This window comes from Loktanella sp. PT4BL (assembly GCF_003201935.1).
Classification (GTDB): domain Bacteria; phylum Pseudomonadota; class Alphaproteobacteria; order Rhodobacterales; family Rhodobacteraceae; genus Yoonia.
Genome location: NZ_QJJL01000003.1, coordinates 222508 through 447086, shown reverse-complemented (window position 1 = coordinate 447086; position 224579 = coordinate 222508). Strand labels below are relative to the sequence as shown.

The window sequence follows — 224579 nt, the reverse complement described above, 5'->3', positions numbered from 1 at the left end:
CGACGCTCAGCAGCGCATCCAGCAGGTCGCCGATATCCGCAGAGTTCACCGCCGCCTGCAACATGTCGGGGGACCCGTTCGACAGGATTGCCGTGGCGATGCCGTGTTCCTTGAGGCTGCGCAACATGGCGGGGACTTCCGGATAGGGGCTGAGTTCCCAGTAAAGCTCCAGCAGGCGGGTGCGCGTGGCGGGATCGGCAAGGCCGTGGGCCTCAAGCGCCCAGTCCAGACCATCCTGCGTGACTTTCCAGAAATCGCAATGCCTGTCGGCCACTGCGCGCAGCCATGAATATTCGAGCTGCTTGCGCCGCCAATCGCGCGCCAGCGCAGGCCAGACAGCGGCGAGCCCCGCGTGCGCGGGGTCTTGGGCGGCCTGCATCGCGGCGGCGTTGACATCGAAGAGCGTGCCATAGGCATCAAAGACGGCAGTGGTGATGGGCATGGGGGTCTCCATTGGGTGAAATCCATCGTGGCACGCCCGCCCGTCCACGAAAAGGGGCAATGCGTTTGCATCCCCTGCTATGATTGCATAGGGTGCGCGTTCAAATTTTGAAAAGGATGAGAAAGCGAGACCATGACCGAAGCAAAAACAGGCGATACCGTAAAGATCAACTATGTCGGCACACTCAACGACGGGCAGATGTTCGACAGTTCCGAAGGCCGTGATCCGTTGGAGTTTGTTGTCGGCTCCGGTCAGATCATCAAAGGGTTGGACAGCGCGATCCCCGGCATGACCGTGGGCGACAAAAAGACCGTGAACGTGCCATGTGATCAGGCCTACGGCCACGCGAACCCGGACGCGCGCCAAGCCGTGCCACGCGAACAGATCCCTGCCGAAATCCCGCTGGAGATCGGCACGCAGTTGCAGATGCAGACACCGCAGGGGCAGGTTGTGCCCGTGACAGTGGCCGAAGTCACCGAGGCCGAAGTGACGCTGGACGCCAACCACCCGCTGGCCGGTCAGGACCTGAACTTCGAAATCGAGGTTGTCGAGATCAAAGCGGCCTAAGCAGGCGGGTCTAACAACGCAAAGCGCACCCTGTGGCAAACGGGGTGCGCTTTTTTCATTTTTGGGTCTTCATTGCGTGCAATGCCAAAGCAGACATCTACTCAGGTTGCAGCGATGGTCTGAACTGCAGCGCCTTGTTCTAGGACGAAAGCGGACATCGGCTGCGGTCTGCATGAAAGCCACCTATCCGGAGTTTGCTACCCTACGAAATGAATCTAAAAGTCCCTTTGCTTCTCACCGGTCGGCATCGCCCAACCTCTCCTCGGAGAACCATTTTGCAACGCTTTCAAAGGTATCCAACCAAGTCTGTGACGCGCGACCCCATACCATTGATGCCTCAAACCCCTTCAGCTCGGACGATGGTCAGATAGCGCCTGTGGCGAACTATGAGGGCTCCAAGCCGACATTCTTCTACCCGTCCATCGCTCCATCCCAGTCATAGACAACGATATCCGCAGTCTCGCGCGCACCCATCGCGCGGTAGAGCCCGCGCGCCGGACCGTTGTCACCTTCGGTCGCGAGCCATATCCCTTCGCAGCCACGTGCGCGGGCGACGCCGATCAGGCGGTTACAAAGCGCCGTGGCGATCCCGCGCCGTTGATGGCTTTCGCGCACCCCGACCTCGTTGATGAAAAACGCCGGTGCCTTGTCCGGATGCAGCAACACCTGCCCGCTTGCCATCCCGACAGCATCGCCCCCATCAAAGGCCAACACCATTTCATGCCGCCCGTCGTTCAAGATTGCCTCGGCCTGATCCGGCAGGATCGCATTATCGAACAAACCCTCTTCAACGGCCATCAACACATCCAGATCCTCTGGACCCAAACGGCGAAGCGTGATTGTCTCGCGCATAAGATGACCTCATTCTGAAAGTTGCCGCATGAAACTCGCCGATCTCGATGTGATTGTCACGGCGCCGCCTGCCCCGGGCTGGGGTGGCCGCTACTGGATCATCCCGAAGGTGACGACGGATACTGGCGTTGTCGGCTACGGCGAATGCTATGCATCCTCCGTCGGGCCCGAGGCGATGAAGGCCGTTATCACAGACGTCTTTTCCCGCCACATGGCAGGCGAGAACCCCGAAAACATCGAACTGATGTTCCGCCGCGTCTATTCGGCGGGCTTTACCCAACGCCCGGACCTGACCGTTATCGGCGCATGGTCCGGGCTTGAAATGGCCTGCTGGGATATCCTTGGCAAAGACCGCGACCGCCCCGTTCACGCGCTGATCGGCGGGCGGATGAATGACCGCATCCGCGCCTATACCTACCTCTACCCCCGCCCCGACCATCCGCTGCCTGAATTCTGGTCCAGCCCCGCAATGGCCGCTGAAGCCGCATTTGATATGGTCGAAAAGGGGTATACGGCGGTCAAATTCGACCCTGCAGGCCCCTATACGATCCGCGGCGGGCATATGCCCTCGATGTACGATATTTCACTCTCGGTGGCCTTTTGCAAAGCAATCCGCGAGGCGGTGGGCGACCGCGCGGACCTTTTGTTCGGCACGCATGGCCAGTTCAGCACCGGTGGCGCGATCCGTCTGGCAAAAGCCATCGAACCATATAGTCCCCTTTGGTACGAAGAACCTGTCCCGCCTGATAACATCAACCAGATGGCCCGCGTCGCCGGCGCCACCAGCATCCCTGTCGCCACCGGTGAGCGCCTGACCACCAAGGCCGAATTCGCCCCCGTGCTGCGGGCAGGTGCCGCGTCAATCCTGCAACCGGCACTGGGCCGCGCGGGCGGGATTTGGGAAACCAAAAAGATCGCCGCCATGGCCGAGGTCTATAACGCGCAGATCGCCCCGCACCTTTACGCAGGCCCCGTGGTATGGGCCGCCAACATCCAACTTGGCGCATCAATCCCGAATATCCTGATGGCAGAGACGATCGAGACCCCGTTCCACAACGACCTTATCAAAGGCAGCTTGCGCGTTGAGGACGGCTATATCCCCGTCCCCACGGCCCCCGGCCTCGGCATCGATTTTGACGAAGACCTCGCCCGCGCGCACCCCTATGACGGCGACGGGCTGCACCTGCAAATGCAGGAAGACCCAATCGGGTATCACGGGGTCAACAATTTTGGCGGAGGCGCCCCTGTCAAACGATAGGCAACAGAGCCACCATTACTCTTGCTGGATCGACTCCAGGTAGAGCGCCAGCGAAAGAATCCGTGCACGCACCAGCATTTCGCTGCTCATATCACTGTCGACGCCCGTCTCGGATTTGAACCGTGCTCCCCAGACAGGCATCGGAAACCCATGTCCTCGTGTCCCCTGACGGCCATCAATGGTATAGATGACATCAAGCATCGGGAATTTGCCGTCATTGGCTGCTGACAATCCGGTCAATGCAGGCACCGGCACAGACATCAATTCGACGAAAGGCCCATCTCCTTCGCCGCTCGCGCCGTGACACGTCGCGCAGGTGTTCATATACTCTGCCTGCCCGATGTCGTCAGCCATCGCCAAGCCGGGATGCAGCAAGGCCGCGAAAGCAAAGATCACCGCAGTCTTGGAATGTTTCATAGTCTCCTCCACAAATTAACCTTGTAAACAGTCGCCCTAGGGTTTTAGGCGTCCGGGCGCCAAGCCGATTGATTAAAATCAATGGCGTGCCTGCAGCCATCCCGAACAACAGTCAGCCCCTTTTCAAAACGCGGCCCCTCGCCTATCATTGAACTGCGTTCATCAAGGTGGGATCCCATGGCAACGAAAACAGAAATCCGCAGACAGGAACTCCGCGACAAGCTGATCGTGATCGCCGAACGCACCATCGCGCAAAACGGCCTGTCCGCCTTGCGTGCCCGTGATCTGGCGGGCGAGGCAGGCTGCGCTGTGGGGGCGATCTACAACGTCTTTGGTGATCTCACGGACCTGACACTCGCCGTCAATGCCCGCACCTTTCACCGCCTTGGCGCGGATGTGGCCGAAGCCTTGGCCGCGGCCCCCGAGGACCCTGTCGAGCAACTGGTCGTCATGGCGCAGGCCTATCACCACTTTGCAGCAAGCAATCACTTAAGCTGGCGCGCGCTCTTTGATGTCGAACGCCCTGCGGGCGAAGCAGCACCCGATTGGTACCTTGCCGAAATGGGGCAGCTTTTCACCTATATCTCTGATCCGCTTGCCGTGATTTTTCCGGAACGGGAGGCTGAGGAACTTGCTCTTTTGACCCGCGCGCTCTTCTCCTCGGTCCATGGGATCGTGCTCTTGGGGTTGGACGAGGCAAGCGCAGGCGTATCGACGGACAAGATCGACCACATGATCGCCCTTGTTCTACGGCAATTCACCGCCTCCCGAAAATAATTTGAACGATGTTCATTTTTTATCTTGCAACCACAGGACCGACTCACTATCTCTGCTTTATGAACAGTGTTCACGCACTGAAACGAAACGGAGAGACAGATGTTCAAGACACTTGCCACACTCATCAACGGCCAGAACGCCCGCGCCGAAGATCGCGTCCGTGATGCCTTTGCGATCGAGCTGATCGACCAAAAAATCCGCGAAAGCGAAGCCAGTCTGCGCGCAGCCAAAGCCACGCTTGCCAGCCTGATCCAGCGCCAGCGCTCCGAGGAAAAGCAACACGCCGGCCTGAAAAACCGCATCAATGACCTGACCAAACGCGCCAGGGAAGCATTGGACAACGACCGCGAAGATCTGGCCACAGAGGCGGCCCGCGCGATTGCCAATATGGAAAACGAATTGGCCGTCCGCAGCGAAACCCTTGATCGTCTGGATCAAAAGGTTGTCCGCCTGCGCACCTCGATCGAAAGCGGGCACCGCCGGATCATTGACCTCAAGCAAGGGGCCATTCAGGCCCGCGCGGTCCGTCGCGAGCAGAACATCCAGATGCAGATGACAAAAACAGGCGTTCAGAATGGCAGCGTGGAAGAGGCCGAAGAACTGATCGCCCGCGTCCTGGGCCGCGACGACCCGTTCGAACGGAGCGAAATCCTTGCCGACATCAACCGCGATCTTGAAGGCGGCAACCTCACCGACCGCATGGCCGACGCAGGTTTCGGCAGCGCCACACGCGCCACAGCCGATGATGTGCTCGCGCGCCTCAAGTCATCCAAGAAGTAAACCAAACCCCTCAATTCACAAAAAAGGACAGACAAATGCTTAAGAACAACTCGGACAACGGCCTGATCATGACAGTCAACCTGCTGGGCGTGGTGATCGCCTACGGCATGCTGGGCATCTCGCTGTGGCTTTCAACCGATGTGCCGCTCTCGACCAAAGGTTTCTGGGCCATCTCGGTCATGATGCTGACACTCTCGCTGGTGAACTTTGTCAAATACCGCTTCGACGAACGCATGGCCGAAGACCGGATCCAGCGCATCGAAGACGCCCGCAACGAAAAACTGCTGGAAGACTACGTGAGCGAAAGCCGCTGATCACTGCCGCCCTGTCCCTTCTGTGGGGACAGGGCTTTCCTCTTTTCAAAACCTAAGCCCTGCGCCAAAGTCAAATCCATGAAATTCTTACGCCAGTTCGCAGCACGTATCGTTGGACAGTCCATTCGCATCTTTGCCCGTGCGATCACTGCCGTGCGGGCCGAGTGGAAGGGCATCGAACCCGTGCCCCGCCAGCGCGTCTATTTCGCCAACCACACCAGCAACGCCGACATGCCGATGATCTGGTCGGTCCTGCCGCCCGCATTGCGCCGCACAGTGCGCCCAGTGGCCGCCGCCGATTACTGGCTGAAAAACAAACTGCGCGCTTTTGTCGGGCCAGAGGTTTTCAACTGTGTCCTCGTGGATCGCCGCCCCGAGGTACAGGACAAACCGATGGACAAGATCATCGCAGCGCTTGACGAAGGATCATCCCTGATCATCTTTCCCGAAGGCAACCGCAACATGACCGAGGACCCGTTGCTGCCCTTCAAGGCGGGGCTTTACAACATGGGCGTCGCGCGGCCCGATGTCGATCTGGTGCCCACCTGGGTCGCCAACCTGACCGAAATCATGCCCAAAGGCGAAGTCATCCCCCTGCCCCTGATCTGCACAGTCACCTTCGGCGAACCGATCCATGTACGCGAAGGCGAAAGCAAGGATGATTTCCTCAAACGTGCCTCCGAGGCGCTTTTGGCCCAACGCCCCGAGGCCCGCCAATGACCAGCACAACAGCGGATATCCTGCTCTTGGCCTTTGGCAGTTTCGGCATCCTGATTGCCCTGACTGTGCTGGGTGAAATCCTGCGCGCGCGCCAGCCCGTCCATGATCCCAACCCGATGCTCGATACCTATATGACCCGCGTCCAAAGCTGGTGGGGCATGGTCACATTCATTGGTTTGGCGCTCTTGCTGGGCAAACCGGGGATCATGACGCTGTTTGCTTTCGCCTCTTTCGCAGCCCTGCGGGAATTTCTGACGCTGACCACCAAGACACAGGCCGACCATCTGTCGCTGGCGCTGGCCTTCTTTGCGGTTCTGCCCCTGCAATATGTCTTTGTCGGCTTCGGCTGGACCGGCCTTTATACCGTCTTCATCCCCGTCTACGCCTTTCTTTTCCTGCCCATGATCTCGGCCCTGCGGGGCAATCCGCAACGCTTTCTTGTGCGGGTCGCGGAAACCCAATGGGCGCTGATGATCGCGGTCTTTTGTGTGAGCCACGTGCCCGCTCTGATGTCACTCGACATTGCAGGCTATGGCGAACGCTCTGTCCTGCTGATCGCCTTCCTCGTGATGGTCGTGCAATTGGGAGACCTCTTGGATTTCTTCTTTGGCCGCCGGATCGGCCGCACCAAAATCGCCCCCGGCCTGTCACCCAAGACGTGGGAAGGGCTGGTCTGCGGTGTGCTGAGTGCCATGGTCATCGGCGCCATGCTCAGCTGGATCACACCCTTCGGCTTTTGGGGCGCAGCACTTATGGCGGGCATTGCGTCACTTGTCGGCATGTTCGGCAACCTCGTGGTCGCCGCAATCAAGCGCGACCGTGGCGTCAAGGACTGGTCGCACCTGATCCCGGGCCAAGGCGGTTTTGTCGACCAGCTCGACAGCGTGATCTTTGCCGCACCGATCTTCTATCAGCTGACCAAATATTTCTACACCTGACCCCGCCCGATGAACTGCGGCAGCTTTGACAGGTTCTTTGCGACCAGCGTCCTGATCCCGCCCACCCCGTGACGGCGGATCGCGCGGTAGTCCTCACGGCTTTTACGGATCATATGGGCGAAGGATTTATTGCTCGCACCGCCTATTTTCATGCGCACCATCACCTTTGGAATATAGGCCAGCCGCACCTGTCCCTGGGTCAGGAACCGCAACATCCCGTCGTAGTCCCCCGCGATGCGAAAGCTCGTATCATAGAGCCCTGCGCGGATAAAAACCTCGCGCTTCAGATAAAGCGTCGGATGCGGCGGCATCCACCCCCGCCGCAACAAGGCCGCCGAATAGGCCCCCGCCTTCCAATAGCGGATGACACGGTTGGGATCATTTCGCGCGACATATTGCAGGTCCCCGTAGACGCCATCAATCGCAGGATTGGACAAAGCCTCGGCGACCCATGTCAGCACATCCGCATCGACCAAAAGGTCATCCGCATGCAAGAGCCCGATCACATCGCCCGTCGTGCGCTGGATGCCATGATTGATCGCATCATAAATGCCGGTGTCAGGGCAGGATTCCAGCACCATGTTGCGGTGTCCATGCGCCTGCAAATAGGCAAGCGTCCCGTCGGTCGACCCACCATCCTGCACGATATGTTCCACATCCAGATGGCCTTGGGCCGAAAGGCTTTCCAGCATCGCAGGCAGGGTCGCGCAGCCGTTCATCACGGCGGTCACAACGGAAATCTTCATGCGACCAACACCTTCTGTGCGGGCATGGTCACGATGACGTCGATGCCCAGAACATCCTTGATCGCCGTGACCGGTGATGCACCGTTGGCCGCCATATAGCGGCGCACCTCGCCCAGCTTGGCGTCGACCAGATAGCGGTACCAGAACCCCTGCAACACATGAAAGGACCGCGCCCGCCTGCCATCGAGAAACCCCAACCGCAGGACGTAGCGGTAAAAGAAATAACCCCCCGCCCGCAGACCCGCAGGCAAACGGGCGTAAATGTGCCGTTTCACCCAGCGCTTGGCGGCTGCGCGGCCATGCCCGGGCAGGACCCCGGCACAGGGCAGAAACCCGAACTCCGCGTTCAGAACATCCACAACCTCGCGACTGGCATAGCCGTTGTGTTTCTGCACCCACCAATCCAGCGGATGGCGGTTGTCATCAATCACCTGACCGCGCAAATGACCGGTCGGACCGGAGACCACGATATGTTCATCCATCCACAGCGCCTCGCACCGCCCGCGCCCGTTGCGGAACAGGCGCAGCGTCGGCGTCCGGCAAATGCCGCCATGCCTCACAAGCTGGCCCATGAATTTGATCCCGCGCCCGATGTAATACCCGTCCACATCTTCCGGCAGGCCCGCCCTGATCTCATCGGCAAGGGTCTGGGTCATGACCTCGTCTGCATCCAGTCGCAGCACCCAGCCAGGGGTGTCCGTGATCTGGTCCAGTGCCCAGTTGAATTGGACCGCGTGATTGACCCAACCATGCCGCAGCACCTTGGCACCGTGACGTGCAGCGATCTGCACAGTGCCGTCGGTCGAGCCGCTATCGACCACCAAGATGCGGTCCGCCACATCACGGACCGAAAGGATTGCGCGGGCGATATGCATCGCCTCGTTGCAGGTCAGGATGATCACTGTCAGCTGTGTCATGCCATCACCCCGTCAAAGGCGTCCTGCGCCAGCCCGCGATAAAGATCGGCAAAAGCGTCCACCATCGCCGCCGTCGAAAAATCACGGCGCATCCATGCGCGACCCCCTGCGCCCATCTGCACCAGGTCCTGCGTTGACAGGGTCAATATCTCTGCCGCCAGATTGCTGCGCGGCAAGTCAATGCAACGGCCGCAGCCCTGCCGCGCAAGATCTTGCCAGGGCGTGTTCTGGGTCGTCAGAACCGGCACACCATGGGCCAGCGCCTCGGCTACGACGATCCCGAAGTTTTCCGAATGTGACGGCAGCACGAAAAGATCGGCCTGCGCAAAGGCCGCCGCCTTGGCCGCCCCCTCCACATGGCCATGCAGCCGGATACGGCCAGCCGACAGGTTCGCGCGCATCTGTAGCATACGCACATATTCGGCATCCCCTGCCCCGTAGATATCCAGCGTGAAATGCGCTGGCAGGCGCGTCATCGCCACGAAAAGCGCCTCAACGCCCTTCTTGGGGTGCAGACGGCTGAGAAAGAGCAAGCGGCACTGCCCGTCACTCGGGCGGCGGGGCGGCAATTCCGCAGGGACATCCACCGCATTGGGAATAATGGCGCGGGCAATCTGCCCCAATCGGACCGTGCCGCGCGATGCTTCCTGCGCCGAAGTGACATGCAGGACAGCCCCCTTGGGGCGCAACAGATTGGCAAGATACTCGAACACGTGTTTGATGCGCCGCTTTGGCGCGTCTGGCCAATCCGCAGTGGCCTGCAATCCGCCACGGGGCGACCAGACCACAGGCTTGCCCATTGCGCGGGCCAGCACAAAGGCTGGCAAAGTCGGCATGTTGTAGGTGCCTGTCACATGCACGACATCCGCCCAGTGGATCGCTGCAGGCATCCGCGCCAAGAGCCCCGGCGCGATACAATGTCCCACGATGCGCCGCGCATAATGTACAGGATAGTCCAGCGACACCGGCACCACACGATCCGCAATGGCAGGGCCTGCCGCATCAGCCGTCAGGACCCGCAATTGGACCCCATCCAAGGCGGAAACCCCGTCACAAATCGCCTTGGTGGACCAGATCGGTCCGCCCCAATAGGTCGCAGGATAGAACGCGGGAACAATGTGCAAAATCTTCATGCGGCAACCTCCTTGGTGCTGCGCTGGCCGATGATGCGCGCCGGATTACCTGCCACGACGGCCCCGGCTGGCACGTTCCGGGTGACAATCGCGCCGGCACCGATGACCGCATCCGCCCCGATCTGCGCACAGGACGGCAGGATCACCGCGCGCGCGCCGATCCAGACACGCGCACCGATGACCTTGGGTGCAGGGCGGGCCAGACTATGGGGATCAAGCCCGTGATCATGGGTGAAAATCAGTGCGTGCTCGGACACCAGCACGTCGTCGTGGATGGTCAGCCCGCCCTCCATGTCCAGATGGGCAAACTGGTTGACCTCTACGCGGTCCCCGACCCGCAGGCTGGCATCCGCCCCCCTGCCCGACACGCCGACACCGCGCCAGAAATAGCACGCCGCACCCAGCTCAACCTGCGCGGGGCTGTCGAACCGGACCCCCGCCTGAAACCGCGTGCCGGCACCGGTTTTCGCAAGGCTGGCACGGTGCAGCCGTGTCGCCAGCATAGCGCCCGCGCGGCGCATCAAAGCGGCCGCGACGCGCAAGACCCAGAACAGCACCCTAAACATGCGCCACCCCCGCGTACCTGACAGGGCGCGCGCGCAAACGCGGCACAAAGACCACAATCATGGCCATGATCAGCACGGCCTGTACGACCGCAGCGACGATAAAGCCGCTGAATGATGAATGCAGCGTGGCCTGTACGAAAGGGTAAAGCAGCAAGGGATAAAGATAGAACGACCCAAAGCGCAGGCAGTGACGCGGTGCAAGCAAGACCACCTCTGCGCGCCGGTACAGCCAGCCCAGCACAAACCCGACTAAGCCCCCCGCCCAGCCGAAATTCATGAACGCCTCGCCGGGACCGGTCACATTGAATGCTCCGCCCGTCGCAACACCCATCACATCGCGTTTGAAAAACACACCCAGATCAATCGCAGGCTTGTCCAGCCAAAGCGCACGGGGCAGCCAGCCGAAGGTCCACCAGCCATAGCTTTCGCCCAGCAAATAGGTATCCGGCCTGACCTGATCGGTGACCATGACGGCGGCATTGATATCCAGAAAATAGGTCGATCTGACGATCTGTTCCCACAGGCCCGCATCAACCCCGCGCAGGGCGGTCATATAGGCGGCCATGGCAAACACGCCCGCCGCCCCCGCCATCATCCAAAGCATGGACCGCAGGCCTATTGCCCCTCCAACAATCAGGTAGGTGGCACAGGCGAAAACCAGCAATTCGACCAGCTCGAACCGGTCCCCCGAGACCAGCGCAATCATCATCAGCAAGACCGCCAGAACACCCGCTTGCAGCAACAGCCACGGCGCACGCAGCGCCAGCCCCTGCGCCAGAAGCATCACAAAGGCGCATTTGGGCACGACAAACAGCATCTTGATCCCTGCAAGCGTCGCGCCCACGCCCTCACGGTTCACATTGATCTGCTTGTCCTGATTGAACGCGGTCAGAAGATCAGCGGAAAAGAGCGACAGCCCACGGGCATGCAGGATCAGCGCAAAGGTCAAACCCGCCACACCAAAGGCCGCAACAAACAGCCAGCCCTGACGCACCAAACCGCCCGCGATCAGGCGTGCCTCGCGGATCGCCAGTCGCGGATCACTGCGCCGCAGCGCCAGACGATAGCCGAGGCACATCAGTGTCACAAAGGCCGCTAGATAGACTGCCCCGCGCGGCATTGCCCCTGCGGTATCAACGTATTGGTCAAAAAAGGCCAAGGCAGGGTCCGCGCTGTAAACCGCGACCTTGATCAGGAACCCGAAGGCGCAGAAATAGGCCAGCAGATGCATCGGCGAGACAAGTGGCACCAGCCCATAGCGTTCACCCATCCAGAACGGGACGATGGTGCACGTCAGCGCCAAAAGGATGATCAGGAGGTTCTCCACTGCCCCTCCTTTCCCCGCCAAAGGACAGTGGCCGATGTATCAATGCCCAGTTTCCGCCAGACCGCCCACCACAGGGCAAAACCGCCCAACGACAGTGCGCCGACATAGCCCAGCGCGTTGGTCAGCGCTGTCAGTTCAGCGCCCCACCACGCAAACCACGCCAGATAAAGCCCTGTCATCAACAGCCGTGCGGCCAGTGCGCACCGCTGCAATCCACACAGCGTTGCGACAGTGAAGCTTGATGCCAGCACCACCTGCCCCAGCGCCCCGAGCAACAGGACGACAAGAACCAACCCCGGTGCCGCACCTACGGTTTGCGCAAACAAGTAAGGTAAAACCGGCAATGCCAGAACCGCCATGCCAAACAGCGCAAGCCCCGGCCAAGCCGCAATCTGGCTGCCCTGCGCGCTTGCACGGGCAAGTGCGGCCATGTCACCGGCACCCTTTGCAGCCGACACCGCAGGCCCGCTGACCCATGTCGCCACGCTGACAGGCAGCGCCACAAGGTTGGCGACGCGGCGCAGCACGGCGTAAACGCCCAAAGCCTCACCGGAAATCACCGCACCGCCGACAATCAGATCAATCTGCGCCACGACCATGCCCGTGACCGATGTCGCCCAGAGCGACAGGCTCAGATATGGCCGGTACCGCCGCGCCAGAACTTGCGCCCCTTGCATCCGCGGGATCGCCCAAAGCACGCCGACCGTGGCGAAACCCGCCATCACCAGTGCACACAGCAAAAGGATGCCTGCAACGCCTGCTTCAGGCAGCACAAGTCCCGCGACACCAAGCGCCACCTGCGGCCCCGCATCGCGCAAGGCCATTGACAGATGCACACTGCCCAGCGCCCGCATGATGCTGGCAAGACAGCCCAGCAGATTGACGCAGAAACCGACACTCATGATGGCCAGCCATGGCAGCGCTGGCCAGATCAGCGCCCCAAATCCCCAAGCGACCAGCGCGAGCATTGCCGGATAAAGCACAGCGACCCGAAAAATATCTGCCCTGCGCAACCCCCGCCCGTCTGTAAGCACCCGCAGCAAGATGACAGGACCACCCACAGACACCAGCGTGCCGACGACAAGCCCCGTGCCCCAAAGTGCCGCCAGCCTGCCGAAGGCCTCAAGCCCCAGCCAAGCGGCAAGGCCCAGCATGACAAGGAAATTGACACCAACGATGCCTATCCTCAGGCCCATGGACCCTGCGGCGCCTTTGCCTGCCAACCTTGCTAATCCCGATACTGGCATCACACGAAAACCGTTGCTAAGCGCCATTAACCAAAGAAGGCGCAGCTTTAGTCCTCATTCATTGTGATTAATTAAAGGTTAACTCCTTTGTGGTGTTTTGCAGGGACGAACCCGGACAGAAACCCAGACCTGGACTGCCATGACACAGCGTAACGATGCCGCCAGACCGGACCCGTATGACGGGTACCGCGACACCTTTGACCGGATCGCACCGCTGGATGTCGCGGCCATGTTGCGCGTTCTGTGGCACGGCAAATGGCTGGTGCTTTGTGCGCTTCTCTTCACAACGGGGGTGACCGGATACTATGCATTCCGGATGGCCCAGCCCCAGTACACGGCTGTGGCAACATCCCAACTTGGCGGTGCCGATGATGCAACGTCGGGCATGGCCGCCCCGCAGGACCGCGATGAAACGGCATTGAACACCGCCGCCGCCCTTGTCACCTCGGACCCGGTGCTGACACGTGTCGTCGCGGCGCTGGATCTGCTGGCAGACCCCGAATTCAACCGATACCTTGCGCCAACAAAACCCTTTTCGCCCAATGCCTTGCGCACGCAACTGCGGCACTGGCTGGCCGGCACGACAGAACAGCCCCCCGATGAAGCCGCCATTCTGGACAAGACGATCCAGAACCTGCGCCGCGCACTCACGGTCACCCGCCAGGCCGACACCTATATTCTGCACATCACAGCACAGAGCCATGACGCGGACAAAGCAGTGACGCTCGCCAATACGACAGCCGCACTTTACCTGACCCATATGGAAGCAGCGCAAAGACAAAAACAGGTCACAACGGAGGCCCTGCTGCAAGCGCGCGTCACTGATCTGCGCGCCGAACTCGCGCAGCAAGACGCGCAGGCCGCCGCGATTATCGCCTCGGCGCAAATTCAGGGTGACATTGCATTGGATGCGCTGACGGCACAGGTGCTTGCCGCAGATCAGGACCTGAGCGAAGCACGCAACGCACTGCGCGCGCTTGAAGTCGCACCCGACAGCGGAAGCGCGCGCAACACAGCCGAAATCGCGCAACTGCGCGAGAAAATTAACGAAATTGCCGCACTCAAAGACCGGCGCAGTGCGCAGCTTTCGGTGCAATCGGAAGGACACGCAGCCCTGCAACAGATTGCACTTCAAACCGAGGCCACGCGCCTGGTCTATCAAAGCTTTCTGGCACAACTGCAGGAAAACCGGATGCAACAGGGACTGGGCACCGCCGCAGGCTTGCGGATCACACCAGCCACCAAAGGTACATATGCAGGACCACAAAAGATGCTGCTTCTGACGGTCGCATCTGTCTTGGGCACCCTACTGGGCATTATCGCGGTCGCCATCCGGCATATGACACGCAAGGGTTTCATTGACGCCAATAGCCTGCACGATGCAACCGCCCTGCCGGTTCTGGCGCAGTTCTCGCACCGCGCCTTGCGCTATTTCAATAGTGGTGGGCGCGCCTTGGCCACACGGCCCCAGACAGGGCTGTCGCAAGCGGGCCGCAGGTTGCACACAGCGCTTGCCCTGACCCCGCAGGGCAGTACCGCAAAGGTGATCCTTTCAACCTCGAGCACCGTCGCAGAAGGCAAGACGCACCATGCGCTTCTTCTGGCACGGACCCTTGGGATGTCGGGCAAACGGGTGGTCCTGATCGGCGCAGATACGTCCGATCCACTCTTGCAATCGTTGCTCGGCGCAGCTCCCTTTCATGCCGCGCAACAAAGCTGGGCCACTGGCGAACAGGCAACCCATTGCCCAAGTCTTGGGGCCGATGTTCTGGTGATCCCCGAATTGACAGACCGCCATGCGCCGCTTTTGCCCGATCAGTTGACCCTAAGGCTGGACAGTCTGCGCCAGCGCTATGACCACATCATCATTGACGCACCACCCGTGATGGCCGCTCCCGAGGCGCTGCTATTTGCGCGCCAGTCCGATGCGATCATCTATGCGGTCCGCTGGTCAAAGACCCCGCGCGACATGGTGCAACGCGGCCTTGAGGCGCTTCGGGATATCGGGCATCCGGCCACAGGGCTTGTCCTGTCACAGATCAACCTGCGCAGGATGCGGCAATGGTCCAACGATCCTTGCCTGTCCGCGCTGCAAGCGGCGCAAACGCTTTAGGGTCAGAAAAAGGGCCGCACGCGGCGGCCCTAATCCTTACGGTGTTACCGAGATCACGTGCCGGTTGTAAAACTGCAAAAGATCGCCCTCTTGCAGGGTCAATCCGCCATCCACATTTGCACTGATATAGGCCTTTGCGGGCCAATCAATTGATCCGCTGGCGGTGCGGCCTTCGATATTTGGCAAGACGAACGCGTCAAACGCATCAAGCCTGTTGCCCGCCGCCGAAAGCGCACCCGCCTCATGGCCATAAACAAAACTGCCCACAGCTGTGGCACCCGTCAAACCCAGCTTGCGGGTGGCGGGAAAGGCCACCAGATCATCCGTCTGGCCCGCATAATCCGCTGGGCTGACAGACGTTCCGTTTTCCGCCGTCAGGGTCTCGATCACCGTCGCCGCTGTTTCGCCTTCCCAGCGCACAAAAGGCAACATGCCGGCATAGAACCATTCCACATCAAAACTGGCGGCCGTGACAGCGACCTGCACGGTGTGGTGGATCGCACCGGCAGTGATCGCGCGGCTGGTCTGGCAGGTCGCCAGCGGACCACTGCCGCCACCTTGCCATGTCGAGGTCTCGACCATTGCGATCCGGCGTCCCACACTCAGGCCGTTGCCCGTGGTTGCAGGCACCCAGGGCACACCATCAAGTGTGATCGACCGTGCATCCAGCGTATCACGGCCATGGGTCTGTCCACCCACTTCCACGACACTGTCACCGACATCCAGACGCGCGGCATATTCGCGCTCGGACGCATAATCGATGATGGCAAAGCTTGGATAGGTCGGGCGGCTGTCCACCCGCCAATCCAGCGCCCCGTCCGAGGCGATCCCGCTCATATGGGTCGGGCCCGCTGTGCCGCTGACACCACTGGCACGGGCGGCATAATACATGCCGCCGAATTGCACCTCGTCTCCCATCGCATAGGCCGTGTCCGGCGTCCAAAGCGGCGGCAGGATATGCGGATCAGTCAAGGCGCCCGTGATGGCTACCGCCTCAACCATAATAGCCCCGCCACCGGGTGTCGCGGCACCACCAAAGCTCAGGGTGACAGTGTGTTCGCCCGTCAGACCGCTGGCCACCTTAACCGACTGGCGGCGGGTCAGATCGGTCGCGGCATAACTCGAAAAGGCCTTGAAGCCCAAGCCGGCAGGATCGGCGATTTCATTCACGAGGCTCTGCGCGCCGTCAATCTCGACTTTGACATAGCCGCCACTGGTCCGGCCGGTATAGTTGATCCACATGTCATAGGGCGCATCCCTGCCCACCTGCACGGTGGCACTGGCACCGGTTGACCCGGTGCTGATCGCGCGATTGCCGGTATAGCTGGCCGCGAACCCCGACCCCGAAGTCTGCAATTGCGACCAACTGCCCGTCAGGGTCATGCGGCCCACAGGATAGACATTGCGCAGTTCAACCAGTTGCGTTTCACGCCATGACATCCGCATCGTGGGGTCTGTCTGGTCCAGACGCAGACGGGCGGCATGGTGGGGTCCCACTTCGGTCCAGATGGTCAGACCATCCTCAAAACCCGGCGCAAGAGCAACAGACCGGCCCCCGCCATGGGCAAAGAACGCAGCCAGCGGCTGCGGTGCGGGCACATGGCCCGACCCCGCACTTGGCGAAAGCTCTACACCAATCATGCTCAGTACCACGCCACCAGTTGCGCGGTGGTCCCCGAGGCCAGCACCCGTACAGGACGGATCGACAACACAACACCCGCCGCAAGATCGTAGGTGACAACTTCTCCGGCGGCATCCTGCAACGCGGCCGTCCCTGCGGAATTGACGTAAAGCGCGCGCGGCCGCACCGGCAAGTCGGATAGATCAGAGGGCGCGATGACATAATGCGCCACAGCAGGCGAGGTCAGATTCACATAATCGGTGTCAAAGGGATCAGGCATTCTCGGTCTCCAGTTAGGAATGAACCTCAATGCTTACGGACCTATACTTACCAACCGCCTTGACCGGCGCACGTTGCGGTGTGCAACACCCCCGGCGCCTGAAACTAACGCCCCTTGCATCCTGCAATCACACAAAGCGTTCGCCACGCGATCCACAGATCAAACCGCAGGCTTGCATGCGCGATATAGTAATGGTCAGCCGCAACCTTGCGCCTGATTCCCTTCAGACCGTCCACGTAACCGATCTCGGTTTGTGCCAGACCACTGATCCCCGGCATGACCTGATGACGCGCGGCATAGCCGGGCACCTGTTTTTGATAGGCGAGTGCATGATCAAAAAGGTCGGGACGCGGGCCAATCAGGCTCATCTCTTTGCGCAAAACATTCAAGATTTGGGGCAGTTCATCAATCCGGCATTTGCGCATCAGTGCCCCGAGCTTGGAAATGCGATCTTCTTCCAGTCGGTCGAAAGCACCCCGCGTATGTGTCACCACATGGCGCATGGAGCGGAACTTATAGGCCATGAACGGCTGACCGGCATATCCCATGCGCAACTGCCGGTGCATCAAGGACCCGCGATTGAACACTGGGTTCAGCACCAGCAATCCCGCTGCAATCAGCCCCAGGACCGGCAACAACAACAAGGACACCGCGATATCAAACACCCGTTTGGACAGGCGCAACTGGCGGGATGGCAAGTGTGCGTCGTCAATGACAGGCCGGGTGGCCAGGTCCAGAATATCGTCCTGAAAATCAAACATGGCAGACCGCACTCTCATAAAACCCGAAAGACACGACGCAGCACGTCTTTCGCTGTCAACTTTCACGAAGAAGGTTAAAGAGTGATTAAGGTGAAATTTGGCCCCAAAAATGGTCCCCAGTGCAGGTCAGCCCGACCTGTACAAATGGCGATCCGAGAAGGACTCGAACCCTCAACCTGCTGATTAGAAGTCAGCTGCTCTATCCAGTTGAGCTATCGGACCGCACGCTTGGCGGTATCGCGCGTCTTGGAGGGCTTTGGCAAGCCCCAAGAGGTGCTAATGCGTCCAGGCCCCACGGCGGTTGGTCGCAAAATTCTCGCCATATCCACCGGGGCGGATATTCGCTTTGCGCGGCTTGGGTTCACGCACAACCGCGTCGATGCCATGTTCGCGCGCATACTCCAGCGCCGCCTCTTTGCTATCGAATTCCAGCTTGACCTGCGCCTGCGTATCCGAAGACGAGGTCCAGCCCATCAGCGGATCAACCTCACGCGCCGTTTCGGCCACATGTTCCAGAACCCAATGCTTTGTCTTGGCCGTGCCTGACGACATGGCTGTCTTTGCTGGCTTATAGATTCGTGCGCGCATCGCGGTCTCCCTTGGCTGGTCTCTATATGTGCAAACTGGCGTGGTGACGCAAGCATTTGCCGCAGGACACACCAAAATCTTCCAAGAATTTGGCCCAGAATTTTTGAAAATTCTGGCGAGTTATGCCCACTCACCACCCCGCATCACCGGCACACGCGCACCTGTCTTGGTAATCCCGTCGATATCCACCGCATCCGAGCCCATCATCCAGTCAACGTGGATAATGCTCTGGTTCCCGCCCTTCTGCTTCAATTCTTCAGGCGACAACTCCGATCCGCCTTCGATTGTATCGGCATAGCACTGGCCCAGCGCGATATGGCAGGACGCGTTCTCATCGAAAAGCGTGTTGTAAAACAGTGTCCCTGACTGGCTGATCGGGCTTGAATGCGGCACCAAGGCCACCTCACCGATCCGGCTCGCGCCATCATCGGTCTTGAGCAACGCTTTCAACACATCTTCGCCCTTGCTGGCGGTCGCTTCGACAATCCGACCCGCCTCGAAGCGCACGGCGATATCCTCGATGACAGACCCCTGATGCGCCAGCGGTTTGGTTGCGGCCACGGTGCCATCGACCTTATAGGCATGCGGGCAGGTAAAGACCTCTTCGGTGGGAATGTTCGGCTGGCAGATCACACCGTTGAGCGCAGGTGACGCCCCGCCTTTCCAGATATGGCCATCGGCCAGGCCCAGCATCAGATCCGTGCCGGGCCCGATATAATGCAGCGCCGAGAAATTCTGTTCATTCAGCCAGTTCACCCGCTCTTTCAGGGTGGCGGTATGCGCGGCCCAATTCGCGACCGGATCATCCCCTTCAAGACGGGACGCGGCATAGATCGCATCCATCAACTTGCCTTGCGCCTCTTCCACCGGCAGATCGGGAAACACCTTTGCCGCCCATGCAGCACCCGGGTAGGCCACGATATTCCAGTTCACCTCGAACCCGACAATCGGCCCCATCGCAGGTTTCGCCGCAAGCGACGTTGCCTTGCTCAGCCGTGCCACCTTGGCAGGGTCCTGGCCCGCCAGAAGCATCGGGTCATCACCGGTAATCGCCATCCGCGCAGCCCCGCCTTTAAAGGCCGCCGCCATCCCCTCAAAAAACCAGTTCGGCGCACGATCAAAGCTTTCATCGGGCGCATGTTCAAAGCGCGCCAAGGTAATCGCATCATCGTTGAAAAAAGGCGTCACAATCCCCGCACCCGCCTTATAGGCATGCACGGTAATGCGGCGCACCAGATCAAGCGCGGCCATCGGTGCTGTAATCACCAGATCCTGCCCAGGTTGCAGGTTCACACCTGTGCGCACCGCCACTTCGGCAAGACGGTCAAGTTTGACGGGATCGATATAGTCGGACATGGGGCACCTCGTTTGTTCGCGCTGACACTATTGCGTAGCGCGCCAAGGTCAACCGACTGCGCACGAAGTCAAAGCCTTAAAAGATCCGCTGCGCGGCCCGGCGCACTTCAAAACCGCCGCCTTCAAGATTGGTGCAGGTCACACCCGAAAGCTCTGACTGGCAGGTAATACCGTCAAGGATGGCGCTGCTGCCGTAAGGCAGGACGTCACGCTCCTGCTGCGTCAGAACATCATCAGTCACACAGACCAATTGGCCACGACCCGTCTGACCGACACCAAAGGTTGTCCCCCAGTCACCATCACAGGACGCCGGACGATTGGTATAGCTCTGCACGTCCACACCAAGGTTGCATTGCACAGCCAAGGGCGCACCGCGGGTCATGTCACAGCGGATATTTCCGGAAGGCGACTGGAAAGCGATATCAGCATCAGCCGCGCCAATGCTGCCGCAAGCAGCAAGCACAAGCGCAAGGACGTTTCGGCGCGCGGGGAATGACAAAACCATACTCTTCACAAGTGCAGACCTAACATGATCCTCGGCTTAGTCAAAACACACACTATTGCGACCGGAAAACGGCAATCGGACCGGAAACAGTGCAGCCGGGATGATCGCATCTGTTGCAGCAGCGATGCGTGGACGGCGCCGTAAACGCTGACACTCCTGACACATCCTGTCAGGAGCCACCCTTGAACCCCACCCCAAACACATCAACTATAGGCATAACCCCAAAGGACCGATCCCAATGGCCTACGCCCAGACCGACAAACGCGAGATTGACCAGTTCCTCGCCAACCCCGCCCCTGACGTCAAAACCCGCGAAAAGCTGGAAGGCGGCAAGCAATTCGTGCTGAAAACCGAGTTTGAACCGGCAGGCGACCAGCCCACCGCGATTGCCGAACTCAGCGCCGGTATCCTGGCTGGTGAACGCGACCAGGTGCTCTTGGGCGCGACCGGTACGGGCAAAACCTTCACCATGGCGAAAATGATCGAACAAACCCAGCGCCCCGCGATCATCCTTGCGCCCAACAAGACCCTCGCAGCCCAGCTTTACGGCGAATTCAAAGGCTTCTTTCCCGATAACGCAGTCGAGTATTTCGTGTCCTACTACGACTACTACCAGCCCGAAGCCTACGTCGCCCGCTCAGACACCTACATCGAGAAAGAATCCCAGATCAACGAACAGATCGACCGGATGCGCCACGCGGCCACCCGCGCGCTCTTGGAACGGGACGACGTGATCATCGTGGCCTCTGTCTCTTGCATTTACGGGATCGGGTCGGTCGAAACCTATGGGGCGATGACGCAGGACATCCACGCGGGCACCGACTATGACCAGCGCCAGATCATCGCCGACCTGATCGCGCAACAATACCGCCGCAACGATGCCGCCTTCCAGCGCGGCACCTTCCGCGTGCGCGGCGACAGTTTAGAGATTTGGCCCGCCCACCTGGATGACCGTGCATGGAAACTGTCGTTCTTTGGCGAGGAACTGGAATCCATCACCGAATTCGACCCGCTGACGGGCGAGAAAACCGACAGTTTCGACAAGGTGCGCATCTACGCCAATTCGCACTATGTGACGCCGAAACCCACAATGCAGCAGGCCATCATCGGGATCAAAAAGGAACTCCGGATGCGGCTCGACCAACTGGTCGCAGACGGCAAACTGCTCGAGGCGCAGCGGCTGGAACAACGCACCAATTTCGACCTTGAAATGCTCGAGGCAACAGGTGTCTGCAACGGCATCGAAAACTACTCGCGCTACCTCACGGGCCGCGCACCGGGTGAACCGCCCCCCACGCTCTTCGAATTCATTCCCGACAACGCCATCGTCTTTGCCGATGAAAGCCACGTCTCGGTCCCGCAGATCGGCGGCATGTACAAAGGCGACTACCGGCGCAAATTCACACTGGCCGAACATGGGTTCCGGCTGCCCTCTTGTATGGATAACCGCCCGCTCAAATTCGAAGAATGGGACGCCATGCGCCCGCAATCCGTATTTGTCTCGGCCACCCCTGCGGCGTGGGAGCTGGAACAGACGGGCGGTGTCTTCACCGAACAGATCATCCGCCCCACCGGCCTGATCGACCCGCAAATCGAAATTCGCCCCGTCGATATGCAGGTTGACGACCTGCTGGACGAGGTCCGTAAAGTTGCCGCCGACGGCTACCGCACGCTGGTCACGACCCTGACCAAACGCATGGCCGAGGACCTGACCGAATACATGCACGAACAGGGCATCCGCGTGCGCTATATGCACTCGGATATTGACACCATCGAGCGCATCGAAATCCTCCGCGACCTGCGGCTGGGGGCCTTCGACGTGCTGATCGGGATCAACCTGCTGCGCGAGGGGCTCGACATTCCCGAATGTGGTCTGGTTGCCATTCTGGATGCGGATAAAGAAGGCTTCCTGCGGTCCGAGACGTCCCTTGTCCAAACCATCGGCCGCGCCGCGCGCAACGCGGAAGGCCGCGTGATCATGTACGCCGACCGGATCACCGGTTCGATGGAACGGGCGATGAAGGAAACCGAACGCCGCCGCGCCAAGCAACTCGCCTATAACGAAGAACACGGCATCACCCCGATGACGGTGAAAAAGAACGTCGAGGATATTCTGGCGGGCCTCTACAAAGGCGACGTCGATATGAACCGCGTCACTGCCAAGGTCGACAAACCGATGGCGGGTGCGAATTTGCAGGCGGTGCTCGACGGTCTGCGCGCGGACATGCGCAAAGCCGCCGAAAACCTCGAATTCGAAGAGGCCGCCCGCCTGCGGGACGAGGTGAAGCGGCTGGAAACCGTGGAACTCACGATCTCGGATGACCCGCTGGCACGGCAACAGGCCGTGGACCGCGCAGTCGATGACGCGCAGAAGGCGTCAGGCCGGAGTACTGGCGGACGTGGGGGTATGCGCGGCGGGAAGAGCAGGTATGGGGGTAAGCGGAAGTAATTAGGGATTCCCAAATACACTTTATGTAACTAGATGTGGGCTAAGGAGATCGCAAGTGCCACTCGACGACAGTATTCTAGGACAAGGTGTGTATACCCCACGTGAGGCTGCTCGGCTTGTCGGCCGCACCCCTCAGCAGGTCTTGCGGTGGACACGAGGCAGTGGGACCGATGAACCTCTTTGGCACGCGCATTACCAATTCTTGGAAGACTCAACTGAAATCAGTTTTTTGGACCTTGTCGAAGTCAGGGTTGTGGCGTCGATGCGAAGTGCTGGTATTTCCATGCAGGCAATCCGGTTCGCAATGCGTCTCGCACAAGAAAAGTATGGGATTGAACGACCGTTAGCTTCCCAAAACTTCAAAACAGACGGACGGAGCATCTTGATGGATGCGATTGAGGAAGACGGGGAATATGTCAGCCTATCGTCCAAATACCCTGGTCAAAAAGTTTTCAAGGATATCGTGGATCAGTCACTGAATGATCTTGAGTACGAAGAAGATTTGGCAGCACGTTGGCGGCCTGCTGACTACCAAGCAGTGGTCATTGATCCAAAGCGATTTTTTGGCGATCCGCTATTAGATGAATTTGGGGTTTCTACTCATACGATCTACACCGAGTTCAATGAATTTGATGATTTTCGCTATTTAGCAAGTATTTACGAGATCCCAATCCAAGCGATTAAACAAGCCGTGGCATTTGAGCGTTCGTTGAGCGCGGCTCAAAAAGAGACTGATGGTCAAAATACTGTTTGATCATAATATGCCCCCAGCTTTGGCGCGTGGCCTCCACGAAATTGTTAAAATTGACCGGCATGAAGCGTTTGCACTACGGGACAAATTTCAAACGAACATCTCAGACGTTGAATACTTCGATCAATTGGACAGTGGAGGGAATTGGATAGTGATATCCAAAGACCTCGCAAACGCCCGAAAAAAGGCGGAACGTGCCGCTATCCTTCGCAACCGAATTGTCGCATTCTACCTCTCGCCAGCGTTACAGAAGAAACACATCAGCCAACAAGGCGCTTCAATCCTTTGGCACTGGGAAGGAATTCTGATGCAACGCAAACTGAATGAGCGCGGCCTTTTTCAGCTACCCGAAAACAAAGGTAAATTCCGGCCTCTTTAGCAATCGTAGGGTGGGTGAAACCCACGCGCCGCAACCCCGTGGGTTTCACCCACCCTACCCCCGCGCAGTCCCGGACTTGATCCGGGACCTCAACGCCCCGCAAACCTTAACGCCCCATTCACACATCCCACCGCCCGCGGCCTTAACCCGCCAAAACCGTACACCGTGTACATACGGGTTGTGTACGGGTTGTGTACGCATTGCATACGCCCCCATCCCCCGCAAAACCCTGCATTAACACGCGAGTCCCTGCGTCATCGCCGCAATCACCCGTCACCCCCCACCGCGCGTTGCGTCACTGCGGCCTTGCCCACCGCCGCGCGCCGCCTACATCCTGCCCATGCGCACCGTTCTCGCCTTCCTCCTCCTCGCCTCACCCGCCGCCGCGTGGGAGTTTTCGGCCTCGCCGATCTGCACCCTGACGGACACCCAAGCGGCAGGCGAAATCACCGTCACCTACGACCCCGCAATCACCGAATATGCAGTCACAGTGACCCTGCCCCAAGGGCGCTGGTCCGGTGATCCGGTCTTCGGCATGGCCTTCGCCAATGACCGTCCCATCAGCATCCAGACAGACCGCCATAGCGTCAGCCCTGATGGCCGCAGCCTTACCGTCACGGATCGTGGATTTGGCAATGTTCTCGACGGGTTAGAGTTCAACGCACGCGCCTACGCCATTCTGGGTGACACCACCGTGGGATTTGATCTGGACGGGATCGGCCCCGCCATGACCGCCTTTCGCAACTGCCCCGCCGCCAACCTTGCGTGATGACCGACCCGATCAACCCGACCGACGATAACGCCCGCGCACTGGCCAAGGACCTGCTGCAAAACACCCGCTTTGCCGCCCTTGCGGTCACCCACCCCGAGAGCGGCACACCCTATGTCGCCCGCACGGCGATGCTCTGGCACGAAGGCGCGCTTCTGACGCTGGTCTCGACGCTGTCACTGCATACAAAGGCGCTTGCCAAAAACCCGGCCTGTGCGGCGCTGATCGGTGAGCCGGGTGACAAGGGTGACCCCCTCACACATCCGCGCATGACATTGATGTGCACGGCACAGGAGGTTGATAAATCCGCCTACAAAGCAACGTGGCTGGCAGCCATCCCAAAGGCACAATTATACTATAATTTCAGCGACTTCAGGATGTACGCACTGGCGGTGTCCGAGGCGCATCTCAACGGCGGTTTCGGCAAGGCCTTCACCCTAGGCGCGGACGACCTGGGGGTTTAGTTTCCCGCGCCAGACAACCGTGCCGTCCCGCCATGTGCCGTCAAGCAGAACACCCTTCTTTCCGGCATGCGGAAACTGGACCCGCCAGTCGCGGTATTTGTCATTGCTGACAACACGCAGGCCATGATCCGTGGCCATCGACAGGATCGACACATCCGCTATGACGCCTTTGTTAACAACACAGATATGCTCTTGCGGGATACCCAGCAGCGGGGCCAGTTTCGCCTCGTCATAATAGTGATCGTCGAGGACATAGCCGACGCTGGCATCGAAAAACACAATCGGCGTATAGCCCGCGCGTTCAAGGCTGCGCAGCACTTGGGCCAGAATTTTGACAGAGGGCTTCGGCCCCCAATGCATCACGTTGGACCCATCCACGAGGATCGCATTCTGAGGGACCGGAATTTCTGCCGGTGGCGGCGTGACCGGTGCTTTGCGCGGTCGCGCAGGTGCAGGCCTTCTGCCTTTGCGTTTAGGGAGAAACCGCAAAAAGAGCAGCAAAAGCAGGGCTGCGATACTGATAAGCTCTACCAGGTCCAGATCTTGCATGTTCGGCCCTTGCGCATAGAAAAAGGCGAAGGTTCCGCAACCCTCGCCTGTCTCTATCACCTAAAGGTTGTGGGCAATCAACCCTTGCCCTTCCACGGCACCAGCCATTTTTCGGCCTGCCGCATCAGCATATCAATGCTGAACCCGATGATGCCGATCAGGATAATCCCCATCAGCACGATGTCTGTGCTCTGGAATTTCGAGGCCACCATGATCATCATGCCTGCCCCCTTCTCCGCCGCGACAAGTTCTGCCGCCACAACAGTGCCCCAGCAGACACCCATCGCAACGCGCGCACCGGTAAAGATTTCCGGCAAAGAGTTCGGTATGATCACATAGCGCATGATTTGCCACTTTGATGCACCCAGCGAATAGGCCGCATGGACCTTGGAAATCCGCACGCCCGACACACCCGAACGGGCCGCAATCGCCATGATCCAGAGCGCCGCAAGAAACAGGAGGATGATCTTGCCCACTTCACCGATCCCCGCCCAGATGATCACAAGCGGGATCAACGCAAGCGGTGGCACAGGGCGCATGAATTCGACAATCGGGTCAAACCAGCCACGGAACCAGTTCGACAGCCCCATGGCATAGCCCAGAGGAATCCCCACCAGCGCACCCAGCAAGAAACCGACGATCACACGGAAAAGCGAATAGCCCAGATGTTCGGCCAAGGTCGAGTTTCGATAGCCGACCGTAGCAATATCGCCCAGCCTGCTCCAGACCGCTTCGGGCGATGGCAGCCAGATGGGTTCCATCTGCATGCCCGTGGCGGGAATGATGTTCAGCGTGCCTTTGTCCGACATTGCCACGCGGCCAAAACTGACATCAACACTGCCGCCCGGCGCAATCGCTTGGCCATCCACAGCGGTGATGAACGTCTCTTCATCACGGCCCATTTCGTCGTTACTGTCGACCCGCAGCAATTCGCTGCGATAAACAGGAATTGCAATTGCGTCGTTCTTGGCGATTCCGTCACCCGGGGCAACCTCAGGGGCTGCAACATCTTCACCTGTTGGGTGCACAACAACGCTGACCGTGGCTGTGTCGCTATCCCCTGCGGGCGTCGTGATCGTATATTCAAACGATCCCTCCCCCTGAAACGGGCCCGGTGCGTGCATGAACCCGGGCAAGAGCTTCGAGCCGGTGAATGCGCCCCACAACACAAAGATCAGCACGATCGAAACAACAGAAGCTACCGTGTTTGACGTGACCGCGCTTTCATCACCAAAGGTGACAGTCTTGAGCGAGCTGTAGTCATGTTTGGGCGTCAGCAACCGTTTTACGCCGTTCCAGATCACCATCATCAACAGGATGATCAGGATATAGCCGATGATATAGGGGGCCGCAGCAAAGAGCGTTGTCAGAACCGCCCAGAATTCGCCCCAAAGGTCTCCTAGCAATGCCATTATGCGTCCTCCGTCCGGCCCATGATTTCTTCTTCCATGTCCCAGATCATTCCCAGAATTTCCTCACGGGTTTCTCCAAATTTGGGATGTTTCTTGACTTCGCGCAGATCCTGGCCCACGCCCATTTCGGCAAAGGGCAGACGGTATTCGGTATGAATACGGCCCGGACGCGGCGCCATGACAATCAGGCGTTCGCCCAGCAAAAGCGCCTCTTCCACCGAGTGTGTGATCAGAATGATCGTTTTCCCGGTCTCTTTCCACAGCTTCAGAACCAGACCCTGCATCTTTTCGCGCGTCAGCGCATCAAGTGCGCCCAGCGGTTCGTCCATCAAGATCACATCAGGTTCATTGGCAAGACAACGCGCCAGCGCAACACGCTGCTGCATCCCCCCCGAAAGCTCATAGACAGCTTTTTCCTTGAAATCCTGCAAGCCCACAACATCAAGCAGATGGTCAACGATCTTCGCTTTCTCCGCCTTGGGCATACCTTTCATCGACGGACCAAAGCCCACGTTTTCACGCACGCTCATCCACTCAAAAAGCGCGCCCTGCTGGAACACCATGCCGCGCTCGGCAGCAGGGCCGGTAACCTTGTGACCATTCAGTGTGATCGTGCCCGCAGTCGGAGCCAGAAAGCCCGCGACGATATTCAGCAGTGTCGTCTTACCGCAGCCCGAAGGCCCCAGAACCGACAGCAACTCACCCGCCTTGAGATCAAGCGAGACGTCCTTGAGTGCTTGCACCGATGACCCATTCGGTAGATCGAACCGCATGGAGAGTTTGTCTATTTGAAGTCCTGACATGTTCTGCCCCCAATCATTTTCACAGCGGCGGACCCTGTTGTCGCGCCGGTCTGAAAATGATTGGGCCGGTGCGCGCAAGCACCGGCCCAATACATGATTACATGTCAGCTGCCGCTTGCAGCGGGCCTGTGTTCACGGCACCCTCATAGCTGCTCAGCGCGCTCGGGATCGAACCGGCATCCACAAAGACCTGCGCGACACCCTGCATGAAGCCCGCCGCATTGCCGCCCAGCCAACTCTGGCTCAGCTGTTCCTCGATCGTCGGGAAGGTGAAGGTCGCCATAAAGTCACGCGCCGCCTGTTCGTCCATGCCGCTGTCTTGTGCGATCACAGGAAGCATTTCGTCGACCATCGTACCGGCGTTCCAGTCCGCGTTCGCCTGTGCTGTCACAGCCAGAAACTTTGCCACCAGATCGGAGTTTTCCGCAACGAACGACGCCGGCGCCGATGTCACGTCAAAAACAAGGATGCCCAACTCGGTCTTTTCATCGCCGGTCAGCAATACATTCCCGTATTCCATCGCCGTGCGGAGCGAACCGCCGAAACCGCACATCATATCAACGGAACCCTGCGCCAATGCTGCGGCCCCCTCTGGCGGCGCCATGTCGACAACATCAAGGGTGGCAACATCCACGCCAAAGTGGTCCATCTGTCTGAGGAAGCCATAATGCGCGGCCGTTCCCAGTGGCACAGCAACCTTCTTGCCTTCCAGTTCGCCCGCTGAATCCTTGTCGATCTCAAGGATGCTGGCAACAACGCAGTTGTCATTGTCGGCATAGCTCACAGCAACATCCAGCACTTGGAGATCCTGCCCCGCGCTTGCTGCGATCACGAAGGGGGGCACACCCTGGCTGACCGAGATCTGCACGTCGCCTGATGCCATGGCGGCGGACATGGCGGTGCCTGTGTCAAAGCTGACCCAGTTGACCGTAACGCCCATCTCTTCATCGTAGGTGCCGTTTACCTTGGCGTACTGGAATGGCATCGGCCATTCGAGAAAATAACCAACAGTAATTTCACCGTGTCCGGCCGCAAAGGCCTGCGTGGCACCCGTCAAGAGTGCGACACTGGCAGCAGCGCCCATAAGTGTTTTCTTCATTGTCATTTCAGTCTCCCGTGTTGCGACCCTTGGCTCAAGGATCATCGTTTGGCGGTTTTCCCGCCTTAAGTTAGCTGACCATGAAAAGACATCTGTTCCAAGTCTCATCACCCCCAGCCGGTTTCCTGACGGCGCGCGGCCATCCGTTTTGCCTCGCGCCTGATCGAGTGCTCAATTAGGCGGCAGGTCGGGGTTCAGCGAAAGAAATTCAAAGGCGCGCGTCAATGATGGATTCATGCTCTTTTTCACCGGCATGTTGTTTGGACTGCGGCAGATAAGGCAACTTATTTCCTGTATTTCATAATGTTAGGTGGAATCCACAGTCAGATCAGGCCGACAACATCTCTATTTTGGCCATAACTAAGCGCCCAAACTGGCCCTATTGAGATTGCACAGCCTATAGGCACACTCTGGTCATGAGAGGCTGGAGCGAATGTGGATTCGCACGGCCCCAAACTGCATTCTTTTGGAGCATCGGACATGGATACGCTGAACTTCGCAAACGATCCCGGAACCGTCATCGAGGCCGACCGGGCGCATGTGTGGCACCACCTCAGCCAGCACAAGCAGTATGAAACGATTGATCCGCGTATCATCGTTGAGGGCAAAGGCCTGCGCCTTTGGGACATCAAGGGCAAAGAACATGTCGACGCTGTTTCCGGCGGTGTCTGGACAGTCAACGTAGGCTACGGCCGCGAACGGATCGGCAAAGCGATCTCGGACGCCGTGACCAAGATGTGCTTCTTCGGCGGCTCACTCGGCACAATCCCGGGCGCACAATTCGCCGAGATGCTGATCGATAAAATGCCCGGTCTGGACCGGGTTTACTATGCGAACTCCGGCTCGGAGGCGAACGAGAAAGCCTTCAAGATGGTCCGTCAGATCAGCCACAAGCACTATGGCGGCAAGAAGCAGAAAATCCTCTACCGCGAACGCGATTACCACGGCTCGACCCTAGCGACGATGTCGGCAGGCGGACAGGACGAACGCAACGCCCAATACGGGCCCTTCGCACCCGGCTTTGTTCGCGTGCCGCATTGCCTTGAGTACCGCTCACAGGATGGAAGCGTGGGCGAGGAATATGGTGCAAAGGCAGCACAGGCGATCGAGGATGTGATCCTTGCAGAAGGTGCCGACACCATCGGTGCGCTTTGCCTTGAGCCGATCACTGCGGGCGGTGGTATCATCGTGCCACCCAAAGGTTATTGGGAGCGCGTGCAGGAAATCTGCAAGAAATACGATATTCTGCTCCACATCGACGAAGTGGTCTGTGGCATTGGCCGCACGGGCACATGGTTCGGTTACCAGCAGTTTGGCGTGCAACCAGATATCGTGACCATGGCCAAAGGCGTGGCCTCGGGTTACGCCGCGATCTCTTGCTGTGTGACCACGAACCGTGTGTTTGACATGTTCAAGGACGACACCGATCCGCTGGGCTACTTCCGCGATATCTCGACCTTTGGTGGCTGCACTGGCGGCCCAGCCGCCGCCATCGAGAATATGAAGATCATCGAAGAAGAGGATCTGCGCGGTAACTCTGCCGTCATGGGCGAGCACCTGAAAGGCAACCTTCAGGCGCTGATGGAAAAGCACAAATGGATCGGCGATGTGCGCGGCATGGGGCTCTTTGCGGGCGCTGAACTGGTGCAGGACCGCGCGACCAAAGAACCTGTGTCGGAAAAGCATGTGGGCGCGATCGTGGCCGACTGTATGGCACAGGGCGTGATTATCGGTGCGACCAACCGGTCCGTGCCGGGGTATAACAACACGCTTGTATTCGCTCCGTCACTGATTGCGACAGCCGACGATCTGGACCACATCACCTCTGCGGTTGATGCCGCCATTACCCGCGTCTTGGGCTAAACATATCAGGTGCAGGGACAGTCTGTTCCTGCACCCACCCCACCTGAGGCGCCTGAAGCGTCTTGGACGTTGCGTAGGTTGCAAAGCACAGCGTGCCTAACACAACCAAAAATCCGACTTGCAGCAGCTTCATTGGTCTTCTCCAGCTTATTGCACCTCTGATACGTGCCGGCGCAGGGTTTCCGTCGCGGACCACAGGATTTTCAGCAGCACCACTTGCCGTAGACAGAAAATAAGTCCAGTCTGGTGCGCAACCTAAGGCCAGACCATGTCTTTATCCGTCGAAACTTTCTTTCTTGATCCTTCCGCCGAAGGGACCTTGCAGGCGCGTATCCAGCAAATGGTGGCGCAGGGTATTCTTGCGGGGCGTATCCGCCCGGGCGAGCGGCTGCCGTCGTCGCGCAAGATGGCGGCGCATTTGGGTGTCAGCCGGATCACTGTAACGCTGGCCTATACCGAACTGGTGGCTGATGACTATCTGACATCGCGCGGGCGGTCTGGCTATTTTGTGTCCGACAACGCCCCAGAGCCACCCGCCTTTCCGGCACAACGCGCAAACATCGGTACCGTGGATTGGACACGAACGATTGGCCAGCGGTTTACGCCAGGCCTGAGCATGGACAAGCCGGCAAACTGGGCCGATTACCGTTACCAGTTCATCTATGGTCAGACCGATAAAACGCTTTTTGACAGCGCAAACTGGCGGCTTTGTGCCTTGCGGGCGCTGGGAATGCGGGACTTTAGCGCGCTCACCTCGGATTACTTTGATGGCGATGATCCGCAACTGGTTGATTTCATCGCGCGCCAGACGCTGCCAAGGCGTGGCATCCTCGCCAATCCTGATGAGATCCTCGTGACAATGGGCGCGCAAAATGCGCTTTGGCTTTCGGCGCAGGTTCTGTTGAACAGTCGCAGGCGTGCGGCCATAGAAGACCCCTGCTATCCCGCACTGCGCACGATCCTGACGCAATCGCGTTGCCAGCTGAGCGTCGTTCCCGTTGATCAGGACGGACTGCCGCCCGAAAACCTTCCCGAAGATACGGATGTCGTTTTCACAACGCCCAGCCACCAGTGCCCGACTGCCGCCACAATGCCGCTGGACCGGCGCAATGCCCTGCTGGAGAAAGCGGAAGCCGAGGATTTCATTATCGTCGAGGATGACTACGAATTCGAGATGTCCTTTCTGAAATCGCCATCACCGTCGCTCAAGTCGCTCGATAAGAACGGGCGCGTGATCTACGTGGGGTCGTTTTCAAAGTCGCTGTTTCCGGGACTGCGGCTTGGCTATCTGGTGGGTCCTGCCCCTTTCATCCGCGAAGCCCGCGCCTTGCGCGCCACGGTCCTGCGCCACCCGCCCGGTCACATACAACGCACTGTCAGTTATTATCTGTCTTTGGGGCACTATGACGCGCTGATCCGCCGGATGAGCAAAACCTTTCATGAACGGCGGCAACTGCTGGTCAGCGCACTTGATCAGCATGGGCTGACGATTGCCGGACAAGGGACATATGGCGGATCATCCGTCTGGCTCAAGACACCTGCGGGCATTGACACCACCGTTCTGGCACAGACCTTGCAGGCGGATAGCGTCCTGGTCGAACCCGGCGCGCCGTTCTTTGCAGGTGAAACCCCGCCAACAGAATACTTGCGGCTTGCCTACTCATCAATTCCCTCGGCGCGCATCCCCGAAGGGATTAACCTGATCGCCAAGGCGATCCAAAATTATTGATTTTTGAGACTTAGTGTCTCAAAATAATTTACTCTGGCCTTAGGAACGCAGGGCAACTGGACCTAACGCCAGCGCCGTGCAGAACCTAGTGTCATGACAGCGAAATTGGGGGGATTCTGCGCTCCCTTTTTCTTTGGAATTTAGGGAAGGACCCACCGCCATGAAAATGACCACTGAAGAAGCATTCGTCAAAACGCTGCAGGCGCACGGCATTCGCCACGCCTTCGGGATCATCGGATCTGCCATGATGCCGATCTCTGATATTTTCCCGGCAGCGGGCATCACATTCTGGGACTGTGCCCATGAAGGCTCGGCCGGAATGATGGCTGACGGTTACACCCGCGCCACCGGCGAGATGTCGATGATGATCGCGCAAAACGGTCCCGGCATCACCAACTTTGTTACTGCCGTTAAGACCGCCTACTGGAACCATACCCCGTGCTTGCTGGTCACACCGCAGGCCGCCAACAAGACCATCGGTCAGGGTGGCTTTCAGGAAATGGAACAGATGAACCTGTTCAAAGACTGTGTGGCCTATCAGGAAGAAGTCCGTGATCCGTCCCGCATCTGCGAGGTTCTGGCCCGTGTCATCGCCAAGGCCAAGCGTCTGTCTGGTCCGACCCAAATCAACATTCCGCGTGATTTCTGGACCCAGGTGATCGATGTCGAAATTCCACAGCCGGTCGAGTTTGAATCCAGCCCGGGTGGTGAAACCTCTATCGCGAAAGCCGCCGAGCTTCTCTCTACCGCCAAGTTCCCTGTGATCCTGAACGGGGCTGGCGTCGTTCTGGCCGAAGGCGGCATCGAGGCCTCCAAGGTACTGGCCGAAGCGCTCGACGCACCTGTCTGCGTGGGCTACCAGCATAACGACGCGTTCCCCGGCAACCACCCGCTGTTTGCAGGTCCGCTGGGCTACAACGGGTCAAAAGCCGGCATGGAGCTGATCAGCAAGGCTGATGTCGTGCTGGCTCTTGGCACGCGCCTGAACCCGTTCTCGACACTGCCGGGTTACGGCATCGACTATTGGCCAACGGATGCCAAGGTCATTCAGGTTGATATCAACCCTGACCGCATCGGCCTGACCAAAAAGGTCACCGTCGGCATCGTCGGCGATGCCGCCAAGGTTGCCAAAGGCATCACAGCGCATCTTGCAGACACCGCAGGCGACGCGGGCCGCGAAGAGCGCAAGGCAATGATCGCGCAGACCAAATCGGCATGGGCGCAGGAACTGTCCAGCCTTGACCACGAGCAGGACGATCCGGGCACCACATGGAACGAGCGTGCGCGTCAGGCCCGTCCTGACTGGATGTCACCGCGTCAGGCGTGGCGCGCTATTCAGGCAGCAATGCCGGAAAACGCGATCATTTCATCCGATATCGGCAATAACTGCGCCATCGGCAACGCCTACCCAAGCTTCCCCACAGGCCGCAAATACCTGGCACCTGGCCTCTTTGGTCCGTGCGGCTATGGCCTGCCTTCCATCGTGGGTGCGAAAATCGGCCAGCCTGATGTGCCTGTGATCGGTTTTGCCGGTGACGGTGCCTTTGGTATCGCGGTGAACGAACTGACAGCGATTGGCCGTGATGAGTGGCCGGCCATCACGCAGATCGTCTTCCGCAACTACCAGTGGGGTGCGGAAAAGCGGAACTCGACCCTGTGGTTTGACGACAACTTTGTCGGCACCGAACTGGACATGAAAGTGTCCTACGCGGGCATCGCGCAGGCCTGTGGCCTGATCGGTGTGCAAGCCAGAACAATGGAAGAGCTGACAGCGCTGTTGAACCAGGCGATCAAGGATCAGATGGAGAATAACAAGACCACGCTGATCGAAGTGATCCTGAACCAGGAGTTGGGTGAACCCTTCCGCCGCGACGCCATGAAGAAGCCTGTCAAAGTGGCCGGTATCTCCGCCTCCGACATGGCAGCTGAATAGGTTTGCCATTCGACCTTGGCCCCGGCACAGCGGCGGCCCTTGCAATTGCTTTGCTGGGGGCCGCCTTTGTCCGGGGCTATTCGGGTTTCGGGTTCTCGGCGATCTTTATCGCTTTTGCAGCCCTCATCACAAACCCGCTTCCTTTGATCCCGGTGGTCTTTGCATGCGAAATCTTGATGACAGTCTTTCAGGCCCGCGGCATTCGCGGACATGTCGACTGGCGCAGGGTACTTTACATGCTTTGCGGGGCCGCGATTGCACTGCCGTTTTCGGTTACAGTCATGCTGTCGGTGGGTGCCGATACCGCGCGGATCGTGATCTCTTCGATCATACTGGTGATGTCACTGGTGCTGCTGTCCGGCTGGACATTGCAGCGGCGGATCGGGGCATGGGGGCACGGCGGGGTCGGTATGATCTCGGGGGCGTGCAACAGCGCGGGCATCGGCGGCTTGCCCGTCGCAGCCTTCATGTCCGCGCAACCAATGCAGGCCGCAGCCTTTCGGGCCACGATGATTGTCTACCTGACGGGGCTCGACATCATCACCCTGCCGCTTTTGTGGGCGGGCGGATTGGTCAGCTGGGATACCGCCATTGGCCTTGTCATGGCGTTTCCCTTGCTGGGTCTGGGTGTCTGGCTGGGCGGACGGCAGTTTCTTTCCGCTTCCCCTTCGACATTCAGGCGCTTTGCGGTGATGCTGCTGATGACGCTCTCGGTTCTGGGGCTCTTGCGCGTATTGAAAGGCATGTAAAATGACATCACCCTTCCTTTCCACCCGTGAGGCAAAGGCCCCGGCAGACCTGATTGAACGCGCGCAAAGCTTTGGCGCCCCCCGCGTCGCCATCGCACGTGCGGGATCGCCGCTGCCGATGGAAGCCGCCGAGGACGCCACCAAAGCCGGCATTATGGTACCCGTTTTTGTGGGTGAGGCCGATATGATCCGCGCCGAGGCGGCAAGGCTCGATTGGGATATTTCGGGCTACGAGTTGCACGACACCACTGGCGAGGAAGAAGCCGGCCGTACAGCCGCTGCCCTTTGCGGTGCAGGCGAAGCTGACGTCCTGATGAAAGGGCAGCTGCATACCGATGTCTTTATGAAAACCGCCGTGGCCCGCGATGCGGGGCTGCGCACAGGTCAGCGCTTTGTGCATATCTTCCACATTTCCCATCCCGATGGCGGCAAGCCGATCCTGATCTCGGACGCGGCCGTCAACGTGGCCCCCGATATCAAGACGCGCCAGTCGTCAATTATCGAAATCAAAAAACTACTTAACAAGCTGGGCAATGACCGCCCGAAGATCGCGATCCTGTCAGCGACCGAAAGCGCCATTCCCTCCGTTCCCTCATCGATGGAGGCCAAAGATCTGGCCGACTGGGCGCGCGCAGAGGTTGAAGGCATTGATGTCTCTGGCCCGCTGGCCTTTGACCTGATCATGTCACCCGAAGCGGCGGCGACCAAGAAGCTGACTGGCGATCCTGTCGCGGGCCATGCCGATGCCATCATCGTGCCCGACATCGTTTCCGGCAACGCGCTGTTCAAAGCCTTCGTCTATCTGACCGGCGGTTGTGCCGCAGGCATCGTGACCGGTGCGAAAGTGCCGATCCTCCTGACCTCGCGCGCAGATCCACCTGCGGCCCGGATCGCTTCTGCGGCCCTGGCCGCCATCAGTTGCGGGTTGCCAAAGTGATCTTGGTTTTGAACGCAGGCTCCTCCTCGCTCAAGATCGAGGTCTTTGATGAAGCGCTCCGCTCTGTCACTGCGGGTCGTGTCACGGACCTTGGGTCTGCGGGCGAATTGCGGCTGGGCGATCACATACGTGCAGTCGCGGCGCGAGACCATGCGCAAGCGCTTGACCTGATGCTGGCGGCCTTGCGTGATGCGGGCTATCCGCTGAACGCCTTTACCGCCGCAGCGCACAGGATTGTTCATGGCGGCGCGGTGATGACAGCGCCCGCGCGCCTGCGCCCACCGGTGATTGCCACTATTGAAAGCGTGATCCCGCTTGCCCCTTTGCATAACCCCAACAACCTTGCAGGCGTCTATGCCTTGCAAAAACTGGCCCCTGATCTGCCGCAATATTGCAGCTTCGGGACAGCGTTCCACGCCACCAACCCCGAGGTCGCGACGCGCTATGCCATCCCGCAGATGCACCATGATGCGGGCATCCGGCGCTACGGCTTTCACGGGCTGTCCTATGCCAATATGGTTGCCGAATTCGGCGCGGCATTGCCGGAGCACCTGCTGGCCTTTCACCTTGGCAACGGGGCCAGCCTTTGTGCGATCAAGGGCGGCAAGTCGATCGCCACCTCGATGGGATATTCTCCGCTCTCGGGACTTACGATGGGCACTCGGTCCGGCGATATTGACGGGGCTGCGGTGCTACGCATGTCCAAATCGCTCGGCGAAGATGAAACCGACCGGATGCTGAACAAAACTTCGGGTTTGCAGGCGCTTGCAGGCGAAAACAACATGAAGACGCTGCTTGAGCGCACCGACGAAGCCGCCAAATTCGCCGTTGAACATTTCTGCTACTGGGCTGCCCGTCATGCAGGATCAGCCATAGTCGCGATGGGCGGGCTTGATGCTGTCGCCTTCACCGGCGGTATCGGCGAAAACGCGGCCCCTGTACGCGACAGGATCATGGAATTGCTGTCCTGCTTTGGCCGCGTACCGGTGCATGTCATCGTCGCAGACGAAGAAAAACAAATCGCCCGCGATGCGCTGGCGCTGATTGCGCAGGGGCACTGAATGATGGACGGCCTGCTTGCAACACTTGATCTGACAGGACAGGAATTCCTGATCCTGACGGTGATCGTGATTGTGGCCGGGATCGTGCGCGGGTTTTCCGGCTTCGCGCTTTCGGCGGTCGTGATGGCAAGCGCCGTCATCATCCTGCCGCCCGTGCAAATCATCCCGATCTGCTGGTGGCTTGAAATGACCGCCTCGGTGCTGATGGCAAGGGGTGGATGGCAAGAGGCGGACCGCGGTATCGTCATGGGCCTGGTGATTGGATCAACCATCGGCGTACCTTTCGGTCTGCTACTGACGACTTCTGTCTCTGTCGAAGCCAGCCAGTTGATTGCTCTGACAGTCATTATTGCGCTTGCGCTGACCCAACTTGCCAAAATCCGGCTCGCGTTTCTGGCAACCAAAGCGGGGCTTTATGGTTCGGGCATCGCCGCAGGTATCGTCACAGGTCTTGCCAGCGTGGGCGGCATGGTGATCGCGATCTATGTGCTTTCGCAGGATGCGCCCGCTGCCAAAATGCGTGCAGCCCTCGTGCTCTTTCTGTTTGTCAGTTCGCTGACCTCGCTCATCATGCTGCTCTGGTTCGGCGTGATGAACAGTACTGCTGCCGCACGCGGCCTGAGCCTTGCTATCCCGACAACGCTCGGTGTGTTCCTTGGTCAACGCCTGTTCACGCCGCGTTTTGCCTCCTACTATCGCCCTGCCTGCCTGTCACTGCTTTGTGCTTTGGCAGGTGCCGCCCTTGTCCGCACCCAATTCGCTTGAAAGGTCTCCAGATGTCACTTGATCAGCCACAACTCGATACATCGCCCAAAGTCTCGGACGAGGTGCGCAAGACGACCTGCTACATGTGTGCCTGCCGCTGCGGGATCAATGTGCATATGAAAGACGGCAAGGTTGCCTATATCGAGGGTAACAAGGACCACCCCGTGAACCAGGGCGTGCTTTGTGCCAAAGGGTCTGCCGGCATCATGCAACACAATGCACCCTCACGGCTGCGCGCACCGCTCAAGCGCGTGGGGGAACGCGGCTCGGGTGAGTTCGAGGAGATCAGCTGGGAAGAGACGCTGACACTGGCAACCGAATGGCTGGCGCCGATCCGCGAAAAAGCTCCCGAAAAGCTCGCGTTCTTCACAGGCCGCGACCAGTCACAATCCTTTACCAGCTTCTGGGCACAGGGTTTCGGCACCCCCAACTATGCAGCCCACGGCGGGTTCTGTTCGGTCAATATGGCGGCGGCGGGCATCTATACGATGGGTGGCGCGTTCTGGGAGTTCGGCCAGCCCGATTGGGACCATACCAAGCTTTTCATGCTGTTTGGCGTGGCCGAAGACCACGACAGCAACCCCATCAAGATGGGTATCGGTAAACTCAAGGCACGCGGCGCGCGGATGATCGGTGTGAACCCGATCCGTACAGGCTATAACGCTGTGGCCGATGACTGGGTGGGTATTACCCCCGGCACGGACGGCTTGTTCATCCTCGCCATGGTCCACTGCCTGATGAAAGCGGGCAAAATCGATCTGGACTATCTGGCGCGCTTCACCAACGCCTCCGTGCTGGTGAACGAAGATCCGAAGTCCGAACAGTTCGGTCTGTTCCTGCGCGATGAAGACGGGCAACCACAGGTCATCGACCGGCGCACCGGCGATCTGGCGCCTTGGAACGGTCAGGGGGTCGAACCCGATCTGGCCGCAACCTACCGCGCCAAAGGTGTCACGCACCGACCCGTTTTCCACCAGATGGCGGACCGCTACCTATCCGAAGACTACGCGCCGGAAGCTGTGGCCGAGCGGTGCGGGATTTCTGCCCAGCGCATCCGTGCGATCGCCGCCGATCTGGCCCGCGTTGCCTTTAACGAAGCGATTGAGCTTGACCGCCCATGGACTGACTTCCGGGGCAAAAAACACGACAAGATGATTGGTCGCCCTGTCAGCTTCCACGCAATGCGCGGAATTTCCGCGCATTCCAACGGGTTCCAGACCTGCCGTGCGCTGCACGTGCTGCAAATCCTGCTCGGGTCGGTCGAAGTCCCCGGTGGTATGCGTTTCAAACCGCCCTACCCCAAACCGGCCACAGCCCACCCCAAGCCGCATGGCAAAGTCACCCCCGGTGCCGCGCTTGACGGCCCGCACCTTGGCTATACCCAAGGGCCGGAAGACCTCTTGCTGGATGCAGAAGGTAACCCCACCCGCATCGACAAGGCCTATTCATGGGAAAACCCCATGTCGGCGCACGGCCTGATGCATATGGTGATCTCGAACGCGCACGCGGGTGTGCCCTACAAGATCGACACGCTATTCATGTATATGGCGAATATGTCCTGGAACTCCTCCATGAACGTGGGCGGCGTGCATAAAATGCTGACCGATAAGGATGAAAACGGCGACTATGTGATCCCCAAGATCATCTACTCCGATGCCTACTCCTCGGAAATGGTGGCCTACGCCGATCTGATCCTGCCTGACACGACCTATCTGGAACGGCACGACTGTATTTCGCTGCTCGACCGCCCGATCTGCGAGGCCGACGGCGTGGCCGATGCGATCCGCTGGCCCGTGGTCGAGCCTGACCGTGATGTGCGCGGGTTCCAGTCTGTGCTCTGCGATCTGGGCGCGCGGCTCGGCCTGCCCGGGTTTGTGAACGAAGACGGCAGCCAGAAATATGCGGACTACGCCGATTATATCACCAACCACATCCGTCGCCCCGGCGTCGGCCCGCTGGCCGGTTTCCGCAATGCAGACGGAACAGGCAAAGGTCGCGGCGAAGTGAACCCCGACCAGATCCAGAACTACATCGACAACGGCGGCTTCTGGATCGAACACGTTCCTGAAAACGCAGCTTACTACAAACCGTTCAGCATGGAGTATCAGGACTGGGCCGTGAAGATGGGGTTCTATGATGTGGTCCAACCCTACATCTTCCAGCTTTACGTCGAACCTCTGCGCAAATTCCAGGCCGCCGCCGAAGGTATCGGCACGCGCCAACCGCCCGAACATCTGCGTGAACGCCTGAAGCTGACGATGGACCCGCTCCCGTTCTGGTACCCCCCGCTTGAGGACGGACACGCCGATCCGGTCGAATACCCGATCCACGCGCTGACCCAACGGCCTATGGCGATGTACCATTCATGGGGCACACAAAACGCCTGGCTCCGGCAGATCCACGGGCATAACCCGCTTTATGTGCCGACAAAGATCTGGGAGGCCAACGGCTTTCAGGAAGGCGACTGGGCATGCGTTTCCTCGGTGCACGGGTCCATCACCGTCCCTGTCGCCCATCAGGCGTCGCTCAACCCCAATACCGTCTGGACATGGAATGCGATCGGAAAACGCAAAGGCGCATGGGCGCTGGATGAAAAGGCACCCGAGGCCACCAAGGGTTTCCTGCTCAACCACCTGATCCACGAATTGCTGCCACCCAAAGGTGATGGTCTGCGCTGGGCCAACTCCGATCCGATCACAGGGCAAGCCGCATGGTTCGACCTGCGGGTCAAGATCGAGAAATCCGCCGTGCCGAACGAGGCCCAGCCGGTCATGCCGGCGATCAAATCACCGGTCCCCAAAGGACCGAAAAATCTCGCATGGAAGGTCGGCAAATGACCAACCGACAAGTGCTCTTGATCATCGCAGCCTTCGTCGCCCTGACTTTGGGCAGTTTCATCTGGTACATCGCCACATGGGACAACCGCAAAGGCGGCGACCAGACGACCCTTATCATCTTGCCTGAAATACTTCCGCCGGAGGCTCCGGTGCTTGCAACAGGGACAAAGCTATGACCCAACTCCCGCCACCTTCCGCTAAAAAACTCGGCCTCGTGATCGACCTTGATACCTGTGTGGGCTGCCATGCCTGTGTCGTCTCATGCAAAGGCTGGAACACCGAAAATTATGGCGCGCCACTGTCGGATCAAAATGCCTATGGTGCCGATCCATCTGGCACGTTCCTCAACCGCGTCCACTCCTATGAGGTGCAACCGGCAGCGGGCGAAGCCCAACTCATCCATTTCCCCAAATCCTGCCTGCATTGCGAAGACGCGCCCTGCGTCACTGTCTGCCCGACAGGGGCCAGCTATAAACGCGCCGAGGACGGCATCGTTCTGGTCAACGAAAGTGACTGCATCGGCTGCGGTCTTTGCGCATGGGCCTGCCCTTACGGCGCGCGGGAACTGGACGCCAAGGAAGGGGTGATGAAGAAATGCACCCTCTGCGTGGACCGCATCTATAACGAAAACCTCCCCGAAGAAGACCGCCAGCCCGCTTGCGTGCGCACCTGCCCTGCCGGTGCCCGCCACTTTGGCGATCTGGGCGATGCAGACAGCGACGTGTCAAAACTGGTGGCCGAACGCGGCGGGTTTGATCTGATGCCCGAACAAGGCACCAAGCCGGTCAACAAATACCTGCCCCCCCGCCCCAAAGACGAAATGCCCGAGTTCGACGTGCTGGCCCCCTACCTTGAGCCCATCGCCAGCGACGGCAAGGGCTTTGTCGGCTGGCTCGACAAAGCCCTCTCATCCCTGCCCGGAGGAGCCAAATAATGCATCCCGCAGCTTCTGTTATCATTTTCAACACATTCTCGGGCCTCGGCTTCGGCCTGCTCTTCTGGCTTGGCATGGGCGCAATCGTACCGACCGGGATGGGCGCGTTCATCTGGTTCACCATCGCCTATCTCTTTGCGGTGGGCGGGTTGATTGCCTCGACATTCCACCTCGGCCACCCCGAACGCGCGATCAAAGCCTTCAGCCAATGGAAAACCAGCTGGCTCAGCCGTGAAGGCATTTGCGCAGTCTTTGCGCTGATCGTCATGGCGGTCTACGGTGCCGGTCTGGTCTTTGCAGAGACACGGCTGGCGCTCATCGGGGTCATCGGCGGGCTGGCATCGCTGGGTGTGGTCTTCACAACGTCGATGATCTACGCGCAGATGAAAACCGTCCCGCGCTGGCGGCACTGGACAACACCGGCAATGTACTTGCTGCTGTCTGTCGGCGGCGGCGCGCTCTTATCGGGGCAAGTCACCATCGCAACCGTGCTCTTCGTCCTAGGCGCTGCCCTGCAAGTCTTTGCATGGCTCTCGGGCGACACCCGTTTCCAGACCTCCGGTACAGACATGGCAACCGCGACCGGCCTCGGCCACATCGGCAAGGTCCGCGCGTTCGAGCCTCCGCACACCGGCACCAACTATCTGATGCGCGAATTTATCTATCAGGTCGGGCGCAAACACGCCGACAAACTGCGCATCATCACGATCGCTCTGGCCTTCGTCCTTCCGGTGATCTTGCTGCTTTTGCCGTTCAACCACATTCTTGCCGTACTGGCGGTTCTCAGCCATATCACAGGCGTGCTCACGCTCCGCTGGCTGTTCTTCGCCCAAGCCGAGCATGTCGTGGGCCTTTACTACGGCAAACGCTGACCCGTTATTATTGGCCCGAAAATATCCTGGGGGAGGCCCGCAGGGCCGGGGGCAAAGCCCCCGCCACCCTCAGCTCCGGATGCGCAGTTCTGTTTCCGCGTCAAAGAGAAAAATGCGGTTTGGATCAATCCTGATCCCGACGCGGGCCCCTTCAGCGGTCCGTTCGTCCCCGCGCTCTTCCACAACAATGCGCTCGCCCGTTGCGGATGTCAGATAGGCGAATGAGACCCCACCAAGGCTCTCGGTCAATTCAACCGTATGCGTATCCCCATCGGGATCAATGACGATATGCTCGGGGCGCGCGCCTACGCTGACAGCCTTGCCTTCATAGGCCGTGCTGACCAAGCCGTCATAGCGGGCGGCCAAACCCGGTGCGTCAACACTGCCGCCCTTGACCATACCGCTCACAAAATTCATCGCGGGTGATCCGATAAAGCCCGCCACAAACTTGTTGTCCGGATCGCGGTAGAGATCCATCGGCGCGCCCACTTGCTCGATCACACCCAGACGCAGCACGACGATCTTGTCGGCCAATGTCATCGCCTCGACCTGATCATGGGTCACATAAATCATCGTGGCGCCGATTTCCTTGTGCAGACGCGCAATCTCGACACGCATCTCGACCCGCAGTTCAGCGTCAAGGTTGGAAAGGGGTTCATCGAACAAGAACACCTCGGGCCCCCGCACAATGGCGCGACCAATCGACACGCGCTGGCGCTGGCCACCGGACAGGGCCGCGGGTTTGCGATCCAGGTAAGGTTCAAGTTTCAAAATCCGCGTCGCCTCGGCCACTTTGGCCGCGATCTCGGCTTTGGGATGGCCGTTCATTTTCAGGCCAAACCCCATGTTGTCCTTGACGGTCATATGCGGATAGAGCGCGTAGGTCTGGAACACCATCGCGACACCGCGCTCAGAGGGGTCCATGCGCGTGACATCCCGATCTCCGATATGCATCGCGCCTTCGGTGGTCTCCTCTAGCCCCGCAACCATACGCAAAAGCGTCGACTTGCCACAGCCCGACGGGCCGACAAAAACGCAGAATTCGCCATCCGCGATTTCAAGGTCAATGCCGTGAATGACCTGTACATCGCCATAGCGCTTGATGACGTTCTTCAGCGTTACACCTGACATGGCTTATATCCCTGTTGTTTCTTTTGTCTGGTAGTCCGGAAAGCTCCAGTTCTGGGCATCCCGTGTAATTTTATCGGCCGTCTCGCGCAGGATCGGCACATAGGCTTCCAACCCTGCAAGATTGGTACGGCTGGTCGTGCTGGTGACCGAAAGCGCACCCAACACGCGGCCGGCCGAGGTCAGGATAGGCATGGCGACACAGATGATTCCCGGCTCATGCTCTTCGCGATCGAAGCCATATCCGTTCTGGCGAATATCATGCAGTTCGGCCCGCAGCGCATCGGCGCTATCAAGCGTGTGCTCCGTAAAGCCGTGGAAGGATTGCTGTTCGATGACACTCTCGATGGCATCCTCATCCAGAAACGCCAACATCACCTTGCCGACACCTGTGCAATAAGCAGGCCCGACCTTGCCCGCCTGACTGTACATCTGCACCGGCTTATTCGCGTTGCGCTTGTCGATATAGAGCACCTGCGCATGATCCAGTTGCGCCAGGTGCACAGTCTCGCCCACGGCCTTGCTGAGCGCATCCAGATGCGGACGCGCCACAGGGGCGAGTGTCGATTGATCCCAAGCTGTATGGGCCAGACGCACCAGTCTCAGGCCCGGCGTATAGGTCTGCCGTTCCGGGTCGTAGGCCAGCATCTGTTGATTGGTGAGGGTCTGTACAAACCTGTACAAAGTGGGCTTGGGGAAATCGGACTGCGCCAAAAGCTCGCCAAAACGCACAGGCCGCCCGAAGGCCGCAACCTGATCCAGCACCTCAAGCGCTTTTCCAACTGTGCCGTCACCGGTCACACGCCCCATGTATCCTCCCTTGGTCAATTTGGGCATTTCGCACCGATCTCCTCATGGTGCTGCCTTCGACTGTTGACAAGGCTAGCCTGTTCGCGGTTTAGTATCAACATCCAAAACCAAGTTTCAAATAATGAAACCTGTTTACACACGGAAGCATACTGGGAGGAAACCATGCATTCCATTTTGAAAACGTCGCTCGCGGCGTTGGTCGCTGCTGGCGTTACCGCGTCATCCGCGGCTGCAGACGCTCACGGACTGTCCGGAGAGCTGAATATCATATCTGACATGTCCAACCCCGCACCACGTGCAGTGATGGAAGGTCTGGCAGCCGATTTTGATGCGCTGCACCCGAACCTCGAAGTCAACCTGACCATCGTTGACCGCGAAGCATGGAAAACGCAGATCCGCAACGCGCTGGGCGCGAACCCGCCGGATGTTGTGAACTGGTATGCCGCCAACCGGATGCGTCCTTATGTCGATGCGGGCCTCTTTGCAGACATCTCCGATCTCTGGGCCGAGCCTGAATTCGAAGCACTGGCATCGACCAAAGGCGCGATGACACTTGACGGCGCGCAGTGGGGCGTGCCTTACACATACTACCAGTGGGGCGTTTACTACCGCAAAGACATCTTTGACCAGTTTGGCCTGTCCGAGCCGACAAACTGGGAAGAAGAGCTCGCAAACTGCCAGACACTGCTCGACAACGGTATCAAATGCTACACCATCGGCACCAAGTTCCTTTGGACCGCAGGCGGCTGGTTCGACTACATCAACTCGCGCACCAACGGTTATGATTTCCACATGGCGCTCGCACGCGGTGAAGTCGAATGGACAGACGATCGCGTCCGCCAGACTTTCGCCAACTGGCGCGAACTGATCGACATGGGCGCATTCATCGACGACCATCAGACCTATAGCTGGCAAGAAGCCTTGCCCTTCATGGTCAACGGTGAAGCAGCCGCTTACCTGATGGGTAACTTTGCGGTTGCCGCAATGCGTGACGGCGGCCTGACCGATGACCAACTGGATTTCTACCAGTTCCCTGTCATCAACGCGGACGTCGACTATGCCGAGGACGCTCCGACTGATACGTTCCATATCGCATCAGGTGCGCAAAACATGGACGCAGCCAAAGAGTTCCTGCGTTTCGTGACCTCAGCCGATGTGCAGACCAAAATCAACGCAGGCGACGCTCTGGGTCAGCTGCCCGTGAACGCCAACGCATCGATCGACAATGACAAGTTCCTCGCGCAGGGCTTTGATATGCTGTCGAACAATGCAGGCGGCGGGATCATGCAGTTCTTTGATCGCGACTTTGATGCCGAAATGGCGTCTGTCGGCATGGAAGGCCTGCAAGAGTTCATGGTGTTCCCTGACAACCTTGACGACATCCTGATGCGTCTCGAAGAAACACGTCAGCGCATCTACAACTAACGTTACGGTGGGTTGTACCCACCCTACCGCACCCACCCTTTCGTAGGGTGGGTGCAACCTACGCCCGCAACCCATCTGCAAGCCCACCTGTGGTTTTCACATGTGTTGACCCAGCAGGAGAAACGCCATGTCGGTGTCACCCGCCGTTCCAAGCACCCACGCAAGCAGGCCGCAGCGCGGCTGGTACAAGCGCAACGAGATTGCGATCACCCCGTGGCTGTTCCTGCTGCCGGCGATGATCTTTTTTGCGATCTACGTCATCATCCCTATCGGCCAGTCGTTCTGGATTTCACTGCATGAATGGGACGGTCTGGGCGAGAAAACATGGGTCGGCACCGCCAACTACGAACGCCTGCTTGGCTGGGGTGACGCCAATGTTGACCGCAAGTTTTCGGTGTCGTTCTGGAACAACCTCAAATGGCTGGTGCTCTATCTGCTGGCGATCCCCGCAGGCCTCTTTATTGCGCTTTTCCTCAACCAGACCGTCACAGGCATCCGCTTTTACAAGTCGATGTTCTTTTTCCCTTTTGTCATCAGCCAGGTCGTTGTGGGTCTGGTGTTCAGCTGGTTCTACCTGCCGCGCGAAGGGCTTTTGAACGCGATCCTTGGTTTCTTTGGTGCAGGCCCGATCAACGTGCTGGGCGATCCGACATTGGCAACCTACGGCATTATCGCGGCTGGCCTGTGGCCACAGACGGCATACTGCATGATCCTCTATCTGACGGGTCTGAACGCCGTTGATCCCGAACAGGTCGAGGCCGCGCGCCTTGATGGCGCGAAGGGTCCGAAGATGCTGTGGTATGTGATCCTGCCCCAGCTTAAGCCTGCGACCTTTATCGCCTTTGTCGTCACCATCATCGGCGCCCTGCGGTCGTTCGACCTGATCAGCGTCATGACCAATGGCGGGCCTTTCGGATCAACCCGTGTGCTGTCGTTCTATATGTTCGAGGAATCGCTATCCGAATTCGGGTTCCGCATGGGCTATGGTGCGGCCATTGCCGTGATCCTGTTCTTCATCATGCTGGGGTTCATCACCTACTTCCTTTACGCGATGTACCAAGACGAAAAGGGAGCACGCTGATGTTTCCCACCCCAATCGCAAAGACCTCGCGCACGTGGCAGATCTCGTATCAGGTGCTCTTGCCGGTGATGTTGATCATCTGGCTGCTGCCCCTCATTGCCGTCGCCAACTTTTCGATCAAACCCGAATCCGATTTCGTAAGCGGCAACTACTGGGGCATCCCCAGCAGTTTTGAGGCCTTCTCGAACTATGGGCGCGTGTTTTTTGAGTCGAACATGCCGCGCTATCTGTGGAATTCGCTCTTCATCACGATCCCCACAGTAATCGGGGCAGTGGCGCTGTCTGCCATGGCCGGTTTTGCACTGGGCGTTTACAAGTTCAAAGGCAATCTGCTGATCTTCTTCATCTTCATTGCGGGCAACTTTGTCCCGTTCCAGATCCTGATGGTGCCCGTGCGGGACCTGACACTGAGCCTGAACCTCTATGATACCAAAACAGGTCTGGTGCTGTTCCACATCGCCTTTCAGACCGGGTTCTGCACACTTTTCATGCGCAACTTTATCCGCGCCCTGCCCTTCCCCTTGATTGAGGCCGCGCGCGTTGAAGGCATCGCCGAATGGCGCATCTTCCTGTTCGTCGTCCTGCCTTTGATGAAGCCCGCGCTCGCAGCGCTTGCCGTACTGATCTTTACCTTCATCTGGAACGATTATTTCTGGGCTGTTGTCCTGACCCAAGGACCGGATGCGCAACCCGTTACCGCCGGTATCACCGAGTTCAATTCACAGTACCGCGCCGCCTATCACCTGATGAGCGCGGGCTCGATCGTGGCTGCTTTGCCGCCTGTCGCGATGTTCTTTTTGATGCAGAAACACTTTATCGCGGGCCTCACCCTCGGAGCAGTAAAGTAACCACGATGAACCGAACCTACCGTATCGACGATGGCCGTCAGACCCTTGTGCTGGCGGCCCGCAACGACCGACTGCCTGAAGTCGTCTATTGGGGTGCGCTGCTGCCAGTGGGGGAAAACCTCGACACCTTGCAGGCGGCCCACAGGATTGATGTCACAGGCGGGATGCTGGACGAAAATCCGGACCTGTCCGTATGCCCCGAAGCCACGCGCAGTTTTCCCGGCCAACCCGGTCTGATTCTGCGCGACAGCGACGGAACACCCTTGCTGCCCAAGTTCTGTTTCGAGAGCGTTGCGCAGAACGGTGCGCTGGAACTCACCTACAAAGACAAAGACAACGGGCTGACGCTGACCGTGCGCTTTGAAAGCGATCAAGACACGCACGTGATCACCTGCCAGACCACACTCGATGCGACCCGCCCTGTGCATCTGCACTGGCTTGCCGCCCCCGTCCTGCCCGCACCGCAGCAATCTGACGAGATGATAGACGTGTCGGGGCGGTGGTGTGGCGAATTCCAGCTGTCCCGCACCGCTTGGGCACCCGGGATGCGTTACCGTGAAAACCGCACGGGCCGCACAGGGCACGAGCACTTTCCAGGCTTGATCGTACCTTGCCGTGGTGCCACCAATACCCAAGGCGAGGCCTATGCCTTTCATTATGGCTGGTCCGGCGGGCACAAGATGATTGCCGAAGAATTGCAGGACGGCCGCCGCCAGATCCAATGGGGGCACGCGGCCAGCATGGAACCGCAAGCAGCGACACAGTTCAAAACCGCGCCGCTCTATATCTCGTATTCAGACACCGGACTGAACGGCTGCGCCGTTGCCTTCCAACGCCACCTGCGCGACCGGATCGTGACCTGGCCCAAGCCGGACGCGCCGCGCCCTGTGCACTATAATTGCTGGGAGGCCGTTTATTTCGACCATAAACTGCCTGTTCTGAAAGACATCGCTGATCGCGCGGCCGCGCTGGGGGCCGAACGCTTTGTGCTGGATGACGGCTGGTTCGGCAACCGCGATGACGACACCCGCAGCCTCTCGGACTGGACGGTCGATCCGCGCAAATACCCCGACGGCCTGCACCCGTTGATCGAACATGTGCACGGGCTTGGCATGACCTTCGGCATCTGGTTCGAACCCGAGATGATCAACGAGGACAGCGACATTCACCGCGCGCACCCCGATTGGGTGTTAGGCAGCGAGGACCAGACCCTTGGCCGCCAGCAAAAAGCGCTGAACATGGCACTGCCAGCGGTGCGCGACTATCTCTATGAGCGGATGTCCACGATCCTGCGCGACCACGCCATCGACTATATCAAATGGGACCACAACCGCGTACTGCCGATGCCCGATGCATCGCAAACCCGTGGGTCTTATGCGCTGATCGACAGGCTGCGCACGGATTTTCCTGACGTCGAGATCGAAAGCTGTGCCTCGGGCGGTGGCCGGATCGACTTTGGCATCCTGCAACGCACCCAACGTGTCTGGCTCTCTGACAGCAACGATGCGCTGGAACGGCTACGCATCCAGCATGACGCGGCTTTGTTTCTGCCATTGTCCGTCACCGGCAGCCACGTTGGCCCACGCCATTGCCATACGTCGGGGCGCACCCTCGATATCACATTCCGCGCATGGGTTGCAGCCCAGCGCCATATGGGGTTCGAGATGGACCCGCGTGAATTGGACGCACGCGAAACGGCGGTGCTCACGCAGGTGACAGGCTGGTGGAAAGCCAACCGCCACTGGATGCAAATGGCCGATATTCTGCGCCTTGATAGTGCCGATCCTGCGGTCATCGCCGAGCAGCAACTGGCCCGCGACAAGGAGCGCTTTGTGGTTTTTGCAGGCAAGGCCGCAACCAGCGCCCAGATTTCCCCGCGCCCGTTGCGCCTGACCGGTCTGGACCCCGATGCGATGTACCGCATCGACCTGATCAACCGCGAGGATCTGCATCACCTGTCACGGGGGACACCAGCGCTGAAGGATGCCCCGCTTGAACTCTCCGGTGCCTATCTGATGCGCCACGGCGTTACCTTGCCATGGTCCTTTCCCGAACGCATGTGGGTCGTGGAAGGAGCGCGGCTATGAACGCGACCTTCCATGACCTCAAAGGTGCCTCGGTCTTTATCACAGGTGGCGGCAACGGCATTGGTGCCGCGCTCACCGATGGTTTTCTGGCACAGGGGGCACGTGTCGCCTTTGTGGGGCGCTCGGATGCCACGGCATTTGTGCGCGAGATGGGCGACAAACACGGCACCGCGCCGCTTTTCATCCAGTGCGACATCACCGACTTGCCCGCCCTTCAGTCCGCCATGGATCAGGCAGTTGCAGCGCATGGCCCCTTGAACGCGTTGGTCAACAACGCCGCAAACGATATGCGATATGACGCGTTGGAGATTTCCGAGGCGGATTGGGACAGCCAGCATGCAATCAACGCGAAAGCCTATTTCTTTGCATGCCAGAAGGCTGCGGCTCTGATGGCCCCGAAAGGGTCCATCATCAACTATTCCTCGATCACCTATCTGATGGGCTTGGCAGGCATGGTGCCTTATGTGACCGCCAATGCGGGCATCACAGGCATGTCCCGCGCGCTGGCCCGTGAATGGGGACCGAAAGGTATCCGCGTGAACGCCATTGCCCCCGGTTGGGTCTTTACCGAAAAGCAGGAAACCATGTGGGCGACACCCGCCTCCAAAGCAGCGTTTCTGGAAAAGCAATGCCTGCAGGAATTCATGCGTCCCGAAGATATGGTCGGCGGGACACTGTTTTTAGCCTCTTCTGCTTCCGCTATGATGACGGGGCAGACCATTGTAATCGACGCAGGCGTGGTAGGAACCGGATGACCCAAGCACAGATCAAAGCCGATTGGATCGCCGTGGACTGGGGCACCAGCAACATGCGTGCCTGGGCCTTGTCGGCCAGCGGCACGGTTCTGGCTGAAGCCAGTTCCGATCAAGGCATGGGCAAGCTGCGCCGTGAAGATTTTGAGGCAGCCCTGCTCTCTGTCGTCCAGGACTGGATTGACGGCCCGACAACCGTGATGGCCTGCGGCATGGTCGGATCACGCCAGGGCTGGGTCGAGGCCCCTTATGCCGCGGTCCCCTGCGCCACGTTGCCCGAAGGGTTGGTTCAAGCGCCCGTGACGCATCCTGACCTGACCGTCTATGTCATTCCCGGCATCAAGCAGATGTCCCCCGCTGACGTGATGCGTGGCGAAGAAACGCAAGTCACCGGCTTTCTCGCGCGTAACAAGAATTGGGACGGGGTGATCTGTCTGCCGGGGACCCATACCAAATGGGTCCATGTCAGCGCGGATGAAGTTGTCAGCTTTCAGACCTTCATGACCGGTGAACTCTTTGACACCCTCTCTACGCAAACGGTACTGCGCCACTCGGTCGCCGCCGATGGCTGGGATGATGCCGCTTTTGCCGAAGGGCTCGATATGGGTCTGTCGCGCCCTGAACGCCTTGCCGCACGGCTGTTTTCACTGCGTGCCAACGGGTTGCTGAACGATATGGCGGGGACAGCGGCACGTGCGCAACTGTCCGGCCTGCTGATCGGCACGGAACTGGCCGCGGCAAAACCCTATTGGCTTGGCCAGCACATCGCGGTGATCGGGGAAAGCAAATTGTCAAAGCTCTATGTCGATGCTTTGGCAACACAGGCCGCACCCGCAACCCAAGTCAATGCGGCGACGATCACACTGGCTGGCCTGACGGCCGCTTATCAGCGCCTGAAAGGATAACATATGCATCGCCCCCTGATCGCGATTTTGCGCGGCGTGACACCAAACGAGGCAGCCCCCATGGCCGCCGCCCTGATTGATGCAGGCATCACGAAGATCGAAGTGCCGCTGAATTCGCCGGATCCCTTCGCCAGCATCAAGGCGATGGCCGATGCCTACGGCGCGGACGCCCTGATCGGCGCAGGCACAGTGCTGTCGACCGACGATGTGGGGCGCGTGGCGCAGGCGGGTGGCAAGCTTGTGGTTTCGCCCAACTGCGACCAGCGCGTGATCGTCGCCACCAAGACCGCCGGTATGCAAAGCTGGCCCGGGGTCATGACCCCGACAGAGTGCTTTGCGGCCCTGAAAGCGGGTGCTGACGGGCTCAAGATCTTTCCCGCCAGTCTGCTTGGCCCTGAAGGCATCAAGGCAATCCGCGCGGTGTTGCCGGTAGGCACACAGGTCTATGCAGTGGGTGGCGCAGGGGCTGACAACTTTGCGGAATGGATGGCCGCTTCGGCGGATGGGTTCGGCATTGGCTCTGCCCTTTACAAACCCGGTTTTTCGGTGGCCGACGTCGCAGCAAGGGCGCGCGATATGGTCGCCGCCTATGATGCGGCTGCGACATGATTTACGATGACACCCAGTGCCAGCTTGGTGAAGGACCGCTCTGGCATCCTTTGCGCAAGCAACTGTTCTGGTTTGATATTCTGGGAAAACGTCTGCACACGAAAGGCCAGCACTGGCAGTTTGACACCTATGTCAGTGCCGCCGGCTGGACCAGTGAAAGCACCCTGCTGATCGCGTCCAGCACCGCGTTGATGCATTTTGATATCTCGACCGGAGAAACCGAGATCATCACGCCACTGGAGGCCGACAATCCGGTCACGCGCTCGAACGACGGCCGCGCAGACCCGCAGGGTGGTTTCTGGATCGGAACCATGGGAATTGATGCCGAAGACGGCGCTGGCGCGATCTATCGCTACCATAAAGGCGAGCTGCGCCAGCTTTACCCCGAGATCACGATTTCCAATGCGATCTGTTTCGCGCCTGATGGCAAAACCGCCTATTTCACCGACACGCCGACGCAACAGATCATGCGCGTGGCGCTTGATGACAACGGCTGGCCCAAGGGCGAACCAGTGCTGCACATCGACCTCAGCCGCACACCGTTCCGACCTGACGGCGCGGTCGTCGATGCCGCAGGCAACCTGTGGAACGCGCAATGGGGTGTCGGGCGGGTGGCCGTCTATGACCCGTCCGGGGGTTTCCTTGAGAGCTACAATTTTGCTGCGCGCCAAACCTCTTGTCCGGCATTTGGCGGCGACGATTTGCAAACGCTGTTCTGCACCAGTGCCGCCGTGGGGCTAGAGGGCCCTGAGCAGGGTAAAACATTTGCCGTCCCGACGAAGGCTGCTGGACAAGCCGAACATCAGGTTATCCTCTAAACCGCACCCCAATCTCTCAAGAAGGTTCCACACCATGAAACGCACGCTTGGCGTCTGTTATTATCCCGAACATTGGCCCGAGGACCAATGGGCAACTGATGCCGCCCAAATGGTGGCGACAGGTCTGTCTTGGGTGCGCATCGGAGAATTTGCATGGGCGCGTATGGAACCCAGCCCCGGCACCTTCACATGGGACTGGCTGGACCGTGCGATTGCCGTTCTGGGCGAAGCGGGACTGAAGATTATCCTCGGAACCCCCACAGCGACACCACCCCGTTGGATGGTCGACAAATACCCTGACATGTTGGCAGTTGACGCGCAGGGACAGCCCCGCAAATTCGGATCGCGCAGACACTACGACTTCAGTCATCTTGGCTACCGCGAGGAATGCCGCCGCATCGCGCGGCTCATGGGCGAACGCTATGGCAGCAACCCGCATATCGCTGCGTGGCAGATCGACAATGAATACGATTGCCACGACACAACGCTGAGCTACTCTGAAGCGGCGCGAAAAGGGTTTCAGGACTGGCTGGCGCAGAAATACCAGTCCACCGATGCGCTGAACCGTGCGTGGGGGAACGTCTTTTGGTCGATGGACTATGATACGTTTGATCAGATCGACCTGCCCAATCTGACAGTGACCGAACCCAACCACCCGCATCAGCTTGCTTTCCGGCGCTATAGTTCGGATCAGGTGGTCGCCTTCAATAAGGTACAGGTGGACGAACTGCGCAAACATACCGACGCGCCACTGATCCACAACTACATGGGGCGGATCACAACGTTCGATCATTGGAAGGTCGGTGCCGACCTCGATATCGCGTCCTGGGACAGCTATCCGATCGGTTTTTTGTCGGACCGCCTAGAAGGGACACCGGAATTCAAACGCGCGTTCCTGCGTCAGGGCCACCCCGACAATCAGGCCTTCCACCACGATCTCTACCGCGCTGTCGGCAAGGGCCGGATGTGGGTCATGGAACAACAGCCCGGCCCCGTCAACTGGGCTCCCTACAACCCCGCCCCCCTGCCCGGCATGGCACGGCTTTGGGCGTGGGAGGCCTTTGCCCATGGGGCCGAAACTGTTTGTTATTTCCGCTGGCGGCAAGCCCCTTTCGCGCAAGAACAGATGCATGCGGGGCTTTTGCGTCCTGACAGCGCGCCTGCCCCTGCATTGGCCGAAGCGCGGCAAGTCGCTGATGAGATCGAAACGCTGGCCAGTGTTGGCACAGCAAAGGCGCAGGCCGCATTGGTCTTTGATTACGAAAGCGCATGGGGCTGGGATGCCCAGCCGCAGGGCGCGGATTTCGAGTTGTTCCGTCTTGCCTTTGCCGCCTATCGCGCGCTGCGCAGGGCGGGGTTGAATATCGACATTCTGCCGCCCGATACCGCTGACCTTTCAGCCTACAAGCTGGTGATGGCACCAGGGATCATGTCACTCTCGGAGCCGCTGCGCGCTGCTTTGGTCCGTTTTGAAGGCATCGCCCTGATCGGCCCGCGCAGCGACACAAAGACCGACGAGTTGAGCATCCCCACGCCGCTTGGCCCGAATCTGCCGGGGCTTGATGTGAGCGTCGCCCTGACTGAAAGCATGCCGCCTGATGATGGGATTGCGCTGGAAGGCGGCGGGCAGTTCCTGCATTGGTTCGAGCACCTTGAAGGCGAGGCCGAGACATTTGTCGCAACCGCAGCAGGGCAGCCTGCGATCATGGGCAGCAAAAACCTGCGCTATCTTGCTGGCTGGCCGGATGACCGCACGTTTGACCAGATTGTTGCGGGCTTGTGTGACGCGCTTGGTATGGAAACCAGGCAACTGCCTGAAGGTCTGCGCCTGCGCGACACCGAAACGCACCGGTTCTATTTCAACTATGCCGCTGTGCCGTTGACGTGGGAAGGCGTAACCATACCTCCTGCGGGTGTGCATTGGGAGGAACTGTGATGACCCACTTCGGAACCACGCAAGACGGGGAGGACGTGCTTCAAATCACACTCTCAAGCGGCGATCTGAGCGTCGATATTCTAACACTGGGTGCCACCGTGCAAGCGGTGCGCCTTGCAGGGGTGCCCTACAATCTGACCTTGGGGTCAGAGCGGTTCGCGGATTACGCCACGTCCATGGATTATTTCGGCGCGATTGTCGGTCCGATTGCCAACCGCATCGGCAATGCGCGCGTGCGCCTTGACGGCATGATGCACGAACTTGAACGCAACGAGAACGGCGATTGTCACCTGCATTCAGGCAGTGAGGGTGTCCACCGCAAAAACTGGGCGGCGCTGGAACAGGCCGCTGATCGCGTCACGTTGGGTTTGCGCCTGCCCGATGGTGTAGCGGGCCTGCCCGGCAACCGCGATATCCGAGTCACTTATCAGGTCACAGCACCTGCAACGCTGACCATGCAGATTGACGGCACGACCGACGCAGCCACCTGCATGAATTTCGCCAGCCACATTTATTGGAACCTTGATGGTAGCGAGACATGGGAAGGCCACGCGTTGCGGATTGCTGCGGATCACTATCTGCCGATTGACGACCGTACCTGCCCCACAGGTGAGATCGCAGCCGTTGACGGCACCGACATGGATTTCCGCACCAGCCGCAAACTGGTGAAAGGTGCACCGGCGCTTGATCACAATTTCTGCCTCTCGCAAGAAGCGACCGATCTGCGCGATGTCCTCTGGCTGACCGGCGCCTCTGGCCTGCAGATGACCCTCGCCACGACAGAACCCGGGATGCAGATCCACGATGCCGCAGGATCACACCGTCCGGGCAAGCCGGTCTACGAGGGCATCGTGATTGAACCGCAGCATTGGCCGGACGCGCCCAACAACAGCCAATTTCCGTCAATCAAGGTCACGCCTGATACAGCATACCATCAAGTGACCCAATGGCGGTTTGAGAAGGCGACTTGATCGCCAAGTCAACTTGGCAAAAGTTGCTGATCCCTTTAGCTGTTTTTTCATAGATTTCGTCATAAACGCGGTCCGGACACGGTAGCGCGCCTTGCTGTCGCACCCCCCTGACTTACCGCCTTGATATGCTATTTAGCACTGCAAGCGGATTAGGCCGCCCAGAAAGACGACATCACGTTATGGAACTTGAAACCCTTCTGCTCTCGCGCATCCAGTTTGCCGCGAATATTTCATTTCACATCCTGTTTCCAACGATCACGATCGCATTGGGCTGGGTGCTTTTGTTCTTCAAACTTCGCTATAACCGCACTGGCGAAGAGCGCTGGATGGAAGCCTATCGTTTCTGGGTGAAAATCTTTGCGCTCTCGTTCGCGATGGGTGTCGTGTCGGGCATTACGATGTCTTTCCAATTCGGCACGAACTGGCCCGGATTCATGGAAAAAGTTGGAAATATCGCAGGGCCATTGCTGGCCTACGAAATCATGACCGCCTTCTTCCTCGAAGCAGTCTTCCTTGGCATCATGCTCTTCGGCTTTAGCCGCGTGCCCAACTGGGTGCACACGCTGGCAACCTTCCTCGTGGCTTTCGGCACGATGATGTCGGCCTTCTGGATCATTGTCCTGAACTCTTGGATGCACACACCCCAAGGGTTCGAGATGATCGACGGTGTCGCACATGCGACCGATTGGTCGGCCATTATCTTTAACCCGTCCATGCCGTACCGCTTTACGCATATGGTCTTGGCCAGCTTCCTGACCGTCAGCTTCCTGATTGCCGGTGTCAGCGCCTTCCGTTGGCTCATTGGCGGGCGCACCGAAGGGGTACGCGTCGCAATGAAAACGGCCATTATTGCCGCGGCCGTGCTGATCCCCGTGCAAATCCTTGTCGGCGACATGCATGGCCTGAACACCAAAGAGTATCAGCCCGCGAAGGTTGCCGCGATGGAAGGCAATTGGGAAACCTCCACTGGCGTGCCGCTGATCCTGTTTGCGATCCCCGATGAAGAAGCACGCGAAAACCGATTTGAAATCGGTATTCCCAAACTGGCGTCGTTCATCCTGACCCATGACTGGAATGGCGAGGTGAAAGGCCTGAACGAGTTTGTGACCGAAGATGGAGAGGTACTGCACCCGCGTGTCTCGCCCGTGTTCTGGTCCTTCCGCGTCATGGTCGGCACTGGCCTTCTGATGCTGCTGGTCAGCTGGAGCGCCACCTATATGATCATGCGCCGCAAGCGCGGTGTCGAAGGACTGCCGAAACCGATGCTCTATGCGCTGATCGGCATGAGCTTCAGTGGCTGGTTGGCCACGCTGGCCGGCTGGTACACAACCGAAATCGGGCGCCAGCCTTGGCTGGTCCAAGGTGTGATGACAACCAAAGAAGCCGTGGCCGATGTGCCCGCGCCCTTGGTGCTGTCGACCCTGATCGCCTATCTGCTGGTCTATGCGGGGCTTCTGTTGGCCTATATCTTTGTCATCTTCTATCTGGCACGGAAAACCGCACGCGGCGAAAGTATCGGCACAAACATCGCCCCCTCACCTGCGGCGGCCCCCAAAGCCATGCCAGCGGAGTAACCAGACATGAATTATTTTGGTGACCCCACCATCTGGCTGCCTTTTGTTTTTGCAGCCCTGATGGGCGTGTCTATCCTGATCTACGTGATCCTGGATGGATTTGACCTCGGCGTGGGGGTGTTATTCCCCTTCGCCAATGACGACGAAAAAGACCGTATGATCGCCTCGATCGGGCCGTTCTGGGACGCAAACGAGACCTGGCTGGTACTGGCGGTGGGGCTGTTGCTGGTGGCCTTCCCGTCTGCACATGGGGCTATCCTGACGGCGCTGTACCTGCCTGTGGCGATCATGCTGATCGGGTTGATCCTGCGCGGCGTGGCCTTTGAATTTCGCGCCAAGGCACCAGCCCCCCACAAACACCTGTGGAACAATGCGTTCTTTGCAGGCTCGCTGATGACCTCGCTCAGCCAGGGTTTCATGCTGGGCATGTACGTCATGGGGCTTGAGTGGACTTTGGCGCATGTGGGTTTCGCGATACTGACGGCGGTGTTCCTGACTGTCGGCTATAGCTTCATCGGCGCCACTTGGATCATCCACAAGACATCCGCTGTGCTTCAGGCCAAAGCGGTGGAATGGGCAAAAGGCGGCATTTGGGGGCTGGTCTTGGGCATTGGTGCGATTTCGCTTGCGACCCCTTTTGTGAGCACGCGCATTTTTGACAAATGGTTCAGCTTCCCCGAAGCGCTCTACCTGTCGCCCCTGCCGATCCTGTCAGGGCTTCTGGTGGTCTGGCTCTGGTCCATGCTGCGCAAAATGCCTTATGCCGAAGACCGCCGGTCATGGCAGCCCTTTGCTGCCGCGACAGCCCTTTGGATCACCGCGTTCGGGGGGATGGCCTATAGTTTCTACCCCTATGTGGTGCCCGAACAGATCACGATTTATGAGGCCGCCAGCGCACCGGAGAGCCTGTTTATCATCCTGATCGGCACCTGCATCGTATTGCCGACGATCATGGGATATACCGTTCTGTCCTACTTTATCTTCCGCGGCAAAGCGACCGAGTTGCGGTACGACTAGGGGACGTGACCCGATTGATGCACGTAAGGTGGGTTTAAACCCACCTTACTGTCAGAATCGATTTGACACCCCTGCCCCCATTGCGTAATCGGACGCTCGTGGAACGGCGCGGTAGCTCAGTTGGTTAGAGCGAACGACTCATAATCGTTAGGTCGGGAGTTCAAATCTCCCCCACGCCACCACCACCCCATCCCCCAACTGTTCGTTCCTGTTGCAGCGAACATACGGGGCCACTTTCCCACTGCGCTCTTTGCCGTTAATGAATCGTCATCAAGGGAGAGTATGGACATGACAGTTCTTGACCAAATCGCACAGACCATCGGCGCCGATCGCATCCTGACGGGCGCAGATGCGGCGCCCTACGGCAAGGACTGGACAGGCGCTTATACCTCCACCCCTCTGGCGGTCCTGCGTCCGGCAAGCACCGCCGAGGTGGCTGCCATCCTCAAGATCGCAAATGAAACCAAAACCCCTGTCGTTCCCGCCTCTGGCCGCACCGGCCTGACCGGTGCAACGCTGGCGCAGGACGCGCTGATGCTCTCGGTCGAACGCCTCAACGAGATTTCCGAGATCAACGTGGCGGGGCGCACGGCAACAGTCGGCGCAGGTGTGGTTCTGTCAAATCTGCACGACGCGGTCGAAGCGCATGACCTGATCTTTCCCCTCACCCTCGGCGCGCGCGGCTCTGCCATGATCGGCGGGCTGTTGTCGACCAATGCGGGCGGTTCAAACGTGGTGCGCTACGGCAGCACGCGCGGGCTCTGTCTCGGGCTCGAGGTCGTCATGGCCGATGGCAGGATCATGAACCTGATGAGCGCGCTGCACAAAGACAACTCCGGCCTTGACCTGCGCAACCTTGTGATCGGGGCAGAGGGGACACTCGGGATTATCACCGCTGCGGTCCTGAAGCTGCGACCCAAGCCGCAGGCCTATGCCACAGCGATGGTCGCGGTACCTTCACTCTCCGATGCGCTGACCCTGCTCTACCGGTTGCAGGACGAGACCGGCAACGGTGTTGAGGCTTTCGAATACATGCCACGCAGCTATATCCGGAAACATCGTCAGCTGTTTCCCGATGTCACCGGTCCCTTCGACGAAGACTACGACGTGAACATCATGATTGAGGTCGCAGCAACCCGCACCAAAGACGCGGCTCCTGGTGCGGACGGTAGCCTGCCTGTCATGCGCGCTCTGGAAGAGACACTTGGCGCAATGCTGGAAGAAGGAACCGTTCTTGATGCGATCATCGCGCAGAACGAGACGCAGCGTCGCGAAATATGGAAGCGCCGCGAGGACGCAGGCGAAGTGGCCTTTTTCGGTGGTGTCTTTGTGAACACCGATGTGGCTGTGCCACTGGATAAGGTCGCAGCCTTTGAACAAATGCTGACACCGCGCATCAAAGCGATTGATCCCGACGCAGAGGAAGTGATCGTCGCGCACCTTGGCGACGGGAATATCCATCACACCAGCTACATCAGCCGCAATGACCCTGAAGCAATGAAAGCGCTGGTCGAGGCGGTGGAGGATGTGGTGCAGGAGCTGGGCGGATCGTTCAGCGCCGAACACGGGATCGGCGTGTCAAAGCTTGATACGATGAAGCGGCGCAAGGATCCGGTGGCGCTGGATGCGATGCGTGCAATCAAAACAGCCCTTGATCCCAACAATATCCTGAACCCGGGCAAGGTGATCCCGCCAGCGTAACGCCACAAGAAAATTCGCGAATTTTCTTGTGGGCCGAAAAGGAATTTCGTGAAATTCCTTTGCTCAGGAAAAGAAGTCGGGGCCCGCCTGCGCGAGCAGTTTCGCCGCCATTGCGCGGCCCATTTCGGCACCATCTTCAATTGCACCGGACACGTCATCGGCAAAGACTTGAGTGCCATCTGTGCGCAAAATCTCGCCGCGGAGGCGGAGCGCGCCGCCATCCAGTTCCGCCAAGCCGCCAATCGGTGTCTCACAAGACCCGTCCAGATGCGCAAGGAACGCACGCTCCGCCGCGAGCCGCTGACCTGTTGGCCCATCATGGATCGCAGCAAGCATCTCTGCGGCGCGGTGGTCATCACTACGGCGTTCAATGCCAATCGCGCCTTGCGCCACCGCCGGCAGCATATCTTCAGGCGCTATAGCGGTGCGCGGCACGTCCGTCATATGCAAACGGTTCAAACCCGCCATCGCAAGGAACGTCGCCTCGGCCACCCCATCACCCAGTTTCTTCAGGCGGGTCTGCACGTTCCCACGGAATTCCACAATATTCAGGTCGGGCCGCTTGGCCAGCAACTGCGACCGGCGGCGCAAGGACGATGTGCCAACCGTCGCACCGTGTGCCAGATCATCCAGCCCTTTGGCGCCGAGCGACACAAAGGCGTCGCGCACATCTTCACGCGGCAGATAAGTATCAAGCAACAACCCACCGGGCTGTTCCACCGGCATGTCCTTCATTGAATGGACAGCGATATCAATTGTTCCGTCCAGCAGCGCTTCTTCGATTTCACGCGTGAAAAGGCCCTTGCCGCCGATCTCTTTCAAGGGGCGGTCCTGAATGGCGTCACCCGTGACCTTGATCACGCAGATTTCAAAGGCATATTCTGGCAGATCAAAGGCGGCCATCAACCGCGCGCGCGTTTCATGCGCCTGGGCCAAGGCCAAAGGCGAACCACGGGTTCCGATATTGAAAGGCGAAGCGGGGGTGGGCAAATTCACTGTCATGTCTGGATTGTTAGACGTGTAAACCTAGCCTGACAACTCCCTTGACAACTTCTTCTGCAATTGGGACCACAGGAAGATTACAAAAGGACATCCCATGGCCCAACAAAAGACCATCCTCCGCGCCCTCGCAGGCGAAACGCTTCCCACGCCTCCGATCTGGATGATGCGTCAGGCCGGGCGTTATCTGCCTGAATATAAGGCCACACGCGCGCAGGCCGGTGATTTTCTGTCACTCTGCTATAATCCGGAACTTGCTGCCGAAGTCACGTTGCAGCCAATCCGCCGCTATGGCTTTGATGCAGCGATTCTTTTTGCCGATATCCTGCTCTTGCCACAGGCACTTGGCGCGGACCTGTGGTTTGTGACTGGCGAAGGGCCGCGGCTTTCGACAATTACCTCGGCGGATGAGCTGGCCAAGCTGAAACCGATCGAGGCGATTCACGACACACTGAACCCTGTTTACGAGACCGTAAAAATCCTCTCTCAAGAACTGCCCAAGGAAACCACACTGATCGGCTTTGCGGGCGCACCGTGGACCGTGGCGACCTATATGATTGCTGGCCAAGGCACGCCTGACCAGGGACCGGCCCATGCATTGAAGGCCGAGAACAAGCCTGTCTTCGAAGGCATCATCAACCGCCTGACCGAAGGTACCATCGCCTATCTGTCGAAACAGATCGAGGCAGGTGCCGAATGCGTCAAACTCTTTGACAGCTGGGCGGGATCGCTGGAAGGCGATGATTTCACCAATTATTCAATCAAGCCGATGCAACGCATCACCGCCGCACTGAAAGACAAACACCCCGGCATTCCTGTGATTGCCTTCCCGCGCGGTGCAGGCACGAAATACGCAGGTGTGCATGCCGCCACAGGGGCCGATTGTGTGGCTGTGGACGACGGCGTCGATGCCGCTTGGGTCGCCGAACACGTCCAGAAAGACGGCTGCGTGCAGGGCAACCTCAAATCCTCGCATATGGTGACGGGTGGTGACACTCTGGTGTCCGAGACACGCCGCATCGTTGATGCGCTCTCGAACGGGCCGCATATTTTCAACCTTGGTCACGGGATCACGCCTGATGCCGATCCCGCCAACGTACAATTGATGATTGATACGGTGCGCGGGGCCTGAGACTGGATATTTCAACGTGAGAGGATAGTCTGGACCCGCAGACAGGAGCCCGCGTTGAAAATACCGTTCACCTTGCGATTTGCCTACTACAGCTTTCGTGCGGTCGTCCGTGCGGGACTGTTGCTGCTTTGCGCTTGGATTTTCCTGATCCAGGCCACCGCCGAAGACGTCTCAGCACTCGGCGCACGCGAAGGACAGACCTATCCGGTTGGATTGCGCATGATGCGGGCGGCAAAGGTATTTGTCGCTGTCGCACCACCGCGGGCCTATGACATGATCGCGATGGGCCTTCCGCAAGACGTACCGCCCTTCATGGTCCGCCTCGCGTTGATGCAGATGGCAGCGGGCAATGTCCTGCCCGCCTCGACACGTGTATCACCAACCACGCCAAACAGTCGTGATATCGAAGGGCCGCGCTTTATTCAGGTGGACTAGGTCAGACCCACTTGGCCAAAGGCGGCAGGCTCATCAGCACCGCGTTCGCGTCATGGCCCGTCGTCAGTCCGAATTTGGTGCCACGGTCATAAACAAGGTTATATTCGGCATAGAGCCCGCGGTGGATCAACTGTGTCTCTTTATCCGCATCCGTCCAAGGCGTATCACGGCGCTTTTCGACAAGCGGCACATAGGCAGGCAGGAAGGCTTTGCCGATATCCTGCGTCAGCGTGAAATCAGCCTCCCAATCCCCGGTGCAATAGTCGTCCATAAAGATACCACCGACACCGCGCGCACGGTTGCGGTGGGGGATATAGAAATACTCATCCGCCCATGCCTTCAGCTTGGGGTAATGGTCCTTGCCATGCGGATCGAGATGCGCCTTTTGGGTCGCATGGAAATGGGCGGTATCCTCGGCATACTCGATACAGGGGTTCAGGTCGGAACCGCCACCGAACCACCACGCATGGGGTGTCCAGAACATACGTGTGTTCATATGCACAGCAGGGGCATGGGGGTTTTGCATATGGGCCACCAATGAAATGCCCGACGCCCAAAAGCGCGGATCTTCGGCCATCCCGGGCACACCACGGGCGGCCATCGCCTTTTGTGCCGCATCCCCCAACTGGCCATAAACGGTAGAGATATTCACGCCGACCTTTTCAAACACGCGGCCACCGCGCATGACAGACATCAAGCCACCACCTGCGTCTGATCCATCATCCGACGTCCGCGTCGTCTCGGAGACTTCGAAACGGCCAATCTCACCTTCGCCTTTGTAGCTGTCTTCCAGCCCTTCAAAGGATGCCACGATCTCGTCGCGCAATGTGCGGAACCATGATGATGCTTTGCTTTTTTCCGCTTCGAAACCGTCTGACATACTTGGTCTTTGTCCCTGATATTGAATAACGTGTATTGTTTGTCTTTAAGCACCATAATGATCATGCAACGATGATCCAGAACAAAACCGGAGACATCTCAATGCGCCGCGCTCTTTTCATTCTTCCCCTTGCTGTCCTGACGGCCTGCGCCACCCCGCGCGAGCAGTGCATCAGTGAAGTCACACGCGATACCCGTATTCTGAGCAGTCTGATCAACGAGACCCGCGCAAATCTCGCACGCGGTTACGCCATCGAGGAACGGCAAGAGGTTCGGACGGTGCGTGAAATCTGTCGTGGGCGCAATGAGGACGGAACGACATTTACATTCCGCTGTGATGAGACCGAAACCTTCACGACAGCGGTACCTGTCGCCATCGACCTAAATGCCGAGCGCGCGAAACTGGACTCACTGGAAGAGCGTTTCGCGCAATCACAAGCAGCGTCCAATCAGGCCGTCGCTCAATGTATTGCGCTGCACCCTGAATGATTAATGCGCGGCGACTGCTGCCGGATCAATCAAGGTCCGGCCGCCGTCGACCGTAATGATCTGTCCGGTCACAAAGGCAGCGGCATCCGACGCAAGATATTGCACAGCATCAGACACCTCGCTCGGGCTTGCGATGCGGTGCAGCGGCGTGCTTTCCACAATGGCTTCGCGCATTTCGTCATGATCCTTGAGTGACCCTTTCAGGCTCGCGCTCATGACGCTGCCAAAGGCCACTGCATTCACGCGGATGCCGTGCGGTGCAAGGGCCACAGCCAAAGAACGTGTCATCTGGTCTGACGCGGCAGAGCTGACGGAATAAGCCAGCAGATCAGGATGCGTACGGCGCGCAGCAATCGAGCTGAGGTTCACAATCGACCCAATAGGTTCGCCTGTTTCGCCATCGGCCTGTTTGATCATGCGGCGCGCGACAGCCTGACTTACGCGCAGTGCTGTCATCGCGTTTTGCTGGAGCAGTTCCTCGACAGAGTTATCGTCAGGATCAAGGGGGTCGGTTTCCATCACCTGCCGCGCGGCATTGACCAGGATATCCACACGCTCAAACGCATCAATGGTGGCGGACAGCAGGTTCGCAATCGTCAGTTTCTTCCGCAGGTCACCGGCAAAGATGAGGATGTTCTCTTCCTTGTCAGCCTCATCCCCGATTTCATGGATCAGTGTTTTCTCATCCATGTCAGCGAAAACGACATTCGCGCCCATTCTGACAAAATGACGTCCGATGGCCAAGCCAACACCATTGGCTGCACCCGTCACAATTGCCGTCTTTCCAGAAATGGAAAATGACATCTTTGCTCTCCCTTGATCCGCTCAGCGCTGTGGCCGATTGGCGTGGAATATTTTGAATGCACCATTACCCGCGATCATGTCCACATTGCGGAAACATTCGGTCAGGGTCGCCTCATAAGGCAAATGGCGGTTGGCAACCATCCAGAGTTTGCCATGCGGGGCAAGCAGGCGGGCCGCCGCTTGGATAAAGCTGCGCCCAAGGCTCGGATCAGAGGCGCGGGAAGTGTGAAACGGGGGGTTCATCACGATGCCATCGTAGCCGGATCCGTCAAACTGCGTCGCATCTGCCCAATGGAAATGGACGCGCGGGTCGCTGACATTCAGCTTGGCGCATTGCAAAGACAGCGCCTCGGCCTCGATCAGATCAAGCGATTTCACCCCGTCGCGCGCCAGAACGGGTGCGGCCAGATACCCCCAGCCAGCACCCAGATCAGCCATGCGCGCAGGCAGCTTGGCAGGAAGCGCCTCGGCCAGAAGGGCCGAGCCCGCATCAACAGCACCGTCCGAGAACACACCGGCAGATGTGAAATAGCCGTGCGGCCCTTTCGCAGGTTCAGGTGCTGTCCAAGCGGCAAAAGCATCTGTCGCGGCAAACCAGAAAATCCGCCCGTGGCCCTTGGGGATTGAGGGCAGGTCGCCCAAAATCTTGCGGCAGGATTTGAACAGGCTATCCACGCCATCGGTCTTTTGCCCGTCCACGATCACAAACTCGGCCTTGGCGCAGGCCTCCGCGACCATCGCGCGCGCCAGCGCTTTGGAGCGTGGCACAACGACGATAGCGACAGCGCTCTGCTGCAAATCCTGGCGGACGTCATAGCCGGCAGCCTGCCACGCAGCGACATCGGGATAAAACCCGTGCACAATGCGGATATCATCGCGCGGCAGCGCAGAGACATCATAGGTTGCTGATGGGCGCATCAGGGAAATGTTGCCCGAAGGCAACGCGATCATGCCATCTGCGATAGCGGTGCTGAGACGGGATTGGGACATCTGGGGGTGCGAATAGCGACGAGGCTATTCTTTCTCCATCGTACATTGGAGGGGATGTTGATGCCGCTGGGCAAAATCCATCACCTGCGCAACTTTGGTTTCGGCGATCTCGTGACTGAAGACGCCGACAACGGCGACACCCTTCTTGTGCACCGTCAACATCAACTCGAAGGCCTGCGCATGCGAAAGGCCGAAGAAACGTTCCAGGACATGGACGACAAATTCCATCGGCGTGAAATCATCGTTCAGGATCAGAACCTTATACATGGGCGGGCGCTTGGTCTTGGGCTTTGTCTCAAGTGCTACGCCGACGTTTCCGTCGTCGTCACCCTTTTTGTCAGCCATCATGTAAAACTCTTTGCGCATTCCATCCGCCCTGTGTGCTTGGCGTTATATATAAGGCACAGGTGGGGCATGAAAACCCCATCTGTCACAATCAATAACATGCCGTGAAAGACGGGAAAATCAGCTATCTTGCGCCATGATCGCGCCACCTTACTACATGTTGCGAGTATAGGCGAGAAGCGCCGGAAAAGTCTTTGAATTTAGGGTATTTTCTGAAAACGCGACTTATGCTAGCGTTTGCTCATAACAATAAGACCACCGGAAAAATCCGGGGTCATTGAGGCAGAAAAAGAGGCAAGCGACGTGACAAGTCGTCTGGGACAGCGGGCCCTCAGCGGGCTATTTCTATGCATAATTCTGGTATGCGTACTGGTCGCACCGATCCGTGCGGCCGCAGCACCATACGCGGCCATGGTGATGGATGCGCGAACGGGTGAAGTCTTGCATTCGCGCAATGCCGATACGCCACTGCATCCCGCATCCCTGACCAAAATGATGACACTTTATGTTGCCTTTCAGGCGATCGAGCGCGGCGAGATCACGCTTGATACCCCTGTCCGCATCAGCCGTCTTGCAGCATCCGAACCCCCGTCAAAATTGGGGTTGCGCGAAGGGCAAACAATTGCCCTGCGCTTTTTGTTGCGTGCCGCTGCTGTCAAATCCGCCAATGATGCCGCCACAGCCATCGGTGAAGCGATATCGGGCTCTGAGGCTGCCTTTGCCACACGCATGAACCGCACCGCCCGTGCGATGGGGATGCGCAACACAAACTTTCTGAACGCCCACGGGCTGACCCAATCCGGCCATTTGTCGACTGCGCGCGATATGACCGTGCTGGGCCGTCACGTGATTTATGATTTCCCGCAGTATTATAACCTATTCTCGCGCCGCTCTGCCGATGCAGGGGTTGCCACCGTGCGCCACACGAACCGTCGCTGGCTGGATAGCTATGAAGGCGGGGACGGTATCAAGACGGGTTATACCCGTGCCGCCGGCTTTAACCTTGTCGCCTCGGCGCAGCGCGGTCAGGAACGTATTATCGCGACCGTCTTTGGTGGATCGTCCACATCAGCCCGGAATGCACGCATCACCGAATTGATGGACATGGGCTTTAACCGTGCACCATCTCGTGCGACGATCCGTCGCCCGAACCCACCGGCGCCGATGCTTTCAAGCTCGGATGGTGGCGGGCAGGCAAACCCCGGCAAGATCGTCCGTGTCAGCGGTCTGGTCACGCGCAGCATCCGCCCTGTTGCGCGCCCGACAAGTGCGCCGGTTTCCGAAGAAATCCTTGTAGCTGCTGTCGATACCGATTTGATCAACGCAGCCATCGCCGATACGGTCAATGCGGCACTCGCCGAAGCGCTCGGTGCCGCAACCCCAACAGCACCACCCACGCAAGTCATTGCGAACGCTGTTCCCGCGGTCACACCTGTCCCTCGCCCCTCACCACCGACACAGGTTGCCGCTTTGACACCCCAAACTGCCATCACAGACACAGGACCAGAGGTTGTGACACGCATCTCGACGTCCGGTGGGCGGCATTGGGGTGTCAATGTGGGACGGTATAACACCCGTCATGACGCGGAACGGGTCCTGCTGAGGGTTGCACTCAACGAAATGAGCGCGCTTGACGGCTCGCTCCGGCGCGTGGTGCAGCGGTCCGGCGGCTTTGACGCGAACTTTATGGGGCTGACCCGTGAAGGGGCGGATCTGGCCTGTCGCAGGTTGCAGGCGCGCGGAACCACGTGCTTCATGATCGGATCCGAAGGGTAGGACACGGTCACAGCGCCACTGTTCGTCCCTTACACACCAGATTGACGTTGGCGCGAACCAGTGCCGGGTTGGGTGATTTCAAAACACCGCCTAGACGTCAATGGGAAGCCCGCCGGACACTTTCATTTGACGGAGAATAAAGTTGGTCGTGGTTGTACGAACCACACCAAGGCGGAGAATTTGTTGCATGATGAATTGCTCCAGCGCTTCCGGATCTTTCGCTGCGATCTTGAGAATAAAGTCGAAGTCACCGGTTATCGACGCACACTCCAGCACATGTTGGTCACGTTCGATAAAGGCCTCGAATGCGCTGATCGTGGCTTCGCTGTGATCAACAAGCGAAACTTGGACATGCGCAAATGCATGCAACCCGAGCTTTTTACTGTCCAGAATCGCTGCGTACCGCACAATATAGCCGTCCTCCTCCAATCGCTTCATGCGTCGCCAGCAAGGCGATGGAGATAGGCCCACTGCCTCTGACAGCTCATGCGTACTCGCGCGTCCATTGCGCTGCAGGACTTTCAGAATAAGTCGCTCAAATGTATCAAGCATGATTTGCCTCAATCCATATATTTATCGAAAAAATTTGTCTCATATTGGCTCATATTAATACTCTTAGGTAACTTTATTCTGCATTCTCACAGCATCATGCCTCAAGGAATGCGTGAGGTCAAAGATGCCGAAAGATACCAAATATGTCGCTAAGCAACCTGATGAAAACGGGTTTATCGCATATTCAGATGCCGATAATGCCGTATGGCGTGATCTGGTCGCACAGCAGCAACCGAGTGTGAATGCTCTTGCCGCGCGGGCGTTTCTTGAGGGCCAAAAGAAACTTAACCTGCCCACACACCGCGTACCGCAATGTGTCGAGGTTTCGCAGGTTCTGACTGATTTGACGGGCTGGAAAGTGGAACCTGTTTCCGCCTTGATCGGCTTTTCTCGGTTTTTCAAAATGCTGTCCGAATGCACATTCCCTGCGGCATCTTTTATCCGTGATCGCGAGAGTTTCGACTATATCGAAGAGCCTGATATTTTCCACGAAATCTATGGGCATACGCCGTTGCTGACTGACGCGCGGTTTGCCAAGTTTTCGCAGTTTATCGGCAAAACGGGCCTGGTGTGCGATAAGGCCGATTACGCGTGGTTGATCCGGCTTTACTGGTTTACCGTTGAGTTTGGATTGATCAAAGAGGGCGAAACGATCAAAGCGCTGGGATCAGGCCTTGCATCTTCACCAAGTGAGCTGGGCCACGCAATCCATGAACCATCCGTTGTGCGCAAGCCATTTGACGTGATCGACATTTTACGCACGCCTTACCGGATCGACATTAACCAACCGATCTACTTTGTGCTGGAGAGCGTCGACCAACTGCTTGAGACATGTCAGCGCGACCTGCTTGCCGATATCGCAAACGCCCGATCCCTCGGCCTGCATGCGCCGACATATCCGGAAAAGACAAATGTCAGTGAATGATTTAACGACAAAGAGCTGCGCGGCCTGCGAGGGCTGGGTGCCACCACTGAGCGATGCGCAGATTGCAGCACTCAAAGCCAAGCTTGATCCCGCATGGCACATGGACGAAAAAGCGGAAAGCCTGTCTCGGAAATTCACCTTCAAGGCATTTGCAAAGGCGGTCTATATGGCTAACCTCGCCGCCTTCATCAGTGACAAAGAGGGGCATCATGCAGATATTGCTTTTGGATGGGGCTATTGTCACGTCACATTCACGTCGCATGAACTGGGTCGTTTGTCAGAGAACGATTTCATTTGCGCAGCAAAGCTGGACGCGGCTGTTCGCTAATTGAGAATGGCGGGAGGGATCAAGCGTCCCCGTCCGCGCAGGAAGGGACAGTTCTGCTATCCCACGCGGTCGCCAGTCACGACGGTATCACTTTTCTCAGGCAACCTTACCTTCGAAAGCCGCTGCCATTAGTGCGCGCGTATATTCGGTCTGCGGCGCGTCAAAGATCGCATCGGCATCGCCTGCCTCGACGACATCGCCCTGTTTCATCACCATCACCTTATGGGACAGCGCGCGCACGACCTTCAGGTCGTGACTGATAAAAAGATAGGCCAGCCCGTATTTCTGCTGCAATTCGCGCAGCAAATGCACGATCTGCACCTGTACCGTCATATCCAGCGCCGAAGTCGGCTCATCAAGGATCAGCAATTTGGGCCGCAGGATCATCGCCCGCGCAATCGCGATCCGCTGACGCTGACCACCTGAAAACTCATGCGGATAGCGATCCATCAGTGCCGGATCGAGGCCCACTTCGGCCATGATTTCCCCAACCATATCACGGCGGTCACGTCCGGGTTCCACCCCGTGCACCCCAAGGCCTTCGGCGATAATTTCAGCCACCGTCATCCGCGGGCTGAGCGAGCCATATGGGTCTTGAAACACAATCTGCATGTCACTGCGCAAAGGCCGCATCTGGCGTTGGTTCAGGTGCTGAATATCCGCGCCACGAAAGGCGATCCTCCCTTCCGAGCTGATCAACCGCATGACCGCGAGCGCCAGAGTGGTCTTTCCCGATCCGCTTTCCCCTACAACACCCAAGGTTTCACCCGCGCGCACCGTCAGGGTCGCGTCATTTACCGCTTTGATATGCCCCACCGTCCGCTTGAGCAGACCACGTTGGATCGGGAACCAGATGCGTGCCTGCTCTGTTTCCAAAATCACGGGTGCATCCGGTTGCACCGGTGCCGGGGCTCCGGTTGATTCCGCAGCCAAGAGCATCTGCGTATAAGGGTGCTGCGGGTGCGCAAACAATTCCGCTGTCGGCCCTGTTTCCACAATCAGCCCGTCTTTCATCACGCAGACCCTGTCGGCGATCTTGCGCACGATTGTCAGGTCATGGGTGATGAACAGCATCGACATGCCTGCGTCACGTTTCAGATCCGTCAGCAGGTCCAGAATTTGCGCCTGAATGGTCACGTCCAGCGCAGTCGTCGGCTCATCCGCAATCAAGAGCTCCGGCCCATTCGCCAGCGCCATCGCGATCATGACCCGTTGACGCTGCCCGCCCGAGAGTTGATGCGGATAAGACCCGAGGCGGCTTTCAGCATCACGGATTCCGACACGCTCGAGCAGTTCGATGATCCGCGCGCGCACTGCCGGACCACGCAGGCCCTGATGGAGTTCAATGCTCTCGGCCAACTGCTTTTCAAGCGTGTGTAGCGGATTGAGCGAGGTCATCGGCTCTTGGAAGATAAAGCTGATGTCATTGCCGCGCACACGGCGCAGGGCACGCTCATCCGCACCAACCATTTCTTCGCCTGCGTATTTGATCGACCCTGCCATTACAGCACTGTCGCCAAGCAATTGGACAGTGGACAGCGCGGTTACGGATTTTCCTGACCCGCTTTCGCCCACAATCGCGACGGTTTCACCCTTTTGCACCTGAAAGGACACACCTTTTACCGCATGGGTTGGCGTGCCTTCCTGCCGGAAAGCAACGCGCAGATCTTTTACATCAAGGATCGGGGTGGTCATGATGCTCGGGCCTTTGCCGCTTCGGTCTCAAAAAGCGTGTCGTCCTTCACCACGTTGCCATCCGCCACAAAGGTTTTGCGCGGGTCAAAGGCATCGCGCACGCCCTCAAAGATGAAGACCAGAAGCGACAGCATGATCGCGAACGTAAAGAAGGCGGTAAAGCCCAGCCACGGCGCTTGCAGGTTCTGTTTGGCTTGCAATGTCATCTCGCCCAGCGAGGGGGCCGAGGACGGCAGGCCGAAGCCCAGGAAATCAAGCGATGCCAGACCACCGATCGCGCCTGTCACCAAGAACGGCAGCATCGTGACCGTCGCCACCATCGCGTTGGGCAGCATATGGCGGAACATGATCGTCCGGTCGCGCACGCCCAGCGCACGGGCCGCTCGCACATACTCAAGATTGCGCGCGCGCAGGAATTCGGCCCTGACCACACCTACAAGGGCGGGCCAGCCAAACAGCACTGTGAGGAACACAAGGAGCCAGTAACTTCGCCCCAATATCGCAAAGACAATGATGATCACGTAAAGCGAGGGCATGCCCGTCCAGATCTCGATGAACCGCTGAAAGATCAGATCGGTCCAGCCGCCGAAATACCCCTGCACAGCCCCCGCCATGATCCCGATGATCGAGGCCGCAACCGTGACCGTCAGTGCAAAGGTCACCGATAACCGGAAACCGTAGATCACCCGCGCCAGCACATCGCGTTTGGTATCATCGGTGCCCAGCCAGTTGTCGGCACTCGGCGGGGCGGGCGCGACACCGCCAACATCAACGATGGTGTTGTAGGAATAAGGAATAATGGGCCAGAGCATCCACCCTGCCTGAAAGTCACCATCCAGCGTCTCGCCTGCATCCACAGCGGCGATAAGTGTCTCGGGATCATCAAAACACTCTTGCAGGCCGCCCGTGACGATCAGGCAATCGACCTCGACCTCCCCGTATCCGGCCTCGGTCGGGAAATCACCGCCAAAGTCCTGCTCGGAATAAAAGCTGAAGATCGGCATGCGGATTTCGCCGCGATAGCTCACGGCGATGGGTTTGTCGTTGGCGATGAATTCGGCAAAAAGCGACAGACCGAAGAGAATACCAAAGATGATCAGCGACCACGTCGCCCGTCTGTTGCGGCGGAAATTCCGCACACGGCGCTGGTTCAGCGGGGAGAGAAAGGGACGTCTTGCCATCAGTTCCGCGCCTCGAAATCAATGCGCGGGTCGATCAGCACATAGGTCAAATCCGTCAAAATCCCCACAACCAGACCAATCAGAGAGAAGGCAAAGAGCGTACCAAAGACCACCGGATAATCGCGCGCCACCGCCGCCTCAAAGCCCAAGCGGCCCAAACCGTCGAGCGAGAAGAGCGTTTCGATAATCAGCGACCCACCAAAAAACACCCCGATAAACAGCGCCGGAAAACCCGAGATCACGATCAGCATCGCATTGCGAAAGACATGACCGTAGAGCACACGGCTCTCGGAAAGGCCCTTGGCGCGGGCTGTGATCACGTATTGCTTTTTGATCTCGTCAAGAAAGCTGTTCTTGGTCAGCAACGTCAACGTCGCAAAGGCCGAGATCGTCGAGGCCAGCACAGGCAACGTGATGTGCCAGAAGTAATCAAGCACCTTACCGATCAAAGACAGCTCTTCGAAATTGGCCGAGGTCAGGCCGCGTAGCGGGAAGATGCGGAAATAAGAGCCGCCTGCGAACAGAACGATCAGCAGGATCGCGAACAAGAACCCCGGGATCGCGTAACCCACGATGATGGCGCCGGACGTCCATGTATCAAAAGGCGTGCCGTCTTTAACAGCCTTTTTGATCCCCAGCGGGATGGAGATCATATACGCGATCAAAGTCGACCAAAGCCCCAAGGTGATCGAGACCGGCATTTTTTCCAGCACCAGATCAAGGACGCTGATCGACCGGAAATAGCTCTCGCCGAAGTCAAACCGAATGTAGTTCCACATCATGTTGAGGAAGCGTTCAAGCGGGGGTTTGTCAAAGCCGAACTCACGCTCGAGATCAGCGATGAAATCCGCAGGCAGACCGCGCCCGCCGATATAGTCGCTGTCACCGCTATCAAGCAATTCGCTCCCGCCGCCGGAAATGCCTTCAAAGACATCACCGCCGCCCTCGAGTTCGGCCAAAATCTGTTCGATCGGGCCGCCCGGGACGAATTGCGTCAGCGAAAAGTTGATGATCATGATCCCCAGAAGGGTGGGAATCACGAGCAGCAAACGCCTGAGGATATATGCTCCCACGTCAGTACCTTACTGGAACGCACCGGCGGCGCGCAGCGTGGCCCCTGCCTCTGCATCATACCACCAGTTGTCAAGCGGCGCCAAACCAAGCGGCGGCACCTCTTTGAAACGGTACATGTCATAATAGGCAACGGTGTGCACACCCTTTTGCCACTGCGGGATCCAGAACCGTTCAGCGCGCAACACGCGATCGAGAGCACGGGTGCGGATTGTCAGATCCTCCAATGTCTCCGCCGCGACAATCTCCGCAATCAAACGGTCCGCTGCCGGCAGTTTCACGCGCATCGGGTTGCGCGAACTGTCTTCTGCCGCAGCAGAACCAAAGAACTGCGCCAGTTGCTGACCGGGTTCATACCCCTGCCCGAGCGAGGCATTGACGATATCGAATGTGCCTGCGCGACGGCGTTCAATGAATTGCGAGGTGTCGACACGCTCGAGCTTGGCATCCACACCAAGGCGTTTGAGGTTCTCCACAATCGGGTTGATCACGCGGTCAAACTGGGGCGAGCGCTCAAGGAACGTCACCTCAAGCAGCTCACCATCTTTGCGGCGCAAACCATCATCACCGGTGATCCAGCCCGCCTCATCAAGCAACGCCGAGGCTGCCCGCAGCGCGCGACGGTCAAGCGGACGGTCCGTGGTGCTAGAGGCAGGTGGAATAACCGCTTCATCAGTCAGGATGGCCGCATCAAGCAGACCTTCATCGACCAGCGGCTGGAGGATCGCGATTTCCTCCGGCGATGGCGCGCCCACGGCCTTGAGGTCTGAATTGTCCCAGAACGATTCAGGACGTTCATAAAGACCATAAAACAGTGTTTCGTTCATCCATTCGAAGTTCACCATCAAGGTGATCGCTTCGCGCACACGCTGATCCTGAAACTTCTCCTGATTGAGATTGAACACAAAGCCCTGACCCGTGCCGATGTTCCCGTCCGGCAGCTCTTCAACATTCACCCAGCCTTGCTCGCGTGCCGGAAAGTCATAGCCCGTTGCCCACTGCAAAGAGCTGTTTTCATCGCGGAAAGTGTAGATGCCGGACTTGAAGGCCTCAAACGCCGCACTGCCGTCGGCGAAATACTCGACGCGAACCGTCTCAAAGTTATTGCGGCCCTGGTTGATCGGCAGATCAGCAGCCCACCAGTTCGGATCATAGCGGTAGACGATCTGCCGTCCGATATCGACCGTATCCAGACGATAAGGTCCTGTCCCCATGAATGGCGCATCAGCGGTTTCATCCAGACGCACCTTGTTGGCCTCAAACCACGCCTGCGACCATGCCGATGTGCCGCCTGCCCAGGTCACTACATCACGGCGCGGCGCCTCTGGCGTAAAGTTGAAACGGATGCGGTGGGTATCGAGCACTTCGACGCTCTCGATAAACTGCGAATAGACCGAACGATACTCGGTGATCCCCTGCTCCAGCGGCAACTCGAACGAGAACTTGATGTCCTCGGCGGTCATCGTTGTCCCGTCCCAGAACTTCACATCGTCGCGCAGGTTAAAGATAACCCAGTCGCGGCTTTCGGGATATTCCAGCGTTTCGCAAAGATAGCAGTAGGCGCCATATGGGTCATCAAGCGTCGAGGTTAGCAAAGATTCGTAGCCGATTGTGGCCAGAGCCGCAGGGACGCCTTTGCGTGTGTAGATGTTGAAGCTGTCAAAAGTGCCCTGTGCGGACTGCGAAAACTCGCCGCCTTTGGGCGCATCGGGGTTCACATAGTCCAGTACCGTGTCAGGTCCGTACTTCAGTTCGCCGAAGTTGGTGTACCCGTGGCTGACCGTGATTGTCTCATGTGCATCCGCAAATGCCTCGCTGCCTGCCCAAAGTGCGGCCACGCCAATCACAGACCCCAAGGCCCAGTTTCGCAGCTGGTGCTTATGGGCAGTTTGGACCTTGGTTTGGGCACTTGAACGGGGTGGCTTCTGCATCAGTGTCTCCGAGTTTTAGGCGTGGTTTCATGACTACATGAAGTAAATGGAGAGTTTGGCAAAGTTTCAAGTTGAGTTTCTGTGAACTCGCAGTGAGAAAACTGTAATATTCCAACAAAAAAGGCCGCCCAAGCGGACGACCTTCTCTTTTCCTGCAGTGCGGTAATTAGCCGCCGATTGTTGCGAGATAGGCAATCAGGTTCGCACGGTCTTCGACAGCCCGCATCCCGTTATAGCTCATTGCTGTACCCGGTGCGTAACCACGTGGGTTTTCAAGGAAGGCGTTGAGTTCCTCTGGGGTCCAGACATCGGTCGCTTCGGCAAGTGCGCCAGAGTAGTTGAAATCATCATAAAACTGGACCGGACGGTTCACGACGCCGTAAAGCGCGGGACCTGTGCCGTGTTGTCCGGATTCAAGCGCGTGGCAAGACCGGCAGCCGCGCCACAATGCCTCACCATCTGCGGCACTTGCAGAGGCATAGACAACCGAGAACGGCACCTCTTCGACAACTTCGACTTCTTCACCTTCAGCGCCCTCTACCTCGATCACATACGCTTGCTCTCCGTAGTGCCCGCCGCTGTGATAGATTTCTTCGGCCAACCACGCTCCCAGCAAGAAAACGAGGAAAGTGCTGCATAGACCGCCGATAATTTTGGTCGTTGTCATTGTGTCGAACATGTCGCGTTCCATTCAGTAGAAAGTTTCGTGGGTATCTATCCGCTTCCCACACTAGGTTGCAAGGTATAGAGACGCGACCGAATGCCTCTTTTTGGGGGAAACAGCACAGAGAACACACGAATGTCTCAGAAAATCGCATTTCAGGGTGAATTGGGCGCTTATGGGCACGAGGCCTGCGTGACCGCGCGGCCGGACTATGACCCCCTGCCTTGCACCACTTTTGAAGCTGCAATCGACGCGGTTCGCAGCGGGGCGGCTGATCTTGGCATGATCGCGGTCGAGAATTCGACTTATGGCCGCGTTGCAGACGTCCACTCGCTCTTGCCGGAAAGCGGACTGCACATCGTGGATGAGACATTTGTGCGCGTGCATATCAATCTTCTTGGCAAGCAAGACGCATCGCTTGGCGATATCAAGGAGGCCCACGGCCATCCTGTGATCCTGCCACAGTGCGGGGAATTCCTGCGCGCGAACGGGATTACACCACGCACCAGCACAGACAACGCCCGCGCAGCGCGCGAGGTTGCGACTGGTGATGACCCCAGCATTGCGGCCCTAGCCTCGGAGCTTGCGGCCGAGATCTATGGACTCAAGGTTCTGGCCCGCCATATCGAGGATCATGCGCGCAACACGACGCGGTTTTTGATCATGGCACGCCAACCCGACTATACCCGTCGCGGCCCATCGGGGATGATGACGAGTTTTGTGTTCCGCGTGCGCAACATTCCCGCCGCACTTTACAAGGCAATGGGTGGTTTTGCCACGAATGGCGTCAACATGACCAAGCTGGAAAGCTATATGGTGGGTGGCGAGTTTACGGCGACACAGTTCTACGCCGAAATCGAAGGGCATCCCGATGATGCCAACGTCAAACTTGCAATGGAAGAGCTTGGCTATTTCACCGACCATCTGCTGGTGATGGGTGTCTATCCTGCTGCGGCCAGACGTCACGAAAAGGTGGCAAGCGGCGCGTAATCCGGCAGACGGATCACTGGCCGCGCCGGTAATCATCCTCGACGGTTTCGGCGTAATCAAGCACGCGTGCCTTGAACCGCTTGTTCATCTTGGTCTTGGCTAACTTGAGCGATTGAAGCAAAAGACGCGCCGTCAATGTCCTGGCCTTCAATTCGAACGACACCATCACGCGGGTCCGTGTGGCCGATAGCGGGATCAGTTCAATCTCTGTATCTGCGTTCAGGCCGTCTGACTGGCTCTCGATCCGGATAGCGTGGTCCACATCCAGCGTGGTCAGTTCAGCCTGAACATTGCGCGCCCGTCCGCGAAAATCAAAGGCGATGTCCCAGATCGTGCCAACCTCGGGTGCCGCGTCCGACCGTCGCTTTACCGCGATTCCTTGGCGCAGCGCGCGGCGTTCAAAACCGGCAAAGTCGCTGACACGCCCGTAAACATAAGAGATAGGCGCCTCGATATCCTCGCGCGTGCTCAACTTCATCGGGGTCTCCTTCGCCTCTTTCTAATCCAGCCGGTCCGAGAGCCATGCCTGAAGCAGGAAATGCGCAATCGCCCCCTTGCGCGCAGGCAAAAGCTTGGGGTGGTTGCCTGCAAAGGCCTCGGCCATCTCCTCGCGCGTTACCCATATCGCATCTTCGATTTCATCAGGGTCAATCGTCAGGTCCTTGTTCAGCGCCTCACCCGCGCAGCCGAACATCAACGAGGCCGGAAAGGGCCAAGGCTGGCTTGCCAGATAGGATACAGCGCCCACGCGCACGCCTGCTTCTTCAAAGACCTCGCGGCGCACCGCCGCCTCGATGGTTTCGCCCGGTTCCACAAAGCCCGCCAGCAAGGAATACATCCCCTCGGGCCATCCCGGCGAGCGCCCGACCAGCACGGCATTGCCGTAGGTAATCAACATGATGACAACCGGATCGGTGCGCGGAAAATGATGTCCGCCACAGGCCGCGCAATTGCGCTGCCAGCCACCCATTGCCATCGCACTCTCAACCCCGCACCGCGCGCAGAACCTATGGGACCTGTGCCAATCCATCACCGCCTTGGCTGTCGCGGCAAGTTCGGCATCACGGGGCGACAGGCGGGTCATGATCGCCCGAAGCTCAGCAAAAGCGGCGTCCGGAACGGCTGGATGGTGCTGCTCAGACGGGTCAAGGAAGGTGTTCAGTGTCTCTGCATCCAGATTGTGCGGCGTCCACGCCGAAAAATCTGCAGCGAACACCAGTGCGCCATTGTCGCGACCCAAAAGGATCATGTCTGCCGCCGCATCCACCATCGCTGCGTGATCAAGGGGCAGACGCACCAAAGCATCACCCAAAATCATCGGTTTGCCGCGCCACATCAGGATCGCGCGCGCATCGCACTGCCCCCGCAACTGATCCGCCTGACCGCGCAATTCTGCGGCCCGATCAAGGCCCGATCCGCCAAATGTAACCGTTTCTGCAATCTTCATTGCGCCGAAATGCCACGGACCTTGCACAACTACAATTTTTTTCCGACCGTATCTTGTAGCGGTCGCGATATTTCACTCTAAGGTTGCGCTATGAAGAGCCCCCGTTCCTGTGCCGTGCAGTCCCCGTCAGGGCGTTTGCGTTTGCTTGAGACAACAGACCTGCACATGCAATTGCTGGACTATGATTATTTCGCGGACCGGCAGGACCCGACCACCGGATTGATGAGGCTGGCCGACCAGATAGCAGCGTTGCGAGACGATCCTTTGGTCACGACAATCCTGTGTGACAACGGCGATCTCATTCAGGGAAATCCGCTTGCGGATTTTCTTGCGCAAAACCTGGAGCCCGATCAGACCCATCCGATGATCGCAGCGCTGAATATGTTGCGATACGATGCCATGACACTGGGCAATCACGAGTTTGACTACGGGCCAGCGTTCTTACGGACAGTCCTGTCAAAGGCCACGTTTCCCGTGGTTTGCGCCAATGTGCCGGCCTTTCATGGCAACGATCTTGTTAAACCTTTCGCGATTTTGGAGCGGAATGTGCTTTGCGATGACGGCAGCAGATACCCCATCAAGGTTGGCATCATCGGTTTCGCGCCGCCACAGTTTGCCGGTTGCTCTGGCGACAAAAGCAAACCCGCCTTCAATGCAACCGATATCCGCATGGCTGCAGAGGAAATCGTCCCGCAAGTCAAAGACGCCGGTGCCGATGTCATTGTGGCCCTTTGCCACTCAGGTATCGGTTTGGCGGACAATATCGCACATATGGAAAACGCAGCACTGCCTCTGGCACAGGTTGCGGGCATTGACGCGCTCTTGCTCGGCCACACCCATGAGGCCTTTCCCGATGCCAGCATTGTCACAAACGGGCCGGCCGATTTCGCCGGGGGTCGTCTGCATGGCAAACCCGCTGTGATGGCCGAATTCGGGGCGCAATCATTCGGCGTCATTGAAATGGATCTGCGCCGAGAGCCGCATGGCTGGCAGGTTACAGATCATCAGGTCCGGCTTGAAAAGGCTTCATTGCGCAATGGCCCCGAGAGCAAACTATGCCAAGACCTGCGCGCACTTGTGACGGCTCCTCACATAGCAACCGTTGCGCAGATGCAAGAAACGGTGGTGCACACAACCGTGCCCATCACGAGCTATTTTGCGACGATCCAGCCGGACCTCAGTCAACAGCTCCTCGCGCAGGCGATGCAGCGGGCAGTCAGCGCAGCGCTCGAGGGTTCGCGCGCGCCCGTTCTGGCAGCAACATCGTCATACCGGTTTGGCGGGCGGAGCGGGCTTGGGCATTACATCGACATCCCCATAGGCCCGATCACCTTGCGCGATGTGGCCGCCATTTTTCCCTTCGCGGATCATCTTTGCGCGGTGCGACGCACGGGGAAACAACTGCGGCTCTGGCTGGAACGTGCCGCCGCGCATTACAACCGCATGCAACCGGGCCAAAGCGATCAGCCACTGATCAACCCGCAAAGTGCAGGCTATAATTGCGATGCGATCTTTGGCCTGTCTTACCAGATCGATCTCACGCAACCTGCGCGCTATGACACTCAAGGGCGAGAGATCAACCCTAACGCAACGCGCATCGTGCAGTTGCGCTTTCAGGACAAAACCGTAGAAGACCGCGATGTTTTCATTGTGGCCACTAACAGCTTTCGCGCAAAAAGCGGTGGCGGTTTTCCAAAGATCGCACCCGATGACATCGTCTATACGTCCCGGCAAACCCTGCGTGATATCTTGATCAAAGACCTCAAAGCCGCTGGATCAGTGACCGCAAAGCTGCACTCCAACTGGGCTTTCGCGCCAATCCCGAACACCGCTGCGACACTTGTCAGTGCACCGCAGGCACGGGATCACATCACGGGTCCGATCACCTACATCCGGCAGGAAGCAGATGGACGCGCAGCATATCGCATCAACTTCTGACGTCTTGCAGAACGACCAAAACAGGCCTATATCCTCCCATGAGAGGTTGGCGCGGGCGAGCGCCTCGCCAACCTGGTCAGGTCCGGAAGGAAGCAGCCATAACGAGCCCCGCTTGGGTCGTTGTCAGCCTCTCACCTTTGATTTGCGCAGCAAATTGAAGGCAAACCCATCCAGCTAAGGAGGATGTTTATGATTGTCGCAAAAAACACTCTCCCGGCACGGGTGCGCTGAAGGCACTTCCGCCCCCTCGTCCGGTTGCAGCTGGCAGGTTCCCACCGCCAGCATCCTTCCCCCCTTTGACGAGGATATCTCATTGCCAGATCTGACACGCGACGCCCTCGGCTGGTCGCCATTCTTTATGTCTCAGCTTGAAATCGAAGAGCTGGAAACACTCACTCCTGCCCGCATCGCCACAGTCCACCGCGACCGTGTTGTGGGCTTTTCCGATATCGGCACGCTTGAACTGACACTTGATCCCGGCATCACGACAGCAGAAGTCGGCGTGGGCGACTGGGTGCTTTGCGCGCCGGAACAGCACAGGCTCGTGCGGATCCTGGATCGCAAAACCGAACTGACACGCGGCACCGAATATCACACTGGCGAAAAGCAACTGATTGCAGCTAACCTTGATACGCTGTTCATCACCTCATCATGCAACAACGATTTCAATCCGGCACGGCTTGAGCGGTATCTGGCCCTTGCCCATGACGCGATGATCACGCCCGTGATTTTATTGACCAAAGCCGACCAGACCGATGATCCTGATACCTATGTCGATCAGGCGCGCAGCTTGGGGCGCAATCTGGAGGTCATAGCACTGGATGCAAAAAACGATGACGTCCCCGCGGTTCTGGCCCCTTGGTGTGGGAAAGGGCAGACCGTTGCACTCGCGGGATCATCCGGCGTGGGCAAAACCACCCTTGCGAACGCGCTGACAGGCGGCAATGCCGCGACCCAAGCCATCCGAGAGGATGACGCGCGCGGGCGACATACAACGACGGGGCGGTCACTGCACCGGATGGCGACGGGTGGCTGGTTGATCGACACACCGGGGATGCGCGGCCTTGGGGTGGCGGAAGTGGCTTACGGGATCGACGCGACATTTCCCGAGATATCGGAACTGGCTACAACCTGTAAATTCCGTGATTGCGCCCATGAGAGCGAGCCGGGCTGTGCCGTACAGGCGGGTATTGCGGCGGGTCAGGTTGACCCTGAACGCCTCAAGCGGTTCAAGAAGCTGAAACGCGAAAACGAACAGGCAACCGAGACAATTGCGCAAGCGCGGGATCGGTCACGGAAGTTTGGCAAGATGGTGAAGTCGGCGATCAAGAAGAAACCGCGCAACACGTAAGGTGTATCAAGATCCACCTTACCCCTGATACGCCCAGTCCAGCTGCGGATCCGTTTCCACCGCACATGGGCGCACGGCCCGCAACCGCGCCAAAGCCCTCTCCGCATCTTCACCCGCCGCAATCATCAACCGCAGCACCATCATCCCCGAGCGCCCGCAGCCGCCAAAACAATGCACCAGAACGCGACCACCGCCGCGCAGCGTGCCCAGAACCTGATCGCGCACCACGGGCCAATCCAAATCCCGAGGCACACCAAAATCCGCAACAGGTAAATGCAGCCAGCCAATTCCTGCATTGGCAAGGTCCGCACCCAAAGTCCCCGCCCCTTTGCGATCCAACTCGGCCCGCGTTGTCATCGTCAGGACCAGATCAGGGTGCCAATCCATCAGGCGCAGCCAATCCGTATAGTAATGCCGCGTCCTGCCAGGCATGGGCGTGATTGCAATTGTGCCGCCCCCGACAGGCAAACTATGGATTACAAATTCAAGCACTTGGACCCCAAAAGACGAATTCCTCAACAAACCCTCGCAATTGCAGGGCCGGCATGTAGATTGAAGACCATGAGCGACAAAACCGAACAAGCCGAAAAGCGCACGGAGTGGTCAGAAGACCGCACGATCATGGCCAATGAGCGCACATTCTCAAGCTGGATGGGCACCGGCCTTGGTGCCATCGGTGTGGCCATCGGCCTCAAGGCCGTCTTTGGTGCGTTTGAACCGACGTGGGCGGCCAAACTGGTCGCAAGTCTCTTTCTGGGTGTGGCGATTGCCATCTTTTGGTCCGCGCGCAGTCAGGCCTGCAAGACCTATGCGCGCCTTCATGAGCGCGATATCGAGGCCACACCAACCCGCAATTACACCATGCTTGCCAGCATCATGACTGTGGCCGCGTTGGCCACAGGGATCATCCTGTGGTCGCTCTGATGTGGTAGACCTTAGGGGGCGCTGCCCCTAGTCTAGCCCAACGACCGAATCCTCACCAAAGGCCGCCATGTCCGATCAGCCCCAATACCAAGTGCTTGCCCGCAAATACCGGCCCGAAACCTTTGCCGATATGGTCGGGCAGGATGCGATGGTGCGCACCCTGAAGAACGCTTTTGCCGCGGACCGGATCGCACAGGCCTTTATCATGACCGGTATTCGCGGCACCGGTAAGACAACTACCGCGCGGATCATCGCCAAGGGCATGAACTGTATCGGCCCTGACGGCACGGGCGGGCCGACAACCGAACCCTGCGGGCAGTGCGAACATTGCGTGGCGATCATGGAAGGCCGTCATGTCGACGTGATGGAAATGGACGCAGCCTCACGTACAGGCGTGGGCGACATTCGGGAAATCATCGATTCGGTGCATTACCGCGCGGCCTCGGCCCGGTTCAAGATCTACATCATCGACGAAGTGCACATGCTGTCCAAAAACGCGTTCAATGCGCTTCTGAAGACACTGGAAGAACCGCCCGAGCACGTCAAATTCATCTTTGCCACGACCGAAATCAGGCAGGTGCCTGTCACCGTCCTGTCCCGCTGCCAGCGCTTTGACCTGCGGCGGATCGAGCCGGAAACGCAAATTGCCCTGCTGCGCAAAATTGCGACCGCCGAGGGGGCCGAGATCACCGATGAGGCACTCGCGCTGATCACCCGTGCTGCCGAAGGGTCAGCCCGCGATGCGCAATCGCTGCTGGATCAGGCCATCAGCCATGGCGCGGGAGAAACCACCGCCGATCAGGTCCGTGCGATGCTGGGGCTGGCGGATCGTGGGCGGGTGCTGGACCTCTTTGACATGATCCTGCGCGGCGAGGCGGCAGCCGCCCTGACCGAATTGTCCGGCCAATATGCCGACGGCGCCGATCCGATGGCGGTGCTGCGCGATCTGGCCGAGGTTTGCCACTGGATCAGCGTGATCAAGATCACGCCCGAGGCCGCCGAAGACCCCACGATTGGCCCCGATGAGCGCACACGCGGTCAGGCCATGGCCAGCAATCTGCCCATGCGGGTGCTGTCACGGATGTGGCAGATGCTGCTCAAAGCACTAGAGGAAGTGGCCATTGCCCCCAACGCCATGATGGCGGCTGAGATGGCGGTCATCCGGCTGACCCATGTGGCTGATCTGCCAAGCCCCGAAGAACTCGTGCGCAAGCTGCAGGACGCCACACCACCTGCGGGTGGCGGCGGCCCGTCGCGTGGGCGCCCTGCCCCGCAAGGTGGCAGCACCCATGCGATCAGCGGCACGCCCGCACCCACCCATGCCAGCCCCGGCGGACATTCCGCATCCGGTGCGCAAACAGCACGCGCCCTTGATACAGACGCGCTCCAGCACTACGCGCGGTTCGAGGATGTCGTCGAACTGATCCGCACCCATCGTGATGTCAAACTGCTGGTCGAGGTGGAAACGGGCCTGCGTCTTGTCAGCTATCAGCCGGGCCGGATCGAAGTGAACCCGACGCCTGACGCCGCACGCGATCTGGTTGGTCGTCTGGGCGCGCGCCTGCAAGCATGGACCGGCAATCGCTGGGCGATCAGCGTCGTCGACGGTGGCGGACCGACCATCGCCGAAACACGGGATGCCGCCGAAAACGCGATCCTGCAAGAGGCACAAGACCACCCTTTGGTCAAAGCGGTCATCGCGGCATTTCCCAAAGCCAAGATCACCGAAATCCGGACCGAGGCCGAAAAAGCGCAGCACGCATTGGAAGACGCGCTGCCCGAAGTGGATGAAGAATGGGACCCGTTCGACGAGGACTGATCTGTGCGGCTGCACTCGCGGCCCCCCTGCCTGCATGGGCTGAGGTCTGCACCCAGCAACGCCCCGGCTGGGACGGTGTCCCGGTCACGGCTCTGGGCGAACTGCTGTTCCTTTTGCAAACGCCCATTGTGCTGATCCTGATTATCGCCACCGCCCTTGCCGTGCGGTTTCGCAGTGAATGGGGCGGGCTTGTCGTTGTTGTCGGCTGGAGCCTCTCGACCTTTCTTGCCACAGGATGGGGCAGCACGGGTGAAACGCGCGCGCTTGCCATGAGCGAAGGCTGCATCGGAAATTCCACCCTCTTCATCCTCTTTGCCGCACTGGTGTGTATCGGTGTCGTGCTCTACACTGCGCCATTGAAACGCGACAAAAAAGAATAGGAGATCGCTAGATGCTCAAAGGACTTGGTGGCCTTGGCGACATGGCCAAGATGATGAAACAGGCGCAAGAAATGCAGGGCAAAATGGCCCAGATGCAGGAAGACCTTGAAAACATCATGGTCGAGGGCGTCAGCGGTGCGGGTCTTGTGAAAGCCACCGCAACCGCCAAAGGTGAGCTGAAGGGCCTCGATATTGATCCGTCGATCTTCAACGGCGACGACAAGGAAGTCGTCGAAGACCTGATCCTGGCGGCGATCAAAGATGCGCAGGGCAAAGCGACCGCGCGCGCGCAGGAAGAAATGAGCAAACTGACAGAAGGCCTGGGTCTTCCACCGGGCATGAACCTGCCTTTCTGAAGCCCGAGAATTTTTGGCAAAAATTCTCAGGCCGCCAGAACAAATTTCGCGAAATTTGTTCGCGGCTGATGTGAGCACCATGACAAACGGCACCGAAGACCTCGATAATCTGATCGCACTGATGGCCAAGCTGCCGGGGCTTGGCCCCCGGTCTGCGCGGCGCGCTGTGCTGCATCTGATCAAAAAGCGGTCTCTGGTGCTGTTGCCCTTGGCCGATGCAATGCAACGGGTCGGGGCAACGGTGCGCGAATGCCTGAACTGCGGCAATGTCTGCACAACGGATATTTGCGAGATTTGCAATTCCGAGAAACGCGCCACAGGACAGATCGCCGTTGTCGAGGATGTGGCCGATCTATGGGCGATGGAACGGTCCCAAGTCTTCAAGGGGCGCTACCATGTTCTGGGCGGCACACTCTCTGCCCTCGATGCTATCGGGCCGGAGGAATTGCGCATCCCCAAGCTGATCGACCGGATCAAGACCGAGAACGTGACCGAGGTGATTCTTGCCTTGGGCGCCACGATAGACGGGCAAACGACCGCACATTACATCGCCGATCAATTGCCCGGCATCACAGTCACCTCACTGGCCCAAGGTGTGCCTGTGGGTGGTGAGCTTGACTATCTGGACGACGGCACGATTACGGCAGCATTGAACGCGCGCAAAGCGCTTTAATCGCAGTCAAAGGCCTGTACCAAAGCATCAAAGACAATCCTGATCCGGCGGCTCGTGCGCAGTTCACGGTGGGTTACGATCCACACCGGAAAGGTGATCGGCGTCGCGTCCGAAAGCAGCGTTTCGACCCCTTCCACATGTGGCCAGAGCTTGTCCGGCCCCACCATAATACCCAGACCCGCGCGCATCATCTCCCACATCACCACCCCGCTGTCCGAATTTGCCTTGAACTGATCAGGGGAAATTGTGACGCCGCGGTCCTGCATGAATGCCAGCATCTGGGTGGTATCGCGTGGGCCAACAAAAACATGTTTCGCAAGGTCGGCCTCAGTCCGTGGCCTGCCATACTCAGCGAGGTAATCGGCAGAGGCATAATAGGCGGCCTTTGCATCCCGAAGCTGTCTGGCGATCAGATCCGGCTGGTCGGGGCGCACATGGCGAATGGCGATATCGGCGTCACGCCGTGTCAGGTTTTCGAGCCGGTTCGAGGCGACAACTTCAACGATGATCCCGCGTGCGTCCTGCCGCAGCTTTTTCAGAACCGGCACCAAAAAACCCGCAGCAAGCAAATCGCTCGCCGTAATCGAAACATGACCCGCAACATCGCGCGACTGCCCTGATGCAACCATCGAAATCCGGCTGGCCGCATCACCCATCGCCTGCACATGTTCCAGCAAATCATGGCCAGCTGATGTCATGACCAGAGACCGGCCTGAACGTTCGAACAAAGTGACGCCCAGATCACGCTCCAATGCGCTGACCTGCCGTCCGATGGTGGGCTGGGTCGCGCGCAATGCCCGCGCAGCAGCACTCAGCGAACCTTCCTCGGCAGTCGCAAGAAAGGCCCGTATCTGGTTCCAGTCAAATGAGACAGCCTGCCAATTCATGCATTAATGTATATCTATCTCGCATATTTTCGCAATTTATAACTGATCAACGTATAGGTAAGCTGCGCCGATCGAGATTACATGACCGACAAAGGAACCAAACCAATGGCCACCGCCGCGTTCTGGGACAAAGCCGCAAAGAAATATGCCGCGTCGCCTATCAAGGACATCGCCGCCTATGAAGAAACACTTGCGCGCACGCGCCACTATCTGTCGGCAGAGGATCATTTGCTTGAAGTGGGTTGCGGCACTGGCAGCACCGCAATCAAACTGGCGCCTTATGTCAGGCGGATCACAGCCACGGACATATCGGGCAACATGATTGCGATCGCACAAAGCAAGATCACGGGCGACGGGCCGCAAAATATCGACTTTGTGGAATCAGAGATCAACGTCGCCATGGCCGACGCCCCGTTTGATGCGGCCTGCGCCTTCAGCCTTTTGCACCTTGTCGATGACCTTGACAAAACACTGCTGCATTTGCACAAGCAGATCAAACCGGGTGGCTACTTTATTTCCAAGACCGCCTGCCTTGCCGATATGAATATGCTGATCAGACCCATGATCAAAGTGATGCAGATGATCGGCAAAGCGCCGCATGTTCTGGTCTTTGATGCAGGCGGGCTGGAAAGGGCCATAAGCAAAGCAGGTTTCGACGTGGTCGAAGCAGGATACTTTGGCACAAACAATGCAGCACGGTTCATCGTGGCCCGCAGACCATCATAGACAAAGAAAAAGGGCGCCTTCCGTTTCGGGGCGCCCTCTTTGAATTCTCGGCCTAGTCGTCCTTGTCGTCGTCATCCGGCAGATTGAAGAAGCTATCCGCATCAGAGACATCGCGGTTATCATCTTCTTCCTCCTCCTCATCACGCGGATCAGAGAGGCTGAAAGTCTCAAGACCGGCCAGTGCGCTAGGCATCTTCGGCTCAGCCGGCATACCAAGCGATTGCTCGGTGCTGACAAGCTTGCGGCGCTCGTCATCGGTCATTGCTGCGCCTTCCTTGGCCTTTTTGGCGTTGGCTTTTTGCACAGCGGCATCAAGTTCGGACTGCTTGCACAGTCCCAGAGCGACCGGATCAATCGGATCAATGTTGTTGATGTTCCAGTGTGTCCGCTCGCGGATCGCCTGAATGGTCGGCTTGGTTGTGCCCACCAGTTTTGAAATCTGACCGTCGGTCAGTTCGGGGTGGAATTTCACCAGCCAATAGATCGACGCAGGGCGGTCCTGACGCTTGGACAGCGGTGTATAGCGCGGGCCACGGCGTTTTTCTTCACCAGCAGCAGCAGCGTAATATTTTAGCTTGAGCTTATGCTTCGGATCAGCTTCGGCCTTGTCCAGCTCTTCTTGTGTCAACTGGTTGTTGGCAATCGGGTCAAACCCTTTGACGCCAGCCGCCACATCACCATCTGCGATACCCTGCACTTCCAGCTCGTGGAAACCGCAGAAATCGGCAATCTGCTTGAAGGTCAGCGTTGTGTTGTCGCAAAGCCAGACAGCAGTCGCTTTGGCCATAATCGGTTTATCGGACATCTTTTCATCTCCATCTTATCAGCAGACAAGCCTTTCCCGCGCCCTTGATCTGGGCAGACTGTGGTAACAGCCGGGTTCGCATTGTCGGGGAACTTGCAGGCTATATAATAAAGCTGATGAAATTTGGAAAGATCAAAATGCACCGACTGCTTGTCCTGCTTTGCCTCATGGCCACGCCAGTCACTGCCCAAGACCGCGCAGGTGACTTTGATTACTACGTCATGTCGCTTTCGTGGTCGGCAAACTGGTGTGCGCTGGAAGGTGATGCGCGCGGGTCGCCGCAATGTGATCCGTCAGCGGACTTCGGCTGGATCCTGCACGGGCTCTGGCCGCAATACGAAAGCGGGTATCCGGCAAACTGTCCGACCGGCGAAAGATCTCCCAGTCGCAGCGATACCGCGGCCATGGCGGATATCATGGGAACATCGGGACTTGCCTGGCATCAATGGCGCAAACACGGAGTGTGTTCGGGATTGTCGTCCGAGGAATACTTCGCGCTTTCGCGCGAAGCCTATGGCCGCATCAACCGCCCCGAAGTGTTTCGCGCTTTGACGCGCCAAGTGACTCTGCCCGCATCGTTGATCGAAGAGGCGTTTCTAAAGGAAAATGCAGCGCTTGAAGCCGACCAGATCACGATCACATGCAAATCCGGCTATATTCAGGAAGCGCGGATTTGCCTGACGCGTGATCTGGAGTTTCGTGATTGCGGGCGGGACGTGATCCGTGATTGCACGATGACCAGCGCGCAGTTTGATCCGATGCGATAGCCAAAAGAAAAGGCACTGCAAATGCAGTGCCTCAAGAACTGTCTAATCTGGCTCTGGCCGGATCAGCTATTGCTTGGCTCCGGCTCGGATACAACACGGCTGCCGTCTTTCAAAATAATCTCGCCGCGTGCATCCTGACACTTTGGTGTACCGTCGCGGTTCAGGCGGGGGGTCATGTATCCTTCGATCCCGTCGTCGATGTACCAGTGCTGGCATCCGTCAGGATCAATCCAGACATTTGCAACGCCGTCCCGCAGGAAACCGCCGTCGACGCCGCCATCTGTCACACTGTTGTCATCACCGGACCGCTCGCATGCGACCAAAGTCATTGCGATCAAGATAGCAAATGCGCCGCGCAAAATATTCATATCAAAACCACCCAATTTCTCGCGCGAATCGCGCAATAAACATCAACATCACGCGTTTATAAGTTGAGATTATCGTTAGGTCTACCGACACAAGACTGTCCAATTGGCTACGTCGCCAGCAATGCTACCGTCAGTGCACTGTCAGGATGACAGAGCGGTTCGATCACATCGAAATGATGGCGGTCCGGCGCGACAATCCGTTCGCAAGTCCAGGCATTCGCGAGGATGCGCGATTGCTCCAGAAAGGCCGGCCTTTCATCCGCACCCACGCAGACCGTCACGGGGACCTGCGGCTTTGGCAGATGGATCGGGCTTTCGGTCAAAACCTCTGCCGCATCCAGTTTGAGATCCGCATTCATGGATGTCTGCATCAAAGGAGCCAGATCACCCAAAGGCGAAATTGGCACGACTTTCGCAACCCTCTCCTGCCAACGCGCACCGACGCGTCTAGCTGTCATCCGCGCCACCAATTGCCCTCCGGCTGAATGGCCGGTCAACCGGATCGGCCCAAGGACGCGGCCAGCAGCAAATGCGATCGCAGCGGCGATTTGATTGCCGATGTCCGTGATACGGACCGCAGGACAAAGATCGTATGACGGCATTGCGACGGCCCACCCCTGCGCAAGAGGGCCTGCTGCCAGATGCGACCAGTCAGATTTGTCCGACATCAGCCAATAGCCACCGTGAACAAAGACCAGCAAACCTTTGGCAAGGCGGGGTGGATGAAACAGATCGAGCTTCTGGCGCGCACTCTCACCATAGGGCAAATCAAGTTCACACAGTGTCTTTTCGCGAAATTGCGCCGCGGCCTTTGCCCAACGCGCGGGATAGGTATCGCCACCCGGAATATAGGCCGCGTTCGCATATGCCTCGTCCAATTCCATCATATCCCCCCTTTACGGCACCTGCCCGCATGGTTCAGATAGCGCTGAAACCGATAGGAGGCCACCATGCTTGACGAAATGACGAACCTGAAATCCATGTTGTCACGTCCTGATCTGCTTTGCGAAGACACGCTTGTCGCAGGTGAATGGGTGCAAGCAGCGGACGGCAAGACCTTTGACGTCATCAATCCTGCGCGCGGCGACGTGATTGCAAAAGTGCCTGACCTGTCGGTCGCAGAGGTGGAAAAAGCGGTCGCAGCAGCCGATGCCGCACGCAAGCCTTGGGCTGCACGTGCGGCCAAAGAACGCGCGAACGTGTTGCGCAAGTGGTTTGATCTGATGATGAAGCATCAGGAAGACCTCGCCATCATCATGACCGCCGAACAAGGCAAACCGCTGGCCGAGGCACGCGGCGAAGTCGCCTATGGCGCGTCTTTCGTGGAATGGTTCGCAGAAGAGGCCAAGCGCGTTTACGGCGAAACAATCCCCGGACACATGGCGGACAAGCGCATCACCGTCATCAAACAGCCCATCGGCGTGGCCGCCGGGATCACCCCTTGGAACTTCCCCAACGCGATGATCGCGCGCAAAGTGGCCCCTGCCCTCGCTGCGGGCTGCGCTTTCGTGATCAAACCATCGGAACTGACGCCGCTTTCCGCGCTCGCCATGGCGAAACTGGCGCAAGAGGCGGGCGTGCCGGACGGGTTGTTCTCGGTCATCACCTCCACCGATGCCCCCGCCATCGGCAAAGCGTTCTGCGACATCCCCGCGGTGCGCAAACTGACCTTCACCGGATCAACACAAGTGGGCCGGATCCTATTGGCGCAAGCGGCCGATCAGGTTATGAAATGCTCGATGGAACTGGGTGGCAACGCGCCTTTCATTGTCTTTGATGACGCCGATCTTGACGCGGCTGTCGAAGGGGCCATCGCGTGTAAATTCCGCAACAACGGCCAGACCTGCGTTTGTGCCAACCGCATCTACGTGCAGGCAGGCGTCTATGATGCTTTCGCCGCCAAGTTCAAAACCGCCGTCGAAGCGCTGCGCGTCGGCGACGGCATGGCCGAGGGCACGACACTGGGCCCCCTGATCGAACCCAAGGCTGTCACCAAGGTCCAGGAACACCTCGCGGATGCGCTCTCGAAAGGTGCTGAAATCCTGACCGGCGGCAAACCGCATGATCTGGGCGGGCAATTTTTTGAGCCCACGATTGTCACCAACGCGACCAAAGAGATGTTGGTCAGCACAGACGAAACCTTCGGCCCTTTCGCCCCGCTTTTCAAATTCGAGGACGAGGATGATGTAATCGCGCTGGCTAATGACACGATCTTTGGCCTTGCTTCGTATTTCTACGCCAAGGACCTCAGCCGCGTGACCAAAGTGGCCGAAGCGCTGGAGTACGGGATTGTGGGTGTGAACACCGGCATCATCTCGACCGAGGTGGCACCCTTTGGTGGCGTGAAACAGTCAGGGCTGGGGCGCGAGGGATCGCACCACGGGATCGAGGACTATCTCGAGCTGAAGTATATTTGCACCGGTGTGTGAGCCGGAATGTAAGGTGGATCTTGATCCACCTTACGCAAAACCCCTCATTTTTAATAAAACGACAATCCCCGCCAAGGATTGACGATCCACGCGCGTCAAACCACCGTGATGCGTATGATGACAAGCGACGAGGACCTTGCTGATGCAGCTGCCGCCGGTGACGGGGCCGCTTTTGCAAGCCTGCTTGATCGTCATTATGATCGTCTCTTTGCATTTTGTTTCCGGCTGACCGGATCACGCACAGAGGCCGAGGACCTGACCCAGGACATCTGCGCCGCACTGCCCGCAAAACTCGCCAGCTACGGGCGGCGCGCCAAGGTCACCACCTGGCTTTACCGCGTCGCCGTCAACGCCGCCCACGACCGGCGACGCAAGCGCGCGACCTATGCCAAAGCGACAACCGGCTGGGGGGACTGGGAAGTGAACCGCACCGCTGCCATGGCAGATACGACCGACAAACTGGATTGGCTGACTGCTGCGATGAATGCGCTCTCCGACGACCTGCGCGACACGCTCGCACTTGTGCTTGACGACATGACCCACGCGCAGGCGGCAGAGGTGCTGCAAGTCCCGGAAGGGACGGTCAGCTGGCGCATCTCGGAAGCAAAGAAAGCCCTGCGTGCCATGAAAGAACAGGAGGACATTGTATGACCGATGACCTGAATGACCTCAAAGCGATGATGGATGCGGCGACACCGCGTCCTGATTTAGCGCGCCGTGCGGAAAATATCGCGCTGGCGCAGAAAAACTTTGCAGACCTCCAAGGATCAGCGCAGGCCGCGCGTCCCACTGCTGTAACCGGGCCGAAGGGCCTTTGGACAGGAGTGAAGACAATGCTGAGCACCATAACCACCAAAGGCGGCCTGACTGCCACCACCGCCCTTGTCGCATGCGGTTTTCTGATCATGACACCGCAAGGCCAGGACCTGCTGCGACCACCATCATCCCCGCAAATTACGGTGACCGAGTTCAATCGTGCGATCGTGCCGCCGGAGGCCGTGTCCGGGTCAGCTACGGTTGCAGCACCACGAGAGGACACATTTGCATCGCAGCCCCAGGATATTGCGACGGCACCTGCCGTTGATTTGACCCCCAACCTCAATACGGCAGATCGGTCGCGCGTCACCGCCAAGTCACTGCCACAAGTCACAGCGGACGCAGATATCTTGCAACAGCAAGCAGCCGAAATTGCAGAAGGCATGACTCAAGGTCAGGCCATGGCGGCAACAACCATGCAAACATCGCGTGTGGCCCCTACGTTGAATGATGAACAGGCAATGCCTCGACTGGCTCCGGAACGCGTTGTTGTGGCACCACCGCCGCAGGCGGACGATGCCATGGTTTCTCCCGCCCCGTCGACCGAGAGCTTTGCCAACATTGCAGCAAGCCCGCTCAAAATCACCGCCGAAGAGCCGGTTTCGACATTCTCGATTGACGTTGATACCGCCAGCTACGCACTTGTCAGGTCGTCCCTGTCACGTGGTGAACTGCCGCCGCGCGAAGCCGTGCGCATTGAAGAGATGATCAATTACTTCCCTTATGATTATCCGACACCCGACGCAGGCGAAGCGCCCTTCCGTCCGACCGTGACGACATTCCAGACGCCGTGGAATGCAAACACGCAGCTCGTGCATATCGCTCTGCAAGGGCGGTCGCCCGAGATGACCGCGCGGCCTCCTTTGAACCTGGTGTTTCTTATCGACACATCCGGCTCGATGGATGATCCGGCAAAACTGCCGCTGCTGAAGCAATCGTTCCGCCTGATGCTTGACCAATTGCGCCCGCAAGATCAGGTCGCCATCGTGGAATATGCAGGCAGCGCAGGTCAGGTGCTGGCGCCCACCAACGCATCCGAACGCACCACGATCTTGCAAGCGCTCCAATCGCTCGGAGCGGGGGGGGCAACCAACGGGCAAGGCGGCTTGGAACAGGCCTATGCGGTCGCGGACACTATGGCAGAGGCTGGTGAAGTTAGCCGCATCATCCTTGCAACTGATGGCGATTTCAATGTCGGCATCGACAATCCGGACGCGCTGAAAGATTTCATCGCGGATCGTCGGGAAACAGGCACTTATCTCAGCGTGCTGGGTTTTGGCCGTGGTAATCTGGATGATGCGACAATGCAGGCGCTTGCCCAGAACGGGAACGGAACGGCTGCTTATATCGATACGCTTTCCGAGGCGCAAAAGGTGCTTGTGGACCAGCTTTCGGGCGCGCTGTTTCCCATCGCAGGCGATGTCAAAGTCCAGGTTGAGTTCAACCCCGCCCAAATCGCGGAATACCGGCTGATCGGCTATGAAACGCGCGGGCTTAGGCGTGAGGAGTTCAATAATGATGCGGTTGATGCAGGTGAGTTAGGGGCAGGCCATGCTGTCACCGCGATCTACGAGGTTACACCCGTCGGTAGCCCGGCACAATTAAGTGATCCACTGCGCTATGCCCCGAGCACGGTGGCTGAGACGTCAGACGAGCTCGGATTTTTGAAACTGCGCTACAAAGCACCCGGCGAGGATGTGAGCCAATTGCTTAAAACGCCAATCACCGGAAATGGTGCACCAGGGACAGAGGCGAATTTTGCGGCTGCGATTGCAGGTTTCGGACAGCTTTTGCGCGGTGACGACCATTTGGGCGATTGGGGCTACGCGGATGCGATCACACTTGCTGCGGCCAACCGCGGCGAGGATACTTTTGGCTATCGCACCGAGGCCGTGCAATTGATGCGTTTGGCGGAAAGCCTGTCGCGCGCTGAATAAAAGGTAAGGTGGATCCTGATCCACCTTACGCCATCACCCCATCTGCGCCAGCGCAAGCGGCAGGACTTGCTGCTCGATCAGGCGTTGCAGATCTCCGAAATATCCACCACTGCGGGCAGGCCGCATCGGATCAGAGGTAATCGCCAAGGTCAGCGCGACCTGCGGGGCCACACAGATAATCTGCCCACCATAGCCCCGCGCCAGCGCATAGTCGACGCCAGCACCGGCTCCCAAGAACCAGCCATACCCGTAATCCAGCCCCGAAAAGAGCGATTGTGTACGCCGCTGCATCGACCGCGCCACCCAATCGGAGCTGAGTACCTGCGCGCCAGCGTATTGGCCGTTCAGCCGGTACATCTCGCCGAAACGGACCATCGCTTCCAGCGTGAGGGCCATTTCATTGCCCCCCAGATACCGGCCTTGCGGGTCGCGCGTCCAAGCGGGGATATCAATGCCCAAAGGCTCGCCCAACCGCTGCCGTGCCAGCGACAAGAGCGACTGGCCCGAGACCTCTGACAGCACGGCACCCAGAATGTGAAACGAACCGGTCGAATAAAGCATGCGTGCGCCGGGTTCGGCCACGAAAGGGCGGGCCAGCGCATTTGCGACCCAGTTGCGGCTGTTTACCCAGCCACCATAGTTCTGCCCCGAGGTACGCTCCAATCCCGCCTGCATCGTCACCAGATTTTCAACGGTGATGTCTGCCACACGCGGGTCAGCGCCGCGCGGGATCAAGCCGGGGGCGACATCGCCCAGCGTCGCGTTAATGCCGGGCAATTCACCGCGATCCAGTGCCGCACCAGTCAAGGCCGCGACAATGGTCTTCGACACCGATTTGATCGGCACGGCCCGCTCGAGCCCCGGGCCGCGAAACCGCTCACGCAGAACAGTCTGGCCGGATTGCTGGATCATGACGGCGTGAAACTGGTCAAGCGCACGCCCCGCGTCCAGAACGGGTGCCCAGACATTCGATTGCGCCAGCATGGGTGTTGCCAAGCTTGCGAGGCCACCCGCCAGAAATTCCCGCCGTTTCATCACGATACCAAACCCTTCAAACCAGTGCTTAGGTAGCTAATGCATCTGTCGGAAACCGCCACTAACAATCCTGTGCGATCAGTGGCGATAGGCTTCGCTCTCGTAAAACGCGCGCAGGGTCTGGTGCTTTTCAGGCCGAAACCGGTCCAGTTCCTGCAAGGCTGAAATACGGTCCAGACGAAACATGCGAAACCCTTCACGCAATTCGCACCAGCACACAGCAGTCCAGACCTTGCCCCAGAACCACACGCCCAACGGACGCACGGTCCTTGTGGTCTGCTTGCCGGCCTCATCGCTGTAGTTCATCTGCAACCGGATATGCGCCTCTGAGGCGGCTTCGAACCGGTCCAGATAATCCCGCCACTGACCGCGCTGGTCCGCACCATCCAGGACATGTACGTTGACCTGACCAACCTGTCTGCGCGCAGTCTCGGGCAGAACCGCATCAATCTTGATTAAGGCCTCTTGCGCGGCTTCTGCCATTTTTGTCCCGCCCCAGCTTTGCAAGATACGTGCACCCGATACCAGTGCTATGATCTCATCCTGCGTGAACATCAAAGGCGGCAGATCATATCCGTCACGCATCAGATAGCCGACCCCGGCTTCACCTTCGATGGGCACGCCGGAGCCGATCAAATATGCCACATCGCGATAAATCGTGCGCGGCGTCACTTCGAGCTTTTCGGCCAGTTGCGCCGCCGTTGTCAGCCGACCGCCACGCAGATACTGCAATATCTGGAAAAGGCGGTCGGCGCGGCGCATTTATTGCGCGGCCTCGAACAGACCGATGGAATTGCCGTCAAGGTCTTTGGCATAGGCAAAGCGCCCAGCGGGGATCGTAATGGGCGGGCTGACAATCTCTCCACCGGCGTTTGTACAACGGGCAATCCCGTCTTCGAGCGCGCCTTGAATGGCGATATGGATGGTATTGCCCCCGTCTGCGGCCGGTATCCCGGGATAAAGATGCGCGCCTGCGCTGTCCTCGAAACTACCTAACACAGCAATGGGGTTCGGACCGGAATGGTCGATTTCCATCTGATACCCAAAGACCTCGTTGTAGAAAGCGACTGCCTTTTCCATGTCAGTGACCGGAATTTCGCCCCAAGCCATAATTGTCCGCTTTGTCATGTCTCATCTCCTTGATTGCGGTTGATGGACATCTTTGAACATACCCCTGCTGACAGCGTTGTGTCAGCAGGTTTTCAGGAGGGTGGAAAATTACGCCCCCACAAGCCACCCTAGACCTTCCTCGGTCGTCTGGCGCGGCTTGTATTCGCCCGAAACCCAACCTGCATAGCCCTGGGCATCCAGCAGCGCGAAGAAGGCGGGATAATCAATCTCGCCCTGATCCGGCTCACCGCGATCCGGCATCTGGGCCACCTGCACATGGGCAGTGATATCGCGCATCGCGTACCATGTGCCCAAGACATCACCGGTGATCCTGGCGGCATGGAATGTGTCGAATTGCAGTCTCAGGTTCGGCGCATCAATCGTTGTGACAATCTCGCGGCCAAGATCAAAGTCATTCAAGTAATAGCCCGGCATCGTGTCATTGTTGATGGGCTCAATCGTCAGGCTTTGCGCAGGTGCCTCGGCCGCCGCCCAGCGCAGGTTATTGATGAAGGTCTCTTTTGCCGCCGCCCCTTCGGCTACGCCTGCCATGATATGCAAATGCCTCGCCCCCAGCGTTTGCGCATAACGCAACGCGCGGCCAAAGTCCTTTTTGAACCGCTCTTCCAATCCGGGGATGGCTGCAAATCCTTGCGGACCGCCAGTGTAATTGGGGGGCGGGCAATTGATCAGCGCCATCTGCAAATCATACCTGCGCAGCGCATCCACGATGTCTTGCGCATTCACATCATAGGGAAACAGCACCTCGACTGCGTCAAAACCCGCCTCTTTCGCGGCCGCGAACCGATCCGGAAAATCCAGTTCTGTAAAAAGCCACGTCAGGTTGGCACAGAATTTCGGCATTGAATGTCCCTTAGGCTGTTCGCGGGCTTTTCCGGCAGATGACGGAAATTCATCATATTTTGCAAGGTAAACAAAGAGCATCTATACTCTCTGTGGAAACCTCCGATGGGAAGACCGGAATGAGACGTTTGATCAGCTTTCTTGTGACGCTCTTGATGCCTCTCATTCTGATTGGCGGCGGCGGCGCGCTCACCGGATGGGGCATCACAAACGACTGGAACATGGTTGCCTGGATCGGCGCGGCAATGGTTGTCGCAGGCGTCCTTTGGGGGCTGTTCCTGTTTTTGTGGGCCGAAAGCGGGCCGTTCTAGTTTACTTCAATTCCGCTGACGGAATGATGGGAAAGAACATGCCCTGCGACGTCACACCGAACCATTCTTGCCCTTCATGCGCGGCATGTTCACCGATATCCACCAAACGGTAGAATGACTTGCGGTCAATCAGCGCCTCAAGGTTGGCACGCACCAGCACATACGGTGAAGGCTCGCCCGTTTCGGGATCACGGACCACGCGGATCGGATGCTCTGGTCCGGCGATCATCCGGTCGCCCACATTGGTTTCAAATTCCAGACCATCGCCACGCCGGTTGAAATCGACCGCGACAAATGGCGCGTCATCGACAGTGATCCCCACTTTCTCAACGGGGGTCACCAGAACGTAATCATCGCCATCGCGGCGCAGAATCGTTGAAAACAGCCTCACAAGTTCGTGTCGGCCAATGGGCGTTCCCATGTAAAACCACGTTCCATCACGGGCGATCCGCATGTCGATATCGCCGCAATGGGGCGGATTCCAAAGATGAACCGGTGGCAAACCGCCTTTTTGGACAGCACGTGCGCTACTTGCTAGGCTCTCTGCGGAGGGAGTCACAATCTTTTGTGTGGTCATTATTTTTGCCATTGGGTGTGATGGGATTATCTGTTCTCATGAAGACTATAGTTCAACCGGAGGAAAGTCATGGCCGTAGAGTCCGATCTCGTCACCCAGATCGAAAACCTGGGTGAAAAGCTGGCGCAAGCCCGCACCAGCATTTCGGCGCGCTTTATCGGCCAGCCCCGTGTCGTAGACCTGACATTGACCGCACTGATCTGTGGCGGCCACGCCGTGCTGATCGGCCTGCCTGGCCTGGGCAAAACACGCCTTGTTGATACACTTTCAACGGTGATGGGGCTGGATGGCAACCGGATCCAGTTTACACCCGATCTGATGCCTGCGGATATCTTGGGCTCGGAAGTGCTTGAGACGGCCAATGACGGATCACGCAGCTTTCGCTTTATTGAAGGCCCGATCTTCTGTCAGTTGCTGATGGCCGACGAGATCAACCGCGCCTCACCACGCACGCAATCTGCCCTTCTGCAGGCGATGCAGGAAAAAGAAGTGACCATCGCGGGCGAGCACCGGCCTTTGGGTGTGCCGTTCCACGTGCTGGCCACGCAAAACCCGATCGAGCAGGAAGGCACCTATCCCCTCCCCGAAGCCCAGCTTGACCGCTTCTTGGTGCAAATCGATGTGCCCTACCCCGACCGCTCCACGGAAAAAGACATCCTGATCGCGACGACAGGCGTTGAAGATGCAAAATCCGAGGCCGTGTTCACTGCCCAGGAATTGCTGGATGCGCAAAAGCTACTCCGCCGGATGCCTGTGGGTGATAATATCGTTGAAATGATCCTTGATCTGGTGCGTGCCTGCCGTCCGCAGGATGAAAATGCCCCCGATATCATCCGCCAGAATGTGAGCTGGGGTCCCGGCCCGCGTGCCGCACAGGCGCTGATGCTCACAGTCCGCGCGCAGGCGCTTCTGGAAGGCCGCCTTGCGCCGTCCGCCGAAGACGTGCGCGCCATGGCGGTCCCTGTTCTTGAACATCGGATGGCGCTTTCTTTTGCTGCGCGTGCGCGGGGCGAAAGCATCCATCACGTCATCAATAGTGTTGCGGACCAGATTACATCGGTGGCCTCTGCCGCATGACCACCCCTTTGACCCTCAGATCACAGGCCGAGGCGCTTGCCGCCCCGCTGCCCCCGCTTCTTGCGGAGGCGGAGCACCTTGCTTCGACTGTGCTTTTGGGGGATCACGGACGCCGTCGCGCGGGCACAGGGGACACATTCTGGCAGTACCGGCCCGCACAGGCCCATGATGAGGCGCGCAGTATCGACTGGCGGCGTTCGGCCCGTTCGGACGCTAATTTCGTGCAAGACAAGGAATGGCAGATTGCCCAGTCGATTATCCTCTGGGTCGATCAGGCGGCATCCATGTCATTTCGCTCGGATGACAATCTGCCGACCAAGGCTGCACGCGCGCGCACCCTGGGTCTGGCCTGCGCGATCTTGCTGATCCGTGGTGGCGAACGTGTTGGTCTGACCGGTCTGCGCCTTCCGCCGCGTCGGGGCGAAGCACAACTGATGCAGATGGCAGAGCTTTTGTCCCGCGAAGAAGAGACCGATTATGGCGCACCTGAAGCGCAAGGCATGCTGCCCCACTCGCGCGCCCTCTTTGTCAGCGACTTTCTGGGTGACATCAAACCCATAGAAGAGGCCCTTCTGCGTGCCGCAGACCGCGGTGTCGGTGGCGCGCTCTTGCAGGTGCTGGACCCGCAGGAAGAGGCGTTTCCGTTCGACGGCCGCACCATCTTTGAAAGCATGTCGGGCGCATTACGCCATGAAACGCTCAAAGCCGGCGATTTGAGGTCCCGCTATCTGGACAGGCTGGCCGAGCGCAAAGACCGCTTGCAGCAACTGGCCCGTATCACGGGGTGGCGGTTCCAGACGCACCACACCGGCGAGAGTGCAACAAACGCGCTCTTGTGGCTTTACGGCGCCTTGGAGCGTAACACCTGATGTGGTCGATCGGATCCATAGGGTTTGCGGCACCTTGGTTGCTGTTGGGGCTTATTGCCCTGCCGATCCTGTGGATCCTGCTGCGCACCGTGCCGCCAGCCCCCATCAGGCGGCGCTTTCCCGGCGTGGCTCTGCTGTTGGGTCTTACCGACGACGAAAACCAGACCGACCGCACCCCGTGGTGGCTGTTGTTGTTGCGCGTCTTGGCGGTCGCGGCGGCGATCATCGGTTTTGCCGGTCCGGTGCTCAATCCGCAGAACGCCCGCGAAGGCACCGGTGATCTGGTGATCCTGCTTGATGGTTCTTGGGCGGGTGCGAATAACTGGCAAAGCCGGATTGACCGCGTGGAAACACTGCTTGTCGAAGCCGCCCTGGCCGACAGGCGCACAGCGGTGATCAATCTCAACGACCTTCCTGTGGGCGATGTTCCCTTTGCCGCCCCGAGCGAGTGGCGCAACCGCCTGCCCAATATCCTGCCGCAGCCGTGGCAACCCCGGGATGCTGCGGCGTGGTTTGCGCAGAACGACGGTTCGTTCGAGACATACTGGATTTCGGACGGGCTGGACTGGGACGGGCGGAGCGATCTTTTGGCAGAGCTGGAAACCCGCGGGTCGGTGACAGTATTCCAAACACCCCGCCAGACAATCGGCCTGCGTCCCGCCCGCTTTGAAAACGGAGAGGTCATTGTGTCCGCAACCCGCACGCCAATAGGAAACCCGCTTGAGACATCAATTACCGCAGTCGGGCTGGACCCTGCCGGTGTTGAGCGCCAGCTGGTCACAGTCCCATTGGGCTTCAACGCGGGAGAGCCTGTGGCGGAGACAGTCATGGTGCTGCCGCCCGAACTGCGCAACCGGATCACCCGGTTTGAGGTCACAGGCACCCGCTCTGCCGGTGCCGTCAGCCTGACGGATGATGCGCTGAAGCGGCGCGAGGTCGCACTGATTGCAGGGCGCGACGAGCGTGAGGGGCTCGAACTGTTGTCGCCGCTCTATTATCTGCGCGAGGCGCTTGAACCCACGGCCGATATCATCGACGGCACGCTTTCGGATATCCTGCTGGCCAACCCCGATGTCATCATCCTTGCCGATGTGGCAAGCCTTGCAGGCAGCGAAGGCGAGACGGTCCTTGAGTGGGTTGAAAACGGCGGCATGTTGCTGCGCTTTGCCGGACCGCGGCTGGCCGCGTCGGATCAGGGGCGCAACCAGATTGATCCGCTCTTGCCTGTGCGCCTGCGTTCGGGCGGGCGGTCTGTCGGCGGCGCGATGAGCTGGGGCGAACCCAAGACTTTGGCGCCGTTTTCGACGGAAAGCCCGTTTTTCGGACTGCCCATTCCCGATGACGTCACTGTCACCTCTCAGGTGATGGCCCAGCCCGACCCGACACTGGCCGACCGCGTGATCGCGCAGCTATCGGATGGCACCCCTTTGGTAACACGCAACCTTGTGGGTGAGGGACAGATCGTTCTGGTCCATGTCACCGCAAATGCGGAATGGTCGACACTGCCGCTGTCGGGGCTTTTTGTGCAGATGCTGGAACGGCTCGCGGTCTCGACACGCCCCACGAACCCCGATGAAACGGAACTGGCAGGCACCACCTGGCTGCCAAACGAAGTGATGGATGCCTATGGGCGGCTGGAGGATGGTAGCGCCTTGCCGGGTGTGGCCGGTGAAGTGCTGGCAGGGCGCGTGCCGGGGCCAGACCTGCTGCCCGGTCTTTATACAGGTGCTGACCGTCAAATTGCGGTCAATGTGATCGACACCGAAACCGTCCTGAATGTGGCGCAATGGCCCGCCCGCATTGCGGTTGAAGGTATGCAGATTGTCCGTGAAACTGCGCTCAAAGGTTGGCTGCTGAGTGCGGCGGTCATGCTGTTGCTGATTGACGTCATTGCCTCGCTTGCTGTTGGCGGGCGCTTGCGCGGTCCGCGCGCCGATGTCGCCGCTGCCCTTGCGCTCCTCTTGATGTGGGCACCGGATGCGCAGGCGCAATCGGCAGATGACTTTGCCCTGCGCGCCACATCCGAGGTGGTCTTGGCGCATGTCGTTACCGGCGACGCAGAAACAGATGAAATCGCCGAAGCGGGGCTTTTGGGTCTGTCACAAACACTTTTCCGGCGCACCTCGATCGAGCCTGCCGCTCCGATTGGCGTGAATATCGAAACCGATGAACTCGCGTTTTTTCCCTTCCTCTACTGGCCCGTAACCGCCGACCAACCGCTGCCGAGCCGCGAGGCCTATGCGAAACTGAACCGCTATCTGCGCACCGGTGGCATGATCATGTTCGACACGCGCGACAGTGATAGTGCGCGCTTCGGCTCGGGTTCTCCCGAAGGACAAAAGCTGCAGGCGATTGCCCGCTCGCTGGACATTCCCGCCATCGAACGGATCCCGCCTGATCACGTACTGACGCGCACCTTCTATCTGCTGCAGGATTTCCCAGGGCGCTACGCCAGCCGCGATGTCTGGGTTGAGGCCGCCCCCATCAACGCCGAGCAAATCGAGGGAATGCCGTTCCGCAATCTCAATGATGGTGTGACGCCCGTCATCATTGGCGGCAATGACTGGGCGCGGGCTTGGGCTGTTGACGACAACGGACGCCGCATGTTCCCCGTCGGGCGTGGCATGTCGGGCGAGCGCCAGCGCGAAATTGCGCTGCGGTTCGGGGTGAATGTGATCATGCACGTGCTGACCGGAAACTATAAGTCGGATCAGGTCCATGTGCCCGATCTGCTTGACAGGCTGGGGCAATGAGATGACAGGCACTTTGCTTCTTGATCCGCTGATCCCTCTTCTGGCGCTTTATGCCGTCGCTGCTTTGGTGGCCGTTGCCGTAACACTCGCCATCTGGCGGCGCTTGCCGGGCTGGTGGTTGCGTGGGCTGGCGGGGCTTGCTTTGCTGGCCGCCATTGCGAACCCCAGCATCCAGCAGGAAGACCGCGAACCGCTAAGTGATATTGTCCTGATGGTTGTTGATGAAAGCGCCAGTCAGCGCATCGGCACGCGCCCTGACCAGAACGCGCAGGCAATTGCCAACATCGAGGCCGAGATTGAACGCCAGCCCAACACCGAACTGCGCGAGGTGTCGCTAGGCGACGGTGAAGGCGATTTGGGCACCACGCTCATGACGGCCGTGTCTCAGGCCCTGGCTGAAGAACCACAGGCGCGTATCGCAGGCATCATCCTCGTTTCTGACGGCCGCTTGCACGACCTTGAACGCGCCCCTGCCTTGCCTGCGCCGCTCCATTTGCTGATGACCGGCGCGCCTGATGATTGGGATCGGCGGCTTGTCGTCCAGAACGCACCGGCCTTTGCGATCCTCGGCGAAGAGGTAAACCTGGCCCTGCGGATCGAAGATCAGGGTGCCGCGCCAGAAACCGCATCCGTACCACTGTCAATTTCGATTGATGGGGAACCACCACTGACAGTGCAGGTTCCGGTAGGTCAGGACATTCAATTGCCCATCACGCTGCCCCATGGCGGCATGAATGTGCTGCAATTTGAAATCCCCACCGCCGAGGGTGAGTTGACCAACCGCAACAACGCATCCGTGGTCCAGATCAACGGGGTACGTGATCGTCTGCGCGTTCTATTGGTTTCGGGCGAGCCACACCCGGGTGAGCGCACATGGCGCAATCTCTTAAAGTCGGACTCATCCGTCGATCTGGTGCATTTCACCATTCTGCGCCCCCCTGAAAAGCAGGATGGTGTGCCGGTCAACGAACTCTCGCTGATTGCGTTTCCAACGCGGGAATTGTTCCTTGAAAAGATCAACGACTTCGACCTGATCATCTTTGACCGCTACCGCCGTCGCGGCATTCTGCCAAGCGCCTATCTCGACAATATCCGCTCTTACGTCGAACAGGGTGGCGCGGTGCTGATTTCATCAGGTCCCGAATATGGTTCTGCTGAAAGCATCTATCGCTCGCCTCTGGGGCAGATCCTTCCGGGTGCACCGACGGCACGTGTCTTTGAAGAAGGGTTTGTACCGCAGATCACCGATCTTGGTGCGCGCCATCCTGTGACCGAAGGTCTTGATGCGCTGTCACCGAACCCCGATGGCGAGGGACCGGGTTGGGGGCGGTGGTTCCGCCTGGTTGATGTGCTGGTCCCGCAAGAGGCCATGACCGTGATGTCCGGCCTTGATGAGCGCCCCTTGCTGACCCTGAACCGCGTTGGCGAAGGCCGTGTGGCGCTGATGGCCTCGGATCATTCCTGGCTTTGGGATCGGGGCTATGAAGGTGGTGGGCCACAGCTTGAACTGCTGCGGCGTCTGGCGCACTGGATGATGAAAGAACCCGAGCTTGAAGAAGAGGCGCTTTGGGTCGAACCGGCAGGGCAAACGATGCGCATCATCCGGCGCACGCTTGATCTGGACACCGGTGATGTCGTGATCACCCACCCTGACGGGACCGAAACCACTCTGCGGCTGGAAGAGGTCTCGCCCGGCCGGTTTGAAACGCTTTGGAACGCCCCGGAAATCGGTCTCTACCGTCTGGACGATGGCGAAGAGACCGCCGTGATTGCCCTTGGCCCATCTGCCCCGCGCGAGTTTGAACAAACCATCGCCGATAGCACATTGCTGGCCCCGCTGATCGACAGCACACGCGGCGGTATCATGCCGATCTCAGCCGGTGATATTGATATCCGCAGCGTGCGCGAAGGACGCCCTGCCGCCGGACGTGGCTGGATCGGGATCACCCCGCGCGAAGCCTTCCGGACGGCCGAAATCAGCATCACACCGCTTTTGCCGGCTTGGGCGTTCCTGCTTCTCGCTTCACTGTTGATGGTTGGCGCGTGGCTCAGAGAAGGGCGGCGTTAACGTTGTGTTTTCGACTGTCCTGAAACTGGTTGGCGCAATTGCCCTTGTCTTGGTCACGCTTGTCGGCTGCCAGACACTCCGCCATTCGGGTATCACACCGCTGCAGGACCCCGCGCCGGACACGCTTCGGGTTGCGACATATAACGTCCATTACATTATCCTGTCGCGTGACACCGGCGCGTGGTCTTTGGCGGACTGGGACAGGCGCAAGACGCCGCTTGATCTGGCCTTCAAAGAAAAGAACGCCGATGTGATCGGGTTTCAGGAAATGGAGAGCTTCGGCGGAGGTAATCAGGCCGACATCAACCTGACGCTGGATTGGTTGCTCCAGAATAACCCAGACTACGCCGCCGCTGCGGTTGGTGATCCGTCAGTCTTTCCCTCTACCCAGCCGATCCTGTATCGTAGCGACCGTCTGCGCTTGCTTGATCAGGGCTGGTTTTTCTTTTCCGACACGCCAGACGTGATCTATTCACGCACCTTCAACGGCTCCTATCCTGCGTTCACATCCTGGGCGCAGTTTCGCGATCTTGCGACGGATGAGGTGTTTCGCGTCATCAATCTGCATACCGACTATGGCAGCCGGTCGAACCGGATGCAGTCTGTCGAACTGGTCGCCCAACGGATCGCACCGTGGATTGCAGCGGAAGAAACCCTGTTTGTTGTGGGCGACATCAACGCGCGCTTTGGCGATCCTGTGATGGACGTTCTGGAAGAAACAGGCCTGGAATTTGCGCCTGTGGAAGGCGCCACCTATCATCTAAACTGGGGACTGAACCTTTTTGCCGCGATCGACCACATCGCGCATATTGGCGATGCCACCCTTGCGGCGGAGCCCGTCGTCTTGCGGCAAAAGTTTGCTGGCGAATGGCCGACAGACCATTATCCTGTGATTGCGGACTACCGGTTGGGCGGGGCGCAGTCGCGGCCCTAGTTGCCCAAGACGACTTCGAACAGATCGTCGGACCATCCATCCACATTGCAGCGCGCACGGACATAAACCACCGCCGTCCCTTGCGGAATGATGACGCCTGACAAAGCACGCGTGAAGGGCTGTTCAGTCACATGCGGGTGCAGCAATTCGCGGACACCAAGACTGTTGCCAGCAGCATCCAGCACTTCCCATGCGTCGGCATAATGATCCCAGCCCGTGTCCGGATGCGCGAGCGTGACACTAAAGCGGTCCCCGCTGACCGTGACGTTTTCTATCACAGGGCTATCGGCAAGCGCAGGTCCCGCAATGAGAGCGAAGAGGAAAGAATACTTCATGCATCATCTTGTAGCAGGATCTGGCGCGGCAGGGACGCAAATTCCCGTGACCATACAATCCAGACCACAGCAACCGTGGCGATGATCAAGGCGACCGCCCCCAAAAGCCACGCCAGCGCACCCAAGGCGAAATACATCGCCCGCAGCCCGCGATTGAAATTCATCGCCGCGCGGATGTTCAACTCTGCCGCCTGCGCCGCACGCGGATAGGCCAGTGGATCGTCAGGGTCATTCGGGACTGAGGCCATCAGAACGGCACAATAGCCAAAGATGCGATTGGACCACACGAATTTGAGGAACGCATTGGTCAAGAACAACGCAACCAACGCCAGTTTGATCTGAAAGATCAAAACAGGGACAGCCATATCTGTCACTTCAGCAGCCACGCCACGCAAAGGCTCGGTATTGCCAACCAGAGCAAGCACACCGCCGATGGAAAGCAGGCAGCTCGACGCGAAAAACGCAGTTCCTTGGCGTAAGCCACCCAAAATCTGGCTATCAAAGATACGCGGATCGCGGGTGACCATCACCTTCATCCAGTCGCGCCTGCGCTCTGACATAAGAACCGTGACCGAAGGATGCTTTGCTCGCGGGTGTTCGATCATCCAGCCAAGCAGGAGCCAAGACAGCACCAGAAGACCTGCTGCAATCCAGTCGAGCGCGCTCAAAAGTGTCATGTGGTCCAGTATGCGCATCGGTAGAAACCTATCCTCTTGTGTTCAGCCTTGCTATATCTCAGAATTGGTAATATCTTTTTACCAATCATATGATCAGGGAGTCGCCTCATGCAAATGCCACAACCCAGCGCCAGCGTCATTGGCCGCAAAGATCAGATCGTGGCACGGCTGTCCGAGGTACTCCCCCGGGATGCTGTTATATCGGATGAACGTGAAACACGAGCCTATGAATGTGACGCGCTGACGGCCTATAAGTGTCCACCGCTTTGCGCCGTGCTCCCCGCCACCACCAAAGAGGTGTCGGATGTCCTGCGCATCTGTCACGAATTGGGCGTGCCCGTTGTCCCGCGCGGGTCGGGTACTTCGCTGGCCGGTGGCGCTCTGCCGACTGCCGATTGCGTGATCCTTGGCGTGGCCAAGATGAACGGCGTGATCGAGACCAATTACGATGACCGCTACATCCGCGTACAAACAGGGCGCACGAACCTGTCGGTGACCGGCGCGGTTGAGGCGGACGGTTTCTTTTACGCCCCCGACCCGTCCAGCCAGCTGGCCTGTGCCATCGCAGGCAATATCGCGATGAACTCGGGTGGCGCGCATTGTCTGAAATACGGTGTGACCACGAACAACCTGATGGGTGTGACGATGGTACTGATGGATGGCACCGTGGTCGAAATCGGTGGCGCGCATCTTGATGCGGGCGGGCTGGACCTTTTGGGTGTGATCTGCGGGTCCGAAGGCCAGCTTGGGGTTGTGACCGAGGCCACCTTGCGCATCCTGCACAAACCCGAAGGCGCGCGGCCCGTGCTGATGGGCTATGACAGTTCCGAAGTCGCAGGACAGGTGGTCACCGACATCATCAAGGCCGGCATCCTGCCTGTGGCGATCGAATTCATGGACCGCCCCTGTATTGAGGCGACCGAAGCTTTCGCCAAAGCAGGGTACCCGATGTGCGAGGCACTTCTGATCGTCGAGGTCGAAGGCTCTGACGCGGAAATCGACGCGCAACTCAAGCTGATCATGGAAATTGCCGCCAAGCATAACCCTGTCGAATTGCGCGAAGCGAAAGACTCGGACGAAGCAGGCCGTATCTGGCTGGGCCGCAAATCCGCCTTTGGTGCGATGGGGCAGATCAACGATTATATGTGCCTTGATGGCACGATCCCTGTCTCTTCGCTGCCTTTCGTACTCAAGCGTATTTCCGAGATGTCCAAGGAATTCGGCCTTGATGTGGGCAACGTCTTCCACGCAGGCGATGGCAATATGCACCCGCTGATCCTGTTTGATGCCAACAAACCCGGTGATCTGGAGCTTTGTGAAGAATTCGGCGCAGAGATCCTGAAACTCTGCGTAGAGGTGGGCGGTTGCCTGACCGGTGAACACGGTGTGGGCATCGAAAAACGCGATCTGATGAACGTGCAATTCGCGCCTGCCGATCTTGAGGCGCAGATGGCGGTCAAAGACATCTTCGATCCCGCTTGGCTGTTGAACGCCGCCAAAGTGTTCCCGCTGGACTCCTCCCAGCCCCGCCGCGCCGCGTAAATTTCCCAAGATACAAGAAGATCGTCATGCAGCCCAAATCCGAAGAAGACCTGTCCCAGATGATCAAAGGGGCAAATGGCCCCTTGCGGATCACAGGCGGCGGCACGCGCCCGATTGGGCAATGCGAAGGTGAAGACCTCAGCACCGCGGCCATGAATGGCATCAGCCTCTATGAGCCCGGAGCGCTGACCATTGTAGCAGGCGCAGGCACGCCGATTGCCGAGATTGAGGAAACACTCGCGGCGGAAAACCAGCGCCTTGCGTTTGAGCCGATGGACCACCGCGCGCTTTTGGGGACCAAAGGTACGCCCACGCTGGGCGGCATGGCTGCTGCGAATGTCTCTGGCCCGCGCCGGATTTCTGTGGGGGCCTGCCGTGATTTCATGCTCGGTGTGCGGTTCGTGGACGGACAGGGCACGATCATCAAGAACGGGGGCCGTGTGATGAAGAACGTCACCGGCTATGATCTGGTCAAGCTGATGGCGGGTTCCTACGGCACCTTGGGCGTGCTGACAGAAGTGTCGCTCAAGGTGCTGCCAGATGTCGAAACGACTGCCACCCTCCGCCTGCACGGCCTGACAGACCGGCAAGCGGTGCAAGCGTTATCGGCTGCCTTGGGCTCTCCTTTTGAGGCGACAGGTGCCGCACATTTGCCAAAAGGGCCCGATGGCGATCCGGTGACAATGTTGCGTATCGAAGGATTTGAGGCGTCGATCAAATACCGCGCAGAGAAATTGCAGGCGCTGCTGAAACCTTTTGGCGCTGTTGATGTCACATGGGACGATGCCGCGGCATGGACGGCCATCCGCGACGTCACCGCCTTTGCCGATAAGCCGGGCTATGTCTGGCGCATTTCGGCCAAACCCTCTGCTGCGCCGGAACTGGTCGCCAAACTGGACGCAACAGCCGTCCAATACGACTGGGGCGGCGGGTTGATCTGGGCGCTGGCCGATGAGGGCCGCGACCTGCGCGCCGCTTTGAGCGATTTCGACGGGCATGCGACCCTGATACGTGGCCGTGCCGATGTACCAGCCTTCCACCCCGAAATACCCGCATTGGCCGCCATCACCAATGGCCTGCGCGCAAAGTTCGACCCACGCGGCATTCTTAACCCCGGGATCATGACCTGATGCAAACGACATTCACACCAGAGCAACTGACCGATCCCGCGATCAAGCGTTCCAATGAAATCCTGCGCTCTTGCGTGCATTGCGGGTTTTGCACGGCCACCTGCCCGACCTATCAGGTACTTGGCGATGAACTCGACAGCCCGCGCGGACGGATTTACCTGATCAAGGACATGCTCGAAAACGAGCGCAAGCCGGATGCAAAGACGGTCAAACACATCGACCGTTGCCTGTCCTGTCTGGCCTGCATGACAACCTGCCCGTCGGGCGTGCACTACATGCACCTTGTCGATCATGCGCGCGCCTATATCGAGAAAAACTATGACCGCCCCTTCTCGGACCGTGCCCTGCGCTGGATTCTCGCACGTATCCTGCCCTATCCGATGCGGTTCCGCGTAGCGCTCTTGGGGGCCAAGATCGGGCGGCCTTTCGCACGGCTGATGCCCGATGCGCGTCTGCGCGCGATGCTGGAGATGGCGCCCAAGACCATCCCGCCGGTCAGCCGCAACGATGATCCGCAGACATTCCCCGCCAAGGACAAAAAGATGCGCGTGGCCCTGATGACAGGCTGCGCACAAAAGGCGCTGAACACCGATATCAACGACGCCACGATCCGCCTGCTGACACGGCTCGGGGCCGAGGTTGTCGTGGCCGAAGGTGCGGGCTGCTGTGGCGCGCTGACCCACCACATGGGCAAAGAGGCGGAAAGCCACGGGGCGGCGGCCAAAAACATCCGCGCCTGGATCCGCGAAATGGACAATGACGGGCTTGACGCCATCGTCATCAATACCTCTGGCTGCGGCACGACGGTGAAGGACTACGGCCATATGTTCCGCAATGATCCGCTGGCCGACGATGCTGCGCGCGTGTCCGCCATTGCAATGGATGTCTCCGAGGTCCTGATGAAGCTTGACCTGCCGCAAGGCGACAACAAAGGCACCAAAGTGGCCTATCACGCCGCATGTTCGCTGCAACATGGCCAGCAGATCAAAACCTATCCAAAGGAACTGCTGAAAAAGGCAGGCTTTACTGTGCTGGAACCTGCAGACAGCCACCTCTGCTGCGGATCGGCCGGCACCTATAACCTGATGCAGCCAGAAATTTCAAAGCAACTCAAAGCGCGCAAAGTGCAAACGCTGGAAGCGCTGACGCCGGATATTATCTCGGCAGGCAACATCGGCTGTATGATGCAGATCGGCAGTGGCACAGCCGTACCGATTGTGCACACAGTCGAGCTTCTGGATTGGGCGACCGGCGGGCCACAACCGCCCGCGCTTACCGCGCCGGGGAAAACCGAACCGCAAATTCCGATCTTGCGCTGATGTCATAATCCTGCCCTATCTATCAGTGACAAATATCTGATGATACGGACAGGCATGATACGGCAGCTTCTCGTCTCAGTGATCCTCGGGGTCGCAACGACGCTTGCAGCGCAGGCGCAGGACGCAGGTCTTGTGACGCTCCAGACACGTCAGGACAGCCAGGGATGGGAAGCCGTCGGGCGGCTTGATATCCGTGGCAAGGGGTTCTGTACGGCGGCCTTGATCCGCGATCGTCTGATCCTGACAGCGGCGCACTGCCTTTATGATCTGGATGGCTCTCTGGTGTCGCCCGACCGGTTTTCCTTTCAGGCGGGGCTACGTGACGGGCAGGCACAGGCCACACGCGCCGTGACAAGGGCGGTCGCACATCCGGACTATACCCATAACGGCGATGCAACCGATACCAGCAGTGTGGCCATTGATATCGCTGTTCTGGAACTGGACCGACCCATCCGCAACACGCGTATCCTGCCTTATGCGATTGCCCAGCGCCCGATAACGGGTGATCAGGTTGGCGTTGTTTCCTACGGGCGCGGTCGCGAAGATGCGCCAAGCCTGCAACAGGTCTGCGATGTGCTCGGACGGCAGACCGGTGTGATCGTGATGACCTGCGATGTGGAATACGGCTCAAGCGGGTCACCGGTATTCATGATGAACGACGGACAGACACGGATTGCCTCGGTCGTTTCGGCGATGGCACAAATCAACGGGCAGAAAGTGTCTCTTGGTACCTCGCTTGAAGGGCCTTTGAATGTTTTGTTGAGCCATTTTGCAACGCTTGGCCCTGCGCGTATCGGGGGTGTGCAACGGCTTATGCCGGGCGGCACACGCAACGATACGGGCGCGAAATTCGTCCAGCCCTGAGCCTCTTGAAAGCGAAAACAACCGCCCCCACATAGTCTGTATCGGGATGCCAATGATGGGTCCCGCACAACCGGCCTGTCCCTAATGGGAAGGTCAATACACTGTTATCGCTTAAGAAAAAGGATGACCCAAATGCGTGCATTTGATCTGACACCCCTCTACCGTGCCACCGTTGGCTTTGACCAGATCGCTGATCTGATGGATCGCGCCCTTGCCAGTGATGTTGGCCAGAACACCTATCCCCCTTACAACATCGAGAAAACCGATGATGACGCATGGCGTATCTCGATCGCCGTTGCCGGTTTCTCAGAAAATGATCTCGCGATTGAGGTCAAGGACCGTGCGCTTCTTGTCACAGGCCGCAAAGCCTCGGACGACAGCGAGCGCAACTACCTCCACCGCGGCATCGCCACCCGCGCATTCGAGCGCCGCTTCCATCTGGCCGACCACGTCCGCGTGACCGGTGCGAGCCACGAAAACGGCATGCTCAACATTGACTTGGTGCGCGAAGTGCCCGAGGCGCTGAAACCGCGCCGGATCGAGATTACGTCTGACGCGAAGAAAGACGCCAATCTGGTTGAGGCGAAGTCGGTTAACTAAGCCGGCAAGACACAATCACAGCGACGCGCTACCCTAACGGGTGGCGCGTTTTTTGTTTCGCGACCGCTATGTCAGCAATGAGCCCAATGTTCCGCCTGAGGCGCAGTCCGGCCATCGTCCGACCAGGAGGGCTTTGTGGTGTCAGAGGCACGGGGGCGTGCAGCAAAAGCAGGGTGAGCTACCTTTAAAAGCGTTGCAAAATCGCCCTCCTGGGGGAGGTCGGGCGATGGCCGGACTGCGCCGGCCGGTTATGCTGTGGGGCTGCTTTTGTGTGAAACGAAGAAGGCAATTAGATTCCGCATAGCGGCCATTCAAGACTTACCCACCGAACCGTCTAATGCGCCTCGGCCCAGTTCGCACCCTGCCCTGCATCCACGGCCAGTTTCACATCCAGTTTCACCGCAGGGTCGCTTGCGTTTTCCATCACGTCCCGCGCCGCCTTGATCAGGTCATCAGCTGCCTCTTCATTGACCTCGAAGATCAATTCGTCGTGCACCTGTAGCAGCATTTTGGCGGGCAACCTCTCTATCGCCGCAGGCATCCGGATCATGGCCCGCCGGATGACATCAGCCGCTGTCCCCTGGATCGGCGCGTTGATCGCAGCACGTTTGGCAAAGCCTGCTTGCGGCCCTTTGGCGTTGATCTCGGGCGTATTGATCTTGCGCCCGAAGAGCGTCTGCACGTAGCCGTTGTCTTTGGCAAAGGCGACCGTATCATCCATATATTTGCGGATTCCGGGGAAGCGTTCGAAATAGCGGTCGATGAACCCCTGCGCCTCGGCCCGCGGGATGCGCAGGTTGCGGGCAAGGCCGAAGCCAGAAATGCCGTAAATCACACCAAAGTTGATCGCTTTTGCCTGACGGCGCACATCCGGCGTCATCTCGTCCAGCGGCACATCAAACATTTCCGATGCCGTCATCGCATGAATGTCGATGCCATCCAGAAACGCCTGTTTCAGCGCATCAATCCCCGCGATATGCGCCAGAATGCGCAATTCGATCTGGGAATAATCGAGGCTGACAATCACCTTGCCGGGTTCGGCCACAAAGGCCTCGCGAATGCGCCGCCCTTCCTCGGACCGCACCGGAATATTCTGCAAATTCGGATCGGTCGAGGCAAGGCGCCCCGTGTTCGCGCCCGCAATCGAATAGGACGTATGCACGCGCCCCGTTTCTTTGTTGATATGCTCTTGCAGAGCATCCGTGTAGGTCGATTTCAGCTTCGACAGTTGCCGCCAGTCGAGGATGCGGCGCGGCAAGTCGTGCAGTGTGGCAAGGTCTTCAAGAACATCGGCGCCGGTGGAATAGGCACCAGTCTTGCCGGTTGACGGCTTCTTGCCGTCGGGCATTTCCAGCCCCATTTCATCGAACAGGATTTCACCCAACTGCTTGGGCGAGCCGACGTTAAAAGGCCGCCCCGCCATTTCCTGAATCTCCGCCTCAAGCCCCGCCATTTTCTGGGCAAAGGCATTCGACATCCGGCTGAGCGTATCACGGTCAACCTTGATCCCGTCCCGCTCCATCTGCGCCAGCACCGGCACAAGCGGGCGCTCCATCGTTTCATAAACGGTGGTGACGCGGTTCACATGCAGTTGCGGTTTGAATTGCTGCCAAAGACGCAGGGTGATATTGGCATCTTCGGCGGCGTATTTTACGGCGTCATCTACCGGCACACGATCGAATGTGATCGCAGACTTACCGCTGCCCAACAAGGGCTTGATCGGGATCGGCGTATGCCCCAGATACCGCTCGGAGAGCGTGTCCATGCCGTGGTTATGCAGGCCAGCATTCATCGCATATGACATCAGCATGGTATCATCTATCGGGGCAACGGTGATATCAAGACGGGCAAAAATCTTGGTGTCATACTTCATGTTCTGCCCGATCTTCAGGACCGCGGAATCCTCAAGCACAGGTTTGAGCATCGCCAGACACTCTTCCAAATCCATCTGGCCCTCGGCCATATCATCCGATCCGAAGAGATCATCCGAAGAAGCGGATTTATGGGTCAGCGGGATATAACAGGCCTGCCCTGCCGCGACACACAGCGAGATGCCGACAAGATCGGCAGTCATCTCGTTCAGGCCAGTGGTTTCGGTGTCGACCGCCACATACCCACGTTCGCGGATGCGGTCGATCCAGACCTGCAGGGCAGCCGCATCGTGCACACATTCATAGGTATCGGCGTCGAAACCCACCTGTTCCGGTGTTGCGACATCTGTAGCTGCGGGGGTGGGTGCTTCGATGACAGGTGGCGCAACCCCCAGCTTCTCGGCAATCCGCTTGCTTACCGTGCGGAATTCCATTTCGGCAAGGAACCCCAACAGAACCTCTGGATCAGGGTCGCGCACTTCCAGATCATCAAGGCCAAAATCCAGTGTCATATTGCAATCAAGCTGGACCAGCTTTTTCGACAGCTCGATCTGCGCGCGATGTTCGATCAAGGTCTCGCGGCGCTTGGGTTGTTTGATCTCGTCCGCGCGGTCCAGCAGGCTTTCCAGATCGCCATATTCATTGATCAAAAGCGCGGCTGTCTTGATCCCGATCCCCGGCGCACCCGGCACGTTATCCACGCTATCTCCGGCAAGCGCTTGCACATCGACCACGCGGTCGGGGCCCACGCCAAACTTTTCAACCACGCCTTCGCTGTCGATGCGCTTGTTCTTCATCGGATCGAGCATTTCAACGCCATCGCCGACCAACTGCATCAGGTCTTTATCGGAGGATACAATGGTCACGCGCCCACCGGCATCCCGCGCCTGATGGGCAAGGGTTGCGATAATGTCGTCGGCCTCGAATCCTTCCATCTCCTCGCAGGCGATATTGAAAGCCTTGGTCGCCACGCGGGTCAGCGGGATTTGTGGGCGCAGATCCTCTGGCATCGCCTCGCGGTTGGCTTTGTACTGGTCGTACATATCGTTGCGGAATGTGTGGCTGCCTTTGTCGAAAATCACGGCCACATGGGTGGCGGCATCATCACCATTGTTGCCGTCGACATACCGTTGCAACATGTTGACGAAACCGCTGACCGCACCAACAGGCAGGCCATCGGATTTGCGTGTGAGGGGTGGCAGCGCATGATAGGCGCGAAAAATGAAGGCGGAACCGTCAATCAGATGCAGGTGACAGCCTTTGCCGAATTTCGTTTCCATCGTTTCATCCCCTCATGTCTTGGGCGCAGATGTGCCATGATACGCATCATGGTTCCAGTGACCATCTGCCTTGCAGCGACACTTAGCGCAAAAAACGGGATGGATCAGACTTTGCCCTCAAAGTCCTTATGCACAAGTTTTGCATCGCAATAAGGACATTCAATCCAGCCTTGCTCATGCGGGATTTGAAGCCACACGCGGGGATGACCCAGCGCACCTTCACCGCCATCACAGGCCACGCGCCAATCGTTCACAATCTTTGTTTCGGGTGCCGGTGTGGACATGATCTTACCTGTCTGGTTGCCGCGGGGCGCGCCCCGCCTTAAGTCTGCATCAGACATACCGCAGGCGCGGCGCAGGGGAAAGACAACATGACCGACAATGCCATAGAAATTCACGGGCTGAAGAAAACCTATGCCGCCACGGGGCGCAGCCCTGCCAAAGAAGCATTGAAGGGGATTGATCTGGATATTCCGCGCGGATCAATCTTTGGCCTTTTGGGGCCGAATGGCGCGGGCAAATCGACGCTGATCAACATTCTGGCGGGTCTGGTCGTGAAAACCGAAGGTACCGTAAAGATCTGGGGCTTTGATCAGGACAAGAACCCGCGCCAATCGCGCGCGGCCATCGGGATCATGCCGCAAGAGCCGCATCTGGACCCGTTCTTTACCCCCGCAGGATCGCTCGACGTACAGGCTGGGCTTTATGGTGTGCCCAAGAACCAGCGCAAGACAGCCGAGATTCTGGAACTGATCGGGCTGACGGACAAAGCCAACGCCTACGCGCGCTCGCTTTCGGGCGGCATGCGGCGCAGGCTCTTGCTGGGCAAGGCTCTGGTGCATTCGCCGCAAATCCTTGTGCTGGATGAACCCACCGCAGGCGTTGATATCGAGTTGCGCAACATGCTTTGGCAGAATGTGCGGAAACTCAACGATGAGGGAATGACGATCATCCTGACGACCCATTACCTCGAAGAGGCCGAAGAGATGTGCGACGACATCGCCATCATCAACCACGGCGAGGTGATCGTGCGCGACAGCACTGCCAACCTGCTGGGACGGCTGGACAGCAAGACGCTGGTGATCACACCCGACAGCCCCGCCGATCTGCCCGCCCTGCCCGATACGATTACCGGACAAAAGCTGGCCAATGGCATGCTGACCTTCACCTACCAGAGCGGCACAACACCCGCAGACCAGATCCTGAATATTGTGCGGGATGCCGGGATCACGATCAAGGATGTCAAAACGCAAGAGGCGCATCTGGAAGAGGTGTTCCTGTCGCTCACCTCATCCAAATAGGCATGGACTTTCCATGTCCCTTCAAACTTCCCCCGGAGGGCATCAAAATTCCTGAATTTTGATCAGCGCGCCAACATCCGCCCCATGGGACGACCACCCAGAATATGCATGTGGTAATGCGGCACTTCCTGCACCCCATGCGCGCGGGTGTTGGCAATCGCGCGGAACCCTTCCTCGACACCGGTCAGACGACACACCTCGGCCACGGCCTGCATAAAGCCACTGTGTTCCTCGACCGAGGCATCGCGGGCAAAGTGATCAAGGCTCATATAAGGGCCTTTGGGGATGACCAGCACATGCACGGGCGCCTGCGGTGTGATGTCTTCAAAGGCCAGCGCATATTCGTTTTCATAAACGGTTTTGTTTGGGATTTCTCCCCGCAGGATTTTTGCAAAGATGTTCTGATCGTCGTAGGCGTATTCCATGTGTATCCTCAATCAACAAAGAGATGGGGGGTGTCTGCAAGCGTGCGTGCCACATCCGGCGACACGCTCAGAAACTGGGCAAGTGCAGATGCATTTTCGTCTGCCGTCGCCGTTTCCTTGATCCGGCTGGCATTCACAAATTGCGCATCGCGAATGGCCTCGCGTTCATAGACCATGTCATGGCGAATGGTTGGCAAAAGGCGCGCAAAGGTAGCCTCGCTGGTCTGAGGACCGGCAAGGCCAACCCGCATCGCATGACCGATCAGATAATCATCGTCAAAACCACATTCGATCTCAAGCAGGCGCACAGTGGCGCGGTCGGTGTAGAAATCCGTAATCAGATCGAGGCTCGATGTATCAAGACAGATCACCAAGCGGTCGCTGTCAAAATGATCGAAAAGCAGTCGCATCAAAGCACGCCGGTGCCGTCCACGTTTCTGCAAAGAGGTCTCAATGCCGCCAAGGTCCGGTAGCGGTGTTTCATCTTCGTTAAAGAGGTACTCCAAGGCCGGCACATTGGTATGATGCTGGATCGCGGCCACAAGTCGTTTGGCGACATGCCATTTCTTGCACGCGATGATCATCAGCTCGCGACTGCGCCCGAGTGTCGTTTCATTCTCCCAGAGCCGTGGCGCAAAGCGCCGCCCTACGCGGCCCCGACCCGTCAGGAACTGAAACAAGCTGCGCCCTTCGTCCGAAATCACAAAATCCGTCCGGTCGCTGGCATAGAGCGTGCCAAGCCTGCCGCGCAGGTCTTCTGCCTCAGGGCTGATCTTGCGGGCAAAAAGCGATCCTTGCCCCAAGAGCAGCTCATAATGATCGTTATAGAAGGTCACCGGCATACCGTAGTCCGTAAACATCAGAAACGTCAGCGTGCGGTTCTCGATCTCGCGGGCAGGCACCAGATGACGCACGAGGGTCTGAAAGAACGTCTCATCGGGGATCCATGTTGTGCGGAAAAAGCGCATCACATCACGGCGGGCATAGGCGAATTCGAGGATCGCCTCGATGGTCTGACGGCGCAAACACCACCATTGGCTACCAATCATGATCTGCAAATCCTCGGGGATTTTGCGCGTCATCTTGAAACGCTTTTGCAACTCCAAGGCGGTATAGAACCGGCGCTTCTGCGTCCGCTCGTTAAAGAAATGGCGGTAAACCAGTCGTTCCTCGCGAAAACCGGTCTTGATCCAGTTGCTGTCAAAAAAATCATGGCTTTCGATGTAGTCCACATCGTTTGCGTCCAGCAGGTCGTGGGCAAATTTCGCAGATTTGATGGGCATGCAATCGCCCGACACCATGTAGAAATGCGTCGCGCGCGGAAACGCCGAAACGGCGGCTTCAACGGCATGTAGGGTCGCCTGCACAAGGCTCCACTCGCCCCATCCGCATTTCACGCGACGCTTGGCAAAGGCCACATTCTCGTTTCCGGCCAAAGCCGCTTCGATCTCGCGGAAATCCTGCGCCGAGGCGGAGGCATCAAAGTGGATCGCAATATAGTCACCCGCTGCCGTCAACTGCTCTGCCTGCTGGATGATCGCCGCAGGGTTCTTGTGACACAGCAAGATAAAGGCGACACGTGCCATGTTTTCGTTCGATCCTCTTTCACAAGTCGTGCTCAAAGCTGTCATAACGCGAACAGACATTGAAGTTACAGGCTTTCTTTGCTTTGAAAGAGGCCAGTACTCGAAAAGGATTTCTGCGTGGCGAATTTTCCCGGAACCTGGATGACCGATAGCGAAAGCGTGGTTTACCGCGTGGTGCCCAAATGCGCCTGCTCGACCATTGGTCAGATCATGTACTATTCAGACCATGGCGCATTTTTCGACGGTGACATCCATGATGCCAAGACGGGCATCCACAAGTGGGCACTGGACGACAGCAAACCGCTGATTGAGCGGAACGTAGCGGCGCACCAAAGCTATGCGTTTACCTGTGTGCGCAATCCCTACACCCGCATTCTGTCGTCTTTCTTTGACAAGATTTGCGGCGTGCAGCGCAATGGCAAATACTATCGCGGCAATCTGGTGCCGCTACTGATCCAGAAATACGGGATCGAGGTAGGCGACCCCGAAAGCGGCTTTGAATTCGACCAGATCAAAAGCTTCCGGCGGTTCCTGCTATTTGCGCGCGATACCATCCGCTGGCGGCGCCCGATGGAGCCAGACATCCACTGGTCGGCTATGTCCGGTCATATCTCGACCTTCATCGTGAACGGCGGGCGTTACGACAGCATTTTCTGGACCGAGAAATTCAATGACGGGATGCAGCGGATGCTGGACGGTATCGAAACCAAACATCCGGTCGATCTGGCGCAGATACCGCGTTTTAACGAAAGCGAAGGACACGGCCCCAAACGTGCCCATCCTGTCGAGGATTACTTCGACGATCTGTCCATGCATATCGTCTATGAGATCTACAAAAAGGACTTTCGTATCTTCAAATACGATTTCGAAAATCCCGCCAACAAGATGCCCATTGGCGAGATTGATCTCGATGAGGTTCACGCCAAACTTGGCTGACACTCGACATTTGCGCCGCATGGCCTAACTCTTTGATCGTAAAGACGAAGGATATGGTCTTATGTCGGTCGTACTGATCCTGGGCAGTGGCCCGAATGTCGTAAAATGCCGTGAGTGGCCGCGTGATCCCTTTGACCGGATTGTGGCGATCAATAACGCCTGGGCCGTGCGCCCTGATTGGGATGATCTGATCCATCCTGACGACTTCCCTGTTGAGCGGATGCCGGTGGATATGTCCGCGGGTCAGCGGATCATTCGAGCGACAGAATATGTGCCGCTCCAGAATACACTGGGTGGCTTTGTCTATGCCGGAGGCACGATGGCCTTTACTGCATCCTACTGGGCTTTGGCCGCGCTCAAGCCGAGGGTGATCGCCGTCCTGGGCTGCGATATGGTTTACGACGATGCCAGCAAAACCCATTTTTACGGCAAAGGCACAGCCGATCCACTGCGCGAAGACGTCTCTCTGCGGTCTCTTGAGGCAAAATCTGCGCGCCTGATGGCACTGGCCGCACGCCAAGGGTGCGCAATGGTCAACCTGTCAACCGATGAAAGCAGGCTGGTTTTTCCGCGCGCCACGCCAGAAACCGCGGCAGATGCCAAGCCGCTATTGCCAGACGAAGCAGTTATTGATGCCGCTTTGGCCGAAGAGGAACGTTTGGGATATTACGTCCCCTCCGGCAAATACTGGAAAGAGGAAAACCGCTTTGATGTGGCGTCCATAGATGCGCTGGACGCGCTCTGGCTTAAAGCAGTCCCTGCCCTTTGAACAAAGCTTTCAAATCCGCCTCGGGGCGTGCACCGATGTGGCTGATCACCTCAGATGCGGCGACATTGCCCATCATCGCGCAGGTCTGAAGGTCGTGACCATTGGTCAGCCCCCACAGGAACGCACCGGCAAAGAGATCACCCGCGCCGGTGGCGTCAACAATCTGTGTCGGCACAGCAGGCACATGCCAGCGCTGGCCTTCAGCCAAGACATGTACGCCATGTTCGCTATCGGTGCAGGCCACGATCGCCACCTCTGACGCCGCTTGCGCGAGGGCCGCATCGAAATCTTCGGTCTGATACATCGACCGCATTTCAGCGCGATTGCAGAACAGCAGATCCACGTGATCGCGGACCATATCGCGGAATGCATCGCGGTGCCGCTCAATGCAGAAAGGGTCAGAAAGGGTCAGAGAAACGCGCCCGCCCGCGCCCTTGCAGGCCGCAACGGCCTTGGCAAAAGCGGCATGACTATCGGGGCCGTCAAAACGGTAGCCTTCCAGATAAATCCATTCGGCTTCGGCCATCTGGTCTTCGTCGATGTCATCCGCAGACAGGAACTCTGTGACGCCCAGATAGGTATTCATCGACCGCTCGCCGTCAGGGGTGACAAGGACAATGCAGCGCCCCGTTTCAGCCTCTTCGGACTTGGGCGCCATCGCTGTTTCGTAACCGGCACCTTGCGCGCGCAGATCATGGGCAAAGATCGCGCCCAACTGGTCGTCTTTCACCTTGCCCACATAGGCCGTGCGCCCGCCCAGATGCGCAATACCCGCAATCGTATTGGCCGCAGACCCACCGCTGACCTCTTTGGCCGGTCCGACGCGGGAATAGAGATCAACCGCGCGCTCCATGTCGATCAGTTGCATGATGCCTTTCTCAACACCGGCCTCGGCCAGAAACGCATCTTCGGCGCGCGCCAGAACATCGACCATCGCATTGCCGATGCCCACGACCTGATACTTTTTCATAGGTTTTTATCCTCAAACATACAAAGATCGCGGATCAGACAGCCCGCGCATTTCGGTTTACGTGCCACACAGGTGTAGCGGCCATGCAGGATCATCCAGTGATGCGCATGAAGTTGAAAATCAGCCGGAATATGGTCTTCGATTGCGCGCTCGACCGCATCCACATCTTTGCCAGGAGCTACACCGCTGCGGTTACCAAAACGGAAAATATGGGTGTCGACGGCTTGGGCCGGTTGCTGCCACCACATATTCAGCACCACGTTGGCCGTTTTGCGCCCGACTCCGGGCAGGGATTGCAGCGCAGCGCGGGAATTGGGAACAACGCCACCATAGTCATCGACCAGAATCTGGCTCATCTTGATGACGTTCTTGGCTTTTTGCCGGAACAGGCCAATGGTCTTGATATGCTCGGTCACACCCTCAAGCCCGAGGTCGAGCATTTTCTGCGGTGTATCGGCAATCTTGAACAGCTGCCGCGTCGCTTTGTTCACACCTGCGTCAGTGGCCTGCGCCGACAGCGCCACAGCCACGACAAGCGTGTAGACATTCACATGCTCAAGCTCGCCTTTGGGCTCAGGCTCTGCTGCATGGAACCGCTCAAAGATCGCGCGGATAGTATGATAATCAAGCTGTTTGGCCATGGCGTCCGGTATGCCTTGAAGCCCGAAAAGGGGCAAGCGTGGATGCGCAATTTTCGGGTCGCTTCACCGGTGCCTTGCCCATAGTTTGACCGCATGGAACAGAATGACACATATCATTATCAAGTCATGCGCCGCGCGATTGCGGCAATCGACGCAGCAGGCGATGCCCCGCTCCCGCTGGCCGATCTGGCCGCCGAGATGAACATGAGCCCCGCACATTTTCAGCGCCTCTTTTCCGCGTGGGTCGGTGTGTCGCCCAAGCGTTACCAGCAGTATCTGACACTGGGTCATGCCAAGGCGCTGCTGCGTGACCGGTTCACCACGCTGGAAACGGCCCATGCCGTCGGCCTGTCGGGCAGTGGCCGCTTGCACGATCTTTTTGTGCGCTGGGAGGCAATGAGCCCCGGTGACTATGCCCGCGACGCAGCTGACCTGACGATCCGCTGGGGGTGGTTTGACAGTCACTTTGGCCCCGCTCTGGTCATGGGTACCGCGCGCGGGATTTGCGGGCTGGCCTTTGCCGCCGAAGCCGGACCGGATGAGGCCATGGCCGATCTGCAAGCGCGCTGGCCCAAAGCCGTCTATATCGAAGACCCTGACGCCCTTTCTCCTTGGGCGACAGCCGCCCTTGGTATGGCTGGCGAGACACAACTGCACATGATCGGCGCGCCATTTCAGCTCAAGGTCTGGGAGGCGCTGCTGAGCATCCCTTCGGGCCATGTCACCACCTATTCCGAAATCGCACAGGCCATCGGTAGCCCCAAGGCCGTCCGCGCCGTTGGTACTGCCGTCGGGCGCAATCCTGTCAGTTGGCTGATTCCCTGTCACCGTGCTTTGCGCAAATCGGGCGCACTCGGGGGGTATCATTGGGGTCTGCCGGTCAAACGCGCCATGCTGGCATGGGAATCCGCGAGGGCCGACGCCGCGCTGCTAAACCTTTAGAATAGGCAAAACCCTGCTGGTCGCCGCGCCGTTATTGGATATCATGGCAGAAATGGGCATAAGCTGACCCATCACAGAGGTGCGCCTATTGCACCGATATCAAATGGAACCATGACCATGAAACTTTCGAAATTCCCGCTCGTTGTCGCAGCTGCGTCACTGACCCTGATTGCCGCCTGCGATGAAACCGGTCCGAACCAGATGCAGAACACACAACAGGGTGCCGCAATCGGCGCTGGCGCTGGTGCGCTTTTGGGTGTGATCGCCAATAGTGGCGGCTCTGTCGAAGACCGCCAGCGCGGCGCGTTGATCGGTGCGGCCCTCGGTGGCGGTATTGGTGCCGGCGTCGGCAACAGTCTTGACCGTCAGGCAGAAGACCTGCGCCGTTCACTGCGCAGCGATGTCGGCGTATCCAACAACGGCCGCAACCTTGTTGTTGTTCTCAGCCAGGACCTGTTGTTCGCAACAAACAGCACGCAGGTGTCCGGCACATCGCAGAACGAGTTGCGTATCGTTGCAAACTCGCTGAACCAATATCCGAACACGACGGTCAACGTGATCGGCCACACCGACAACGTCGGTGATGCCGCCTTCAACCAGGGCCTGTCCGAACGCCGCGCGCAAGCTGTTACCGCGATTCTCATCGGCGGCGGCGTGTCACCAGCCCGCATTCGTTCGATCGGCGCTGGCGAGAACAATCCGATTGCCTCGAACCTGAACGAAGCAGGCCGCCAGATGAACCGTCGCGTGGAAATCGTGATTACGCCGAACTAAGGCGCAGCTTCATACACTGGATTTCGGAGGAGCCGCAGCGATGCGGCTCCTCTTTCTTATTGTGGATGCAGGGCTTTGGTCATATCATTTGACCAATACATTCTGAAAGCTCACATGCCTTTTGAACCGGTCAGCCAAGAAAAACTCTCGCATGGCGTTGTGCGCCAGATCGAAGGATTGATCCTGAGAGGCATTTTGCGTCCCGGCGAACGGCTCCCGTCAGAGCGTGAGCTCAGCGAGCGGATGAGCGTGTCACGCCCGTCGCTGCGCGAGGCCCTGTCAGAATTGCAGGAGCGTGGCTTGCTGGCGTCCAAGGCCGGTGCCGGCGTTTATGTCGCCGATGTACTGGGGTCTGCCTTTGCGCCGGCATTGGTTACACTGTTTTCCACCCATGACGAGGCGGTGTTCGACTACATCAGCTTCCGCCGCGACATGGAAGGATTGGCAGCCGAGCGGGCCGCGCGATTGGCCAGCGATACCGACCTTCAGGTGATCAACGCCATTTTTGAAAAAATGGAAGCCGCGCATCAGAAACGGAATCCTGCCGACGAGGCCCATCTGGACGCTGATTTTCACCTGTCCATCATCGAGGCCAGTCACAACATCATCATGCTGCACATGATGCGCTCGATGTACGAGCTTTTGCGTGAAGGCGTGTTCTACAACCGCACAATCATGTTCAAGCAGCGCATGACCCGTGATGCGCTTTTGGAACACCACCGGATTATCAACACGGCCCTGCAGAACCGCGATGCAGCAGGTGCACGCAAGGCGGTCGAAACACATTTGAATTTTGTCGAAGCCTCGCTGACAGATCATAAGAAATCCGAACGCAATGAGGTCTTTGCTCAAAAGCGGCTGGAGCACGAAGGCCGGCGCTAATCTGCGCGCCCTTTCCGGATCATAGCGGTCCAGAGCCAGATCGAGATGACAGCCTGAATGGCAATACCGATCAGGGCAAAAGGATGCAGGATTGCTGCGATCTGACCGAGGATCACAGCAATGTTCCAAAACCAGTGCCAGATAATCAACGGCCAGAGGTTGCCAACGCGGATCGCGATCGGGGCAAGAAAGAACCCGACCAGAAACGCAAAGAGCACTTGCAAAGATGTTTCACCCGCGCCCTGCCCCGCAAGCCGGTTTACCCAATGGAAAAGACCGAACGCGAATGCGCTAAGAAACATTGCCATGGGCATCGCTATACGTGTCATTGCGCCGCGCAGAAGGATACCCCGAAAAACAAGCTCTTCGCCGAAGGCAATCAGAAATGTCGTGACGAGTAGGAGCGATATTCCGGCAGCGCCCAAGCCTGCCATCGTCTGTGCAGTGAGCGTCTGCACAAGACCCAGACCCATCACGGCAAGGATTACCCAGCTTGGCAGAAACCAGAGCATACCGGACCACTGCAACCGGCCGAACCCGACCGAACGCCAAACTGCATTGCGCATTGCAATGGCGACACAAAAGAGAACTGCCACCAGTTGAACAGGTAGCAACAGGAGTAGTGCCATTTCGAGGGTGATCGGTTCTGGCCGCAAAATAAAGACAAGGGCCGTCCCGACAGCGATAATCGCAGCATAGACAACTGCGGTGATTATCCCGAGCCGGAGGCCAGGCATCGTCAATACTCCTGCACTGCGCCCCGAGTGCCAGTCTCAGAGACACCCCTGCCTCTGTCAACGAAAAAGCCCGACTGCGCAGGGCACAATCGGGCTTTCACAAAAGGTATGTTTCGGGCCTAGTGCAGTTTTTCAGCAACCGTGCCGATGGCATCATCAATCAAAGCGCCAGCCGCTTTCGCGTCCATCTGCTTGGCCATGACATCTTTGGCGACAGCAACAGCGACATTCACCGCTTGGTCACGGACCTCTTTCACTGCAGAGGCCTGCGCGCTTTGGATCTGCTCTTCAGCAGCGGCAAGGCGACGCGTGATTGACTTCGCGATATCCTCTTTAGCAGAAGCGGCAGCATTGGTTGCCTCTTCCTTCGCAGCCGAAACGATCCGGGCAGCCTGTTCCTGTACTTCTTTTTGCTTACGTTCGTAGCTGGCCAGCAGGGCCTGCGCTTCTTCACGCAAAGCTTTCGCTTCGTCCAACTCGGCTTTGATGTTGTCCGCACGCTTATCAAGCATACCGCCAACAAGGCCGGGAACTTTGAAGTAGAGCAGGATTCCGATGAAGATCAGAAATGCGATCGTGACAACAAAGTCAGTGTTCGCCAGCGAAAAGAACGGCTTGTCACCGGCAGCAAGCGCTGGGCTTGCAGCAAGAGCAAAAAGGGATGTGAGCATCAGTCTCATGGTTTATCCCTTCATCCGTGCAGTGACCGCAGCGGTGATCGTTTTCGCGTCAGCAGTGCCGCCCATCGCGACAACCAGTTCCTTGGCCGTGGCCTTGGCAACTTCTGTGACGCTCTTGACTGCACCTTCGCGAATTTCGGCAATCGCCGCTTCGCTCTCGGCCGTCTTGGCGGCAATCTGTGCGTCAGCTTTCTGAAGCTCGACATCCAGTTCAGCCTGAATTTCTGCTTTGGCTTCGGCCACGATCTTGTTGGCTTCCGCACGCGCATCCAAGAGCGCTTGATCATAAGCCGCTTCAGCTTCAGCCGCCTTGTTCTTTAGCTCTTCAGCCGCAGCGATATCATTGGTGATCGTGCCGGACCGCTCTGCCAGAACCGCGCTGATGCGAGGCAGTGCGACGCGGGACATCACGAAGTAGACTGCGATAAGCGTGATAACCAGCCAGAAAATCTGGTTGGGCATCCAATCTGCGCAAAGCTGCGGCATGCCAAGGGCGGACCCCCCTGCATCAACGCAAACTCCTGCGACGTCTGTTGTTTCTGTTGCCATTATGGCCCCCGAATACCTTGAATGTTTACCTGATGGCCGCGGTCACGCGCCCATCAGGCCGTAAGGATATGGGTGTGCTCTTAGACTGCGAACATAAGCAGAAGCGACACGAGGAACGCGAAGATCCCCAGAGCTTCGGCAAATGCCAGACCGATGAACAGTGTTGCTGTCTGACCAGCAGCAGCAGATGGGTTGCGCAGTGCGCCTGCCAGGTAGTTACCTGCTACGTTGCCAACACCCAGTGCAGCCAAACCTGAACCGATTGCCGCAATGCCTGCGCCGATGTGTGCGAGATCGCCTTCCATGTGAATTCTCCTTACGATTGGAAGTTGAGTAGAGTGGCGGGAAACCCCGCCGTTGTTAGTGTGCGGGATGAAGCGCGTCTTTGAGATATACGCACGTCAAGATGGTGAAAACATAAGCCTGGATGCCGCAAACAAGGATCTCCAGACCGTAGATCGCGATGATGCCCAGGATTGCAGCGGGGCTGATCAGCGCCGCTGCAGCGAAGGTCGCGAACACTTTCAGAACGACGTGACCGGCGGCAATGTTGCCAGCCAAACGAATGGACAGGCTCACTGGGCGTACGAAGTAGGAAATGATCTCGATGATCGCGATGATCGGGCGCAAGAATGCAGGCGCATCCGACATCCAGAAGAGGCCAAGAAACGCAGGGCCGTTCTTGACGAAGCCAAGGATTGTGATCGCGATAAATACGCCAAAACCCAAAATCACGGTAACCGCGATCATCGAGGTCGGCGAATAGGACATCGGGATCAGGGCAAGATAGTTTGAGAACAGAATGAACAGGAACAGCGACATGATGTAGGGGAAGTATTTCACCCCGTCCTTGCCGGTGACGTCCTCAACCATCTTGTAGATGAAACCGTAGAGAAGCTCGCCAACGGATTGCAGGCGCGTTGGAATGATCGCGCGGCCACGGCTACCCAGCACAAAGACCGCTACAATTGCCAACAGCGCGATTGCCATCCAGAGCGTTACGTTTGTCGGTGTATACCAGCTTACGGGACCATCACCAAACAACGGCTTGACGATAAATTGGTCCAGCGGGTGGAATTGGAATACGGAACCACCTTCGGAGTACTCTTCAGTCGCCACGTGCTTCACCCTCTTCTGTCGCAGCCGCAAGCTGCTTTCGTTGAACCTCTTTGGCTGATCGCACCATGGTCATCACACCAGCCGCGAGGCCAAAAAATATAAACAGCACCAAGAAAATAGGCATCGTCCCCAACAGGGTATCCAGCCCGTATCCGATGCCAAATCCGATCCCAAGACCGGAAACAAGCTCGATCACCATTCGCCAGGCAAGTTGCACCTGAGAGTAGTGTTCTTCCGAATGGTCCTTAACCTCAGCCGGCGCTTTCATTGCAGCGATCTTCGCTTCAAGCGCCTTGAGGCGTGCTGCGTCTTCGCTTTCGGACATTGGTATAACCCTTTGGAAGGTTGGGCATGGTTTAGGGCGCAGGGGAATTAGAGTCAATAGAGCCCACCTCCCGTATTAATTGTTTAAAAACAGATAGTTATAGAATCTCCGGGCGCTGCAATCTCCAACCCTCGACACAACCCAACCAAAACCCGATATTCAACCAAATGGTTGACGTTTCGATTGCGTGCCGCTTAATCGACGCTATGACCACCCAACTTGACCAAACCTTCGCGGCATTGGCCGACCCGACACGGCGTGCGATCCTCGCGATGCTGCTTGAGGATGACATGGCCGTCACCGACGTTGCGGAACCGTTCCAGATGTCATTGGCAGCGATCTCCAAGCACCTGGGCGTCTTGACCGCAGCAGGGCTGATCTCGCAAGAAAAGCGCGGGCGTGTGAAATGGTGCAAGCTGGAACCGGACGCCTTGCGCGAAGCCTCGGTCTGGATGCAGGCCTTCGGGCAAATGGACGCAATAGATCTGGACGCATTTGAAACGTTTCTTGCGCAACAACTCGGCGTTTAAGGTAAATCCAGACCCACCGCGCCATGTATGCAGTTGTTCAGAAAGCGCGCTGGCGGCGTGTCATGCCTGATCGAAGCGCGCTCGCGACGCCGCAATCTGGTTTTCTTGCGAGATCGCCCAATCCACCATCTGGGACAGTGGCACCAGAAAGGACCGCCCCAGATCAGAGAGGCGGTATTCAACACTCGGTGGTTTGGTGTCGAAAACCTGCCGAATAACCAAACCGTCCCTTTCCAGATCGCGCAGGGACTGCGTCAGCATCCGTTTGGAAATATCAGGTAGCGCGCGTCCAAGTGCGTTAAATCGTTGCGGTCCAACCGCAAGCTCAAGCACGATCAGGCTGGTCCATTTGGCCGCAACATGATCGAGAATGCTGCGCACAGGGCAATTCTCAAGCGTGAAGCCCGCCTCTTTGAGCTGTAATGGCCGGTTGCCTGTCACCTGATTCATGGCGGTTCCCTTTTTGTAACCTGGAGACAAATTCATGCCTCCTTTACGAGGCGAAATGCGGTCTCTAAATGAGAATTATATACGAAACGAAACCACAAGGAAATACAATGTCGACATTCCTCATTACCGGCGCTTCGGGCCAATTGGGTCAACAAACAATCAGCCGCCTTGCGCAAAGGACAGACGCCGCAAACATCGTGGCATTGGTACGCACCGATGCGCAGGCGGCGGATTTTGCCGATCGCGGCATCGCAACCCGCAAGGGCGACTACAACGATCAAGCCGGCCTTGAAGCCGCATTTGAAGGCATTGACCGGATGCTCTTTGTTTCCGGCTCTGACATCGCGAACCGTATGCCCCAACACAAAGCCATCGTTGCAGCGGCCAAGGCGGCTGGCATCGGTTACATCGCATACACCTCTTTGCTTGATGCAGCTGAAAGCCCGCTTGCGCTGGCAGCAGATCACAAAGCAACCGAGGCGCTGATCGCGGATAGCGGCATCGCATACACTTTCCTTCGTAATGCATGGTATAGTGAAAACATGCTCATGAGCCTTGAGCAGGACCTGAACATGGGTCAGCACTTTGGCGCAGCTGGTGACGGCAAGTTTTCCTTTTCATCTCGGGGCGATCTGGCCGAGGCCGCAGCGATTGCTCTCTTGGGCGGATATGATGGTGAAACGCTTGAACTTGGCGGTGACGAAGCGCTGTCGATGGCAGACTACTGTGCAATCCTTTCTGAAGTTGCTGGCAAAACAGTCACTTATGTGGATATGCCCGCGCAAGCCTATCAAGAGGCGTTGCAGAGCGCGGGGTTGCCGCCAGAATTTGCAAGCTTCCTTGCGATCACCGATGCGCAGGCTGCGCATGGCGCCCTGCAAGACGACAGCAAGACCTTGTCCAAGATGCTGGGCCGTCCGACCGTGACAATGGCGGACGTCCTGCGGAAAGCTTTGCAAAAGTAGGCAAATCCTAGGTATTCATATACTGGCCCCCCATGTCGCTGGGGGCCAGTCCCGTCCGCGTGAAACCCGCCCTTAACTGACACGAGGCACTACTCTTCGCGCAGCAACATAACCAAAGCTGCGACCGTCAACGCGACGCCCGCCAGCACCCAGACCGGCGGTGGCGCACCCCCCAAAGCCAGCGCCCAGACAATCACCCATGACGGGACAAGATAGGTATAGGCCATCACCTTGGAGCTTGGCAGCCGCATGGCTGCGAATTGCAGCAAAACGAAAGTCGAGGCACTGGCAAAAACCGCCGTATAGAGGATTGTCAGCCAAACAATTGCCGGTAGCGCAGCCCAGTCAGTGGCCATCAAGTCCGCCCACCCCCACATTATCAGCAGTATTGATCCTGCCAGCATGACACCAAAGGAAAACACAGCCGCACTTTCTCCGCGGTTCAGTTTGCGCACCAGTGGCGTGTAAATCGCATGTGCCGCGCAGCCCGCAAAATAGATCGCCTCACCCCGCCCTATCTCAAAACGCAGGATTGCCGCGACATCGGCGCGGAAAATCACCCAAACGGCCCCAACGGCCCCGATCAATAGGGCCAAAGCAATGCGTGGGGTCAGTTTCTGGCCCAGCAAGAACCAGCCAAAGCCGGCCGCCATGATGGGTGTTAGTGTAAAAACCGCCGCAGCGCTGACGGGAGGTGCAGTTTTCAACCCCTCGAACATCAACACGAAATAGGTGCACAGGAAGACGGCGAGAAGAAGATAGCGCCAAGGCGCTCGCGCAGCCGCGCGGGGCACGCCTGTCGTCAGCAGCAGTGCCGCGCCCACAACACAAGTCGCAATCCAGAACCGCACCGCGTTCAGCGCAGTGGGCGTGATTTCGTTGGCTGCCAAAGCGCCCAAGGCAAATGACCCTGCAACCAGCATCGAGAATGCAAGCATCGCCAGATGCCCGGCTCGGGCGGGCAACATTACGCTTCCAGCGTCTTGATACGGTCTTTCAGATAGCGCAGGAAGGATTGCACCTTGGTTGTCCGGTGCAAATCAACATGCGTCACAATCCATAGCGGCACAGACCAGATGTCCCGCCGCTCGACGACTTCGACCAATTCGGGGTGGGTGCTCAGGGCCTGCGACATCACAAAACCGATGCCGCCACCCGCAATCACAGCATCCTGCAAATTCCGGTCATCGGTTGCCCGAAACGTCAAGCGGTCCTCGGTGACCACCTCGCGCAACCAACGGGTAAACGGCGCGCGGCTGGTGTCATCATCCTGAGTGACAAAAAAGTGGTTCTTCAGATCGGCCTCATCCTTGGGCATCCCGTGCCGCGCGATGTATGCCTCGGACGCGACCAGCGCCATTTGCTGATGCATGAAAGGCTGCACCACATTGTCCGGCTCATCGGGCATCTTGCCGGCGCGGATGGCAACATGCGCCTCACCATATTCAAGCCGGAACACGCGTTCACCAGTGCGGTAGCGCACGCGGACTTCGGGGTGCTCTGCCTGGAATCCGACCAGAATGGGCGTCAGGATACGCGACGCCAGCCCGAGTGACGTTACAACCAGATCACCCGATACACCTTCACCCTGCCCTTTGATCCGCCCTGCAAGCTGCGTGAACTGGTCATCTGTGGCTTGTGCCACCTGTAAAAGGTCTTGTCCGGCTTCTGTCGCGGTATAACCGCGTGCATGTCGCTGGAAAAGCTTGACCCCAAGCCGTTGTTCCAGCGCATCAATATGACGGATTACAGTCGCATGGTGAACGCCAAGCTGCTCGGCCGCGCCGCTGACGGTGCCTTGGCGCGCAACCTGAAAAGCGGTCCTGATTTCGTCCCAGTTGTCCATTTTCCATCCTGTGCGCTGACAAACATATAGCCATCAAATTTGACCAAATCGTTCGCGGACGCAAGCCCTTGCTCTGGTACAGGAACGAAAATCCGCCGAGGCTGGACATCATATCCGGAGCGCTATGTTGCATCGCATGAATACTGCAAACCGATCCATGATGTTCCTGCGCGCAGCTTTGACGCTGGCCTTTCTCTACTTCGGCCTGCGCAAGCTGGGCAGCTTCAGCACCGATGTTGCAATTTACGAAGCGATCGGCTTTGGCCAGTTTCCCCGCTATATCACCGGCTCCATCGAAGTGGTCGGCGCGGGGCTGCTTTGGTGGCGTGGCTGGGAAGGCATCGCAGGGCTATTGCTACTGGGTACTATGATTGTCGGGCTCAGCGCGCTGCTGATCTGGGTTGGACCGCCCTATTGGCACATGCTGATGCTGATCCTCGGCACCGGAGCGGTCGCGGTCCATTATCGCAATCAGTTCATCGCCTTGATCCGCTAACCGCGCGGACATATCGTCCGCGGCATGAAGATTGTTCACGATACGCCAGAAAAACTGGTGCTGAGTTTCGTGCCATGGGTTTTTGCCACGGTACTCAGTGCCCTGCTGCTTGGCGTGGTCGGGTTTGGATTGAACGCACTCTTTACCGGCGATGTCAGTGCTGCGTTCTGGGGGCTCTTCGCGATCCCTTTGTTCGTGTTGCTGTTCTTGGTCATCTTCGTGCGTCGCGATGACCTGATCCTTGACCGCGACCGCAACCTGCTGGAATTGCGCCACTCGACCTTTCTGGGCCGCACGCGCGTGCGGCACAAGCTTGAGCATCTCCAAGAGGCCAAGTTGCAGAGCAGCCGGAGTGAAAATGCAAACACTTACAGGATCGCGCTCGTTCTCGACGGCGGGATGGATGCAGGCACGCATGCGGTAACCCCGATCTACGCAAGTGGGCGCGGCGCAGAACGTGGTGTGGCCGCAATCAACGCATGGCTTGCCCAAGATGTTGACTCGCATCGGTCACAGGCGTAAACGGCCATCAACTTCCGGATAGCGTCAGCTTTCCGGTCCCCGCAATTAGGGGATCGCCCTCCGTCAGCGCGTCGCGCCCACGGGGGCGCTACTGCTTTATGCTTTGCGTTCTTATATACGTAGGGCAATGACAACGAAACGAGGGCCTTGGCCGATGTTTGAGAACCTATCCGAACGCCTCTCTGGCGTCTTTGACAAGCTCACCAAACAGGGTGCGCTGAGTGATGATGACGTCAAAACAGCGCTGCGCGAAGTGCGCGTGGCCCTGCTCGAGGCGGACGTATCGCTGCCCGTCGCACGTGATTTTATCAAAGCGGTGCAGGACAAGGCCACAGGCCAGGCGGTGACCAAATCCATCACGCCGGGCCAACAGGTTGTTAAAATCGTCCATGATGAGCTGAAACACGTGCTGACCGGCGACGCAGACCCCGGTGCACTGAAAATCGACAACCCGCCTGCGCCCATCCTGATGGTGGGTTTGCAGGGGTCCGGTAAGACCACCACAACAGCGAAACTGGCAAAGCGTTTGAAAGAACGTGAAGGCAAGCGCGTGCTGATGGCCTCGCTTGACACCAATCGCCCGGCAGCGATGGAACAGCTTGCGATCCTAGGCGCGCAGATCGGTGTCGATACGCTGCCGATCGTCAAAGGCGAAGACCCGGTCGCGATTGCCAAGCGTGCCAAGACGCAAGCCAGCCTTGGCGGTTATGACGTTTACATGCTCGACACCGCGGGGCGTCTGCACATTGATCAGGAATTGATCGCACAAGCCGCCGCTGTGCGCGATGTGGCCAACCCGCGCGAAACGCTGCTGGTGGTTGACGGCCTGACCGGTCAGGACGCCGTGAACGTCGCGCAGGAATTCGACGACAAGATCGGCGTGACCGGTGTTGTCCTGACCCGTATGGACGGTGACGGGCGTGGTGGTGCGGCGCTCTCGATGCGCGCCATCACCGGCAAGCCGATCCGTTTTGTCGGCCTTGGCGAAAAGATGGATGCGATCGAAACCTTCGAGCCGGAACGGATCGCGGGCCGCATCCTTGGCATGGGCGATATCGTGGCGCTGGTCGAAAAGGCGCAGGAAACGATTGAGGCCGAACAGGCCGAACGCATGATGAAGCGCTTCCAGAAGGGCCGTTTCAACATGAACGACCTCAAGATGCAGCTTGAGCAGATGATGAAGATGGGCGGCATGGAAGGCATGATGGGCATGATGCCCGGTGCGCAGAAGATGTCGAAACAGATGGCGGCCGCGGGCATGGATGACGGAATCCTGAAACGCCAGATCGCGCTGATCAATTCGATGACCAAGAAAGAGCGCGCCAACCCTGATCTGCTGGCTGCATCACGCAAAAAGCGGATTGCAAAAGGTGCCGGACTTGAAGTGTCCGAGTTGAACAAACTGCTTAAACAACACCGCCAGATGGCCGATATGATGAAGAAGATGGGCAAGGGCGGGATGCTGAAACAGGCCATGAAAGGCATGTTCGGCAAAGGCGGCGGCATGCCCGAAGGTATGCCCGACATGAACGACCCCAAAGCCATGGCGGAAGCCGCCAAAGCGCTGCAAGGCAAAATGCCGCCCGGTGGTCTGCCAGGTCTGGGTGGCGGCGGCATGCAACTGCCCCCCGGCCTTTCTGGTTTCGGGAAAAAGAAATAACCCATGACCCCCGCCCCCACACTCACCACAGCGCGGCTAACGCTGCGCGGCCCCCAGAAACGGGACCTTGCGGCCTTTTCCGCAATGGTCACGAATTCTGTGCGTATGGATGCTGTGGGCGGTCGCGGGACAGCGGATGACGCGTGGCGGGCATTTATCTCGGGGATCGGCCACTGGCACTGGCACGGCTACGGCTTCTTCATGGTCATCGAACGCGCAACTGGCATTGCCGCAGGGCGAGTGGGCGTCATCAACCACATTGATTGGCCACAACCCGAACTGGCCTGGCATATGTTCGACGGGTTCGAAGGGCGCTCATACGCATTCGAGGCGGCATGTGCAGTACGCGAATGGGCGGGCAGCACTTTGGGGCTCGAACCGCTGATTTCGATGATCGCTCCGGCGAACACACGTTCCATCGCGCTGGCAACACGGCTTGGCGCGGTCGAGGAACGCCGCGACACTATAGACGGCGAAAACGTGATTGTTTTCCGCCATCTGCACCATAACGACCGACGCGTGATTGCTCAGGCAGCAGGGGCTATCGCATGATCCCGACATTACAAACAGAACGGCTCACATTGCGCCCTTATCAGCGCGCCGACTTTGAGACCTACGCCGCCTTCATGGGCAGCGAGCAGGCGGTTCATATGGACGGCCCGCTTGACCGGACAACTGCATGGGCATGGTTTACAAATGATGTCGCCACGTGGGCACTGTACGGCTTCGGAACGCTGGCAATCGAGAAGGATGGCACGCTCGCCGGTGGCGTGGGCCTTGTGCATCCGCCGCACTTTCCCGAGCCGGAATGTGGCTGGTTCGTGTTTGACGGATTTACAGGACAAGGGTTAGCCGAAGAAGCAGGCCGTGCCATGCTCAACTATACCTTTGCCACTACCGATCTGGAAACGATCGTCAGCTATATCGGCGAACACAATGCAGCCTCGATCCGCGTGGCAGAGAAACTGGGCGCCAAGCTGGACCCAGAGGCTGCGGCACCCGAGGACGAAGGCACCCTCGTCTACCGCCACTTTCCGCAGTCCCCCCAAGGAGGCTCCAATGACTGACACCGCAACCCGTGCTGCCGAGATCCTCAAGGGGCATCGCGAAAGCATCGACCGGCTTGATGCCATTCTCGTCTATACTTTGGGCGAGCGGTTCAAGCATACGCAGGCTGTCGGGCGGCTCAAAGCCGAACACGACCTGCCCCCATCCGACCCCGCGCGTGAAGAACAACAGATCGCGCGGCTCACCGAGCTTGCAAACCAGGCTGATCTTGATCCTGAGTTTGCCAAGAAATTCCTGAATTTCATTATTCAGGAAGTCATCCAACACCACAAACAACACCAATCGTAAGGTGGATCCTGATCCACCTTACAAGCATCATCTTTAAGGAGACTATCTGATGGCTATGAAAATCCGTTTGGCCCGTGGCGGCTCAAAGAAACGTCCATTCTACGCAATTGTGGCTGCTGACAGCCGCATGCCGCGCGATGGCCGTTTCATCGAAAAGCTTGGCACATATAACCCGATGCTGCCCAAAGACAGCGAAGACCGCGTGAAAATGAACGTCGAGCGCATCAAGTACTGGTTGGGCGAAGGCGCACAGCCGACTGACCGTGTATCGCGCATGCTGGAAGCCGCAGGCGAGTTGCCCAAGAAAGACCGCAATAACCCCAAGAAGGGCACACCGGGCAAAGCCGCTCAGGCGCGCGCCGAAGAAAAAGCCGCCAAGGCCGCCGCTGCGGAAGAAGCAGCAAACGCACCAGCCGAGGAAGCACCTGCAGAAGTGGCAGAAGAAGCCGCAGCAGAAGAGTAAACCTCACATCGTTGCCCCGGTTCTAGCCGGGGCAACACCCCCTCCCCTTTGGGACGACATTCATGTTCCGCTTGTTGCGCACGATCATTCTGGTGATGTTTGCCTTTGTGGCCGGCATGCTGTTTGAACGTGAAGGACGCCAGCAAACCTGCGAAGGTGGCGGCGGGCTATGGATCGAAAATATCTGCGTTGGACCGGAGTTTAACTGATGAGCGATCGTTTGATTGTGGGTTCTATTGGCGGCGCATTTGGCGTTCACGGCGAAGTGCGCCTGAAGTCCTATTGTGCCGATCCGCAAGCGATTGCCGACTACACCCCGCTTTATACAGAAGACGGCCGCAGTTTTGCGCAGGTTGTCCTGACAGGGCAGCTCAAAAACGGGTTTACGGCCCGCATTGATGGCGTTGTCACGAAAGAAGACGCCGATGCCCTGCGCAATGTCGACCTTTACGCGCCACGCGATGTGATGCCTTCACTGCCGGATGACGAATACTATTACGCCGACCTGATGGGGCTGACTGTCGTTGACACAGGCGGCGTCACCTTGGGAACCGTCAAGAACGTCATGGACCATGGCGCGGGCGATCTGCTTGAGATCAATGTACCGGGCCAGTCAGAAACCGTGCTTTTGCCCTTTACCCAAGCGGCTGTGCCAACTGTTGACCTTAGCGCGCGGCGGATCGTGGCAGACCCTCCGGACGGGCTGTTTCCCGATGCAGCCACATAGCCCGCGCCGCGTGATCATTCATGCCGGTTTTCATAAGACCGGCACGAAAACCGTGCAAAATGTACTGAAGGCACATCACCAGCTCTTGGCCCCGCATGTCTGCGTCATCCTGAAATCGGATATTCGAGGACTATGCACAGCGGCGCTTGCCTATTCTCAACGACCCGATACGACACGGCTGCATCACTTCCGCAATGAAGCCGCGCTGTGCTTTGGCGACATGCCTGCAGATGATGCACGCCCGATCCTGATCAGTGCCGAAGACCTCGCTGGCGCGATCCCGGGGCGACGCAAGCGCATCGGCTACCCGCATGCCACGGCGCTTTTGAGCTCGCTAATCGCGCAGATGACACCCGATTGCGCGCCGCATATCTATCTGTCGACCCGTGCGCCTGCGGCATGGCTGAAAAGCTGCTATGCGCATAATCTGCGACATGCCCGCACCCGCCTTTCCCTGGACGCATTCGTCGCAGCGCACACCGGTCCGCGTTTGGACGACATTGCAGCTGAGATCGCGTCAACCCTGGACCCTGTGCCTGTGACAACCGCTGCTCTGGAAGAGACCTCCGGCGCGGCAGAAGGACCGCTGACGCCAATCCTTGATCTACTGGCGTTTCCGGACGCCCTGCGCGCGCGACTTCGGCCAACAACAGTCAGCAACCCGTCTTTGCCGCCGCATATTCTGGACGAGCTTTTAGAACTGAACCGAAACGAAGATGATGGCGCACGTCGCAATGCGGCCAAAAAGCAATTCATCGCTGATTACATGAGGCGTACGCAATGACCAAAGCCCCCCGCTCTGCCGGACGCATCGCTGTGCGGCCAACCTTGCAACCCCGCGAATTGATGACCGACACGCCTGATATAGCTGGGTCGTGGACCGCGCAGATTATCACATTGTTTCCACAAGCCTTCCCCGGCGTGTTGGGCGAGAGCCTGACCGGCAAGGCCTTGCAGGACGGGCTGTGGCAATTGCAGACCTTTGATCTGCGGACCTATGGCATTGGCAAACATCGCAACGTTGATGATACGCCCGCAGGGGGTGGTGCCGGCATGGTGCTGCGCGCCGATGTGCTGGAAAAGGCAATCATGGATGCGCGCGCTGGCACCAAAGGTATCGCGCCTTTGATCTATCTCTCGCCGCGCGGTCGGCGGTTTGATCAGGCCATGGCGCGCGAATGGGCGCGGATGGACGGGGTGACGATGCTTTGCGGGCGCTTTGAAGGCGTCGACGAGCGTGTGTTACAGCATTTCGGTATTCAGGAAGTCAGCCTGGGTGATTTTGTCATGACCGGCGGTGAGATTGCCGCACAGGCGATGATTGATGCAACTGTGCGGCTCTTGCCGGGTGTGCTGGGCAATGCAGACAGTGCTGTCGAGGAAAGCTTTTCATCAGGTCTGCTGGAACATCCGCAGTTCACCAAGCCGGCCGAGTGGCAGGGTCATGCGATCCCGGATGTTCTGCTGTCTGGCAACCACGACAAAATCGCGGAATGGCGGCGCGCGATGGCCGAGAAAATCACCCGTGAACGGCGACCTGATCTCTGGGCGGCCTACCAGAAGAAATAGGGGCGCTGCCCCTCGGCTCCGCCTCACCCCGAAGTTTGAGGGGACATGGAAAGTCAAAGAGGTGTTTGGCATCGCCAATGCGCCAAAACCCCTTGATCCATCAGCCACCCCCGCTTATACGGCAGCATTCCCGGTCAGCGTGCTGATTCCGGGCGTTGGTTTATGGAACCATCTGGAGCATGAGAGCATCTTCGTTGGTGTAGCCCTCACCAGACAGGCCGGACAGCCACAACAAAAGAAAAGATGACGTATCTCTGGCGGGCAGGCAACTGGACCCGATAACGACACAGAGCTCTGGGCCACAAAGAAACATTGCGGAGTACCGCAAGCATTTTAAAGGAGCGTTTCAGATGGACCTGATCGCACAACTCGAAGCGGAACAAGTCGCCGCACTTGGGAAAGACATCCCGGACTTCAAAGCGGGTGACACCATCCGTGTTGGTTACAAAGTGACCGAAGGCACACGCAGCCGTGTGCAGAACTATGAAGGCGTGTGCATCGCCCGCAAGAATGGCAAAGGCATTGCCGGTTCTTTCACAGTGCGCAAGATTTCCTTTGGCGAAGGTGTGGAGCGTGTTTTCCCGCTGCACTCGACCAACATCGACAGCATCACCGTGGTTCGCCGTGGTCGCGTGCGTCGCGCCAAGCTGTACTATCTGCGTTCGCGTCGCGGCAAATCCGCACGTATTGCAGAAGTCACAAACTACAAGGCGCCCAAGGGCGCTGAAGCGTAAGGATCACGACCATGAAAAAAGATACGCATCCCGACTACCACATCATCGACGTCAAAATGACCGATGGAACAGTGGTGCAGATGAAATCCACATGGGGCAAGGAAGGCGATACAATGTCGCTGGATATCGACCCGTCTGTGCACCCTGCATGGAACGGTGGTTCCACACGTCTGATGGACGCCGGTGGCCGTGTGTCCAAGTTCAAGAACAAATACGCCGGTCTGGGCTTCTAAGACAGGCAAGGGTTCTACCCGCATTACAAGACTAAACGCCGCCCCTGGAAAGGGGCGGCGTTCTTCGTTTCATACGTCATGAAAGCGACGTTGACGGCGAGGCAACTGGGAACCCGTGCGGCGTCGCAAGGCTATGATCAGGCACACAAACACGGAAGCAGGCCTTGCCCGCAGATTTTGCCTGATAGACGGCTTTGTCGGCCAGACGCAGGGCATCATGGCGAACCATCGTTCGATCTGATCGTGCAATACCCACTGACGCAGTGACACGCTGGATTGAACCCTGCCCGGGATCAAAGGCCAACCCTTCACTCATCCGCGTGGCGATCCGCTGCAACTTTGCATCATCCGCCTGTCCCAGCACCGCTGCAAATTCCTCACCCCCGATACGTGCGAGTATATCTCCCGGTTCCAGACTGGTACGGAGATGCAGCGCCATCTGTCGCAGGCAACGATCGCCGATGTCATGCCCGAAGGTGTCGTTGATGTCTTTAAAACGGTCAACGTCGATGATCATCATCGCCTGTGTCGGTGAAATCCGTTCGGGTGTGTTGTCCATAAACCAACGGCGGTTGGGCAGCTCCGTCAAGGCATCGCGCGTGGCTTGCAAGTAAAGGCGTTTTTGCAGCGCGTTCAAATGCCCGATCAGCAAGAGTGCAAAGGTGCACATCGGCAGTGCCGTGAAGGTCGCATCACTGAGATTTTCCCAATAGGTTTTCTGCCCGGGTAATCCGTAGACGAAGATGTGGCGAACATGGTTCATCAGACCGGAAATCAGGACAAAAACCAAAAGCTTGACAAGAAAGTCAAACTTGCCAGTTGGCGCTGTCAGTCTGACAAATCGTTCCACCAAGTACCCCGCCAACAACAGATGACGGATGAACATGCACCGTCACAGTACATGAACATATGGTCGAAGTGTTAATTAACTCTTGATGTGTGTTGCGTCGAAAGTCGCCAAATGGCGGAAGACAATGCGCGTTTGGCGCACAGCTGAGCGGTTTGATTGGCCAAATCGTCCCGAATGCATAAGACCGCGGCGTTCTTGAGCGCATGATGCAACGGCGGTCGCAAAGTCACTTGTTGTCGTTTCGCGCCGCCAGGCACTGAAGGCGCAGGAAAGCCAGAATGCCCTTCGCAAGTGTCTTGACCGCGAGGCCGCAACGGCGGCCCCGCAAGCTTCACATAAAATTTGCCTTCAAAATGGAGGCCTTACACAAGAACGGCTAAGCCGCAGATTGACTGCGTGCCCGTCCGCCGCCACCACCGCGACGCCGACCGGCAGGCTTGCCCTGTCCACCCGCAGGCTTGCCTGCAGCACGTGGTGCGCCTGATCGCTGCCCGCCGCCGCCGCCGCGCCGGCCACCACCGCCGCCGCCATTGGGCCGCTTTTTCTGGCCGGGCTGGACTTCCCAAGGACGCCCTGAAGCGACAGGGATCGTGTCCTTCATCGCTTTTTCGATGTCCTGCAATTCAATCATCTCGTCCGGTGCGACCAGTGCAACCGCACTCCCGTCAGCCCCGGCGCGTGCTGTCCGCCCGATCCGGTGAACGTAGTTTTCGGCCACGTTCGGCAGGTCATAATTATAGACAAACCGCACATCGGGAATATCCAGACCACGTGCCGCAACATCCGTGGCGACCAGAACGCGGGTTTTGCCAGCCTTGAACGCATCAAGCGCGCGCTGGCGTTGGCCCTGGGATTTGTTGCCGTGGATAGAGGCGGCCGCAAAGCCCTTTTTCTCAAGCACTTTATAGAGCTTCTCACAGCCATGTTTGGTGCGCCCGAAGACAATCGCCAATTCGTCACGGTGCTTGTCCAGCAGTTCGATCAGCAGATCGGTCTTGGCGGCTTGCGCCACAAAATGGACTGACTGGTTGATCTTCTTCACAGCCTGCCCGGGAGGGTTCACCTGCACGCGCACCGCATCAGTCAGATAAGTGCCTGCCAGCTCGCTCATCAGTTTCGGCATCGTGGCCGAGAACATCATCGTTTGACGTTCTTTTGCCAGCAGTGGTGCAATCCGGCGCAGCGCGTGGATAAAGCCCATATCGAGCATCTGATCGGCCTCATCCAGCACCAGATAGATGGTTTCATCAAGACGCACGGCACGGCGATCCAGCAAGTCGATCAAACGACCGGGCGTTGCGACCAGCAGGTCAACACCGCCGGCCAGACGCTTGGTCTGGGCAACGATACCCGCACCTCCGACCACAAGCGCCACTTTCAGGTGGCTGCCTTTGGTATAGGCTGTCAGGTTGTCGGAAATCTGTTTGGCCAACTCGCGCGTCGGTGCAAGGATCAGACCGCGCGTTGTTTTCGGGTTCGGTTTGACGCCGGCCTTCAAAAGCGCGTGGATCATCGGCAAACCAAAGGCCGCGGTTTTACCGCTGCCGGTCTGCGCCAGACCCATCACATCGCGGCCGTTCATGGCGTGCGGGATGGCTTGGGTTTGAATGGGGGTGGGATCAGTGATCCCTTGTTCTTTGAGTACGTTCACGAGACGGGGCGCGAGGCCCAGCATGTCAAAATCCATGAATGGATATCCTATTTTCTGCGGGCCAGCAGCCCGCGCATATCATTTGGCCCACGGCAAAATGCCATGAACCCGTGCAAGGTTGCGCCAATATGCTGACAGCCAAGACCGCATTGTCCGGGCGCCGATGTGGCGCGGGACCCCTGCGTGATGTGGGAACCTGAAGTTTAAACGACGCCTTGCAAATAGACCTATCAGGTCTCGCTCTGCTCACGCGGCAGCTTGCGTCGGTTGAGCTTCACATGAGGCTTTGCACGCCATCTGTCAAGGGGACGGGAAAATACCGGCCGATGTGTTGCATGTGCTTTCCCTTGCACCACCCACATCATATAGTGGTCCGAGGCAAGAAACGACGGGGAATCGATCAGTGGCGCATATTATCGTGGTCGGCAACGAAAAGGGCGGCGCGGGCAAATCGACTGTTTCGATGCATGTGGCGACGGCTCTTGCGCGGATGGGACATCGTGTTGGCACCCTTGATCTTGACCTGCGCCAGAAAACACTTGGGCGCTATGTGCTGAACCGCCAAACCTATATGGAGCAGCAGGGATTGCACCTGCCCTCGCCCACGTACCATGAACTGCCCGATATTGACCAAAACATCCTCGAGCCTGGCGAAAATGCCTTCGATCACAGGCTCTCGATGGCCGTGGCCAAGATGGAAGCGAACGCCGAATTCATCCTGATTGATTGCCCGGGTTCCCATACACGCCTGAGCCAAGTCGCCCACTCTTTGGCCGATACGCTGATCACACCGCTGAATGACAGCTTTGTGGACTTCGATCTTCTCGCGCATGTCGACAGCGACGGCGAAGAAATCACCTCGCCTTCGGTCTATTCTGAAATGGTCTGGAACGCGCGCCAGTTGCGCAGCCAGGCCGGATTGAAGCCGATCGACTGGGTTGTCGTGCGCAACAGGATGGGTGCGCAGGCCATGGTGAACAAACAAAAGATGGAACGCGTGATCGAGAAGCTGGCCAAGCGGATCGGTTTTCGCACAGCGCCCGGGTTCAATGAGCGTGTCATCTTCCGCGAGCTCTTTCCGCGTGGCATGACACTGCTTGACCTGCGCGATCTTGGCGTGAAGGGGATGAATATCTCCAACGTCGCGGCCCGTCAGGAACTGCGCGATTTGATCAAAGCGCTTGATCTGCCCGGTGTGACGCCAAATTTCTAGGTCAGGAACGGGAAAGTGAGCGCTCACAGCTCAAAACTGCCCTTTTATTAAGCAAATCAGCCGCATAGTGTATCGCTCATATACGGAGGGTTTGCTTTGCAAAAACTGATTTCACTACAGCGCTATAGCACATTTGTCGTTGCCGCCGTTTTGACTCTGATCTGCTTTATCATCGGGTTTTGGGCAACATGGGTTTTCGTTCTGGCCGCTGTCTTTGGCTCCTTCACGCTTTTGGGTGTGCATGACGTCCGCCAAGACCGCCACGCCATTTTGCGCAACTATCCCATCCTTGGACATCTTCGTTTTATCTTCGAAAAGATCCGCCCCGAAATTCGCCAGTATCTGATTGAAAGCGATCAGGACGAGCAACCCTTCAGCCGCGAACAACGCTCGTTGGTCTATCAGCGGGCGAAAGGGGCGGAGGATAAACGCCCGTTCGGGACACAGGAGAAGGTGTACGAGGCGGGTTATTCATGGCTCACGCACTCGGTTGAGCCCACGCACTTCGAAACTACCGATTTCCGCGTCAAGATCGGCGGCCTGGACTGCAAACAGCCCTATAATGCCTCGCTCTACAACATCTCGGCCATGAGCTTTGGGTCCCTCTCTGCCAATGCGATTTCAGCCTTGAACAAAGGGGCCAAGATGGGCGGTTTCGCCCATGATACCGGCGAGGGTGGCATCAGCCGCTATCATCGGGAAGGCGGGGATCTGATTTTTGAGGTCGGCTCGGGTTATTTCGGGTGCCGCAATCATGACGGCACATTCAACCCCGAGAAGTTCGCCCAAATTGCCGCCGACGAACAGGTCAAGATGATCGAGATCAAGCTCAGCCAAGGTGCAAAGCCGGGACACGGGGGCATGTTGCCAGCGGCCAAGATCACGCCCGAGATTGCCGAGGCCCGCGATATCCCCATGGGTGTCGACTGCGTCTCACCGGCAAGTCACAGCGCCTTCAAAGGCCCGATGGGGCTGGTCAAATTTGTGGGCCAGTTGCGTGAACTGTCCGACGGCAAACCCATCGGCTTCAAGCTCTGCATCGGGCACCGGCGCGAATTCATGTGCATCGTCAAAGCCATGCTGGAAACAGGCATCACCCCTGATTTTATTGTGGTTGATGGCACCGAAGGCGGCACGGGTGCCGCACCTTTGGAATTTGCCAACCACGTCGGCATGCCCATGGTTGAGGGGCTCACTTTTGTCCATAATACGCTGCGCGGTGCGGGGATCCGTGACCGCATCAAAATCGGCGCAGCGGGCAAGGTTGTCAGTGCTTTTGACATCGCGCGGGCGCTGTCATTGGGTGCCGATTGGTGCAACTCGGCGCGCGGCTATATGTTTGCGATTGGCTGTATTCAGGCGCAGGCCTGCCATACCAATCACTGCCCCGTGGGTGTGACCACACAGGATCCGATCCGGCAAAGAGCCCTGAACGTGAATGACAAGAGCAAGCGCGTGGCGCGGTTCCATGCAAATACACTGAAAGCCTTGGGCGAGATGGCGGCGGCGGCAGGTCTGGACGATCCTTGCGGCTTCCTGCCTTACCATTTCATGACCCGCAAAGGCGACGGGCAAATGACCGAGGCGGCAGATGTCTATACCTATCTGCGCGAAGGCTTCCTGCTTGATGATGGCACCGATAACCCGATCTACCGCGAACGCTGGGCGCGCGCCAATCCCAACAGCTTTGCCCCGCCAGAGGCGGCTAGGTAGCGCTGTCGTCTTTGTGGTCGTCGGGGCGTGGCGGCGTCTTACCCGCAGCGCGCATAAAGAGCGATACGCGGGGCGTTGTCCCTGTCTCGGAGCGTGACCGCGTGCGCAGCACCGGCGTGTTCTCGGAGTTTCCGCTCCTGCTCTCACGCAGGACGATGTAAAGACCGCTGGCAATGATAATGCCCGCACCTATGGCGGTGGCACGATCAATGCTTTCGTCAAAGAAAAGATAGCCGAAAATAGTGGCCCAGATGATCTGGCTGTATTGCATCGGCGCGATGATGGCAGCCTCACCTGCCTGATAGGCGGAAATGACAAGACGGCTTGCCACCCATGCAAAGGCGGCGATGATCCCCAAGAGGCCAAGGTGCTCAATCGGCATCGGGACATAAACGAAGGGCAACGCGCAGGCCATGACGATGAATGTCACCATCATCGGGTAAAGCAGCATCACAACCGGCCGCTCGTCCGCGCCGATTTTACGTACAACGATCGACGCCAAAGACCCGCCTACCGCAGCCGCCAATGCCGCCAGATGTCCCAAGGACAAATCTGTATCGCCGGGCCGCAGCACAACCAGAACCCCCGCAAGGCCCACCAGAACGGCCAGCCAGCGGCGCAACCTGACGGTTTCACCCAGAACAGGGATCGCAAGCACGGTGATCAACAAAGGGGATGCAAAGAGAATGGCATAGGTTTGTGCCAGCGGCAGAACCGAAAAGGCATAAAAGGCAGATACACCCGTCACCACCGTCGCCACCGTCCGCAGCGCCAGCCACCACGGATGCACCGGCACCAGGGTTCCTGGCGAGGCATCCCGCATCAGCATCACCATCGCGAGCGGGAAGCTTAGCAAAACACTGAAAAAGACGATCTGGATGGGCGAATAAATCCCACCCAGAACCTTTACCACCACATCGTGCGTGGAGAATATGCCAAAGGCAAGCAAAGCAAATAATGCGCCTTTGACATTGGGTGACATCAGAGGCTCGCGTCCAGTGCCGCAAGGATCACGTCACCCATCTGCGTGGTGCTGAGCGGGGTGCCGCCTTCGGGGCCCATCAGGTCCGCTGTGCGTGCGCCATCAGAGAGGACTTTCTCGATCGCGGCTTCCAGACGATCGGCTTCGGCGCCTTCGTCGAAAGAATAGCGCAACGCCATCGCAAAGCTGAGAATACAGGCAATCGGGTTCGCCTTGCCTTGGCCGGTGATATCGGGGGCCGAACCATGCACCGGTTCATACATCGCCTTCGGGCGTCCATTGGCCATCGGCAGCCCCAGCGACGCTGAAGGCAGCATCCCCAATGAACCGGTCAGCATCGCGGCACAATCCGACAGGATATCACCGAAAAGGTTGTCGGTCAGGATCACGTCGAACTGTTTGGGCGCGCGCACCAGCTGCATGGCGCCGTTGTCGGCGTACATGTGGCTCAGTTCGACTTCAGGATAATCAGCGTGAACTTCGGTGACGACATCCCGCCACAGAATACCGCTTTCCATCACATTGGCCTTCTCCATCGAGCAGACCTTCTTGTTACGCTTCATGGCCAGATCAAATGCCGCACGCGCGGCGCGTTCGATCTCTGCCTCGGTATAGCGCTGGGTGTTGATACCCACGCGCATATTGTCTTCGATATGGATGCCGCGCGGTTCGCCAAAATAGACGCCAGAGGTCAGCTCGCGCACGATCATGATATCCAGACCGGAAACGATGTCTTTCTTCAGAGACGAGAAGTCAGCCAGCGCGTCAAAGCACTGGGCAGGACGCAGGTTCGCGAAAAGATCCATTTCCTTGCGCAGGCGCAGCAACCCGCGTTCCGGCTTCACGCTGAAGTCGAGGTTGTCATACTTTGGCCCGCCGACGGCCCCCAGCAGCACTGCATCGACTTCCTGCGCCTTGGCCATCGTGTCGTCGTGCAGCGGTACGCCATGCGCGTCATAGGCGGCGCCGCCGACAAGATCTTCGGAGACGTCAAACGTCAGATCGCGCTTGTCACCGAACCAACCGATGATCCGCTTCACTTCGTCCATAACTTCGGGGCCAATGCCGTCACCGGCGAGGATCAAAAGAGAAGGGTTTGCCATTGTGTTGGTCCTTGCTTGAAATTGTTGCAAATGCCCTATCGCGATGGGGCGTCAGGTTCAAGATACCAAGCCGTTAGCGGCTGATATCGACCCAGACAAACCTGTGTGGACCAGCAGCCAATCCATCCTCGCCAAGAAGGGCGCGCTCAGGATCATCGGGGTCAGGCCAGAAGACGCCCGCATCTACAATCATCCAGTCCTGTGAAGGCAAAACATAGCTGACGCGCAAATCCCCCGGGCCGTCTTCCGGCCAATCAGCTGTTGGCTGATCCGGCAGCGGGTCTTGCAGTGAAACGCGCGCCAGGAAGTCTGCCATAGCCTGTCGATACCCTTCGCCCCCCTTGGGGTCGAGATTGGCATTTCCCGCAATCACAAAACTGTCCGGAACAGGCCCAAAGCCACCCTCCAATACCACTTCCCACAAACGCAGTTCATCGCGGTTGCGTAGCCCGTTCATGTCTTCGGGCCCATCAAAAACCGGCGGGGTCGCATCAAATGCCATCACCGAAATCGGGGGGCCATCCGGTAATGCAACCGGGACAATCCAATGGCCCGTTGATGACAGGCGCAATTGGTTCAGTGCATCGTCGCCAAGAAACGGCACGCCTTCCAATTGGGGCAAAGTGACATCAGGCAGATCTTTCCAAAGGACCCCGGAATAATCAGTCGCCTGCCCAGCCAGGATTGGAAAGCGCGACAGGATCGCCATGCCGCCGTCACCGGCAAACCGGCCATAACCTTGTGCATCCCGCGCCTCACCCAGCCGACCGTTTGCGTTCAGATCGAGACCCGTTGCCATGCCCGCATTTGGCGGCAAGGCAAACATATGCGGATAGGGATCTGCAAACGAAGCCGAAAAAGCCCCAAGTGCGAGACCATCCAGATCATAGTCGAAATCCGTCAAGACCAGAATATCGGGGCTGTTGCGGGCGATGATTTTTTGAACAGCGACGATTTGTGCGGCGTCACCGCTGAGGATGTCACGCAGCAAAAGCCCCGGTCCGTCCCCGCTCAATGGCGCGGCGAAGGTCGCCACGCGGAGCGTCTCGGCTTGGGCCGTGCCGGCCATGCAAAGGCAAACCAAAAGACGTGGCCAGAGACCTAGTGATCGACGGATTTTCCGCGCTGCACTTCGATCATCTGCGCGACGCGGCTGAGAGCCACACCGCGCATCAGAATACTGGCTGGCAGGAATGCCCATGCAGAAACCGTCCAAATCAAGGTCTGCGGGTTATCAAGATTGATCGCCGTACCCATCGCCGCGATCAACTTGAGCACCGCTGGCACCAAGAAGGGCAGCAAGAACCCTAATATAATGTTAATGCGACCATCCCGCTGGAGCCTTTTGACAACATCACCGCCGGCAGTGGGGTCAAAAGTCGGCAGGTTGATCCAGACATTGAAAGCGCCAGTCCGGCGCGGCCAGCGATAAAGCCGCAGCAGGACAATGAACCAGATGACGGAAAACACCGAAATCAGATAGCTCAAGCCTGCTGCATCCCGCAGGTGCTGGATAACGGCAGGATCCGTGCCGTCCGGCATCATGACAACCATCAGGCGCACTGGCGAATAGGGGAAATCAATCGTCGCGCCGATCACGCTTCCGCTGTTCTGAAAATAGGTCGATATCGCACTGGGCGACTCGACGCCTTTGAAGATCATGGCAAGGCAGAAAACGGTCGCAAAAAGCGCAGAGAAGCGAACTCTGTTGAAGGGCGGCGCGTCGCGGAATTCAACAAGACTGGGGCTGCTTGAACTATATTCGACGATGGTGAAAAGCGCGCCAAAGATCGCGACCAGCACAATGATCTGCGTATTATCCGAGCCGCTGCTCGGCACAAGCGCGTAGGGCATGACAACCAATATCACGACCAGAATAGCTCTCACCAATGCTGCGGGCAAACGAGATAACACTGCACTACATCCTCTTTCGGGCTGACGGAAAGGCGCAATATCTCGCCCTGCAGCCCGCAAGCCCCCTCTGCCTATCTATATTCTTTATCCGAATGTGAACAAATCCTCTTTCACGCTTCAACTGATGGACAGGTGAAACGCGGGGCAAACTTCCATTTTGACTGCAAAGTGATGCTGGAATGCCACCACGTCGTGGCAATTCTGTCGCAGGTGCGCCGGCAGTGATGGCCGCGCCGCTACTCAGACCGCGAAATAAGAAAGCCGCCCCCGCAGGAACGGCTTGTCTATTCGGTAGAATCTGAAACCTAGACCCAAGGACGGGTTGTGGCTGCCTCGGCTTCGAAGGCGTCGATTGATGCGGCCTTTTCCATCGTCAAACCGATGTCATCGAGACCATTCATCAGACAATGCTTCTTGAAGCTGTCGACTTCAAAACTGAAGGTCTCGCCATCCGAAGTTGTCACCGTCTGCGCTTCCAGATCAACCTCGATGCGCGCGTTCGATCCCTTTTCGGCATCTTTCATCAATACATCCACCTGCTCTTGCGGCAGAACGATGGGCAGAATGCCGTTCTTGAAGCAGTTGTTGTAGAAGATGTCTGCATAGGACGGCGCGATCACGCAAGTGATGCCAAAGTCGGCAATTGCCCAAGGCGCATGTTCACGCGAAGACCCGCAACCGAAGTTGTCGCCCGCAACAAGGATCTGTGCTTCGCGATACTGCGGTTTATTCAGCACGAAATCGGGGATTTCGTTGCGGTCGTCGTCATAGCGCATTTCATCAAAGAGGTTCACGCCAAGACCAGAACGCTTGATCGTTTTCAGGAACTGCTTGGGGATGATCATATCGGTGTCGATATTGACCAAAGGCATGGGTGCTGCAATGCCGCTGAGTTTTGTAAATTTCTGCATCTTTTTTTCCTTTCGGGCTGCTCATCAGTCCCTACGGGGCCTTCTTCGCGAAGAAAGCCCCCGAAAGGGGCTGATGAGCGCGCCGCTTACATCAGTTCCCGCACATCGGTCAGTTTACCGGTAATAGCCGCTGCCGCCGCCATCGCCGGTGACATCAGGTGCGTGCGTCCGCCGCGCCCTTGCCGTCCCTCGAAGTTGCGGTTTGACGTGGCCGCACAGCGTTCACCCGGCGCAAGCTGGTCAGGGTTCATCGCCAGACACATCGAGCACCCAGCAAGACGCCATTCAAAGCCAGCTTCTTTGAAGATATCCGCCAGCCCTTCCTCTTCAGCTTGCGCGCGCACAAGGCCAGAGCCTGGCACAACCATCGCACGTTTCACGGCGATCTTCTTGCCTTTCAGGATTTCCGCGGCGGCGCGCAAATCTTCGATCCGGCCGTTCGTACAGGAGCCGATAAAGACAGTGTCAATTGCGATGTCCTTCAACGGCGTGCCCGGCTTGAGGTCCATGTAATCGAGAGAGCGCTGTGCCGCACCGACTTTGCCACCTCTGAAATCTTCCGCCGCAGGCACATTTGCCGTGATCGGCAGCACATCCTCGGGCGAGGTGCCCCATGTCACCACAGGGGCAATATCTTCGCCTTTCAGCGTGACAACCTTGTCGAAATGCGCGCCTTCATCTGTGTAAAGTGTGCGCCAATAGGCCTCGGCAGCCTCCCATGCGGCACCTTTCGGCGCATGCGGGCGGCCTTTGCAATATGCAAAGGTCTTCTCGTCAGGCGCAATCAGACCTGCGCGCGCGCCACCCTCGATCGCCATGTTACAGACCGTCATACGGCCTTCCATCGACAGATCACGGATCGCCTCGCCGCAGTATTCGATCACATAGCCGGTGCCGCCTGCGGTGCCGGTGGCCCCGATCACGGACAGGGTAATGTCCTTGGCTGTTACACCGGGGCGCAGCTTGCCGGTGATCTCGACCTTCATGTTCTTGGATTTCTTCTGGATCAGCGTCTGTGTGGCCAGCACATGCTCCACTTCCGATGTTCCGATCCCGTGTGCCAGCGCACCAAAGGCCCCATGTGTCGCCGTATGGCTGTCACCGCAGACCACCGTCATGCCAGGCAAGGTCCAGCCCTGCTCGGGGCCCACGATATGCACGATGCCCTGGCGCACGTCAGAGACGGGGTAATAGTGGATCCCAAAGTCCTTGGCATTGGTATCAAGGGCGGCGACCTGAATGGCGCTGTCCTCGGTCATGTTCTTGGGGTCATCGCGGCCCGGCGTTGTCGGCACGTTGTGGTCCGGCACGGCGATTGTCTTTTCGGGTGCGCGTACCTTGCGGCCCGCCATACGCAGCCCCTCAAAGGCTTGCGGACTGGTCACTTCGTGCACCAGATGGCGGTCAATATAAAGCAGGCAGGTGCCGTCTTCGGCTTCGTGGGCTACATGCGCATCCCAGATTTTATCATAGAGCGTTTTGGGGGACATTGTCCTCTCCCGTATCAAAATGTCAGTGGTCGTCAGGCGTGCGGAAACAGGCGGGCGCTACCCGCGTGCAAGGATCGTGCTGCGCGCACCAAAGAACCGCCAAGGCAGGCGTGCGCGATCATCCATGTCAAAAACCTTTTTCATGAAGGATCAGATACACGCGCCAAGTCCAGCTCGCAAGAGGGGGACTTGGCGAAGCGCATGGCAAACAAGAGGTCAGGCCGGTACGACAGGTCGCGCAGCGATAACGTCATTGAGAAGCCCTACCGGGTCGTCAAGATCAGCCTCTTCCGTCAGGACAACCTCGATATTGGCGGACCCGAGCTGTGCAATTGTTGCCCCTTGTACGAAGGCACTCGACGCTTCAGAGGACACCGGAATATCGCCGGGACCCACAAAAACCGCGTCAATGCGCACGCCCGATATGCCATCCACTGTTGTTTCAGTGAGTGTGACATCGACATCAGGCGGTGTGCCGCCATCGGCGACGTAATCAATGGTCAGCGTGAGCGTATCCCGCTCCGGATCAAAGTCTGTGATCGTTGCCTCGGTCAACTGCGCATCAGAGACGTTGGCCATGACATAGAAGTCGTCATTCAAACCACCCCCTGCTTCCATCGTCGCATCACCGGTCATCAGGATCAGCTCATCATCATCGGCATTGCCGCGTACCTCGCCACCTTCACCCCAGATAAAGATCGTATCATCCCCATCATCGCCACGAATGAACTCCGGATCTCTTTCAGGGTTCGCCCCTGTCGTACCTTGCCCGCCAAAAATCAGATCGTTCCCGTCGCCACCGGCAATAAAGTCCGCATCGGCTCCACCGTCGATTTCATCATCATCAGCGCCCCCGAAAATGCGATCATATCCGTCGCCGCCAGACAGTGTATCCGCCCCCGGACTGCCCAGAATATTGTCGTCACCAGCACCGCCATCGACAATGTCAGCGCCCTCACCAGGGCGAATTTCATCGTCACCGCCGTTGCCGTTGATCGTGTCATCACCAAGAAACCCGCGGATCAGGTCATTACCTTCGGTGCCTTCCAGTTGATCGTTCTCGAATGTTCCGTCGATCTGCGACTGGTCGTCCGTCCCTTCATCATCGTCGTCACCACCAAAAAGCGGAACAAGCAGGGCACCGCCCGCAAGCAACAGAAGCAGAAAACCAATTTCCATCGAAGAATTCTTTCACCAAATCAAAAATCTATCAAAACACTAACGTCACAGAAGCGGTGTCGCAAGAATGTAAACACTTCAAAAACGGCAACAAAGGCGTCCTCCAGGGATCGGCCACTTGCCCGTATCGCCACCACATGCGACGCTATCCGTCAGGACCAATAGATCAGGATCAATATGGCCCAGCACACCAGCACACCGACCACACCAAGCGCGAGCGAACCCTTCGAGGCGCCGCTCCAAGAGGTCATCACGATCAGCACTGATCTGTTCACGCAGGCGCAGGTCTTTGTGGAAAGCATGTTCCGGACGTGGAATCTCTATCAGATCCTGATTGCTTTGGCCGTGTTCGCAGCTGCGCATCTGTTGCGCACCATTCTGGGGCCACGCATTCGGGCCTGGATGGGTTCACGCGAAAACTGGCCGAAGTGGCGCATGCGGATTCTGGTCGTCGTACACCAACGGCTGCGCGCGATTTTCTTTGTTTCGCTGATCTGGTTCGTCGTCTTTGCCATGCGCGAGATCACATGGCCCAGCCGGAGCTATCTTCTGAGCGTGATAGGCACCCTGGCGCTGGCATGGCTGTTGATCGTCTTTGCAACGCGCCTGATCAAAAGTCCGCTGCTGCGCAGATTTGTCCGCTACGGCGCCTGGACATGGGCAACCCTGCAGATCCTGGGCCTGTTGGACGTGGCCGAACGGTTGCTGGACAGCATCGGGTTCACGATCGGGGATATCCGTTTCTCGCTTCTCTTGCTGGTGCAGGGTCTTGTCATCCTTGGCGGTCTGATCGCACTGGCGCGGTTCTTTACGACGACGACCGCCAGCCGGATCAAGGCCAATGAGGACATCAGCCCCTCGATGCAGGTGCTGATCGTCAAGGGCGTACAGATTGCCTTTTATGGCGCAGCTTTCTTTGTGGGTGTCCGCGCCCTCGGGATCGATCTGACAGGTCTTGCGGTGCTGTCCGGTGCAATCGGTGTCGGCCTTGGTTTTGGTTTGCAAAAGGTTGTCTCGAACCTTGTGTCGGGCGTCATCATCCTGCTGGATAAGTCCATCAAACCCGGCGATGTTATCAGCCTTGGTGACACCTTCGGCTGGATCAATTCACTGGGTGCGCGCTATGTGTCTGTGGTCACGCGCGATGGCCGCGAGTACCTGATCCCGAACGAGGACCTGATCACCGGACAGGTGGTGAACTGGTCCCACTCCAACGATTTTGTGCGGCTGGATATCCATTTTGGCACAGCGTATCACGACAACCCCCACGAGGTACGCCGCATCGCGATTGAGGCCGCACAAAGCGTGGAACGTGTTCTGAAAAACCGCCCCGCAGTCTGCCATATCGTGGGGTTTGGCGACAGCTCGGTCGACTATATACTGCGCTTCTGGATCAGGGACCCGACGGGCGGTCTGACAAACATCCGCGGCAACGTCTATCTGGCGCTCTGGGATGCCTTTGCAGAACACGGCATCAGCATCCCGTTCCCGCAGCGCGAGGTGAAGCTGCTCGAAAGCGAACAGGTGAATGTGCGGATGGGCGACTAGCTCGCCCGATCTGCGGTCAGGCCGCAGCCTTATCCATCACGTCACGCACCGCGGAAATCAGGACGTCAGCAATGATGTCACATTCCTTCAACGTCAGCCGCGCGGGCAAACGCACGTCGCAGGCCCGCATTAGCATGGCCCGGGTCTGCGGAAGATCACCCGTATGATCAAGAAACTCCCAGTTCCAGAAAGCGCGGGCGTTATCGGCTGACTGACCGAAAATCTGCACTTTCAGCCCATTCGCCGCACATGCCGCAGCGAAGGCTGCGCAGTCTGCCTCGGCCATCTGGGCAAGGTTGAACTGGATCGAGTCTGGCGCACGGCGCTCTCCCTCCAGCGGCGCAGGCACGTCGAACCAAGGACAGTCGTTCAGACGCGCCGCCACATGGTCATGATTGCGCAGCCCGTCGCGGACGCGACGTGGCAGTTCTTCCAGTTGCGGGCGAATGATCGCGGCAGAGAGGTTGGACAGGCGCAGATTGTAAAGCGGCAGCTTGTTCTGCCATTTCTGCATAATGTCATGGGGCACCACATGTTTCATCCACGTGTGCTCATATGCCCCCGACATGATGATGGCGCGCGCAACGCTGTCAGCATCATCGGAGACCAATATCCCGCCTTCACCCGCATTCACCATCTTGTAGCTTTGAAAACTGAAACAGCCGATCCTGCCAATGGTGCCGATCTTGCGGCCCTTCCAGGTGGTCCCGAGCGAATGGGCGGCGTCTTCGATGACAGGCACATCGCGGGCTGCACAATGTGCCATGATGGCGTCCATGTCCGAAGTATGGCCCCGCATATGCGAGATGATGACGGCGTCCACCGCTTCGAGTTTCGCTTCAAAATCGGCAAGGTTGATCCGGTAATCCGCACCGCATTCAGCAAGTACAGGCACGCAATCCGCGTGAACCACAGCAGACGGCACCGCAGCAAAGGTAAAGGCGGGGATCAGGACCCGCGCACCCTTTGGCAGATCAAGCGCCTTGAGCGACAGGAATAGTGCCGCAGAACAGCTCGAGACAGCCAAAGTGTATTTCGTCCCCATCATCGTCGCGAATTCCTGCTCCAGAAGAGAGACAGGCGCGTTTTGCGGGGCGGTATAGCGGAACAGGTCACCGGAATTGAGCAGGCGCTGCACCTCATCAAATGCAGCCTTCGGGATCGGTTCCGCGGAATAGACGTCTGGGCACTGCTTCATAAGGATTCCTCTTTTGCTCCTATCACTGGTCAATCTTTATAACAGAACAATGACACATGAACCCAAGACGTGGCCGCTCTTGCTGAGATAGCGGCACATCTTGCGCGAAGTGAAGCTGCTGAAAAGCGAACAGGTGAACATGCGGTTCGGGGATGGAATGGCATAACGCAGGTTTACGAAAGAAGCGGACAGGCGATCCATTCTGACCGCGGTGCCGCCGGTCTGTGCAGCGGTGGCAACCTCCGAAAGCGACAACGGGTCGTAATTGGCAATGCACGCCAAGAGAGCCTGTGCACACTGGCGTCAACATCGCTTGAGCAATAACTATGCACGAACGTCGCATTCCAGAGTGGCTACGCCATGCCCCGGCACCCAGTGTGCGCGGATTTGCCGTTCTGGCAGGTACAGAAGCTATTGCCAGAGGTATCTTGATCTCGGTTTTCCCGCTGGTGATGTATGGTGCCCTTCAGGACGCTGCGGTCGTCTCGGAGGTCTATTTTGCAATCGGGTTGGTGTCTCTCATTGTGGGATTGTTGATCCCATATCTCATAAATTTCATTCCCAGACGTTGGATCTATACCATCGGGACCTTGATGTTTTCCGCAGGCGCTCTGCTGGCAACGTTTCAGTCCCCGCATACCGTGATTGCCGGCCTTGCGTTAACGACGGTTGCGACCGTAACGACGTTTGTCTGCTTCAATGCCTATGTCTTGGATTATGTGGCCAAAGTGGAACTTGGCCAGCTGGAGACATCACGTCTTCTCTATAGCGGATTGGGTTGGACAGTTGGCCCAGCGTTTGGCGTATATCTCTACAAGTGGTGGGCATTCGCACCTTTTGGCATTGCTGCTGTGGCCGCAATCGTGATGCTGTTGACGTTCCTCGCCATGCGCCTTGGAAACGGAAAACTCATCACAAAGCGCACGCGCCCTCCGGCCAATCCGTTTGCGTTCTTTAACCGCTTTTTTGCGCAACCACGCTTGATTACCGGCTGGCTTTTTGCGGTCATCCGGTCCTGCGGTTGGTGGGTCTACGTTGTATACCTGCCGATTTATGCCGTCCAAAACGGGTTGAGCGAACAGTTGGGCGGGGTAGCCCTTTCGATCTCGAATGCAGCGCTTTTTCTTGCCCCCCTGATGCTGCGCTTTATGAAAAGCAAATCGGTCCGAACGGCTGTGAGGACGGGTTTTGCGATGTCTGCGCTCTTGTTCGTGATGGCAGGGCTGCCCCATGGCATCCCGCTATTTGCAGTCGTTTGCCTGATGGCGGGATCGTTCTTTCTGATACTCTTGGATGTTTCTGCTGGCCTGCCGTTCCTGCTTGCAGTCAAGCCATCCGAACGTACCGAGATGTCGGCAGTCTATTCCAGCTTTCGCGACGTGTCCGGAATTGTGACCCCAGGCGTTGCCTGGCTTGTCCTGCTTGTCGCCCCGATTTCGGGGGTCTTCGTGGCGGGTGGCGCAGGATTGTTCTTCGCCTGGGGATTGGCAAGCAAGCTTCATCCAAGGCTAGGCCACGCCAGGATCGTTATCGAAGGCACGTCCCGCGTGCCAGACACAGCTGACAATCCGGTCAGCCCGCAAAGTGAAATGGCTGTCGGACGGGCATAAAAAAGCCGCGCAGCGATGCGCGGCTTTTTTTCCTGACAAACCTGCGATTTATCCGCGGTTCATCCTGTTTTCGATCAGATCTTCCACAACGGACGGATCAGCGAGTGTGGAGGTATCACCCAGCGCCCCGAAATCATCCTCGGCGATCTTGCGCAGGATGCGGCGCATGATCTTGCCCGAGCGTGTTTTTGGCAAACCGGGGGCCCATTGCAGCAGATCAGGCTTGGCAATCGGGCCAATCTCAGTACGGACCCAGACTTCCAGTTCTTTGCGCAATTCATCTGATGGTTCTTCGCCGTTCATCAGCGTGACATAGGCGTAGATGCCTTGGCCCTTGATCGCGTGCGGATAACCCACAACCGCAGCCTCGGCCACTTTCGCGTGGGCGACCAAAGCACTTTCCACCTCGGCCGTGCCCATCCGGTGACCCGAGACGTTGATCACGTCATCGACGCGGCCTGTGATCCAGTAATATCCGTCTTCATCGCGCTTACAGCCGTCACCGGTGAAGTAGTAGTTCTTGTAGTCGCTGAAATACGTCTTCTCGAAACGCGCGTGATCGCCCCAGACGGTGCGCATCTGGGCAGGCCAGCTATCCTTGATGCACAACACACCTTCGGCGGCGGTCTCGTGGATCTCCTCGCCCGAGGTTGGTTCCAGAATAACGGGCTGGATGCCGAAGAAGGGCAATGTCGCAGAACCCGGCTTGGTCGCTGTCGCGCCCGGCAACGGGGTCAGCAAGTGACCACCGGTTTCAGTCTGCCACCACGTGTCAACAATCGGCGCTTTGCCCTTGCCGACAACATCATTGTACCAGTTCCATGCCTCGGGGTTGATCGGCTCGCCCACGGTGCCCAGCACCTTGATGTCGGACAGATCATATTTTTCGACAAAGCTGTTGCCCTGCGCCATCAACGCGCGGATTGCGGTCGGGGCGGTGTAGAACTGGTTGACCTTGTGCTTTTCGCACACAGCCCAGAACCGGCCCGCATCAGGATAGGTCGGCACGCCTTCGAACATGATCGTTGTCGCACCATTCGCCAAAGGTCCGTAGACGATATAGCTGTGCCCTGTCACCCAGCCCACATCAGCGGTACACCAGAAGATATCACCGTCGTGATAATCGAACGTGTATTGCTGCGTCATGGACGCATAGACCAGATAGCCACCGCTGGAATGCACGACGCCTTTGGGCTGACCGGTGGAACCGGACGTGTAGAGAATGAAAAGCGGATCTTCGGCGTTCATTTCCTCGGGCGGACAATCAGCGCTGACCTTTTCTTCCATTTCGTGCAGCCAGTAATCCAGATCACCGCGCCATGCGATTTGCTGGCCGGTCCGCTTGACCACAAGACACTTCACGTCGTTGTAATCGTTCAGCAGGGCCTGGTTCACGCTGTCCTTGAGGTTTGTCACGCGGCCACCGCGTGGTGCTCCATCAGCGGTAATCACCACCTTGGCGTCGCAGGCGTTAATACGCGCGCCCAGCGCCTCGGCCGAGAAACCTGCGAACACGATAGAATGAATCGCACCGATTCGCGCACAGGCCAGCATCGCATAGGCGGCCTCGGGGATCATTGGCAGATATAGGACAACGCGGTCACCCTTGCTGACACCCATTTCCTTCAGCACATTCGCCATGCGCGAGGTCTTCTCGTGGAGCATGTTATAGGTGATGTGCAGCGCTTCATCATCGGGGCTGTCAGGCTCCCAGATGATCGCGGTCTGCTCGCCGCGCGTCGCAAGATGGCGGTCGATGCAGTTGGCACTAACGTTCAGCGTACCGTCTTCATACCATTTGATATCAACCGCACCAGGGGCAAAGCTGGTATTTTTCACGCGCGTGTAGGGTCTGATCCAGTCGATCCGCTTGCCATGCTCGCCCCAGAACGCCTCAGGATCATTGATCGACGCGGCGTACATCGCGTCATAAGTCGCCTTATCGGCATGTGCCCCTGCCGCCATTGCGGATGATGGTGGATAGATTCCGGCTGATTGATCGGTCATGGCATGTCCCCCCTGATCACTTCTTAACAACCGCGGGCACGCGCCCGACGGCCTCCTCGCCGTGCATCATGGCGAAAATGTGATCGAATCCAAGTCTCGTCGGGGACAACCTGGACGGTTTGTAAAAACAGCACGGACCGCAAAGTTACATCAGTCAACAATTTTACAGATGCCTTGCGCAAACAGATGTCCTACGCAAAGTGACACACGCAACTGGGGCCGCCGCGCGTGGCGGCGGCCCAAAGTGCAGAACGCTTATGCGTCGTGGCGGAATGTCATGCTGACCACATCAGCACGTGTCAGACCCTTGGCGCGCAGTTCTTCTTCCGGAATATCCCAGATCGCCTGGATCGCCTTTGTCCGTGAATTGCTTACAGCCATGCTCTCAAGTATGGAGCCTATCGTGCGAAGTGGTTTCATGACCAGTTCGGCCAGCATTTCGCGGTTTGAAATCAGTGTGTTGTCGGGTTGGAGAGCCATGTTGCGCCTCGTCAATATATGTCTGTCCTCCCGCAACGAGAGGTAGGGTGATGACGACGGGACGGCAACGGTCAAAAAATGCAAACCCACCATGCAGATACTGCATGGTGGGCTGTTCTCTCATCATTTAGGGCCTAGAAATATATCACTTCTTGACGTCGGTTTTCCCATCCCAGGGCGCATCGGGGACAGTGACCGCCTTGGCGCGCTTGGTCGCTGTAGGCATGGGTGCTGGCGTCGCCGCATCGGGTTTTGCGGTAACCGCCGCAGGTGTAGCAGTAACCGCGGGCTTGGTTGCTTTGGCCTTGACCTTTGGGGTGGCCTTCTTTGACACAGGCTTTGCCTTTTCAGCTTTTGCCGGTGCAGGAGGCGTGGCCGGTTTCGTTTCAACTGCAGGCGCTGATGCGGTCGTGGCCACAGCTTTCTCATCTGGCTTGGGTGCGGATTTGACCGGCTCCGCGACCGCGACTTTCGCAACCGGCGCAGGTTTCACGTCAGCTTTTGGTGCCACCACGGACGCGACGATTTTTTTCGGTGTAGCCTTCTTTGCTGCCACTTTCTTCGGGGCCGCCTTCTTGACAGTGGCCTTCGCTTTCTTGGCAACTTTCGGCTTGGCTGTCGCGGCCTTTGCCTTGGCGGCAGGCTTGGCAGGCGCGTAGAGCATGCTGCCACTCATCAGTGCGCGCTGCGCGACCACCATCTGGTCAATCATGGTATCCGTCAGGCGCATTTGCTGACCGATCACTGCACTGGCGATCTGCATCCCCTGTGCTGTCATTGAAAGTGTCACTGCCGGTGTCATAATGGCTCCCTCTTTGGCAAAACCCTATTTCGCAGACAGTATATACCATTTATTTCGCAAACGCAGCATTATTCTGCGGCGCAGCAAAAGGATGCCGATGAAGCCCCTTTTGCTGCGCTTGTCCACCCTAGTCCGTCTGGTCCATCCGTACGGAATAGCGCACCTGCCCTTTCACGGGCTGGCTCCAATTCAGATGAACATCGCGCAGGCTGCTGCCCTGTTCGCCCTCGGCCCAAGGCAGATCATGCACGCGCGTGTCGCCAGTATTTGTGATTGCCCCATCCGGCATCACGCTCTCAACCGTCAGCGCGCGCCCCGCAAAGGGCAAGGCCGTGGCCGTTTCCATCACCCAGGTCGAGGCCTCGGTTGCCTGCGTATGGGTCAGGACCGCCGGATTGGACACGGGCTCGTTCACATTGTGGAATGTGTTGCCAGTGAAGACGAAGCTGCGGGTCCGGCTGTAATCCAGATCGGCAAAGGTCGTATCCACATGCTCGACCCGGTCAATGCGCCCGTTGAGCGACCGGAACACATTGCCGATAACGGCAAAGCCATTGATGAAATGGCCGGGCCCATAGGGTTTGATCACGATGAAATTGAACCAGTCCGCCACATCATTTGTCGTGAACATATTGCCTGTGATCGTCAGGCCGCCAAAGGAAAACTGCGCACCAAAGGCCGGTGTCGCATCATGCTCGTTCGTCCATTCGATAAAGTTGTTGTCGCAGTAGTTGCCGGTGAAAATGCTCTTGGGGTTTGGCAGGGTCAGGACGATCCCGCCCATCCGCACGCCGTTGACCTCATCATCCCCGTGGAACCAGTGGTTGCCTGAAATCAGGTTACCAGAGCCGGCCAAAACGCAAAAATGCTTGAATTTGCTGGTGCGGTTATCGCGGATTTTGATGTCATTGGCGTTGGCGTTAAAGCCGATGCTCACGCGGTTCGCCACCGGCACAGACTGTTCTTCCGAAATCAGTTGGCAACGGTCAATCATCATGCCCTGACAGCCGCGCCCCGGTGACGTGAGACCACGGTCTTTGGGCCGGTTGATAAAGCAGTCACGCACATGGAACGTAAACCCGTCAGGCGCCAACATGATCCCGCTTGCGATACCCCGTCCCTGAAATTCGATATCGTCAAGGATGAACTGGCTGAATTTCTCGTAGCCTGAAAAATCGAGCATGTACTGAAAGCGCGAAAAGGTGAAAACCTGCGTGCCTTCCGCATCAAAGAGCGGGAGGCTGAGTTCGAGTGTCTGTGCCGCTTCATTAACCGCAGTCACATAGATCTCACGACCGACACCATTGCCCTGCACCAAAGACCCCACCGGGATGCTTGTGATATTGACCACATTGGTCAGACGCTTGTCATCACTGGCAGAATAGGTCGCTTGCGACGTCACCTCGACCGTATCCCATGCCGCACCATCAGCGGGCTGGAACTGGCCATTGCGGATCACACGGCGGGTTTCAAAGCGGGTGCGTGACGGGTCTGCGGCCTGCATATCCACTGGCTCGGTCAGCAAGACGCGGCGCCCGCACAAATCAAGCGAATCGTGATCGGCAAAATTGATCAGGGCTTGATAGGCCTTTTTGAACGCCAGTTCTTCGTCCTGAAACGCCTTGAAATAAGTGTCGTAATTATAATCCTGCTGCAAAATAAACCGGTGTTCGGGCGCTTGGACAATCCGCCCCTCGAACTGGATACGGCTTTCGATTGTGACGTTGTTTTCCAAAAGGTAATCACCGGCAGGCACCATGACGGTGCGGCCGTTCGCTGCGGCATCGGCAGCGTTGAACGCGGCACTATCGTCGGTCACGCCGTCACCTTTCGCACCGTAGTCGCGCACATCCACCATGCTCACCAGATCGCGCGTAAAGGCAGCTGTCACATCGGTGATCGTAATATCATCAAGCCGCACAACGCCGCCTGTAGGCCCTGTCAGGTCAATGCCGAAATGGCCATATTCGGCACCGGTCCATACCAGATCGACACCGCCACGATCCGCCGTGGCAACGATGGCTGAAACCTCAACCACCTGACCATAGCTTGTCAGCTGCCGCGCGGCGCCGAAGGTCGTGACGCCTGCAAGCTCCACACCGCCGCCCTCGCCAGGCCAACCGGCAATCCGCACCGCAGGCAAAGCGCCCGCAACCGCCTTGACCCGCGCGGTGATCTGCAAATAACACCCCGGAATAATCGGTGTTTCGCCCTTATAACGTACCCGTTGTGTCGGGTCGATTTTCAGCAGTTCCAAACATCCTGCGAAATCCTGATCTGCCGCAACGAACACACCGGAGCCACTCGCGGCGTATGAGTCCGACCCTGGCGTGCCGTCCGTGCTCGACCAGAGCGCCAGACCTGCAGAAAACGGCAATGGATCGAAAACGATCCCGTCGGTGATAGCTTTGTTCATGAAATGGCCCCTGAAGCTTGAAAAACAAAAGGCCCGGCGCAAACCGGGCCACCTGTGCAAGGGGTAACGTCAAGATTTAAACAGCGCCTGAGGGCACCGTCACGGCAGGCTACGCAACGGGGCTAGGCCCCGACATCGGGCGCGGGCAACAGACGCACACCATTGATCTGCCACCCCTGCGCGGTCTCAACCATTTGATAATCCAGAATATGCAGGCCACCCTGTGCATCACGCACCATCACCTTTTGCCAGAGCATCCCGCCCAGATCCCGCAGTTCCAGAAACCGCACATCAGCATTGTCCCACACCATGGGATAGCCCTGCTGGACCATCAGGCCAAAATTGCCCGGATCGCCGAAAAGGCGCTTGATATTGGGGCTGGCGTATTGCCACGCCTCGGAAATATCGCGGTCGTTGAAGGCCTCGAGCTGATTGCCGATCACCGTTTCAATCGCGTCGCTGTCCTGAGCAAAAGCCGCAGTGGCCACCATCCAGAAGCCGAAAACGAATGCCAATATGCGCATGATCCGCGCCCTCCTGTGATCTCTATTTATAAAAGATACGCAGGAAAGCGCGGATTAGTTTCAAAAATCTTATTGTGCCGCCAATTGCTGCTCGATCAGCGCGATGGTTTCATCCACACCGTAAAGCGCAATAAAGCCGCCAAACCGCGGACCCTGCGAGGCGCCCAAAAGCACTTCGTAAAGGGCTGTGAACCAGTCGCGCAGCGGCTCGAACCCGTGCTCTTTACCCACGGCAAAGACCATTGTTTGAAGCTCTTCCGCATCCAGACCGCCATCCCACGCCTTCAAGCGATCCGCCAGTTCGGTCAGCGCCGCGCGCTCTTGATCGGTCGGTGCACGGAACACTTTCGTCGGCTTCACAAAGTCGTTGTAATAGCGCACGGCAAACCCTGCAGCCTGATCCATCTGGGGGTTTTTCTCGGCGGACGCATCCGGCGCATAACGCTGGATAAAGCCCCAAAGCGTGTTCTTATCTTCGGCACCGGACACAGAGGCGAGGTTCAACAACATCGCAAACGGCACCACCATGTCTGAGGCAGGCACATCGCCACCGTGGATATGGAACACAGGGTTATTTGCACGTCCTGCGTCATCCTGCGTGGCATAGGCGCGCAACTGCTGGTGATACTCATCCACAGCCTTCGGGATCACATCGAAATGCATCCGCTTTGCCGTTTTGGGCTTGAGGTACATGAAATAGCTGAGGCTCTCGGTCGAAGCATAGGTGAGCCATTCATCAATCGAGATGCCGTTGCCGGACGATTTGGAAATCTTCTGACCCTTCTCATCCAGAAACAGCTCATAAGAGAAGTGGTTCGGCTTACGCCCGCCCAAAATCTCGCAAATCCGGTCATAGATCGCGGTATTTGTGGCGTGTTCCTTGCCGTACATTTCGAAATCAACGTCCAAAGCAGCCCAGCGCGCACCGAAATCCGGTTTCCACTGCAATTTCACATTGCCGCCCGTCACAGGCAGGGTCCATTCGCGCCCATCAGGGTCGTCGAAAGTCACCTCACCCTTCTCGCCATCCACATGCTTCATCGGCACATAAAGCACACGCCCCGTCTCGGGATGGATCGGCAGGAATATGGAATAGGTCTCCTGACGCTCTTCGCGCAGGGATTTCAGCATGACTGCCATGATGTCGTCATAACGGACGGCGGCGCGCAGCAGGATTTCGTCGAACTGACCCGACTGATAAAACTCGCGAGCAGAATAGAACTCGTACTCGAACCCGAACGTGTCGAGGAACCGCCGCAACATCGCGTTGTTGTGGTGACCAAAGCTCTCATGCGTTCCAAAGGGATCAGGCACCGATGTGAGCGGCTTGTGCATATGCTCGGCCAGCATCTCTTGGTTGGGCACATTGCCCGGCACTTTACGCATTCCGTCAAGATCGTCAGAAAAACAGATCAGCTTGGTCGGAATATCCGAAATCACCTCGAACGCGCGGCGGATCATCGTCGTGCGCAATACTTCGCCAAACGTTCCGATATGGGGCAGACCGGACGGGCCGTAACCTGTTTCAAAGAGAACATACCCCTTTTCAGGCGGCTTTTTTTCATACCGTTTGAGCAATGCGCGCGCCTCTTCAAAGGGCCAGGCCTTCGACGTCATCGCTGCTTCACGCATACTGCTCATGTCTCATCTCACATTCTGGGGGCAAATCATTGTGATCGCCGCAACGCGCACTCCCTATTGCGAGACAGGCGAGGCGTCAATAAATGTGGCACCATAGGTAAAGGAATTCCCAATGCTTGAAGACGCCCCCATGACCGCGCAAGACGCACTTGCCGCTCTGATGATCGCGGTATCCGCTTCGGATGAGAATATCCGCACTGCCGAGCTTGTGAAAATAAACAGCGCGATCAACAACTTGCCTGTTTTCTCGGACTATGACCTCGAACGCCTGCCGCGCATGTCACGAATGGTGTTCTCATTGCTTGAGCAGGAAGACGGACTTGAGGCGCTTTTCGGCCTCATCCGCGACGCCCTGCCCGAGCGTCTTTATGAGACCGCCTATGCGCTGTCTTGTGATGTCGCCGCCGCGGACGGGCGCATTGTCGGCACAGAGGTCCGGATGCTGGAAGAGATTCGCGAAGAACTGAACCTTGATCGCCTGCACGCCGCCGCGATCGAGCGCGGATCACGCGCACGGCACATGACGCTTTGATCAGACCCTCAACGCCAGATGCCTGAGGATATCCTGTTGCAAACGCCGTGACCGGGTATTCCACCCGCGCGCACCGGGCGGGGACTCCACGCCTTGCCGTTTGCCGGCCTCGCGCGCATCCAGATCGGACGCAAAAATCGCAAAGGCCAGATCACGCCCGCTTTTGGTGCGCACATATCCGGCGAGCGTTGACACAAAGTTGAGCGTGCCGGTCTTCGCTTTGACGGCGATTTGCGGATCGTCGATCGCCTGTCCATCCTGGCCCACCAATGCGATATTGCGCAAAATCGGCTGCAAGGTCGGCATCACATCCTGCGCCATCAACAGGCGCACCATGTCACGGGGCGACACCCGCGCCGCATCCCCCAAACCCGAATGATCCACAAACTGCGGTGCAATGCCCTCCGCCCGGCGCGCCGCCCATAGCGCCATACTCAGCGCAGATGTGCGCAGCCCACGCTGCACGCCGACGCGGGTCGCGGTCGCCGCTAAACCCGCAGCCTCTGCCGTGATATTCGTCGAGAACCGCAACATGCCCTGCATCATCTCGTTCAACGGCGCGCTGGCATAACGCACAAGCGGCACTCCCTCCGGGCGTTCCGCTGTCTCTTGCGGCGTTTTCAGAACGATGCCGTGACTGCGCGCAAAAACGGCAAAAACCTCGCCGGCATAGAGCGCGGGATGCCGGACAGGCAACCACCTCGATCCCTCTTTATTGAGCGCACCCCGCGCCACAGTCCATTGATCCACATTTCCGCCATCACGGTAAGTGAAGACAGGTACGGCACGATCGACGACCGCAATCCGCGCCGTGGTCACTTCGGGGCGATAATTCTCGCTGCGGGCATCCATCGTCGTGACATAATCCGCCCCGTCTTGTTTCCATTCGAAATGCACACGATTGAAATTCAGGTTCAGCCCGGTGATCGTGGGGTTGTATCCCAGATGATCCATCTGACTGTCATCAATCTCGTCGAGATTGATCAGCGCATTGTCCCAAACCAGAAAGTCCCCCCGCACCTCGCGCAGGCCGGTGTCCTTCAGTCTTTTGGCAAGTTCAGCGATTTGATCCGTCACAAGGTTGGGGTCACCCCCACCGGCCAAAATCAAATTACCATCTAAAATTCCATCAATTACAGGACCATCAGCAAATATACGTGTATCAAAGGTATGCTGCGCGCCCAGCGCCTCTAGCGCATAAAGGGCGGTAAATGCCTTGGTCACGCTCGCGGGTGGCTGCGCGACCGCCCCGTCAATATCCTCAAGGATCTCGCCGCTTTGCATATCCGCTACCACAACGCCCACTTCGCCCGAAGTGGTGCGCGATGACACCATCTTGGCTATGGCATCGCGGGCAGGCACACGTGCAATCGGGCGCAGGGACGTTAAAGGCGCTTCGGCATAGGCAGTCGTGGCAAGCGCTGAAACCGCACCCGACAGCATTGCGCGACGGGTCAGGCGCATCACCATTCCCCCCGCTGGCGGATCGCGGTTGATGACTGGTCTGACATCGGCAAATTGACAAAGGCCCATGCCGGCGCATCTGCCCTGCGAAGCGTGTGCGCCGCCCGCCCCGGGATACGCGCCCGTGCATAGACCTTTGCCGCTTTCGACATGCGTGCCGCAATCCTGTCCCCCGGACGGGCCAAGACGCCAATGGGAACGGTCTCCATGATCCAGCGCCAGTCTTGCCAGCGATGGAACTGCGCCAGATTGTCAGCGCCCATAATCCACACGAACCGCACGCCGGGGTAGCGGCGGCGCAAGGCCATCAGCGTCTGCGCGGTGTACCGCGTTCCCAATTGCGCTTCGATATCGGTGACTGTGACGCGCGGATGGTCCATCATCGCGCGCGCGGCCTGCATCCTGTCAGCCAAAGGTGCCGGCCCGTTCTCTTTCAGAGGATTGCCCGGCGACACCAGCCACCACAGCCGGTCCAGTCCGAACCGTTTCAACGCGGCCTTGGAGATATGGACATGGCCCGCATGCGGCGGATCAAAGGACCCGCCCAGCAGACCGATCACCTGACCGCGCTTTGCAACAGGCCGCGCAGTCATCGCGCAGGCCCTATCGGTTGCATATCGGCGGCTGCAAACTGCGTTAGCATCGGTTTCTCAAGGATCATTTCCATCTTCGCTGTAGTAGCCATTTCATAACCCCGCCTGTCAATGCACGCAAACGTCAGCACCCGAACGCGCGCTGTCTTTTCATCGTGACAAATGCATGCCAGTCTTTGCCCATGAATACCCTGACCACGCGCGCTGGCGCCCCGCTTTCCCGGCTCACCTTTGGCACGATGCAATTCGGCGGCACCGCCGACGCAGCGGCCAGTCAAGCCATGTTTGACGCTGCCCGCGCGGGTGGCATCAATCACTTTGATACGGCTGTGATGTATACGGATGGCGCGTCCGAGACATTGCTTGGCGCGATGATCAAGGCGGACCGCGACTCTCTCTATCTCGCCACCAAAGTCGGCTATGTGGGCGGCGCCTCGCAGGCCAACATCACGAAACACTTCGACAGGTGCCGTCAACAGTTGCGGGAAGATGCTGTCGATCTGCTCTACATGCACCGTTTCGACGATGACACACCGCTTGAGGAAACATTCAGCACTTTGGCGGAACTGCAAACACAAGGCCTGATCCGCCACATCGGCGTGTCGAACTATGCCGCATGGCAGGTGATGAAGGCCCAAAGCGTTGCAAAATCACTGGGGACGCGAATCGACGTCATCCAGCCGATGTATAGTCTGGTCAAACGCCAGAGCGAGGTCGAAATTTTGCCCATGGCCGCCGATCAGGGCATTACAGTCGTCCCCTATTCACCCTTGGGGGGTGGGTTGCTGACGGGCAAATATGCCAAGGGTGGAACCGGTCGCCTGACGACCGATACGCGGTATCAGGCGCGTTATGCGCAGGACTGGATGCATGAAACGGCAAAACAACTGACGGCCCTTGGCGCAGAGCTTGGCGTCGATCCAGCGACGCTGGCCGTGGCATGGGCTGCCAACCACGCGGTCAAACCGCTCCCCATTATCTCGGCCCGCTCCGAAGAACAGCTCCGCCCCTCTCTGCTGGCTGAGAAATTCACGATGACACCTGAACTTTATGACAGGATCACCGCACTCAGCATCACACCTCCTCCAGCGACAGACAGGCTCGAAGAAGCATGATTGATTTTCTGGTCATTGGCGGCGGCATTGCTGGCGTTTCCGCCGCCGCCCGCCTTTCGGAACTGGGCAGTGTCACACTCTTGGAAGGCGAAGACGCCCTTGCCTATCACGCCTCCGGCCGGTCTGCGGCCCTGTTTGAACAAAACTACGGCAAGCCCTCAACGGTCGCACTCAACAAGGCCAGCCATGCCTTTCACAAAGCTGCCGATGTACTCAGCCCCCGCGGCTTGATGCTGATCGGCGATGCGGAAACTGCCGAAGCCTTCGCTGCTGATCAAAAGGCCATGCATCTTGACAGCATCACCGTCGCAGAGGCCAAGAACATGATCCCGATCCTCGATGACAGCGTCGTTGATCGCGCAGCCTATGATACGGCGGCGTCTGATATCGACACGGACAAACTGGTGCAGACCTTTGCGCGGATGGCGCGGAAGAACGGCGCGACCATCAGCACGAAAGCGCGCGTCACAAGCATCAGCCGTAACGCCACAGGTTGGACCGTGCATGCGGGAGCCGAAACTTTCGAGGCGCGCCATCTGGTGAATGCTGCGGGCGCATGGGTTGATGAAATCGCTGTGATGGCAGGGATCACACCCTTGGGCTTTACCCCTCTGCGCCGCTCGATGGCGCGGATCCCCGCGCCCGGCGGCCTTGACGTCAGCGGCTGGCCCATGATCTTCGGACCCGGCGAAGCCTGGTACGCGAAACCCGATGCAGGTGCGCTAATCGTGTCACCCGCCGAGGAAGACCCCGTCACCCCGCATGACGCCTATGCCGACGACATGGTGCTGGCCGAGGGGCTTGCCCGCTATGAGACCAATGTGACCGAACCGGTCACACGTTTGCTCAGCTCATGGGCTGGCCTGCGGACATTCTCGCGTGACCGGACGCTGGTACTCGGGCCCGACAGCGGCGACCCCAGCTTTATCTGGTGCGCGGGCCAAGGCGGATACGGGATGCAATCCGCCCCCGCCGCCTCACAGTTGTTGCATGACCTGATCGCCGGGGCGCCTTCGGAACTTCCCAAAGACGCCGTTGCAGCACTCTCGCCACAGCGCTTTGCGTAAGGTGGGTTTCAACCCACCTTACTTTTACCCATCCACACGGATCGTTGCGTTTTTCGGATCATAGGGGCTGTCTTCCACAACCTCGGCATCCCAAAGCTGGTCAAGCATCTTGACCTGCAGCTTTGTACCAACAACCGCAAGCTCTGGCCGTACATACCCCATGCCAATCGATTTCGCGAATGCCACCGAATATCCGCCCGACGTCAAACGCCCCACGCGGGTGCCATCTGGCGCATAAAGCGCCTCACGGCCCCAAGGGTCTGCATCGTCGGGGCCATCAATCAACAAGGTCACGCATTTGGAACGAATACCTTTCGCTTCCATCGCGGCCTTCCCGTTGAAGTCCTTGGACAGGTCCACAAAACGCGGCAGATCGGCCTCCAGCGGGGTCGCGTCACGGCCCAACTCGGTCCCGAAAGCGCGATAGGATTTCTCCTGCCGCAACCAGTTCTGCGCGCGTGCGCCAACCAGCTTCATGCCATGCGGTTCGCCTGCTTTTTCCAGTAGGTCAAACAGGTAGTTCTGCATCTCGATGGGGTGATGCAGTTCCCATCCCAGCTCGCCGGTATAGGCCACACGGATCGCATTCACCGGACACATGCCCAGTTCGATCTGCTTGGCCGAAAGCCACGGGAAGCGCTTGTTAGACAGCGCCGTCGCAGGGTCCGCATCCTTGATCACCGCGTTCAGGACATCACGCGATTTCGGTCCCGCGATGGCAAAAACGCCCCATTGGGTGGTCACGTTCTGTACGTCAATGCGGCCAAACTCCGGTTCCTTATCCGCAACCGCTTTGTTCAGGAAATCCGCGTCGTAGTCTGTCCAGGCACCTGCTGAAACAAGGTAATATTCATCCTCCTTCAACCGGACGATGGTATATTCCGTGCGCGTCGTGCCGTGATCGGTCAGCGCATAGGTCAGGTTGATCCGCCCCACACGCGGCAGCTTGTTGGTGGTGAACCAGTCCAGAAACGCCGTGGCACCGGGCCCTTTGACGATATGTTTGGTAAAGGCCGTCGCATCGATCAGGCCAACACCCTCGCGGATCGCGCGGGCCTCCTGCACGGCATATTCCCACCAGCCACCTCGCCGGAACGAGCGGCTGTCGTGATCATTGAACCCCAAGGGCGCATAATAATTCGGACGCTCCCAGCCGTTCACAAAGCCGAATTGCGCGCCGCGTGCGGCCTGACGGTCATAGGCGGGCGATGTGCGCAGCGGACGACAGGCAGGGCGCTCTTCATCGGGGTGGTGCAGGATATAGACGTGCTCATAGGCCTCTTCGTTCTTGCGCGCGGCCCATTCCGTGGTCATCCAACTGCCATAGCGTTTGGGATCAAGCGACGCCATGTCGATCTCGGCCTCGCCCTCGACCATCATCTGGGCAAGGTAATAGCCCGTACCACCCGCCGCCGTGATCCCGAAGGAAAACCCTTCCGCCAACCACATGTTGCGCAGCCCCGGCGCAGGACCTACCAGCGGATTGCCATCGGGTGTATAACAGATCGGGCCGTTGAAATCGTCCTTCAATCCGCTTTCTTCACAAGACGGAATGCGGTGGATCATCGCCATATACTGGTCCTCGATCCGCTCCAGATCGAGCGGGAACAGGTCGGCGCGGAAACTCTCGGGCACCCCGTATTCAAAGACCGCAGGGGCGTTTTTCTCATAAACACCCAAAATCCAGCCGCCGCGTTCCTCGCGCACGTAAGACTGCGCATCAGCGTCACGGATCACAGGGTGTTCGACATTGCCTTGCGCACGGAAATCCACCAGTGCGGGGTCTTGGTCCATGACAATAAACTGGTGTTCCACAGGGATCGCAGGGATCTTGATGCCCAGCTTCTTGGCGGTAGTCTGCGCATGGTTGCCGGATGCTGTTACAACATGCTCTGCCGTGATCACGATCTGCTCGTCCGAGGGGACAAGGTTGCCGCCCTTCTCAACCATCTTGGTGCAGGTGACTTCCCACGCTTTACCGTTCCAGTGAAACGCATCCGCCTGCCATTTCCGTTCGATCGCGACACCGCGCTGGCGCGCACCCTTGGCCATCGCTTGGGTCACATCGGCGGGGTTAATATAACCGTCCGTGTGATGATAAAGCGCGCCTTTCAGGTCTTCGGTGCGGATCAATGGCCATTTCGCCTTGATCTCCTCAGGCGTCATCCAGACATAGGGCACGTCGCAGGTTTCAGCAGTCGATGCATAGAGCATATACTCATCCATACGCTCTTGCGTCTGGGCCATCCGCAGGTTGCCAACGACAGCAAAGCCTGCGTTCAGGCCCGTTTCCGCCTCAAGCGACTTATAAAAATCGACCGAGTATTTATGGATATGTGTTGTCGCAAACGACATATTGAACAGCGGCAGCAGCCCTGCGGCATGCCAAGTCGAGCCCGAGGTCAACTCGTCCCGCTCCAAGAGCATCACATCATCCCAGCCGGCTTTCGCAAGGTGATATGCAATGGACGTGCCAACCGCGCCGCCGCCGACGACCAGAGCTTTTACTTGGGTTTTCATGATGACGACTCCCTAGGCATCTTTGACGCCAATTTGCGCGAAACCGTCACAAAGCGATAGAACCAGCCGACGCGTTTCGGTGCGAAAGCGACACAGCCCAAATCAAAGCCCGGATCAAAGCATTGAAGGCACGACGAGATCAGGCGGCCTGTGGCCGTCGGCAAAGGTCTTGATGTTCACAATCACCTTCTCGCCCATCTCGATCCGGCCCTCGAGTGTGGCCGATCCCATATGCGGCAAAAGGATCGCGTTGGAGAGTTCACGCAAGCGCGGATTGATTTCATGTCCCCGCTCGAACACATCCAGCCCCGCGCCCGCAATTTCCCCCGCCCGCAGCATCCGCGTCAGCGCGTTTTCATCAATCACTTCGCCACGGGATGTGTTCACAATCACTGCAGTGGGCTTCATCAGCTTCAACCGCCGCGCATTCATCAGGTGGAATGTCGAAGGCGTATGCGGGCAGTTGATCGACAGGATGTCCACACGGGCCACCATCTGATCAAGGCTTTCCCAATAGGTCGCGTCCAACTCTTCCTCGATCTCGGGGCGCAGACGCCTGCGGTTATGATAATGGACCTGCATCCCGAAGGCTTTCGCGCGGCGCGCCACGGCCTGCCCGATCCGACCCATCCCCAGAATACCCAAGCGGCGCCCCTTGATCCGTCCGCCCAGCATTGCCGTAGGCGCCCATCCACCCCAGCTATCGGACTGCGCGACACGTATCCCCTCGGCCATGCGGCGGGTGACGGCCAAAATCAGCGCAATCACAATATCGGCGGTATCTTCGGTGACCACACCGGGCGTGTTCGAGACATGTATGCCCCGCTGGCGGGCCGTGGCCACATCAATGTGGTCCACACCGGCTCCGAAATTCGCAATCAGTTTCAGCTGATCGCCCGCGCGGCCCAAAAGTTTCGCATCAATCTTGTCGGTGATCGTACACACCAGAACATCCGCGCGGCCCATCGCATCGGCCACTTGCTCGGTCGTCATCGGTGTGTCGTCATCACGCAATTCAACGTCGAAAAGCTCTTTCAGTCGTGTCTCGACAACCTCAGGCAACCGTCGCGTCACGACAACACTCATTTGCTTACCTGGCATCTGTTGCACTCCATAGCTTTTCAAATTCAACTTGTCATGGCAGGTTGCGCCAAAGGGACGCGCAGCACAAGAACCGCGCGCCGCAAAATGAGTAGTAAGGGCAAACAATGGGTGCAATAGCGCATTGGTTTCGCGTGTTTTGGATCGCGGCATTCGCGATCGTGATCTGTATGAGCGCAGGCGTCGCCCAGCAAAATGACACAGGCCCCGCAATCGGCCCCGAAACGAACCTGCCTTTGCCCCGCTACGTGTCGCTGCGCGCCGGAGAGGCCAACGTCCGCCGCGGCCCGTCCCTGTCACACCGCATTGATTGGGTCTTTCAGCGCCGCGACATGCCGCTTCAGATCATCGCGGAATACGGCCACTGGCGGCGGGTCATCGACCGCGACGGCCAGGGCGGCTGGGTGCATTACCGCATGCTTTCAGGCGCGCGGACAGTCATTGTCGAGACCGAAGACCTGATCCTGCGCAGCCGCCCCGAACCGAACGCCACCGAGAACGCAATTTTGGAAGCAGGTGTCGTGGCACGCCTTGGCGACTGCAACCCCGACTGGTGCGAACTGACCGCAGGCGGCTACAAAGGCTGGGCACCAAAGACGGCCATCTGGGGTGTTGCCGACGCGGAAATCCGTGACTGATCCGACCTATTGAGGCTAGCATTGCCCTCGCAGCCCCGCTAGCTGGGATATTATGAACGATACACGCCTCAACCTTTCCGCCGGAGTGCTCTCCGTCTCGGTCGCACTGATCCTCGTGCTGGCCAAGCTTTGGGCGTTGTCGCAAACCGGATCACTCGCCGTGGCCGCCACCTTGGCCGATAGTGCGCTTGACCTGATGATGTCACTGGGTGGTCTGATCGCCATCGCCTATGCCGCCAAACCCGCCGATGATGACCACAACTTTGGCCACACCTCGGCCGAGGATCTGGCGGCGCTCGCGCAATCCACCTTCATTATGATTTCCGCAGGTGTCATCGCATTTGCCGCGATTTTCCGCCTTTTGGACGACACCGTCGTCCTGCCCGAACGCGAAGGCCAAGGCATTGCGATCATTATCTTCTCTATCTGTCTGACACTAGCCTTGGTGCTGTGGCAGCGCCATGTCGCGGCCAAGACCGACAACAAGGTCGTCAAGGCAGACAGCCTGCATTACATCGGCGATCTGATCCCGAATATCGGCGCAATTATCGCACTCTGGGCCTCTGCCGCCTTTGGCTTGCACCAGATTGACAGTGTCGTGGCACTTGCCGCGGCGGCGTTCCTGGGCTTCGGCGCCATCCGCATCGGCAAAGCGGCATGGGACGCGCTGATGGACCGCCAAGCCGACCCTGAAATGATCGCAGGCATCGCTGCAATCGCCGAGAACTTCGACGGTATCCACGGCTACCATGACCTTAAAACACGCGTCGCAGGCAGCCGCGTTTTCGTGAACCTGCACATCGAACTTGATGGCGACCAGACCCTGCACGAGGCCCATCGCATCGGTGCGAGCCTGCGCCGCGCGATTATCGCAGCCTACCCCCGCGCCGATGTGCTGATCCACAAAGACCCTGTCGGGGTGACCAAACACCCCGACGACGACCGCCCCTAGGCGGCTTTATCCAGACCCCGGCCTTTCAGCAGCGCCTCAACCCCCGGCAAGCGGCCACGGAATGCGGTGTAAAGATCCGCCGCATCCACCGACCCGCCCGAAGACAGCACGGTTTCTTCCAGCCGCTTGGCCGTGGCGGGATCGAAGGGATCGCCCGCCTCCTCGAATGCGGCAAAAGCATCCGCATCCATCACCTCGGACCACATGTAGCTGTAGTAGCCGCTGGAATAGCCGTCACCCGCAAACACATGGGCGAAATGCGGTGTCGCGTGACGCATGCGAATGGCGCGCGGCATCCCGATTTCTTCCAGAATCTCGGCCTGCCGCTGCATCGGATCGGCAGGGGCCGGTCCGTCATGAAAGCCCAGATCAACCAGCGCAGAGGCCACGTATTCAACCGTCTGGAACCCCATGTCATAGGTCGCTGCACCCAACATCCGGTTCAGCAAATCCTCTGGCATCGGTTTGCCCGTATCGGCATGGGTTGCAAATTCGGCCAGCACCTCTGGCACCTCCAGCCAATGCTCGTAAAGCTGGCTTGGCAGTTCCACAAAGTCCCGCGCTACAGACGTGCCCGAGATGCTTTCATAGGTCACATCCGACAGCATCTGATGCAGCGCATGGCCGAATTCATGGAACAGGGTGCGCGCATCATCGTAGGACAAGAGCGCAGGCCTACCCGCCTCCGGTTTGGCGAAATTGCAGACATTCACCACATGCGGGCGAATATCGCCGCTCAACCGCTGCTGCGAGCGCATCGCAGAACACCATGCACCCGAGCGTTTGGAACCACGCGCAAAATAGTCACCGATGAACACCGCCACATGTGCGCCATCGCGGGTGACGTCCCACAACCGCACATCAGGATGGTAAACCGGCCCCTCAATCGGCGCGAATTCCAGCCCGAAAAGACGGTTGGCGCAGGCAAATGCCGCCTCAATCATCCGGTCCAATTGCAGGTAAGGCTTCAGTTCCGCCTCATCGAGATCATGCAATTCCTTGCGGCGCTTTTCAGCATAGAACCGCCAGTCCCAAGGCTCCAACGGCCCGTCAAACCCGTCTGCATGCAGCATACGCTCCAACACCGCGGCATCCGCCTCGGCGGCCGCCTTGGCTGGTTCCCAGACCTGCATCAACAGATCGCGGACCGCCGCGGGCGTGCCCGCCATCTCGGTTTCCAGCTTGAAATCAGCAAAGCTGTCATAGCCCAACAGTTGCGCGCGCTCTTGCCGGAGCTTCAATGTCTCGGCAGCAAGCGCGCGGTTGTCAGTCTCGCCACCATTCGCACCCCGCGCGCCCCATGCCTCATAGGCTTTCTGGCGCAAATCCCGCCGCTCGGAAAACTGCAAGAACGGCACAATCAGCGACCGTGAAAGTGTCACAACAGGCCCGCCCGCGTCCTTCTCTTCCCCCGCCGCTTTCGCTGTCGCGATCACAAAATCCGGCAAACCATCCAGATCATCCGCACCCAGTTTCATGAACCATGCACGCTCATCCGCCAGCAGATTCTGGGTGAAAGACGTCCCCAACACCGACAGGCGCGATTTCACATCACGCAGGGCCTCGGCAGACTTCCCCTCAAGCTGCGCACCCGAACGCACAAATCCGCGCCGTGTTAACATCAACACACGTTCTTGCTCAGGCGTCAGATCAAGCGCTTCCCGGTTCTCCCAAACTGCCTCGACCCGCGCAAACAGCGCCTTGTTTTCAGACACCTCAGAGCCATAAGCACTCAAAAGCGGGGCAAAGTCGCGCTGTAGCGCCTCGCGCTTGGGGTTACTATCGGCCCCTGCCAGACTATAAAATGCCCCCAAAACACGCCCCAGCGTGTCATCGGCACGCTCCAAGGCCTCAATTGTATTGGCGAAATCAGGGGCATCGGGGTTTTCCGCAATCGCGGCAATATTCGCGCGCGATATGGCGAGTGCGGCATCAACTGCCGGCGCAAAATCCTCATCAGAAATCGCATCGAACGGCGGCAACCCGAAAGGCGTGTCCCATTCAGCAAGCAACGGATTTGTCATCAGTGTTCTCCTTTGCAACAAGAGGTAGTGCGCGATGCCTCTTGGCACCACCCCCTGCTTCATCTTGGCCCAAAAACCCTCGGCACGCTCACCGCATGCGCATCCGCTTCTCGAAGCGGCGCAGCGCAATCGACAGGGTAATCGTGATCGTCAGATAGACGAGCGCCACAACATTATAGGTCTCGAAATAGCGGAAATTACCCGCAGCCGTGACTTTGCCCAACTGGGTGACATCCGTGACACCCAGCACGGACACGAGCGAAGAATCCTTCACCATCGCCACAAAATCATTGCCCAAGGGCGGCAGGATCGTGCGAAGCGCCTGCGGAAACACAATGAACCGAAACCGGTGCCAGCGGTTCAGGCCCAGCGCCTCTGCCGCTTCGATCTGACCTTCATCGACCGATTGCAGGCCGGCACGAAACACCTCGGCCAGAAAGGACGAATAGGCGATGGTCAGCGCGATCACCGCACGCCACAGCAGCGAAAAATCCCGCGTGCGGACGGGCTCAAGCCCTATAGTTTCGGCGATCCAGTTCCACCCCGCCACCATCGCGGGTGCCGCCACGAACGCCACATAGAGCAGCAGCACGATAATCGGGATACCGCGCACGATCTCGATATAGAACCGCGCGAGTTGCCGCAAAACCAGTGATCGTGACAAGGCCGCGAGTGCCAGCAAAAGCCCCAGCACACAGGCCATCGTGTAGGACACCAAGGTCACATAGATCGTGACCCAAATCCCCCGCTGCAGCGTCGACAGCACGCGGGCGTATGTCTCGACCGTCAGGACCTGCCAGAACAGGTAAAGGCCAATCGCGATAACAGCGACCAGCCACCAAGGAAAATCCTTGTCGTTGGGGGATGTCGGGATCATCGGCGCGCCGTCCCGGGCCTGACCCGGGACCTCCCGTTCAGGGCTTATTCACCCAGCTTGTAGTCAAGGAACCAACGCGTGTTCAGCGCATCAATCGTGCCATCGGCCAGCATATCCGCAATCGCCGCGTTGATCGGTTCAACCAGATCGGACCCCTTGGGGAAAATGAAACCAAAGTCCTCGGTTCCCAGCTTTTCGCCGATAATTTTCAGCCCGCCATCAGAGGCTTCGACATAGCCGTTGCCAGCCGTGCCATCGGTCAGCACGAGATCAACATCGCCAGTCCGCAAGGCCTGAACCGTCGCGCCAAAGGTTTCCATCAGCTTGATGCGTGGGTTTGCCTCATCGCCGTCCAGCACGTCATAAACGCCGACATAAAACGGCGTCGTGCCAGGCTGCGCAGCCATCAGCAGGTCATCATTGGCGGCAAAGCTCGCGGCATCCGTGAAACGGTCCTCATCACCGCGCACCATCATCACCATTTCCGAGGTCATATAGCTGTCGGAAAAATCCACGACTTCGGCACGATCTTCACGGATCGTAATGCCGGTCATGCCAAGGTCAAACTGCCCTTCCGAGACAGCAGGGATCATCGCATCCCAGCTGATGTTTTCGTACACCAAGGTCGCGTTCAGACGCTGCGCAATCTCGGCCATCGCGTCGTATTCCCAGCCAACCGCATTGCCGCTCGTGTCGATGAATTGCAGTGGCGGATAGGCGTTTTCGGTCACAACGACGATCTCGCGACCTTCGAGGTTTGGCAGATGACCGTCTGCGACAGCGGTTGTCGCCAAAAGGCACGCGGCCAGTGTTGCAAGGAATTTCATAGCAGGCTCCCAGTTGATAATTTCAGCGCCACTATCAATGTGGCTCTGCCCCGCGCAAGCCCTTGCCGTGGCAAACAGGACAGTCCGCACGCGGTTTCACAACAATAGTACGGGTTTCGGCGTAAAGCGCATCATAAATAAGCAAACGCCCTGTCAGGCCCTGCCCCGCGCCGGTGATTGCCTTCACCGCCTCAACTGCCATCATCGCCCCGATCACACCGGGCAGCGGGCCAATCACGCCCGCCTCGGCACAGCTGGGCACCAGTGACGGATCAGGCGCTTCAGGAAACACACATTCATAACAGGGTGTGCCATGGGCCGGATCATAGACACTGATCTGCCCTTCCCACTGGGTCAGCGCGGCCGCGATCAGTGGCTTGCCCGTCGCCACAGCCGTGCGGTTCACCAGATAGCGGGTCGCGAAATTATCGGTGCCATCCAGCACAATGTCGTAGTCGGCGAACAACTCCGCCGCGATCTCGGCCTCCAACCTGCGGTGATAGGGGCGCACGGTGACAAAGGGGTTCTGCGCACGCATGACCTCGGCTGCGGAATGGACCTTTGGCACCCCGATATTCCGGTCAAGATGGATCACCTGCCGCTGCAGATTGGCGTTTTCGACAACATCATCGTCAATCACACCAATCGTTCCGACACCTGCGGCCGCCAGATATTGCAGCGCAGGTGCCCCAAGACCACCCGCGCCCACAACCAGAACCTTCGCATCGCGCAGCGCCTTTTGCCCCGGTCCGCCTACTTCGCGCAGGATAATGTGGCGCGCATAGCGGTCCAGTTCCGTTGGTGAAAAACTCTCTGATTTTACAGGTACCGCCTCTTGTGACGTCACCCGCGACCGCAGGCGGCGCAGCAGCTTGCCATACCCCCAGACGATCACGCCAAAGCCGAAGAAGATCGCCCAAAGCCGCGCATCACCACCCGTCGCCATGCGCAAAGGGTGCCCATCCGGCAGGATCACATGCACCAGCATGACACCCACCAGCAAAAGCGCCATCATATTCCAACGCACGGCATAAGGCACTTTCATGGCCCACCCGATAACCCAAAGGGTTATCGCCATTGTACCGACCATAATCATTGGCCTGTGGACCCAAATCCGCCCGCGCCACGCGCGGTTTCATCTAGACGTGCAACTGTTTCAAAACCCGCCTGCACAACAGGTGCGACCACCATCTGCGCGATCCGCATCCCATGGGTTACCTCGAAAGGAGCATCCCCCAAATTCACCATGATCACGCCCAAAGGCCCCCGATAATCGCTATCAATCGTGCCGGGAGTATTCAGCAATGTCACCCCGTGCTTGAGCGCCAAGCCAGACCGTGGCCTGATCTGCACCTCGTATCCCGCAGGGATCGCCATGCGCAGACCGGTCGGCACCAAGGCCCGCGCACCGGGGGCCAGCGTCATGGCCTGAGGGTCAGCGAAGTTGGCACGCAGATCGGCCCCTGCCGCCCCTGCCGTTTCATACGTCGGCAAGCCAAGGCTCTGATCCGCACCCTCAATCCACTGAAATTGTACCGTCACACTCACGCAAGTGCCTCTGCTATCCGGCCGGCTAGCATCGCGGCGACATCTGCTTTCGTCATGCGTGGAAAGTTTTCCGCCCCTGCATCGCTGATCAGCGTAACGGCATTTTCTGACCCGCCCATAATGCCTGTTTCCGGTGATACATCATTAGCAACGATCCAGTCGCACTGCTTGCGCAAGCGCTTCGCCGTCGCATTGGCGATCACATCATCGGTTTCGGCGGCAAAGCCCACGACCAACCCCGGACGGCCCTCGGCCCTTTGCGAGACTGTCGCCAGAATGTCAGGGTTCTCCGCAAAATCGAGACGTGGCAGACCCGCGCCGTCTTTCTTGATCTTACTGTTGCCTGCATTCGCCACATGCCAATCCGCGACAGCCGCCGCAAAAACAGCCGCATCAGCTGCACCCGCCGATGTTACGGCGGCCAACATCTCTTTCGCCGTCTGGACCTTCACCGTATGCACACCCATCGGCGGTGGCACGTCCGCCGGACCTGTCACAAAAGTGACCTCCGCGCCCAGTGCCGCAAGTGCTACCGCAATTGCTGTGCCCTGCGCACCGGACGACCGGTTCGCAATATAGCGCACAGGATCAATCGGTTCGTGGGTCGGACCAGAGGTGACAATGATATGCTTGCCCTTCAAGGGACCATCGGCAAGTGCCGCGCCAATGGCCGCAATAATCTCGGGCACTTCGGCCATGCGCCCCGGACCATATTCACCGCACGCCATGTCGCCCTCATTTGGACCAACGACCAGAATACCGTCATCTTGCAAGGTCGCCAGATTGCGCTGGGTCGCCGGATGCGTCCACATGCGGACATTCATTGATGGCGCAATCAAGACGCGTTTGTCGGTCGCCAAAAGCAGGGTTGAGGCCAGATCATTCGCCAAGCCACCCGCCATTTTGGCCATCAAGTCAGCCGTAGCAGGGGCCACCACGATCAGATCGGCGGCGCGTGACAACTCGATATGCCCCATCTCGGCCTCATCAGTGAGGTTGAACAGGTCCTGATAGATTTTCGACGCGGACAGCGCCGACAGGCTCAGCGGGGTGACAAATTCGGCCCCTGCTTTGGTCAGAACAGGCGTCACCTGCGCGCCACCTTCGCGCAATCGGCGCACAAGGTCCAATGACTTGAAGGCGGCAATGCCGCCTCCAACGATTAAGAGGATATGCTTGTTTGCCAGCATCAGAGCGCTCCGATCAGGTTTGCCCGACACTAGGTCAGATCAGACCGGAAACACAATGTCCGCGATCAGGCAAAAAACGCGTGCACCTCTGCGCTTTGCGACTCAAGGCTCTTGCGCATCTTGCCAAAGGCTGCCGCCTCAAGCTGACGCACGCGCTCTTTCGACAGACCAAGTTCGGACCCGAGGCTTTCCAGCGTGCGCGGCTCATCGCGCAGCTTCCGCTCGCGGACAATGAACTGTTCACGGTCATTCAGCCCTGACAAGGCGGTCAGCAACCACTGGCGCAGCGTTTCATTGTCGTGCGTATTCTCGACTCTTTCAGCCGCTTGCATACCGTCATCCTCGAGCGCATCAATCCACTCGCGGCCTTCATCATCAACGGATTGGGTGGCATTCAGCGAAAAATCGGAACCGGACAAGCGGCCTTCCATCATCTCGACGTCGTGCAACGGTACGCCCACTTCAATCGCAATCAATTCGCGCATTTCGTGACGGTCCAGCTCGCGGCCCTCGGCCGCCGCTTCGCGCTCGAGCCGGGCCTGCACGCGGCGCATGTTGAAAAACAGCGACTTTTGCGAAGATGTCGAACCGGTCCGTACCATCGACCAGTTGCGCATTACGTAATCCTGAATCGACGCTTTGATCCACCAGACGGCGTAGGTTGAAAACCGCACGCCGCGGTCAGGATCAAATTTGTCTGCCGCCTTCATCAGACCAACAGAGGCCTCTTGAATGAGGTCGTTCATTGGTGCGCCATAGCGCTTGAATTTGGATGCCATCGAAATGGCCAAACGCATGTAAGCTGTAATAAGCCGGTGCAGCGCCTGTTCATCGCGCTGGTCCCGCCAAGCATAAGCCAAAGCCAATTCGGTCTCAGCGTCAAGCAACTCTGCTTTCATCGCTGTCCGAGACAAAGTTTGATCAGAAAAACCGGTCACGCCCATTGTTATTCTCCCAAGTCGCAGTGTGTTGCATTAACTTTGTTGTTTGAATTAGTTACGAAGGCGTTTCCAAAATGGATCAAAAAAAGTGAAGAAAATGCCATTGCCGAAACTTTCGCTCGTTCTTGGCGGAGCAGCCTCTGGTAAATCCGCTTTCGCGGAAAACCTTGTGCTGCAAAGCGGGAATGCGCCCGTCTATCTGGCGACCGCACAGGTGTTCGACGATGAAATGGCCCAGAAGGTCGCGCGGCACCGTGACATGCGCGGGACAGGCTGGACGACAATCGAAGAACCTCTGGATCTTGGCCCCGCTTTGGCGGCAATCACTCCCCGACAGACCGTATTGATCGACTGCGCCACACTCTGGCTGACCAACGTGGTTCTGGGCGAACACAACGTGGGCGAACACACCGACGCGCTGCTAGCGGCAATCGCTACATGTCAGGGCCCTGTCGTTATCGTCTCGAACGAGGTCGGCCAAGGCATCGTGCCCGACAACGCCCTGTCACGCAAATTCCGCAATGCACAGGGTGCGCTCAATCAACGGATTGCAGCCGAGGCCGGTCTTGTGGTCGCCGTCATGGCTGGCCTTCCACTGGTTCTCAAGGGAACGCTCCCGTGACCAAGCTCTGGCTGGTCCGGCACGGGCCGACACATGCCAAAGCGATGGTCGGCTGGACAGACTTGCCGGCCGACCTGTCCGACACCGCCGCCATCAGCCGACTGCGTGCCTTCCTGCCTGACGCACCTGTTGTGTCCTCCGACCTCAGCCGCGCGATCACCACCGCAGATGCACTGGCCCCCAAAGTGCGCCTGCCCCACGCCCCCGACCTGCGCGAAATCAACTTTGGCGACTGGGAAATGCGCAATTTCGCCCAGGTAGAGGCCCAAGATCCGCAGAGAATCCGCGCCTACTGGGAAACCCCCGGCACCATCGCCCCGCCGAACGGCGAAAGCTGGAACGCGGTCCGTGCGCGCGTCGATCGCGCAGTTGACGGATACCTGCGCGCGGGTCACCCCGATCTGATTGTTGTGGCCCATTTTGGTGTTATTCTCACCCAGCTTCAGCGCGCATTGGGTATCGGCGCCTATGAGGCCTTTGGGCACAAGATTGAGAACCTGTCGGTCACAACCCTGTCCTGCAAGTCAACCGGCTGGTCCGCCGATCATATCAATCACAAACCGTGATGCAGGACGTCACAGAATACTGATCGCCACAACAGTTTCCGTGCGGCTAGCCTTACTGCATGACATATCAACTCTACATCGGTGATCGCACCTTCAGTAGCTGGTCCTTGCGGGGCTGGCTGATGCTGGAAAAATTCGGGCTGCCCTATCAGGCACATATGGTCGGGCTCTACTCAGGAACGATGCAGGCGGACCTTGCACATCTCGCCCCCGCCCGCACCGTGCCTGTGATGCAAACCTCCGAAGGATATGTGGTGAGCGACAGCATGGCGATGGCCGAAACGCTTGCCGAAAACCATCCCGAACGCGCCCTTTATCCCCGCGATCCCGCCGCCCGCGCACTCGCCCGTTCCATCACCGCAGAAATGCACAGCGGCTTTGGCGCATTGCGCAACGCCTGCCCCATGATGCTAGGTTTTGTCTGGGAGGGTTTCGTACCCGCCGACGCCGTCAAAACAGACCTGCGCCGCATCGAAGACCTGTGGTCCCTTGCCCGCGAAAGGCACGGACAAAACGGACCATGGCTCTTTGGCGACTATTCCTTGGCCGATGTGTTTTATGCCCCCGTTGCAATGCGGATCACCGCATATGATCTGCCGGTCAGCGAAGAATCCCGTGCCTATGTCGCGGCCCATCTCTCCGACCCCGCTTTTCTGGCATGGCGACAAGAGGCGCTGAAAGAGACGCACAGCCCCTTTCCCTACCCGTTGCCGCTTGCACAAAAGCCTTGGCCCGCTGAGATAAGTTAACCTTTCTTAAAGACCCAGGCCGTACCCGTTAACCATAAACGGGGAAAACGCCATGGTCGCTTTGGCCTACACTGTTGCTTTCGAAGGGATCGAGGCGCGCCTGGTCGAGGTGCAATGCGCCGTGACACCTGGTATTCCGGCCTTCGCCATCGTGGGTTTGCCCGACAAGGCCGTCTCGGAGGCGCGCGAACGAGTGCGCGCCGCACTCAGCGCGATGGCTATCGCCCTGCCGTCCAAAAGGATCACTGTAAACCTCTCTCCCGCCGATTTGCCCAAAGAAGGGTCGCACTTCGATCTGCCCATCGCACTGGCCCTGCTGGCCGCGCTCGAAATCATTCCGCAGGATGTCGCGTCCCAGACGGTGGCTTTGGGCGAATTGTCCCTCGACGGAACCTTGGTGCCTGTGGTCGGCGCACTACCCGCCGCCATGGCCGCCGCCGAAGGCGACCGCACCCTGCTCTGCCCGCAGGCCTGCGGCGCAGAGGCGGCGTGGGTCGGCTCTGTCAACGTCATCGCCCCCCGCAGTCTGGCCGAAATGGTGCGGCATTTCACAGGGCAGGCCGTGCTGCAACCATCCCAACCGGGCGAGGTTCTGGCACGAAACGGTGCACGCGACCTGTCGGAAGTCAAAGGGCAGGAACGGGCCAAACGCGCGCTGGAGATCGCAGCCGCCGGTCGGCATCACCTGCTTTTGGTGGGCTCGCCCGGCTCGGGCAAGTCCATGCTCGCCGCCCGCATCCCCGGCATCCTCCCGCAATTGTCGCCAGCCGAAGCACTTGAGACCTCGATGATCCACTCGCTGTCAGGGCTTTTGGACGAAGGCGGGATCAACCGCGAACGCCCCTTTCGCGAACCGCACCACACCGCGTCGATGGCAGCCATCGTCGGCGGTGGCCGCAGCGCCAAACCCGGCGAGATCAGTCTCGCGCACAACGGCGTGTTGTTCATGGATGAATTCCCGGAATTCCCGCGTACCGTGCTTGAGACCCTGCGCCAGCCGATCGAAACCGGCGAAGTCGTCGTGGCCCGTGCAAATGCCCATGTGCGCTATCCTTGCCGGTTTATGCTGGTCGCGGCGGCCAACCCCTGCAAATGCGGCTACCTCGCTGATCCGGCCCGCGCCTGCACCCGTGCGCCGATCTGTGGCGAGGATTATCTGGGGCGCATCTCAGGCCCGCTGATGGACCGTTTCGATCTGCGGGTCGAAGTACCTGCCGTCGCCTTTACCGACCTCGACCTCCCCGAAACCGGCGAAAGCTCGGCTGCGGTCGCCAGCCGCGTTCACAAGGCCCGCGACATCCAAACCGCACGGTTTGCGGGGCATGGCACTGCACGGGTCAATGCCGACGCCGAAGGTCATCTGCTGGACGAAATCGCAACACCTGATGCAGAGGGACGCGCACTCCTGCTCAAGATCGCGGAACGCTTTGGCCTCTCGGCACGTGGTTATCACCGCGTCCTGCGGGTAGCGCGGACAATCGCGGATTTGGAGGGTGAAGCAGATGTCCAAAGACCCCACGTGGCCGAGGCGGTCAGCTACCGGCTGGCGATGACCAAAGAGGTCTAGCGCCGTGCCTCGATCGCCTGCCAGATCTTCTCGGCGATGTTGACACCGTCAAAGCGCTCCAGCTCCTGAATGCCGGTGGGCGATGTCACGTTGATCTCGGTCAGCCATTTCCCGATCACGTCGATGCCGACGAAAATCTGGCCCTTTTCGCGCAAAAGCGGGCCGATCCGCGCGCAAATCTCGCGGTCGCGGTCGGTCAGTTCCACTTTCTCGGGGCGTCCACCCACATGCATGTTCGAACGGGTTTCACCCGCGGCAGGCACACGGTTAATCGCGCCGACCGGTTCACCATCGACAAGAATCACGCGTTTATCGCCCTTGGACACATCCGGCAAAAACTGCTGCATGATCAGCGGCTCACGGTTGATGCCCGAAAACAGCTCGTGCAGCGACGCAAGGTTGCTGTCGGCGCCCTTCATCTTGAAGACACCCGCACCACCGTTGCCATAAAGCGGCTTGAGAATCACGTCGCCATACTGCGCGCGGAATGTCTTGAGCGTCTCAAGATCACGGGCAATCATCGTGGGCGGCGTCAGATCCGGGAAATTCAGCACCAGAAGTTTTTCAGGATAATTGCGCACCCAGAACGGATCATTCACCACCAATGTCTTGGGATGGATCATGTCCAGAATATGGGTTGTCGTGATATAGCTCATGTCAAACGGCGGATCCTGCCGAAGCCAGACCACATCGAATTCCGACAGATCGACATATTGCTCATCGCCCAACGTGAAGTGATCACCTTTGACGCGCTGCACCGTGAGTGGCCAACCCTTCGCCATCACGCGGCCCTGATCATAGGCGAGCTTGTCAGGCGTATAATAGAACAGGCTATGCCCCCGCGCCTGCGCTTCCTCGGCGATGCGGAAGGTGCTGTCGGCATCAATATTGATCGGCCCAATCGGGTCCATCTGGAAAGCGATCTTAAGCGTCATGGCAGGCCTCTTGCATTATCAAGCTGGCGTGTTGATGGCCCAGCCTGCGCGCAGGTGCAATGGGCCTCAGAATTCCATAAAGGCGTTTTCAATCACTTTCAGGGCACCAGAACCGTTTACAATCGCCAGATCAAACCGCACATCGGTCAATTGACCGCGCGGCTCATTGGCCAGAAACTCGCCTGCACTGGCCACGATCCGTGCCATTTGCCGTTGCCCCAGTCGCGCAGCGGCCGTCGCAAAATTCTTGCTTTTCTTGACCTCGACAAAGACCACCGTGTCACCGTCGCGGGCGATCAGGTCAATTTCGCCGGCCTTTCCGCGCCAGCGCCGCGCGGCAATCGCGTGATGGCGTTTGGCATAGTCACTGGCGACCATATCCTCTGCCGCCAATCCCGCATGATATCCGACAGATCCGCTCATTCCTCATCCCCCAACTGCAAGGCAATCTGGTAAACCTGCCGACGCGGCAGGCCCAACGCGCCGGCCACAACCGTCGCCGCATCTTTCACACGCATTGTTTTCATCGCCTCACGCAGCGCCCCGTCAATATCGTCATCAGCTACCTCAACGGCACCAGCACGGCCAACGAGTACAACGAGTTCACCCTTCACCGACCGCTCAGCAAAATCATCCGCAAGCGTCGCAAGCGACCCGCGCGTGATTTCTTCAAACTTTTTCGTCAATTCACGGCAAACCACCGCTTCCCGTTCATCCCCCAAGATATCGCGCAAATTAGCTAACATTTCCCCAACGCGTTTCGGGCTTTCATAAAACACCAGCGTAAAAGGAATATCGCGCAGCGCAGCGATCTCGGTTTCGCGCTGTTTCTTCGCGGCAGGCAAGAACCCCACAAATGCAAAGCGATCCGTCGCAAGGCCGGAGACAGTCAAGGCCGCAAGCACAGCCGAGGCGCCCGGTGCAGTCGTCACCTCCACCCCCTCTTTGATCGCCGCGCGGCCCAATTCATACCCTGGATCAGCCACCAAAGGTGTGCCTGCCTCAGAAACATAAGCCACTGATTTTCCTGACTTCATATCCGCAACCAGTCGTGCGACAGCCCCTTCACCGCTGTGATCGTGAAACGCCACGACCTTGCGCCCATTGAGTGGCACGCCGTGAATTTCCATCAACTTGCGCGCTGTCCGCGTATCCTCGGCGGCAATCAAATCAGCGGACGCCAGAATATCCAGCGCGCGCAACGTGATGTCGCGCGCCGATCCGATTGGCGTGGCCACGAAATACAGACCGGCAGAGAGTGGCTTGCTTATAAAATTCATCTCTGGACCCGCTGGCCCCCTGCTTTATGATGGACCTCAACATCGCGGCGGGACATGAGGCCTCGGCCAACTGCCGTTCGCGCGAAACAGGAGGAATACCACGCATGTTTGCTCGTTTCAGCAACGCCCGCAAGTCGCTCGCGCGCTTTTTTGCAGTTACCGCCCTGCTTTGGCTGGCTGCCTGTGATGTCACTTTGGCCCCTGACGCCAATGTCGGCCGCGCAATAAACCCCAATGCGCCGATCGAAGTGGCCCTGCTGGTGCCGGGCGGTTCAGTGCAGGAAACCGACAATCAACTTGCGCGGAATTTTGAAAATGCGGCCCGCCTTGCGATTGCGGACCTCCAAGGCGCAACTGTTGACCTGCGTGTCTACAACACCGCCGGTGGCAACCCGCAACAGGCCGCTCTGGCGGCTGCGCAAGCTGTCAATGAAGGGGCGAAGATCATTATCGGGCCGCTTTATGGCGAGGCCGCAAACGCCGCGGGTGTTGCCATCGCAGGACGGAATGTGAACGTGCTTGCCTTCTCGAACAACAGCGCCTTCGCAGGCGGCAACGTGTTCATTCTGGGGCCGACATTTGACAATACGGCAGATCGTCTTGTCCAGTTTGGCACGCGTCAGGGCATCAGCCGCTATTTCGTCGTCCACGGTGACGATCTGCCGGGTCGCGTTGGCCGCGATGCAATCACCTCGGCGATTCAGCGAAACGGTGGGGAAGTCTCTGGCGTCGATAGCTACCAGCTGTCGCAGCAAGGCATCTTTACGGCCACGCGCCGGATTGTGTCGAATGTGCGCAGTTCGGGCGCGCAGGGCGTCTTTACCACGGCCAGCGCAAATGCCGATCTGCCCATCCTTGCAACGGCTCTGCCCGATGCGGGCATGGATACAGACCGCAGCCGCTTTATCGGCCTGACCCGCTGGGACACACTGCCCCAGATGGCCGCTCTGCCCGGGCTTGAAGGCGGACTTTTCACGGTCCCCGATCCGGGACCGTCGACACTGTTTGCCAACCGCTACGCCGCGACCTATGGCGAAACTCCGCATCCGTTGGCAGGCCTTGCCTATGACGGGATCGCGGCGATCGGTGCGCTTGCAGCGGCAGGCAACACACAGGCCGTGACGAAAGAGGCCCTCACCCAACCTCAAGGGTTCCGCGGCACGTCAGGTGTCTTCCGTCTGCTGCCAAATGGCCTTAACCAGCGCGGCCTTGCCGTTGCTACATTTCAAAACAATCAGGTTGTAATCCTTGACCAAGCCCCAAGAAGTTTTGGCACCCCAGGCCTCTGAACGCATACCAGCATCAGCACAAAGCACGCCGGACAGTTTGATCTGCCCGGCGTCCGTCATTTTTGACAACAACGCGGTCCAAGCCCAGATCGCGGCAGCAATCGCGACCGCATCATCCGAACGCGACATCCGCGCCGCAACCGTTGCCACATTGTCCCAAGCGCGCCGCGATGGCATGGCCCAGATCGCGGCAGCCTTCTTGGCACAGCCTTTCGCATCGCGCCCCACGACCCGCGCCTATAGCTGGCTGACCGACCAGATCGTGCAGACGGTGATGGACGTTGCACAAAAGCACCTGCACCCCCTTCCAAACCCGACCGAAGGCGAGCGTTTGTCGCTGATCGCCGTGGGCGGGTATGGCCGTGGCGAGATGGCACCCTATTCGGATGTCGATCTACTGTTTCTGACGCCCTACAAAATCACGCCTTGGGCGGAGAGCGTCATCGAATCCATGCTCTATATGCTGTGGGATCTGAAACTGAAGGTCGGACACGCCAGCCGCACCGTCAAAGACTGCCTGCGTCTGGCGAAGGAAGATTACACGATCCGCACCTCGCTTGTGGAATACAGGTATCTGGCCGGTGATGCCGATCTCGCGGCGAAACTCGGACAACGCCTCTGGACCGACCTGTTCAAAACAACCGCCAGTGATTTTATCGAAGCCAAGCTGGAAGAACGCGCCACACGCCACCGCAAACAGGGCGGGCAGCGCTACGTCGTCGAACCGAATGTGAAAGAAGGCAAGGGCGGGCTCCGTGATCTGCAATCCCTGTTCTGGATCAGCAAATATATCAATGGCGTGAAAGACGCGGCCGATCTGGTCAATCTGGGGGTCTTTACAGCCGAAGAATTTGAAACCTTTGTCACCGCCGAAGACTTTCTTTGGGCAGTTCGCTGTCATCTGCACCTGATCGCGGGGCGCCCTGTCGACCAGTTGACCTTCGACATGCAGGTTCAGGTGGCAGACGCGATGGGATACACGGATCACGGCGGCCGCCGCGGCGTTGAACACTTCATGCAGGCCTATTTCCGGCAGGCCACCCATGTGGGCGAATTGACGCGGATCTTCCTGACGGCACTCGAAGCCAACCACACCAAGCAAGAACCCGTGCTCGTGCGGCTTCTCGCGCGGCGCAAGAAGGCAAAGCCACCCTATGCGATCAAGCAGAACCGGCTCACGATTGCCAACGAGCGGGATTTCTTTGCCGACAAGGTGAACATGCTGCGGATCTTCGAAGAGGCGCTGCGGACCGGCACATTGCTGCACCCCGATGCAATGCGGCTGATCTCGGCCAATCTTCACCGGATCGACGAAGACCTGCGCAACGACAAAGAGGCGCGGCGGATCTTCCTTGATCTGCTGCTGAAGCACGGCAACCCCGAACGGGCGCTGCGACGGATGAACGAATTAGGGGTGCTGGCCGCATTCATCCCCGAATTCGCGCCCATCGTCGCGATGATGCAGTTCAACATGTACCACCACTACACGGTGGACGAACACACGATCCAATGCATCAGCAACTTGGCGCAGATCGAACGCAAGGAACTGATCGAGGAATTGCCGGTCTGTTCAGGTATTCTGGAACGCGGCGCGAACCGCAAGGTGCTTTATGTGGCGCTCCTGCTGCACGATATCGGTAAAGGGCGTGACGAAGACCATTCCATCCTTGGCGCCCAGATTGCGCGCAAGGTTGCCCCAAGGCTGGGGCTGAACAAGAAGGAATGCGATACGGTCGAATGGCTGATCCGCTATCACCTTTTGCTGTCGGATGTGGCGCAAAAACGCGACATCTCTGAACCACGGACCGTGCGCGGCTTTGCCAAGGCGGTGAAATCGGTCGAGCGGCTGGAACTGCTGACCACCCTGACGGTCTGCGATATTCGCGGCGTCGGCCCGGGGACTTGGAACAACTGGAAAGCGGTTCTGATCCGCAACCTTTACAAAGCGACCAAATCGGCGCTGGAAACCGGCCTTGAAGACCTCAACCGCGAAAGCCAGGAGGCCGAAGCGAAACGCGCCTTGCGCGCCGAGCTTGCGGATTGGGACAAGAAAGCGCTCAAAACCGAAATCGGTCGCCACTATGGCACCTACTGGCAGGGGCTTCCGCTCTCGGCGCAAGTTGTCTTTGCAAGACTTCTTTCCGAGATCAAGGACGACGAAATCAAGATCGACCTTATGCTCGATGACGACCGCGACGCGACCCGCGCCTGCTTTGCCATGGTCGACCATCCCGGTCTCTTCAGCCGCATGACAGGCGCCTTGGCGCTGGTCGGCGCCAACGTCGTGGATGCACGGACCTACACATCCAAAGACGGCTATGCGACGGCTGTTTTCTGGATACAGGACGATGACGGCAACCCCTATGAGGCCGCACGGATGCCGCGCCTGCGCACCATGATTGAGCGCATCCTGCGGGGTGAAATCGTCGCCAAAGAAGCGCTGAAAGACAAAGACAAGATCAAGAAGCGCGAACGCGCCTTCCGCGTGCCGACGACCATTAGCTTCGATAATGAAGGCTCCGAAATCTATACGATCATCGAGGTCGACACGCGCGACCGGCCGGGGCTGCTCTACGATCTGACGCGCACGCTGGCGAACAATCACGTCTATATCGCGTCAGCCGTGATCGCGACCTACGGCGAGCAGGTCGTCGATACCTTCTATGTCAAAGACATGGTCGGGCTGAAATACTACAACGAAGCCAAGCGCGCATCGCTGGAACGCAAACTGCGCGAAGCCATCGCCCAAGGTGCCGAGCAGGCGGTGGCAGGATGAAACCCATCCGTCTGATGGCTGGCTTCTTCACGGTCGGCATCTGGACATTGCTCAGCCGTGTCGTGGGTTTTGTGCGCGACATCATGATCGCGGCCTACCTTGGCACCGGCCCCGTAGCCGAGGCATTCTTGGTGGCCTTTTCGCTGCCCAATCTCTTCCGCCGCTTTTTTGCCGAAGGCGCGTTTAACATGGCCTTTGTGCCGATGTTTTCCAAGAAAGTCGAAGCCGGCGAAGACGCCCGGCGCTTTGCCCAGGATGCTTTTGTCGGCCTTGCCGGCGTGCTGACAGTCTTTACGGTGATCGGCGTGATCTTCATGCCCGCGCTTGTGACATTGATGGCCAGCGGGTTTTTAGGCACCGAGCGTTTTGATCTGGCTGTCTATTACGGCCGGATTGCCTTTCCCTATATCCTTTTCATCTCGCTGACAGCGCTGATGTCGGGGGTCCTCAACGCCGTGGGCCGGTTTACCGCAGCGGCAGCCGCACCTGTCCTGCTGAATGTCATCTTCATCGTGGCGCTGATCATCACCGGCGTCACCGGCGATCATACCGCCCCCGAGGCCCAGTCCACCATCGGCCAATCCCTCGCGTTCGCCGTACCAATCGCGGGCCTTGCCCAGCTTGCGCTGGTATGGGTTGCAGCCAAGCGCGCGGGCTATGCCCTGCGCCCGGGCATGCCCAAGCTCACACCGGAACTCAAACGCCTCGCGGTTATCGCAGCCCCTGCCGCGCTTGCGGGCGGTGTCGTGCAGATCAATCTTCTGGTCGGTCGCCAAGTCGCCAGCTTCTTTGAAGGTGCTGTTGCTTGGCTGAACTACGCCGACCGTCTCTATCAATTGCCTCTTGGCGTCGTGGGCATCGCGATCGGGGTTGTGCTGCTGCCCGATCTGTCACGCCGCCTGCGCGCGGGTGACGACGCAGGCGGACAGGACGCCTTCAACCGTGCCTCTGAAATCAGCCTTGCCCTGACCATCCCCGCCTCTGTTGCACTTATGGCGATCCCGATCCCGCTTGTCAGTGTCCTTTTCGAACGCGGCGCATTTACCAGCGACGACACCGCCGCGACCGCTCTGGTCGTCGCGGTCTACGGTCTGGGCCTGCCTGCCTTTGTGCTGCAAAAGACCCTGCAACCGCTCTTCTTTGCCCGCGAAGACACCAAAAGGCCCTTCTATTACGCCCTTGCCGCCATGGTCCTGAATGCAGCACTGGCAATCGGATTATCACCGCAAATCGGCTTTATTGCGGCCGCCATCGGCACGTCCCTGACGGGCTGGGCGATGGTTGTCATGCTGATGCGCGGCGCGCGGACCATGGGCGACGCTGGCAAGTTCGACGCGCGTTTCAAGAAACGGTTGGGGCGGATCATTCTGTCCGCGCTCGCAATGGGGGCGATCCTCTTTGCAAGTGCAACGGTGATGACACCCTTCTTTGGCATCGCAACTCTGCGTTATCTGGCCCTGCTCGTCTTGGTGCTGATCGGCATGGTCAGCTACTTTGGCATCGGTCACCTGCTGGGTGCGTTCAAACTGTCCGAGTTCAAACGCAACCTGCGCCGCTAGGACCGTTCCCGCATCCGGCGCACAAGACTGGCCCACCCGCCGGGTGCCAGAAGTGTCGAGAGTACGAAACCCGTCACAAAACCCGCAAGCTCCGAAATCCACTGGCTGTTGCCGCCGAAGATCAGACCGAAGATCAATTGGATCGCCAAGAGAAACCCGATCAGCCGGAACGCCATGATCTGGTTTTCTCCGGCAATTCCAAGCCGTAGCCACAACACATAGGTATAGGCACCGATCAGGCCGTAAACCGGCGTAAAGGCCCCAATCAGCAATGTGTTGTCACCCGCCAGCAGGCCGAAAACAACCGCACCGGCAATGCTGGTGACAACATAGACAACCAGCACTTTGAGCGATCCGTAATACTCTGCTGTGAACTTCCCCAAAGCGAGGACCAGAGCCGCACAAAACGCCATCTGGATCAGATCGCCATTGATAAGGGTGTAGGTGACAAAACGCTTGAGCATATCAAGGCTGTAGTCCCCGCTCACCAGCACACGGTCCAGCACCGCAGGGGCAAAGCCGAATTCCTCAATCGCGGCAAGCCGCCAGCCCAGACCGCGCGGGCCGCCGATGATCCCCGCATTCGCAAGCTGAAAGACAACTTCGATCCCGACAATCGCAAGCGCCAGTATGACCACCACAACAGGCAAGGTATTGAACGGGCTTTCGGGCTTCATAGCGGTCTCGCTGCAGAGTTGAAGTTGACGGGTCTGTCTGGCATGGGTATGCGACCCTTGCCCCGAAATCCAGACCGGACATTGCACCATGAGCCAAACATCATTCACACCGCGCGTCTTCTCGGGGATCAAACCCTCAGGCGGGCTGACGCTTGGCAACTATCTGGGCGCGATCAAACGCTTTGTGGGCATGCAGGGGCAGATGGAGACCATCTATTGCGTCGTCGATATGCACGCGATCACCGTCTGGCAGGACCCCAAAGAGCTCGCCAATATGACCCGCGAAGTGGCCGCAGGTTACCTTGCCGCAGGGCTCGACCCCAGCCAGTCCATTCTGTTCAACCAAAGCCAGGTCGCGGCCCACGCCGAGCTTGGGTGGATTTTCAACTGTGTTGCCCGTGTCGGCTGGATGAACCGCATGACACAGTTCAAGGACAAGGCAGGCAGCAACGCCGAGAAAGTCTCGCTGGGCCTCTACGCCTACCCTGCGCTCATGGCCGCCGATATTCTGCTCTACCACGCCACCCATGTGCCCGTGGGCGAGGACCAGAAACAGCACGTCGAGCTGACCCGCGACATCGCCGCGAAGTTCAACCATGACTTCAAAACCGATTTCTTCCCGCTGACCGAACCGGTCATCGAAGGCCCCGCCATGCGCATTATGAACCTGCGTGACGGGACCAAGAAAATGTCAAAGTCGGGCGAAAGCGACATGGAACGCATCAACATGACCGATGATGCCGACAAGATCGCCAAGAAGTTCAAGAAGGCAAAGACCGATCCTGAACCGCTGCCCGAAACCGTCGAGGGGCTCAAAGACCGCCCCGAAGCGCGCAATCTGGTCGAGATTTACGCGGCCCTGAATGACATGACCCCAGAGGCTGTCATCGCAGAATACCCGGGTGCGGGCTGGGGCACGTTCAAACCTGCGCTGGCCGATCTGGCGGTCGCGAAACTCGCACCAATCTCAGACGAAATGGCACGCTTCATGGCTGATCCGGCAGAGATCGACCGTATCCTTGGCGAAGGCGCGGAAAAAGCACGGGCCATCGCCAACCCGATCCTGCGCGATTGCTACGATATCGTGGGGCTGCTGCGCAGCTGAAGCAAAACGGAGCGCGGTAGCTGTGCGGTCTTGTTTCAACAGGTCGCCGCGACACACGCCTCCGCTTTCTCTGGTCGGGCCTGATATTGCAGGACCTTTGAAAGGCAGACCTGATGCTGACGGATTGGTCCTATCCGCGCCACGTATTGAAAGCAGGCTATTGCGTGACAGTTGCGTCAGACAGCAAGCTGTCGATTTGCCGTGTGATCTGATCCGATAGCGGATTTACGCGGGAGGCAAAGGTATCGACAACCTGACCCTGCCGATCCAGCAATACCTTGTTGAAATTCCATCTTGGCGTAAATCCAACCTCTTGACGGAGTGACTGATAAAACGGATGGGCATTGCGCCCCTTCACTCCGGTGATCACGGTCATGGGCATATCAATGCCATAGATGAGTTCACAAAACTCTTTGACCTCAGCGTTGCTTGCAAGCTCCTGGTTGAAATCGTCAGAGGGGACCGCAAGCACGACCAATCCTCGATCGCGGTAGCGGTCATAAAGCGCCTGCAATTCGCGATACTGCTCTGTGAACGCACACATCGAGGCTGTATTGACCACAAGAACGGGTTGCCCTTCCCATTGCGCGAGGGTCAGTGTCCCACCATCGATCGAGTCGAACGGTGTTTCTCTATCAAGTGCAGTGGTCTGGCTGCTCCATAAGACAAAAAAGGCTGTGAGGAAGCACAGTGAACTCAACTTGAGCCGGTGGATATTTTGTCGGGCTATCATCATGAACGCGTTCTCGGTTTTATAGTTCGATACCTAGTCCATTCTTCCGGACTTCAAGCTCTTGGCGACAGCTGCGTCTGACAACCTGAGTACAATCCAGCCAGTCATAGGATGTCACCCAAAGCGGGGTGTGGAGGCTGATGCTTCTCCGAATTTTCATTTGGTCGCATCTCTGTGACGGGGATCAGAAGGTACAGCGGACCGGAAGCGTGCAATATTGCACATCTCATATTAATAAATACGTATTTTGTGCAAATATGACATGCTGTATCTTGGCGTTACGCATAATCGAGAGGCACACCATGTCTGCACCTTCCACAGCCCGCGTCGGGCACGTTCACCTGCGGGTCTCGGACCTAGAACGCTCGATCGCCTTTTACTCGGGCGTTTTGGGTTTCGGGTTAACCCAACGCTATGGCGATCAGGCGGCATTTCTTGCCGCTGGCGATTATCACCATCACATTGGCCTGAACACATGGGAAAGCCTTGGTGCATGTCCGCCGCCCCCAGGACACACGGGACTATACCACACAGCCTTTCTGTATCCTGACAGAAAGTCGCTGGCCCAAGTCGTCAAGCGCGTACTCGATGCAGGCATCCCGCTGGATGGCGCGGGCGATCACGGGGTAAGCAAGGCGATCTATTTGCGTGACCCTGACCAGAACGGCGTCGAACTTTACTATGACCGCCCCATCGCTGTCTGGCCCCGCGATGCGGATGGCACGCTTGCCATGACCAACAGCCGTGTTGACCTGCCCGCCCTATTGGCGCTGACCGAGTAAACGTCACAAAATTGAATCCCGCAGGTCCCAACATGAAGGGGCGTTGAAGAATCGCGCAACTGTCCGCACTGGTGTCTCTCGTCCCGTGATCACCTTGGTCGGCTCATGCGTCCGGTGTACCCCGGCATCGGACGCATCCCCACTTTACCCTCCCATTTCACAGGCCTAGGGTGGCCCAAAAGGGAGAAGGCACCATGGCTACCGGCAAAAACATCCGCACCTATTTCGAAGGCACATGGCACGAAGGTGACACGCCTATCATGCGCGCGGCTGACCATGGCGCGTGGCTGGGAACCACGGTCTTTGATGGCGCGCGCTTTGTGAACGGGCTGATGCCTGATCTTGATCTGCACTGCGCCCGCGTAAACCGCTCGGCCGAAGCGCTGATGATCACGCCGACCGTCAGCACCGAAGACATGATCGCGATCACCAAAGAGGGTCTGGCGAAGTACGACACAGGCGCCGCCGTCTATATCCGGCCGATGTATTGGGCAATCCACGGTGACGCGACAGCGATTGTTCCCAGCGCCGAGGAAACCGGATTTGCCATTTGTCTCGAAGAAATCCCCTTTGCATCGGCCACCGCCACGACAACACTGGGCCTGACCAAATTCCGTCGTCCTGTGATCGACGACGCGGTGGTCAACGCCAAGGCAGGCTGCCTTTACCCCAACAACGCCCGCATGCTGGCCGAGGTCCGTGCGCGCGGCTTTTCGAACGCGCTTGTCGCCGATGCGATGGGCAATGTGGCCGAAACAGCCACCGCAAACGTCTTTATGGTCAAGGATGGCGAGGTTTTCACCCCCATCCCCAACGGCACTTTCCTGTCCGGCATCACGCGCGCACGGCATATCTCGAACCTGCGTGCGGAAGGCGTCAAAGTGCATGAAACCGTGCTGACCTTCGATGATTTCCACGGGGCGGACGAGGTCTTTCTTTCGGGCAACATGTCCAAGATGACACCGGTCACCGCCTTCGAGGACACGCAGTATCAGGTTGGACCTGTGACGCGCCAGGTCCGTGATATGTATTGGGACTGGGCAGCAAGTACTGCGTAGCTGGGGAAAGCAATCTGTCGTTGCCAGCACGTGAAGGATGCGCCACACTTGGCCCAAGAGGGAGAGCAAAATGCGTAAGTTTCTGGTCGTTTTGGATGACAGCCGCGAGTGCCTGAACGCTATGCGTTTTGCCGCGATGCGCGCGTCCCATACTGGTGGAGGCGTGGCCGTTCTCTCCATCATCCCCCCTGACGAGTTCAACCACTGGATCGGCGTGGGCGAGATCATGCGCGCCGAAGCCCGCGAAAGAATCGAAGTCCACTTTGAAGTCTTTGCGAAATGGATGCGTGACAAGCAAAACGTTGATCCCGAACTGGTGATCCGCGAAGGCGAGCCAATCAGCGAAATCATCGCCCATGTGAACGAAGACCCCGAAATCGGCGTTCTGGTTCTGGGCGCAGGCATTGACAGTAAAGGCCCCGGCCCCCTGGTGTCACAACTCAGCAAGCAATCCGGTAGCCTGCCCGTGCCGATCACGATTGTGCCGGGTGATCTTTCCAAAGAACGGCTCGAGGCGATCACATAGCCTCGTGCGGCCGATTTAGAATCGTTCCAAACCTTGACATCGGCGCCACGCGGCCGCATATCTAAAGCCTGACAAAAAAGGTTGGCCACATGTTCATCCAGACTGAATCGACACCAAACCCCGCAACGCTCAAGTTTCTGCCCGGCCAGAATGTGCTTGAGGTCGGAACAGCCGACTTTCCAAGCGTCGAGGCGGCTGAAAACTCACCGCTCGCCAAGCGCATCTTTGCCGCTGGTGGTGTGTCAGGCGTGTTCTTTGGCCTTGATTTCGTGACGGTCACAAAGGCCGACGATGTCGAGTGGGACCATATCAAACCGGGTATTCTTGGCGCGATCATGGAGCACTATCAATCCGGTCAATCCGTGATGGCCGACGACCATAAACCGGTGAGCGGCCACGCCGAACACAGCGGTGAAGACGCCGAGATTGTCGGGCAGATCAAAGAACTGCTCGATACCCGCGTGCGCCCTGCGGTGGCACAGGACGGTGGCGACATCACCTTCCACGGATTTGAGCGTGGTATCGTGTACCTGCACATGCAAGGCGCGTGCGCCGGTTGCCCGTCATCCACGCTGACCCTGAAAATGGGCATCGAGAACCTGCTGCGCCACTACATCCCCGAGGTGGTCGAGGTCCGGCCAGTTGCAGCCTAAGCCAATTGTCTTAGCATTCGATACATCGGCGGCGCATTGCGCCGCCGCTTTACTGTTGGGCGACCGGATCGTCACACGCGTTGACGAAATGGCCAAAGGACAGGCCGAACATCTGATGCCGATGCTCGAAGAGATGCTGGCGTCCGAGGGGCTGACATGGCGCGATCTTGACGGGATTGGAGTCGGCGTTGGCCCCGGCAATTTCACCGGCATACGGATTGCTCTTTCTGCCGCACGCGGCTTGGCGCTTGGGCTTGGCAAACCGGCGATTGGCGTAAACGGGTTTGACGCACGCGCCCATGGCGAAACGCTCCCGTTCACGGCAACCATTCCCGCCCCGCGTGACCAGTCCTACACCCAAGCGTTCCGCGCCGATGGCACGACAAGCGATCCTGGTCAGAGCGCAGAGCCCGCAGGTGCACAAAAAAGCGCAGAGGTGCTGATCCGCGCCGTTGCCGAAATCGCCGCTTCCCGCCTCGCGACAGACCTTCCGCGCCCCGCCCCCCTATATATCCGCAGCGCCGACGCCGCCCCGCCGCGCGATCCCGCTCCCGTCTTGCTGCCATGACGCCACAAGAGCTGGCCCGCCTGCATGCCGCCGCTTTCAGCGCGACCCGCGCATGGTCGGCCGATGAATTTGCGGGCCTTCTCAGACACCCCGGCACCTTTGCGGTGGGCGACGCGCGCAGTTTCGCGCTGATCCGCACCGTGCTGGACGAAGCAGAGCTTTTGACCATCGCCACCGCCCCGGACATGCGGCGTCAGGGCCTTGCACGCGCCACGTTGACGGCAGGTGAGAGACGGGCGCAAACCGAAGGCGCCGCAAGAATCTTTCTTGAAGTCGCCGAAGACAACGAGGCCGCAATCGCGCTTTATACAGCGTCCGGCTATCGCCAAATCGGGCGGCGGCCCGGATATTATTTGCCTAAAGATGGGGCACCACTTGCCGCCTTGGTGATGCGCAAGTCACTGACAGGAACCTGACTTTGCGTCAGCCTGTGGATAACGCCGTTTTTGACCTTTCGCCGCATAATATCTCATAAAAAGCGGTTGATCTTCCCCGCAAGGCAAGGCCTTATCTTACGATGACCGGCATCAGATCGGCTCAGACTTCACTGAGGGGGGCATCAGGCCCGCAAAACACCTCGCGTAACGACCTGGGAGACTATAATGACACTTATGCAAAAATTTCTTGGCGCATCTGCCGCACTGGCTTTGACAGCCGGTACTGCCGCTGCAGATCCTGCCATCCTGTTCGATCTTGGTGGCAAGTTCGACAAATCCTTCAACGAAAGCGCCTATAACGGGGCCGAGCGTTGGGCGACCGAAACAGGCGGCTCTTACGCCGAGGTCGAAATCCAGTCCGACGCGCAGCGTGAACAGGCCATCCGCCGTTTCGCTGAATCCGGTGCAAACCCGATCGTTATGGCAGGCTTCTCATGGGCCACACCACTGGCCGAAGTCGCAGCCGACTATCCTGACACCAAGTTCGCGATCATCGACATGGTCGTTGACGCGCCAAACGTCCGCTCTGTTGTGTTCAACGAGCACGAAGGCTCCTACCTTGTCGGCATGATGGCCGCGATGGCCTCCGAAAGCGGCACAGTCTCCTTTGTGGGCGGTATGGACATCCCGCTGATCCGCAAATTCGCTTGTGGTTACGCACAAGGCGCGATGGCGGTAAACCCCGACATCACAGTCATCGCCAACATGACAGGTACAACGCCTGCCGCTTGGAACGATCCGGTAAAAGGCTCCGAGCTGACACTGGCACAGATCAGCCAAGGTTCTGACGTTGTATTCGCTGCCGCTGGCGGCACCGGCGTTGGCGTTCTGCAAACAGCTGCTGACGAAGACATCCTGTCCATCGGCGTTGACGCAAACCAGAACTACCTGCACCCCGGCGAGGTTCTGACATCCATGCTCAAGCGCGTCGATAACGCGGTCTACGAGGCCTTTACACAAGGCACAGACCTCGAAACCGGCTTTAACGTCATGGGCATCGCGAACGAAGGCGTGGGCTATGCGCTCGACGAATTCAACGCAGAACTGGTCACCGCAGACATGCAAGCCGCTGTTGACGCAGCCGCCGCATCCATCGCTGCTGGCGAGCTGGTTGTCCACGACTACACAGCTGACGAAACCTGCCCCGCACTGAGCTTCTAAGTCGCGACGGAAGGCCTAAAACTCGGGGCCACGCTTGCACAAAGCGTGGCCCTTCTTGCTGATAAGGACAGTCCCATGACAAAGGCGATCACCACCTTCTTTGAAGCATGGGGGATGTCAGATACCGTCGCCCGACAAACCGCCATCCACGCATCATTCGCAACCGATGCGACCTATGCCGACCCCCGCACCGAGGTCCCGCTGACAGGCCCCGCTGATGTAACGGACTATATCGCCATGTTTTCCGCCTCTGCCCCCGGCGCTGTTGCCGAAGTCACTGCTGTCGAGACACGTGAAGGTGTCAGCCGTGCGACTATTGCTTTCAAAATGCCAAACGGCATGGAACAAATGGGTCAGTACTTTGTCGAACACGGGCCTGACGGCCTGATTGCCCGCATGGTCGGATTTGTCGGAACAGGAGCACCAGCATGAGCGATGCAGCCCCAGCCATTGAACTCAAAGGTATTTCCAAAGCATTTGGTCCGGTTCAGGCTAACAAAGACATCTCAATCCGCGTGATGCCCGGGACGATCCACGGGATCATCGGTGAAAACGGCGCAGGTAAATCAACGCTGATGTCGATCCTGTACGGCTTTTACAAAGCCGACAAAGGCGAGATTTTCATCGCTGGCAAAAAAACATCTATCCCTGACAGTCAGGCCGCGATCGCCGCAGGCATCGGGATGGTGTTCCAGCATTTCAAGCTGGTGGAAAACTTCACCGTTCTGGAAAACGTGGTTCTGGGGGCCGAGGACAGCGGCCTGTTGCGCCCGTCATTGGCGCGCGCACGGCGCGAACTCAAAAGCCTTGCGGAAGAATACGAACTGAACGTCGATCCGGACGCCCTGATCGAAGAGGTCGGCGTCGGCATGCAACAGCGCGTGGAAATCCTCAAAGCGCTGTACCGCAAAGCAGATATCCTGATTCTGGACGAACCCACAGGTGTGCTGACACCCGCCGAGGCGGACCATTTGTTCCGTATCCTTGAGAACCTCAAGCGCGAGGGTAAAACGATCATCCTGATCACGCATAAACTGCGCGAAATCATGGAAATCACCGATACTGTCAGCGTGATGCGGCGCGGTGAAATGACCGCCACCGTCAAAACAGCAGAAACTAGCCCGCCGCAACTGGCTGAACTGATGGTCGGCCGCAAGGTGCTGTTGCGCGTGGACAAGGCACCGGCACAGATCGGGCGCAAAATCCTTGAGGTCAAAGACCTTAACGTCACCGACAGCAAGGGCGTTCACCGTCTCAAGGGCGTCAGCTTTGATGTGCATGCCGGTGAAATACTCGGGATTGCAGGTGTTGCCGGCAACGGGCAGTCCGAATTGCTGGAAGTACTGGGCGGCTATGAGAAGGCCACCGGCAGCATCAAGATGAACGGCGAGGAAATCGACCTGACAGGTACGAAATCCAACGGCCAGAGCAGGCGCGCGCGCGGCATCAGCCACGTCCCCGAGGACCGCCAGCGCGAAGGGCTGATCATGGACTTTCAGGCGTGGGAAAACACCGCCTTTGGCTATCATCATGATGCGCGCTATCAGAAGAACAGATTTCTGATGGACAATGCAGCCATCCGTAAAGACACCGAAGAAAAGATGGCGCGTTTCGATGTCCGTCCGCCCGATCCAAGCCTGCCTGCCAAGAGCTTTTCTGGCGGCAACCAACAGAAAATCGTGCTCGCGCGCGAGATTGAACGCAACCCCGACCTTTTGTTGATTGGGCAACCGACACGCGGTGTGGACATTGGGGCGATCGAATTTATCCACCAGCAGATTGTTGCACTTAGGGATCAGGGCAAAGCAATTTTGTTGGTTTCCGTGGAGTTAGAAGAAATTTTGTCCCTCTCTGACCGGATTGCGGTTATGTTTGACGGAAAAATAATGGGCGAGCGGATGCCTCAGGACACAGACGAAAAAGAACTCGGGCTTTTGATGGCCGGGATGACCACCGAACCGCGTGGGCCACTCCATGAGGCTGTCGAGGCGCAATTGGCGACCGCTGGCAGCGGCACGGCCAAGGAGGTCTGAGGAATGGATGTGATGCCAAAGTGGGCCGACGTCGTCCTGATCCCGCTGATCTCGATTCTGCTTGCGGCGATCCTGTCTGCCTTGGTGATCCTCGCCATTGGTGAAAATCCGTGGGCCGCACTCAAGCTGATGGTCAGTGGCGCTTTGGGCTCCACCTATGGCTGGGGTTACACGCTTTACTACGCCACCAACTTTATCTTCACCGGTCTTGCTGTTGCCATCGCGTTCCATGCGCGGTTGTTCAACATCGGCGGTGAAGGTCAGGCCCTCATCGGGGGTCTGGGTGTCGCTGTCATCTGCCTGTTCATTCCGTGGCCGCATTGGACGCTGGCGCTTTTGGGCTCTGCGATTGGCGCTGCGCTCTTTGGTGCGGCATGGGCCGCGATCCCCGCATTCCTGCAGGCCAAGCGCGGCAGCCACATCGTGATCACCACGATCATGTTCAATTTTATCGCGGCTGCGGTGCTGAACTACTTTCTGATCGGCGCGCTCAAAGCACCCGGGATGGAACCAGCGACGCCGCGATTCCCCGAAGCAACGCACCTTCCCTCGTTTCAGGACATGTTCAACTTCGGCGAAACGACATTCTTCCGCGGCGCTCCGGCCAACGTCACCTTCTTTGTCGCCATTGCGGCCTGTCTGTTCCTCTGGATCCTGATCTGGAAAACGCGGCTTGGCTATGAACTGCGGTCCTTCGGGCATTCGGAGTCAGCGGCAAAATACGCGGGCATCAGCCCGACCAAAATTATCATGGTCACCATGCTTATCTCCGGCGGTCTCGCCGGTATGATGGCCATCAACAACGTCCAGGGCGAGGCCGAACGGCTGGTCCTGAACGCAGTGGAGGGGGCGGGCTTTATCGGCATCGCCGTCGCACTGATGGGGCGCAGCCATCCTTTCGGGGTACTGCTGGCGGCCCTTCTTTTCGGCTTTCTATATCAAGGCGGCGCAGAACTCGCCCTATGGACGTCGATCCCCCGTGAGCTGATTATCGTAATACAGGCCTTGGTAATCCTCTTCACGGGTGCACTGGATAATATGGTGCGCATGCCGCTCGAGCGGCTATTCCTGGCAATGAGGAGAGCAAAAACATGACAGGACAATTCAAAGTCGGTGTCGATGACGACACCGGTGCGGACCTGGGCTTTGTGCTCAGTTGTTTGGCACTTGGCATGATTTCGATGGAAGAGCTCCACCAGTGGGTTCACCACGTGATTGATCAGACCCCCGCAGCAGACGTGCCGCCGCATCTGGTGGCGCTTTTGTCGCTGCAACGCCCGACAAGTGTGTTGATGCCCGCAGAAAACGTGATGCCCCGTGTGCCGCATGATCCGTTCATCACCGATGACCGGTTCGATGCGATGCTGGGCTTGCAGTTCTTCCTGCGCAAAGACAAAACGCAGGCCGTCGATATTACCCAAGCAGAGGCCGAAGCCGCCCTGCGCCGCAATCCGGAGGTCGCAGACCGCTTCTTTGACCTCTTCCCCTTCCTGATGGAGAAAGCTGCCTAAATGGATTTTGCGACCCTTTTGCAGATGCTGGACGCCACGTTGCGTCTGGCAACCCCGCTTCTTCTGGCCTGTCTTGCAGGCCTCTTTTCCGAGCGGGCCGGTATTTTCGATATCGGGCTTGAGGGCAAAATGCTGGCAGCAGCTTTCCTGTCGGCCGCCATTGCCGCTGTGACGGGCAATGTATGGCTGGGGCTTTTGGCAGGCATTGGCGCGTCGATGATCCTGTCGGCGGTGCACGGGCTTGCCTCGATTACCTTTCGCGGGAACCAACTCATCTCGGGTGTCGCGATCAACTTTCTGGCGGCGGGACTGACAGTCGTCATTGCGCAAAGCTGGTTCGCCCAAGGCGGGCGGACCCCGCAACTATCGGGGGATGCGCGGTTCAACCCGATTGAACTGCCCTTTGCCGAGGCGCTTCAGAACGTGCCCGTGATTGGGCCGATCTACTACGAACTGATTTCCGGACACACGATCCTTGTCTATGTCGCCCTGCTGATGGTGCCGCTGACATGGTGGATCCTGTTCCAGACCCGCTTTGGTCTGCGCCTGCGTGCCGTGGGCGAAAACCCTGCCGCCGTTGATACCGCCGGCGTGTCGGTAATCTGGCTGCGTTTCGCTGCTGTGGGCATCTGTGGTGTCCTCTGTGGCATCGCGGGCGCCTACCTTGCGACAGCCCTGCAAGCGGGCTTTGTCAAAGACATGAGCGCGGGGCGCGGCTACATCGCGCTGGCCGCACTGATTTTTGCCAAATGGCGTCCCTGGTATGCGCTTTACGCCTGCCTGCTCTTCGGCTTCCTGCAAGCGATGTCTCTCCGCTCGGATGTTGTGGCAGGTGTGGTCGGCTTCCAGGTGAACGGCCAGTTCCTTGACGTACTACCCTATATCCTGACGGTCGTCATTCTGGCCGGTTTTGTCGGCAAGGCGATCCCGCCACGTGCAGGGGGCGCGCCTTATGTCAAAGAACGCTAAAGACCTCGCCACCCAGATCAAAGCGGCGGCAGGTGATGCGCCCGTGCGTATTGGCCTGATCCTTGGCTCCGGCCTCGGGCATATTGCGAACGAAGTGGACGGCACCGCCATCCCCTACACCGACTTGCCCGGCTTTCCCCATGCCGGTGTGTCAGGACATAACCCCAACCTTGTGATCGGCACCCTTGAAGGCGTGCGTGTTGCCGTGTTCGGCGGACGTGCGCACTACTATGAAAGCGGGCGCGGTGACGCGATGCGCCTGCCTTTGGAGGTTCTGCGGGAATTGGGTGCCGATACGATGATCGCGACCAATGCGGCAGGGTCGATGCAGGTCGATATGCCCACAGGTTCCATCATGTGCCTGTCCGACCACATCAATTTCTCCGGCCTGAACCCGCTGATCGGCGAGCCGACGGACGCGCGCTTTGTGCCGATGAAGGACGCCTACGATCCCGCAATCCGCACAGCGTTGCACGCCGCCGCCAAAGCCGCCGACGTTGCGATGGCTGACGGAGTTTACGCCTGGTATTCGGGGCCCTCGTTCGAGACACCCGCCGAAATCCGCGCGATCAAGATGCTGGGGGCCGATGCGGTTGGCATGTCCACCGTCCCCGAAGTCATCCTTGCGCGGTTCCTTGGCCTGAAAGCTGCTGCAATCTCGACCATCACCAATATGGCCGCAGGGATGAGCGACGAGGCGATCAGCCACGAACACACCAAAGCCATGGCACCAATCGGCGCGGCCAAGTTGGAAAAGGTCCTGCGCGGCTACCTGCGGTCGCTGCCCTAAGTCCAAAACGGGCGCATTCATAAGTCCACGTGGCAGAATTGCTGCGTTTGCATATCAAAACGGCTCACATCGTTTGACATAAACGCCTGATAGGTTTTTGGTGCTCACAACGGCTCAAGCGTCCGGAACAGCTCATGCAAATTTACCTCCCCATCGCCGAGGTTTCGGTGAACATCTTCCTTTTGTTGGGACTTGGCGGAATCGTGGGCGTTTTGTCAGGCATGTTTGGTGTGGGCGGCGGCTTTCTGATGACGCCGTTGCTGTTCTTCATCGGCATTCCTCCGGCGGTTGCGGTTGCAACAGAAGCAAACCAGATCGTCGCCTCTTCGTTCTCGGGTGTCCTTGCACACCTGAAGCGAAAGACGGTGGACCTCAGGATGGGTACGGTGTTGCTGATCGGCGGTCTGATCGGTTCGGGCCTTGGCATTATCCTGTTCAACTACCTCAAAGCTCTGGGTCAGGTCGAACTGCTGGTGCAGCTTTGCTATGTGGTCTTCCTCGGCATGATCGGCACGATGATGTTCATCGAGAGCCTCAATGCAATCCGCAGATCGTCCAAGCCCGGCGGCGCTGCGCCCAAGCGGCGCAAGCACAACTGGGTTCACAACCTGCCCTTCAAAATGAAGTTCCGCGTCTCCGGCCTGTATATCTCGGTTATACCACCGCTGATGGTCGGAATTCTTGTCGGTGTTCTGGCGGCCATCATGGGTGTCGGCGGTGGCTTTATCATGGTGCCTGCCATGATCTATCTGCTGGGCATGCCCACCAAAGTCGTTGTGGGCACGTCCCTGTTCCAGATCATCTTTGTCACCGCTTTCACGACGATGCTGCATGCAACAACGAACTTCACCGTTGATGTCGTCCTCGCGGTACTTCTGCTCGTGGGCGGCGTGATCGGTGCGCAAATTGGCACACGGATCGGTGTGAAAATGAAGGCCGAGCAGCTGCGTATCTGGCTGGCCATCATGGTTCTCGCCGTGTGCGGCAAGCTGGCGTTCGATCTTCTTGTCATGCCGGCCGAGCTCTTCTCTCTGGGCGCGGGGGGGCACTCATGATCCGCCTTGTTGTGCTACTGCTCTTGCTTGCTGTTCCTGCGAAAGCCGAAGAGATCGTGCTGGGATTGAGCCAGGACGAGGTCGCGATCACCGCGACATTCGAAGGCTCCGAAATCCTGATCTTTGGCGCCATCAAGCGTGATGGTCCGGTCGAGGTTCCGGGCGATCTGGGTGTGATTGTCACGATTGCAGGCCCTGACGAACCGGTCACTGTCCGCAAGAAAGATCGCCGCCTCGGAATCTGGGTGAATACGGAAGCCGTAGAGATCGAAGTCGCACCCACATTCTATGCTGTTGCAACAAACCGGCCGTTGGACGAAATCCTGACGTCAACCGAAGATCTGAACACACGGATCAGCATGCAGCGGGCCATCCGTTCAGTCGGTGCAACGGCTGAAAGTGCACAGAACTTTACAGATGCACTGATCCGCATCCGCGCGTCACAAGGACTGTACCAGACCATCCCCGAGGGCGTCTCGGTTGCAGAAGAGGCGCTGTTCCGCGCGCTGATCCCATTGCCTGCAAACCTGACCGAAGGTGACTATGTCGCCGAGATTTACCTGACACGGGACAAGCGGATCATTGATCTTTACACCACATCCATTCCCGTCAAGAAGGTTGGGCTGGAACGCTGGCTCTATAACCTCGCGCATGAAAACCCGTTCCTTTACGGGTTGATGTCACTGTCGATCGCTATCGCAGCAGGCTGGGGTGCATCCGCCGCATTCAGCGCATTCCGCCGTTAACCGCGCCCGATATGCGGCATCTTTGTCGCCATCACCATCATGGACTGCACATTCGCCTCGGGCGGCAATGTTGCCATGTGAAAGACCGACCGCGCCACATCCTCAACCGCCATGCTTGGCAGCGGATCCAAACCCTGCGCGGCGCGCGTTTTTTCAAGGTTCAGCACCAGATCGGTGCGCGCATTGCCGATATCAATCTGCCCGCAGGCAATATCAAAGGGCCGCCCATCCAGCGACAGCGTCTTGGTCAGCCCGCTGACACCGTGCTTTGTCGTTGTATAACACACAGACCCCTCACGCGGTGTGTAGGCCGAGATGGACCCGTTGTTGATGATCCGCCCACCCTGGGGCTTTTGCTGGCGCATCTGGCAAAAGGCGGCACGCGCGCACAGGAACATCCCCGTCAGGTTCACATCCAGCACCTGTTTCCAGTCGTCCAGCGCGATTTTATCAATCGTCGTCTGCGGCCCAAACATGCCCGCGTTGTTAAACAGCACATCGATATGCCCAAAACGCGCAAAGGCGGCATCAACAGCCGTTTCATCCGTCACATCACAGGGCAAAAGAACGGCATTCTCCTGCGCCATTTCTTCAAGCTTGTCCGCGCGCCGCGCAATCAAACCAACACGCCAGCCATTGGCCAGAAAATACTCTGCCGTGACGCGGCCAATACCGCTGCTGGCCCCTGTGACGATGATGGATTTCATATCTCTTCACTCCTCAGTTCAAGCGGTGCCGCCGGCACCTCCAGATCATCGACCCTCAATACGCCTTGCGGACGTGCCAGACGGTTGCGCACGACCCAACGCAGCTGGGTCTCTGCGCGCGTGATCGCCACATAGGCAAGGCGCTTCCAAAGCGGCTGTCCCGCCTCAACACGCCCCATGCGCGAAGCGGCATAAATATCGGGCGCAAAGACCTGCACCGTGTCCCATTGCGAACCTTGCGCCTTGTGGATCGTCACCGCGGCCCCGTGCAAGAACGTGGCACCCATGCGGGCCGCAAAAGGGATAAAGGGCTCTTCATCACCCTCTTGTTCAATCTTCACGATACTCGCCGCACTGACCTGCGGGTCCTCGGCACCCATCACATGCAGGCGCGAAAACCCCGGCTTGCGGCCCGGTCCAAGGTAAATGACCTGCGCGCCTTTGATCAGGCCGCGCGCCTCAAGATCGAGGCGCTTTTTGCGGTGCTTCAGCGGCAATTCGATACCATCACAAATCAACGGCTCCCCCGCCAACAACTCATCCGCGGGTGCGGCAAAGGCTGCGCGGAATGCATGGATCAAACGGATACGGGTCGCGTTGCGCCACACCAGACAGGGCGAGCGCGCCATCAGATCGGCCTCGACACGCTGGGCCATGACGACACGTTCGTCCACCTTCGACGCGTCTTCAACCATCCGCTCAAAGCTATAAAAATCAAGCTGCGGGTCAGCCAAAGCATGGGCCAGATCAAGGATCGGGTTGCCCGCATCCTGCCGGTGTATCCGGTTCAGGGTCAGCACGCGGGGCGCTGGCAGCGTTTCGAACACCATCCCGCCAGAGGATTGTACCGGCGGCAATTGCGCCGGATCACCGAACAACAAAAGTGTGGGGAAAATCTCTTTCAAATCCTCGAACTGCTTTTCGTCCAACATCGAACTTTCATCGACAAAGCCGATGTCCAAAGGCTCTTCGCGCCGCTTCCATCCGGTGATGAAATCGCTCCCGCGTAGCCCCGCGGCAGCAAGTGCGGCAGGCACGGACTTGTTGATCTGATAAGACGCAAATGCGCGGTCAAGCGCAATATCACTCAGCCCCTCGATCTCGGGCCTGTCACCTTGGCCCGCCAGCCATTCGGCCACCTTTTCGTATTCCGGGTCATAGACCGGCGTATAAAGAATGCGGTGGATCGTGGTCGCAGGGACGCCACGATTGCGCAACACGCTGGCCGCTTTGTTGGTGGGTGCCAGAATAGCGAGTGTGCGCCGGTCCTTGCGCTTGCGTCCTTCCCAATCGCCGGAAATGACATCGACACCGGCCTCTTCCAACGCATGATAGAGCTTGGCCAGCAGCATCGTCTTACCCGACCCTGCCTTACCAATCACCGCCAGTACGGACGTGCTGTCGGACTGTGGCGGTTGCAGCAGGTGGTCGTCCAGATCAACGCCAGATTGGCGCAATGCGACGGCGATATTGTCCCAGGCTTGGGCCTGATCGTCAGAGAATGTGATGGTGGGAGCGTTCATGGGGGCGACTGTATCTGGACAGTCAATGCGCCGCTAGCGCATTCGCCACGACAAAGGGCTAAGTCCTGCGCACAGGTCCGGATTTCACGGTTAACTCCAGCATCCCATCGTGGTCCCCACCCTGGTGGCGCGCATCCGGCAGCGCGCGCGATGCAATTTCAACCTGTGCGACAAGTTCGGCCTCTTCCAGTTGCGCCCGAAGCATTGGCAAATCATTGTCGCGCGCAAAACTGCGCAGATCGGCCAGCACATCAATGATCCAATCGCGTCCCATGATGCACCGTCCCTACAAAGTATTAAGGAATAATTAATATTCTTGGTCAGTCAGTCTTTCCCGACGCAAACGCCAAATGCGCCGCCGTTTCCGGCGACGCCTTTCTTAGGAATAAAACGTGGGCCTAGCGCATCCGCGATGCTTCCAACGTATCCTCAAAGGTGCGTAAACCCATTTTCGGCGCCTGAACAAGCACGGCCATATTGCCCGGTTTGTGCTCGTTGCGGCGCATCTTGGTATGGGCCTGCGGGATCGCCTCCCATCCAAAACACTCCGACATGCACGGATCAAGCCGCTGCTCCAGCATCAGCTTGTTGGCCGCACTCGCCTGCTTGAGATGGGCAAAGTGGCTGCCCTGCAGACGCTTCTGGTGCATCCACATATAGCGCACGTCGAAGGTACAGTTGAATCCGGTGGTACCCGCGCAAATCACGACCATGCCACCCTTCTTGCAAACCAGGGACGATACGGGGAATGTCGCCTCGCCGGGATGTTCGAACACCATATCAACGTTCACGCCTTTGCCGGTGATGTCCCAGATTGCCTTGCCGAACTTGCGGGCCTCTTGCAGCCACGTGTTGTATTCAGGCGTATTCACGGTGGGCAATTGGCCCCAGCAGTTGAAATCGTTCCGGTTGATGACACCCTTCGCCCCCAGTGACATCACAAACTCGCGCTTGCTTTCGTCACTGATCACGCCAATCGCATTCGCACCCGCCGTATTGATCAACTGGATCGCATAAGACCCCAGACCACCAGACGCACCCCAGACCAGCACGTTCTGGCCGGGCTTAAGGTCATGCGGCTCGTGGCCGAACAACATCCGGTATGCAGTCGCGAGCGTCAGCGTATAACACGCGCTCTCTTCCCATGTCAGATGCTGCGGACGATGCATCAACTGCTGCGATTGCACGCAGGTGAACTGCGCAAAAGACCCGCCTGCGGTCTCATAACCCCAGATGCGCTGACTTGGCGAATACATCGGATCGCCGCCGTTGCATTCCTCATCATCGCCATCATCCTGATTGCAATGGATCACAACCTCGTCGCCGACCTTCCAGCGCTTGACCTTATCTCCTACCGCCCAAACGATCCCTGCGGCGTCAGAACCCACAATCTGGTACTCCTGCTTATGGATATCAAACGGGCTGACGGGAACACCAAGACCGGCCCAGACACCATTATAGTTGACACCCGCGGCCATCACGAGAACCAGAACCTCGTGGCTGTCCAGCTTTGGCACATCCACGACCTCGAGCTGGAATGCTTTCTCGGGCTCGCCATGACGCTCGCGGCGGATCACCCACGCATGCATCTTTGCAGGCACATAGCCCAAAGGTGGCATCTCGCCGACTTCATACAGGTCTTTCTCGGGTGCCGTATAAGTAGTTTGGTCGAGGGCCATCGCAGTCTCCATCAGTCAGCTTCCAATGTTGCCGCGCCGCAGAATCAAGCGCGTTTTTCATTGAATACGAGATGACTGAGTAACTTTGCAACCCTATTTAGATCATTTTTGTAATTTAATTACTCTGCAACCGCAGAAACTTCGTCTGAATTTGCTGCAACTGCATCAAAATGATGCGCAATCGAATTGGCGTAGAAGGTCAGAACGTCCCGCCCCTTCTCAGTGGGCGAAATCGCGCCATTGCTCTCGACAAGCAAACCACGCCCCCGCAACCGGCTGAGCGCGTCGCGCACGACCTCCTGCGCATCACGCTTGGGGCACGGCAGCTTGCGTTCCTTCAAATGCGTGATCGCCCGGGCCACAGAGGCCTCAAGATCCGGAACACTCACCGGTTCTGCCAACAGGATATGCCGCGCCACCAAAGGGACACCGACAACCGGTGTCACATCGGCAATCCGCTTCATCAACTCCTGGGCAAGCTGTTCTGTCAGATCACTGCCCGCATCACCATGATATTTTGAAAGCTCCAGCGGCTCGCCAAAACTGACGGATGCCACCCCGAAGCCTCTGAAACGCCCTGTGACACGCAAACCGATATGGCGCAGAACGCGCCCCAAAATCGAAATCAGCGACGGCTTGAACCTGCGCGTGCCGGATTTGTCGGCGGCAATCAGGATCGTGTCTTCCAGCACACGGTCATAATTCACCGCAACCGGCACAAAGATCACTTCGCGGGCCTTGGGGTCAAAATCCTCGACAATATAATTCAGCAATCCCATCCGCGGCGGGGCCAATAATCCGTTCAGGCTCAGCCCGCCTTCTGGAAATACCGCCTGGCTCACACCGCCGCGCGTGGCCATTTGCACATAACGTGCCAGAACCTTGCGATAGAGCGCACCACGGGATTTGCGCCGGATAAAATACGCCCCCATCATGCGGATCACCGAAGACAGCGGCCACACCCGCGCCCATTCGCCCACGGCGTAAGACAGGGCACCTGCATTTGCGGCAAGATAGGTGACCAACACGTAATCCATATTGCTGCGGTGATTGATTACAAAGATCACGGTCGCATCAGGATCAATTTTTTCCAGCCGCTTGCGATCAAACGTGCCCAGCTTGATCCGGTAAAGCGACTTTGAAAGCCATCGTGCCAGCCTGATCCCCACACCAAAATACGCCGTCGCCGAAAACCCTGGTACGATCTCGCGTGCATAGCGGCGAGCCTTTTCAAAGGCGACGTTCTCGGGGATCTTTTCTTTAGTGGCATGATCCACGATTGCCTGCGTCACCTCGGGATCGTAAATCAAACGCTGGATCATATCGTACCGCCGCGCCAGCTTGAACGGCTCAATCGGGCGCTGCAGGCGTTGGTTCAGCTTGCCAATCACCCGTTCGGCACGTTTACGAAAAAACCAGCGCACAGAGGGAAACAGAAAATGCGACGCAAAAGTCACCGCCGCGAACAGGACAATAAGAACAAAGGCCCAAATGGGCAGTGAGATCGTTTGCGTCATGCGCAGAACGTGACAGGGAACGGCGTCCGCGTAAATCCCGTCATGCCGCAACGCAGCGAATTGACAGCGCCATAAAATGTCCGATAAACACCCTCATAGCGTAATTTAATTGCGCGGATTGATTCAGGAGTGCCGTAAATGTCGCAACCGCAGAAAGACCGCCCTTGGCTGTTTCGCACATATGCAGGTCATTCGACCGCCTCTGCCTCGAACGCGCTCTATCGCGGCAATCTTGCCAAAGGTCAGACTGGTCTCTCTGTCGCTTTCGATCTGCCCACCCAAACCGGCTATGACAGCGATCATATCCTCGCCAATGGCGAAGTGGGCAAAGTCGGCGTGCCCGTCAGCCACCTTGGCGACATGCGCGCGCTGTTCAACGATATTCCGCTGGACCAGATGAACACCTCGATGACGATCAACGCGACAGCGCCCTGGCTCTTGTCGCTCTACATCGCCGTAGCGGAAGAACAGGGTGCCGACATCAGCGCCCTGCAAGGCACCGTGCAAAACGACATCATCAAGGAATACCTGTCACGCGGCACATACATCTGCCCGCCGGAACCATCGCTGCGTATGATCACAGACGTGGCCGCCTACACACGCGAACACCTGCCGAAATGGAACCCGATGAACGTGTGTTCTTACCATCTGCAAGAGGCCGGCGCGACACCGGAAGAAGAGCTTGCCTTCGCGCTGGCCACAGCCACCGCCGTGCTGGATGATCTCAAAGGCAAAGTGCCGGCCGCGCATTTCCCCGCAATGGTCGGGCGCATTTCCTTTTTCGTGAATGCCGGCATCCGTTTTGTGACCGAGCTTTGTAAAATGCGCGCCTTTGTCGAATTATGGGATGAAATATGCGCGACCCGCTATGGTGTCGAAGATGCCAAATACCGCCGTTTCCGCTATGGCGTACAGGTCAATTCACTTGGCCTGACCGAACAGCAGCCCGAAAATAACGTCTACCGCATTCTTTTGGAAACGCTGGCCGTGACCTTGTCGAAAAACGCCCGCGCCCGCGCCGTGCAATTACCCGCATGGAACGAGGCATTGGGCCTGCCCCGCCCTTGGGACCAGCAATGGTCGCTGCGGATGCAACAAATCCTCGCTTATGAAACCGATCTTCTGGAATTCGACGATCTCTTTGACGGAAATCCCGCAATTGATCGCAAAGTAAAAGAACTGAAAGATGGCGCGCGTGCCGAATTGGCCCAAATTGACGAAATGGGCGGTGCGGTTGGCGCAATTGGCTATATGAAATCGCGTCTCGTCGAAAGTAATGCAGCGCGTATTGCCGGAATTGAAAAAGGCGAAACAACAGTTGTCGGCGTCAATAAATGGCAGGCTGGTGAACCCTCGCCCCTGACCGCAGGCGAAGATGCGATTATGGTGTCGGACCCAGAAGCCGAGGCCGATCAACTCCGCCGCCTCGGGCAATGGAAAGCCGACCGTGACAATGCCGCCGTGAAAGAGGCGCTGGCCGCACTGCGGGCCGCCGCCAAGGATGGCAGCAACATCATGCCCCCTTCCATCGCCTGTGCACGGGCAGGTGTCACGACGGGCGAATGGGCCGACGTGATCCGCAGCGTGTTTGGCCAATACCGCGCGCCCACCGGCGTCAGCAGCAACCCCTCCAACCGGACCGAAGGCCTCGAGGATTTGCGCGAACAGGTCGATCTGGTCAGCGCAGCGCTCGGCCGTCGTCTGAAATTCCTTGTCGGCAAACCGGGGCTGGACGGACATTCCAACGGCGCTGAACAGATTGCCGCGCGCGCGCGTGATTGCGGCATGGAGATTGATTACGAAGGTATTCGTCTTACGCCCGAAGAAATTGTGACAGCGGCACAGAATGGCGAAGTTCATGTGATCGGACTTTCTATTCTTTCGGGTTCCCATATTCCTTTGGTCCGCGATGTCATGACACGTCTGCAAACGGCAGGCATATCCCATATCCCGGTCATTGCCGGTGGCATTATTCCGGAAGATGACGCAACTGAATTGCGCGCAATGGGTGTGGCACGGGTCTATACGCCAAAAGATTTTGAATTGAACAAAATCATGAATGACATTGTCACCCTCGTTGATCCGCGATCCGTAGCGGCAGAATAGAGCCAAACATATACGCTTTTGGATAGTCTTTTGCGATTTCGAGATACTGTGTGAATAATCCTGTGGTATTCGCACTGAAGCGAATTGGAGAAACGCAAATGAATCCTGATCTGAAATCAATGACCCGCAAAGAACTCGAAAAGCTCAAGAGCAATGTCGAGAAAGCTCTGGAAAGGGTGACGGAAAACGAAAAGAAAGCCGCGCGCGCTGCCGCGGAAAAAGCAGCGGCAGCCCATGGGTTTTCGCTTGCAGAGATCACTGGCGCCGCACCTGCAAAGAGAGGGCCCAAACCCAAGTCCGGCCCCAAAACTGCATCACCTGCGAAATACAAGAACCCCTCTGATCCCACACAAACCTGGACTGGCAAAGGACGCCAGCCGCAGTGGTTCAAGGCGGCAATCAAGGCGGGCACCTCGCCTGACAACATGGAAATCTAGCTTCCCTCGGTGCCGCACCCGGCATAAACTGGGCGGCACAGTGACAGGAGGCTGACATGACCATCCACATTGGCGCCGAAAAGGGCGATATTGCACCGACCGTCCTGATGCCGGGCGATCCCTATCGCGCCAAGTGGGCGGCGGAAACGTTCCTCAAAGATGCGCGCTGCATCAATGAAGTGCGCGGTATGCTCGGATTTACGGGGACATGGAACGGTCATTGGGTGACGATCCAGGGGTCCGGCATGGGGATGCCCTCGCTTTCAATTTATGCGAACGAATTGATCAAGGATTACGACGTGCAGACCTTGATCCGCATCGGTTCATGCGGCGGGATGCAGAAGAATGTCGGCATTCGCGATGTGATCCTTGCGATGACGGCCTCGACACTCTCGACGCCGTCTCGCGGGATCTTCAAGGAACTCAATTTTGCTCCCTGCGCCGACTACCAGTTGCTTTCGGCTGCTCATGACGCGGCAAAAGCCAAGGGCGTGCCAACCCATGTCGGCGGGATCTATTCATCGGATGTGTTCTATGACGAACGCCCCGACCTGAACGAACAAATGATCCGGCATGGTATTCTGGGCGTGGAGATGGAGGCCGCAGAACTCTACAACCTCGCAGCCCGCTACGGACGGCGCGCTTTGGCGGTCCTGACGGTGAGTGATCACCTGATTACCCATGAGGCGCTTCCCGCAGAGGATCGTGAAAGGTCTTTTGGAGATATGGTCGAAATCGCCCTGGCCGCAGCTTTCGCACAGGCCGTCTAGCAATGGGGGCTTTGCCCCCGGCCCTGCGGGCCTCCCCCAGGATATTTTCGGGCCAATAATAACGGATGATTAACCAATAAACGCAATGATGAAGCCACGGTACAGGCGGGGACGCCGATGACCGTGGCCGGTAATGACCGGAAGGGCCCGCCTGACACATGGCGGGCCCTTTTTCAGTATTACTGGCCTGAAAATATCCTCGGGGGGAGCGTCAGCGGGGGGCAGACAGCCCCCCTGCATGCTTTCGTTTAGACAGTACGTTCGACCATCATGCCTTTGATGTGCGCAATCGCGGCGGCAGGGTTAAGACCCTTGGGGCATGTTTTCGCACAGTTCATGATCGTGTGGCAGCGGTAGAGTTTGAAGGGGTCTTCAAGCTGGTCCAACCGCTCGCCTGTCGCCTCGTCACGGCTGTCAATAATCCAGCGGTAGGCGTGCAAGAGCGCTGCTGGCCCCAGATAGCGGTCACCGTTCCACCAGTAGGAGGGACATGAGGTCGAACAGGATGCGCACATCACGCATTCATAAAGACCGTCCAGCTTCTTGCGGTCCTCGATGGACTGGCGCCATTCCTTTGCAGGGCGGTTCGTTTTCGTCTCCAGCCACGGCATGATGCTCGCGTGCTGCGCATAGAAATGCGTCAGGTCAGGGATCAGGTCCTTGATGACCGGCATATGCGGCAGCGGGTAAATCTTCACGTCGCCCTTGATCTCGTCCATGCCGTAGATACAGGCCAGCGTGTTGATGCCGTCGATGTTCATCGCGCAGGACCCGCAAATCCCCTCACGGCAGGAACGGCGGAATGTCAGCGTCGGATCAATCTCGTTCTTGATCTTGATCAGCGCATCCAGCACCATCGGGCCGCAGTTATCCATATCGATGAAATATGTATCCAGCTGCGGGTTCTTGCCGTCATCAGGGTTCCAGCGATAGACCTGCACTTTGCGCAGATTGGTTGCGCCCTCCGGCTTGGGCCAGGTTTTGCCCACAGTCATGCGGGAGTTCTTGGGAAGTGTCAGTTGTACCATTTTTCGTTCCTTCCGTCAGGGCTTGCGCCCGAATACCTTTATATGGCGCGCAAACGCGGCGGCCGAATTGGCGGCTCGCCTGTCAGATTGAAGACGCAGCTTTCATAGACCGCGATCGGGTCACGCCCGCGGATCGCGTCAGAGCTGATGCTGAAGCTGCCGCTGGCGAATGGTCCGCTTTCACTGTTGGCCCCAAGCGTGAGTCCGATTTCCGGCCCCTGCGCGGCGCGCGCGCGTTCCTCGCAAATTTCGGCAGCACGTTCCGGTGACATCGGTGTGCAGGCGGTTGCCAAGACAGCACTCAACAGGATCACAGACCGTCTCATAGGCTCATCCCCAATGAATTATTGACCGTGCACCGCACCGTATCGGGGCGCTGCGCAATCTGGACAATCAGATTTGTCGTCGTCTCATTCGCGCCAATGACGGCCCCTTGTGCAATCTGCACGATTTCAGAAGAGGACGCATTGTCGATGATACAGTCCGTGAGCGGACGCGCATCAACACCGGGAAAGCGTGCCTGTACCGCGTTGTTGACGACACCTTTTGCAGCGTCACGCGCCAGCATGTCGCCTGTCGGACCAAGGTCCTGCATGCAACCCGCCAGCACCACCACTGCGCCAAATGTCATCAGCAGACGCATCAGAATGTCCGTTCTTTCGGCGCAATCTTGGCCTCCGAGATACCGCCTTCGGCCTCGGTTGTCAGACCCGCCGTGATCACCGGACGGTAGCTCAGTTTCACCTTCGCACCATCCACATGGCTGATCGTGTGCACACGCCAGTTTTTATCATCACGCGCCGCGTAATCCTCATGCGCATGTGCGCCACGGCTTTCCTTGCGCGCCTCGGCACCGACGATCGTGACCAGCGCGTTCGGCATCAAGTTGGTCAGTTCCAGCGTTTCCATCAGGTCGCTGTTCCAGACAAGGCTGCGGTCGGTGACGGACAGATCATCCATCTTGCCTGCAATCGCCGTCATCTTCTCAACACCTTCGGCCAGCGTCTTATCGGTGCGGAACACAGCGGCATCGGCCTGCATCGCCTTTTGCATTTCCAGACGCAGCTCTGCAGTGCCAACAGTACCCTTCGCATGGCGCAGCCCGTCGAAACGGTCAAAACACGCATCCACCGACGCCTGGTTCAATGTCGGGTTGGGGGCGTTGCGATCCACAACTTCGCCAGCACGGATCGCGGCCGCACGGCCAAAGACCACAAGGTCAATGAGGCTGTTCGAACCCAGACGGTTGGCACCATGCACCGACGCACAGCCCGCTTCACCCACGGCCATCAGACCCGGCACAACTGCGTTGGGGTCTTTCTTGGTGGGGTTGAGCACCTCACCGTAATAGTTGGTCGGAATACCGCCCATGTTATAGTGCACGGTGGGCAGCACAGGGATCGCTTCCTTGGTCACATCAACGCCCGCAAAGATACGTGCGCTTTCCGAAATACCGGGCAGACGTTCGGCCAAAGCCTCTTTCGGCAGATGGTTGAGGTTAAGGTGAATGTGATCGCCATTCGCCCCCACACCACGGCCTTCGCGGATTTCCATCGTCATGCAGCGGCTGACATAGTCGCGGGGTGCAAGGTCCTTGTAGTTGGGCGCATAGCGCTCCATGAACCGTTCGCCTTCCGAGTTGGTCAGATAGCCGCCCTCGCCGCGCGCGCCTTCGGTGATCAGACAGCCCGCGCCGTAAATGCCGGTCGGGTGGAACTGCACGAACTCCATATCCTGCAGTGGCAGGCCCTGACGGGCCACCATGCCGCCACCGTCACCGGTGCAGGTGTGGGCCGATGTGGCGCTAAAGTACGCACGACCGTAGCCACCTGTCGCCAGAACAACGGTCTTAGCGTTGAAGACGTGCATGGTGCCGTCATCCAGCTTCCATGCGATCACACCCTGACAGATGCCATCGTCGGACATGATCAGATCAAGCGCGAAATACTCGATATAGAATTCCGCCTGCTGTTTCAGCGACTGACCATAGAGCGTGTGCAGAATGGCGTGACCTGTCCGGTCAGCGGCAGCACAGGTCCGCTGTACGGGCGGGCCTTCGCCGAATTCGGTTGTATGGCCGCCGAAAGGACGCTGGTAGATCTTGCCCTCTTCGGTACGCGAAAACGGCACGCCGTAATGCTCGAGCTCGTAAACCGCCTTGGGAGCCTCACGCGCGAGGTATTCCATCGCGTCGGTATCACCCAACCAGTCAGAGCCCTTCACCGTGTCATACATATGCCACTGCCAGCTATCAGGGCCCATGTTGCCCAGCGAAGCGGCAATACCGCCCTGTGCGGCAACAGTGTGCGAACGGGTCGGGAAAACCTTGGTGATACAGGCAGTGCGCAAACCTTGTTCCGCAAGACCCAATGTCGCCCGCAGTCCGGCCCCGCCAGCCCCGACGACGATGGCATCATAGGTGTGGGTTTCGTATTCATAAGCAGCCATAGGTAATAAGCTCCGCGCGGATTAAAGGGCGATACGGACGATTGCGAAAATCGCAAAAGCCGCCGCAGCATAGGACAGGCAGATCATGCCGATAATCGCCGCCTTGCGTGCGAAACCGTGAACATAATCCTCAATCAGGGTTTGCACACCCAAGCGGTAGTGAAAGAACCCCACCAGCATGGTCAGGATCGCAACAACAGCAGGGAAAGGCCGCTGGTAGTAGGCGATCACTTCTTCAAAAGACGACCCCAGGATGGACCCGAAGGTAAAAATAAAGAGCGGCGTCAGGATCAGAAGGGCAACAGATGTTACCATCATCTGCCAGTGATGCTCGGTCCCGGTCTTGGCCGAGCCCATGCCGGATGCGCGTTTGCGGTCAGTCAAAAAAGCCATAGCAGCGCCCCCTTATACAACAATCACGGTGAAGATGGTCAGCAGGACCGACAGCACCATCATCATCTGTGCGGCCAGCTCGGACTTGTCGACATCCAGCATCCGGCCACTGTCCCACACCAGATGGCGCAGGCCACCCAGCAGGTGATACCAAAGGCCCAAGGTCGAGAGCGTCATGACCAGATCACCGAACCAGCTGGTGACGAAACCGTTGGCGGTGGCAAAGGCCTCTGGCCCCGATGCCGCAGCAACGAACCACCAGACAATCATCAACGCCGCCACGATGAGTGCGTTGCCGGTGATGCGGACCAGAATTGAGGACATCGACGTCCATTGCGGACGATAGATCGTCAGATGCGGTGAAAGCGGGCGATTGCCCCGGTTCACGTCAGCCATAACAGTTCCCTTCGTTGGCTTTTGTCGTCTGGCAGACGACGCCTTTGGAGTACTTTCTGCACCATTCAAACAGCAGAGTCACGCGCGGCGCACCCACCAAACCGTGAAAAATGGTCGCGCATTGCCACCTTTTTTGCATTTGTGATCACACGTTTCTAAACTGTGATCACAAATGTCGTTCCGGGCTCAAACGAGAGGTTAGCCCGCGTCACACCGGCATCAATGCCCAGTAATCCAGATCAAGCAGCACATCCGCGTGATACTTGCCATCATCCCCGCGCAGCACACCTGCGGTACCCTTGGTCGCCACCAACCGCAGGCGGATCGCACCGACACCCGGCGCATCCGTTTCGGCAACATCCAACACTTCGGACCACGCGCGCACCGTGACACCGGCAAAACAGGGGTTCGCATGCGCGCCCCCGTTCAACGCGACAATCATCTGCGCATTAGCCAGCCCATTGAACGACAGCGCCCGCGCGAGCGAAATCACATGCCCGCCGTAAATCAGCCGCTTGCCGTCGGCGCGGTTGGTTGCATCAAAATGCACCTTGGCGGTGTTCTGCCACAGACGGGTGGCCAGCATATGCTCGGCCTCTTCAATTGTGACACCATCGACATGGTCAATCACTTCGCCCACAGCATAATCGCGCAAGCGATGTGGCTCACCGGCCAAGGTGAAATCGTAATCCTCGAAGGTCAGCCCCTGAGGGACCACCAGATCACCAACAGCGACAGCCTCCGCCAGATCAGGAATCACCGTCTCGGGCGCTTCCCCCTCGCCCCGCTTGCGCACCATCACCCAGCGCACATAGCTCAGCACTTCCTCGCCGCGCTGGTTGCGCCCCGAGGTGCGCACCCAGACCACACCGGATTTCCCGTTCGAGTTCTGTTTGACGCCAATCACCTCGCTCTGCGACACCAGCGTATCACCGGCATAAACAGGCCGCAGCCAGCGCCCCTCGGCGTAACCCAGATTTGCCACCGCATTCAGCGATACATCGGGCACAGTCTTGCCAAAAACCGTGTGAAACGTGATCAGATCATCGACAGGCGACGCAGGCAAACCGCAGGCACGCGCGAATTCATCCGAGGAATAAAGCGCACCACGGACGGGATAGAGCGCGTGATAAAGCGCGCGCTCTCCGCCAGAGACTGTGCGGGGCACAGCGTGGGTAATCACATCACCCACGGCGTAATCCTCAAAGAAACGGCCTGCGTTCGTCTTGGTCATTGCTTCCCTAACTTCATGTCCGGCGAATAGGGCGTGTCGATCTCTTTCGTCACGGCCTGCCCGCAGCGCATGACGCCATTCGCGTGGTCATAGGCATAGGTCGGATCGCCATAAAGCTCCCACCCCTTGGACAAAGCCTCGGACACTTTGTGGCAGAACGCCGAGGTGTCATCCTCAGTCAACAAACGATAGATTTTCACCTGCTTACCCCCAGGGTGTGACGCCAAGCGCGTAGTGGATACCCATCACCACGACCGTGACGACAATAGTCACGACGACGGCGACGATTTCTTTCTTGAACGGTGCACGTGCGGGGCGCTGCCATGGCCCTTCCTGCGCATTGATCAGCAGGATTTCCACGATCGCCCAGGCCAGCAATCCGCCGAACAGGATAAATGATGCCGTATCGCCATTCACCAGCAAATGCGCGACGGCCCAGATCGAGAAACCGGTCAGTTGCGGATGCCGCACTTTGGTGCCCAGCCAGATTTTCGCGCCCTTCGCAGCACTGGCGGCGTAGAAATAGAAGGCCACGATCATCAGCAGGTTGTTGATACCCACCCACATCGGGCTGCGTCCCCAATACACCGCGCCATCCGCCGCGCGGTAGCCCAGCACCATTAAAACGACGCTCAGCAGTATGGCGACAGCCATTACCGGATAGCCCGCGCCGCCCAGCGCGGCCCGCGCCCCCGGTGCAAGCCGTTTGAATAAATGTGCTGCCCACCAAAGGGCAACGCCAGCGATTAGTAGTGTCATGCCGTCTCCAATGCAGCGATAGCCTCAGCTTTCGCCAACGTCGCGCGCGCCGTGACGATATGCAAGTTCTCAACGATGCGCCCGTCCACAACAGCCACACCCTGCCCTTCGGCCTCGGCTTCTTCAAAGGCCGCAATCTGGCGGCGGGCCAGATCAATCTCGGCCTCGGTCGGGCCAAAGGCGGCATTGGCAATCGCCACCTGCGCGGGGTGGATCAGGGTCTTGCCATCAAATCCCATATCACGGCCCTCTTCGCATTCGGCGCGCAAACCGTCCTCGTCCTTGAAGGCATTATAGACACCGTCCAACGCCACAATCCCCGCAGCCTTGGCCGCCAGCAGGCAATGCTGCAAGGCCATC

General features: G+C 58.4%; 232 protein-coding genes, 2 tRNA genes and 1 other RNA gene (2 of these 235 only partly in view). 126 read left to right on the top strand and 109 right to left on the bottom strand.

The genetic code is table 11. The features are described 5' to 3' along the window. A protein-coding gene (locus C7964_RS11985) for a haloacid dehalogenase type II (protein WP_110279885.1) crosses the window boundary here: on the bottom strand, positions 1-442 show its 5' portion. The gene continues 236 nt to the left of window position 1, outside the view; only the first 442 of its 678 coding nucleotides appear in the window; the start codon lies at positions 440-442; its stop codon lies off the left edge, out of view. Positions 443-574: 132 nt separating this feature from the next. Between C7964_RS11985 and C7964_RS11980 the strand changes: the two genes are divergently transcribed. Continuing rightward, complete coding sequence (locus tag C7964_RS11980) at positions 575-1009, top strand: FKBP-type peptidyl-prolyl cis-trans isomerase (RefSeq protein WP_110279884.1); 435 nt, start codon at positions 575-577, stop codon at positions 1007-1009. Positions 1010-1420: 411 nt separating this feature from the next. On the opposite strand, the gene C7964_RS11975 is transcribed toward C7964_RS11980, so the two are convergent. Next, entirely contained in the window at positions 1421-1861 is a 441-nt protein-coding gene (locus C7964_RS11975) for a GNAT family N-acetyltransferase (protein ID WP_110279883.1), read from the bottom strand. A gap of 28 nt (positions 1862-1889) precedes the next feature. On the opposite strand from C7964_RS11975, the gene C7964_RS11970 reads away from it, so the two are divergent. Then, complete coding sequence (locus C7964_RS11970; RefSeq protein WP_110279882.1) at positions 1890-3119, top strand: mandelate racemase/muconate lactonizing enzyme family protein; 1230 nt, start codon at positions 1890-1892, stop codon at positions 3117-3119. A 15-nt stretch (positions 3120-3134) separates the two neighbouring features. Here the strand turns inward: C7964_RS11970 and C7964_RS11965 are convergent, their stop codons facing one another. Continuing rightward, positions 3135-3536 (bottom strand): c-type cytochrome, encoded by a 402-nt coding sequence (locus tag C7964_RS11965; protein ID WP_110279881.1) that lies wholly within the window; start codon positions 3534-3536, stop codon positions 3135-3137. Positions 3537-3713: 177 nt separating this feature from the next. Here C7964_RS11965 and C7964_RS11960 point away from each other — a divergent pair, with 177 nt between their 5' ends. From C7964_RS11960 to C7964_RS11940, 5 genes are all read left to right on the top strand, one after another. Then, a complete protein-coding gene (locus tag C7964_RS11960; protein WP_110279880.1) occupies positions 3714-4313 on the top strand; it encodes a TetR/AcrR family transcriptional regulator in 600 nt (199 codons plus the stop codon). 99 nt (positions 4314-4412) lie between these two features. After that, positions 4413-5093 (top strand): PspA/IM30 family protein, encoded by a 681-nt coding sequence (locus tag C7964_RS11955; protein ID WP_110279879.1) that lies wholly within the window; start codon positions 4413-4415, stop codon positions 5091-5093. A 35-nt stretch (positions 5094-5128) separates the two neighbouring features. Then, positions 5129-5407 (top strand): hypothetical protein, encoded by a 279-nt coding sequence (locus C7964_RS11950; protein WP_110279878.1) that lies wholly within the window; start codon positions 5129-5131, stop codon positions 5405-5407. A 78-nt stretch (positions 5408-5485) separates the two neighbouring features. Beyond that, complete coding sequence (locus C7964_RS11945; RefSeq protein WP_110279877.1) at positions 5486-6127, top strand: lysophospholipid acyltransferase family protein; 642 nt, start codon at positions 5486-5488, stop codon at positions 6125-6127. Beyond that, positions 6124-7065, top strand: coding sequence for a phosphatidate cytidylyltransferase (locus tag C7964_RS11940; protein ID WP_110279876.1), 942 nt, complete (start codon positions 6124-6126; stop codon positions 7063-7065). Before C7964_RS11945 ends, C7964_RS11940 begins: the two co-directional genes overlap by 4 nt. Here the strand turns inward: C7964_RS11940 and C7964_RS11935 are convergent. The 6 genes from C7964_RS11935 to C7964_RS11910 are packed head-to-tail and all read right to left on the bottom strand — an operon-like array spanning position 7056 to position 12950. Then, positions 7056-7811 (bottom strand): glycosyltransferase family 2 protein, encoded by a 756-nt coding sequence (locus tag C7964_RS11935; protein ID WP_110279875.1) that lies wholly within the window; start codon positions 7809-7811, stop codon positions 7056-7058. The genes C7964_RS11940 and C7964_RS11935 overlap by 10 nt on opposite strands. Next, positions 7808-8728, bottom strand: a complete 921-nt coding sequence (locus tag C7964_RS11930) for a glycosyltransferase family 2 protein (RefSeq protein WP_110279874.1) — start codon at positions 8726-8728, stop codon at positions 7808-7810. Before C7964_RS11930 ends, C7964_RS11935 begins: the two co-directional genes overlap by 4 nt. Further along, the gene (locus C7964_RS11925; RefSeq protein ID WP_110279873.1) at positions 8725-9861 is read right to left on the bottom strand and encodes a glycosyltransferase; all 1137 of its coding nucleotides are present in this window, start codon (positions 9859-9861) and stop codon (positions 8725-8727) included. The genes C7964_RS11930 and C7964_RS11925 overlap by 4 nt, the downstream gene beginning before the upstream one ends. Next, complete coding sequence (locus tag C7964_RS11920; RefSeq protein ID WP_110279872.1) at positions 9858-10427, bottom strand: acyltransferase; 570 nt, start codon at positions 10425-10427, stop codon at positions 9858-9860. Before C7964_RS11920 ends, C7964_RS11925 begins: the two co-directional genes overlap by 4 nt. Continuing rightward, positions 10420-11754 (bottom strand): oligosaccharide repeat unit polymerase, encoded by a 1335-nt coding sequence (locus tag C7964_RS11915; RefSeq protein ID WP_286163916.1) that lies wholly within the window; start codon positions 11752-11754, stop codon positions 10420-10422. The genes C7964_RS11920 and C7964_RS11915 overlap by 8 nt, the downstream gene beginning before the upstream one ends. Then, complete coding sequence (locus C7964_RS11910) at positions 11739-12950, bottom strand: lipopolysaccharide biosynthesis protein (RefSeq protein WP_110279871.1); 1212 nt, start codon at positions 12948-12950, stop codon at positions 11739-11741. The genes C7964_RS11915 and C7964_RS11910 overlap by 16 nt, the downstream gene beginning before the upstream one ends. A 190-nt stretch (positions 12951-13140) precedes the next feature. Between C7964_RS11910 and C7964_RS11905 the strand changes: the two genes are divergently transcribed. Then, positions 13141-15114: a GumC family protein gene (locus C7964_RS11905; RefSeq protein WP_110279870.1), complete on the top strand. Its 1974-nt coding sequence runs from the start codon at positions 13141-13143 to the stop codon at positions 15112-15114. A gap of 36 nt (positions 15115-15150) precedes the next feature. Here C7964_RS11905 and C7964_RS11900 read toward each other — a convergent pair whose 3' ends face one another. From C7964_RS11900 to C7964_RS11870, 7 genes are all read right to left on the bottom strand, one after another. Further along, entirely contained in the window at positions 15151-16755 is a 1605-nt protein-coding gene (locus C7964_RS11900; protein ID WP_110279869.1) for a hypothetical protein, read from the bottom strand. Between the two features lie 2 nt (positions 16756-16757). After that, on the bottom strand, positions 16758-17015 hold the full coding sequence (locus tag C7964_RS11895) for a spike base protein, RCAP_Rcc01079 family (protein WP_110279868.1): 258 nt from the start codon (positions 17013-17015) through the stop codon (positions 16758-16760). 104 nt (positions 17016-17119) lie between these two features. Then, on the bottom strand, positions 17120-17776 hold the full coding sequence (locus C7964_RS11890) for a sugar transferase (protein ID WP_110280250.1): 657 nt from the start codon (positions 17774-17776) through the stop codon (positions 17120-17122). Between the two features lie 145 nt (positions 17777-17921). Beyond that, a tRNA-Arg gene (locus tag C7964_RS11885) sits at positions 17922-17998 on the bottom strand. Between the two features lie 54 nt (positions 17999-18052). Beyond that, positions 18053-18364 (bottom strand): ETC complex I subunit, encoded by a 312-nt coding sequence (locus tag C7964_RS11880; RefSeq protein WP_055294137.1) that lies wholly within the window; start codon positions 18362-18364, stop codon positions 18053-18055. A gap of 120 nt (positions 18365-18484) precedes the next feature. Next, positions 18485-19720 carry an aminopeptidase gene (locus tag C7964_RS11875; protein WP_110279867.1) on the bottom strand — a complete coding sequence of 412 codons (1236 nt, stop codon included), beginning with the start codon at positions 19718-19720 and terminating at the stop codon, positions 18485-18487. A 76-nt stretch (positions 19721-19796) separates the two neighbouring features. Then, positions 19797-20219: a DUF6636 domain-containing protein gene (locus C7964_RS11870; protein WP_220000174.1), complete on the bottom strand. Its 423-nt coding sequence runs from the start codon at positions 20217-20219 to the stop codon at positions 19797-19799. A gap of 244 nt (positions 20220-20463) precedes the next feature. On the opposite strand from C7964_RS11870, the gene uvrB reads away from it, so the two are divergent. The 5 genes from uvrB (at position 20464) to C7964_RS11845 (ending at position 25037) form a co-directional block, all read left to right on the top strand. Then, entirely contained in the window at positions 20464-22674 is a 2211-nt protein-coding gene (gene uvrB / locus C7964_RS11865) for an excinuclease ABC subunit UvrB (RefSeq protein WP_110279865.1), read from the top strand. A 55-nt stretch (positions 22675-22729) separates the two neighbouring features. Continuing rightward, entirely contained in the window at positions 22730-23428 is a 699-nt protein-coding gene (locus C7964_RS11860) for a hypothetical protein (protein ID WP_110279864.1), read from the top strand. Continuing rightward, positions 23409-23804, top strand: coding sequence for a PIN-like domain-containing protein (locus C7964_RS11855; RefSeq protein WP_110279863.1), 396 nt, complete (start codon positions 23409-23411; stop codon positions 23802-23804). Before C7964_RS11860 ends, C7964_RS11855 begins: the two co-directional genes overlap by 20 nt. Before the next feature lie 340 nt (positions 23805-24144). After that, positions 24145-24573 (top strand): excinuclease ABC subunit B, encoded by a 429-nt coding sequence (locus tag C7964_RS11850; protein WP_110279862.1) that lies wholly within the window; start codon positions 24145-24147, stop codon positions 24571-24573. Next, positions 24573-25037: a pyridoxamine 5'-phosphate oxidase family protein gene (locus tag C7964_RS11845; protein WP_110279861.1), complete on the top strand. Its 465-nt coding sequence runs from the start codon at positions 24573-24575 to the stop codon at positions 25035-25037. Before C7964_RS11850 ends, C7964_RS11845 begins: the two co-directional genes overlap by 1 nt. On the opposite strand, the gene C7964_RS11840 is transcribed toward C7964_RS11845, so the two are convergent. The 4 genes from C7964_RS11840 to C7964_RS11825 form a co-directional block, all read right to left on the bottom strand. After that, on the bottom strand, positions 25011-25586 hold the full coding sequence (locus C7964_RS11840; RefSeq protein WP_110279860.1) for an NYN domain-containing protein: 576 nt from the start codon (positions 25584-25586) through the stop codon (positions 25011-25013). The two genes, C7964_RS11845 and C7964_RS11840, sit on opposite strands and share 27 nt — an antisense overlap. Before the next feature lie 77 nt (positions 25587-25663). Continuing rightward, positions 25664-26998: an ABC transporter permease gene (locus tag C7964_RS11835; RefSeq protein WP_110279859.1), complete on the bottom strand. Its 1335-nt coding sequence runs from the start codon at positions 26996-26998 to the stop codon at positions 25664-25666. After that, entirely contained in the window at positions 26998-27801 is an 804-nt protein-coding gene (locus C7964_RS11830) for a taurine ABC transporter ATP-binding protein (protein WP_110279858.1), read from the bottom strand. The genes C7964_RS11835 and C7964_RS11830 overlap by 1 nt, the downstream gene beginning before the upstream one ends. 97 nt (positions 27802-27898) lie before the next feature. Next, positions 27899-28900, bottom strand: coding sequence for a taurine ABC transporter substrate-binding protein (locus C7964_RS11825; RefSeq protein ID WP_110279857.1), 1002 nt, complete (start codon positions 28898-28900; stop codon positions 27899-27901). A 480-nt stretch (positions 28901-29380) separates the two neighbouring features. On the opposite strand from C7964_RS11825, the gene C7964_RS11820 reads away from it, so the two are divergent. The 11 genes from C7964_RS11820 to C7964_RS11770 all read left to right on the top strand — a co-directional run bounded on the left by C7964_RS11820 (position 29381) and on the right by C7964_RS11770 (position 42580). Beyond that, a complete protein-coding gene (locus C7964_RS11820; protein ID WP_110279856.1) occupies positions 29381-30763 on the top strand; it encodes an aminotransferase family protein in 1383 nt (460 codons plus the stop codon). A 268-nt stretch (positions 30764-31031) separates the two neighbouring features. Then, positions 31032-32492 (top strand): MocR-like pyridoxine biosynthesis transcription factor PdxR, encoded by a 1461-nt coding sequence (pdxR, locus tag C7964_RS11815; protein ID WP_110279855.1) that lies wholly within the window; start codon positions 31032-31034, stop codon positions 32490-32492. Positions 32493-32652: 160 nt separating this feature from the next. Continuing rightward, positions 32653-34425, top strand: a complete 1773-nt coding sequence (xsc, locus tag C7964_RS11810) for a sulfoacetaldehyde acetyltransferase (RefSeq protein ID WP_110279854.1) — start codon at positions 32653-32655, stop codon at positions 34423-34425. A gap of 2 nt (positions 34426-34427) precedes the next feature. Continuing rightward, entirely contained in the window at positions 34428-35174 is a 747-nt protein-coding gene (locus C7964_RS11805; protein ID WP_502693566.1) for a sulfite exporter TauE/SafE family protein, read from the top strand. Position 35175: 1 nt separating this feature from the next. After that, a complete protein-coding gene (locus C7964_RS11800; protein ID WP_110279852.1) occupies positions 35176-36111 on the top strand; it encodes a phosphate acyltransferase in 936 nt (311 codons plus the stop codon). Next, the gene (locus tag C7964_RS11795) at positions 36108-37172 is read left to right on the top strand and encodes an acetate/propionate family kinase (RefSeq protein WP_110280249.1); all 1065 of its coding nucleotides are present in this window, start codon (positions 36108-36110) and stop codon (positions 37170-37172) included. The genes C7964_RS11800 and C7964_RS11795 overlap by 4 nt, the downstream gene beginning before the upstream one ends. Continuing rightward, positions 37173-37937 carry a sulfite exporter TauE/SafE family protein gene (locus C7964_RS11790; protein WP_110279851.1) on the top strand — a complete coding sequence of 255 codons (765 nt, stop codon included), beginning with the start codon at positions 37173-37175 and terminating at the stop codon, positions 37935-37937. 11 nt (positions 37938-37948) lie between these two features. Then, on the top strand, positions 37949-40774 hold the full coding sequence (locus C7964_RS11785; RefSeq protein ID WP_110279850.1) for a molybdopterin oxidoreductase family protein: 2826 nt from the start codon (positions 37949-37951) through the stop codon (positions 40772-40774). Next, positions 40771-40950 (top strand): hypothetical protein, encoded by a 180-nt coding sequence (locus C7964_RS11780; RefSeq protein WP_110279849.1) that lies wholly within the window; start codon positions 40771-40773, stop codon positions 40948-40950. The genes C7964_RS11785 and C7964_RS11780 overlap by 4 nt, the downstream gene beginning before the upstream one ends. Next, complete coding sequence (locus tag C7964_RS11775) at positions 40947-41708, top strand: 4Fe-4S dicluster domain-containing protein (protein WP_110279848.1); 762 nt, start codon at positions 40947-40949, stop codon at positions 41706-41708. The genes C7964_RS11780 and C7964_RS11775 overlap by 4 nt, the downstream gene beginning before the upstream one ends. After that, positions 41708-42580, top strand: a complete 873-nt coding sequence (locus tag C7964_RS11770; protein ID WP_110279847.1) for a dimethyl sulfoxide reductase anchor subunit family protein — start codon at positions 41708-41710, stop codon at positions 42578-42580. Before C7964_RS11775 ends, C7964_RS11770 begins: the two co-directional genes overlap by 1 nt. Before the next feature lie 69 nt (positions 42581-42649). Here C7964_RS11770 and C7964_RS11765 read toward each other — a convergent pair whose 3' ends face one another. Next, positions 42650-43711 (bottom strand): ABC transporter ATP-binding protein, encoded by a 1062-nt coding sequence (locus C7964_RS11765; RefSeq protein ID WP_110279846.1) that lies wholly within the window; start codon positions 43709-43711, stop codon positions 42650-42652. 3 nt (positions 43712-43714) lie between these two features. Further along, a complete protein-coding gene (locus tag C7964_RS11760) occupies positions 43715-44545 on the bottom strand; it encodes an IclR family transcriptional regulator (protein WP_286163914.1) in 831 nt (276 codons plus the stop codon). Between the two features lie 135 nt (positions 44546-44680). Between C7964_RS11760 and C7964_RS11755 the strand changes: the two genes are divergently transcribed. The 14 genes from C7964_RS11755 (at position 44681) to C7964_RS11690 (ending at position 60242) form a co-directional block, all read left to right on the top strand. Next, positions 44681-45943 (top strand): ABC transporter substrate-binding protein, encoded by a 1263-nt coding sequence (locus tag C7964_RS11755; protein WP_110279845.1) that lies wholly within the window; start codon positions 44681-44683, stop codon positions 45941-45943. Between the two features lie 127 nt (positions 45944-46070). Next, positions 46071-47024: a carbohydrate ABC transporter permease gene (locus tag C7964_RS11750; RefSeq protein ID WP_110279844.1), complete on the top strand. Its 954-nt coding sequence runs from the start codon at positions 46071-46073 to the stop codon at positions 47022-47024. After that, positions 47024-47872 carry a carbohydrate ABC transporter permease gene (locus C7964_RS11745; protein WP_110279843.1) on the top strand — a complete coding sequence of 283 codons (849 nt, stop codon included), beginning with the start codon at positions 47024-47026 and terminating at the stop codon, positions 47870-47872. Before C7964_RS11750 ends, C7964_RS11745 begins: the two co-directional genes overlap by 1 nt. A 5-nt stretch (positions 47873-47877) precedes the next feature. Beyond that, positions 47878-49959 (top strand): alpha-galactosidase, encoded by a 2082-nt coding sequence (locus C7964_RS11740; protein WP_110279842.1) that lies wholly within the window; start codon positions 47878-47880, stop codon positions 49957-49959. Beyond that, positions 49956-50714 (top strand): SDR family NAD(P)-dependent oxidoreductase, encoded by a 759-nt coding sequence (locus C7964_RS11735; protein WP_110279841.1) that lies wholly within the window; start codon positions 49956-49958, stop codon positions 50712-50714. Before C7964_RS11740 ends, C7964_RS11735 begins: the two co-directional genes overlap by 4 nt. Continuing rightward, the gene (locus C7964_RS11730; protein ID WP_110279840.1) at positions 50711-51616 is read left to right on the top strand and encodes a 2-dehydro-3-deoxygalactonokinase; all 906 of its coding nucleotides are present in this window, start codon (positions 50711-50713) and stop codon (positions 51614-51616) included. The genes C7964_RS11735 and C7964_RS11730 overlap by 4 nt, the downstream gene beginning before the upstream one ends. A gap of 3 nt (positions 51617-51619) precedes the next feature. Continuing rightward, on the top strand, positions 51620-52225 hold the full coding sequence (locus tag C7964_RS11725; protein ID WP_110279839.1) for a 2-dehydro-3-deoxy-6-phosphogalactonate aldolase: 606 nt from the start codon (positions 51620-51622) through the stop codon (positions 52223-52225). After that, the gene (locus C7964_RS11720; RefSeq protein ID WP_110279838.1) at positions 52222-53043 is read left to right on the top strand and encodes an SMP-30/gluconolactonase/LRE family protein; all 822 of its coding nucleotides are present in this window, start codon (positions 52222-52224) and stop codon (positions 53041-53043) included. Before C7964_RS11725 ends, C7964_RS11720 begins: the two co-directional genes overlap by 4 nt. 34 nt (positions 53044-53077) lie before the next feature. Continuing rightward, positions 53078-54979, top strand: coding sequence for a beta-galactosidase (locus C7964_RS11715; protein ID WP_110279837.1), 1902 nt, complete (start codon positions 53078-53080; stop codon positions 54977-54979). Continuing rightward, complete coding sequence (locus C7964_RS11710) at positions 54979-55950, top strand: aldose epimerase family protein (RefSeq protein ID WP_110279836.1); 972 nt, start codon at positions 54979-54981, stop codon at positions 55948-55950. Before C7964_RS11715 ends, C7964_RS11710 begins: the two co-directional genes overlap by 1 nt. 179 nt (positions 55951-56129) lie before the next feature. Then, positions 56130-57524: a cytochrome ubiquinol oxidase subunit I gene (locus tag C7964_RS11705; RefSeq protein ID WP_110279835.1), complete on the top strand. Its 1395-nt coding sequence runs from the start codon at positions 56130-56132 to the stop codon at positions 57522-57524. Positions 57525-57530: 6 nt separating this feature from the next. Beyond that, positions 57531-58541, top strand: a complete 1011-nt coding sequence (locus tag C7964_RS11700; RefSeq protein ID WP_110279834.1) for a cytochrome d ubiquinol oxidase subunit II — start codon at positions 57531-57533, stop codon at positions 58539-58541. Between the two features lie 105 nt (positions 58542-58646). Further along, positions 58647-58723, top strand: a tRNA-Met gene (locus C7964_RS11695). 106 nt (positions 58724-58829) lie between these two features. Further along, on the top strand, positions 58830-60242 hold the full coding sequence (locus C7964_RS11690; protein WP_110280247.1) for an FAD-binding oxidoreductase: 1413 nt from the start codon (positions 58830-58832) through the stop codon (positions 60240-60242). Positions 60243-60305: 63 nt separating this feature from the next. Here C7964_RS11690 and hemC read toward each other — a convergent pair whose 3' ends face one another. Further along, a complete protein-coding gene (hemC, locus tag C7964_RS11685; RefSeq protein WP_110279833.1) occupies positions 60306-61244 on the bottom strand; it encodes a hydroxymethylbilane synthase in 939 nt (312 codons plus the stop codon). Between the two features lie 94 nt (positions 61245-61338). On the opposite strand from hemC, the gene hemE reads away from it, so the two are divergent. Together hemE and C7964_RS11675 are read left to right on the top strand one after the other, a co-directional pair. Then, positions 61339-62373, top strand: a complete 1035-nt coding sequence (gene hemE / locus C7964_RS11680) for a uroporphyrinogen decarboxylase (RefSeq protein WP_110279832.1) — start codon at positions 61339-61341, stop codon at positions 62371-62373. Between the two features lie 54 nt (positions 62374-62427). Beyond that, positions 62428-62808: a hypothetical protein gene (locus C7964_RS11675; RefSeq protein ID WP_110279831.1), complete on the top strand. Its 381-nt coding sequence runs from the start codon at positions 62428-62430 to the stop codon at positions 62806-62808. A gap of 1 nt (position 62809) precedes the next feature. On the opposite strand, the gene hemF is transcribed toward C7964_RS11675, so the two are convergent. Further along, positions 62810-63688, bottom strand: a complete 879-nt coding sequence (gene hemF / locus C7964_RS11670) for an oxygen-dependent coproporphyrinogen oxidase (protein WP_110279830.1) — start codon at positions 63686-63688, stop codon at positions 62810-62812. A 101-nt stretch (positions 63689-63789) separates the two neighbouring features. On the opposite strand from hemF, the gene C7964_RS11665 reads away from it, so the two are divergent. Continuing rightward, the gene (locus tag C7964_RS11665) at positions 63790-64176 is read left to right on the top strand and encodes a hypothetical protein (protein ID WP_110280246.1); all 387 of its coding nucleotides are present in this window, start codon (positions 63790-63792) and stop codon (positions 64174-64176) included. Here the strand turns inward: C7964_RS11665 and C7964_RS11660 are convergent, their stop codons facing one another. From C7964_RS11660 to clpS, 3 genes are read right to left on the bottom strand one after another with little or no spacing between them, the layout of a single operon-like run. Beyond that, positions 64177-64980: an SDR family NAD(P)-dependent oxidoreductase gene (locus C7964_RS11660; protein WP_110279829.1), complete on the bottom strand. Its 804-nt coding sequence runs from the start codon at positions 64978-64980 to the stop codon at positions 64177-64179. A 21-nt stretch (positions 64981-65001) separates the two neighbouring features. Continuing rightward, the gene (locus C7964_RS11655) at positions 65002-65970 is read right to left on the bottom strand and encodes a class I SAM-dependent methyltransferase (RefSeq protein ID WP_110279828.1); all 969 of its coding nucleotides are present in this window, start codon (positions 65968-65970) and stop codon (positions 65002-65004) included. Positions 65971-65994: 24 nt separating this feature from the next. Next, positions 65995-66336: an ATP-dependent Clp protease adapter ClpS gene (gene clpS, locus C7964_RS11650; protein ID WP_055294056.1), complete on the bottom strand. Its 342-nt coding sequence runs from the start codon at positions 66334-66336 to the stop codon at positions 65995-65997. Between the two features lie 282 nt (positions 66337-66618). Between clpS and C7964_RS11645 the strand changes: the two genes are divergently transcribed. Further along, positions 66619-68091 (top strand): D-alanyl-D-alanine carboxypeptidase family protein, encoded by a 1473-nt coding sequence (locus C7964_RS11645; RefSeq protein WP_502693565.1) that lies wholly within the window; start codon positions 66619-66621, stop codon positions 68089-68091. 90 nt (positions 68092-68181) lie between these two features. Here C7964_RS11645 and C7964_RS11640 read toward each other — a convergent pair whose 3' ends face one another. Beyond that, positions 68182-68643, bottom strand: coding sequence for an Lrp/AsnC family transcriptional regulator (locus tag C7964_RS11640; protein WP_110279826.1), 462 nt, complete (start codon positions 68641-68643; stop codon positions 68182-68184). Between the two features lie 124 nt (positions 68644-68767). On the opposite strand from C7964_RS11640, the gene C7964_RS11635 reads away from it, so the two are divergent. Next, complete coding sequence (locus tag C7964_RS11635) at positions 68768-69568, top strand: phenylalanine 4-monooxygenase (RefSeq protein ID WP_110279825.1); 801 nt, start codon at positions 68768-68770, stop codon at positions 69566-69568. After that, entirely contained in the window at positions 69555-69896 is a 342-nt protein-coding gene (locus C7964_RS11630) for a 4a-hydroxytetrahydrobiopterin dehydratase (RefSeq protein WP_110279824.1), read from the top strand. Before C7964_RS11635 ends, C7964_RS11630 begins: the two co-directional genes overlap by 14 nt. Positions 69897-69992: 96 nt before the next feature. Here C7964_RS11630 and C7964_RS11625 read toward each other — a convergent pair whose 3' ends face one another. The 5 genes from C7964_RS11625 to C7964_RS11605 all read right to left on the bottom strand — a co-directional run bounded on the left by C7964_RS11625 (position 69993) and on the right by C7964_RS11605 (position 76453). Beyond that, positions 69993-71591 (bottom strand): ABC transporter ATP-binding protein, encoded by a 1599-nt coding sequence (locus tag C7964_RS11625; RefSeq protein WP_110279823.1) that lies wholly within the window; start codon positions 71589-71591, stop codon positions 69993-69995. Further along, a complete protein-coding gene (locus tag C7964_RS11620; protein WP_110279822.1) occupies positions 71588-72772 on the bottom strand; it encodes an ABC transporter permease in 1185 nt (394 codons plus the stop codon). Before C7964_RS11620 ends, C7964_RS11625 begins: the two co-directional genes overlap by 4 nt. After that, positions 72772-73845 (bottom strand): microcin C ABC transporter permease YejB, encoded by a 1074-nt coding sequence (locus C7964_RS11615; RefSeq protein WP_110279821.1) that lies wholly within the window; start codon positions 73843-73845, stop codon positions 72772-72774. The genes C7964_RS11620 and C7964_RS11615 overlap by 1 nt, the downstream gene beginning before the upstream one ends. A 9-nt stretch (positions 73846-73854) precedes the next feature. Beyond that, on the bottom strand, positions 73855-75774 hold the full coding sequence (locus tag C7964_RS11610) for an extracellular solute-binding protein (protein ID WP_110279820.1): 1920 nt from the start codon (positions 75772-75774) through the stop codon (positions 73855-73857). A gap of 166 nt (positions 75775-75940) precedes the next feature. After that, a complete protein-coding gene (locus tag C7964_RS11605) occupies positions 75941-76453 on the bottom strand; it encodes a c-type cytochrome (RefSeq protein ID WP_110280245.1) in 513 nt (170 codons plus the stop codon). A gap of 120 nt (positions 76454-76573) precedes the next feature. Here C7964_RS11605 and C7964_RS11600 point away from each other — a divergent pair, with 120 nt between their 5' ends. Beyond that, positions 76574-77428: a prephenate dehydratase gene (locus C7964_RS11600; RefSeq protein ID WP_110279819.1), complete on the top strand. Its 855-nt coding sequence runs from the start codon at positions 76574-76576 to the stop codon at positions 77426-77428. Between the two features lie 13 nt (positions 77429-77441). Here the strand turns inward: C7964_RS11600 and C7964_RS11595 are convergent, their stop codons facing one another. Then, on the bottom strand, positions 77442-77906 hold the full coding sequence (locus C7964_RS11595; protein WP_110279818.1) for an SRPBCC family protein: 465 nt from the start codon (positions 77904-77906) through the stop codon (positions 77442-77444). Between the two features lie 21 nt (positions 77907-77927). Then, positions 77928-78875, bottom strand: a complete 948-nt coding sequence (nudC, locus tag C7964_RS11590) for an NAD(+) diphosphatase (RefSeq protein WP_110280244.1) — start codon at positions 78873-78875, stop codon at positions 77928-77930. Between the two features lie 90 nt (positions 78876-78965). Here nudC and C7964_RS11585 point away from each other — a divergent pair, with 90 nt between their 5' ends. The 3 genes from C7964_RS11585 to rsgA all read left to right on the top strand — a co-directional run bounded on the left by C7964_RS11585 (position 78966) and on the right by rsgA (position 82164). After that, positions 78966-80813, top strand: coding sequence for a bifunctional 2',3'-cyclic-nucleotide 2'-phosphodiesterase/3'-nucleotidase (locus tag C7964_RS11585; RefSeq protein ID WP_110279817.1), 1848 nt, complete (start codon positions 78966-78968; stop codon positions 80811-80813). A gap of 39 nt (positions 80814-80852) precedes the next feature. Continuing rightward, positions 80853-80950, top strand: an RNA gene (ffs, locus tag C7964_RS11580) — signal recognition particle sRNA small type. 176 nt (positions 80951-81126) lie between these two features. After that, the gene (gene rsgA / locus C7964_RS11575; protein WP_110279816.1) at positions 81127-82164 is read left to right on the top strand and encodes a ribosome small subunit-dependent GTPase A; all 1038 of its coding nucleotides are present in this window, start codon (positions 81127-81129) and stop codon (positions 82162-82164) included. An 18-nt stretch (positions 82165-82182) separates the two neighbouring features. Here rsgA and C7964_RS11570 read toward each other — a convergent pair whose 3' ends face one another. After that, a complete protein-coding gene (locus C7964_RS11570; RefSeq protein ID WP_110279815.1) occupies positions 82183-82656 on the bottom strand; it encodes a protein-tyrosine phosphatase family protein in 474 nt (157 codons plus the stop codon). A 69-nt stretch (positions 82657-82725) separates the two neighbouring features. Between C7964_RS11570 and C7964_RS11565 the strand changes: the two genes are divergently transcribed. From C7964_RS11565 to recR, 5 genes are all read left to right on the top strand, one after another. Then, positions 82726-83088 carry a YidH family protein gene (locus C7964_RS11565; protein ID WP_110279814.1) on the top strand — a complete coding sequence of 121 codons (363 nt, stop codon included), beginning with the start codon at positions 82726-82728 and terminating at the stop codon, positions 83086-83088. A 67-nt stretch (positions 83089-83155) separates the two neighbouring features. Further along, a complete protein-coding gene (locus C7964_RS11560; protein ID WP_110279813.1) occupies positions 83156-84907 on the top strand; it encodes a DNA polymerase III subunit gamma/tau in 1752 nt (583 codons plus the stop codon). Next, the gene (locus C7964_RS11555) at positions 84883-85287 is read left to right on the top strand and encodes a hypothetical protein (protein WP_110279812.1); all 405 of its coding nucleotides are present in this window, start codon (positions 84883-84885) and stop codon (positions 85285-85287) included. The genes C7964_RS11560 and C7964_RS11555 overlap by 25 nt, the downstream gene beginning before the upstream one ends. Before the next feature lie 11 nt (positions 85288-85298). Then, on the top strand, positions 85299-85643 hold the full coding sequence (locus tag C7964_RS11550; RefSeq protein ID WP_055294031.1) for a YbaB/EbfC family nucleoid-associated protein: 345 nt from the start codon (positions 85299-85301) through the stop codon (positions 85641-85643). Positions 85644-85722: 79 nt separating this feature from the next. Continuing rightward, a complete protein-coding gene (recR, locus tag C7964_RS11545; RefSeq protein ID WP_076659884.1) occupies positions 85723-86316 on the top strand; it encodes a recombination mediator RecR in 594 nt (197 codons plus the stop codon). On the opposite strand, the gene C7964_RS11540 is transcribed toward recR, so the two are convergent. After that, complete coding sequence (locus tag C7964_RS11540) at positions 86313-87203, bottom strand: LysR family transcriptional regulator (protein ID WP_110279811.1); 891 nt, start codon at positions 87201-87203, stop codon at positions 86313-86315. The two genes, recR and C7964_RS11540, sit on opposite strands and share 4 nt — an antisense overlap. 105 nt (positions 87204-87308) lie before the next feature. Between C7964_RS11540 and C7964_RS11535 the strand changes: the two genes are divergently transcribed. Continuing rightward, positions 87309-87929 carry a class I SAM-dependent methyltransferase gene (locus C7964_RS11535; RefSeq protein WP_110279810.1) on the top strand — a complete coding sequence of 207 codons (621 nt, stop codon included), beginning with the start codon at positions 87309-87311 and terminating at the stop codon, positions 87927-87929. 52 nt (positions 87930-87981) lie between these two features. Here the strand turns inward: C7964_RS11535 and C7964_RS11530 are convergent, their stop codons facing one another. Then, entirely contained in the window at positions 87982-88734 is a 753-nt protein-coding gene (locus C7964_RS11530; protein ID WP_110279809.1) for a DUF1013 domain-containing protein, read from the bottom strand. A 137-nt stretch (positions 88735-88871) separates the two neighbouring features. Between C7964_RS11530 and C7964_RS11525 the strand changes: the two genes are divergently transcribed. Next, complete coding sequence (locus C7964_RS11525) at positions 88872-89501, top strand: ribonuclease T2 family protein (RefSeq protein WP_181417166.1); 630 nt, start codon at positions 88872-88874, stop codon at positions 89499-89501. A 62-nt stretch (positions 89502-89563) separates the two neighbouring features. Here C7964_RS11525 and C7964_RS11520 read toward each other — a convergent pair whose 3' ends face one another. Next, positions 89564-89869: a hypothetical protein gene (locus C7964_RS11520; protein WP_146214853.1), complete on the bottom strand. Its 306-nt coding sequence runs from the start codon at positions 89867-89869 to the stop codon at positions 89564-89566. Between the two features lie 107 nt (positions 89870-89976). Beyond that, on the bottom strand, positions 89977-90753 hold the full coding sequence (locus tag C7964_RS11515; RefSeq protein WP_110279806.1) for a hormone-sensitive lipase: 777 nt from the start codon (positions 90751-90753) through the stop codon (positions 89977-89979). 66 nt (positions 90754-90819) lie between these two features. On the opposite strand from C7964_RS11515, the gene C7964_RS11510 reads away from it, so the two are divergent. From C7964_RS11510 to C7964_RS11500, 3 genes are all read left to right on the top strand, one after another. Continuing rightward, the gene (locus C7964_RS11510) at positions 90820-92298 is read left to right on the top strand and encodes an NAD-dependent succinate-semialdehyde dehydrogenase (RefSeq protein ID WP_110279805.1); all 1479 of its coding nucleotides are present in this window, start codon (positions 90820-90822) and stop codon (positions 92296-92298) included. Between the two features lie 114 nt (positions 92299-92412). Next, positions 92413-92949, top strand: coding sequence for an RNA polymerase sigma factor (locus tag C7964_RS11505; RefSeq protein WP_181417189.1), 537 nt, complete (start codon positions 92413-92415; stop codon positions 92947-92949). After that, the gene (locus C7964_RS11500; protein ID WP_110279804.1) at positions 92946-95051 is read left to right on the top strand and encodes a vWA domain-containing protein; all 2106 of its coding nucleotides are present in this window, start codon (positions 92946-92948) and stop codon (positions 95049-95051) included. Before C7964_RS11505 ends, C7964_RS11500 begins: the two co-directional genes overlap by 4 nt. Before the next feature lie 33 nt (positions 95052-95084). Here the strand turns inward: C7964_RS11500 and C7964_RS11495 are convergent, their stop codons facing one another. The 4 genes from C7964_RS11495 to C7964_RS11480 all read right to left on the bottom strand — a co-directional run bounded on the left by C7964_RS11495 (position 95085) and on the right by C7964_RS11480 (position 98060). Then, positions 95085-96086, bottom strand: a complete 1002-nt coding sequence (locus C7964_RS11495; RefSeq protein WP_181417188.1) for a serine hydrolase domain-containing protein — start codon at positions 96084-96086, stop codon at positions 95085-95087. A 78-nt stretch (positions 96087-96164) separates the two neighbouring features. Further along, positions 96165-96848: a helix-turn-helix transcriptional regulator gene (locus C7964_RS11490; protein ID WP_110279802.1), complete on the bottom strand. Its 684-nt coding sequence runs from the start codon at positions 96846-96848 to the stop codon at positions 96165-96167. Continuing rightward, complete coding sequence (locus C7964_RS11485; RefSeq protein ID WP_286163911.1) at positions 96849-97214, bottom strand: VOC family protein; 366 nt, start codon at positions 97212-97214, stop codon at positions 96849-96851. It abuts the gene before it with no gap. A gap of 90 nt (positions 97215-97304) precedes the next feature. Next, positions 97305-98060 (bottom strand): hydroxypyruvate isomerase family protein, encoded by a 756-nt coding sequence (locus tag C7964_RS11480; RefSeq protein WP_181417165.1) that lies wholly within the window; start codon positions 98058-98060, stop codon positions 97305-97307. A gap of 119 nt (positions 98061-98179) precedes the next feature. Here C7964_RS11480 and C7964_RS11475 point away from each other — a divergent pair, with 119 nt between their 5' ends. Further along, positions 98180-98371: a hypothetical protein gene (locus tag C7964_RS11475; protein ID WP_110279800.1), complete on the top strand. Its 192-nt coding sequence runs from the start codon at positions 98180-98182 to the stop codon at positions 98369-98371. 1 nt (position 98372) lies between these two features. On the opposite strand, the gene C7964_RS11470 is transcribed toward C7964_RS11475, so the two are convergent. Further along, complete coding sequence (locus tag C7964_RS11470) at positions 98373-98948, bottom strand: DUF1285 domain-containing protein (RefSeq protein ID WP_110279799.1); 576 nt, start codon at positions 98946-98948, stop codon at positions 98373-98375. Between the two features lie 69 nt (positions 98949-99017). Between C7964_RS11470 and C7964_RS11465 the strand changes: the two genes are divergently transcribed. From C7964_RS11465 to C7964_RS11445, 5 genes are read left to right on the top strand one after another with little or no spacing between them, the layout of a single operon-like run. Continuing rightward, positions 99018-100025: an AAA family ATPase gene (locus tag C7964_RS11465; RefSeq protein ID WP_110279798.1), complete on the top strand. Its 1008-nt coding sequence runs from the start codon at positions 99018-99020 to the stop codon at positions 100023-100025. Beyond that, a complete protein-coding gene (locus tag C7964_RS11460; protein ID WP_110279797.1) occupies positions 100022-100894 on the top strand; it encodes a DUF58 domain-containing protein in 873 nt (290 codons plus the stop codon). Before C7964_RS11465 ends, C7964_RS11460 begins: the two co-directional genes overlap by 4 nt. Beyond that, complete coding sequence (locus C7964_RS11455) at positions 100894-103647, top strand: DUF4159 domain-containing protein (protein ID WP_110279796.1); 2754 nt, start codon at positions 100894-100896, stop codon at positions 103645-103647. Before C7964_RS11460 ends, C7964_RS11455 begins: the two co-directional genes overlap by 1 nt. A gap of 1 nt (position 103648) precedes the next feature. Beyond that, positions 103649-105715, top strand: coding sequence for a hypothetical protein (locus tag C7964_RS11450; protein ID WP_110279795.1), 2067 nt, complete (start codon positions 103649-103651; stop codon positions 105713-105715). Between the two features lie 4 nt (positions 105716-105719). Beyond that, positions 105720-106649, top strand: coding sequence for an endonuclease/exonuclease/phosphatase family protein (locus C7964_RS11445; protein ID WP_110279794.1), 930 nt, complete (start codon positions 105720-105722; stop codon positions 106647-106649). On the opposite strand, the gene C7964_RS11440 is transcribed toward C7964_RS11445, so the two are convergent. After that, positions 106646-106984, bottom strand: coding sequence for a hypothetical protein (locus C7964_RS11440; protein ID WP_110279793.1), 339 nt, complete (start codon positions 106982-106984; stop codon positions 106646-106648). The two genes, C7964_RS11445 and C7964_RS11440, sit on opposite strands and share 4 nt — an antisense overlap. Then, positions 106981-107679 (bottom strand): DUF599 domain-containing protein, encoded by a 699-nt coding sequence (locus tag C7964_RS11435; protein ID WP_110279792.1) that lies wholly within the window; start codon positions 107677-107679, stop codon positions 106981-106983. Before C7964_RS11435 ends, C7964_RS11440 begins: the two co-directional genes overlap by 4 nt. 90 nt (positions 107680-107769) lie before the next feature. Here C7964_RS11435 and C7964_RS11430 point away from each other — a divergent pair, with 90 nt between their 5' ends. The 5 genes from C7964_RS11430 to C7964_RS11410 all read left to right on the top strand — a co-directional run bounded on the left by C7964_RS11430 (position 107770) and on the right by C7964_RS11410 (position 113116). Continuing rightward, positions 107770-109203, top strand: coding sequence for an FAD-linked oxidase C-terminal domain-containing protein (locus tag C7964_RS11430; protein WP_110279791.1), 1434 nt, complete (start codon positions 107770-107772; stop codon positions 109201-109203). A 26-nt stretch (positions 109204-109229) separates the two neighbouring features. Continuing rightward, positions 109230-110333: an FAD-binding protein gene (locus C7964_RS11425; protein WP_110279790.1), complete on the top strand. Its 1104-nt coding sequence runs from the start codon at positions 109230-109232 to the stop codon at positions 110331-110333. Further along, positions 110333-111652 (top strand): glycolate oxidase subunit GlcF, encoded by a 1320-nt coding sequence (glcF, locus tag C7964_RS11420; RefSeq protein WP_110279789.1) that lies wholly within the window; start codon positions 110333-110335, stop codon positions 111650-111652. Before C7964_RS11425 ends, glcF begins: the two co-directional genes overlap by 1 nt. Positions 111653-111706: 54 nt before the next feature. Continuing rightward, positions 111707-112516 carry a trypsin-like serine peptidase gene (locus C7964_RS11415; protein ID WP_110279788.1) on the top strand — a complete coding sequence of 270 codons (810 nt, stop codon included), beginning with the start codon at positions 111707-111709 and terminating at the stop codon, positions 112514-112516. Between the two features lie 132 nt (positions 112517-112648). After that, entirely contained in the window at positions 112649-113116 is a 468-nt protein-coding gene (locus C7964_RS11410) for an Hsp20 family protein (RefSeq protein WP_181417164.1), read from the top strand. A gap of 334 nt (positions 113117-113450) precedes the next feature. Here C7964_RS11410 and polA read toward each other — a convergent pair whose 3' ends face one another. Together polA and C7964_RS11400 are read right to left on the bottom strand one after the other, a co-directional pair. Beyond that, a complete protein-coding gene (gene polA / locus C7964_RS11405; protein ID WP_110279786.1) occupies positions 113451-116267 on the bottom strand; it encodes a DNA polymerase I in 2817 nt (938 codons plus the stop codon). A 104-nt stretch (positions 116268-116371) separates the two neighbouring features. Next, positions 116372-116551: a zinc-finger domain-containing protein gene (locus tag C7964_RS11400; RefSeq protein ID WP_076659887.1), complete on the bottom strand. Its 180-nt coding sequence runs from the start codon at positions 116549-116551 to the stop codon at positions 116372-116374. Between the two features lie 87 nt (positions 116552-116638). Here C7964_RS11400 and C7964_RS11395 point away from each other — a divergent pair, with 87 nt between their 5' ends. Continuing rightward, a complete protein-coding gene (locus C7964_RS11395) occupies positions 116639-117568 on the top strand; it encodes an ABC transporter ATP-binding protein (RefSeq protein ID WP_110279785.1) in 930 nt (309 codons plus the stop codon). A gap of 62 nt (positions 117569-117630) precedes the next feature. On the opposite strand, the gene C7964_RS11390 is transcribed toward C7964_RS11395, so the two are convergent. Next, entirely contained in the window at positions 117631-117993 is a 363-nt protein-coding gene (locus tag C7964_RS11390) for a histidine triad nucleotide-binding protein (protein ID WP_110279784.1), read from the bottom strand. 8 nt (positions 117994-118001) lie between these two features. Then, positions 118002-119579 carry a DUF5928 domain-containing protein gene (locus tag C7964_RS11385; protein ID WP_110279783.1) on the bottom strand — a complete coding sequence of 526 codons (1578 nt, stop codon included), beginning with the start codon at positions 119577-119579 and terminating at the stop codon, positions 118002-118004. Positions 119580-119720: 141 nt separating this feature from the next. Here C7964_RS11385 and C7964_RS11380 point away from each other — a divergent pair, with 141 nt between their 5' ends. Together C7964_RS11380 and C7964_RS11375 are read left to right on the top strand one after the other, a co-directional pair. Beyond that, complete coding sequence (locus C7964_RS11380) at positions 119721-120515, top strand: sulfotransferase family protein (RefSeq protein ID WP_110280241.1); 795 nt, start codon at positions 119721-119723, stop codon at positions 120513-120515. 61 nt (positions 120516-120576) lie between these two features. Next, the gene (locus tag C7964_RS11375) at positions 120577-121284 is read left to right on the top strand and encodes a hypothetical protein (protein ID WP_110279782.1); all 708 of its coding nucleotides are present in this window, start codon (positions 120577-120579) and stop codon (positions 121282-121284) included. Here C7964_RS11375 and C7964_RS11370 read toward each other — a convergent pair. Continuing rightward, complete coding sequence (locus tag C7964_RS11370) at positions 121262-122254, bottom strand: adenosine kinase (RefSeq protein WP_110279781.1); 993 nt, start codon at positions 122252-122254, stop codon at positions 121262-121264. The two genes, C7964_RS11375 and C7964_RS11370, sit on opposite strands and share 23 nt — an antisense overlap. After that, complete coding sequence (gene nth / locus C7964_RS11365; RefSeq protein ID WP_110279780.1) at positions 122251-122895, bottom strand: endonuclease III; 645 nt, start codon at positions 122893-122895, stop codon at positions 122251-122253. Before nth ends, C7964_RS11370 begins: the two co-directional genes overlap by 4 nt. Positions 122896-122988: 93 nt before the next feature. Here nth and C7964_RS11360 point away from each other — a divergent pair, with 93 nt between their 5' ends. The 3 genes from C7964_RS11360 (at position 122989) to C7964_RS11350 (ending at position 125493) form a co-directional block, all read left to right on the top strand. Further along, the gene (locus C7964_RS11360) at positions 122989-123837 is read left to right on the top strand and encodes a methylated-DNA--[protein]-cysteine S-methyltransferase (protein ID WP_110279779.1); all 849 of its coding nucleotides are present in this window, start codon (positions 122989-122991) and stop codon (positions 123835-123837) included. A 117-nt stretch (positions 123838-123954) separates the two neighbouring features. Beyond that, positions 123955-124611: a YiaD family glycine zipper/OmpA-like lipoprotein gene (locus C7964_RS11355; RefSeq protein ID WP_110280240.1), complete on the top strand. Its 657-nt coding sequence runs from the start codon at positions 123955-123957 to the stop codon at positions 124609-124611. 114 nt (positions 124612-124725) lie between these two features. Continuing rightward, positions 124726-125493 (top strand): FadR/GntR family transcriptional regulator, encoded by a 768-nt coding sequence (locus C7964_RS11350; protein ID WP_110279778.1) that lies wholly within the window; start codon positions 124726-124728, stop codon positions 125491-125493. Here the strand turns inward: C7964_RS11350 and C7964_RS11345 are convergent. The 6 genes from C7964_RS11345 to C7964_RS11320 all read right to left on the bottom strand — a co-directional run bounded on the left by C7964_RS11345 (position 125490) and on the right by C7964_RS11320 (position 128903). Continuing rightward, positions 125490-126230 (bottom strand): CPBP family intramembrane glutamic endopeptidase, encoded by a 741-nt coding sequence (locus tag C7964_RS11345; RefSeq protein ID WP_110279777.1) that lies wholly within the window; start codon positions 126228-126230, stop codon positions 125490-125492. The genes C7964_RS11350 and C7964_RS11345 overlap by 4 nt on opposite strands. Before the next feature lie 119 nt (positions 126231-126349). Continuing rightward, the gene (locus tag C7964_RS11340; RefSeq protein WP_110279776.1) at positions 126350-126910 is read right to left on the bottom strand and encodes a F0F1 ATP synthase subunit B; all 561 of its coding nucleotides are present in this window, start codon (positions 126908-126910) and stop codon (positions 126350-126352) included. Between the two features lie 3 nt (positions 126911-126913). Next, positions 126914-127459 (bottom strand): F0F1 ATP synthase subunit B', encoded by a 546-nt coding sequence (locus tag C7964_RS11335; RefSeq protein WP_110279775.1) that lies wholly within the window; start codon positions 127457-127459, stop codon positions 126914-126916. A gap of 80 nt (positions 127460-127539) precedes the next feature. Beyond that, positions 127540-127764, bottom strand: a complete 225-nt coding sequence (locus C7964_RS11330; RefSeq protein ID WP_055293956.1) for a F0F1 ATP synthase subunit C — start codon at positions 127762-127764, stop codon at positions 127540-127542. A 55-nt stretch (positions 127765-127819) separates the two neighbouring features. Then, positions 127820-128578, bottom strand: a complete 759-nt coding sequence (locus tag C7964_RS11325) for a F0F1 ATP synthase subunit A (RefSeq protein WP_110279774.1) — start codon at positions 128576-128578, stop codon at positions 127820-127822. Then, complete coding sequence (locus C7964_RS11320; protein WP_110279773.1) at positions 128568-128903, bottom strand: AtpZ/AtpI family protein; 336 nt, start codon at positions 128901-128903, stop codon at positions 128568-128570. Before C7964_RS11320 ends, C7964_RS11325 begins: the two co-directional genes overlap by 11 nt. 206 nt (positions 128904-129109) lie before the next feature. Here C7964_RS11320 and C7964_RS11315 point away from each other — a divergent pair, with 206 nt between their 5' ends. Then, a complete protein-coding gene (locus tag C7964_RS11315; RefSeq protein ID WP_110280239.1) occupies positions 129110-129433 on the top strand; it encodes an ArsR/SmtB family transcription factor in 324 nt (107 codons plus the stop codon). A gap of 60 nt (positions 129434-129493) precedes the next feature. On the opposite strand, the gene C7964_RS11310 is transcribed toward C7964_RS11315, so the two are convergent. Further along, entirely contained in the window at positions 129494-129883 is a 390-nt protein-coding gene (locus C7964_RS11310) for a winged helix-turn-helix transcriptional regulator (RefSeq protein ID WP_181417163.1), read from the bottom strand. 107 nt (positions 129884-129990) lie between these two features. On the opposite strand from C7964_RS11310, the gene C7964_RS11305 reads away from it, so the two are divergent. Further along, on the top strand, positions 129991-130848 hold the full coding sequence (locus C7964_RS11305; protein WP_110279771.1) for an SDR family oxidoreductase: 858 nt from the start codon (positions 129991-129993) through the stop codon (positions 130846-130848). An 89-nt stretch (positions 130849-130937) separates the two neighbouring features. Here the strand turns inward: C7964_RS11305 and C7964_RS11300 are convergent, their stop codons facing one another. Beyond that, the gene (locus C7964_RS11300) at positions 130938-131816 is read right to left on the bottom strand and encodes a DMT family transporter (RefSeq protein ID WP_110279770.1); all 879 of its coding nucleotides are present in this window, start codon (positions 131814-131816) and stop codon (positions 130938-130940) included. After that, positions 131816-132694, bottom strand: a complete 879-nt coding sequence (locus C7964_RS11295; protein ID WP_110279769.1) for a LysR family transcriptional regulator — start codon at positions 132692-132694, stop codon at positions 131816-131818. The genes C7964_RS11300 and C7964_RS11295 overlap by 1 nt, the downstream gene beginning before the upstream one ends. A gap of 136 nt (positions 132695-132830) precedes the next feature. Here C7964_RS11295 and C7964_RS11290 point away from each other — a divergent pair, with 136 nt between their 5' ends. The 14 genes from C7964_RS11290 (at position 132831) to rpmE (ending at position 140454) form a co-directional block, all read left to right on the top strand. Next, complete coding sequence (locus C7964_RS11290; protein WP_286163910.1) at positions 132831-133190, top strand: hypothetical protein; 360 nt, start codon at positions 132831-132833, stop codon at positions 133188-133190. 24 nt (positions 133191-133214) lie between these two features. Continuing rightward, entirely contained in the window at positions 133215-133712 is a 498-nt protein-coding gene (locus tag C7964_RS11285; protein ID WP_110279767.1) for a hypothetical protein, read from the top strand. Positions 133713-133866: 154 nt separating this feature from the next. Next, positions 133867-135372: a signal recognition particle protein gene (gene ffh, locus C7964_RS11280; protein ID WP_110279766.1), complete on the top strand. Its 1506-nt coding sequence runs from the start codon at positions 133867-133869 to the stop codon at positions 135370-135372. A 3-nt stretch (positions 135373-135375) separates the two neighbouring features. Continuing rightward, the gene (locus tag C7964_RS11275) at positions 135376-135924 is read left to right on the top strand and encodes a GNAT family N-acetyltransferase (protein ID WP_110279765.1); all 549 of its coding nucleotides are present in this window, start codon (positions 135376-135378) and stop codon (positions 135922-135924) included. After that, positions 135921-136439: a GNAT family N-acetyltransferase gene (locus tag C7964_RS11270; RefSeq protein WP_110279764.1), complete on the top strand. Its 519-nt coding sequence runs from the start codon at positions 135921-135923 to the stop codon at positions 136437-136439. Before C7964_RS11275 ends, C7964_RS11270 begins: the two co-directional genes overlap by 4 nt. After that, on the top strand, positions 136432-136728 hold the full coding sequence (locus tag C7964_RS11265) for a chorismate mutase (RefSeq protein ID WP_055686444.1): 297 nt from the start codon (positions 136432-136434) through the stop codon (positions 136726-136728). Before C7964_RS11270 ends, C7964_RS11265 begins: the two co-directional genes overlap by 8 nt. A gap of 49 nt (positions 136729-136777) precedes the next feature. Next, positions 136778-137191, top strand: a complete 414-nt coding sequence (rpsP, locus tag C7964_RS11260) for a 30S ribosomal protein S16 (protein ID WP_110279763.1) — start codon at positions 136778-136780, stop codon at positions 137189-137191. Positions 137192-137253: 62 nt separating this feature from the next. Further along, the gene (locus tag C7964_RS19975) at positions 137254-137400 is read left to right on the top strand and encodes a hypothetical protein (RefSeq protein ID WP_181417162.1); all 147 of its coding nucleotides are present in this window, start codon (positions 137254-137256) and stop codon (positions 137398-137400) included. Beyond that, positions 137400-137918 carry a ribosome maturation factor RimM gene (gene rimM / locus C7964_RS11255; protein WP_110279762.1) on the top strand — a complete coding sequence of 173 codons (519 nt, stop codon included), beginning with the start codon at positions 137400-137402 and terminating at the stop codon, positions 137916-137918. Before C7964_RS19975 ends, rimM begins: the two co-directional genes overlap by 1 nt. Next, positions 137905-138702: a hypothetical protein gene (locus tag C7964_RS11250; RefSeq protein WP_110279761.1), complete on the top strand. Its 798-nt coding sequence runs from the start codon at positions 137905-137907 to the stop codon at positions 138700-138702. Before rimM ends, C7964_RS11250 begins: the two co-directional genes overlap by 14 nt. After that, positions 138699-139487: a tRNA (guanosine(37)-N1)-methyltransferase TrmD gene (gene trmD / locus C7964_RS11245; protein WP_110279760.1), complete on the top strand. Its 789-nt coding sequence runs from the start codon at positions 138699-138701 to the stop codon at positions 139485-139487. Before C7964_RS11250 ends, trmD begins: the two co-directional genes overlap by 4 nt. Positions 139488-139548: 61 nt before the next feature. Continuing rightward, complete coding sequence (locus tag C7964_RS19745) at positions 139549-139734, top strand: hypothetical protein (protein WP_146214852.1); 186 nt, start codon at positions 139549-139551, stop codon at positions 139732-139734. Between the two features lie 103 nt (positions 139735-139837). Further along, a complete protein-coding gene (gene rplS, locus C7964_RS11240; protein ID WP_055293929.1) occupies positions 139838-140221 on the top strand; it encodes a 50S ribosomal protein L19 in 384 nt (127 codons plus the stop codon). 11 nt (positions 140222-140232) lie between these two features. Next, the gene (gene rpmE / locus C7964_RS11235) at positions 140233-140454 is read left to right on the top strand and encodes a 50S ribosomal protein L31 (RefSeq protein ID WP_055293927.1); all 222 of its coding nucleotides are present in this window, start codon (positions 140233-140235) and stop codon (positions 140452-140454) included. A 76-nt stretch (positions 140455-140530) separates the two neighbouring features. On the opposite strand, the gene C7964_RS11230 is transcribed toward rpmE, so the two are convergent. Continuing rightward, positions 140531-141304 (bottom strand): GGDEF domain-containing protein, encoded by a 774-nt coding sequence (locus C7964_RS11230; RefSeq protein ID WP_181417161.1) that lies wholly within the window; start codon positions 141302-141304, stop codon positions 140531-140533. A 376-nt stretch (positions 141305-141680) separates the two neighbouring features. Then, positions 141681-142991, bottom strand: coding sequence for a DEAD/DEAH box helicase (locus tag C7964_RS11225; RefSeq protein ID WP_110279758.1), 1311 nt, complete (start codon positions 142989-142991; stop codon positions 141681-141683). 367 nt (positions 142992-143358) lie between these two features. On the opposite strand from C7964_RS11225, the gene C7964_RS11220 reads away from it, so the two are divergent. After that, positions 143359-144168, top strand: a complete 810-nt coding sequence (locus C7964_RS11220; RefSeq protein WP_076659373.1) for a division plane positioning ATPase MipZ — start codon at positions 143359-143361, stop codon at positions 144166-144168. 96 nt (positions 144169-144264) lie between these two features. After that, the gene (locus tag C7964_RS11215) at positions 144265-145881 is read left to right on the top strand and encodes an FMN-binding glutamate synthase family protein (protein ID WP_110279757.1); all 1617 of its coding nucleotides are present in this window, start codon (positions 144265-144267) and stop codon (positions 145879-145881) included. Here C7964_RS11215 and C7964_RS11210 read toward each other — a convergent pair. From C7964_RS11210 to C7964_RS11180, 7 genes are all read right to left on the bottom strand, one after another. Beyond that, entirely contained in the window at positions 145874-146863 is a 990-nt protein-coding gene (locus tag C7964_RS11210) for a DMT family transporter (RefSeq protein WP_110279756.1), read from the bottom strand. The genes C7964_RS11215 and C7964_RS11210 overlap by 8 nt on opposite strands. Beyond that, the gene (gene leuB, locus C7964_RS11205) at positions 146863-147966 is read right to left on the bottom strand and encodes a 3-isopropylmalate dehydrogenase (RefSeq protein WP_110279755.1); all 1104 of its coding nucleotides are present in this window, start codon (positions 147964-147966) and stop codon (positions 146863-146865) included. Before leuB ends, C7964_RS11210 begins: the two co-directional genes overlap by 1 nt. A gap of 73 nt (positions 147967-148039) precedes the next feature. Continuing rightward, complete coding sequence (locus C7964_RS11200) at positions 148040-149035, bottom strand: endonuclease/exonuclease/phosphatase family protein (protein ID WP_181417160.1); 996 nt, start codon at positions 149033-149035, stop codon at positions 148040-148042. A gap of 32 nt (positions 149036-149067) precedes the next feature. After that, positions 149068-149880: a hypothetical protein gene (locus C7964_RS11195; protein WP_286163906.1), complete on the bottom strand. Its 813-nt coding sequence runs from the start codon at positions 149878-149880 to the stop codon at positions 149068-149070. Between the two features lie 305 nt (positions 149881-150185). Then, positions 150186-150791 (bottom strand): 3-isopropylmalate dehydratase small subunit, encoded by a 606-nt coding sequence (leuD, locus tag C7964_RS11190; RefSeq protein WP_110279754.1) that lies wholly within the window; start codon positions 150789-150791, stop codon positions 150186-150188. A gap of 86 nt (positions 150792-150877) precedes the next feature. Beyond that, entirely contained in the window at positions 150878-152281 is a 1404-nt protein-coding gene (leuC, locus tag C7964_RS11185) for a 3-isopropylmalate dehydratase large subunit (protein ID WP_110279753.1), read from the bottom strand. Between the two features lie 216 nt (positions 152282-152497). After that, positions 152498-153460: a calcium-binding protein gene (locus C7964_RS11180; RefSeq protein ID WP_110279752.1), complete on the bottom strand. Its 963-nt coding sequence runs from the start codon at positions 153458-153460 to the stop codon at positions 152498-152500. 177 nt (positions 153461-153637) lie between these two features. Here C7964_RS11180 and C7964_RS11175 point away from each other — a divergent pair, with 177 nt between their 5' ends. Continuing rightward, positions 153638-155008 (top strand): mechanosensitive ion channel family protein, encoded by a 1371-nt coding sequence (locus C7964_RS11175; protein ID WP_110279751.1) that lies wholly within the window; start codon positions 153638-153640, stop codon positions 155006-155008. Between the two features lie 16 nt (positions 155009-155024). On the opposite strand, the gene C7964_RS11170 is transcribed toward C7964_RS11175, so the two are convergent. Beyond that, positions 155025-156206: a DegT/DnrJ/EryC1/StrS family aminotransferase gene (locus C7964_RS11170; RefSeq protein WP_110279750.1), complete on the bottom strand. Its 1182-nt coding sequence runs from the start codon at positions 156204-156206 to the stop codon at positions 155025-155027. A 326-nt stretch (positions 156207-156532) separates the two neighbouring features. On the opposite strand from C7964_RS11170, the gene C7964_RS11160 reads away from it, so the two are divergent. Then, on the top strand, positions 156533-157816 hold the full coding sequence (locus C7964_RS11160) for an MFS transporter (RefSeq protein WP_110279748.1): 1284 nt from the start codon (positions 156533-156535) through the stop codon (positions 157814-157816). 48 nt (positions 157817-157864) lie between these two features. Here C7964_RS11160 and acs read toward each other — a convergent pair whose 3' ends face one another. The 6 genes from acs to C7964_RS11130 all read right to left on the bottom strand — a co-directional run bounded on the left by acs (position 157865) and on the right by C7964_RS11130 (position 165686). Further along, the gene (acs, locus tag C7964_RS11155; RefSeq protein WP_110279747.1) at positions 157865-159823 is read right to left on the bottom strand and encodes an acetate--CoA ligase; all 1959 of its coding nucleotides are present in this window, start codon (positions 159821-159823) and stop codon (positions 157865-157867) included. Positions 159824-160078: 255 nt separating this feature from the next. Then, on the bottom strand, positions 160079-160303 hold the full coding sequence (locus C7964_RS11150) for a DUF1127 domain-containing protein (protein ID WP_110279746.1): 225 nt from the start codon (positions 160301-160303) through the stop codon (positions 160079-160081). A gap of 145 nt (positions 160304-160448) precedes the next feature. Continuing rightward, positions 160449-161105 carry a hypothetical protein gene (locus tag C7964_RS19970; RefSeq protein ID WP_181417159.1) on the bottom strand — a complete coding sequence of 219 codons (657 nt, stop codon included), beginning with the start codon at positions 161103-161105 and terminating at the stop codon, positions 160449-160451. Positions 161106-161232: 127 nt separating this feature from the next. Beyond that, a complete protein-coding gene (locus tag C7964_RS11140) occupies positions 161233-163521 on the bottom strand; it encodes a glycosyl hydrolase family 28-related protein (protein WP_110279745.1) in 2289 nt (762 codons plus the stop codon). 122 nt (positions 163522-163643) lie between these two features. Further along, positions 163644-164045 carry a DUF4864 domain-containing protein gene (locus tag C7964_RS11135; protein ID WP_110279744.1) on the bottom strand — a complete coding sequence of 134 codons (402 nt, stop codon included), beginning with the start codon at positions 164043-164045 and terminating at the stop codon, positions 163644-163646. 69 nt (positions 164046-164114) lie between these two features. Beyond that, positions 164115-165686: a lysine--tRNA ligase gene (locus C7964_RS11130; RefSeq protein WP_110279743.1), complete on the bottom strand. Its 1572-nt coding sequence runs from the start codon at positions 165684-165686 to the stop codon at positions 164115-164117. 112 nt (positions 165687-165798) lie between these two features. Here C7964_RS11130 and C7964_RS11125 point away from each other — a divergent pair, with 112 nt between their 5' ends. Then, positions 165799-166218: a tellurite resistance TerB family protein gene (locus C7964_RS11125; protein ID WP_110279742.1), complete on the top strand. Its 420-nt coding sequence runs from the start codon at positions 165799-165801 to the stop codon at positions 166216-166218. On the opposite strand, the gene dacB is transcribed toward C7964_RS11125, so the two are convergent. Together dacB and C7964_RS11115 are read right to left on the bottom strand one after the other, a co-directional pair. Then, positions 166219-167682 (bottom strand): D-alanyl-D-alanine carboxypeptidase/D-alanyl-D-alanine endopeptidase, encoded by a 1464-nt coding sequence (dacB, locus tag C7964_RS11120; RefSeq protein WP_353652414.1) that lies wholly within the window; start codon positions 167680-167682, stop codon positions 166219-166221. Further along, positions 167682-168275 carry a nicotinate-nucleotide adenylyltransferase gene (locus tag C7964_RS11115; protein ID WP_110279740.1) on the bottom strand — a complete coding sequence of 198 codons (594 nt, stop codon included), beginning with the start codon at positions 168273-168275 and terminating at the stop codon, positions 167682-167684. The genes dacB and C7964_RS11115 overlap by 1 nt, the downstream gene beginning before the upstream one ends. Before the next feature lie 182 nt (positions 168276-168457). Here C7964_RS11115 and C7964_RS11110 point away from each other — a divergent pair, with 182 nt between their 5' ends. Both C7964_RS11110 and C7964_RS11105 read left to right on the top strand, forming a co-directional pair. Continuing rightward, complete coding sequence (locus C7964_RS11110) at positions 168458-169390, top strand: aldo/keto reductase (RefSeq protein WP_110279739.1); 933 nt, start codon at positions 168458-168460, stop codon at positions 169388-169390. Next, on the top strand, positions 169387-170457 hold the full coding sequence (locus C7964_RS11105) for an NAD(P)/FAD-dependent oxidoreductase (RefSeq protein ID WP_110279738.1): 1071 nt from the start codon (positions 169387-169389) through the stop codon (positions 170455-170457). Before C7964_RS11110 ends, C7964_RS11105 begins: the two co-directional genes overlap by 4 nt. A gap of 24 nt (positions 170458-170481) precedes the next feature. On the opposite strand, the gene C7964_RS11100 is transcribed toward C7964_RS11105, so the two are convergent. Together C7964_RS11100 and C7964_RS11095 are read right to left on the bottom strand one after the other, a co-directional pair. After that, positions 170482-172977 (bottom strand): GcvT family protein, encoded by a 2496-nt coding sequence (locus C7964_RS11100; protein WP_110279737.1) that lies wholly within the window; start codon positions 172975-172977, stop codon positions 170482-170484. 114 nt (positions 172978-173091) lie between these two features. Continuing rightward, entirely contained in the window at positions 173092-174078 is a 987-nt protein-coding gene (locus C7964_RS11095) for a 2-hydroxyacid dehydrogenase (protein ID WP_110279736.1), read from the bottom strand. Positions 174079-174185: 107 nt separating this feature from the next. Here C7964_RS11095 and C7964_RS11090 point away from each other — a divergent pair, with 107 nt between their 5' ends. Beyond that, positions 174186-174716 (top strand): SH3 domain-containing protein, encoded by a 531-nt coding sequence (locus tag C7964_RS11090; RefSeq protein ID WP_110279735.1) that lies wholly within the window; start codon positions 174186-174188, stop codon positions 174714-174716. A 52-nt stretch (positions 174717-174768) separates the two neighbouring features. After that, positions 174769-175668: a cation diffusion facilitator family transporter gene (locus tag C7964_RS11085; RefSeq protein WP_110279734.1), complete on the top strand. Its 900-nt coding sequence runs from the start codon at positions 174769-174771 to the stop codon at positions 175666-175668. Here C7964_RS11085 and C7964_RS11080 read toward each other — a convergent pair. The 7 genes from C7964_RS11080 to C7964_RS11050 all read right to left on the bottom strand — a co-directional run bounded on the left by C7964_RS11080 (position 175665) and on the right by C7964_RS11050 (position 183078). Beyond that, positions 175665-177692: a M3 family metallopeptidase gene (locus C7964_RS11080; RefSeq protein WP_110279733.1), complete on the bottom strand. Its 2028-nt coding sequence runs from the start codon at positions 177690-177692 to the stop codon at positions 175665-175667. The two genes, C7964_RS11085 and C7964_RS11080, sit on opposite strands and share 4 nt — an antisense overlap. Before the next feature lie 88 nt (positions 177693-177780). Next, complete coding sequence (locus tag C7964_RS11075; RefSeq protein WP_110279732.1) at positions 177781-178569, bottom strand: amino acid ABC transporter permease; 789 nt, start codon at positions 178567-178569, stop codon at positions 177781-177783. Between the two features lie 44 nt (positions 178570-178613). After that, on the bottom strand, positions 178614-179396 hold the full coding sequence (locus C7964_RS11070; protein ID WP_110279731.1) for a transporter substrate-binding domain-containing protein: 783 nt from the start codon (positions 179394-179396) through the stop codon (positions 178614-178616). A gap of 34 nt (positions 179397-179430) precedes the next feature. Beyond that, positions 179431-180492 carry a HesA/MoeB/ThiF family protein gene (locus C7964_RS11065; RefSeq protein WP_110279730.1) on the bottom strand — a complete coding sequence of 354 codons (1062 nt, stop codon included), beginning with the start codon at positions 180490-180492 and terminating at the stop codon, positions 179431-179433. Continuing rightward, positions 180489-180944, bottom strand: a complete 456-nt coding sequence (gene dut, locus C7964_RS11060) for a dUTP diphosphatase (protein WP_110279729.1) — start codon at positions 180942-180944, stop codon at positions 180489-180491. Before dut ends, C7964_RS11065 begins: the two co-directional genes overlap by 4 nt. Then, positions 180941-182134, bottom strand: coding sequence for a bifunctional phosphopantothenoylcysteine decarboxylase/phosphopantothenate--cysteine ligase CoaBC (gene coaBC / locus C7964_RS11055; protein WP_110279728.1), 1194 nt, complete (start codon positions 182132-182134; stop codon positions 180941-180943). Before coaBC ends, dut begins: the two co-directional genes overlap by 4 nt. A 65-nt stretch (positions 182135-182199) precedes the next feature. Then, positions 182200-183078 (bottom strand): RNA polymerase factor sigma-32, encoded by an 879-nt coding sequence (locus tag C7964_RS11050; protein ID WP_110279727.1) that lies wholly within the window; start codon positions 183076-183078, stop codon positions 182200-182202. Between the two features lie 94 nt (positions 183079-183172). Here C7964_RS11050 and cobU point away from each other — a divergent pair, with 94 nt between their 5' ends. The 4 genes from cobU to C7964_RS11030 are packed head-to-tail and all read left to right on the top strand — an operon-like array spanning position 183173 to position 186579. Continuing rightward, complete coding sequence (cobU, locus tag C7964_RS11045; RefSeq protein ID WP_110279726.1) at positions 183173-183697, top strand: bifunctional adenosylcobinamide kinase/adenosylcobinamide-phosphate guanylyltransferase; 525 nt, start codon at positions 183173-183175, stop codon at positions 183695-183697. Continuing rightward, positions 183694-184263: a histidine phosphatase family protein gene (locus tag C7964_RS11040; protein WP_110279725.1), complete on the top strand. Its 570-nt coding sequence runs from the start codon at positions 183694-183696 to the stop codon at positions 184261-184263. Before cobU ends, C7964_RS11040 begins: the two co-directional genes overlap by 4 nt. Positions 184264-184322: 59 nt before the next feature. Further along, positions 184323-185012, top strand: a complete 690-nt coding sequence (locus C7964_RS11035) for a glutathione S-transferase (protein ID WP_110279724.1) — start codon at positions 184323-184325, stop codon at positions 185010-185012. Positions 185013-185064: 52 nt separating this feature from the next. Further along, a complete protein-coding gene (locus C7964_RS11030) occupies positions 185065-186579 on the top strand; it encodes a YifB family Mg chelatase-like AAA ATPase (protein WP_110279723.1) in 1515 nt (504 codons plus the stop codon). Here the strand turns inward: C7964_RS11030 and gshB are convergent. The 3 genes from gshB to rsmI all read right to left on the bottom strand — a co-directional run bounded on the left by gshB (position 186576) and on the right by rsmI (position 188794). Then, the gene (gene gshB / locus C7964_RS11025; RefSeq protein ID WP_110279722.1) at positions 186576-187514 is read right to left on the bottom strand and encodes a glutathione synthase; all 939 of its coding nucleotides are present in this window, start codon (positions 187512-187514) and stop codon (positions 186576-186578) included. The two genes, C7964_RS11030 and gshB, sit on opposite strands and share 4 nt — an antisense overlap. 66 nt (positions 187515-187580) lie before the next feature. After that, the gene (locus tag C7964_RS11020; protein WP_110279721.1) at positions 187581-187937 is read right to left on the bottom strand and encodes a YraN family protein; all 357 of its coding nucleotides are present in this window, start codon (positions 187935-187937) and stop codon (positions 187581-187583) included. Further along, a complete protein-coding gene (rsmI, locus tag C7964_RS11015; protein ID WP_110279720.1) occupies positions 187934-188794 on the bottom strand; it encodes a 16S rRNA (cytidine(1402)-2'-O)-methyltransferase in 861 nt (286 codons plus the stop codon). The genes C7964_RS11020 and rsmI overlap by 4 nt, the downstream gene beginning before the upstream one ends. A gap of 104 nt (positions 188795-188898) precedes the next feature. Here rsmI and C7964_RS11010 point away from each other — a divergent pair, with 104 nt between their 5' ends. From C7964_RS11010 to murJ, 3 genes are read left to right on the top strand one after another with little or no spacing between them, the layout of a single operon-like run. Then, on the top strand, positions 188899-190083 hold the full coding sequence (locus tag C7964_RS11010) for a penicillin-binding protein activator (protein ID WP_110279719.1): 1185 nt from the start codon (positions 188899-188901) through the stop codon (positions 190081-190083). Then, on the top strand, positions 190064-192859 hold the full coding sequence (locus tag C7964_RS11005; RefSeq protein ID WP_110279718.1) for a [protein-PII] uridylyltransferase: 2796 nt from the start codon (positions 190064-190066) through the stop codon (positions 192857-192859). The genes C7964_RS11010 and C7964_RS11005 overlap by 20 nt, the downstream gene beginning before the upstream one ends. Beyond that, entirely contained in the window at positions 192856-194418 is a 1563-nt protein-coding gene (murJ, locus tag C7964_RS11000; RefSeq protein WP_110279717.1) for a murein biosynthesis integral membrane protein MurJ, read from the top strand. The genes C7964_RS11005 and murJ overlap by 4 nt, the downstream gene beginning before the upstream one ends. Here murJ and C7964_RS10995 read toward each other — a convergent pair. Continuing rightward, complete coding sequence (locus C7964_RS10995) at positions 194415-195095, bottom strand: rhomboid family intramembrane serine protease (protein ID WP_110280235.1); 681 nt, start codon at positions 195093-195095, stop codon at positions 194415-194417. The genes murJ and C7964_RS10995 overlap by 4 nt on opposite strands. Positions 195096-195183: 88 nt before the next feature. On the opposite strand from C7964_RS10995, the gene trpS reads away from it, so the two are divergent. Beyond that, positions 195184-196200 carry a tryptophan--tRNA ligase gene (gene trpS / locus C7964_RS10990; protein WP_110279716.1) on the top strand — a complete coding sequence of 339 codons (1017 nt, stop codon included), beginning with the start codon at positions 195184-195186 and terminating at the stop codon, positions 196198-196200. A 157-nt stretch (positions 196201-196357) separates the two neighbouring features. On the opposite strand, the gene C7964_RS10985 is transcribed toward trpS, so the two are convergent. Beyond that, positions 196358-196936, bottom strand: coding sequence for a glutathione peroxidase (locus C7964_RS10985; RefSeq protein WP_286163901.1), 579 nt, complete (start codon positions 196934-196936; stop codon positions 196358-196360). 299 nt (positions 196937-197235) lie between these two features. Between C7964_RS10985 and C7964_RS10980 the strand changes: the two genes are divergently transcribed. The 15 genes from C7964_RS10980 (at position 197236) to C7964_RS10910 (ending at position 209222) form a co-directional block, all read left to right on the top strand. Continuing rightward, complete coding sequence (locus C7964_RS10980) at positions 197236-197715, top strand: VOC family protein (RefSeq protein WP_110279715.1); 480 nt, start codon at positions 197236-197238, stop codon at positions 197713-197715. Between the two features lie 194 nt (positions 197716-197909). Next, positions 197910-198773, top strand: coding sequence for a branched-chain amino acid aminotransferase (locus C7964_RS10975; RefSeq protein ID WP_110279714.1), 864 nt, complete (start codon positions 197910-197912; stop codon positions 198771-198773). A 70-nt stretch (positions 198774-198843) separates the two neighbouring features. Continuing rightward, complete coding sequence (locus C7964_RS10970; RefSeq protein ID WP_110279713.1) at positions 198844-199299, top strand: universal stress protein; 456 nt, start codon at positions 198844-198846, stop codon at positions 199297-199299. A gap of 89 nt (positions 199300-199388) precedes the next feature. Continuing rightward, positions 199389-199952 (top strand): NifU family protein, encoded by a 564-nt coding sequence (locus C7964_RS10965; RefSeq protein ID WP_110279712.1) that lies wholly within the window; start codon positions 199389-199391, stop codon positions 199950-199952. After that, on the top strand, positions 199942-200520 hold the full coding sequence (tsaB, locus tag C7964_RS10960) for a tRNA (adenosine(37)-N6)-threonylcarbamoyltransferase complex dimerization subunit type 1 TsaB (protein WP_110279711.1): 579 nt from the start codon (positions 199942-199944) through the stop codon (positions 200518-200520). Before C7964_RS10965 ends, tsaB begins: the two co-directional genes overlap by 11 nt. Then, on the top strand, positions 200517-200936 hold the full coding sequence (locus C7964_RS10955) for a GNAT family N-acetyltransferase (RefSeq protein WP_110279710.1): 420 nt from the start codon (positions 200517-200519) through the stop codon (positions 200934-200936). Before tsaB ends, C7964_RS10955 begins: the two co-directional genes overlap by 4 nt. Before the next feature lie 186 nt (positions 200937-201122). After that, a complete protein-coding gene (locus tag C7964_RS10950) occupies positions 201123-202118 on the top strand; it encodes a BMP family lipoprotein (protein ID WP_110279709.1) in 996 nt (331 codons plus the stop codon). A 75-nt stretch (positions 202119-202193) separates the two neighbouring features. Beyond that, entirely contained in the window at positions 202194-202550 is a 357-nt protein-coding gene (locus C7964_RS10945; RefSeq protein WP_110279708.1) for a molecular chaperone GroEL, read from the top strand. Then, a complete protein-coding gene (locus tag C7964_RS10940; protein ID WP_110279707.1) occupies positions 202547-204151 on the top strand; it encodes an ABC transporter ATP-binding protein in 1605 nt (534 codons plus the stop codon). The genes C7964_RS10945 and C7964_RS10940 overlap by 4 nt, the downstream gene beginning before the upstream one ends. 3 nt (positions 204152-204154) lie before the next feature. Continuing rightward, positions 204155-205246 (top strand): ABC transporter permease, encoded by a 1092-nt coding sequence (locus C7964_RS10935; protein ID WP_110279706.1) that lies wholly within the window; start codon positions 204155-204157, stop codon positions 205244-205246. Further along, complete coding sequence (locus C7964_RS10930; RefSeq protein ID WP_110279705.1) at positions 205243-205662, top strand: hypothetical protein; 420 nt, start codon at positions 205243-205245, stop codon at positions 205660-205662. The genes C7964_RS10935 and C7964_RS10930 overlap by 4 nt, the downstream gene beginning before the upstream one ends. Further along, the gene (locus C7964_RS10925) at positions 205663-206631 is read left to right on the top strand and encodes an ABC transporter permease (protein WP_110279704.1); all 969 of its coding nucleotides are present in this window, start codon (positions 205663-205665) and stop codon (positions 206629-206631) included. Continuing rightward, positions 206615-207421, top strand: a complete 807-nt coding sequence (locus tag C7964_RS10920) for a purine-nucleoside phosphorylase (protein ID WP_110279703.1) — start codon at positions 206615-206617, stop codon at positions 207419-207421. The genes C7964_RS10925 and C7964_RS10920 overlap by 17 nt, the downstream gene beginning before the upstream one ends. A 134-nt stretch (positions 207422-207555) precedes the next feature. Further along, a complete protein-coding gene (locus C7964_RS10915; protein WP_110279702.1) occupies positions 207556-208476 on the top strand; it encodes a sulfite exporter TauE/SafE family protein in 921 nt (306 codons plus the stop codon). Continuing rightward, a complete protein-coding gene (locus C7964_RS10910; RefSeq protein ID WP_110279701.1) occupies positions 208473-209222 on the top strand; it encodes a TIGR02186 family protein in 750 nt (249 codons plus the stop codon). The genes C7964_RS10915 and C7964_RS10910 overlap by 4 nt, the downstream gene beginning before the upstream one ends. On the opposite strand, the gene C7964_RS10905 is transcribed toward C7964_RS10910, so the two are convergent. The 5 genes from C7964_RS10905 to C7964_RS10885 form a co-directional block, all read right to left on the bottom strand. Beyond that, a complete protein-coding gene (locus C7964_RS10905) occupies positions 209219-209929 on the bottom strand; it encodes an SDR family oxidoreductase (RefSeq protein ID WP_110279700.1) in 711 nt (236 codons plus the stop codon). The two genes, C7964_RS10910 and C7964_RS10905, sit on opposite strands and share 4 nt — an antisense overlap. Further along, a complete protein-coding gene (locus tag C7964_RS10900; RefSeq protein WP_110279699.1) occupies positions 209926-211452 on the bottom strand; it encodes an ATP-dependent DNA helicase in 1527 nt (508 codons plus the stop codon). The genes C7964_RS10905 and C7964_RS10900 overlap by 4 nt, the downstream gene beginning before the upstream one ends. A gap of 58 nt (positions 211453-211510) precedes the next feature. Further along, positions 211511-211726 carry a hypothetical protein gene (locus C7964_RS10895; protein WP_110279698.1) on the bottom strand — a complete coding sequence of 72 codons (216 nt, stop codon included), beginning with the start codon at positions 211724-211726 and terminating at the stop codon, positions 211511-211513. A 124-nt stretch (positions 211727-211850) separates the two neighbouring features. Then, positions 211851-213131, bottom strand: coding sequence for a crotonyl-CoA carboxylase/reductase (gene ccrA / locus C7964_RS10890; RefSeq protein WP_181417158.1), 1281 nt, complete (start codon positions 213129-213131; stop codon positions 211851-211853). A gap of 119 nt (positions 213132-213250) precedes the next feature. Then, complete coding sequence (locus C7964_RS10885) at positions 213251-214648, bottom strand: 1-acyl-sn-glycerol-3-phosphate acyltransferase (RefSeq protein ID WP_110279696.1); 1398 nt, start codon at positions 214646-214648, stop codon at positions 213251-213253. A gap of 138 nt (positions 214649-214786) precedes the next feature. Between C7964_RS10885 and C7964_RS10880 the strand changes: the two genes are divergently transcribed. The 3 genes from C7964_RS10880 to deoD all read left to right on the top strand — a co-directional run bounded on the left by C7964_RS10880 (position 214787) and on the right by deoD (position 217961). After that, positions 214787-216754, top strand: a complete 1968-nt coding sequence (locus tag C7964_RS10880) for an ethylmalonyl-CoA mutase (RefSeq protein ID WP_110279695.1) — start codon at positions 214787-214789, stop codon at positions 216752-216754. 98 nt (positions 216755-216852) lie between these two features. After that, entirely contained in the window at positions 216853-217191 is a 339-nt protein-coding gene (locus C7964_RS10875) for an H-NS histone family protein (RefSeq protein WP_110279694.1), read from the top strand. 56 nt (positions 217192-217247) lie between these two features. Then, positions 217248-217961, top strand: a complete 714-nt coding sequence (gene deoD, locus C7964_RS10870; RefSeq protein ID WP_110279693.1) for a purine-nucleoside phosphorylase — start codon at positions 217248-217250, stop codon at positions 217959-217961. A 248-nt stretch (positions 217962-218209) separates the two neighbouring features. Here deoD and C7964_RS10865 read toward each other — a convergent pair whose 3' ends face one another. From C7964_RS10865 to C7964_RS10820, 10 genes are all read right to left on the bottom strand, one after another. Beyond that, positions 218210-218989: a succinate dehydrogenase iron-sulfur subunit gene (locus tag C7964_RS10865; protein WP_110279692.1), complete on the bottom strand. Its 780-nt coding sequence runs from the start codon at positions 218987-218989 to the stop codon at positions 218210-218212. Positions 218990-219027: 38 nt separating this feature from the next. Beyond that, positions 219028-219315, bottom strand: a complete 288-nt coding sequence (locus C7964_RS10860; protein WP_110279691.1) for a hypothetical protein — start codon at positions 219313-219315, stop codon at positions 219028-219030. Further along, positions 219312-219632: a succinate dehydrogenase gene (locus C7964_RS10855; protein WP_110279690.1), complete on the bottom strand. Its 321-nt coding sequence runs from the start codon at positions 219630-219632 to the stop codon at positions 219312-219314. Before C7964_RS10855 ends, C7964_RS10860 begins: the two co-directional genes overlap by 4 nt. After that, positions 219632-221437: a succinate dehydrogenase flavoprotein subunit gene (gene sdhA, locus C7964_RS10850; protein ID WP_110279689.1), complete on the bottom strand. Its 1806-nt coding sequence runs from the start codon at positions 221435-221437 to the stop codon at positions 219632-219634. The genes C7964_RS10855 and sdhA overlap by 1 nt, the downstream gene beginning before the upstream one ends. A 21-nt stretch (positions 221438-221458) precedes the next feature. Continuing rightward, the gene (sdhD, locus tag C7964_RS10845; RefSeq protein ID WP_110279688.1) at positions 221459-221830 is read right to left on the bottom strand and encodes a succinate dehydrogenase, hydrophobic membrane anchor protein; all 372 of its coding nucleotides are present in this window, start codon (positions 221828-221830) and stop codon (positions 221459-221461) included. 12 nt (positions 221831-221842) lie between these two features. Continuing rightward, the gene (sdhC, locus tag C7964_RS10840) at positions 221843-222226 is read right to left on the bottom strand and encodes a succinate dehydrogenase, cytochrome b556 subunit (protein ID WP_055293786.1); all 384 of its coding nucleotides are present in this window, start codon (positions 222224-222226) and stop codon (positions 221843-221845) included. A gap of 208 nt (positions 222227-222434) precedes the next feature. Continuing rightward, positions 222435-223460 (bottom strand): MaoC family dehydratase, encoded by a 1026-nt coding sequence (locus C7964_RS10835; RefSeq protein ID WP_110279687.1) that lies wholly within the window; start codon positions 223458-223460, stop codon positions 222435-222437. Beyond that, positions 223457-223660: a DUF1737 domain-containing protein gene (locus C7964_RS10830; protein ID WP_055293782.1), complete on the bottom strand. Its 204-nt coding sequence runs from the start codon at positions 223658-223660 to the stop codon at positions 223457-223459. Before C7964_RS10830 ends, C7964_RS10835 begins: the two co-directional genes overlap by 4 nt. Positions 223661-223664: 4 nt before the next feature. After that, complete coding sequence (locus C7964_RS10825; protein ID WP_110279686.1) at positions 223665-224219, bottom strand: NnrU family protein; 555 nt, start codon at positions 224217-224219, stop codon at positions 223665-223667. Continuing rightward, positions 224216-224579: the end of an HpcH/HpaI aldolase/citrate lyase family protein gene (locus C7964_RS10820; protein WP_110279685.1), read on the bottom strand. 479 nt of this gene lie beyond the right edge of the window; the window shows 364 of its 843 coding nt (coding positions 480-843); the start codon falls outside the window, past its right edge — the gene reads right to left on this strand; the stop codon is at positions 224216-224218. Before C7964_RS10820 ends, C7964_RS10825 begins: the two co-directional genes overlap by 4 nt.

Bases quoted from the DNA above. Each gene is read 5' to 3' on its own strand.
- C7964_RS11980 (WP_110279884.1), top strand. From the start codon at position 575: ATGACCGAAGCAAAAACAGGCGATACCGTAAAGATCAACTATGTCGGC.
- C7964_RS11975 (WP_110279883.1), bottom strand. From the start codon at position 1,861: ATGCGCGAGACAATCACGCTTCGCCGTTTGGGTCCAGAGGATCTGGAT.
- C7964_RS11970 (WP_110279882.1), top strand. From the start codon at position 1,890: ATGAAACTCGCCGATCTCGATGTGATTGTCACGGCGCCGCCTGCCCCG.
- C7964_RS11965 (WP_110279881.1), bottom strand. From the start codon at position 3,536: ATGAAACATTCCAAGACTGCGGTGATCTTTGCTTTCGCGGCCTTGCTG.
- C7964_RS11960 (WP_110279880.1), top strand. From the start codon at position 3,714: ATGGCAACGAAAACAGAAATCCGCAGACAGGAACTCCGCGACAAGCTG.
- C7964_RS11955 (WP_110279879.1), top strand. From the start codon at position 4,413: ATGTTCAAGACACTTGCCACACTCATCAACGGCCAGAACGCCCGCGCC.
- C7964_RS11950 (WP_110279878.1), top strand. From the start codon at position 5,129: ATGCTTAAGAACAACTCGGACAACGGCCTGATCATGACAGTCAACCTG.
- C7964_RS11945 (WP_110279877.1), top strand. From the start codon at position 5,486: ATGAAATTCTTACGCCAGTTCGCAGCACGTATCGTTGGACAGTCCATT.
- C7964_RS11940 (WP_110279876.1), top strand. From the start codon at position 6,124: ATGACCAGCACAACAGCGGATATCCTGCTCTTGGCCTTTGGCAGTTTC.
- C7964_RS11935 (WP_110279875.1), bottom strand. From the start codon at position 7,811: ATGAAGATTTCCGTTGTGACCGCCGTGATGAACGGCTGCGCGACCCTG.
- C7964_RS11930 (WP_110279874.1), bottom strand. From the start codon at position 8,728: ATGACACAGCTGACAGTGATCATCCTGACCTGCAACGAGGCGATGCAT.
- C7964_RS11925 (WP_110279873.1), bottom strand. From the start codon at position 9,861: ATGAAGATTTTGCACATTGTTCCCGCGTTCTATCCTGCGACCTATTGG.
- C7964_RS11920 (WP_110279872.1), bottom strand. From the start codon at position 10,427: ATGTTTAGGGTGCTGTTCTGGGTCTTGCGCGTCGCGGCCGCTTTGATG.
- C7964_RS11910 (WP_110279871.1), bottom strand. From the start codon at position 12,950: ATGGGCCTGAGGATAGGCATCGTTGGTGTCAATTTCCTTGTCATGCTG.
- C7964_RS11905 (WP_110279870.1), top strand. From the start codon at position 13,141: ATGACACAGCGTAACGATGCCGCCAGACCGGACCCGTATGACGGGTAC.
- C7964_RS11900 (WP_110279869.1), bottom strand. From the start codon at position 16,755: ATGATTGGTGTAGAGCTTTCGCCAAGTGCGGGGTCGGGCCATGTGCCC.
- C7964_RS11895 (WP_110279868.1), bottom strand. From the start codon at position 17,015: ATGCCTGATCCCTTTGACACCGATTATGTGAATCTGACCTCGCCTGCT.
- C7964_RS11890 (WP_110280250.1), bottom strand. From the start codon at position 17,776: ATGTTTGATTTTCAGGACGATATTCTGGACCTGGCCACCCGGCCTGTC.
- C7964_RS11880 (WP_055294137.1), bottom strand. From the start codon at position 18,364: ATGCGCGCACGAATCTATAAGCCAGCAAAGACAGCCATGTCGTCAGGC.
- C7964_RS11875 (WP_110279867.1), bottom strand. From the start codon at position 19,720: ATGTCCGACTATATCGATCCCGTCAAACTTGACCGTCTTGCCGAAGTG.
- uvrB (WP_110279865.1), top strand. From the start codon at position 20,464: ATGGCCTACGCCCAGACCGACAAACGCGAGATTGACCAGTTCCTCGCC.
- C7964_RS11855 (WP_110279863.1), top strand. From the start codon at position 23,409: ATGGTCAAAATACTGTTTGATCATAATATGCCCCCAGCTTTGGCGCGT.
- C7964_RS11850 (WP_110279862.1), top strand. From the start codon at position 24,145: ATGCGCACCGTTCTCGCCTTCCTCCTCCTCGCCTCACCCGCCGCCGCG.
- C7964_RS11845 (WP_110279861.1), top strand. From the start codon at position 24,573: ATGACCGACCCGATCAACCCGACCGACGATAACGCCCGCGCACTGGCC.
- C7964_RS11840 (WP_110279860.1), bottom strand. From the start codon at position 25,586: ATGCAAGATCTGGACCTGGTAGAGCTTATCAGTATCGCAGCCCTGCTT.
- C7964_RS11835 (WP_110279859.1), bottom strand. From the start codon at position 26,998: ATGGCATTGCTAGGAGACCTTTGGGGCGAATTCTGGGCGGTTCTGACA.
- C7964_RS11830 (WP_110279858.1), bottom strand. From the start codon at position 27,801: ATGTCAGGACTTCAAATAGACAAACTCTCCATGCGGTTCGATCTACCG.
- C7964_RS11825 (WP_110279857.1), bottom strand. From the start codon at position 28,900: ATGAAGAAAACACTTATGGGCGCTGCTGCCAGTGTCGCACTCTTGACG.
- C7964_RS11820 (WP_110279856.1), top strand. From the start codon at position 29,381: ATGGATACGCTGAACTTCGCAAACGATCCCGGAACCGTCATCGAGGCC.
- pdxR (WP_110279855.1), top strand. From the start codon at position 31,032: ATGTCTTTATCCGTCGAAACTTTCTTTCTTGATCCTTCCGCCGAAGGG.
- xsc (WP_110279854.1), top strand. From the start codon at position 32,653: ATGAAAATGACCACTGAAGAAGCATTCGTCAAAACGCTGCAGGCGCAC.
- C7964_RS11800 (WP_110279852.1), top strand. From the start codon at position 35,176: ATGACATCACCCTTCCTTTCCACCCGTGAGGCAAAGGCCCCGGCAGAC.
- C7964_RS11790 (WP_110279851.1), top strand. From the start codon at position 37,173: ATGATGGACGGCCTGCTTGCAACACTTGATCTGACAGGACAGGAATTC.
- C7964_RS11785 (WP_110279850.1), top strand. From the start codon at position 37,949: ATGTCACTTGATCAGCCACAACTCGATACATCGCCCAAAGTCTCGGAC.
- C7964_RS11780 (WP_110279849.1), top strand. From the start codon at position 40,771: ATGACCAACCGACAAGTGCTCTTGATCATCGCAGCCTTCGTCGCCCTG.
- C7964_RS11775 (WP_110279848.1), top strand. From the start codon at position 40,947: ATGACCCAACTCCCGCCACCTTCCGCTAAAAAACTCGGCCTCGTGATC.
- C7964_RS11770 (WP_110279847.1), top strand. From the start codon at position 41,708: ATGCATCCCGCAGCTTCTGTTATCATTTTCAACACATTCTCGGGCCTC.
- C7964_RS11765 (WP_110279846.1), bottom strand. From the start codon at position 43,711: ATGTCAGGTGTAACGCTGAAGAACGTCATCAAGCGCTATGGCGATGTA.
- C7964_RS11760 (WP_286163914.1), bottom strand. From the start codon at position 44,545: ATGCCCAAATTGACCAAGGGAGGATACATGGGGCGTGTGACCGGTGAC.
- C7964_RS11755 (WP_110279845.1), top strand. From the start codon at position 44,681: ATGCATTCCATTTTGAAAACGTCGCTCGCGGCGTTGGTCGCTGCTGGC.
- C7964_RS11750 (WP_110279844.1), top strand. From the start codon at position 46,071: ATGTCGGTGTCACCCGCCGTTCCAAGCACCCACGCAAGCAGGCCGCAG.
- C7964_RS11745 (WP_110279843.1), top strand. From the start codon at position 47,024: ATGTTTCCCACCCCAATCGCAAAGACCTCGCGCACGTGGCAGATCTCG.
- C7964_RS11740 (WP_110279842.1), top strand. From the start codon at position 47,878: ATGAACCGAACCTACCGTATCGACGATGGCCGTCAGACCCTTGTGCTG.
- C7964_RS11735 (WP_110279841.1), top strand. From the start codon at position 49,956: ATGAACGCGACCTTCCATGACCTCAAAGGTGCCTCGGTCTTTATCACA.
- C7964_RS11730 (WP_110279840.1), top strand. From the start codon at position 50,711: ATGACCCAAGCACAGATCAAAGCCGATTGGATCGCCGTGGACTGGGGC.
- C7964_RS11725 (WP_110279839.1), top strand. From the start codon at position 51,620: ATGCATCGCCCCCTGATCGCGATTTTGCGCGGCGTGACACCAAACGAG.
- C7964_RS11720 (WP_110279838.1), top strand. From the start codon at position 52,222: ATGATTTACGATGACACCCAGTGCCAGCTTGGTGAAGGACCGCTCTGG.
- C7964_RS11715 (WP_110279837.1), top strand. From the start codon at position 53,078: ATGAAACGCACGCTTGGCGTCTGTTATTATCCCGAACATTGGCCCGAG.
- C7964_RS11710 (WP_110279836.1), top strand. From the start codon at position 54,979: ATGACCCACTTCGGAACCACGCAAGACGGGGAGGACGTGCTTCAAATC.
- C7964_RS11705 (WP_110279835.1), top strand. From the start codon at position 56,130: ATGGAACTTGAAACCCTTCTGCTCTCGCGCATCCAGTTTGCCGCGAAT.
- C7964_RS11700 (WP_110279834.1), top strand. From the start codon at position 57,531: ATGAATTATTTTGGTGACCCCACCATCTGGCTGCCTTTTGTTTTTGCA.
- C7964_RS11690 (WP_110280247.1), top strand. From the start codon at position 58,830: ATGACAGTTCTTGACCAAATCGCACAGACCATCGGCGCCGATCGCATC.
- hemC (WP_110279833.1), bottom strand. From the start codon at position 61,244: ATGACAGTGAATTTGCCCACCCCCGCTTCGCCTTTCAATATCGGAACC.
- hemE (WP_110279832.1), top strand. From the start codon at position 61,339: ATGGCCCAACAAAAGACCATCCTCCGCGCCCTCGCAGGCGAAACGCTT.
- hemF (WP_110279830.1), bottom strand. From the start codon at position 63,688: ATGTCAGACGGTTTCGAAGCGGAAAAAAGCAAAGCATCATCATGGTTC.
- C7964_RS11665 (WP_110280246.1), top strand. From the start codon at position 63,790: ATGCGCCGCGCTCTTTTCATTCTTCCCCTTGCTGTCCTGACGGCCTGC.
- C7964_RS11660 (WP_110279829.1), bottom strand. From the start codon at position 64,980: ATGTCATTTTCCATTTCTGGAAAGACGGCAATTGTGACGGGTGCAGCC.
- C7964_RS11655 (WP_110279828.1), bottom strand. From the start codon at position 65,970: ATGTCCCAATCCCGTCTCAGCACCGCTATCGCAGATGGCATGATCGCG.
- clpS (WP_055294056.1), bottom strand. From the start codon at position 66,336: ATGCGCAAAGAGTTTTACATGATGGCTGACAAAAAGGGTGACGACGAC.
- C7964_RS11640 (WP_110279826.1), bottom strand. From the start codon at position 68,643: ATGCTTGATACATTTGAGCGACTTATTCTGAAAGTCCTGCAGCGCAAT.
- C7964_RS11635 (WP_110279825.1), top strand. From the start codon at position 68,768: ATGCCGAAAGATACCAAATATGTCGCTAAGCAACCTGATGAAAACGGG.
- C7964_RS11630 (WP_110279824.1), top strand. From the start codon at position 69,555: ATGTCAGTGAATGATTTAACGACAAAGAGCTGCGCGGCCTGCGAGGGC.
- C7964_RS11625 (WP_110279823.1), bottom strand. From the start codon at position 71,591: ATGACCACCCCGATCCTTGATGTAAAAGATCTGCGCGTTGCTTTCCGG.
- C7964_RS11620 (WP_110279822.1), bottom strand. From the start codon at position 72,772: ATGGCAAGACGTCCCTTTCTCTCCCCGCTGAACCAGCGCCGTGTGCGG.
- C7964_RS11610 (WP_110279820.1), bottom strand. From the start codon at position 75,774: ATGCAGAAGCCACCCCGTTCAAGTGCCCAAACCAAGGTCCAAACTGCC.
- C7964_RS11605 (WP_110280245.1), bottom strand. From the start codon at position 76,453: ATGTTCGACACAATGACAACGACCAAAATTATCGGCGGTCTATGCAGC.
- C7964_RS11600 (WP_110279819.1), top strand. From the start codon at position 76,574: ATGTCTCAGAAAATCGCATTTCAGGGTGAATTGGGCGCTTATGGGCAC.
- C7964_RS11595 (WP_110279818.1), bottom strand. From the start codon at position 77,906: ATGAAGTTGAGCACGCGCGAGGATATCGAGGCGCCTATCTCTTATGTT.
- nudC (WP_110280244.1), bottom strand. From the start codon at position 78,875: ATGAAGATTGCAGAAACGGTTACATTTGGCGGATCGGGCCTTGATCGG.
- C7964_RS11585 (WP_110279817.1), top strand. From the start codon at position 78,966: ATGAAGAGCCCCCGTTCCTGTGCCGTGCAGTCCCCGTCAGGGCGTTTG.
- C7964_RS11565 (WP_110279814.1), top strand. From the start codon at position 82,726: ATGAGCGACAAAACCGAACAAGCCGAAAAGCGCACGGAGTGGTCAGAA.
- C7964_RS11560 (WP_110279813.1), top strand. From the start codon at position 83,156: ATGTCCGATCAGCCCCAATACCAAGTGCTTGCCCGCAAATACCGGCCC.
- C7964_RS11555 (WP_110279812.1), top strand. From the start codon at position 84,883: ATGGGACCCGTTCGACGAGGACTGATCTGTGCGGCTGCACTCGCGGCC.
- C7964_RS11550 (WP_055294031.1), top strand. From the start codon at position 85,299: ATGCTCAAAGGACTTGGTGGCCTTGGCGACATGGCCAAGATGATGAAA.
- recR (WP_076659884.1), top strand. From the start codon at position 85,723: ATGACAAACGGCACCGAAGACCTCGATAATCTGATCGCACTGATGGCC.
- C7964_RS11540 (WP_110279811.1), bottom strand. From the start codon at position 87,203: ATGAATTGGCAGGCTGTCTCATTTGACTGGAACCAGATACGGGCCTTT.
- C7964_RS11535 (WP_110279810.1), top strand. From the start codon at position 87,309: ATGGCCACCGCCGCGTTCTGGGACAAAGCCGCAAAGAAATATGCCGCG.
- C7964_RS11530 (WP_110279809.1), bottom strand. From the start codon at position 88,734: ATGTCCGATAAACCGATTATGGCCAAAGCGACTGCTGTCTGGCTTTGC.
- C7964_RS11525 (WP_181417166.1), top strand. From the start codon at position 88,872: ATGCACCGACTGCTTGTCCTGCTTTGCCTCATGGCCACGCCAGTCACT.
- C7964_RS11520 (WP_146214853.1), bottom strand. From the start codon at position 89,869: ATGAATATTTTGCGCGGCGCATTTGCTATCTTGATCGCAATGACTTTG.
- C7964_RS11515 (WP_110279806.1), bottom strand. From the start codon at position 90,753: ATGGAATTGGACGAGGCATATGCGAACGCGGCCTATATTCCGGGTGGC.
- C7964_RS11510 (WP_110279805.1), top strand. From the start codon at position 90,820: ATGCTTGACGAAATGACGAACCTGAAATCCATGTTGTCACGTCCTGAT.
- C7964_RS11505 (WP_181417189.1), top strand. From the start codon at position 92,413: ATGATGACAAGCGACGAGGACCTTGCTGATGCAGCTGCCGCCGGTGAC.
- C7964_RS11500 (WP_110279804.1), top strand. From the start codon at position 92,946: ATGACCGATGACCTGAATGACCTCAAAGCGATGATGGATGCGGCGACA.
- C7964_RS11495 (WP_181417188.1), bottom strand. From the start codon at position 96,086: ATGAAACGGCGGGAATTTCTGGCGGGTGGCCTCGCAAGCTTGGCAACA.
- C7964_RS11490 (WP_110279802.1), bottom strand. From the start codon at position 96,848: ATGCGCCGCGCCGACCGCCTTTTCCAGATATTGCAGTATCTGCGTGGC.
- C7964_RS11485 (WP_286163911.1), bottom strand. From the start codon at position 97,214: ATGACAAAGCGGACAATTATGGCTTGGGGCGAAATTCCGGTCACTGAC.
- C7964_RS11480 (WP_181417165.1), bottom strand. From the start codon at position 98,060: ATGCCGAAATTCTGTGCCAACCTGACGTGGCTTTTTACAGAACTGGAT.
- C7964_RS11475 (WP_110279800.1), top strand. From the start codon at position 98,180: ATGAGACGTTTGATCAGCTTTCTTGTGACGCTCTTGATGCCTCTCATT.
- C7964_RS11470 (WP_110279799.1), bottom strand. From the start codon at position 98,948: ATGACCACACAAAAGATTGTGACTCCCTCCGCAGAGAGCCTAGCAAGT.
- C7964_RS11465 (WP_110279798.1), top strand. From the start codon at position 99,018: ATGGCCGTAGAGTCCGATCTCGTCACCCAGATCGAAAACCTGGGTGAA.
- C7964_RS11460 (WP_110279797.1), top strand. From the start codon at position 100,022: ATGACCACCCCTTTGACCCTCAGATCACAGGCCGAGGCGCTTGCCGCC.
- C7964_RS11455 (WP_110279796.1), top strand. From the start codon at position 100,894: ATGTGGTCGATCGGATCCATAGGGTTTGCGGCACCTTGGTTGCTGTTG.
- C7964_RS11450 (WP_110279795.1), top strand. From the start codon at position 103,649: ATGACAGGCACTTTGCTTCTTGATCCGCTGATCCCTCTTCTGGCGCTT.
- C7964_RS11440 (WP_110279793.1), bottom strand. From the start codon at position 106,984: ATGAAGTATTCTTTCCTCTTCGCTCTCATTGCGGGACCTGCGCTTGCC.
- C7964_RS11435 (WP_110279792.1), bottom strand. From the start codon at position 107,679: ATGCGCATACTGGACCACATGACACTTTTGAGCGCGCTCGACTGGATT.
- C7964_RS11430 (WP_110279791.1), top strand. From the start codon at position 107,770: ATGCAAATGCCACAACCCAGCGCCAGCGTCATTGGCCGCAAAGATCAG.
- C7964_RS11425 (WP_110279790.1), top strand. From the start codon at position 109,230: ATGCAGCCCAAATCCGAAGAAGACCTGTCCCAGATGATCAAAGGGGCA.
- glcF (WP_110279789.1), top strand. From the start codon at position 110,333: ATGCAAACGACATTCACACCAGAGCAACTGACCGATCCCGCGATCAAG.
- C7964_RS11415 (WP_110279788.1), top strand. From the start codon at position 111,707: ATGATACGGCAGCTTCTCGTCTCAGTGATCCTCGGGGTCGCAACGACG.
- C7964_RS11410 (WP_181417164.1), top strand. From the start codon at position 112,649: ATGCGTGCATTTGATCTGACACCCCTCTACCGTGCCACCGTTGGCTTT.
- polA (WP_110279786.1), bottom strand. From the start codon at position 116,267: ATGGAAACGAAATTCGGCAAAGGCTGTCACCTGCATCTGATTGACGGT.
- C7964_RS11400 (WP_076659887.1), bottom strand. From the start codon at position 116,551: ATGTCCACACCGGCACCCGAAACAAAGATTGTGAACGATTGGCGCGTG.
- C7964_RS11395 (WP_110279785.1), top strand. From the start codon at position 116,639: ATGACCGACAATGCCATAGAAATTCACGGGCTGAAGAAAACCTATGCC.
- C7964_RS11390 (WP_110279784.1), bottom strand. From the start codon at position 117,993: ATGGAATACGCCTACGACGATCAGAACATCTTTGCAAAAATCCTGCGG.
- C7964_RS11385 (WP_110279783.1), bottom strand. From the start codon at position 119,579: ATGGCACGTGTCGCCTTTATCTTGCTGTGTCACAAGAACCCTGCGGCG.
- C7964_RS11380 (WP_110280241.1), top strand. From the start codon at position 119,721: ATGACCGATAGCGAAAGCGTGGTTTACCGCGTGGTGCCCAAATGCGCC.
- C7964_RS11375 (WP_110279782.1), top strand. From the start codon at position 120,577: ATGTCGGTCGTACTGATCCTGGGCAGTGGCCCGAATGTCGTAAAATGC.
- C7964_RS11370 (WP_110279781.1), bottom strand. From the start codon at position 122,254: ATGAAAAAGTATCAGGTCGTGGGCATCGGCAATGCGATGGTCGATGTT.
- nth (WP_110279780.1), bottom strand. From the start codon at position 122,895: ATGGCCAAACAGCTTGATTATCATACTATCCGCGCGATCTTTGAGCGG.
- C7964_RS11360 (WP_110279779.1), top strand. From the start codon at position 122,989: ATGGAACAGAATGACACATATCATTATCAAGTCATGCGCCGCGCGATT.
- C7964_RS11355 (WP_110280240.1), top strand. From the start codon at position 123,955: ATGAAACTTTCGAAATTCCCGCTCGTTGTCGCAGCTGCGTCACTGACC.
- C7964_RS11350 (WP_110279778.1), top strand. From the start codon at position 124,726: ATGCCTTTTGAACCGGTCAGCCAAGAAAAACTCTCGCATGGCGTTGTG.
- C7964_RS11345 (WP_110279777.1), bottom strand. From the start codon at position 126,230: ATGCCTGGCCTCCGGCTCGGGATAATCACCGCAGTTGTCTATGCTGCG.
- C7964_RS11340 (WP_110279776.1), bottom strand. From the start codon at position 126,910: ATGAGACTGATGCTCACATCCCTTTTTGCTCTTGCTGCAAGCCCAGCG.
- C7964_RS11335 (WP_110279775.1), bottom strand. From the start codon at position 127,459: ATGGCAACAGAAACAACAGACGTCGCAGGAGTTTGCGTTGATGCAGGG.
- C7964_RS11330 (WP_055293956.1), bottom strand. From the start codon at position 127,764: ATGGAAGGCGATCTCGCACACATCGGCGCAGGCATTGCGGCAATCGGT.
- C7964_RS11320 (WP_110279773.1), bottom strand. From the start codon at position 128,903: ATGTCCGAAAGCGAAGACGCAGCACGCCTCAAGGCGCTTGAAGCGAAG.
- C7964_RS11315 (WP_110280239.1), top strand. From the start codon at position 129,110: ATGACCACCCAACTTGACCAAACCTTCGCGGCATTGGCCGACCCGACA.
- C7964_RS11310 (WP_181417163.1), bottom strand. From the start codon at position 129,883: ATGAATCAGGTGACAGGCAACCGGCCATTACAGCTCAAAGAGGCGGGC.
- C7964_RS11305 (WP_110279771.1), top strand. From the start codon at position 129,991: ATGTCGACATTCCTCATTACCGGCGCTTCGGGCCAATTGGGTCAACAA.
- C7964_RS11300 (WP_110279770.1), bottom strand. From the start codon at position 131,816: ATGTTGCCCGCCCGAGCCGGGCATCTGGCGATGCTTGCATTCTCGATG.
- C7964_RS11295 (WP_110279769.1), bottom strand. From the start codon at position 132,694: ATGGACAACTGGGACGAAATCAGGACCGCTTTTCAGGTTGCGCGCCAA.
- C7964_RS11290 (WP_286163910.1), top strand. From the start codon at position 132,831: ATGAATACTGCAAACCGATCCATGATGTTCCTGCGCGCAGCTTTGACG.
- C7964_RS11285 (WP_110279767.1), top strand. From the start codon at position 133,215: ATGAAGATTGTTCACGATACGCCAGAAAAACTGGTGCTGAGTTTCGTG.
- ffh (WP_110279766.1), top strand. From the start codon at position 133,867: ATGTTTGAGAACCTATCCGAACGCCTCTCTGGCGTCTTTGACAAGCTC.
- C7964_RS11275 (WP_110279765.1), top strand. From the start codon at position 135,376: ATGACCCCCGCCCCCACACTCACCACAGCGCGGCTAACGCTGCGCGGC.
- C7964_RS11270 (WP_110279764.1), top strand. From the start codon at position 135,921: ATGATCCCGACATTACAAACAGAACGGCTCACATTGCGCCCTTATCAG.
- C7964_RS11265 (WP_055686444.1), top strand. From the start codon at position 136,432: ATGACTGACACCGCAACCCGTGCTGCCGAGATCCTCAAGGGGCATCGC.
- rpsP (WP_110279763.1), top strand. From the start codon at position 136,778: ATGGCTATGAAAATCCGTTTGGCCCGTGGCGGCTCAAAGAAACGTCCA.
- C7964_RS19975 (WP_181417162.1), top strand. From the start codon at position 137,254: ATGTTCCGCTTGTTGCGCACGATCATTCTGGTGATGTTTGCCTTTGTG.
- rimM (WP_110279762.1), top strand. From the start codon at position 137,400: ATGAGCGATCGTTTGATTGTGGGTTCTATTGGCGGCGCATTTGGCGTT.
- C7964_RS11250 (WP_110279761.1), top strand. From the start codon at position 137,905: ATGCAGCCACATAGCCCGCGCCGCGTGATCATTCATGCCGGTTTTCAT.
- trmD (WP_110279760.1), top strand. From the start codon at position 138,699: ATGACCAAAGCCCCCCGCTCTGCCGGACGCATCGCTGTGCGGCCAACC.
- rplS (WP_055293929.1), top strand. From the start codon at position 139,838: ATGGACCTGATCGCACAACTCGAAGCGGAACAAGTCGCCGCACTTGGG.
- rpmE (WP_055293927.1), top strand. From the start codon at position 140,233: ATGAAAAAAGATACGCATCCCGACTACCACATCATCGACGTCAAAATG.
- C7964_RS11225 (WP_110279758.1), bottom strand. From the start codon at position 142,991: ATGGATTTTGACATGCTGGGCCTCGCGCCCCGTCTCGTGAACGTACTC.
- C7964_RS11210 (WP_110279756.1), bottom strand. From the start codon at position 146,863: ATGTCACCCAATGTCAAAGGCGCATTATTTGCTTTGCTTGCCTTTGGC.
- leuB (WP_110279755.1), bottom strand. From the start codon at position 147,966: ATGGCAAACCCTTCTCTTTTGATCCTCGCCGGTGACGGCATTGGCCCC.
- C7964_RS11200 (WP_181417160.1), bottom strand. From the start codon at position 149,035: ATGGCCGGCACGGCCCAAGCCGAGACGCTCCGCGTGGCGACCTTCGCC.
- leuD (WP_110279754.1), bottom strand. From the start codon at position 150,791: ATGCAGAAATTTACAAAACTCAGCGGCATTGCAGCACCCATGCCTTTG.
- leuC (WP_110279753.1), bottom strand. From the start codon at position 152,281: ATGTCCCCCAAAACGCTCTATGATAAAATCTGGGATGCGCATGTAGCC.
- C7964_RS11180 (WP_110279752.1), bottom strand. From the start codon at position 153,460: ATGGAAATTGGTTTTCTGCTTCTGTTGCTTGCGGGCGGTGCCCTGCTT.
- C7964_RS11175 (WP_110279751.1), top strand. From the start codon at position 153,638: ATGGCCCAGCACACCAGCACACCGACCACACCAAGCGCGAGCGAACCC.
- C7964_RS11170 (WP_110279750.1), bottom strand. From the start codon at position 156,206: ATGAAGCAGTGCCCAGACGTCTATTCCGCGGAACCGATCCCGAAGGCT.
- C7964_RS11160 (WP_110279748.1), top strand. From the start codon at position 156,533: ATGCACGAACGTCGCATTCCAGAGTGGCTACGCCATGCCCCGGCACCC.
- acs (WP_110279747.1), bottom strand. From the start codon at position 159,823: ATGACCGATCAATCAGCCGGAATCTATCCACCATCATCCGCAATGGCG.
- C7964_RS11150 (WP_110279746.1), bottom strand. From the start codon at position 160,303: ATGGCTCTCCAACCCGACAACACACTGATTTCAAACCGCGAAATGCTG.
- C7964_RS19970 (WP_181417159.1), bottom strand. From the start codon at position 161,105: ATGACACCGGCAGTGACACTTTCAATGACAGCACAGGGGATGCAGATC.
- C7964_RS11140 (WP_110279745.1), bottom strand. From the start codon at position 163,521: ATGAACAAAGCTATCACCGACGGGATCGTTTTCGATCCATTGCCGTTT.
- C7964_RS11135 (WP_110279744.1), bottom strand. From the start codon at position 164,045: ATGCGCATATTGGCATTCGTTTTCGGCTTCTGGATGGTGGCCACTGCG.
- C7964_RS11130 (WP_110279743.1), bottom strand. From the start codon at position 165,686: ATGAGCAGTATGCGTGAAGCAGCGATGACGTCGAAGGCCTGGCCCTTT.
- C7964_RS11125 (WP_110279742.1), top strand. From the start codon at position 165,799: ATGCTTGAAGACGCCCCCATGACCGCGCAAGACGCACTTGCCGCTCTG.
- dacB (WP_353652414.1), bottom strand. From the start codon at position 167,682: ATGCGCCTGACCCGTCGCGCAATGCTGTCGGGTGCGGTTTCAGCGCTT.
- C7964_RS11115 (WP_110279740.1), bottom strand. From the start codon at position 168,275: ATGACTGCGCGGCCTGTTGCAAAGCGCGGTCAGGTGATCGGTCTGCTG.
- C7964_RS11110 (WP_110279739.1), top strand. From the start codon at position 168,458: ATGAATACCCTGACCACGCGCGCTGGCGCCCCGCTTTCCCGGCTCACC.
- C7964_RS11105 (WP_110279738.1), top strand. From the start codon at position 169,387: ATGATTGATTTTCTGGTCATTGGCGGCGGCATTGCTGGCGTTTCCGCC.
- C7964_RS11100 (WP_110279737.1), bottom strand. From the start codon at position 172,977: ATGAAAACCCAAGTAAAAGCTCTGGTCGTCGGCGGCGGCGCGGTTGGC.
- C7964_RS11095 (WP_110279736.1), bottom strand. From the start codon at position 174,078: ATGCCAGGTAAGCAAATGAGTGTTGTCGTGACGCGACGGTTGCCTGAG.
- C7964_RS11090 (WP_110279735.1), top strand. From the start codon at position 174,186: ATGGGTGCAATAGCGCATTGGTTTCGCGTGTTTTGGATCGCGGCATTC.
- C7964_RS11085 (WP_110279734.1), top strand. From the start codon at position 174,769: ATGAACGATACACGCCTCAACCTTTCCGCCGGAGTGCTCTCCGTCTCG.
- C7964_RS11080 (WP_110279733.1), bottom strand. From the start codon at position 177,692: ATGACAAATCCGTTGCTTGCTGAATGGGACACGCCTTTCGGGTTGCCG.
- C7964_RS11075 (WP_110279732.1), bottom strand. From the start codon at position 178,569: ATGATCCCGACATCCCCCAACGACAAGGATTTTCCTTGGTGGCTGGTC.
- C7964_RS11070 (WP_110279731.1), bottom strand. From the start codon at position 179,396: ATGAAATTCCTTGCAACACTGGCCGCGTGCCTTTTGGCGACAACCGCT.
- C7964_RS11065 (WP_110279730.1), bottom strand. From the start codon at position 180,492: ATGATTATGGTCGGTACAATGGCGATAACCCTTTGGGTTATCGGGTGG.
- coaBC (WP_110279728.1), bottom strand. From the start codon at position 182,134: ATGCTGGCAAACAAGCATATCCTCTTAATCGTTGGAGGCGGCATTGCC.
- C7964_RS11050 (WP_110279727.1), bottom strand. From the start codon at position 183,078: ATGGGCGTGACCGGTTTTTCTGATCAAACTTTGTCTCGGACAGCGATG.
- cobU (WP_110279726.1), top strand. From the start codon at position 183,173: ATGCCATTGCCGAAACTTTCGCTCGTTCTTGGCGGAGCAGCCTCTGGT.
- C7964_RS11035 (WP_110279724.1), top strand. From the start codon at position 184,323: ATGACATATCAACTCTACATCGGTGATCGCACCTTCAGTAGCTGGTCC.
- C7964_RS11030 (WP_110279723.1), top strand. From the start codon at position 185,065: ATGGTCGCTTTGGCCTACACTGTTGCTTTCGAAGGGATCGAGGCGCGC.
- gshB (WP_110279722.1), bottom strand. From the start codon at position 187,514: ATGACGCTTAAGATCGCTTTCCAGATGGACCCGATTGGGCCGATCAAT.
- C7964_RS11020 (WP_110279721.1), bottom strand. From the start codon at position 187,937: ATGAGCGGATCTGTCGGATATCATGCGGGATTGGCGGCAGAGGATATG.
- rsmI (WP_110279720.1), bottom strand. From the start codon at position 188,794: ATGAATTTTATAAGCAAGCCACTCTCTGCCGGTCTGTATTTCGTGGCC.
- C7964_RS11010 (WP_110279719.1), top strand. From the start codon at position 188,899: ATGTTTGCTCGTTTCAGCAACGCCCGCAAGTCGCTCGCGCGCTTTTTT.
- murJ (WP_110279717.1), top strand. From the start codon at position 192,856: ATGAAACCCATCCGTCTGATGGCTGGCTTCTTCACGGTCGGCATCTGG.
- C7964_RS10995 (WP_110280235.1), bottom strand. From the start codon at position 195,095: ATGAAGCCCGAAAGCCCGTTCAATACCTTGCCTGTTGTGGTGGTCATA.
- trpS (WP_110279716.1), top strand. From the start codon at position 195,184: ATGAGCCAAACATCATTCACACCGCGCGTCTTCTCGGGGATCAAACCC.
- C7964_RS10985 (WP_286163901.1), bottom strand. From the start codon at position 196,936: ATGATGATAGCCCGACAAAATATCCACCGGCTCAAGTTGAGTTCACTG.
- C7964_RS10980 (WP_110279715.1), top strand. From the start codon at position 197,236: ATGTCTGCACCTTCCACAGCCCGCGTCGGGCACGTTCACCTGCGGGTC.
- C7964_RS10975 (WP_110279714.1), top strand. From the start codon at position 197,910: ATGGCTACCGGCAAAAACATCCGCACCTATTTCGAAGGCACATGGCAC.
- C7964_RS10970 (WP_110279713.1), top strand. From the start codon at position 198,844: ATGCGTAAGTTTCTGGTCGTTTTGGATGACAGCCGCGAGTGCCTGAAC.
- C7964_RS10965 (WP_110279712.1), top strand. From the start codon at position 199,389: ATGTTCATCCAGACTGAATCGACACCAAACCCCGCAACGCTCAAGTTT.
- C7964_RS10955 (WP_110279710.1), top strand. From the start codon at position 200,517: ATGACGCCACAAGAGCTGGCCCGCCTGCATGCCGCCGCTTTCAGCGCG.
- C7964_RS10950 (WP_110279709.1), top strand. From the start codon at position 201,123: ATGACACTTATGCAAAAATTTCTTGGCGCATCTGCCGCACTGGCTTTG.
- C7964_RS10945 (WP_110279708.1), top strand. From the start codon at position 202,194: ATGACAAAGGCGATCACCACCTTCTTTGAAGCATGGGGGATGTCAGAT.
- C7964_RS10940 (WP_110279707.1), top strand. From the start codon at position 202,547: ATGAGCGATGCAGCCCCAGCCATTGAACTCAAAGGTATTTCCAAAGCA.
- C7964_RS10935 (WP_110279706.1), top strand. From the start codon at position 204,155: ATGGATGTGATGCCAAAGTGGGCCGACGTCGTCCTGATCCCGCTGATC.
- C7964_RS10930 (WP_110279705.1), top strand. From the start codon at position 205,243: ATGACAGGACAATTCAAAGTCGGTGTCGATGACGACACCGGTGCGGAC.
- C7964_RS10925 (WP_110279704.1), top strand. From the start codon at position 205,663: ATGGATTTTGCGACCCTTTTGCAGATGCTGGACGCCACGTTGCGTCTG.
- C7964_RS10920 (WP_110279703.1), top strand. From the start codon at position 206,615: ATGTCAAAGAACGCTAAAGACCTCGCCACCCAGATCAAAGCGGCGGCA.
- C7964_RS10915 (WP_110279702.1), top strand. From the start codon at position 207,556: ATGCAAATTTACCTCCCCATCGCCGAGGTTTCGGTGAACATCTTCCTT.
- C7964_RS10910 (WP_110279701.1), top strand. From the start codon at position 208,473: ATGATCCGCCTTGTTGTGCTACTGCTCTTGCTTGCTGTTCCTGCGAAA.
- C7964_RS10905 (WP_110279700.1), bottom strand. From the start codon at position 209,929: ATGAAATCCATCATCGTCACAGGGGCCAGCAGCGGTATTGGCCGCGTC.
- C7964_RS10900 (WP_110279699.1), bottom strand. From the start codon at position 211,452: ATGAACGCTCCCACCATCACATTCTCTGACGATCAGGCCCAAGCCTGG.
- C7964_RS10895 (WP_110279698.1), bottom strand. From the start codon at position 211,726: ATGGGACGCGATTGGATCATTGATGTGCTGGCCGATCTGCGCAGTTTT.
- ccrA (WP_181417158.1), bottom strand. From the start codon at position 213,131: ATGGCCCTCGACCAAACTACTTATACGGCACCCGAGAAAGACCTGTAT.
- C7964_RS10885 (WP_110279696.1), bottom strand. From the start codon at position 214,648: ATGACGCAAACGATCTCACTGCCCATTTGGGCCTTTGTTCTTATTGTC.
- C7964_RS10880 (WP_110279695.1), top strand. From the start codon at position 214,787: ATGTCGCAACCGCAGAAAGACCGCCCTTGGCTGTTTCGCACATATGCA.
- C7964_RS10875 (WP_110279694.1), top strand. From the start codon at position 216,853: ATGAATCCTGATCTGAAATCAATGACCCGCAAAGAACTCGAAAAGCTC.
- deoD (WP_110279693.1), top strand. From the start codon at position 217,248: ATGACCATCCACATTGGCGCCGAAAAGGGCGATATTGCACCGACCGTC.
- C7964_RS10865 (WP_110279692.1), bottom strand. From the start codon at position 218,989: ATGGTACAACTGACACTTCCCAAGAACTCCCGCATGACTGTGGGCAAA.
- C7964_RS10860 (WP_110279691.1), bottom strand. From the start codon at position 219,315: ATGAGACGGTCTGTGATCCTGTTGAGTGCTGTCTTGGCAACCGCCTGC.
- C7964_RS10855 (WP_110279690.1), bottom strand. From the start codon at position 219,632: ATGCGTCTGCTGATGACATTTGGCGCAGTGGTGGTGCTGGCGGGTTGC.
- sdhA (WP_110279689.1), bottom strand. From the start codon at position 221,437: ATGGCTGCTTATGAATACGAAACCCACACCTATGATGCCATCGTCGTC.
- sdhD (WP_110279688.1), bottom strand. From the start codon at position 221,830: ATGGCTTTTTTGACTGACCGCAAACGCGCATCCGGCATGGGCTCGGCC.
- sdhC (WP_055293786.1), bottom strand. From the start codon at position 222,226: ATGGCTGACGTGAACCGGGGCAATCGCCCGCTTTCACCGCATCTGACG.
- C7964_RS10835 (WP_110279687.1), bottom strand. From the start codon at position 223,460: ATGACCAAGACGAACGCAGGCCGTTTCTTTGAGGATTACGCCGTGGGT.
- C7964_RS10825 (WP_110279686.1), bottom strand. From the start codon at position 224,219: ATGACACTACTAATCGCTGGCGTTGCCCTTTGGTGGGCAGCACATTTA.